The 229,034-nt window shown below is 64.8% G+C and carries 207 protein-coding genes, 1 tRNA gene and 9 pseudogenes (2 of these 217 cut by a window edge); 83 read left to right on the plus strand and 134 right to left on the minus strand.

The genetic code is table 11. From position 1 onward, the window contains the following. A protein-coding gene (locus ACPTTC_RS15865) for an MDR family MFS transporter (RefSeq protein ID WP_423393023.1) crosses the window boundary here: on the minus strand, positions 1-1,311 show its 5' portion. The gene continues 285 nt to the left of window position 1, outside the view; only the first 1,311 of its 1,596 coding nucleotides appear in the window; its start codon is at positions 1,309-1,311; its stop codon lies off the left edge, out of view. A gap of 107 nt (positions 1,312-1,418) precedes the next feature. Between ACPTTC_RS15865 and ACPTTC_RS15870 the strand changes: the two genes are divergently transcribed. Beyond that, positions 1,419-2,261, plus strand: a complete 843-nt coding sequence (locus ACPTTC_RS15870) for an EcsC family protein (RefSeq protein WP_043190554.1) — start codon at positions 1,419-1,421, stop codon at positions 2,259-2,261. Here ACPTTC_RS15870 and ACPTTC_RS15875 read toward each other — a convergent pair. Beyond that, positions 2,231-3,193, minus strand: coding sequence for an alpha/beta hydrolase (locus tag ACPTTC_RS15875; protein ID WP_423393024.1), 963 nt, complete (start codon positions 3,191-3,193; stop codon positions 2,231-2,233). The two genes, ACPTTC_RS15870 and ACPTTC_RS15875, sit on opposite strands and share 31 nt — an antisense overlap. Before the next feature lie 89 nt (positions 3,194-3,282). Continuing rightward, positions 3,283-3,717, minus strand: a complete 435-nt coding sequence (locus tag ACPTTC_RS15880) for a CHRD domain-containing protein (RefSeq protein WP_175956289.1) — start codon at positions 3,715-3,717, stop codon at positions 3,283-3,285. Between the two features lie 348 nt (positions 3,718-4,065). Between ACPTTC_RS15880 and ACPTTC_RS15885 the strand changes: the two are divergent. Continuing rightward, positions 4,066-4,516 (plus strand): annotated as a pseudogene (locus ACPTTC_RS15885) (hypothetical protein); the annotation flags it as partial. Positions 4,517-4,529: 13 nt separating this feature from the next. Here the strand turns inward: ACPTTC_RS15885 and ACPTTC_RS15890 are convergent. From ACPTTC_RS15890 to ACPTTC_RS15900, 3 genes are all read right to left on the minus strand, one after another. Then, complete coding sequence (locus ACPTTC_RS15890; protein WP_175221639.1) at positions 4,530-5,303, minus strand: class II aldolase/adducin family protein; 774 nt, start codon at positions 5,301-5,303, stop codon at positions 4,530-4,532. A gap of 149 nt (positions 5,304-5,452) precedes the next feature. Further along, on the minus strand, positions 5,453-7,078 hold the full coding sequence (locus ACPTTC_RS15895) for a phospholipase D family protein (protein ID WP_423393025.1): 1,626 nt from the start codon (positions 7,076-7,078) through the stop codon (positions 5,453-5,455). A gap of 227 nt (positions 7,079-7,305) precedes the next feature. After that, positions 7,306-8,022, minus strand: coding sequence for a FadR/GntR family transcriptional regulator (locus tag ACPTTC_RS15900; protein WP_423393026.1), 717 nt, complete (start codon positions 8,020-8,022; stop codon positions 7,306-7,308). A 133-nt stretch (positions 8,023-8,155) separates the two neighbouring features. On the opposite strand from ACPTTC_RS15900, the gene ACPTTC_RS15905 reads away from it, so the two are divergent. From ACPTTC_RS15905 to ACPTTC_RS15920, 4 genes are read left to right on the plus strand one after another with little or no spacing between them, the layout of a single operon-like run. Then, positions 8,156-8,953 (plus strand): (Fe-S)-binding protein, encoded by a 798-nt coding sequence (locus ACPTTC_RS15905; RefSeq protein ID WP_423393027.1) that lies wholly within the window; start codon positions 8,156-8,158, stop codon positions 8,951-8,953. Then, entirely contained in the window at positions 8,950-9,684 is a 735-nt protein-coding gene (locus ACPTTC_RS15910) for a LutC/YkgG family protein (RefSeq protein WP_423393028.1), read from the plus strand. The genes ACPTTC_RS15905 and ACPTTC_RS15910 overlap by 4 nt, the downstream gene beginning before the upstream one ends. Further along, positions 9,681-11,126 (plus strand): LutB/LldF family L-lactate oxidation iron-sulfur protein, encoded by a 1,446-nt coding sequence (locus ACPTTC_RS15915; RefSeq protein WP_423393029.1) that lies wholly within the window; start codon positions 9,681-9,683, stop codon positions 11,124-11,126. The genes ACPTTC_RS15910 and ACPTTC_RS15915 overlap by 4 nt, the downstream gene beginning before the upstream one ends. 49 nt (positions 11,127-11,175) lie before the next feature. Further along, positions 11,176-12,888: a lactate permease LctP family transporter gene (locus ACPTTC_RS15920; protein WP_423393030.1), complete on the plus strand. Its 1,713-nt coding sequence runs from the start codon at positions 11,176-11,178 to the stop codon at positions 12,886-12,888. A 107-nt stretch (positions 12,889-12,995) separates the two neighbouring features. On the opposite strand, the gene ACPTTC_RS15925 is transcribed toward ACPTTC_RS15920, so the two are convergent. Then, entirely contained in the window at positions 12,996-13,757 is a 762-nt protein-coding gene (locus tag ACPTTC_RS15925) for a M48 family metalloprotease (RefSeq protein ID WP_175970825.1), read from the minus strand. Between the two features lie 473 nt (positions 13,758-14,230). Between ACPTTC_RS15925 and ACPTTC_RS15930 the strand changes: the two are divergent. Beyond that, positions 14,231-14,530 (plus strand): annotated as a pseudogene (locus tag ACPTTC_RS15930) (beta-ketoacyl-[acyl-carrier-protein] synthase II); the annotation flags it as partial. 80 nt (positions 14,531-14,610) lie between these two features. Then, the gene (locus ACPTTC_RS15935; RefSeq protein ID WP_423393031.1) at positions 14,611-14,910 is read left to right on the plus strand and encodes a hypothetical protein; all 300 of its coding nucleotides are present in this window, start codon (positions 14,611-14,613) and stop codon (positions 14,908-14,910) included. A 90-nt stretch (positions 14,911-15,000) separates the two neighbouring features. Here the strand turns inward: ACPTTC_RS15935 and ACPTTC_RS15940 are convergent, their stop codons facing one another. The 20 genes and pseudogenes from ACPTTC_RS15940 to ACPTTC_RS16035 form a co-directional block, all read right to left on the minus strand. After that, a complete protein-coding gene (locus ACPTTC_RS15940) occupies positions 15,001-15,207 on the minus strand; it encodes a hypothetical protein (protein ID WP_423393032.1) in 207 nt (68 codons plus the stop codon). 109 nt (positions 15,208-15,316) lie between these two features. Next, positions 15,317-16,060 carry an acetoacetyl-CoA reductase gene (phbB, locus tag ACPTTC_RS15945; protein ID WP_423393033.1) on the minus strand — a complete coding sequence of 248 codons (744 nt, stop codon included), beginning with the start codon at positions 16,058-16,060 and terminating at the stop codon, positions 15,317-15,319. Between the two features lie 216 nt (positions 16,061-16,276). After that, the gene (locus ACPTTC_RS15950) at positions 16,277-17,458 is read right to left on the minus strand and encodes an acetyl-CoA C-acetyltransferase (protein ID WP_423393034.1); all 1,182 of its coding nucleotides are present in this window, start codon (positions 17,456-17,458) and stop codon (positions 16,277-16,279) included. 292 nt (positions 17,459-17,750) lie between these two features. After that, complete coding sequence (gene phaP, locus ACPTTC_RS15955; protein ID WP_226201466.1) at positions 17,751-18,335, minus strand: TIGR01841 family phasin; 585 nt, start codon at positions 18,333-18,335, stop codon at positions 17,751-17,753. A gap of 500 nt (positions 18,336-18,835) precedes the next feature. Then, positions 18,836-19,600, minus strand: a complete 765-nt coding sequence (locus ACPTTC_RS15960) for a ParA family protein (protein WP_039345972.1) — start codon at positions 19,598-19,600, stop codon at positions 18,836-18,838. A gap of 102 nt (positions 19,601-19,702) precedes the next feature. After that, entirely contained in the window at positions 19,703-20,326 is a 624-nt protein-coding gene (locus ACPTTC_RS15965) for a DNA-3-methyladenine glycosylase (RefSeq protein ID WP_423393035.1), read from the minus strand. Next, positions 20,313-20,861, minus strand: coding sequence for a G/U mismatch-specific DNA glycosylase (mug, locus tag ACPTTC_RS15970; RefSeq protein ID WP_423393370.1), 549 nt, complete (start codon positions 20,859-20,861; stop codon positions 20,313-20,315). Before mug ends, ACPTTC_RS15965 begins: the two co-directional genes overlap by 14 nt. Before the next feature lie 405 nt (positions 20,862-21,266). Next, on the minus strand, positions 21,267-21,407 hold the full coding sequence (locus tag ACPTTC_RS15975; protein ID WP_423393380.1) for a hypothetical protein: 141 nt from the start codon (positions 21,405-21,407) through the stop codon (positions 21,267-21,269). A 142-nt stretch (positions 21,408-21,549) separates the two neighbouring features. Next, the gene (tnpB, locus tag ACPTTC_RS15980) at positions 21,550-21,813 is read right to left on the minus strand and encodes an IS66 family insertion sequence element accessory protein TnpB (RefSeq protein ID WP_423393036.1); all 264 of its coding nucleotides are present in this window, start codon (positions 21,811-21,813) and stop codon (positions 21,550-21,552) included. Then, positions 21,801-22,184, minus strand: a complete 384-nt coding sequence (tnpA, locus tag ACPTTC_RS15985) for an IS66-like element accessory protein TnpA (protein ID WP_423393037.1) — start codon at positions 22,182-22,184, stop codon at positions 21,801-21,803. The genes tnpB and tnpA overlap by 13 nt, the downstream gene beginning before the upstream one ends. 79 nt (positions 22,185-22,263) lie before the next feature. Then, positions 22,264-22,407 (minus strand): annotated as a pseudogene (locus tag ACPTTC_RS15990) (arsenical resistance protein ArsH); the annotation flags it as partial. Positions 22,408-22,550: 143 nt separating this feature from the next. After that, a complete protein-coding gene (locus tag ACPTTC_RS15995; protein WP_423393038.1) occupies positions 22,551-23,288 on the minus strand; it encodes an SDR family NAD(P)-dependent oxidoreductase in 738 nt (245 codons plus the stop codon). A gap of 51 nt (positions 23,289-23,339) precedes the next feature. Continuing rightward, entirely contained in the window at positions 23,340-25,505 is a 2,166-nt protein-coding gene (gene scpA, locus ACPTTC_RS16000) for a methylmalonyl-CoA mutase (protein ID WP_423393039.1), read from the minus strand. A 60-nt stretch (positions 25,506-25,565) separates the two neighbouring features. After that, entirely contained in the window at positions 25,566-26,507 is a 942-nt protein-coding gene (locus tag ACPTTC_RS16005; RefSeq protein WP_423393040.1) for a 3-oxoacyl-ACP synthase III family protein, read from the minus strand. 93 nt (positions 26,508-26,600) lie between these two features. Beyond that, complete coding sequence (locus ACPTTC_RS16010) at positions 26,601-26,981, minus strand: thioesterase family protein (RefSeq protein ID WP_423393041.1); 381 nt, start codon at positions 26,979-26,981, stop codon at positions 26,601-26,603. Positions 26,982-26,985: 4 nt separating this feature from the next. Further along, on the minus strand, positions 26,986-28,137 hold the full coding sequence (locus ACPTTC_RS16015; RefSeq protein WP_423393042.1) for an acyl-CoA dehydrogenase family protein: 1,152 nt from the start codon (positions 28,135-28,137) through the stop codon (positions 26,986-26,988). Between the two features lie 48 nt (positions 28,138-28,185). Next, positions 28,186-29,394: an MFS transporter gene (locus ACPTTC_RS16020; RefSeq protein ID WP_423393043.1), complete on the minus strand. Its 1,209-nt coding sequence runs from the start codon at positions 29,392-29,394 to the stop codon at positions 28,186-28,188. After that, positions 29,391-30,743, minus strand: a complete 1,353-nt coding sequence (locus tag ACPTTC_RS16025; protein WP_423393044.1) for a peptide ligase PGM1-related protein — start codon at positions 30,741-30,743, stop codon at positions 29,391-29,393. Before ACPTTC_RS16025 ends, ACPTTC_RS16020 begins: the two co-directional genes overlap by 4 nt. 66 nt (positions 30,744-30,809) lie before the next feature. Next, positions 30,810-32,189 carry an aspartate aminotransferase family protein gene (locus ACPTTC_RS16030; RefSeq protein WP_423393045.1) on the minus strand — a complete coding sequence of 460 codons (1,380 nt, stop codon included), beginning with the start codon at positions 32,187-32,189 and terminating at the stop codon, positions 30,810-30,812. A 133-nt stretch (positions 32,190-32,322) separates the two neighbouring features. Continuing rightward, entirely contained in the window at positions 32,323-33,366 is a 1,044-nt protein-coding gene (locus tag ACPTTC_RS16035) for a hypothetical protein (protein ID WP_423393046.1), read from the minus strand. A gap of 583 nt (positions 33,367-33,949) precedes the next feature. Between ACPTTC_RS16035 and ACPTTC_RS16040 the strand changes: the two genes are divergently transcribed. Genes ACPTTC_RS16040 through ACPTTC_RS16050 form a run of 3 tightly spaced genes read left to right on the plus strand, consistent with a single transcriptional unit; the run spans position 33,950 to position 37,137 of the window. Then, positions 33,950-34,801 carry a helix-turn-helix domain-containing protein gene (locus tag ACPTTC_RS16040; RefSeq protein WP_423393047.1) on the plus strand — a complete coding sequence of 284 codons (852 nt, stop codon included), beginning with the start codon at positions 33,950-33,952 and terminating at the stop codon, positions 34,799-34,801. A gap of 9 nt (positions 34,802-34,810) precedes the next feature. Next, on the plus strand, positions 34,811-35,332 hold the full coding sequence (locus tag ACPTTC_RS16045; RefSeq protein WP_423393048.1) for a molybdopterin-dependent oxidoreductase: 522 nt from the start codon (positions 34,811-34,813) through the stop codon (positions 35,330-35,332). After that, complete coding sequence (locus ACPTTC_RS16050; protein WP_423393049.1) at positions 35,329-37,137, plus strand: hybrid sensor histidine kinase/response regulator; 1,809 nt, start codon at positions 35,329-35,331, stop codon at positions 37,135-37,137. The genes ACPTTC_RS16045 and ACPTTC_RS16050 overlap by 4 nt, the downstream gene beginning before the upstream one ends. Here ACPTTC_RS16050 and ACPTTC_RS16055 read toward each other — a convergent pair. Together ACPTTC_RS16055 and ACPTTC_RS16060 are read right to left on the minus strand one after the other, a co-directional pair. Then, the gene (locus tag ACPTTC_RS16055; RefSeq protein WP_423393050.1) at positions 37,120-37,935 is read right to left on the minus strand and encodes an FkbM family methyltransferase; all 816 of its coding nucleotides are present in this window, start codon (positions 37,933-37,935) and stop codon (positions 37,120-37,122) included. The genes ACPTTC_RS16050 and ACPTTC_RS16055 overlap by 18 nt on opposite strands. Before the next feature lie 114 nt (positions 37,936-38,049). Continuing rightward, a pseudogene (locus ACPTTC_RS16060) lies at positions 38,050-38,252 on the minus strand (IS5/IS1182 family transposase); the annotation flags it as partial. A 7-nt stretch (positions 38,253-38,259) separates the two neighbouring features. Here ACPTTC_RS16060 and ACPTTC_RS16065 point away from each other — a divergent pair. Next, a pseudogene (locus tag ACPTTC_RS16065) lies at positions 38,260-38,705 on the plus strand (transposase); the annotation flags it as partial. Between the two features lie 133 nt (positions 38,706-38,838). Here ACPTTC_RS16065 and ACPTTC_RS16070 read toward each other — a convergent pair. The 3 genes and pseudogenes from ACPTTC_RS16070 to ACPTTC_RS16080 form a co-directional block, all read right to left on the minus strand. Next, a pseudogene (locus ACPTTC_RS16070) lies at positions 38,839-40,054 on the minus strand (IS3 family transposase). Between the two features lie 208 nt (positions 40,055-40,262). Further along, a complete protein-coding gene (locus tag ACPTTC_RS16075) occupies positions 40,263-41,801 on the minus strand; it encodes an IS3 family transposase (protein ID WP_423391215.1) in 1,539 nt (512 codons plus the stop codon). Between the two features lie 46 nt (positions 41,802-41,847). Continuing rightward, a complete protein-coding gene (locus tag ACPTTC_RS16080; protein WP_423393051.1) occupies positions 41,848-42,432 on the minus strand; it encodes a hypothetical protein in 585 nt (194 codons plus the stop codon). A 93-nt stretch (positions 42,433-42,525) separates the two neighbouring features. Between ACPTTC_RS16080 and ACPTTC_RS16085 the strand changes: the two are divergent. After that, positions 42,526-42,770: pseudogene (locus tag ACPTTC_RS16085) on the plus strand (helix-turn-helix transcriptional regulator). Between the two features lie 30 nt (positions 42,771-42,800). Here ACPTTC_RS16085 and ACPTTC_RS16090 read toward each other — a convergent pair. From ACPTTC_RS16090 to ACPTTC_RS16115, 6 genes are all read right to left on the minus strand, one after another. Further along, the gene (locus tag ACPTTC_RS16090) at positions 42,801-43,250 is read right to left on the minus strand and encodes a hypothetical protein (RefSeq protein ID WP_423393052.1); all 450 of its coding nucleotides are present in this window, start codon (positions 43,248-43,250) and stop codon (positions 42,801-42,803) included. Positions 43,251-43,270: 20 nt separating this feature from the next. Beyond that, positions 43,271-44,452 carry a hypothetical protein gene (locus ACPTTC_RS16095; RefSeq protein WP_423393053.1) on the minus strand — a complete coding sequence of 394 codons (1,182 nt, stop codon included), beginning with the start codon at positions 44,450-44,452 and terminating at the stop codon, positions 43,271-43,273. Positions 44,453-45,296: 844 nt separating this feature from the next. Then, positions 45,297-46,883 (minus strand): tyrosine-type recombinase/integrase, encoded by a 1,587-nt coding sequence (locus tag ACPTTC_RS16100; RefSeq protein ID WP_423393054.1) that lies wholly within the window; start codon positions 46,881-46,883, stop codon positions 45,297-45,299. Beyond that, a complete protein-coding gene (locus tag ACPTTC_RS16105) occupies positions 46,876-48,075 on the minus strand; it encodes a tyrosine-type recombinase/integrase (protein ID WP_423393055.1) in 1,200 nt (399 codons plus the stop codon). The genes ACPTTC_RS16100 and ACPTTC_RS16105 overlap by 8 nt, the downstream gene beginning before the upstream one ends. A gap of 162 nt (positions 48,076-48,237) precedes the next feature. After that, a complete protein-coding gene (locus ACPTTC_RS16110; protein WP_423393056.1) occupies positions 48,238-48,792 on the minus strand; it encodes a single-stranded DNA-binding protein in 555 nt (184 codons plus the stop codon). Between the two features lie 101 nt (positions 48,793-48,893). Further along, positions 48,894-50,081, minus strand: a complete 1,188-nt coding sequence (locus tag ACPTTC_RS16115; protein ID WP_175958400.1) for an MFS transporter — start codon at positions 50,079-50,081, stop codon at positions 48,894-48,896. 264 nt (positions 50,082-50,345) lie between these two features. Here ACPTTC_RS16115 and uvrA point away from each other — a divergent pair, with 264 nt between their 5' ends. Beyond that, the gene (gene uvrA, locus ACPTTC_RS16120) at positions 50,346-53,231 is read left to right on the plus strand and encodes an excinuclease ABC subunit UvrA (RefSeq protein ID WP_423393057.1); all 2,886 of its coding nucleotides are present in this window, start codon (positions 50,346-50,348) and stop codon (positions 53,229-53,231) included. Between the two features lie 249 nt (positions 53,232-53,480). Beyond that, entirely contained in the window at positions 53,481-54,566 is a 1,086-nt protein-coding gene (locus ACPTTC_RS16125; RefSeq protein WP_226201060.1) for an AI-2E family transporter, read from the plus strand. A gap of 130 nt (positions 54,567-54,696) precedes the next feature. On the opposite strand, the gene purU is transcribed toward ACPTTC_RS16125, so the two are convergent. From purU to ACPTTC_RS16150, 5 genes are all read right to left on the minus strand, one after another. Continuing rightward, positions 54,697-55,581, minus strand: coding sequence for a formyltetrahydrofolate deformylase (gene purU, locus ACPTTC_RS16130; RefSeq protein WP_423393058.1), 885 nt, complete (start codon positions 55,579-55,581; stop codon positions 54,697-54,699). A 66-nt stretch (positions 55,582-55,647) separates the two neighbouring features. Continuing rightward, positions 55,648-56,514: a DUF4743 domain-containing protein gene (locus ACPTTC_RS16135; RefSeq protein ID WP_423393059.1), complete on the minus strand. Its 867-nt coding sequence runs from the start codon at positions 56,512-56,514 to the stop codon at positions 55,648-55,650. A gap of 5 nt (positions 56,515-56,519) precedes the next feature. Further along, entirely contained in the window at positions 56,520-57,134 is a 615-nt protein-coding gene (locus ACPTTC_RS16140; protein ID WP_423393060.1) for a LysE family translocator, read from the minus strand. 43 nt (positions 57,135-57,177) lie between these two features. After that, positions 57,178-57,744, minus strand: coding sequence for an adenine phosphoribosyltransferase (locus ACPTTC_RS16145; RefSeq protein ID WP_011353218.1), 567 nt, complete (start codon positions 57,742-57,744; stop codon positions 57,178-57,180). An 82-nt stretch (positions 57,745-57,826) separates the two neighbouring features. Further along, positions 57,827-59,833: a monovalent cation:proton antiporter family protein gene (locus ACPTTC_RS16150; RefSeq protein ID WP_175970667.1), complete on the minus strand. Its 2,007-nt coding sequence runs from the start codon at positions 59,831-59,833 to the stop codon at positions 57,827-57,829. Between the two features lie 126 nt (positions 59,834-59,959). On the opposite strand from ACPTTC_RS16150, the gene kdsD reads away from it, so the two are divergent. The 11 genes from kdsD to ACPTTC_RS16205 all read left to right on the plus strand — a co-directional run bounded on the left by kdsD (position 59,960) and on the right by ACPTTC_RS16205 (position 69,192). After that, positions 59,960-60,943 carry an arabinose 5-phosphate isomerase KdsD gene (gene kdsD / locus ACPTTC_RS16155; protein ID WP_175034935.1) on the plus strand — a complete coding sequence of 328 codons (984 nt, stop codon included), beginning with the start codon at positions 59,960-59,962 and terminating at the stop codon, positions 60,941-60,943. Then, the gene (locus ACPTTC_RS16160) at positions 60,943-61,479 is read left to right on the plus strand and encodes a KdsC family phosphatase (RefSeq protein WP_423393061.1); all 537 of its coding nucleotides are present in this window, start codon (positions 60,943-60,945) and stop codon (positions 61,477-61,479) included. Before kdsD ends, ACPTTC_RS16160 begins: the two co-directional genes overlap by 1 nt. Positions 61,480-61,482: 3 nt before the next feature. Then, positions 61,483-62,097 carry an LPS export ABC transporter periplasmic protein LptC gene (gene lptC, locus ACPTTC_RS16165; protein WP_175958408.1) on the plus strand — a complete coding sequence of 205 codons (615 nt, stop codon included), beginning with the start codon at positions 61,483-61,485 and terminating at the stop codon, positions 62,095-62,097. A 20-nt stretch (positions 62,098-62,117) separates the two neighbouring features. Next, complete coding sequence (gene lptA, locus ACPTTC_RS16170) at positions 62,118-62,783, plus strand: lipopolysaccharide transport periplasmic protein LptA (protein ID WP_012329239.1); 666 nt, start codon at positions 62,118-62,120, stop codon at positions 62,781-62,783. After that, complete coding sequence (lptB, locus tag ACPTTC_RS16175; RefSeq protein ID WP_175958410.1) at positions 62,780-63,556, plus strand: LPS export ABC transporter ATP-binding protein; 777 nt, start codon at positions 62,780-62,782, stop codon at positions 63,554-63,556. Before lptA ends, lptB begins: the two co-directional genes overlap by 4 nt. Positions 63,557-63,715: 159 nt before the next feature. Next, the gene (locus ACPTTC_RS16180; RefSeq protein WP_175958411.1) at positions 63,716-65,221 is read left to right on the plus strand and encodes an RNA polymerase factor sigma-54; all 1,506 of its coding nucleotides are present in this window, start codon (positions 63,716-63,718) and stop codon (positions 65,219-65,221) included. A gap of 157 nt (positions 65,222-65,378) precedes the next feature. Continuing rightward, positions 65,379-65,738, plus strand: coding sequence for a ribosome hibernation-promoting factor, HPF/YfiA family (gene hpf / locus ACPTTC_RS16185; RefSeq protein ID WP_006477786.1), 360 nt, complete (start codon positions 65,379-65,381; stop codon positions 65,736-65,738). 196 nt (positions 65,739-65,934) lie between these two features. After that, positions 65,935-66,447, plus strand: coding sequence for a PTS sugar transporter subunit IIA (locus ACPTTC_RS16190; RefSeq protein ID WP_175970811.1), 513 nt, complete (start codon positions 65,935-65,937; stop codon positions 66,445-66,447). 129 nt (positions 66,448-66,576) lie between these two features. Next, a complete protein-coding gene (gene hprK, locus ACPTTC_RS16195) occupies positions 66,577-67,545 on the plus strand; it encodes an HPr(Ser) kinase/phosphatase (protein ID WP_011353227.1) in 969 nt (322 codons plus the stop codon). Between the two features lie 75 nt (positions 67,546-67,620). Next, positions 67,621-68,529 carry an RNase adapter RapZ gene (gene rapZ / locus ACPTTC_RS16200; RefSeq protein WP_423393062.1) on the plus strand — a complete coding sequence of 303 codons (909 nt, stop codon included), beginning with the start codon at positions 67,621-67,623 and terminating at the stop codon, positions 68,527-68,529. 27 nt (positions 68,530-68,556) lie between these two features. Further along, the gene (locus tag ACPTTC_RS16205; protein ID WP_175970671.1) at positions 68,557-69,192 is read left to right on the plus strand and encodes an LON peptidase substrate-binding domain-containing protein; all 636 of its coding nucleotides are present in this window, start codon (positions 68,557-68,559) and stop codon (positions 69,190-69,192) included. A 196-nt stretch (positions 69,193-69,388) separates the two neighbouring features. Here the strand turns inward: ACPTTC_RS16205 and mutY are convergent, their stop codons facing one another. Together mutY and mutM are read right to left on the minus strand one after the other, a co-directional pair. After that, a complete protein-coding gene (mutY, locus tag ACPTTC_RS16210; RefSeq protein ID WP_423393063.1) occupies positions 69,389-70,495 on the minus strand; it encodes an A/G-specific adenine glycosylase in 1,107 nt (368 codons plus the stop codon). Positions 70,496-70,519: 24 nt separating this feature from the next. Then, a complete protein-coding gene (mutM, locus tag ACPTTC_RS16215) occupies positions 70,520-71,347 on the minus strand; it encodes a bifunctional DNA-formamidopyrimidine glycosylase/DNA-(apurinic or apyrimidinic site) lyase (protein WP_034189270.1) in 828 nt (275 codons plus the stop codon). Positions 71,348-71,714: 367 nt separating this feature from the next. Between mutM and ACPTTC_RS16220 the strand changes: the two genes are divergently transcribed. From ACPTTC_RS16220 to hisC, 8 genes are all read left to right on the plus strand, one after another. Then, positions 71,715-73,538 (plus strand): tetratricopeptide repeat protein, encoded by a 1,824-nt coding sequence (locus ACPTTC_RS16220; protein WP_423393064.1) that lies wholly within the window; start codon positions 71,715-71,717, stop codon positions 73,536-73,538. Beyond that, positions 73,538-74,158, plus strand: coding sequence for a lipoprotein insertase outer membrane protein LolB (gene lolB, locus ACPTTC_RS16225; RefSeq protein ID WP_423393065.1), 621 nt, complete (start codon positions 73,538-73,540; stop codon positions 74,156-74,158). Before ACPTTC_RS16220 ends, lolB begins: the two co-directional genes overlap by 1 nt. Positions 74,159-74,183: 25 nt before the next feature. Next, positions 74,184-75,065: a 4-(cytidine 5'-diphospho)-2-C-methyl-D-erythritol kinase gene (gene ispE / locus ACPTTC_RS16230; protein ID WP_175970675.1), complete on the plus strand. Its 882-nt coding sequence runs from the start codon at positions 74,184-74,186 to the stop codon at positions 75,063-75,065. Positions 75,066-75,120: 55 nt separating this feature from the next. Then, positions 75,121-75,197: transfer RNA gene (locus tag ACPTTC_RS16235), tRNA-Gln, on the plus strand. Positions 75,198-75,241: 44 nt separating this feature from the next. After that, positions 75,242-76,198: a ribose-phosphate pyrophosphokinase gene (locus ACPTTC_RS16240; RefSeq protein ID WP_069248896.1), complete on the plus strand. Its 957-nt coding sequence runs from the start codon at positions 75,242-75,244 to the stop codon at positions 76,196-76,198. Positions 76,199-76,359: 161 nt separating this feature from the next. Further along, the gene (locus ACPTTC_RS16245; RefSeq protein ID WP_085042200.1) at positions 76,360-76,965 is read left to right on the plus strand and encodes a 50S ribosomal protein L25/general stress protein Ctc; all 606 of its coding nucleotides are present in this window, start codon (positions 76,360-76,362) and stop codon (positions 76,963-76,965) included. A gap of 121 nt (positions 76,966-77,086) precedes the next feature. Continuing rightward, positions 77,087-77,686, plus strand: coding sequence for an aminoacyl-tRNA hydrolase (gene pth, locus ACPTTC_RS16250; protein WP_006477776.1), 600 nt, complete (start codon positions 77,087-77,089; stop codon positions 77,684-77,686). Between the two features lie 117 nt (positions 77,687-77,803). Further along, positions 77,804-78,871, plus strand: a complete 1,068-nt coding sequence (gene hisC, locus ACPTTC_RS16255; protein ID WP_423393066.1) for a histidinol-phosphate transaminase — start codon at positions 77,804-77,806, stop codon at positions 78,869-78,871. Between the two features lie 84 nt (positions 78,872-78,955). Here the strand turns inward: hisC and ACPTTC_RS16260 are convergent, their stop codons facing one another. The 3 genes from ACPTTC_RS16260 to rsmD all read right to left on the minus strand — a co-directional run bounded on the left by ACPTTC_RS16260 (position 78,956) and on the right by rsmD (position 80,505). After that, on the minus strand, positions 78,956-79,222 hold the full coding sequence (locus ACPTTC_RS16260) for a YfhL family 4Fe-4S dicluster ferredoxin (RefSeq protein ID WP_175970678.1): 267 nt from the start codon (positions 79,220-79,222) through the stop codon (positions 78,956-78,958). Between the two features lie 59 nt (positions 79,223-79,281). Next, positions 79,282-79,779: a pantetheine-phosphate adenylyltransferase gene (gene coaD / locus ACPTTC_RS16265; protein WP_039346084.1), complete on the minus strand. Its 498-nt coding sequence runs from the start codon at positions 79,777-79,779 to the stop codon at positions 79,282-79,284. Between the two features lie 111 nt (positions 79,780-79,890). Further along, positions 79,891-80,505: a 16S rRNA (guanine(966)-N(2))-methyltransferase RsmD gene (rsmD, locus tag ACPTTC_RS16270; protein ID WP_175951487.1), complete on the minus strand. Its 615-nt coding sequence runs from the start codon at positions 80,503-80,505 to the stop codon at positions 79,891-79,893. Positions 80,506-80,721: 216 nt separating this feature from the next. Here rsmD and ftsY point away from each other — a divergent pair, with 216 nt between their 5' ends. Next, on the plus strand, positions 80,722-81,876 hold the full coding sequence (gene ftsY, locus ACPTTC_RS16275) for a signal recognition particle-docking protein FtsY (RefSeq protein WP_423393067.1): 1,155 nt from the start codon (positions 80,722-80,724) through the stop codon (positions 81,874-81,876). Positions 81,877-81,961: 85 nt separating this feature from the next. Here the strand turns inward: ftsY and maiA are convergent, their stop codons facing one another. Beyond that, positions 81,962-82,606 (minus strand): maleylacetoacetate isomerase, encoded by a 645-nt coding sequence (gene maiA / locus ACPTTC_RS16280; protein WP_423393068.1) that lies wholly within the window; start codon positions 82,604-82,606, stop codon positions 81,962-81,964. Between the two features lie 193 nt (positions 82,607-82,799). Here maiA and ybiB point away from each other — a divergent pair, with 193 nt between their 5' ends. Together ybiB and leuA are read left to right on the plus strand one after the other, a co-directional pair. Beyond that, positions 82,800-83,774 (plus strand): DNA-binding protein YbiB, encoded by a 975-nt coding sequence (gene ybiB / locus ACPTTC_RS16285; RefSeq protein ID WP_423393069.1) that lies wholly within the window; start codon positions 82,800-82,802, stop codon positions 83,772-83,774. A gap of 380 nt (positions 83,775-84,154) precedes the next feature. Beyond that, the gene (leuA, locus tag ACPTTC_RS16290) at positions 84,155-85,801 is read left to right on the plus strand and encodes a 2-isopropylmalate synthase (protein ID WP_423393070.1); all 1,647 of its coding nucleotides are present in this window, start codon (positions 84,155-84,157) and stop codon (positions 85,799-85,801) included. A 143-nt stretch (positions 85,802-85,944) separates the two neighbouring features. Here leuA and ACPTTC_RS16295 read toward each other — a convergent pair whose 3' ends face one another. Next, positions 85,945-86,328, minus strand: a complete 384-nt coding sequence (locus tag ACPTTC_RS16295; RefSeq protein WP_011353245.1) for a nuclear transport factor 2 family protein — start codon at positions 86,326-86,328, stop codon at positions 85,945-85,947. Between the two features lie 45 nt (positions 86,329-86,373). Continuing rightward, positions 86,374-86,943 carry an acyloxyacyl hydrolase gene (locus ACPTTC_RS16300; protein WP_423393071.1) on the minus strand — a complete coding sequence of 190 codons (570 nt, stop codon included), beginning with the start codon at positions 86,941-86,943 and terminating at the stop codon, positions 86,374-86,376. A gap of 360 nt (positions 86,944-87,303) precedes the next feature. Between ACPTTC_RS16300 and rpoH the strand changes: the two genes are divergently transcribed. Then, entirely contained in the window at positions 87,304-88,239 is a 936-nt protein-coding gene (rpoH, locus tag ACPTTC_RS16305) for an RNA polymerase sigma factor RpoH (RefSeq protein ID WP_226201042.1), read from the plus strand. Positions 88,240-88,263: 24 nt separating this feature from the next. Here the strand turns inward: rpoH and ACPTTC_RS16310 are convergent, their stop codons facing one another. Continuing rightward, entirely contained in the window at positions 88,264-88,434 is a 171-nt protein-coding gene (locus ACPTTC_RS16310) for a hypothetical protein (RefSeq protein ID WP_423393072.1), read from the minus strand. Positions 88,435-88,606: 172 nt separating this feature from the next. Between ACPTTC_RS16310 and cydP the strand changes: the two genes are divergently transcribed. From cydP to ACPTTC_RS16335, 5 genes are all read left to right on the plus strand, one after another. Next, entirely contained in the window at positions 88,607-88,885 is a 279-nt protein-coding gene (gene cydP, locus ACPTTC_RS16315; RefSeq protein WP_264166144.1) for a cytochrome oxidase putative small subunit CydP, read from the plus strand. Beyond that, complete coding sequence (locus tag ACPTTC_RS16320; RefSeq protein WP_423393073.1) at positions 88,875-90,455, plus strand: cytochrome ubiquinol oxidase subunit I; 1,581 nt, start codon at positions 88,875-88,877, stop codon at positions 90,453-90,455. The genes cydP and ACPTTC_RS16320 overlap by 11 nt, the downstream gene beginning before the upstream one ends. A gap of 31 nt (positions 90,456-90,486) precedes the next feature. After that, complete coding sequence (gene cydB, locus ACPTTC_RS16325; RefSeq protein ID WP_226201039.1) at positions 90,487-91,623, plus strand: cytochrome d ubiquinol oxidase subunit II; 1,137 nt, start codon at positions 90,487-90,489, stop codon at positions 91,621-91,623. A gap of 62 nt (positions 91,624-91,685) precedes the next feature. Beyond that, on the plus strand, positions 91,686-91,802 hold the full coding sequence (gene cydX / locus ACPTTC_RS16330; protein ID WP_011353251.1) for a cytochrome bd-I oxidase subunit CydX: 117 nt from the start codon (positions 91,686-91,688) through the stop codon (positions 91,800-91,802). A 532-nt stretch (positions 91,803-92,334) separates the two neighbouring features. Further along, positions 92,335-94,818, plus strand: a complete 2,484-nt coding sequence (locus ACPTTC_RS16335) for a family 20 glycosylhydrolase (protein ID WP_423393074.1) — start codon at positions 92,335-92,337, stop codon at positions 94,816-94,818. 167 nt (positions 94,819-94,985) lie between these two features. On the opposite strand, the gene nagE is transcribed toward ACPTTC_RS16335, so the two are convergent. The 11 genes from nagE to ACPTTC_RS16390 form a co-directional block, all read right to left on the minus strand. Then, positions 94,986-96,773, minus strand: coding sequence for an N-acetylglucosamine-specific PTS transporter subunit IIBC (nagE, locus tag ACPTTC_RS16340; RefSeq protein ID WP_423393075.1), 1,788 nt, complete (start codon positions 96,771-96,773; stop codon positions 94,986-94,988). 87 nt (positions 96,774-96,860) lie between these two features. Further along, entirely contained in the window at positions 96,861-99,443 is a 2,583-nt protein-coding gene (gene ptsP / locus ACPTTC_RS16345; RefSeq protein ID WP_423393076.1) for a phosphoenolpyruvate--protein phosphotransferase, read from the minus strand. 15 nt (positions 99,444-99,458) lie between these two features. Beyond that, positions 99,459-100,475 (minus strand): SIS domain-containing protein, encoded by a 1,017-nt coding sequence (locus ACPTTC_RS16350; RefSeq protein ID WP_423393371.1) that lies wholly within the window; start codon positions 100,473-100,475, stop codon positions 99,459-99,461. Beyond that, positions 100,468-101,571 carry an N-acetylglucosamine-6-phosphate deacetylase gene (gene nagA / locus ACPTTC_RS16355; protein WP_041492962.1) on the minus strand — a complete coding sequence of 368 codons (1,104 nt, stop codon included), beginning with the start codon at positions 101,569-101,571 and terminating at the stop codon, positions 100,468-100,470. The genes ACPTTC_RS16350 and nagA overlap by 8 nt, the downstream gene beginning before the upstream one ends. Positions 101,572-101,669: 98 nt before the next feature. Beyond that, complete coding sequence (locus tag ACPTTC_RS16360; protein ID WP_175970689.1) at positions 101,670-102,404, minus strand: GntR family transcriptional regulator; 735 nt, start codon at positions 102,402-102,404, stop codon at positions 101,670-101,672. 318 nt (positions 102,405-102,722) lie between these two features. Continuing rightward, a complete protein-coding gene (locus ACPTTC_RS16365) occupies positions 102,723-105,926 on the minus strand; it encodes an error-prone DNA polymerase (protein WP_423393077.1) in 3,204 nt (1,067 codons plus the stop codon). Between the two features lie 6 nt (positions 105,927-105,932). Further along, positions 105,933-107,420: a Y-family DNA polymerase gene (locus tag ACPTTC_RS16370; RefSeq protein ID WP_423393078.1), complete on the minus strand. Its 1,488-nt coding sequence runs from the start codon at positions 107,418-107,420 to the stop codon at positions 105,933-105,935. After that, positions 107,353-108,060 (minus strand): translesion DNA synthesis-associated protein ImuA, encoded by a 708-nt coding sequence (imuA, locus tag ACPTTC_RS16375; RefSeq protein WP_423393079.1) that lies wholly within the window; start codon positions 108,058-108,060, stop codon positions 107,353-107,355. The genes ACPTTC_RS16370 and imuA overlap by 68 nt, the downstream gene beginning before the upstream one ends. Before the next feature lie 294 nt (positions 108,061-108,354). Then, complete coding sequence (locus ACPTTC_RS16380; protein WP_423393080.1) at positions 108,355-109,149, minus strand: ABC transporter ATP-binding protein; 795 nt, start codon at positions 109,147-109,149, stop codon at positions 108,355-108,357. A gap of 1 nt (position 109,150) precedes the next feature. Then, complete coding sequence (locus tag ACPTTC_RS16385; RefSeq protein ID WP_423393081.1) at positions 109,151-110,047, minus strand: ABC transporter permease; 897 nt, start codon at positions 110,045-110,047, stop codon at positions 109,151-109,153. 139 nt (positions 110,048-110,186) lie between these two features. Further along, the gene (locus ACPTTC_RS16390) at positions 110,187-111,152 is read right to left on the minus strand and encodes an ABC transporter substrate-binding protein (protein ID WP_423393082.1); all 966 of its coding nucleotides are present in this window, start codon (positions 111,150-111,152) and stop codon (positions 110,187-110,189) included. Between the two features lie 333 nt (positions 111,153-111,485). Here ACPTTC_RS16390 and ACPTTC_RS16395 point away from each other — a divergent pair, with 333 nt between their 5' ends. Then, positions 111,486-111,794 carry a VF_A0006 family four-cysteine protein gene (locus ACPTTC_RS16395; RefSeq protein WP_423393083.1) on the plus strand — a complete coding sequence of 103 codons (309 nt, stop codon included), beginning with the start codon at positions 111,486-111,488 and terminating at the stop codon, positions 111,792-111,794. Positions 111,795-111,908: 114 nt separating this feature from the next. Here the strand turns inward: ACPTTC_RS16395 and ACPTTC_RS16400 are convergent, their stop codons facing one another. Together ACPTTC_RS16400 and ACPTTC_RS16405 are read right to left on the minus strand one after the other, a co-directional pair. After that, positions 111,909-112,724 carry a MetQ/NlpA family ABC transporter substrate-binding protein gene (locus ACPTTC_RS16400; RefSeq protein ID WP_175970695.1) on the minus strand — a complete coding sequence of 272 codons (816 nt, stop codon included), beginning with the start codon at positions 112,722-112,724 and terminating at the stop codon, positions 111,909-111,911. A gap of 210 nt (positions 112,725-112,934) precedes the next feature. Next, on the minus strand, positions 112,935-114,539 hold the full coding sequence (locus ACPTTC_RS16405) for a methyl-accepting chemotaxis protein (protein ID WP_226201028.1): 1,605 nt from the start codon (positions 114,537-114,539) through the stop codon (positions 112,935-112,937). Positions 114,540-114,782: 243 nt separating this feature from the next. On the opposite strand from ACPTTC_RS16405, the gene ACPTTC_RS16410 reads away from it, so the two are divergent. Beyond that, entirely contained in the window at positions 114,783-115,073 is a 291-nt protein-coding gene (locus ACPTTC_RS16410; RefSeq protein ID WP_423393084.1) for a YciI family protein, read from the plus strand. A gap of 140 nt (positions 115,074-115,213) precedes the next feature. Here the strand turns inward: ACPTTC_RS16410 and ACPTTC_RS16415 are convergent, their stop codons facing one another. From ACPTTC_RS16415 to ACPTTC_RS16435, 5 genes are read right to left on the minus strand one after another with little or no spacing between them, the layout of a single operon-like run. Further along, the gene (locus ACPTTC_RS16415) at positions 115,214-115,831 is read right to left on the minus strand and encodes an SCO family protein (protein ID WP_423393085.1); all 618 of its coding nucleotides are present in this window, start codon (positions 115,829-115,831) and stop codon (positions 115,214-115,216) included. Positions 115,832-115,849: 18 nt separating this feature from the next. Beyond that, on the minus strand, positions 115,850-116,752 hold the full coding sequence (gene cyoE / locus ACPTTC_RS16420) for a heme o synthase (protein WP_423393086.1): 903 nt from the start codon (positions 116,750-116,752) through the stop codon (positions 115,850-115,852). Positions 116,753-116,760: 8 nt separating this feature from the next. Continuing rightward, complete coding sequence (locus ACPTTC_RS16425) at positions 116,761-117,873, minus strand: COX15/CtaA family protein (protein ID WP_423393087.1); 1,113 nt, start codon at positions 117,871-117,873, stop codon at positions 116,761-116,763. A 24-nt stretch (positions 117,874-117,897) separates the two neighbouring features. After that, positions 117,898-118,521 carry an SCO family protein gene (locus ACPTTC_RS16430; RefSeq protein WP_423393088.1) on the minus strand — a complete coding sequence of 208 codons (624 nt, stop codon included), beginning with the start codon at positions 118,519-118,521 and terminating at the stop codon, positions 117,898-117,900. A gap of 60 nt (positions 118,522-118,581) precedes the next feature. Beyond that, positions 118,582-119,292, minus strand: coding sequence for an SURF1 family protein (locus tag ACPTTC_RS16435; protein ID WP_226201080.1), 711 nt, complete (start codon positions 119,290-119,292; stop codon positions 118,582-118,584). Between the two features lie 84 nt (positions 119,293-119,376). On the opposite strand from ACPTTC_RS16435, the gene ACPTTC_RS16440 reads away from it, so the two are divergent. Continuing rightward, positions 119,377-119,586, plus strand: coding sequence for a twin transmembrane helix small protein (locus ACPTTC_RS16440; protein ID WP_011353273.1), 210 nt, complete (start codon positions 119,377-119,379; stop codon positions 119,584-119,586). 171 nt (positions 119,587-119,757) lie between these two features. Here the strand turns inward: ACPTTC_RS16440 and ACPTTC_RS16445 are convergent, their stop codons facing one another. The 8 genes from ACPTTC_RS16445 to ACPTTC_RS16480 all read right to left on the minus strand — a co-directional run bounded on the left by ACPTTC_RS16445 (position 119,758) and on the right by ACPTTC_RS16480 (position 126,832). Then, positions 119,758-120,615, minus strand: a complete 858-nt coding sequence (locus ACPTTC_RS16445) for a cytochrome c oxidase subunit 3 (protein ID WP_039346195.1) — start codon at positions 120,613-120,615, stop codon at positions 119,758-119,760. Between the two features lie 138 nt (positions 120,616-120,753). Continuing rightward, positions 120,754-120,954 carry a DUF2970 domain-containing protein gene (locus tag ACPTTC_RS16450; protein WP_175951461.1) on the minus strand — a complete coding sequence of 67 codons (201 nt, stop codon included), beginning with the start codon at positions 120,952-120,954 and terminating at the stop codon, positions 120,754-120,756. Positions 120,955-120,970: 16 nt separating this feature from the next. Then, positions 120,971-121,579 carry a cytochrome c oxidase assembly protein gene (locus ACPTTC_RS16455; protein ID WP_175951460.1) on the minus strand — a complete coding sequence of 203 codons (609 nt, stop codon included), beginning with the start codon at positions 121,577-121,579 and terminating at the stop codon, positions 120,971-120,973. A gap of 35 nt (positions 121,580-121,614) precedes the next feature. Further along, the gene (locus ACPTTC_RS16460; protein WP_174921494.1) at positions 121,615-121,755 is read right to left on the minus strand and encodes a cytochrome oxidase small assembly protein; all 141 of its coding nucleotides are present in this window, start codon (positions 121,753-121,755) and stop codon (positions 121,615-121,617) included. 89 nt (positions 121,756-121,844) lie between these two features. Beyond that, the gene (ctaD, locus tag ACPTTC_RS16465) at positions 121,845-123,452 is read right to left on the minus strand and encodes a cytochrome c oxidase subunit I (RefSeq protein ID WP_031401318.1); all 1,608 of its coding nucleotides are present in this window, start codon (positions 123,450-123,452) and stop codon (positions 121,845-121,847) included. Between the two features lie 43 nt (positions 123,453-123,495). Beyond that, a complete protein-coding gene (coxB, locus tag ACPTTC_RS16470; protein WP_423393089.1) occupies positions 123,496-125,091 on the minus strand; it encodes a cytochrome c oxidase subunit II in 1,596 nt (531 codons plus the stop codon). Positions 125,092-125,146: 55 nt separating this feature from the next. Then, on the minus strand, positions 125,147-125,671 hold the full coding sequence (locus ACPTTC_RS16475; protein ID WP_226201079.1) for a DUF2244 domain-containing protein: 525 nt from the start codon (positions 125,669-125,671) through the stop codon (positions 125,147-125,149). A gap of 195 nt (positions 125,672-125,866) precedes the next feature. After that, positions 125,867-126,832, minus strand: coding sequence for a methyltransferase domain-containing protein (locus ACPTTC_RS16480; protein WP_423393090.1), 966 nt, complete (start codon positions 126,830-126,832; stop codon positions 125,867-125,869). 81 nt (positions 126,833-126,913) lie between these two features. Between ACPTTC_RS16480 and ACPTTC_RS16485 the strand changes: the two genes are divergently transcribed. Then, the gene (locus tag ACPTTC_RS16485; protein WP_423393091.1) at positions 126,914-127,717 is read left to right on the plus strand and encodes a ComF family protein; all 804 of its coding nucleotides are present in this window, start codon (positions 126,914-126,916) and stop codon (positions 127,715-127,717) included. 105 nt (positions 127,718-127,822) lie between these two features. Next, the gene (trmL, locus tag ACPTTC_RS16490; RefSeq protein ID WP_011353282.1) at positions 127,823-128,293 is read left to right on the plus strand and encodes a tRNA (uridine(34)/cytosine(34)/5-carboxymethylaminomethyluridine(34)-2'-O)-methyltransferase TrmL; all 471 of its coding nucleotides are present in this window, start codon (positions 127,823-127,825) and stop codon (positions 128,291-128,293) included. Positions 128,294-128,327: 34 nt separating this feature from the next. Here the strand turns inward: trmL and ACPTTC_RS16495 are convergent, their stop codons facing one another. From ACPTTC_RS16495 to ACPTTC_RS16515, 5 genes are all read right to left on the minus strand, one after another. Next, a complete protein-coding gene (locus ACPTTC_RS16495; protein WP_412525256.1) occupies positions 128,328-128,852 on the minus strand; it encodes an O-acetyl-ADP-ribose deacetylase in 525 nt (174 codons plus the stop codon). Between the two features lie 98 nt (positions 128,853-128,950). Further along, positions 128,951-129,949: an NAD(P)H-dependent glycerol-3-phosphate dehydrogenase gene (locus tag ACPTTC_RS16500; protein ID WP_423393092.1), complete on the minus strand. Its 999-nt coding sequence runs from the start codon at positions 129,947-129,949 to the stop codon at positions 128,951-128,953. 28 nt (positions 129,950-129,977) lie between these two features. Beyond that, complete coding sequence (gene secB / locus ACPTTC_RS16505; protein WP_011353285.1) at positions 129,978-130,460, minus strand: protein-export chaperone SecB; 483 nt, start codon at positions 130,458-130,460, stop codon at positions 129,978-129,980. Between the two features lie 106 nt (positions 130,461-130,566). After that, a complete protein-coding gene (grxC, locus tag ACPTTC_RS16510) occupies positions 130,567-130,827 on the minus strand; it encodes a glutaredoxin 3 (RefSeq protein WP_039346228.1) in 261 nt (86 codons plus the stop codon). Continuing rightward, complete coding sequence (locus ACPTTC_RS16515; RefSeq protein WP_011353287.1) at positions 130,824-131,246, minus strand: rhodanese-like domain-containing protein; 423 nt, start codon at positions 131,244-131,246, stop codon at positions 130,824-130,826. The genes grxC and ACPTTC_RS16515 overlap by 4 nt, the downstream gene beginning before the upstream one ends. A 135-nt stretch (positions 131,247-131,381) precedes the next feature. Here ACPTTC_RS16515 and gpmA point away from each other — a divergent pair, with 135 nt between their 5' ends. From gpmA to ACPTTC_RS16530, 3 genes are all read left to right on the plus strand, one after another. Next, the gene (gene gpmA / locus ACPTTC_RS16520) at positions 131,382-132,128 is read left to right on the plus strand and encodes a 2,3-diphosphoglycerate-dependent phosphoglycerate mutase (RefSeq protein ID WP_021164239.1); all 747 of its coding nucleotides are present in this window, start codon (positions 131,382-131,384) and stop codon (positions 132,126-132,128) included. Positions 132,129-132,404: 276 nt separating this feature from the next. After that, on the plus strand, positions 132,405-133,955 hold the full coding sequence (locus ACPTTC_RS16525) for a S41 family peptidase (protein ID WP_423393093.1): 1,551 nt from the start codon (positions 132,405-132,407) through the stop codon (positions 133,953-133,955). Positions 133,956-134,060: 105 nt separating this feature from the next. Continuing rightward, positions 134,061-134,813 (plus strand): HesA/MoeB/ThiF family protein, encoded by a 753-nt coding sequence (locus ACPTTC_RS16530; protein WP_175951452.1) that lies wholly within the window; start codon positions 134,061-134,063, stop codon positions 134,811-134,813. Positions 134,814-134,884: 71 nt separating this feature from the next. Here ACPTTC_RS16530 and ptsP (ACPTTC_RS16535) read toward each other — a convergent pair whose 3' ends face one another. From ptsP (ACPTTC_RS16535) to ACPTTC_RS16565, 7 genes are all read right to left on the minus strand, one after another. After that, positions 134,885-136,657 (minus strand): phosphoenolpyruvate--protein phosphotransferase, encoded by a 1,773-nt coding sequence (gene ptsP / locus ACPTTC_RS16535; RefSeq protein ID WP_175951451.1) that lies wholly within the window; start codon positions 136,655-136,657, stop codon positions 134,885-134,887. Between the two features lie 201 nt (positions 136,658-136,858). Then, positions 136,859-137,128, minus strand: a complete 270-nt coding sequence (locus tag ACPTTC_RS16540) for an HPr family phosphocarrier protein (protein ID WP_006477716.1) — start codon at positions 137,126-137,128, stop codon at positions 136,859-136,861. Positions 137,129-137,201: 73 nt separating this feature from the next. Continuing rightward, positions 137,202-137,672 (minus strand): PTS sugar transporter subunit IIA, encoded by a 471-nt coding sequence (locus ACPTTC_RS16545; protein WP_011353293.1) that lies wholly within the window; start codon positions 137,670-137,672, stop codon positions 137,202-137,204. Between the two features lie 230 nt (positions 137,673-137,902). Then, complete coding sequence (gene gshB / locus ACPTTC_RS16550) at positions 137,903-138,859, minus strand: glutathione synthase (RefSeq protein ID WP_175951450.1); 957 nt, start codon at positions 138,857-138,859, stop codon at positions 137,903-137,905. A gap of 26 nt (positions 138,860-138,885) precedes the next feature. Continuing rightward, positions 138,886-140,175: a glutamate--cysteine ligase gene (gene gshA, locus ACPTTC_RS16555; protein ID WP_011353295.1), complete on the minus strand. Its 1,290-nt coding sequence runs from the start codon at positions 140,173-140,175 to the stop codon at positions 138,886-138,888. Between the two features lie 245 nt (positions 140,176-140,420). Continuing rightward, a complete protein-coding gene (locus ACPTTC_RS16560) occupies positions 140,421-141,950 on the minus strand; it encodes an ammonium transporter (protein ID WP_423393094.1) in 1,530 nt (509 codons plus the stop codon). 37 nt (positions 141,951-141,987) lie between these two features. Further along, positions 141,988-142,326, minus strand: coding sequence for a P-II family nitrogen regulator (locus ACPTTC_RS16565; RefSeq protein ID WP_027789049.1), 339 nt, complete (start codon positions 142,324-142,326; stop codon positions 141,988-141,990). 355 nt (positions 142,327-142,681) lie between these two features. Between ACPTTC_RS16565 and ACPTTC_RS16570 the strand changes: the two genes are divergently transcribed. From ACPTTC_RS16570 to ACPTTC_RS16580, 3 genes and pseudogenes are all read left to right on the plus strand, one after another. Further along, positions 142,682-142,933, plus strand: coding sequence for an accessory factor UbiK family protein (locus ACPTTC_RS16570; protein WP_006489451.1), 252 nt, complete (start codon positions 142,682-142,684; stop codon positions 142,931-142,933). 328 nt (positions 142,934-143,261) lie between these two features. Continuing rightward, a pseudogene (locus ACPTTC_RS16575) lies at positions 143,262-143,664 on the plus strand (magnesium chelatase domain-containing protein); the annotation flags it as partial. 92 nt (positions 143,665-143,756) lie between these two features. After that, positions 143,757-144,893, plus strand: a pseudogene (locus ACPTTC_RS16580) (YifB family Mg chelatase-like AAA ATPase); the annotation flags it as partial. A gap of 333 nt (positions 144,894-145,226) precedes the next feature. On the opposite strand, the gene ACPTTC_RS16585 reads toward ACPTTC_RS16580, so the two are convergent. Continuing rightward, positions 145,227-145,799 carry a hypothetical protein gene (locus ACPTTC_RS16585; RefSeq protein WP_423393095.1) on the minus strand — a complete coding sequence of 191 codons (573 nt, stop codon included), beginning with the start codon at positions 145,797-145,799 and terminating at the stop codon, positions 145,227-145,229. Between the two features lie 161 nt (positions 145,800-145,960). Between ACPTTC_RS16585 and ACPTTC_RS16590 the strand changes: the two genes are divergently transcribed. Then, on the plus strand, positions 145,961-146,497 hold the full coding sequence (locus ACPTTC_RS16590) for a TlpA disulfide reductase family protein (RefSeq protein WP_175951441.1): 537 nt from the start codon (positions 145,961-145,963) through the stop codon (positions 146,495-146,497). 97 nt (positions 146,498-146,594) lie between these two features. Here the strand turns inward: ACPTTC_RS16590 and ACPTTC_RS16595 are convergent, their stop codons facing one another. The 9 genes from ACPTTC_RS16595 to ACPTTC_RS16635 form a co-directional block, all read right to left on the minus strand. Continuing rightward, the gene (locus ACPTTC_RS16595; protein ID WP_069257662.1) at positions 146,595-147,950 is read right to left on the minus strand and encodes a sigma-54-dependent transcriptional regulator; all 1,356 of its coding nucleotides are present in this window, start codon (positions 147,948-147,950) and stop codon (positions 146,595-146,597) included. Positions 147,951-148,044: 94 nt separating this feature from the next. Further along, positions 148,045-150,054, minus strand: coding sequence for a sensor histidine kinase (locus tag ACPTTC_RS16600; protein ID WP_423393096.1), 2,010 nt, complete (start codon positions 150,052-150,054; stop codon positions 148,045-148,047). A gap of 4 nt (positions 150,055-150,058) precedes the next feature. Further along, a complete protein-coding gene (locus ACPTTC_RS16605; protein WP_175951439.1) occupies positions 150,059-151,348 on the minus strand; it encodes a dicarboxylate/amino acid:cation symporter in 1,290 nt (429 codons plus the stop codon). 397 nt (positions 151,349-151,745) lie between these two features. Further along, on the minus strand, positions 151,746-153,440 hold the full coding sequence (locus ACPTTC_RS16610) for a cation acetate symporter (protein ID WP_423393097.1): 1,695 nt from the start codon (positions 153,438-153,440) through the stop codon (positions 151,746-151,748). Positions 153,441-153,451: 11 nt separating this feature from the next. Next, positions 153,452-153,757, minus strand: a complete 306-nt coding sequence (locus ACPTTC_RS16615; protein ID WP_301756409.1) for a DUF485 domain-containing protein — start codon at positions 153,755-153,757, stop codon at positions 153,452-153,454. Between the two features lie 181 nt (positions 153,758-153,938). Continuing rightward, positions 153,939-155,144, minus strand: coding sequence for a CaiB/BaiF CoA transferase family protein (locus ACPTTC_RS16620; protein ID WP_423393098.1), 1,206 nt, complete (start codon positions 155,142-155,144; stop codon positions 153,939-153,941). Positions 155,145-155,174: 30 nt separating this feature from the next. Next, the gene (locus tag ACPTTC_RS16625; protein WP_423393099.1) at positions 155,175-156,311 is read right to left on the minus strand and encodes an acyl-CoA dehydrogenase family protein; all 1,137 of its coding nucleotides are present in this window, start codon (positions 156,309-156,311) and stop codon (positions 155,175-155,177) included. Positions 156,312-156,325: 14 nt separating this feature from the next. Continuing rightward, the gene (locus ACPTTC_RS16630) at positions 156,326-157,534 is read right to left on the minus strand and encodes an acyl-CoA dehydrogenase family protein (RefSeq protein ID WP_423393100.1); all 1,209 of its coding nucleotides are present in this window, start codon (positions 157,532-157,534) and stop codon (positions 156,326-156,328) included. A 29-nt stretch (positions 157,535-157,563) separates the two neighbouring features. Beyond that, a complete protein-coding gene (locus ACPTTC_RS16635) occupies positions 157,564-159,696 on the minus strand; it encodes a 3-hydroxyacyl-CoA dehydrogenase NAD-binding domain-containing protein (protein WP_423393101.1) in 2,133 nt (710 codons plus the stop codon). A 250-nt stretch (positions 159,697-159,946) separates the two neighbouring features. On the opposite strand from ACPTTC_RS16635, the gene ACPTTC_RS16640 reads away from it, so the two are divergent. The 3 genes from ACPTTC_RS16640 (at position 159,947) to ACPTTC_RS16650 (ending at position 164,971) form a co-directional block, all read left to right on the plus strand. Then, positions 159,947-160,909 (plus strand): LysR family transcriptional regulator, encoded by a 963-nt coding sequence (locus ACPTTC_RS16640; RefSeq protein WP_175951432.1) that lies wholly within the window; start codon positions 159,947-159,949, stop codon positions 160,907-160,909. 72 nt (positions 160,910-160,981) lie between these two features. Continuing rightward, entirely contained in the window at positions 160,982-162,859 is a 1,878-nt protein-coding gene (gene ggt / locus ACPTTC_RS16645) for a gamma-glutamyltransferase (RefSeq protein ID WP_423393102.1), read from the plus strand. A gap of 267 nt (positions 162,860-163,126) precedes the next feature. Further along, positions 163,127-164,971: a YadA family autotransporter adhesin gene (locus tag ACPTTC_RS16650; RefSeq protein ID WP_423393103.1), complete on the plus strand. Its 1,845-nt coding sequence runs from the start codon at positions 163,127-163,129 to the stop codon at positions 164,969-164,971. Positions 164,972-165,091: 120 nt separating this feature from the next. Here the strand turns inward: ACPTTC_RS16650 and ACPTTC_RS16655 are convergent, their stop codons facing one another. Genes ACPTTC_RS16655 through tauA form a run of 3 tightly spaced genes read right to left on the minus strand, consistent with a single transcriptional unit; the run spans position 165,092 to position 167,896 of the window. Then, positions 165,092-166,054 carry an ABC transporter permease subunit gene (locus ACPTTC_RS16655; protein WP_423393372.1) on the minus strand — a complete coding sequence of 321 codons (963 nt, stop codon included), beginning with the start codon at positions 166,052-166,054 and terminating at the stop codon, positions 165,092-165,094. Then, positions 166,054-166,851: a taurine ABC transporter ATP-binding protein gene (locus ACPTTC_RS16660; RefSeq protein ID WP_423393104.1), complete on the minus strand. Its 798-nt coding sequence runs from the start codon at positions 166,849-166,851 to the stop codon at positions 166,054-166,056. Before ACPTTC_RS16660 ends, ACPTTC_RS16655 begins: the two co-directional genes overlap by 1 nt. A gap of 28 nt (positions 166,852-166,879) precedes the next feature. Next, entirely contained in the window at positions 166,880-167,896 is a 1,017-nt protein-coding gene (gene tauA, locus ACPTTC_RS16665) for a taurine ABC transporter substrate-binding protein (protein ID WP_175951428.1), read from the minus strand. A 591-nt stretch (positions 167,897-168,487) separates the two neighbouring features. Here tauA and ACPTTC_RS16670 point away from each other — a divergent pair. Next, positions 168,488-168,901: a hypothetical protein gene (locus ACPTTC_RS16670; RefSeq protein WP_423393105.1), complete on the plus strand. Its 414-nt coding sequence runs from the start codon at positions 168,488-168,490 to the stop codon at positions 168,899-168,901. 296 nt (positions 168,902-169,197) lie between these two features. Here the strand turns inward: ACPTTC_RS16670 and lipA are convergent, their stop codons facing one another. From lipA to ACPTTC_RS16685, 3 genes are all read right to left on the minus strand, one after another. After that, entirely contained in the window at positions 169,198-170,190 is a 993-nt protein-coding gene (gene lipA / locus ACPTTC_RS16675; protein ID WP_175951427.1) for a lipoyl synthase, read from the minus strand. Then, complete coding sequence (lipB, locus tag ACPTTC_RS16680; protein ID WP_423393106.1) at positions 170,183-170,938, minus strand: lipoyl(octanoyl) transferase LipB; 756 nt, start codon at positions 170,936-170,938, stop codon at positions 170,183-170,185. Before lipB ends, lipA begins: the two co-directional genes overlap by 8 nt. Positions 170,939-171,022: 84 nt before the next feature. After that, positions 171,023-171,349 (minus strand): DUF2917 domain-containing protein, encoded by a 327-nt coding sequence (locus tag ACPTTC_RS16685; protein ID WP_174974766.1) that lies wholly within the window; start codon positions 171,347-171,349, stop codon positions 171,023-171,025. A gap of 102 nt (positions 171,350-171,451) precedes the next feature. On the opposite strand from ACPTTC_RS16685, the gene ACPTTC_RS16690 reads away from it, so the two are divergent. Next, positions 171,452-172,438 (plus strand): transcriptional regulator GcvA, encoded by a 987-nt coding sequence (locus ACPTTC_RS16690; RefSeq protein ID WP_226201000.1) that lies wholly within the window; start codon positions 171,452-171,454, stop codon positions 172,436-172,438. On the opposite strand, the gene ACPTTC_RS16695 is transcribed toward ACPTTC_RS16690, so the two are convergent. The 10 genes from ACPTTC_RS16695 to ACPTTC_RS16740 all read right to left on the minus strand — a co-directional run bounded on the left by ACPTTC_RS16695 (position 172,422) and on the right by ACPTTC_RS16740 (position 181,461). Beyond that, positions 172,422-172,730, minus strand: coding sequence for an HP0495 family protein (locus ACPTTC_RS16695; RefSeq protein WP_011353335.1), 309 nt, complete (start codon positions 172,728-172,730; stop codon positions 172,422-172,424). The two genes, ACPTTC_RS16690 and ACPTTC_RS16695, sit on opposite strands and share 17 nt — an antisense overlap. Beyond that, positions 172,730-173,656, minus strand: a complete 927-nt coding sequence (locus ACPTTC_RS16700) for a D-amino acid aminotransferase (protein ID WP_423393107.1) — start codon at positions 173,654-173,656, stop codon at positions 172,730-172,732. Before ACPTTC_RS16700 ends, ACPTTC_RS16695 begins: the two co-directional genes overlap by 1 nt. A 48-nt stretch (positions 173,657-173,704) precedes the next feature. Further along, complete coding sequence (locus ACPTTC_RS16705) at positions 173,705-175,018, minus strand: D-alanyl-D-alanine carboxypeptidase family protein (protein WP_423393108.1); 1,314 nt, start codon at positions 175,016-175,018, stop codon at positions 173,705-173,707. A gap of 497 nt (positions 175,019-175,515) precedes the next feature. Then, entirely contained in the window at positions 175,516-176,160 is a 645-nt protein-coding gene (locus tag ACPTTC_RS16710) for an alpha/beta hydrolase (RefSeq protein ID WP_021157030.1), read from the minus strand. A gap of 13 nt (positions 176,161-176,173) precedes the next feature. Continuing rightward, positions 176,174-176,491 carry a (2Fe-2S) ferredoxin domain-containing protein gene (locus tag ACPTTC_RS16715; protein WP_011694422.1) on the minus strand — a complete coding sequence of 106 codons (318 nt, stop codon included), beginning with the start codon at positions 176,489-176,491 and terminating at the stop codon, positions 176,174-176,176. Positions 176,492-176,644: 153 nt separating this feature from the next. After that, the gene (locus ACPTTC_RS16720; RefSeq protein ID WP_423393109.1) at positions 176,645-177,796 is read right to left on the minus strand and encodes a VanZ family protein; all 1,152 of its coding nucleotides are present in this window, start codon (positions 177,794-177,796) and stop codon (positions 176,645-176,647) included. A 19-nt stretch (positions 177,797-177,815) separates the two neighbouring features. Next, positions 177,816-178,439, minus strand: a complete 624-nt coding sequence (locus tag ACPTTC_RS16725) for an ABC-type transport auxiliary lipoprotein family protein (protein WP_423393110.1) — start codon at positions 178,437-178,439, stop codon at positions 177,816-177,818. Positions 178,440-178,477: 38 nt separating this feature from the next. Further along, the gene (locus ACPTTC_RS16730) at positions 178,478-179,407 is read right to left on the minus strand and encodes an MlaD family protein (protein ID WP_423393111.1); all 930 of its coding nucleotides are present in this window, start codon (positions 179,405-179,407) and stop codon (positions 178,478-178,480) included. Between the two features lie 18 nt (positions 179,408-179,425). Continuing rightward, positions 179,426-180,340 carry an ABC transporter ATP-binding protein gene (locus ACPTTC_RS16735; protein WP_423393112.1) on the minus strand — a complete coding sequence of 305 codons (915 nt, stop codon included), beginning with the start codon at positions 180,338-180,340 and terminating at the stop codon, positions 179,426-179,428. After that, complete coding sequence (locus ACPTTC_RS16740; RefSeq protein WP_423393113.1) at positions 180,337-181,461, minus strand: MlaE family ABC transporter permease; 1,125 nt, start codon at positions 181,459-181,461, stop codon at positions 180,337-180,339. Before ACPTTC_RS16740 ends, ACPTTC_RS16735 begins: the two co-directional genes overlap by 4 nt. 292 nt (positions 181,462-181,753) lie before the next feature. On the opposite strand from ACPTTC_RS16740, the gene ACPTTC_RS16745 reads away from it, so the two are divergent. Together ACPTTC_RS16745 and ACPTTC_RS16750 are read left to right on the plus strand one after the other, a co-directional pair. Continuing rightward, positions 181,754-183,823, plus strand: coding sequence for a bifunctional 2',3'-cyclic-nucleotide 2'-phosphodiesterase/3'-nucleotidase (locus tag ACPTTC_RS16745; protein ID WP_423393114.1), 2,070 nt, complete (start codon positions 181,754-181,756; stop codon positions 183,821-183,823). Between the two features lie 8 nt (positions 183,824-183,831). After that, positions 183,832-184,677 carry a tetratricopeptide repeat protein gene (locus ACPTTC_RS16750; protein WP_423393115.1) on the plus strand — a complete coding sequence of 282 codons (846 nt, stop codon included), beginning with the start codon at positions 183,832-183,834 and terminating at the stop codon, positions 184,675-184,677. Positions 184,678-185,221: 544 nt separating this feature from the next. Here the strand turns inward: ACPTTC_RS16750 and ACPTTC_RS16755 are convergent. Both ACPTTC_RS16755 and ACPTTC_RS16760 read right to left on the minus strand, forming a co-directional pair. Beyond that, the gene (locus ACPTTC_RS16755; protein WP_423393116.1) at positions 185,222-185,851 is read right to left on the minus strand and encodes a type VI secretion system amidase effector protein Tae4; all 630 of its coding nucleotides are present in this window, start codon (positions 185,849-185,851) and stop codon (positions 185,222-185,224) included. After that, entirely contained in the window at positions 185,833-186,438 is a 606-nt protein-coding gene (locus tag ACPTTC_RS16760) for a hypothetical protein (protein WP_423393117.1), read from the minus strand. The genes ACPTTC_RS16755 and ACPTTC_RS16760 overlap by 19 nt, the downstream gene beginning before the upstream one ends. A 471-nt stretch (positions 186,439-186,909) precedes the next feature. Here ACPTTC_RS16760 and ACPTTC_RS16765 point away from each other — a divergent pair, with 471 nt between their 5' ends. From ACPTTC_RS16765 to ACPTTC_RS16775, 3 genes are all read left to right on the plus strand, one after another. Next, positions 186,910-187,830, plus strand: coding sequence for a biotin--[acetyl-CoA-carboxylase] ligase (locus ACPTTC_RS16765; RefSeq protein WP_423393118.1), 921 nt, complete (start codon positions 186,910-186,912; stop codon positions 187,828-187,830). Beyond that, entirely contained in the window at positions 187,827-188,627 is an 801-nt protein-coding gene (locus tag ACPTTC_RS16770) for a type III pantothenate kinase (protein ID WP_423393119.1), read from the plus strand. Before ACPTTC_RS16765 ends, ACPTTC_RS16770 begins: the two co-directional genes overlap by 4 nt. Positions 188,628-188,823: 196 nt before the next feature. After that, complete coding sequence (locus ACPTTC_RS16775; RefSeq protein WP_226200987.1) at positions 188,824-189,066, plus strand: hypothetical protein; 243 nt, start codon at positions 188,824-188,826, stop codon at positions 189,064-189,066. 451 nt (positions 189,067-189,517) lie between these two features. Here the strand turns inward: ACPTTC_RS16775 and ACPTTC_RS16780 are convergent, their stop codons facing one another. Further along, positions 189,518-190,093 (minus strand): recombinase family protein, encoded by a 576-nt coding sequence (locus ACPTTC_RS16780; RefSeq protein WP_423393120.1) that lies wholly within the window; start codon positions 190,091-190,093, stop codon positions 189,518-189,520. Positions 190,094-190,645: 552 nt separating this feature from the next. Here ACPTTC_RS16780 and ACPTTC_RS16785 point away from each other — a divergent pair. Further along, the gene (locus ACPTTC_RS16785; RefSeq protein ID WP_423393121.1) at positions 190,646-190,930 is read left to right on the plus strand and encodes a hypothetical protein; all 285 of its coding nucleotides are present in this window, start codon (positions 190,646-190,648) and stop codon (positions 190,928-190,930) included. A gap of 92 nt (positions 190,931-191,022) precedes the next feature. Here ACPTTC_RS16785 and tssF read toward each other — a convergent pair whose 3' ends face one another. Genes tssF through ACPTTC_RS16820 form a run of 7 tightly spaced genes read right to left on the minus strand, consistent with a single transcriptional unit; the run spans position 191,023 to position 201,315 of the window. Beyond that, the gene (tssF, locus tag ACPTTC_RS16790; protein WP_423393122.1) at positions 191,023-192,900 is read right to left on the minus strand and encodes a type VI secretion system baseplate subunit TssF; all 1,878 of its coding nucleotides are present in this window, start codon (positions 192,898-192,900) and stop codon (positions 191,023-191,025) included. Between the two features lie 4 nt (positions 192,901-192,904). Then, on the minus strand, positions 192,905-194,044 hold the full coding sequence (locus tag ACPTTC_RS16795) for a hypothetical protein (RefSeq protein WP_423393123.1): 1,140 nt from the start codon (positions 194,042-194,044) through the stop codon (positions 192,905-192,907). Between the two features lie 11 nt (positions 194,045-194,055). After that, entirely contained in the window at positions 194,056-194,316 is a 261-nt protein-coding gene (locus ACPTTC_RS16800; RefSeq protein ID WP_423393124.1) for a PAAR domain-containing protein, read from the minus strand. Next, positions 194,313-195,389 carry a DUF6708 domain-containing protein gene (locus ACPTTC_RS16805; protein WP_423393125.1) on the minus strand — a complete coding sequence of 359 codons (1,077 nt, stop codon included), beginning with the start codon at positions 195,387-195,389 and terminating at the stop codon, positions 194,313-194,315. Before ACPTTC_RS16805 ends, ACPTTC_RS16800 begins: the two co-directional genes overlap by 4 nt. Positions 195,390-195,407: 18 nt before the next feature. Beyond that, the gene (locus tag ACPTTC_RS16810; protein WP_423393126.1) at positions 195,408-198,044 is read right to left on the minus strand and encodes a T6SS effector BTH_I2691 family protein; all 2,637 of its coding nucleotides are present in this window, start codon (positions 198,042-198,044) and stop codon (positions 195,408-195,410) included. A gap of 45 nt (positions 198,045-198,089) precedes the next feature. Further along, positions 198,090-198,818 carry a DUF4123 domain-containing protein gene (locus ACPTTC_RS16815; RefSeq protein WP_423393127.1) on the minus strand — a complete coding sequence of 243 codons (729 nt, stop codon included), beginning with the start codon at positions 198,816-198,818 and terminating at the stop codon, positions 198,090-198,092. Positions 198,819-198,843: 25 nt separating this feature from the next. Next, positions 198,844-201,315 carry a type VI secretion system Vgr family protein gene (locus tag ACPTTC_RS16820; RefSeq protein WP_423393128.1) on the minus strand — a complete coding sequence of 824 codons (2,472 nt, stop codon included), beginning with the start codon at positions 201,313-201,315 and terminating at the stop codon, positions 198,844-198,846. A gap of 924 nt (positions 201,316-202,239) precedes the next feature. Between ACPTTC_RS16820 and ACPTTC_RS16825 the strand changes: the two genes are divergently transcribed. The 7 genes from ACPTTC_RS16825 (at position 202,240) to ACPTTC_RS16855 (ending at position 207,317) form a co-directional block, all read left to right on the plus strand. Then, the gene (locus ACPTTC_RS16825; protein WP_423393129.1) at positions 202,240-202,431 is read left to right on the plus strand and encodes a helix-turn-helix transcriptional regulator; all 192 of its coding nucleotides are present in this window, start codon (positions 202,240-202,242) and stop codon (positions 202,429-202,431) included. Next, the gene (locus ACPTTC_RS16830; protein WP_423393130.1) at positions 202,428-202,952 is read left to right on the plus strand and encodes a hypothetical protein; all 525 of its coding nucleotides are present in this window, start codon (positions 202,428-202,430) and stop codon (positions 202,950-202,952) included. Before ACPTTC_RS16825 ends, ACPTTC_RS16830 begins: the two co-directional genes overlap by 4 nt. 329 nt (positions 202,953-203,281) lie before the next feature. Beyond that, complete coding sequence (locus ACPTTC_RS16835; protein ID WP_423393131.1) at positions 203,282-203,458, plus strand: hypothetical protein; 177 nt, start codon at positions 203,282-203,284, stop codon at positions 203,456-203,458. Then, positions 203,451-203,663 (plus strand): hypothetical protein, encoded by a 213-nt coding sequence (locus ACPTTC_RS16840; RefSeq protein ID WP_423393132.1) that lies wholly within the window; start codon positions 203,451-203,453, stop codon positions 203,661-203,663. The genes ACPTTC_RS16835 and ACPTTC_RS16840 overlap by 8 nt, the downstream gene beginning before the upstream one ends. After that, complete coding sequence (locus tag ACPTTC_RS16845; protein ID WP_423393133.1) at positions 203,656-204,003, plus strand: hypothetical protein; 348 nt, start codon at positions 203,656-203,658, stop codon at positions 204,001-204,003. Before ACPTTC_RS16840 ends, ACPTTC_RS16845 begins: the two co-directional genes overlap by 8 nt. A gap of 8 nt (positions 204,004-204,011) precedes the next feature. Further along, complete coding sequence (locus tag ACPTTC_RS16850) at positions 204,012-204,338, plus strand: hypothetical protein (protein ID WP_423393134.1); 327 nt, start codon at positions 204,012-204,014, stop codon at positions 204,336-204,338. Positions 204,339-204,464: 126 nt separating this feature from the next. Beyond that, on the plus strand, positions 204,465-207,317 hold the full coding sequence (locus ACPTTC_RS16855; protein WP_423393135.1) for a DUF927 domain-containing protein: 2,853 nt from the start codon (positions 204,465-204,467) through the stop codon (positions 207,315-207,317). Positions 207,318-208,046: 729 nt separating this feature from the next. Here ACPTTC_RS16855 and ACPTTC_RS16860 read toward each other — a convergent pair. The 7 genes from ACPTTC_RS16860 to ACPTTC_RS16890 form a co-directional block, all read right to left on the minus strand. After that, positions 208,047-209,273, minus strand: coding sequence for a tyrosine-type recombinase/integrase (locus tag ACPTTC_RS16860; RefSeq protein WP_423393136.1), 1,227 nt, complete (start codon positions 209,271-209,273; stop codon positions 208,047-208,049). 146 nt (positions 209,274-209,419) lie between these two features. Continuing rightward, entirely contained in the window at positions 209,420-209,896 is a 477-nt protein-coding gene (gene rfaE2 / locus ACPTTC_RS16865) for a D-glycero-beta-D-manno-heptose 1-phosphate adenylyltransferase (RefSeq protein ID WP_423393137.1), read from the minus strand. 150 nt (positions 209,897-210,046) lie between these two features. Continuing rightward, entirely contained in the window at positions 210,047-210,925 is an 879-nt protein-coding gene (locus tag ACPTTC_RS16870) for a diiron oxygenase (RefSeq protein WP_048023863.1), read from the minus strand. 465 nt (positions 210,926-211,390) lie between these two features. Then, positions 211,391-212,617 (minus strand): patatin-like phospholipase family protein, encoded by a 1,227-nt coding sequence (locus ACPTTC_RS16875; protein WP_175970738.1) that lies wholly within the window; start codon positions 212,615-212,617, stop codon positions 211,391-211,393. 28 nt (positions 212,618-212,645) lie between these two features. Then, positions 212,646-213,407: a PhaM family polyhydroxyalkanoate granule multifunctional regulatory protein gene (locus ACPTTC_RS16880; protein WP_175951408.1), complete on the minus strand. Its 762-nt coding sequence runs from the start codon at positions 213,405-213,407 to the stop codon at positions 212,646-212,648. 88 nt (positions 213,408-213,495) lie between these two features. Beyond that, complete coding sequence (locus ACPTTC_RS16885; RefSeq protein WP_423393138.1) at positions 213,496-214,323, minus strand: enoyl-CoA hydratase/isomerase family protein; 828 nt, start codon at positions 214,321-214,323, stop codon at positions 213,496-213,498. A gap of 133 nt (positions 214,324-214,456) precedes the next feature. Then, entirely contained in the window at positions 214,457-215,449 is a 993-nt protein-coding gene (locus ACPTTC_RS16890) for a fumarylacetoacetate hydrolase family protein (RefSeq protein ID WP_423393139.1), read from the minus strand. A gap of 156 nt (positions 215,450-215,605) precedes the next feature. Here ACPTTC_RS16890 and ACPTTC_RS16895 point away from each other — a divergent pair, with 156 nt between their 5' ends. The 5 genes from ACPTTC_RS16895 to metH all read left to right on the plus strand — a co-directional run bounded on the left by ACPTTC_RS16895 (position 215,606) and on the right by metH (position 222,414). Beyond that, a complete protein-coding gene (locus ACPTTC_RS16895) occupies positions 215,606-216,478 on the plus strand; it encodes an IclR family transcriptional regulator (RefSeq protein ID WP_423393140.1) in 873 nt (290 codons plus the stop codon). Positions 216,479-216,592: 114 nt separating this feature from the next. Continuing rightward, the gene (locus tag ACPTTC_RS16900; RefSeq protein ID WP_423393141.1) at positions 216,593-217,873 is read left to right on the plus strand and encodes a DUF3108 domain-containing protein; all 1,281 of its coding nucleotides are present in this window, start codon (positions 216,593-216,595) and stop codon (positions 217,871-217,873) included. 253 nt (positions 217,874-218,126) lie between these two features. Beyond that, entirely contained in the window at positions 218,127-218,384 is a 258-nt protein-coding gene (locus ACPTTC_RS16905; protein WP_006477667.1) for a BTH_I0359 family protein, read from the plus strand. A 202-nt stretch (positions 218,385-218,586) separates the two neighbouring features. Beyond that, positions 218,587-219,654: a homocysteine S-methyltransferase family protein gene (locus ACPTTC_RS16910; protein ID WP_423393142.1), complete on the plus strand. Its 1,068-nt coding sequence runs from the start codon at positions 218,587-218,589 to the stop codon at positions 219,652-219,654. 42 nt (positions 219,655-219,696) lie between these two features. After that, positions 219,697-222,414 carry a methionine synthase gene (metH, locus tag ACPTTC_RS16915; protein WP_423393143.1) on the plus strand — a complete coding sequence of 906 codons (2,718 nt, stop codon included), beginning with the start codon at positions 219,697-219,699 and terminating at the stop codon, positions 222,412-222,414. A 113-nt stretch (positions 222,415-222,527) separates the two neighbouring features. Here the strand turns inward: metH and ACPTTC_RS16920 are convergent, their stop codons facing one another. Continuing rightward, positions 222,528-222,851, minus strand: a complete 324-nt coding sequence (locus ACPTTC_RS16920) for a DUF1840 domain-containing protein (RefSeq protein ID WP_011353361.1) — start codon at positions 222,849-222,851, stop codon at positions 222,528-222,530. A 200-nt stretch (positions 222,852-223,051) separates the two neighbouring features. Between ACPTTC_RS16920 and argS the strand changes: the two genes are divergently transcribed. The 5 genes from argS to ACPTTC_RS16945 all read left to right on the plus strand — a co-directional run. Further along, positions 223,052-224,833: an arginine--tRNA ligase gene (gene argS / locus ACPTTC_RS16925; RefSeq protein ID WP_423393144.1), complete on the plus strand. Its 1,782-nt coding sequence runs from the start codon at positions 223,052-223,054 to the stop codon at positions 224,831-224,833. Positions 224,834-224,952: 119 nt separating this feature from the next. Next, complete coding sequence (locus tag ACPTTC_RS16930) at positions 224,953-225,858, plus strand: SPOR domain-containing protein (RefSeq protein WP_175970747.1); 906 nt, start codon at positions 224,953-224,955, stop codon at positions 225,856-225,858. Between the two features lie 69 nt (positions 225,859-225,927). Next, entirely contained in the window at positions 225,928-226,566 is a 639-nt protein-coding gene (locus ACPTTC_RS16935) for a thiol:disulfide interchange protein DsbA/DsbL (RefSeq protein WP_011353364.1), read from the plus strand. Between the two features lie 19 nt (positions 226,567-226,585). Next, positions 226,586-227,359, plus strand: coding sequence for an SDR family oxidoreductase (locus ACPTTC_RS16940; RefSeq protein ID WP_423393145.1), 774 nt, complete (start codon positions 226,586-226,588; stop codon positions 227,357-227,359). Between the two features lie 398 nt (positions 227,360-227,757). Further along, a protein-coding gene (locus tag ACPTTC_RS16945) for an ABC transporter substrate-binding protein (RefSeq protein ID WP_423393146.1) crosses the window boundary here: on the plus strand, positions 227,758-229,034 show its 5' portion. Its footprint extends 319 nt past the window's final position; 1,277 of the gene's 1,596 nt are visible here — the first part of the coding sequence; its start codon is at positions 227,758-227,760; its stop codon lies beyond the right edge, outside the window.

Genomic DNA, 229,034 nt, shown 5'->3' on the forward strand with positions numbered 1-229,034 from the left:
CACGCCGCTCGAGTACATCTGGTTGACCAGCGTGCCGGTCAGCGCGGTGCCGACCATTCCGCCGACCATCCGCAGCGACTGCAACAGCGCCGTCGCGATGCCGAGATGCTCGCGGCCGGCCGTCTGCTGCGCGAAGACGGTGAGGTTCGGCAGCACGAAGCCGAGCCCGATGCCGCCCGCGACCATCAGCGCCATCAGCACCCACTTCGGCGTCGTGTGGGTCGATACGACGATGCCCGCGCAGGTGATCGCGAACAGCACGAAGCCCACGTGCAGCATCGCGTTCGGATTGCGGATGCGCGTGACGACCCGGCCGTTCATGATGCTGCCGATCGTGATGAACACGACGAGCGGCGTGATCACGAGCCCCGCCTCCTTCGGCGACATCCCGAACCCGCCCTGGAACAGCAGCGGCGCATAGAACAGCAGCGAGAACATCGAGAAGCCGGCGAGGATCGCCAGCACGAAGAGTGCCGACAGCGCGCGGTTGCCGAACATGTCGAACGGCAAGATCGGCTGCGCGCAGCGCCGCTCCCAGTGCCACAGGCCGAAACCGGCCGCGACCGCGACGACGAGCAGCAGCGATGCCCAGCTCGCGACGCCGTACTTCGGCAGCCATTCGACGAACAACTGCAGCGCGCCGAGCGACAGCGCGATCAGCAGCGCGCCCGGCCAGTCGAGCCGCATCTTGCGATCGTGCTCGACGTGGCGCAGGTGCGGCAGGTAACGCCACACGAACAGCAGCGACAGCAGGCCGACCGGCAGGTTCACGTAGAACACCGAGCGCCAGCCGAACGACTGGGTCAGCACGCCGCCGAGCGACGGGCCGACCGCGTTCGCGATGCCGAACGCGGAGCTCATCAGCACCTGCCAGCGCAGGCGCACGACGGAATCGGGGAACAGGTCGGGAATGCACGCGAACGCGGTGCCGACCAGCATCCCGCCGCCGATCCCCTGCAGCCCGCGCGCGAGCACGAGCATCAGCATGTCGTTCGCCATCCCGCACAGCACGGACGCGCCGGTGAACACGACGATCGACGCGATGACGAACGGCTTGCGGCCGTAATAATCGCCGAGGCGGCCGAAGATCGGCACCGTGATCACGGAACTGAGCAGGTACGAGGTCGCGACCCACGCGTACAGGTCGAATCCGCGAAGCTCGGCGACGATGGTCGGCAGCGCCGTGCCGACGACGGTCTGGTCGAGCGCGACGAGCATGGTGACAAACGAGATCCCGATCATCGCCAGCAGCGATTCACGGAACGGCAGGACTTGCCCGCTCGAATGGTGGGCGGCAGTATGGACGGCCATTTTTTGTTGGCGCAACTTTTGACGAGTCAAACAATCTCAAAATTCTAGCATGCCGGAGTAATCTAGGCCGGCGACGGTCAAACTGGCTCAGCCCCCCAAGGAGAAAGATGGAACCGATTTCAATCACCCCCGCGACCACGCTGTCGCAGGAGGATCGGGACGCGCTGTGGCGCGCGAAGCAGGTGCTGGAAAGCCCGTCGCTGACGATGAAGCTGACGGGCATGCTGGGCGCGCCGGTCGAGAAAATGATCGCCCGGCTGCCGGATTTCGCGACAGGCAAGATCAACGACGCGACGCAGCTCGCGCTGCGCAAGTGCCTGAACATCGCGCTTCGCACGCTCGGCAAGCCGCCGGCGCCGGACGCCGAGCCCGACAAGCCGAGCAACCTGCTGCACAAGCTCGCAGTGGCGACCACCGGCGCGGCGGGCGGCGCGTTCGGCTTTCTCGCGCTGCCGGTCGAACTGCCGGTGACGACGACGCTGATCTTCCGCTCGGTGTGCGACATCGCGCGCAGCGAGGGCGAAGACCTGAGCTCGGTCGATACGCAGTTGCAATGCCTGGCCGTGCTCGGCATGGGCGGCAACCCGGACAAGCAGGAAGAGGACGCCGATCTCGGCTATTTCGTGCTGCGCGGCGCGCTCGCGCAGGCGATCTCGAAGGCATCGTCGGACATCACGACGAAGGGCATCGCCGCGCACAGCTCGGCGGCCGTGTTCAAGCTCGTGCAGACGGTGGCGTCGCGCTTCTCGGTGCAGGTGACCGAGCAGATGGCCGCGAAATCGATTCCGGCGATCGGAGCCGTGCTCGGCGCGACCGTCAATACGCTGTTCATCGACCACTTCCAGCAGATGGCGCACGGCCATTTCACCGTGCGCCGGCTCGAGCGCAAGTACGGCTCGGTGGCCGTCAAGGCGGCCTATCAGGCGATCGACGCCTCGCCGGCACGCTGAACCGCACGTTCGACCGCGACGCGGCGCAGGAACGCGGCCGCACGGTCGAGCGCGTCGCGCGCTTCCGGCACCATCGGCGCGTACAGCTGCCACACGTGCGGCATGTCCGGCCACACCTCGATCTCCACCGCCACGCCGGCCGCCTTCGCCTTCTCGGCGACGCGGCGCGAATCGTCGAGCAGCACCTCGGTGCTGCCGACCTGGATATACAACGGCGGCAGGCCCGCGAAATCCGCATAGAGCGGCGATGCGTACGGATTCGTGCCCGGCTCGTCACCCAGGTAAAGCTTCGCGGCCTTCGGCAGGGCCGCGCCCGCGAACATCGGATCGGCGCCGTCGTTCGTGCGCAGCGTCGCGCCGGTGGCGGCCAGATCAGTCCACGGCGAGAACAGGATCGCGCCGGCCGGCAGCGGCTCGCCACGGTCGCGCAGCGCAACGAGCGTCGCGAGCGCGAGGCCCCCGCCCGCCGAATCGCCGCCGAGCACGATCGACTCGGGCGGCGTGCCGAGCGCCAGCAGTTGCCGGTACGCCGCCAGCGCATCGTCGAGCGCGGCCGGGAAACGGTTTTCGGGCGCCAGCCGGTAGTCGAGCGAGAACGAGCGCACGCCCGCGCGCTTCGTCAGGCCGAACACGAGCGGCCGGTGGGTTTTCGTCGAACAGAAGTAATAGCCGCCGCCGTGGAAGTACAGCAGCGTGCGGCCGGGCCCGCGCCCCTCGCCCGCGTCAGTGCGTTCGAGCCATTCGCCGCGCAGCGGTGCGTCACCCGCGCCGTAGCACTGGCGCAGCCGGTAGCCCGACGGCGCGCGGCGCGGCACATACATTCGCAGGTCGGTAAAGCGCCGTGCGCGGGCAGGATCGAGCACCTCGCGCGTGGTCTCGGGACGGAACTGCCAGCGCAGCAGCCAGCACGCGAACTTGCTTTGCCAACTCATCGGACGCACTCCGTAATCACAGTGTGACGATGGTACGTGCGATCGCACCCGCACCGCTCGACAGGTGCCTCTATATCAAACGCCGGCACTCAGTTCGCCGGCATCACCTGGCCGCGGATCTCGCCGGACGGGTGCTCCTTCGTATGGACGTTGAAATACCACTTGCCGCCCATCAGGTCGGTGACCTGCGCGTCGGTGAGTTCCTTCGAACCCTTGATCGGGCTTGCCAGCTCGTCCTTTGGAATCGGCACCTGCACGCCGGCGTTCTGGCCAACCGGTGCCGGCCCATGGAAGTGCGCGGCGGTGGCCGGCCCCGTGAGGTGCTCGTAAGTGACCTTCCACTGCAGCATGTGGGTGGCCGTGTCGTAGGTGGCCTCGACGTCGCCCGAACCCTTGGTCGCCGTCGGCGGCACTTCACTCGACGGCTGGAGATTGGCGGTCAGGCGCACCGTTTCGGCAGCGGCGCTGCCGGCGGCGAGCACGCCCGCGAGTAACGCGACCTGGAGCAAACGCAGCTTGAGCATGGACTCTCCTTGTACGACGTTGTACGCCGCCCGAGCGGGGGCGCCAGACATGATGGTAGTCGATCGCCGCCGCTGCGGGAGTCCCCCGAACGGCCATCCAGCGAATCGCCGCACCACGCACGGCAGGCTATCTCGCACGGCGCGCGACGTGTCAGTCTGCGTCTACCTGGAACGGACCTTTGCAGCCCGATGACTCAATCCGCGCGCGGCCTTTCGCTACACTGCGTCTCACAGTTGCTTGTTTCCTTCGTCCGAAGGAGTCTGCGAGTATTCACGCGGCCGCCCGGCCGCGTTTTTTTTGCGCGCGCCGCTCGCTGGCCCGGCAGGTCCGGCCACGCGTACAGGCGTCGCGACACGCCGCTGACGCGCACCGCCAAGGTCACGAACAACGAGGTCACCGCGATGCTCGGCGAGACGATCCTGAACAGCCGCTCGTCGCCACCGACGCTCGGCGGCAGCCTCGAGTACCGGCGCGGCCTGATGCGCACCATCGACCGCACCGCGACCTGGATGTACGACGGCGCGAAACAATCGATCCCCCGCAACGGGATCGCGTCCGAGCCGTGGCTCACGCGCGCGTTCCTGAACGACAGGGTCACGCAGGCGCCTATTTCACGATCGACCAGCGCAACCGGCGCGACCCGCCGGGGCCAGGGGACGGCCGGTTCTCGGGCATCGTGTCGATCTCGGCCAGCTACCGCATATCCGATCGCTGGCTCACGCGCATCACGTGGAACCGTGCGGTCACGCGGTACAACGCGACACCGACGTGATCCAGACCGGCCTCGGCTACCGCTTCCGACCGCTGCGCGTCACGCGCGATAGCCAGGATCGATGCGATCGACGATACGCTGCAGCGCGTCGAACGCGTCCTGCCCCGCGCCATGCTTCGGATCGAAATTCAGCGAATCGCGCACGCACGCTTCGAGCACGGGCGGCGCGATCGACAGCGCGTCGCCGATCGCATGCGTGGCGACCTGCACCTCGCACGCGCGATTGAGCAGCCACATCAGCGAGAACGTCTGCGCGAGCGTCGCGCCGATCGTCACGGGCCCGTGGTTGCGCAACAGCAGCACCGGCCGGCCGCCGGCGCTCTCGACGATGCGCCGCCCTTCTTCGAGATGCACGGTGATGCCCTCGAAGTCGTGATACGCGATCTTCCCGTACAGCTGCGCCGAATAGAAATTCGAGAATGACAGCCCGTCGCGCGAACAGCACACGGCCATCGTCGGCGTCGTGTGCACGTGCATCACGCAGTGCGCATCGGGCAGCGCCGCATGGATCGCGCTATGGAACGTGAAGCCGGCAGGGTTGATCGGCCAGTCGGAATGACCGATCACGTTGCCGTCGATATCGATCTTCACCAGGTTCGACGCGCACACCTCGCGGTAATGGAGCCCGAACGGGTTGATCAGGAAATGCCCGTCCTCGCCCGGCACGCGCAGCGAGATATGGTTGTAGATCAGCTCGGTCCAGCCGAGATGATCGAAGATGCGGTACGCCGCCGCGAGCTGCACGCGTGCCTGCCATTCGGCTTCGGAGAAACGGGCGGGACGCGTGAACGGCTGGTTCGGGACACGTTGCATGGGGGAACTCCGGTTGCGGGCGTGCGCGGCACGCGGGGTGCGGGCTGCCTGACGGCGCCGTCTTGCACGTCACATTAGTTGCGCACACAACCATATCATCGTTCCGCGCGCACCGGAAACGCGGGTTTAGCCGGAGCGCTTCCGTCCCCTTAAAGCTGGTCGTCGACCGGCAGTAGCATGAACATGCCGGTCATCAGGTTGCGCAGCAGCCCCGCGTGCGGATCGACGTGATAGGTGGTCGGCCGGCCGTTGTCGGTGCCCGTCCATTCGAGTTCGGGCGTCCCGCCGCCCGCCGGCGTCACAAGGCTCACGCGGTAGCTGTCATCCGGCTGCGTCACGCGCGCGAAGATCGTCGCGACCTGCTGCGCGAGCGCCGGGCTGTGGATCACGAGCGCCAGTTCGGTATTCAGGTGCGCGGACCGCGGATCGAGGTTCATCGAGCCGATCACGAGGATCTTCCGGTCGATCACGTACGCCTTCGCATGCAAGCTCGCCCGCGAGCGCGACCCGAACAGGCGCGGGCGCTGCCGGCCCGGCTGCGCCTTGAACTCGTATAGCTCGACGCCGTGCTGCAGCAGCGGCACGCGGTATGGTCCGTAGCCGGCCTGCACGGCGACCGCGTCGGTCGCGGCGAGCGAATTGGTGAGGATCGCGACGCGCACGCCGCGCGCGGTCGTCTCGCCGAGAATCTTCACGCCCGCGTCGTGCGGCACGAAATACGGCGAGAACGCGAGGAATTCCTGCTGGGCGCCGCGCGTGAGCTCGACGAGGCGCTGCATCGGCGGGCTCACGTACGCGTCGGTCGGCTTGGCGACCTTGTCGGGTGCGTCGGCCTTGAACTCGGCCGGCGCCCACACGAGCGCGAGCTCGTCGCGCGCGATCTGCTGCGCGAGCGGCGTCGCGTTCAGCGGCTTCGCGTTGTACGGATCGGCGTTCTGGCGCCAATGGCTGCGCAGCTCGTCGCGCGTCGCGTCGAGGTCCTTCGGATCGAACGACTGGTGATTCAGCACACGCAGCGGATAGCTGCTCGCGCTCGACCAGTACGCGTCGAAACTCGCCGAAACGTCGTTCGTCACGGGGCCCGCGGCCAGCACGTCGAGGTCGCGGAACTGCAGCGTCGGGCTCGCATTGAAGTACTCGTCGCCGAGATTGCGGCCACCGACGATCGCAATCTGGTTGTCCGCGATCATCGCCTTGTTGTGCATCCGGCGCGTGAAGCTGTCGATGCGCGTGAAGAAGTTGGCCGTGCGTTCGACCATGCCGTACCGCGACGCGCCGAACGGGTTGAACACGCGGATCTCGATGTTCGGGTGCGTGTTCAGCGCGGCCATGATGCGGTCGATGTCGCGGAAGTTCAGGTCGTCGACCAGCATCCTCACCCGCACGCCGCGATCGGCCGCGTACAGCGCCGCGGCGAGCAGCAGCTTGCCCGTGGTGTCCTCGGTCGCGATGTAGTACTGCATGTCGAGCGTCTTCGTCGCGGCCCGTGCGAGCGCGATGCGCATCTGCAGCGCCTCGGCGCCTTCCGGCAGCAGCCGGAAGCCCGACTGGCCCGGATGCGCGGCCTCGGGCGCGGCCAGCGCCTCGCGCAGCGGCGTCGCGGTATCGGGCGGCAACGCATGGGAGACCGGGCGATCGAGCGTAGTGGCGGGCGGATGTGTCGCGCAGGCGGCGACGAGCGACAGCAGTACACCGGCGGCCAGCGTGCGGGCCAGGCGGCATGCGGCGCGCCACGACAGCGCGGCCGGTGCGCGCCGGATCAAAGACGTGAACACGGAAACTTCCTCGACTGGCGGAACAAACGGCCCGCATGCGCCGCAACGCGCGGCTGGCGCACGGTTCCGGCCGATTCTAGTGGGCGCCGGACGAACCGGTCAATCGCGCAAGCGCCACCGACCGGGGCTTCATGCCGCTGACTTGCCCCCGCCTGCCTGATTTCGATACCCCTGAGCGCCGGAAGCGCCCGTAGGGCCGGCCAGGCGCCGAAGCGGTCCAACCAATATCAGGCGCCATCGCCGCTGCGTTCGAAATGGCTGCGCACAAAGTCGATATGCGTCTGCATCGCGGTGCGCGCCTCCTCGGGCCGCTGCGCGCAGATCGCGTCGCACACGACGCGGTGCTGCAGCAACAGCAGCTCGGACGCCTGCTCGTCGTGCGTCGTCATGCCCGCCACGTTGATCGAGATGTGCTCGCGCAGCATCCCGATCACGCTCGTATGCAGGTGCAGGAACATCGTGTTGTGCGACGCGAGCGCGATCGCCTCGTGCAGCTTCGCGTCGGTCGCGGCTTCGACGGCCGCGGCGCCGTTCGCGTGCGCGGTTTCGAGCTCGCGCAGCAGCGTACGGATCCGGCGCCGGTCGTTCGCATCGGCACGCAGCGCGGCGAAATAGGCGGTCGCGCCTTCGAGCACGCGGCGGAACTCGAGGATGTCGTCGCGCAGCGCCGGATGATCGGCGACCAGCTGGCCCCACGGGGACGCGATCCCGGCACGCAACTGGTCGGTCACGTAGACGCCCGCGCCGCGCCGGCTCTGCAGCAGCCCGCGCGCGACGAGCCGCTGGGTCGCCTCGCGCACCGTATTGCGCGCGACGCCGTATTCCTGCGCGAGCACGCGCTCGGCCGGCAGGCGCGCGCCGGCCGGCCACGTGCCGTCGAGCAGCGCCGTCTCGATCTTGCGCATCACCACTTCGGTCCGGCCCCGTGCCGTCATCGCTGCCATCGTCGCGTCTCCTGCGGAATGCCTGCCGCGCCGATTGGCCCAACCAATTTGAGCTACGGCGCCGTCGCGGGAATTATGCAGCGAAATCGTCGTCCCGCATCCGCATGCCGGGCCGGCGCCTCTGGAGCGAGACATGAACGAAAGGCAGTACCCCGCCGCCGCCGCGCACGTCTACCTGTTCGCGACCTGCCTGGTCGACCTGTTCGTCCCCGAAGCCGGGCTCGACGCGGTCCGCCTGCTGGAACGCGAAGGCCTGACCGTCCACTATCCGCGCGGCCAGAGCTGCTGCGGGCAGCCGGCCTACAGCAGCGGCAATCCCGACGAAGCGCGCCGCGTCGCGGCCGCGCAGCTCGACCTGTTCGCCGAAGCGTGGCCCGTGATCGTGCCGTCCGGCTCGTGCGGCGGCATGATCCGGCACCATTGGCCGGCGCTGTTCGCCGACGATCCCGTCCACGGCCCCAAGGCCCGTGCGATCGCGGAACGTACCTACGAACTCACCGAATTCCTCGTGCACGTGCTCGACGTGCGGCTCGATGCGCTCGCCGCGCCGGCCGGCGCCGACGAGCGCGTGGTGCTGCACACGTCATGCGCGGCGCGTCGCGAGATGGGCACACGCGTGCACGGCGTCGCGCTCGTCGACGCGCTGCCTGGCGTGACGCGCATCGAACATGAACGGGAATCCGAATGCTGCGGCTTCGGCGGCACGTTCTCGCTGAAGCATCCCGACATCTCCGGCGCGATGGTGCGCGACAAGGTCGCGTCGGCCTGCGCGACGGGCTGCGACCGGCTCGTGTCCGCCGACTGCGGTTGCCTGCTGAACATCGGCCACGCGGCCGACAAGGCCGGCGCGCCGTTACCCGTCGAGCATCTCGCGAGCTTCCTGTGGCGCCGCACGGCGGGCGCTGCGTCGCTGCGCGGAGACAAGCCATGAGCGCGCGCGACACGATCCTTCAGCGGCTGCGCGCCGCCGCCCCGGGTGTCGCGGCCACGGCCGCCCCCGCGCTCGACGCCCGCATCGACACGCATTACGACACGCGCCGCGCGCAGACCGGAACCGCCAGTGATCCGCACGCGCTTGCCCACACGATGCAGGCCGCGCTTGCCGCGTCTCATGCGGACGTCTGGTGCGCGACCGGTGACGAATGGCCCGCGCAGCTCGCTGCACGACTCGCCGAGGCCGGGGTGCGCCGCCTGCTGCTCGACCCGGCCCGCGCCGAATCCGCGGCGCTCGCCCGCGCGCTGCCCGACACGGTCGCGCCCGTGCCGTTCGACCGGCCGATCGACACTTGGATGGCCGAACTGTTCGACACGATCGACGCGGGCTTCACCGTTGCGCGCTCGGGCATCGCGGCTACCGGCACCGTCGTGCTCGCACCCGATGCCGGCACGCCGCGCACGGTGTCGCTGGTGCCGCCGCTGCATGTCGCGCTCGTCCACGCGAGCACGCTGCATCCCGACCTGCATGCGGCCGTGCGCGCGGAGCGCTGGCACGCCGGCATGCCGACCAACCTCGTGCTGGTGTCGGGCCCGTCGAAGACCTCCGACATCCAGCAGACGCTCGCCTATGGCGCACACGGCCCGCGCCGTCTGTGGGTCGTGATCGTCACCGATACGGCAGCCGCTCGCCCGGCCGCCACCGCCAGCGAGGCTCTCCCGCAATGAGCGACCACACGCTGCAATTCGTCGCCCCCGGCGACTTCAAGACCCGTGCGCGCGCCGCGCTCGACGATCCCGCGCTGCGCAAGAGCTTTCGCGGCGCGATGGACTTCCTGCAGGGCAAGCGCTCGACGCAGTTCCCCGACGAGGCCGAGCTGCAGCAACTGCGCGACCTCGGCGAAGCGGTGCGGCAGCATGCGCTCGCGCAGTTGCCCGCGCTGCTCGAACGGCTGGAGACGAAGCTCACCGAAGCCGGCGTGCATGTGCACTGGGCCGTAACGGCGGCCGACGCGAACGCAATCGTGCTCGGCATCGCGCAGGCGAAGAAGGCGCGCCGCGTGATCAAGGGCAAGTCGATGGCGAGCGAGGAAATCGAGCTGAACCATTACCTCGCGGAGCACGGCGTCGACTGCATCGAATCCGACATGGGCGAATTCATCGTGCAGCTCGCGGGCGAGAAGCCGTCGCATATCGTGATGCCGGCGATCCACAAGACGCGCGCCGACATCGCCGAGCTGTTCGAGGAACACATCCCCGGCACGCACTACACGGAGGACGTCGACGAACTGATCCAGACCGGCCGGCGCGCGCTGCGCCGCGCGTTCGCCGATGCGGACATCGGCCTGTCGGGCGTGAACTTCGCGGCGGCCGACACCGGCACGCTGTGGCTCGTCGAGAACGAAGGCAACGGCCGCCTGTCGACGACGGTGCCCGACACGCACGTCGCGATCATGGGGATCGAGAAGGTGGTCGAGAAGCTCGAGCACATCGTGCCGCTGTCGAGCCTGCTCACGCGCTCGGCCACCGGCCAGGCGATCACGACCTACTTCAACCTGATCTCGGGCCCGCGCCGCGACGGCGAACGCGACGGCCCGCGCGAGCTGCATCTCGTGCTGCTCGACAACGGCCGCACGCAGGCCTACGCGGACGAGCAGCTGCGCGCGACGCTGCAGTGCATCCGCTGCGGCGCGTGCATGAATCACTGCCCCGTCTACACGCGCATCGGCGGCCACGCATACGGCACGACCTACCCGGGCCCGATCGGCAAGATCATCTCGCCGCACCTGCTCGGCCTCGACGCGACGGCCGACCTGCCGACCGCATCGACGCTGTGCGGCGCCTGCGGCGAGGTATGCCCGGTGCGGATCCCGATCCCGCAACTGCTCGTGCGGCTGCGCACTGAAGCAAACCGCAAGCCCGACGAACCCGTTGCGCATCCGCTGCGCGGCCAGGGCGCGAACTACAGCCGCGCGGAAGACCTCGTCTGGCGCTTCTGGTCGGGTGCCTTCGCGCATCCGCGCGCGTACCGCGCGTTCCGCTGGACCGCAACGCGGCTGCGTGCGCTGACGCCCGCGAAACAGATGGGCTGGACGCAGCACCGCACGCCGCTCGAACCGGCGCCGCGCAGCCTGTCCGACCTGTTGCGCGCACGCGGCCAGCCCGAGTAGCCGTTCCGTTTTTCAAGCCGTACCGACAAAACCTATGGAGGAGACATCCATGCAGGCCTGGCACCAGATCTACACCCCGCTTGGCAGCCTCGGGCTGTCGGCGTTCGTCGCCGCAATCCCGATCATCTTCTTTTTCGTCGCGCTGGCCGCGCTGCGGCTCAAGGGCCACGTCGCGGCGGCGATCACGCTGCTGCTCTCGCTCGGCGTCGCGATCCTCGCGTACGGGATGCCCGTGCCGCAGGCGCTCGCGGCAGCCGGCTTCGGCTTCGCGTACGGCCTGTGGCCGATCGCGTGGATCATCGTCGCGGCCGTGTTCCTGTACAAGATCGTCGTGAAGACCGGCCAGTTCGACATCATTCGCGCGTCCGTGCTGTCGATCACCGACGACCAGCGCCTGCAGATGCTGCTGATCGGCTTCTCGTTCGGCGCCTTCCTCGAAGGCGCGGCCGGCTTCGGCGCGCCCGTCGCGATCACTGCCGCGCTGCTCGTCGGGCTCGGCTTCAAGCCGCTGCACGCGGCGGGATTGTGTCTGATTGCAAACACCGCGCCGGTCGCGTTCGGCGCGATGGGCATCCCGATCATCGTCGCCGGGCAGGTGACGGGCATCGACCCGTTCCATATCGGCGCGATGGCCGGCCGCCAGCTGCCGCTGCTGTCGCTCGCGGTACCGTTCTGGCTCGTGTTCATGATGGACGGGCTGCGCGGCGTGCGGCAAACGTGGCCGGCCGCGCTCGTCGCGGGCGGCAGCTTCGCGGTGACGCAATACTTCACGTCGAACCACATCGGGCCCGAACTGCCGGACATCACGTCGTCGCTCGTCAGCCTCGTCGCGCTCGCCGCGTTCCTGAAGGTCTGGCAGCCGCGCACCGCGAAGCAGACGGCCGACGGCCTCGTCGCGTCGGGCGGCAGCGCCGCACTCGCGGGCTTCGGCGGCGCAGGCTCGCGCAACGGCTTCGGCGCCGGCACCAGCCGGCAGGCGTCACCGTACACGCTCGCGCAGACCGTTCGTGCATGGTCGCCGTTCCTGATCCTGACAGCCGTCGTCACCGTATGGAGCATCGCGCCGTTCAAGGCGCTGTTCGCCGCGCACGGCGCGCTCGCGTCGACCGTGCTGAAGTTCCATGTGGCGGGGCTCGACCAGCTCGTCGTGAAGACCGCGCCGATCGCCGCGACGCCGAAGGTGCTCGACGCCGTGCTGAAGATCGATCTCGTATCGGCGGTGGGCAGCGCGATCCTCGTGACCGCGCTGATTTCGATGGCGCTGCTGCGGATGAAGCCGCGCGACGCGCTCGTCACGTTCGGCGAGACGCTGAAGGAACTGACGCGCCCGATCCTGTCGATCGGCCTCGTGCTCGCGTTCGCGTTCGTCGCGAACTATTCGGGGATGTCGTCGACGCTCGCGCTGATGCTGGCCGCGACCGGCGCCGCGTTCCCGTTCTTCTCGCCGTTCCTCGGCTGGCTCGGCGTGTTCCTGACGGGCTCGGACACGTCGTCGAACGCGTTGTTCTGCTCGCTGCAGCAGGCCACGGCCCATCAGCTCGGCGTGCCCGAGACGCTCGCGGTGGCCGCGAACACGACGGGCGGCGTGACCGCGAAGATGATCTCGCCGCAGTCGATCGCGGTCGCCTGCGCGGCAACGGGCCTCGTCGGCAAGGAATCCGAGCTGTTCCGCTTCACGGTGCGACACAGCCTGCTGTTCGCGGTGATCGTCGGGTTGATCACGCTCGCGCAGGCCTATGTGCTGCCGGGGATGGTGCCGTAAGCGGCGCGCAGCCAGGCCCAACAAAACGAAACCCCACGCCCGGGCGGGCGTGGGGTTTTTCTTTTCGCATGCCGACCGCCGGTGCGGGCCGGCGGTCGAACGTACGATCAGCTGCCCTTCGCGATGCGATCCTCGATGTGCTGCGCACGGCTCGTCGACGACGGGTGCGAGCTCATCATCGAGCTTTGGCCGCCGTCGAGCTTCGCCAGCTTCTGGAACGCGGTGACGAGGCCCTTCTGGTTCATGCTCTTTTGCTTCATCAGGTCGAACGAGTAGTCGTCCGCCGCGCTTTCCTGCGTCTGCGAGAACTGCGCGTTGATGAACTTCTCGGTGATATCGCCGAGCTGCGAGCTCGTCAGCGCCGCCACGCCCGGCGATGCCGCGCCGGCCGCGGTGCGCGCCGCGCTGACCGCGTAGGCGGTCTGCATCGCCTTCTTCGAGTGACCGAGTGCGACGTGGCCCATTTCATGGCCGATCACGCCGCGCAGCTCGTCATCGTTCATCATGTCCATCAGGCCGCTGTACACGCGCACGCAGCCGTTGCCCATCGCCCACGCGTTGACGTCCTTGGTCATGTAGACCTTGTAGTTGATCTTCTGGCCGTTCAGCGTCATGTCGCCGAAGCCCTTCATCACCTTCGTCAGGCGCTTCGCGTATGCGCTGTTCGCCGGCGCGATCTTCGACTCGGCGTCGCTGGACTTGCACGATTCGTTCGACAGTGCGGCGATGTCGCTGTCCGACAGCGTCGCCGCCTTGTACAGGCTGGCCCCCGCCGACGTCAGGCTGTTCGCGTCAAGGCTCTGCACCCCGCCGCACGCGCTCAACAGAAACGCCACGCCACACGCTGCCACCGCTTTCTTGAGTTGCATCCCGGAATCCCTCGATAGTTGTATTTGGGAGCGGCGATTTTGCATAATCCGGCAGAAAATTACCAGATGTTTACATCCAATGACACGTTCATTACTTGTCGAATTGGAACGAATTGGCGCACCGGAGCGGGATTGACGACAGAAAAGGAGCAATCGCCGTGCGGATGCACGACGCCGTCGCGAACCAGCCTGTCGCGGTCAAGCCCGACCCGTTCGCGCCGTTCATCACCGACGTCGAGGTCGCGCGCCACGCACCGCTGCCGACACGTGCGGACTTGCGCGGCACGTCAATGGCGCTCGCAGCCAACACGCAGTTGCACTGGACCACGCTGCGCGCGGCGCTCGCGCCTGAGCTGCCCGGCGAGCCGGGCGTGCCGGCCGGTTCGGCACCCCCGTTTGATAAAATCCGACCTCGAACGGCGCGCCTGCCAGCCCTGCTGCGGCACCCGTTCCGGCCACCGGATGCGACCCTCGTGAAACCCCTCCTGCGCTTGCACTTCACCGCCACCAGCTGCATCTGCCGCAGCCTCGACGCGACCCTCGATGCGCTACGCCACGACGCGCGCGTCGGGCCGCGGCCCTGCGACTTCGAGCGTGCGGATCTCGACTCATGGATCGACGCGGTGGACGGCGCCGATGCGCAGCCCGTGCATGCCGACCTGGCCGACTTCGCGTGCCGCAACAACCGCGTCGCACAGCTTGGCCTCACGCGGGACGGCTTCGACGCCCGCGTCACGGCGGCCGTCGCACGCTACGGTGCAGCACGCGACGGCGCTCCGCGCGTTTCGCCCGGCGCCAGCCGGCGCTGCGAATCCTCGATGAAGCCGCTTGCTCAACGGCAGGAAACCCGGTCGTGAAAGTTCGTCAGTTCATTGGCACCGCGCTCGTTCTGGCGCTGATCAGCCCGATCGCGCATGCGGACATGTCGGCAGTGAAGCAGGACATCAAGCGCGATTCGAAGGCAGCCGCGCACAAGACCGGCGAGGCGGCCCGCAGCTTCGGCCACGCGACCGCGAGCGCCGCGAAGGCGGTCGGGCACGGGGTCGCACACGTGTCGCGTGAAGGCTGGGATGCCACCAAGCGCACGACGAAGCGGATCTTCCACAAGAAAGACGCGGGCGAGTCGGCCGGAAAGAGCGAAAAAAGCCATTGATCAAGCGCATCGCGCGCATCACCGACCGCATGCGCGCGATGCGTGACCGTTCGTCAATCGCGGCGTCGCGTTGGCACGACGTCGCCGGCGTCAACGCGCGCCGCGCATGCGGCGTGCCAGCCTCGCCGGCCGGCGGGCAAAGCACTTGCCGTACGCGGCGAACCAGCAGTCGCGATGATCGAGGTTCCGCAACAACCGCGCGCGACGCCGCTCCAGCCAGTGGAGCACGATCGCCATCGTCAACCCGACGGCCAGTGCCGTGCCGCCGATCACGAGTCCCATCCAGGTGTCACCCATGCCTTCTCCGGAATGCGAGGCCGAAGCGGCGTGCCTGCCGCCGCTGCGGCACTGGATATAGCGGAACGCGGCCCGAAACGCACGCGAATGCGGTCCGGGCCACCGTGCGTCAGTGCATGTGCTGGCCGCCGTTGATCGCGATGTTGGAGCCCGTCACGAAGCCGGCCTCCTCCGAGCACAGGTAAGCGACCAGCGCCGCGACCTCCTCGGGCTTGCCGAGCCGGCCCGCCGGAATCTGCGGGAGGATCTTCGTGTCGAGGATGTCCTGCGGAATCGCCGTGACCATCTTCGTCGCGAGGTAGCCCGGCGACACCGTATTCACCGTCACACCCTTGCGCGCGACTTCCAGCGCGAGCGATTTCGTGAAACCGTGCATGCCGGCCTTCGCGGCCGCATAGTTGGTCTGGCCGACCGAACCCTTCGAGCCGTTCACCGACGAGATGTTGATGATGCGACCCCAGCCGCGCTCGACCATGCCTTCGCAGACGGGTTTCGTCATGTTGAACACGGAATCGAGGTTCGTGCGGATCACGGCATCCCAGTTCACCTTGTCGAGCTTGCGCAGCGTCACGTCGCGCGTGATGCCCGCGTTGTTCACGAGAATGTCGACCGGGCCGACGTCCCGCACGATCTTCTCGATGCATTGCTGGCACGAATCGTGATCGGCCACGTCCACCGGATACGCGAGGAACTCGCGGCCGGCCGCGTGCATCTCGGTCAGCCAGCGGTCGGCGCCGGTGTTGTTCGGCGAATACGTGACGACTACCCGGTGGCCCGCGTCGTTCAACCTGATGCTGACCGCTTCGCCAAGACCGCCCATTCCACCTGTCACAACTGCAATTCGCTTAGTCATCCTATAAATTACCGACAAAAAAGTAATCGATGAAGGCGGGGCGACGGCATCGCATAGGCTGCCGCCCCACCGCTTCGATGCGCAGCCGCCCGCGTCGCGGGCGCGGCGCGCACCGGCACCTCGCGCTTGTTGTTGGCTGCTTGTCGTGCGCGAAAACCGCTCCACCCGCGTGCGGCGCCGGCCGGCGCCACATGCGGGACGTGTGTCAGGCCCCGCTCAAGTGCGCTCGACCGCGAGCGCGACGCCCATCCCGCCGCCGATGCACAGCGACGCCAGCCCGCGCTTCGCGTCACGCTTGGCCATCTCGTGCAGCAGCGTCACCAGGATCCGGCAGCCCGACGCGCCGATCGGGTGACCGATCGCGATCGCCCCGCCGTTCACGTTCACCTTCGACGTGTCCCAGCCCATCTGCTTGTGCACCGCCAGCGCCTGCGCCGCGAACGCCTCGTTGATCTCCATCAGGTCCAGGTCGCCCGGCGTCCAGCCCGCACGCTCCAGGCACCGGCGCGAGGCCGGCACCGGGCCCATCCCCATCACGCTCGGATCCACGCCCGCGTTCGCGTACGCCTTGATCCGCGCCAGCGGCGTCAGGCCGAGCGCCGCCGCCTTCTGCGCCGACATCACCAGCACCGCCGCCGCGCCGTCGTTCAGCCCCGACGCGTTCGCCGCCGTCACCGAGCCGTCCTTCGAGAACGCCGGCTTCAGCCCCGCCAGCGATTCCGCCGTCACGCCGTGACGCACGAATTCGTCCGTCGCGAACTGCAGCGGCTCGCCCTTGCGCTGCGGAATCGCCACCGGCACGATCTCGTCGTCGAAGCGCCCGGCCTTCTGCGCGGCTTCCGCCTTGTTCTGCGACAGCGCCGCGAACGCGTCCTGCTCCTCGCGCGTGATCCCGTATTCCTTCGCGACGTTCTCCGCCGTGATGCCCATGTGGTACTGGTTGTACACGTCCCACAGGCCGTCGACGATCATCGTGTCGACCAGCTTCGCGTCGCCCATCCGGAACCCGTCGCGCGAGCCCGGCAGCACGTGCGGCGACGCGCTCATGTTCTCCTGGCCGCCCGCGATCACGATCTCCGCGTCGCTCGCGACGATCGCGTTCGCCGCCAGCATCACGGCCTTCAGGCCCGAGCCGCACACCTTGTTGATCGTCATCCCCGGCACTGCATTCGGCAGCCCGGCCTTGATCAGCGACTGCCGCGCCGGGTTCTGCCCCGAGCCGGCCGTCAGCACCTGCCCCATGATCACTTCGCTGACCTGCTCGGGCTTCACGCCCGCACGCTCCAGCACCGCGCGGATCACCGTCGCGCCCAGCTCCGGCGCCGCAATCTTCGCAAGCGAACCGCCGAATTTGCCGACCGCGGTCCGCGCGGCCGATACGATCACTACGTCCGTCATGTCCAGTTCCTGCATTGAAATCAGTTCGTCGTTCTGACGCCGGCCCGAGCCGGCCTCGGCTGGCGATCACACCTCTCGAGCCGTTCGGCGCGATAGCGGTCGCACGCCGCCATGCGGCGCGCGGCACCCGTTCGAACGGGCGGCACACCGGTACGGCCCGCCGGTTCACCGGCGTCTTGCGGCAAACCGGACATTCGCCGGACGCCACGCGGCACACGCGGCGCCCGGCGCCATCCGGCGCCGATCGATCGTGCCGCGCCCGTGCGCGACACGTGCTTGCGTGGCTACGCGATTACGCAGCCGATTCGCGTGCAGTCGCTGCGTCCTTACGTGCGGCGGCAACCGTTTGCTTCGCGCCGCGCGTTGCCGTTTCGCTGACCGCATCGAACCCGCTCTGTGCGGCTTCGATCGCCTGACCCGTCGCTGCGCGCACCGAGTCGGCCGCGGCAGTCGCCGCCGACAGCGCCGAGTTCAGCGCGGCCACCACCGGCGCCGAGCCGGCCGGTGCATGCTTCGACAGCTCGCCGAGCACGTCCTTCAGGCGCTTGTCGTTCTGTTCGTATTGCGCTTGTGCGACCTTCGCCCATTCAGACTGCGTCGACACTGCGATGTCGAACAGATGGCGGCCGTACGACACGACCTTGCCGGCCGCTTCCTGCGGTGCGGCGACCTGCTGCGCGAAGCCCACGGCCGGGTTGCTGCTGTTGAACGCGTTCTTCAGCTTGTCCTCGTATTCCTCGAGCGCCGTCCGGGCCGCTTGCAGGTTGAGTTCGACGACAGCCTCGAAACCCTGGATCGCCGGACGCGCGATAGCAAACCACGCGGCGATACCGGATTGATAATCGGCGTTGATTTTTTCGGGGGCAAATACGGACATCGGGCACGCTCCTGTTAGCAATGCGAGAGACGACGTAAAGAAAATTGGAAGCCGATCGACGGCAGACTTCCTTATTGACAACCCGTCACTTGTTTGAGCACGGGAAGTTGAAGGAGCACATTCTAGATCGATTAATTGTCAATTAAATGGCATTAATACTAAGTGTAAACCCTTATTTGGATCCGGAGTGACCGCTGGAACCCATGATGCGCCGACATTGCAGATGAGACGGCGCATCGCTCTGTCCCGCAATGCACTTTTACCTTTTTACAGGATAGCGGATCATGACGTCGCGCAACATTTACCAATTCATTATTCCGTTTATTAGAAAACCGGCACTCATTGAAAATGGAGCGGTCACTTATGTAATCGTTTTTTTGGATTTATTATGAAATCGTTTTCGGGATTATTAATGACGAAATCAATGATCGGATGAATTGCGGATCGCAATAAAAAACGGCCGCACGATGCGGCCGCGGGTTCGCCAGACAGGCGCGAGATCAGCCGGCCAGTTCGCGATGCAGCGCGAGGAACTCCTGCGCGAGCTTGTGCCCGGGTTCCAGATGGATCACCGGCTTGGACTGCTGATGCGACTCGCGGATCTTCACCGACGCCGACAACCTCGACGCGAGCACCGGCAGCCCTTCTTCGACGAGTTCGTCGACCAGCCGCTGCGGCAGGCTCGCCCGCGGCTGGAACTGGTTGATCACGATCCCTTCCACTTCGAGCGCCGCGTTGTGGTCCTGCTGGATTTCCTTCACGTTCTCGAGCAGCGTGTACAACGCACGGCGCGAGAAATCGTCGCAGTCGAACGGGATCAGGCAGCGCTCGACCGCGATCAGCGCCGAGCGCGTATAGAAATTCAGCGCGGGTGGCGTATCGATGTAGACGGCGTCGTAGGTGTCGAGCTCGTTCAGCGCGTCGCGCAGCTTGTAGATCTTGTAGCGCGATTCGAGCTTGCCGTGCAGCGTGTCGAGCTCCGGATGCGCGGGCATCACATCGAGCCCTTCGAACGGGGTCGGATGAATGAATGAAGCGACGTCGACCGGGCGGAAGTTGAAGGTCAGCGCGGTTTCAAAGAAATCGGCGACGCCCGGCTGCGCGTCGGCTGCGGCGTCGCCGAGCAGGTAGCGCGTCGAGTTCGCCTGTGCATCGAGGTCGATGACGAGCGTGCGCAGCCCTTCGCTCGCGCTGATCGCCGCCAGGTTGCAGACGATCGTCGATTTGCCCACGCCGCCCTTCTGGTTGAATACGACCCGCCGCATTGTGTCTCCTCGATCGAGAACGTCGAAAAGACAAGCTTAGCCGGTCAATAATGGCGGTCGCGTGACGCAGGTCGAATTGTGCGCATCTTGGCACGGGGTGTATCAGCGGCGCGTCACCGATCCTGACACATATCGATTGGCGGGCACGCTCCACCGCCACGGCAGCTCCGTGCCGACGCGAATGCCGATGCGCGGCCCGCCCGCCAGATCGGCAGGCGGCGCGATACCGTCGTCGACGATCGCGAACCCTTCGCGCGCGCCGATCAGGTCGATACCATCCTGCGCGCCGCCGATCCCCATCGCCTGGGTCAGCCGCGCCGGCCCCCGGCACAGGTCGCGGTCGCGCGTCTGCGGCGGCCGTGCCGCACGCATTTGCTCGAGCCCTTGCAGCGGTTCGAGCGCACGAATCAGCACGCCCGTGCCCGTGCCATCCGGGCCGCACACGCAGTTGCAGCACCAGTACATGCCATAGGTGAAATAGACGTACAGGTGCCCCGGCGGCCCGAACATCGTCGCATTGCGCGGCGTCTTGCCGCGATAGGTATGCGCGGCCGGGTCGATCGCGCCGGCATAGGCTTCGACTTCGACGATCCGGCCGGCCCGGCCGTCCGCAGCCGCGAGAATCTTGTTCAGCAGTTGCGGCGCGACGTCGGTAGCGACGCGGTCGAAGAATGCGCGCGGCAGCACGGTGCCCGGCCACCGGGACGCGGAGTCACTGCGCCGCATCCTGCCCCTCCGGTTGAAAACCGGAAACGGCCGTCACCTGCAGACGAAGCTGACGGTATGCATCGACCAGAGCGTCGAGGCCAAACGCGAGATTTCTCCCGCTGGGATTGGGCAGCACCCAGACGTTCGCCCCCTGCATCCGGGCCGGCTGCAATCCCCATTCGATTTCTCGCTTTCCGGCAAGCGCCGCGTACGCCGCCTTGCCGAGAAAAGCGACGAAGCGCGGCCGGTAACGCGCCAGCTTCTGGTCGAACGCCGCGGCCGCAGCAATGAATTCCGTGCGCGAAAGCTGATCGGCACTCGCGGTCGGACGCTTCACCACCGCCGTCAGGCCGTAGCCATACCGGAGTATCAAGTGATCGTCCTGCGGCGAAATTTCCGCCGGTGTGAAGCCCGCGAGATGGATCACGCGCCAGAAGCGGTTGCTTCTCCCCGCGAAATGATGCCCGGTCGCGGCTGCGGCCAGGCCGGGGTTGATCCCGCAGAACAGCACGTCGAGATGCGCAGCGATGAGGTCCGGAAGTTCGTCAGCCACGTTTTGCCTGGCGCACAAGGAACATCGACGTAAACGAAAGAAGGCCCGAAGACCCGGGCCAAGCAGCTGGCTTGACTCGGACATTCGGGCCCATCGTGATGCGGGATGCCGACTTGGAAATCAGAACGGTTAGCGGAACATAGTACTGTAAAAAACTCCGCCAACTTGTTGAAAAGCCACAAATTCCAATGAATGCCGTTGGACACTTGTCACACCTTCCGGGCGAAGACCAAACAGGCCCTTTGTGACTTGGACGGTACCACCGCCATCATTTGCCCACTCAAGGGACGCCGCACTCGTCGCTGACGACGTCACTCAAGGTTCATATCCTATAGCCTGTGGTATACGATAACAAGGCATCACTTCTCGATGTAGCCTTTCCCTCCGAGGGCAGACTGTCGCGCATCAACACTTCATCCAGAGGCTCGCAAGCATCACCGCATCGCGGGCGATGCCCTCCTTCGCCTCGACTGCGGCTATCAGTTGCGCTGTCAGGGTGCGCAATTGTTCCGGGCTGAGTGCGTCGAGGTCGGCAGGCAAATTCATGCGGACCAGTCTGCCAGAACCCTGCAGACGGCGGAAGCGCAACTGTTTACGTCCCGCCGGACTCAGACGATACGGATCACGCCGTCCTCGCCGATGCGTTGCCACGGCAAGCCCAGCACCAGACCGGCCAGCTGTTCGTGCGTCAAGGCACCTTGGGTTCGCTGCCAAGGTGCGGCCAGGCGAATTGCCCCTGGTTCAGGCGTCGCGCGGCCAGCCAGATGCCGATCCCGTCGTGAATCAGGACCTTCATGCGGTTGGCGCGCCGATTGGCGAACAGATAGGCATGGTGTGGGTGAGCGGCGCCGAACACCTTGACCACACGTGCCAAGGCCGTATCGGAACCGGCGCGCATGTCCAGTGGATCGACTGCCAGCCAGATCTCGTCGACACGGATCACCGCAGCCACTCACGCAGCCAGGCGGCACACTGGGTTGCCTCGGACACCGGCCAACTCACCGTGATCGACTGATCTCCCCGGCGCACCTCGATGCGGATCTCTGGCGAATGCGGACTCGGCGTTCCCAATGCCAACGGCACAAAGGCTGGCAGTGACGGTGGCGTGGCCGGTGGACGGCCCAACGGTCTCTTGGGAAGTCGACCTTCCGCCTGATCGATCCAGCGCCGCAGCAGATTCGCGTTGAGCCGGTGTTCCAGCGCGACCGCCGCAACCGATACGCCGACTCCCTGGCAGGCAGCAACCACCTGCGCTTTGAACTCCTCGCTGTAGCGTTGCCGACGACGACGCTCCGGGAGTGATTCCGATTCGATAGTGTTCACGTGTCCGCTTATTCGTTAGGTGGACACGATACTCCCAAGCGTCTCGGTCAAACTCAAGATGGGTTCGCTAGCCGCTTACGAATGAACGCTCGCGCAACGAACCGTAGAGAAGCAAGAGCTGCGGCAGATGAGTCGACGGCAACGCAGGCCGCAACTGGCTGGCGCCCGGTACGCGGAACAGTTCGGCGTCGAGTTGCGGCAGGTTGTTCAATGGCTCAGACACGCTTGCGCATACCGTTATGCAACCCAAAGTCGACTTTAATCACCCCGTCGCCCAACCAACACCAATTCTGAATAAAAAATAAATCCACGGCACACGACCATTACCTTTTAACCAAAACTACAAACACAAAACCCACAACAACATCATGTCAAATTCATTCCACCATCAAGCAGCAACGTTTCACCGGTAACGTAATGACTTTCAACTAGCATCGCGACCCCTTGCGCGATATCATCTGGAGTCGCCGATCTTCCCATTGGGGATCGATCACGCCAGAGATCCCGCATATCTGTCCAGGTTGACGTCAAAGGTGAATCAACCAAACCGGGAGCGACCGCATTGACACGAATATGTGGTGCCAAAGTGACCGCCAACATCCTTGTTACATGATTAAGCGCAGCCTTAGACGCAGCGTAAGGAATCGAAGCGCCTTTAGGTCGCAACCCGGCATGCGAAGTGATGTTAACAATACAGCTTGGGCAGCCCGGCTTAGATGAATCTCGGAGAGCCGACTGCGCCTCAGATATGAGTCGAAATGGCGCGATGACATTTATCTCATTTAATTCTCGCCAATATGCAGGAGCCGCGGCAAGAAGATTACTATGCGATATCGTTCTACTTATTCCCGCGTTATTTATCAAAACGTTAAGCCGCCCCCAAGCCTCAATAGCTTGACGGATAAGTCTAACCCTGTCCTCATCATTACTTAAATCGGCCTGTACATAAATTGCGGAGCCGAGTTCGCTAGCCAGACTCATACCCGCATCCACCGACTCCTTGGAATGAAGAACCACCGAAAATCCCTCGCCCGCTAGACGTCTAGCTATAGCAGCCCCAATTCCCGAAGCAGACCCCGTAACTAATGCAACTCTCCCATCCATTTAACCCTCCACGACATCTTTGACACAGAAGAGATATAACATCAACAATTATCAGACAACGACAGTAAAGTTCGTCGGATTGTGTTTGAGAAGAAGCCTCGAAAAATGCCGAATCACGGCACGCACACTTTCGATTACTGGAGTACCTGGATCGAAAATCTCCGAAACACCTGACCTGAGCAATTGAGATTTATCTTCATCCGGAACAATCCCACCGACGAACACCAACTTGCCACTACCATCACTACGATTGAGCATCGCCAGTAATTCAGGAATATGAACTCGATGTCCTCCCGCCAGACTCGATATTCCGATTGCATGCACATTCAACTCAAAAGCCAAGTTCACAATTTCCTTTGGCGTCGCGAACAAAGGCCCAAGCTCAACCTCAAATCCAAAATCTGAAAATCCAGAAGCAATTAGCCGACTCCCTCTGTCGTGACCATCCTGCCCCAATTTTGCGATCAAAATTTTCGGTACTTCTCCTAGCTTTTCGGAAAACTCCTCAACCTCTTTCTTCAATAAATCGATTTCTGACTTGCCGGCATATCGATTAGAATAGACAGCCGTAGCTTCAGTAACTTTATTCTCAAATCGACCAAAAACCTCGCCTAGAGCATCGGAAACCTCACCGACCGTGGCTCGCACACTCATTGCATCTACAACAACCGCAAGCAAGTTCTTTCTCGTATCTTTTGCCGCATCGCGGACACGCGCCAACGCTTCCTGCACAGCTTGATCATTCCGATTGAGCCGCAAGATTCGGAGCTTTTCTTTCTGAGTACGCAATACATTATCATCATCAATATGGCGCGCTGCGGGCGGAATAGTATAGTCATCCCCTCGGTATCGGTTAACACCAACAACAACCTCATCGCCGCTGTCTTGAGCAGCTTGCCTTTCTGAAGCACACTCTTCTATTTTTCGTCGAATCGAGCCGTTCTCAATACCTGAAATAACACCACCCGACTCATCAATCTCCTTCATGATGCGCCGAGCTGCACTTACCATATTATGAGTCATTGCCTCCATCATGTATGACCCAGCCCAGGGGTCAATCACGTCTCCAATTTTCGTCTCATGTTGCAAGATGAGCTGGGTACTACGAGCAATTCGTGAGGCAGCATCTGACGGAATTCCGATAGCTTCGTCATATGAATTTGTATGTAACGATTGAGTGCCACCAAAAATTGCTGCCATAGCCTCAATTGTCGTCCGAGCGATATTGTTATATGGTTCTTGTACGGTAAGCGATACCCCAGATGTCTGACAATGCATTCGTAACGCCTTGGATCGATCAGATTTCGCACCCAGAGATGCCATAGCCTCGGACCACAGCACTCGTGCAGCACGCAACTTCGCAATTTCAGTATAAAAATCCATCCCAACGCAGAAAAAGAAAGACAGTCTCTCACCGAACTCATCAACACTCATTCCTCGTCTCGCCACTGCTTCGACGTACTCCACACCGTTTTTAATGGTCAACGCCAACTCCAACTCTGGCGAGGCCCCTGCCTCTTGAAAATGATACCCAGATATCGAAATTGGATTGAATTTCGGACAATATTTACCCATATAATCAACAATATCCGTCACTATTCTCATAGAATCCCTCGGCGGATAAATATATGTATTTCTCACCAAAAACTCTTTCAGAATATCATTCTGTATTGTTCCTGTTAGCCTCTGAATATCGGAGCCCATCTCGCGAGCAGCCACGACAAACGAAGCAAGCACCGGAAGTACTGCTCCATTCATAGTCATAGATACCGAAATCTCATTCAATGGGATACCATGAAACAAAGTCTTCATGTCTTCAACGGAATCGATTGCGACTCCGGTTTTTCCAACGTCTCCTGCCACTCTCACATTATCCGAATCGTACCCCCGATGGGTCGGAAGATCGAATGCCACCGACAATCCCTGCCCCCCGTGTGAAAGGATATTTTTAAAGAATATATTTGATTCCTCCGCACTTGAAAATCCCGCATATTGCCGAATAGTCCACGGCCTAGTGACATACATGGTGGAATGCACGCCACGCAAGAAAGGAACCTCACCAGGCAAGCTATCAAGCGACTCGACATCTGGCAAATCCTCTCGAAAATATATCGGCAATACCTGCCGCACCCCCTCACCTCGACAATTTCGCTTTGAAATCCCCTCCGCTCTACCTTCGCGAATAACGCCAAACTCCCATCTTGAACGCGCCAACATAGTAGGATTCCTTATTAATTAATTAAAACCATAGAAAATACAGTTCTTTAGAAGAAGTTATCACCAGCGCAAAACAGAGGCAGCTGCAGTCATTCCCGCTCCGGCAGCAGCAAACAAAACAGCGTCACCCCGCTTCAATCTTCCAGACACAACTGCCTCGTGAAGAGCAATTGGAATCGTACCCGCGGCTGTGTTCGCATAACGATCCATGTTAGTAACGAATTTACTGAAATCAATTCCAATATGCCGTGCAATTTCCTTCAAAAGAGTAATTGAAGGTTGATGGGGAATCACCAGATCAACGTCTGAAATCTCCATGTTAGCCCGAGCCAAAACACGCTCGATCGCTTGTGGAACCGATGACACGGCGGCCTGGAAAACACCACGGGGATTCATCTCGAATATTCTTGTTTCGGACGGGATAAAAAAATTCTCGATCCCCTCACCTAGAGAAACCAACTCCGCAGCATACATTGCATCAGAGTTCCACGATGCTTGCAAAACGACCGCACCGGCTCCATCACCAAAAAAAACACTATCTTTCCTGCTCGTGTCGACAACGCGGGAAAATGTATCCGCACCGATAACCAACGCGGAATCATACATACCCCCACTTATATATTGAGCGGCTGTAGTCAGACCGTAAAGAAATCCGCAACATACAGCCGATACATCAAAGGCAGCAGCCCCACGATTACAAATATTCCGCTGAACCATGCACGCGGTTGCCGGCGCTTGCATATCGGGAGTGGCAGTCGCCACAATCAATAGGTCAATATCTTTCGCTTCAAACTTCGCATCTTTCAATGCCTCGAATGCGGCGATCGTCGCTATATCTGATGTTCGCTCGCTAGAATCGACATATCTGCGCTCTCTGATTCCGAGACGCTCCACGACCCAATCGGAATCCCCGCCCGAAAGGCCGAGAAGCTCATCGTTACTCACAATTCGGTCCGGAACGCGAATACCCGTACCAGTAATTCTGATTCCCCTACGCTCCATTTGACACCTCTCAGGATATACCTCCCCCCGAATTATTAAAAAATATCAGGGATTAACCTCCAAGGACGAGACAAACAATACGCATCATATACATCATTCAACTCTCGAAATGCCGTCGATAAACTTCTTTCTCTCAACGATCCCCCGGGTGTGATAGCCGCATGCAACAACCGTGCTTCCATCGTGTGCCTGCACGGAAAATTTCAGTGCGCGCCCATTAATCTCGGCGAGAACAACAGAGATATTTATAAGTGCCCCTTCTCGAGTCGGAGCAAGATGTCGCATATCGTGCGCAATTCCAACGGTCATAGTCCCCTTTTCAAGTTGGGCTGCGACTGCATCCATGCACACCAATTCACACCACCATAGAATAATCGGAGTAGCCAGCACTCTAACGTCATTACCCCAACTTGTTGCCAACGATGCATCCGTAACAGTGAACTCTTTACTCTTCGCAATTCCCTTAACTATCATTCGATCACCCTTCGCGAACGCACTTCTTTAGTTGATTGAAAATATTTACCTTCTGAATATCGCTAGTCCCACCCGCTATACGTGTACCGGCGACGTCGCAATGTATCCGACTAATTTTTCCAAGCATGTATCCGGAGTGGCCGTTAAGTTGCATAAGATTCTGAGCCGACTCCCAAAGGCCCTCGGTACCTACCAATTTCGCGATTGAGCACATCAAGATGGCGTCTGGCGATTCATCAATCAATTTTTGCATGGCCGCATACGAAATATATCTACTCACCTCCATATTTATTTTCATTGATACAAGCTTATCTTGAACATACTGAAAATTATCAATCGACTTCCCAAATGCCTCTCGACGGGAAGTAAAATCCAATGCACCCCTGAGCATGCCATCAGAAAATGCCGCCGAAATTAACCCATACAAGAGCCTGTCAAATGAAATCATGTTATACAGGATACTCAACCCGTCCCCACTCTTACCAAAAACCGCAATAGCATCAATCTCAACATTGTTGAATTCGATATCTCCAGTCGGACTGGTGGAGTTTCCGAGCATCATTTCCGGGTCTGCGACCTCAACGGACGGATTGTGCGCATCGATCAAAAAGAGCGTGATGTTTCTCTTCTCTGGAAGTGCCAAATCTCGGCCCACTGCAACGATTAGATCTGCGACAGGAGCGTTCGTGATGTGACTTTTCTTGCCCCGAAGAACGGATCTACCAGGTTCATGGAACATAGATAATTCAACTCTCGCGACATCCGAGCCTCCGCGCTCCTCCGTAATTGCTGTCGATGCAACACCTCCAGCAAGAAGAACCGGCATCCATCTATCAATTTGACGACTCGAGCCCTGAATACTAATTATTCGAAGCGCTCCAGCGTGTGCGACTATCGATAGAAGAAATCCCAAATCACCCACTGAGCCAGCAAGTCCTTCCATCGCCGCTACGAAATCCCACCACCCCATGCCACTTCCGCCCTGTGAAATCGGAATAGGTATCTTCCAAAAACCAGAATCCGCCAGAATCCTCCATCCGTCACGATCGAAACCAGCGGCCACATTATTGCGGTCACGATTCAACGCTATCTCACGCCCCACGTCACTGTATTGAGTATATAGTTGCCTTTGATCTACACTCCAGTCGATATTCATTAGTATTCCTATATACAATTAATCAATTGAACATCAATATAAAATTCACTACGACACTATTCCTTCACTTTCTTCTGAAGTTTTTTCAAAATATGCATACACGAGAGACGCAGCTACTCCTACGCACGCTACAACGGAAAGCACTACCCAAGCATCCGAACCACCACTCGTCAAACTCAATCTACTTCCGACCATATTTCCAATCGCGCCCCCCATCCCGAAGACCGCGTTGAATGTTCCGAAGAATGCCCCACCTAGATCGGATGGAGATACTCGACTCACGACTATTTCGGCGGCCGGTAAAATTAGGACTTCTGCCACGCTAAATATCGCCACCCCGATCAGAAATAAAGGAATTTGACTGGCAGTGGTCGCTAAATAAAACGCACCCACTGCCATTAAATAGCAGAAACTTACGAGAAACACACTATTCCGCCCCTTTACAACCCCGCCAAACAACGGCAAGAATACTATTCCCACAACCCCGTTAACCACAAATACCGAATGAGACCATTGCATTGAATTACCGATCTCTGACGCACGTATTGGAAGATAAATAAACAACTGAGAAAACAGGAAAAACCACGGAAGCATTACCAGCAACAATCCTATGAATCGACATGACGTCAATGGAATCAAGAACGCTCGCCAGACGCCAATATCTCGACGTACAACCGTTTCACATTCGAAACTGCTATACGGCACCATCATAGAAAGAACGAACATAGAGAAAAATATTATCGCAGATAATACAAATACGATTTCCGTTGACAGGAAAGATAAAATTGCTCCCAGTAGAGGGCCGGCGATAACCCCAACATTCAGGGAAAAATTAATACTCACGATTGTTTTTTCGCGAGACTCTTTGCTCAAACCTTGAACCAGACTATAAACCCCCGTTTCGAATGCCGCCCCTCCCAAGCCAATCGCTATCGCGCCAATATATGTAACAACCGGATGGAGATGCAACCCCAATAGGCCGAAACCAACGGCACGAACCAGCAAACCAAAGTTGATAAATCGAGAACGCCCAACTCTATCTGTTAGCGCTCCGAAAATTAGCGGCGTTATTCTGGCCGAGCAAAAATATACCGAGAGAAGACACCCTACATTATCTGCCGAAAAATTCAAAGTCCCGGAAAGATAAACCGCCATTATTGGCATAACCATGAACGTTGCCAAATTCGACAAAAAGAAAGCTGTTACAGCAGCAGCTTCAATTCGCCCTAAAATCTTCCCTCGACCAAGAATACTCATACACATCCTACCATCGTGGATTTAAGAACACTCAAACACTCTTTCTCCAATTCATCCGCTCGGGAAGCTGATGCAGTAGCAATTAGAAATTCGATAGTCCCAGTCCGATCGGCATCATCGGTCATCACAAAGAGCCCCTCCTTTTTATTCTGTGAATAAAGAAGATTACTCTGTCGAAGCACATTCAATACAACCTCAAATGGCCCGCACTTCACCTTATTACGAGTGATCAAATGGAATTTATCCATATAATCCTGCCCAAGAACCTTAGTGGCCAGTTCGTCGATATGAGTTGTTCCCCCACATCTTCCATTAAATTCTAGAAATGTAGGTCGCCCACTTTCCAAGAACACCGCGTCGTAATTGATTGCCCCTAAATATCCCAATCCCTTCACCGCCTGCGTGAGAATTCCGGAGTCACTCATTAGATGAGACGCGCGACCGGCTGGGATCGGACCTGGAATCCGAAAACCCACCCATAGAGGTTCCATACGCATTTCTCCATGAACCAAATATCGTGGAGCGCTTCGAGTGTTCTCAATATAATAGTCTGAGAAATAGATATGTGTCGATTTATGGAAAGTTTCCGCGATTAAGTTGATGTTCCGACCCCTAGCTTGGCGATTCCATATATCACTAACCACCTCCCGAACTGCTTTCACAGTTTCAACATGAAAAATATGACCGGCTCCGGCTGCAAATTTAAGATCGCCGCGATTCGTCAAGACGGTATTCCCGTCGCCGCCGGAGTTGAAGTCCTGCTTCAGCATGACAATCCCAGTGTCGTCCAGCAGATCCCAGACGACAGATGACATATGTTCGACACTCGAACACGCCTGGCCATTTGGGATCGAAATACCTAAACCCGCGGCCATTCGTCGAAACTCCGCTTTGCTATTTAATATTTCCGCACCACCTTGCTTCATAAACCGCGTATACGCTTCGTCGTCAGAAATTGGGAGATGATCAATCAACCATGAAATAGTCCGATCAAAGAAATACGGACGAATTCTCCATTCAAGCGTAGGATCCATGGCTTTCCGAACGCGTTCGATAAGGATGGGATCTGAAAGTGTTTGGAAAGTAAGCAGCTTCGGATCTTTCGAATCATCTGATGCGGCAATTACCGTGATGGATTTCGGATCTACGTCTTTTATTTCACAGATGTAGTTAAGAAACTCTGTCGAACATGCAGCTGGTAGCAACAACACATCCCCAGCGTCGACGAGCCAAGCCATTCGATTGGCAACAATTGAACTCATCTGTCGAAATTTCGGAGAACCGGATACCCACGACCAATCTCCAAGCATGTGCTCGTTGTCAACATTCCCTACGATAAGTTTCGGCATATATATCCTCACGTTTTATTTGGGACCGGTTACTGCATCACGATCCTTGAACCAACTGTGGAACATCTAACACCACACTATAGTTTCCCTAAATGCCTCGTCGACCGCCTCTCCGAACCGGTAAACCATATTCCTTATTTCTTCAGGACTACTTATAAATGGCGGGCAAAAAACAATTGTGTTACCGACTGCTCGCAGAATCACTCCGTACTTAAGAGCGATCCGAACTACTGTAGCCGCGAATTTCATGTCCCGCTCCTCATCGTGCCCGAGGCCCTGCGTCACGATATCGACCGCTGCAAGAAGGCCGATCCGTCGGAGGTTTGTTACATTGTTTCGGGAATGTGCCGACAATGCATCCTCGAGAACTGTGCCAAGAGCTCGGACATTGCCGAGGAACTGAGGGGAGCCGTATCGGGATAAGCATTCCAATGCCACCGCTGATGAAACAGGGTGCCCTGAGTAAGTCATACCGGTCGCAAATGTTCCGATTCTTTCACTCTCTTTCTCGATAACTTCGTATATCTCATCACTTAACATTACGGCGCCCATCGGCAAATAGCCCGAGGTCAAATTTTTTGCCATCGTCGTGATATCTGGACTGATTTCGAATGCGTCAGCGCCGAATAGCTCTCCAGTACGGCCAAATCCCGTAATCACTTCGTCTAGCACAAGCAAAATGTCATTTTTGCGCAAATACTCTTGTAATTTCGCGTAAAATTTCTGTGGCGGAATGATTACCCCACCAGCCCCAAGTACTGGCTCCGCAAAAAAAGCGCCAACTCGATCCGGTCCGTACTGCTCGATTTCAGCGATCACCGGCGCAGTCAGCGCTTCAACAATTTCATCGGAATTCATATTCCGACCGTTCTCGATTTTTCGAATATCCGGACTCGGAACTCTGATCACTGGAAATATAGGTAGATCAAATGAGGCATGCATATGCGGCAGCGCTGTCAGGCTAGCGGCCGCAATCGTAGATCCGTGATATGCACGATCGAATGTTACAATCGCCTTCTTGCCCTGCAGTCCCCTTGCGTTATTAAAATACCAAACCATTTTTAACGCAGTATCATTAGCCTCCGAACCCGAGTTCACAAACATAACTTTTCTCAAGCCATCTTTTCGAAGGTTTGCAATCTTTTCGCACAGTAGAACTGCGACATCACTAGTTTTATCGTTAAACACGGGACAGTACGAGAATGACGCGAGCTGCGATTGCGCAATATCTGCCAACACAGTGTCTCCGTACCCCAATCCTACGCACCACATTCCTGATATGGCATCAAGGTATTCGTTTCCAATAGAATCCCACACCTTCACGCCTTTTCCCTTACAAAAAATATGTGCCCCTTTCTTTTTTAAAGTCGAAAGATCTGCAAACGCATGAATGTGATGCTCCGAGTCCGCACGCGCCAGGGCACTAGTCGAGCCAGTCATCTCCATTTGACATTTCCTTTCTAAAAATCGACCACAACACTTGTGACCGCTGAACTTATCGCCACCCGCCACGGCACATCATCTTTACGACTCGATTTGTTGGCTTTCGCAAACGGGAATCGAGAGAGATTGATCGAAGTTACCCATTAACGACACCGTAGCTAGCAGTTTCAAAAAATTTTTCGAATTTTGAGATATCTTCTACATTATGCGTTTTCATAATCCATCTATTTTGAAGTTCCAGCGGATCACTAACTGAATCCACCTCTTTTCCGTGTAAACAATAGTGATTTCGAAGAAGCACAAAATCACCAGGCCGAGGAATATTTCTCACCTTAGTATGATGCATGAGAGTGATCAGTTGATCGACTGCGCTCGACGCCTTCTCGTCTAGGCCGACCGTGCGCCCCTCAAAAAACCGGAATCTAAAATTCTCTTCGACTATCGAATGATTCTTCGCCTTTCCTGAAAGTGCCGTCGATTCCTTCGTCGATATGTCATCGTATGGTGTATAGAATTTTTCCCTCCTCAATTCATCAATCAAATCCGAATCTAGTCTTTTAATCATTTCTTTATTCGACACGTATGTCGAATACACTTCATTAATCGGATTATTCCTCAATACCACCTGCAAGACAAAATCGGGCTGAGCGAAATGATTGGTGAAGTCTTTATGGAATTTCAAAGTTCCCAACGTTTTCTGAGACTGACTTTCGGTCATTGATTTTTTCGGGGCGATATCATGAAAAAAATCACCATTGTTAACTGAGCGATGCGCAATAGCTGGCTTCACCAATAGGATAGACATCGCAGCGAGAAAGCCCTCGGATATATAGGTTGTCTTGTTTAGCTTCTTATCCTCGACAGGATTTTCCCAATCGAGGATTGGCAAATTTTTGTCAATTGGGCAGTTTCTACCGAATACAAACGGTGAGTCTTCCGGACGACACTCCGAAATTTGACTAGCAATCTTACGTAGTACGTCAAAACTTCGGGAAGATGCCACCAATTCACGAATGGCGGTGACAAATTCATGATAATTCTCGTATGGATTCCCTGACACACTTGCCAAATCGGAATAAAGGGAATCTCGCTCACGGTCTGACAACGTAAACAAGTATTCTCGATTATCGCCCCCTTTATGAAACTCGCCACTCTCAGTCACATTGGCTTTACTTTCCATTACTGTCTCCAATAAGAGAATTAACTGGCACAATACAATTTATCAAACCACCTTGACTGTCGACTCAAATTAAGCTTTCCTAACGACACATTTTACAATCACCCTCATCAGATGAAATTCTGCCGAATCTCTCCGCAACTTCATTATTTCTATATTTTCTAAATGGCTCTTCCGCGGAACACTTGAACCTATCCAGCCTTGTACGACATCACCCCACAGTCCTGCTTCTTCGTCGCGCCTCAATCTCAAGTGGAAATGTTCCTACATCGCCGATACCTTACTTACTTTCCTTGTTTTTATTACAAAATGTCGCGAACCGCCTAGCGTCCGCTCCTAGAGACAATATCCGCGAAATGGTGAAATACGGCATAAAGCATCTACAGCCTGCTTTGCTTAGCGTCTTGCTCGGCCTGGCACTCACGGATACCATTTCATACACTGCTTCGTCGAAATCAATCCCAAAAAGCAATGGTTTGAATCTAGGTCCGCGAATTCATTGTGTCAAGAGATTTTCATTAGATGAAAAACGGCGTCATTCATTGTATATTTTGCAACTTTTCTACTTCAATCCCGTCCCTAAGATATGGAAATCGCCCATTCGAGCCTGGATTCGTTCACAATCGCTCAGAAAATTCATGACCTCTTGGAGTCGAATGGCATCCCTCGCCACCGACATGTCGCCACAATTGGACGGATATTGAATCTGAGCGCGTCACATGCGCATCGCAAGATGAAGGGCGCGAGCCCATGGACGTTGGCTCAAATAAAAGATGTCGCGTCATCGTTCGGAGTCGACGCGCCTTCCCTTCTACACGGAGTGAGCACTCCCGAGGGGAATCGAACACGCGGAAGAGAAGCGATCCTAGCCATTGGGAACGAAGAAATCCCTTGTCGCGCCCACATCGACGAAGAATTGCCTCACAGCGTGACGCAGCCGCTTTTTGTCGCCTTACGATTTGCCGATAGCTGGCGCATCTATCGCGCTGAAGGCGCACCAAGTGGGAGAAAATTTGGGGTCACAGCGATCGAGATCAATTGTGCTCCGCAGCAAATGCAGAAACCTTCTGTTGCTATTCTTGACGACAATGTCGGCGTTGTAGACGAGCTTGCTAGATATCTGAGCTCACACGGATTTTCGGTAAGTAAATTTCACACTGCTTCCTCACTCAAGAGCATGATGAGAACCGTGAAATTTGATGCGTTTGTCGTTGACTGGATTATCGACACCGAAACAGCCGGTGAGTGCATCAGAGATATTTTCAATACGCATGATTGTGACACGGCTGTTTTAATATTGACTGGCTTCATGGACGATTCCGTCCACACACAAGCGATCGCTGAGATCATGCGATCTTTCAATATAATTGGACCATTTGAGAAGCCTGTCCGCGCACCGGTAATCGCAGCAGCGCTAGACCGGCACTTTAAGAGGTAGATAGTCAGCATGCGAAAACATCCTTTAAATTATCAGTCTCTATTAAAGTTTACGATTTTTGCTATCTCTACGATTACGGTTATTCTATGCCACGCCAAATCACTTCCGCTCATGCTAGACGTAACGGGAGAGATCGGAAAATTTACACAAAAATATCCGAAGAATTTTCACTTTTCAGAGGATGATCTTCTGAAACTTCGGATTTATCAAATAACAACCTCTACCCCTTGGTCTCAGCAAGCAATTTTCAAAGGTGTTCGCTTATACGATATTCTTAAAATCGTCGACGCCAGAGGGTCTTACGTAGATATTAAAGCATATGATGACTATACCGTGAGCGACATCCCGATCTCCGAGATTTCAAAATACCAACCGATTCTAGCATTTGAAAGGAACGGGGAGCGACTGAGACTGAGTGATTACGGACCATTGTTTCTGGTTTATCCACGAGATCAATTTCCGCTTGAACTAAAGAAGTCACAGTACAGCACGCGAGAAATTCGACAAATCAAAGAGATTTCAGTCAAATGAGAAAATTAGCGTCGCGCATCGCAAGATCCCCAGCATTCATTTTATTTTTATCTTTGGCCCTATCAATTTGGCTCATCGTCCTTACACAAACAACTCACGACGAGTCACTTATTGAGCTAGCCGGTCCGACTGAAAATTATTACTGGGGAGTCGCACAATTTAGAATTTTTACTGACGACCTGGAATCAGCCACTCTAAAGTACGCCTATACCAACAAGGAAAGCTTTGATGACGTAGAGATGAAGTACGAACTACTTCAATCGAAAATCCTGTTGATTTCTACCGTATCAGACACAACAAAATCAGCATTTTCAGAAAAATTATATCAAATTACCATACCGAAAATCAATGAGCGCCTGAAATTACTGGGCCAAAACATTCAAAATCTTCCAATCACCAAAAATGATCCAGGAAAAGTTTTGGAAGATTTATATTTTTTAAAATCATGCTACTTAGATCTTTTGCACGCAATTGGCCCTGCAGAAATGAAGCGGCGCGATGCCCTATTGCGGGACTTGAGAGCCAAACGGCAATTCCTCTTTGCCTGCAGCATTATCGTCGCCCTCCTGCTTGGCCTGACCATCTTGAGTCTATTGCTCACACTACGGAGATCCCAGTCCTTAATAAGCATTGAAAAGAATGCTAGAGCCGCAGAAGCAGCGGCCACCGATGCCGTTAAAAAAACCGCACATACCAAACAAATATTCTTAGGCGCAATCAGTCACGAGCTAAGAAATCCACTACAAACACTTGTCTCTTCACTTGATAATTTATCTCATCGCCCTCTCGACAGCGAATCGATGGAAATATTACTGAGCATGGAAGGCGCCATTTCCCATCTCGAAATGCACATGCACGACTTGAACGATTACATTCGGCTAGACACTGGAAAACTCAATCTAACTTTTGACGAAATAGAAGTTTTACCGATGCTAAATGACATTAGAAAGCGCTACTCTAATGCACTAACATCAAAGCAACTGACGTTACAGGTCATGGCACACCCCCGAGATCTCAAAATCCAATCGGATCGCAAGCGATTACAACAAATAATTAACAATTTAACGGAAAATTCCATTAAATTTTCGGAAAACGGAACAATCGTCATCGAAATAAAAAATGAGTTGCGCGAGGGAATCGAGTTCACGATTATTCGAGTATCCGATCAGGGGCGCGGGATTCCATCGGATAAACTTGATCAATTATTTGATCCCTTTTTCCAAATTTCCCAATACCAAAAAATACCCTCCTCCGGATATGGGATGGGCTTAGCAATTGTGAAAGGTATCGTCGAACTGCTTGGTGGCAATATCTCCGTCGAGAGCCAAGTTGGAATTAAAACGATATTCACCATTGCGCTCCCTTCTCAAGCCATACGGAATCCATCTGACGGACAATGTGACACAAATAACAACGAGTCCATTGCAGCGGCAAGAATTCTCCTGATCGATGATCAAAAAGACGTCCTAGACTCTCTGAGCAAAAGCCTTAGCGCGCTGGGTGTCGATGTCGATACTTGCGACGGAGCTGAACAAGGATACGTTTTAGTAAACTCAAATAACTATGACATTATTTTCGTCGATGTGCATATGCCAAACGTAAATGGCATTGATTTTTCCAAAGCGATTCGAAAGAAATTCACTCCAAAAAATCCACCTCCGCTCATTATCGCCATTAGCGCATACGACCCAGACTATTTACATGAAGATGATGCAACTGTATTCGATGCATTTTTAACCAAGCCAATTGGGCCCAAGATTATCAGGCGACTTGTTTACGATTTTTTACTAAACCGAAACAATTGACCAATCGTCAACCACCTGAATTTCACATGCAACCTCATCGAATTCGTGTACCGCCAAAATATTAGGGCCAGCAGGGAATGTTTTATACCCGGCCTCTTTCAGAAAATCAGATATTGGCGTCATGTTGGATTTGATTGCCTCAATTAACATTATCGGCCGGAAGTTTGCGATGGTTTTTTGAGCACCGAGAAGCGCCTCCAATTCCATTCCCTCAATATCCAGTTTTATAAAATCCAACCTCGGCAACATCAAATCGTCAATCGAAACCATATTTATATAATTCCCCCTTCCGTAACCTGGCTGTTGTCCAATATGCTCATTATCACTCGACCGACGTAACTCAAGACTTCCGTAGCTAGCCGGCGTCGTGTAGTCAATCAGCGGAACATCGATCATGCCGGACTCGGAGCCGAGCGCTGCATTTCGCACCGCTATGTTAAAGCAATTATTGATTGCCGCATTTCCACACAGAGCGTAGAATATTTTTTCTTGCGGCTCAAATGAAATTACCTCCCCCCAGCCACTCATATGACGAGCCCATTCAATCGAATGAACTCCGATATTGGCCCCTCCATCGATTGCGAGCAACCCCGGGCCTCGATGTTGCGATCGCCGATCCAACAAATTCAATACCAACCTAACCTCGACCTCATCGAAAGAGGATTTCGTAAGTATTTGGTATCCAACGCCATAATCTCCGTATTTTTCATTTTTATGATAATCGTGCCTATTCACTATAAGCGTCCCGTGATTCGAAGAAACAATAACGTAAGAAATCGATCGGTTCCGTGTATTCATGTGTCTCACCCACAGCTTAGGTTGAAATTGACCTACCAAACATCACTATCGGAATATATCAAATACCATTCACTTGCGCTAATGCAGCTGTTTTCGATGACCGCCACAAATTTACCTATCACGTAGACGGCGGAAATTGTGGGGCCTGGAGTGCGTGCGTTCGGCCCCACCCAACGACACTTGCCGAGTCCGCTGCCCTGTTCGGTCCCGCGTTTTGCGATCACCGACTGGATACCGCGATTGCGCAAGGCTTGCCGATATTGCTCGTAGTCGTACCCGCGTTCGGCATAGACTACGCGAGGCCGTTGAATCGGGTGATCTATGCCGCTGCCGTTGGATGAACGACTGGGTGTCGAGCAACGAATGCGCGAACTGGACCGCCTCGGCGAGGATATGCGTGTGGTGGAGCGAGCACTCGCGCAAGCGACCATCGACGACGCGCGATTGCGCGTGTTGCTGACGATCACGGGTGTCAACACCACGGTGGCGATCGGGCTGCTGTCGGCCATCGGCGACATCGAGCGGTTTCCTAGTCCGGAGAAGCTGGCGAGCTACTTCGGGCTTAATCCGTCGGCCTATCAATCCGATCCAACACCGGCCAGGCACGGCCACATCACCAAGCCCAGGCGCCTTTACGCAAGGTCGAGGCTGCCTGAAGCGCAACGCAAGCGCCTGGACCGCTGAGCGCGTTCTTCCTGCACGTGCGCGATCTCCGCAGCCAACAATTTGCCGTTGTCGCGACCGCTCGCAAACTCGTGGTGATCGTATGGTAAGTCCTGCGGATTCAACCCGTCGATGCAACACACTTGAGGCTGCATAGCAGCGAGGAGTGTTGCAATGAAACAGAGGCGGCGGATCTACTATACTGGAGTTGACCCTGTAACTCCGGACACCCGGGCACCGTTAAGTTTGTGATGCCGCAGCGCGCCGGAACTCCCTTGGGGAGCGGTATTTCAATGCTTTGTGCGGGTGACACTCGTTGTAATGATCGAACGCAGCAGCCAGATGCGCGAGTGCCGTCGGCACATCAGGTTATCCATGAAGGCAACGTAATCATGCTTGATCGTCTTCACGAACGACTCGGCCATACCGTTGCTCTGCGGTGAGCGCACCGGTGTCGTCAACGGTTCCAGCCCGAGCTCACGCGCGAAGCGACGCGTGCGCCTGTCGGTATAGGCCGAGCCGTTGTCGCTCAGCCATTCGATCGGCGCGACCGTGCGCGTGGCTCCAAAGCGCTGTTCAACCGCAGCCAGCATGACGTCGCGCACGACGTCGCCGCTATGACCGCCGGTTGTCGCGGCCCAACTGATCGCCTCGCGATCGCAACAGTCCAGCGCGAACGTAACGCGGATTGGCTCCCCATTGTCACACCGGAACTCGAAGCCGTCCGAGCACCAGCGCATGTTGCTCGCATCGACCGCGATCCGGCCATCGTGCCGCCGACTGTCGCGCTGGCCGCCGTGGCGCTTGAGCAGCAACTGGTTCTCGCGCATCACCCGGTAGATTCGCTTGGCATTCACGCGATCCGTTCCGCTCTGCTCGCGATGCCGACGTACGATACCCCAGACGCGCCGATATCCATAGTTCGGCAGTCCGGCCACCACGTCCCGAATCTCGGCGACCAGCCCCGTGTCATCGTGACGGTGGGCACGGCGGCCGTCTTGCCAATCCGGCGACCGACTACGCCTCACTGCCAACGACGAGCGCGCTACACCGAGGACATCGCAGACCGTCTTCACCGATCGTCCTCCGGCAGCAAGGGCGAGCGCGCAATCAGGTTTTTTGCTCGTCCCCATTCGACCGCCTCACGCAGAATCTCGTTCTCGACGGTCTTCTTGCCCAGCAAGCGCTGCAGCGTGCGGATCTCTTTGAGTGCCGCTGCCAACTCCGAGGCCGGCACAACCGATTCCCCGGCCTTCACCGCGGTCAGGCTGCCGTCCTGGTACTGCTTGCGCCAGGCGAACACCTGGTTTGGGTTGAGGCCATGGCGACGTGCGACGGCCGACACTGACGCGCCCGGCTCGAAGGTTTCCTGCACGATCGCCACCTTCTCCTGCGGGGCGCGGCGCCGGCGGCGCTCCGGCTCCATCAAAATCTCCACACCTTCTACTTTGTGCATAGGCTTAAAGCTAGTCACTGGACTACCTCGTATTTTAAGAGGTGCCACGTGTCCGGAGATTCAGGGGGCCGCTCCATATACAGACAGTCAGAAGGCGTTAATGTGGGAGCGCTGGCGCAAGGGCGAATCGCTGCAGCAGATCGCCCATTTGTGTTGATTTCCACCGAGTCTTAACCCACCGGGGATGCGGCTATTTTCTTGGACTGATTTACGTCGTTAGCCCCAGGCTTTCACGGTACTCGATGGGGCTGAGATAGCCAAGCGAGCCCTTGATCCGTTTCTCGTTGTACCAGCGAATGTAGGCGCTCAGTACCTCAATGAACTCCGCGATGGTCGTCGAACGCCAGTCTCCTGGATAGAACATCTCGGTCTTCAGCCTGCCGAAGAATCCCTCACAGGCTGCGTTGTCCGGGGAACAGGCTTTACGCGACATGGATCGAATCAGATTAGCCTTTGCAACCCGCGATAGCCAGCCAGGCCAACGGTAGTGGCCACCGCGATCGGAATGCACGATCGGCGTTTTATCTGCTTCAGTCACGGTCTCGATAGCCGCGTCTAACATGGTATTCACGAGTTCTGCGTCAGGGCTTGTGCCGATCGACCAGCTGACTACCATGCCATCAAAGCAGTCGATCATGGGCGACAGATATACCTTACCCGCAGGAATCTGGAACTCGGAGATATCGGTCACCCACTTTTCGTTGGGGGCGTCAGCACGGAAATCGCGATTGATGATGTTATCTGGGGCAGGGCTGATTTCCCCGATATAAGAACGGTATCGGCGCCGCCTGGGCCTGGCTGCGTGGAGGCCGCCTTGTTTCATGAGCCGACGCACGACCTTCTCCGATAGAAACACACGTTGTCGGCCGAGCGCTGCCTGCACCCGACGATAGCCGTAGGATCGGTGATTGTCCTCGAAGATCTCTGCAACGGTACGACGGACTTCTGCATATTTGTCGGCAACCCGTATGGGCGACCGATGGTAGAAATAGGAGCTGCGCGCTAGGTCCAACCGCGCAAGCAGCTCAGCCAAGCCGTATTCTTCTCTCAGGGCGTCAACCAGCGTTGTCTTCTCCCGGTTGCTCAGGAGTGGCAGGTCGACGCCCAGGTCTTTTTTTAGGAGTTCATTCGCCTTCTTCAACAGGTCGTGTTCAAGCTGCAAATTGCGAATGTCGCGTCGGAGCCCTTCGACCTGCCGCTCCAGTTCGTCCCGATCCGTCTCCGCAGGTGATCGCTTGTCGCGTTTCATGGATGCAGGGGCCTCTCGGCCGAGTAACTGGTTCTTCCAGTTGTACAACGTCACCCTGTCAACGTCCAGCTTTCGCGCCAACGCCTGCGCACTTCCTTCGCGTGTACATAGTTCGTACACCGCGGCCTGCCTGGACGCCAGTGACGCGACCGGTCGACCTGCCTTGCCAACCACGCATCTCCTGGTTTCCGGATAGCGCTCGCGAACCCACGCCGTCAGTATCTGGCGACATGGATAGCCTAATTCCCTGAGGGTGAAGGCGAAGCAGCGCCCGTGGTTGACGTAGTGCTCAAGTGCTACGTTCTTCTGTTCTTCTGAATACTTCTGCTTTCCGCGAACATACTCCTTCTGCAAATCGCCGCTGTTCTCGAATTCCTCGCACCATGCCTTGAGAGAATTCTTCGTCGGGTAACCCAACTGGCGGATTGTCGCCTTGATGCGCTTGCCAAGCTTCAGGTACAGCTCGACCGCCCGAACGCGGTCTTCGTATGAATACATGGACTACCTCCAGGTAGTCCAAGATTTGGTCCGCATCCCCAGTGGGTCAGTTCTGTGCGGACATCAACACCTTCTTCGCTCCGAGTCGTTGTCGGGTACAGCCAGGTGTGTTGTGTACGCGCTGAAGGATCCCCAGATGCTCATCGCCAATAGCTTCCTCTGTCTGCCACGCAAACATCCGATGGTGGTGGCAATACCAAATTCCCGAGGTTGCTTTGGATTCCGCAGCTTGCATCTCGCGCGGATCGTAGAAGGTCAACGTGCGTGTCTGCCGACAGTTGCGATGATTGCATGGTAGCGATAGTACGCCGACACCACCATCGAACTCCTGGTCAACCCATCGTCGAAATGTTGCTTCGTTGATCCGGTAATGCTCGGCCGCGATAGCTGTTGGGTCTCTAAACCATTCAGGAAGCCGATGAAACGGGACCGCGATGTATTCGCCGTGGTACCAAACGTCGACCGAACCCCTCAACATGAGGGTACTAATGAGATCGAGGTAACCGGGTGAAACCGGCCCCTCCCCGGACTCGAACGAATCGAGCATTTGCTCGAAGCGGACTAACTCGATTCGCACATCCGCTACAGCGGACCGTACTCTCGAAAATGCATCACCTGCTGCCTTTTCCATCAAATACCTAACTCCCTACCCGGCTCGCCAGTTACGTCGATTTGGGTCGTAAATGCCGTGGCCGATCTGGCATGATACCTCGACCATACCTTCATGGAAAGGGTATCTGGTCGAACCGACACGGAGGCACACCTCGGAGCAGTGGGAGGTCTATCCGCGCTCGTCGACTCGAACTCGACATCTCGCAGGAAGCGCTCGCGAACATCGCCGACATCGATCGAAGCCACATGGGGAAGATTGAACGTGGCGAGCGAAACGTTACGCTTCTGAACTTGGTGAAAATCGCGCGCGCTCTCTCGTGCCGCCCATCGGATTTGCTAGTTGCGGCCGGGCTGTGAGTGCTGCCGGAGACAAGCCAGCCCTCTCACTCACGGAACGATCTTCAGCTTCCGTCGTCTCGCGTGCGGTTCGAGAATCGGGCGCAACGGTTCGTTCAACTGGGCCTCACTGACGCCGAGCGCAAGCGCATTAGCGACATACCGGATCAATCGACGATCGTATTCATTGAGACGTTCGCGTAACCGCGCGTTCTCATCCTTGAGGTTAGCAATCCGACGCTCCACTTCCGTCGCCCTGTGACGCTTCGACGCAGCGCCACTCTGTCGGCTGACTCCCTTCCGCTCAGAAGTCAGACGTAGATACGCAAGCTTTATGCACTCGCGTTTTTCGAGAGTCTGACGTGTCCAACGGACACCGAGACGCGCCGAAGCAACTTTGACGATCTCGTTCCACGTGAACGACCTGTCTTTAGGCCATTCGTCGATCAACAGCGCCACCAGCCTCGCTTGCTCGTCAGTGAGCCGGCGGTACTTCCGCATGTCGTTCAGGCCTCTATTTCTCATTTCGATTGAGCGCTCGCGCCGGGAAGTTGTATCAACGTCCCGTCAGGAATTCCATCGTCGCTATGCAAATTCAGAACCGTGGCAGCGCGGCGGACAACCAGTTTGTGGTATTCAACCCAGTTGCTCGCACCATAGCTTTCATCTGCACACTCATCCTCAGCGAGCGCCAGAATCTGTTGCGATTCATTCAGCATTGACTCAGCCCGCTTCCGCTGCACCGAGTTTCCCTTCTCAATGAGATGGTCTGTACAAGTCATGCATGATCGATGGTGATCGCACGGAAGCGCTGACAAATCGCGGATACACATCCCGACGTCGGTTACATGAGCAGAAGCGATCATCGATCGAACGAATTCCTCGCGCCTCACGGGTTCGCGTATGCGACGGGCCGTCGTTCCAATAGGCCCCTGCACCTCCCCGCTACTCAAGCGACCGCGGATGCGATCCGCCAACTCAAATCCCGTTTGATGATCGTATACCGCGTTCTCCGCAACGCGGCGGCGCCCCATCCATCGACTTATCTCGATTTGTGACAGACCGCCTTCATGAGCCAACGTGTTCAACCAATGGCGAAATTGATGAGTCGTCACGCGCAGCGCGCCACCCGCTTGATCTCTGTAACCGAGCCGAGTGAAGATGGACCAATCTCCGCCGCGATCACGAAGATAATAGGCTAGTTGTCCTTGCGTCAGGAGCCTAACCGTTCCATTCAGTAAGGAGCGTTGCGATCCGATGAAGTTGACGCCGATCAGAAAAAGTCGATCGTGTAGATTGCACGTTCGTCCGTTGCCATACGAGATAGTCGGCGGAAGCGAACGTCTTCTCAGTTGCGCCTCCACGTCTCGCTTACGAACTCTGAGAACCTGCTGCTTCAGATGTTCGACTGTAACGGTAGGAATACGTGCAAGCCTGACAAATTGAAGCCCAGACGATCCGTCCGCTCCAGATAGACCGACAAGATCGGAAACGTCACTCATACTCAGCAGCGAGTCACCGTCCAATTCGCGCCATGCATCTTGCAACAGGGTTCCCTCTGGATTCTGAGTCAGATAAACGGCGACTAATGCAAACGGAGCAGTAATTCTCAGAATATCGTCGACCGCGCGACGAGCGACGTCGACGAGCGCTGACGGCAACCACTTCACTTGCACTACTGTATGCCCGCCCTTTTCTGGCATATACCGCAAGCCGCACCTCACAATAGGCACTCCGTGAGTGTTCGTTAGCGGTGATCCCGATGGATCTACTGCCGGCTCCTCAACCCAAACGTCGCGCGGCAACGTGAGCAGTTCGTTGCAACGAAACCCACCACATATAAGGAGTTCTACGGCTCGCTGTCGTAAGAGATCTTGAGGACGAAGGTCCACGCGATTTGATATCTCCGCCAACGCGTCCAACACCGCCTCGCTCGGCAACTTACTTGCACGTCGGTCAAAGAAATCACTACTAATGCGACTGGTCTTGCTCCCCCCAGATAGCGCGTCCCGCGGAATGGGGTTCACCCAGTTCAAGCGCGTAGACGCGAGATATTCTCGATCCATGATGCGTGCGATCTCTTGGAGCCGGCAACCCACCCGATACGACGAACTTGCCGCTTCGCGACGGCAAGTCTCCGCCGCCGCGTCGAAGTCCAGACGCTTCAAATCTACGGGATGCTCCGTCCGACCTTCAGCCACGTTGTACAGGTATCGAAACGCACGAACGGTGACCATGTGATCAGCGACGGCACGCGGGTGCTTCCGCCCAAATTCTCGAATGCAGGCGATCGCGCGCAGTAGATCCCCGTACGCCTTTCGAAACGGCCTCGCATTGGCTTGCGTCGACCTCACTACGAAGTCACGCGTAAACCAAATCTGCTCTTCTTTACCTGCCGACGAACGCAGGCTCGCCCCCGACCGCCAACAGATGTCGTCCCAGTTGCAAATACGGAACGGATTCAACTGCATCATCCTCGTGACGAAGGCGTCAAAGTTCTCTAGCGCCGATCGCTCTGCAGCATGCGCGATTCTCTCGTTTTTCTGCTTAGCCACCACGCTTCATCTCCTCGCATCGCGTGATCACGTCTGCGATGGCTGTTATCGTCAAATCTCGAGCCTGCGTCATCTTCGGATCTGCACCTTGCTGTAGATGCGCATCACGGTCGGCCAGTAACGCCTCCAGTACAAGCTCGTGCGGCCCATCGAGCCACGGTTGAAATTTCGCGCAGGTATAGCAGGCGATGGGCGCCGCAAGCCCACAAAACCCAAAGCTTCCACATGTCCCAACACCAGCGAGACGGCCCGTTCTTAAATCGAAATGCCGGATTCGGCTCGCCGGATCGTGTCCGCGAATCGCACGTGATTCAGCTTTTACAAGGGTTCCCATAAAAGCTTGAGCCCACGGTGCAAGTTTGATCGCCATTGCACGATCCAATTTGACGACGATGTCAGCACGTGCGTTGTAATAAACCATCACATGCTGGAGATCGGTGTGATCGAGCGCATCTGCGAGAAGTACCTGCGACGCACCGTCCTGAACCAACCGCGTCGCGAACGTGTAACGAAGCCTACGCGGCGTCAGATACAAACGAGAGCCGTCACGGGCATAGAGATCCAAACGGTTCGCGACTCTGCGGAGCGCCTCACCAAACGCCGCCGTGCTCCATCTAATAGAATCAGCAGCGAAATCTGGAACATCCGCTGCCGCTCGTCGCGGCTCATCTAAGCGGAACATCGCAGGCACAAACTGAGTGTCGCCCAACATGTCGATGGACTTGGCCCCAGCATTTGCTTTGACGACGCGCTCGAGTAGCTCACCGAGTTCGGTTCTAAGAGGACGAGTTTTGAATTGCCCCCGCTTTGCGACACCCTGCTTCTTGATTCGAGGAATTCTCAACTCGTGCCGCACTGTGCCGTCAGACATCACCGTCCGTAGCAAATCCTCGTCGTTTAGAAGCTGCAGGTTCTTGGGGTTGCATCCGAACGACAGAAATAACCACGCTACAGCCAAATCCACGTCAGGCAGCAATCGATTGACCGTCGCGTTTCGGAGAGAAAGAAAAAGACGATCGAATTCAGTGGCGTGCAGTGGCCCAAGCTTCGGGTCATGAGACAGCACCGCATCCCCCTTTCGATTACCACCCACAACTATTGCATCAAGTGCATCCGCAATCCGTGCATCGAATCCCTCAAGTCCCGCATCTGAGCACCATTGATACCATTTTCGATATGCATGAAGAGCCCAACTGACACTAGCCTCGCCGACGTGATCATTGATATAACCACGCATTTTCCCGACAAGAGCAATATCGAATCCGGTTATATCCGACACGTCAGCACCCAGAGACATTGCCGCTTTCAGACAGTTTTGCATACCTCGGAAGTAACCCGTCACCGTATCCGGCGCGAGAGTTTTTATGAGTTGGATGATAAACATCCGTAGCGATACGCTTACGCTCGGCCCAACATCGGGGTACAAGCTCCAGTTCAGAGCATGATCCGGGCTCAGTCGCCAAATGCTTCCACTGACATCGACTCGAACGTTCCCGTATGCAACGATCACTGTAGCAGCGGTCTCTTGCATAGACTCGCGTCCATTGCTTCCTTCGGAAATCACAGCTCGCTTATTCATCGCTGCCTCCGACTCTACGCTGAAGATCCAGTATCCGTTTGTTTGCGGCAGAAGCAATCGCCTGGCGTCCATATCTCTGCGGCATATTCGACTGATGCGACCATCCCATCGCATATTTTTGCTCGTGTTGAGCTTTCTCGAAGTCGACTTCGTCTTGCTCCATCATTGCTACCCAACGGTCGTTCCAGTCGTGCCTTAGGACGTGATGGCAGAGGACCGCTAATTCGGGGTACTGATCTCTCAATGTTTCAACAATTTTTCGATAGCCGCGCCCTTCTATTGCATCGCCATATCGGTTTACGAAGACGTAGGGATTACGATGGGCTCGCGGCCAGCGGACTCTATTGCTCCTGTCGCCCAACCAGCGCTCTAACGCAATTGCAAGCTCCTCGTCTATATATAGCAACCGTCCCAATGTCTTGGCTGCAGCCGGATCTTTCCTTTTATCGTCAGCATCGTGGTAACGCGGCATGACCATTAACTCGGCGGGCACACTATCGAGATTGAGATCTGTCTTTTTTAAGCCACGTACCTCCCCTGAACGAGTACCTAGCTTGAACGCGAGTAACAGCAGAGCGTGATTTCTCGCTCTAGCCTTCGCACTGAACGGATTTCCAGGGTCGTCTGGATGAATAACTTTGAGGAATAACTTTCGCTGGTCTTCTTGAAGACCATGGCGCTCTCCGTCAATTGGAGAACGGCTACCGTGCGCACGCGGAGCGACTGAACGAGAACGAGTCAGAAATCTCCGCAGTGCAACGCTCGCTGCATGCCGTGCGGTTGCCTCAGAGATACGAGCGATGACTGGCTCAAAAACCCAGAGCATATAGTCGATCGCAGTGGCATACCGTACGGCGGCGTACTCGGGTCCAACCACCAATTTGGCTTCTCGTGCCCCCTTGCGCGTTCGACACCAGTCCGCCAACGCAACTAACTCGTTTAGAGACAAAAAAATCTGGCCGTTCGCCCTCGATATGAGATCGATGCTGCGATCACCGAGAAACTGCAGCGTTAGCCCGAGCGCTTCGGCTCGATGGCGAATGCTCCTTCGTCGAAGCCCACGCGCACGTAGCTTCGCGATGGAATATTCCACGATCTCTGGAACTGGCAAACCCAGTGGGTCGTCATGCACCAAGAGAGGTAAGCGTTCGCCGTTCTCAAGACGAACTTCACGAATTGCGTATCGGGTCACGCTAGGCTCCATTCGACGAATGGAGCCCATTTTTTACCGATTAGGCACGTTCCGCCTAGATCGAAAAATGTGTAAACGAAAAAAGACCCGAAGATCCAAGCTAAATCATTGATTTAGCTCGAAAATTCGGGTCCATCCTTACACTAGGAACTAACGTTCCTCCTAGAACGGAATATCGTCGTCCATCTCGTCGAAGCCGCCGCCTGCCGGTGCGCTCGGACGGCTCTGCGCGCCGCCGCCTGCACCGCCACGCGCTGCGCCGGCGGCACGACCGCCGCCGCCACCGCCACGCTCCATCTGCTCGCCGCGGCCGCCACCACCACCACCGTAGCCGCCGCCGTAACCGCCTTCATCGCCGCCGCCACCGCCGCCGCCCGCACCACCGCGGCCGCCGAGCATCTGCATCTGGTCGGCGACGATTTCGGTCGAGTAACGATCCTGCCCGTCCTGGCCCTGCCACTTGCGCGTGCGGATGCGGCCTTCGATATAGACCGACGAACCCTTCTTCAGGTATTCGCTGACGATTTCCGCCAGGCGACCGAAGAACGCGACGCGATGCCACTCGGTCATTTCCTTGAAATCGCCGCTTGCCTTGTCCTTGTAGCGGTCGGTCGTCGCGAGACGGATGTTCGCAACCGCGTCGCCGCTCGGCAGGTAACGGACTTCAGGATCGGCGCCGAGATTGCCGACGAGGATGACCTTGTTGACGGATGCCATGTGTTTCTCCAGTAAATTCGATGCCGGGCCGCCCGCTCATAGTGTCGGTACGGCCCGCCGGGCAAGCCGGCGAACGCCGTCGGTGCCTGCCCGAAGTAAGTTCAGGCCTTGCGCGGTGGCGCTTTCATGCTGGCCGCGATTATAAGCCAGGCGGCAACGAGCCCCGAGCACGTGTAGAACACCGTATTGGCGCCTCCGTGCTTCAGCAGCCAGCCACCCGCGATGCCGCCGAGCGCGAGCCCGATCGACTGCGTGGTGTTGTAGACGCCCGTGGCCGCGCCCTTGCGCGAGCCGGGCGCGAGCTTCGATACGAGCGACGGCTGCGACGCTTCCAGGATGTTGAAACCCAGGAAGTAGACGAAAAGAATCGCCGCCACAATCAGGATGGTATGCGGCGCGCTGCCCAGCAGCAATTGGCCGATCAGGATAGCCAGGATGCCGCCGAGCAGCACCGGCTTCATCTTGCCCCGTTTTTCCGCAACGATGATCGCCGGAACCATCATCACGAACGCGAGCCCCATCACCGGCAGGTAGACCTTCCAGTGCGCGGCGACCGGCAGGCCGCCGTCGACGAGCAGGCGCGGCACGACGAGGAACAGCGCCGTCTGCGTCGCGTGCAGCACCAGCACGCCGAAGTTCAGGCGCAGCAGCTCGACGTTGTGCAGCACCTCGGCGAACGGCGCGGGCACGTGCACCGGCTTCGCCGCATCGGGCACGATCCACAGCACGACGCCGATCGCGAGGATCGACAGCACGCCGACGATCGCGAACAGCCCGCTCATCCCGACCCAGTGGAACACGATCGGCGCACCGACGATCGCGACCGCGAACGACACGCCGATCGAGCCGCCGACCATCGCCATCGCCTTCGTGCGGTTCTGCTCGGAGGTCAGGTCGGCGATGAATGCGAGCACCGCGGACGACACCGCGCCCATCCCCTGGATCACGCGGCCGACGATGATCCACGTGATGTCATGCGCGGACGCGGCGACGAAACTGCCGATCGCGAAGATCACGAGGCCCGTGGCGATCACCGGCTTGCGGCCGAACTTGTCGGACGCCCAGCCGTAGAAGATGTAGAACAGCGACTGCGTGACGCCGTAGGCCCCGAGCGCGATGCCGACGAGCAGCACGTTGTCGCCGCCCGGGATGGTTTTCGCGTAGACCGAGAACACCGGCATGATCATGAACAGGCCGAGCATGCGCAGCGCGAAGATCGCCGCGAGCGACGCGGTCGCGCGCAATTCGGGCGCAGTCATGCGAGAAGACGTGGCGGACGGATTGGACATCGGGAATGAATTTCGAATGATCGGAATGTCCGCCCGACACCGGGCGGCGGAAGATCAGGACCAGCGGCCCGGGAGGCTTGGCCGGCAGCACGTCGGGGCAGGATTCAGGCAGCCCGCAGGCCGCCCGGAACCGCGCGGCGCAGCCGCTTTCCCGGCGCAGGCGCCATCTTGCTGCCACCTGCTGCTAAGGCTGGGGGCCCCAAACGACGGCCTCGAAAAGCCGTTATAGTAGCAGGTTTGGTTCCCTCCATTTTCGCCAGGTTCATGGAACAGATCCGCATCCGTGGGGCTCGTACCCACAACCTGAAAAACGTCAATCTCGACCTGCCGCGCCACAAGCTGGTCGTGATTACCGGGTTGTCCGGGTCGGGCAAGTCGTCGCTCGCGTTCGATACCCTTTATGCCGAGGGCCAGCGCCGCTACGTCGAAAGCCTGTCCGCGTATGCCCGCCAGTTCCTGCAGCTGATGGAGAAACCCGACGTCGACCTGATCGAAGGCCTGTCGCCGGCGATCTCGATCGAGCAGAAGGCGACGTCCCACAACCCGCGTTCGACCGTCGGCACGGTCACGGAAATCCACGACTACCTGCGACTTTTGTTCGCACGTGTCGGCACGCCGTACTGCCCCGACCACGACATCCCGCTGGAAGCGCAAAGCGTGTCGCAGATGGTCGACGCGGCGCTCGCGCTGCCCGAGGAAACCAAGCTGATGATCCTCGCGCCCGTCGTCGCGAACCGCAAGGGCGAGCACGCGGAGCTGTTCGAGGAGATGCAGGCGCAGGGTTTCGTGCGCTTTCGCGTGCGCTCGGGCGGCGGCGCCGCGAACGAAGGCGTCGCGAAGATCTACGAAGTCGAGTCGCTGCCGAAGCTGAAGAAGAACGACAAGCACACGATCGACGTCGTCGTCGATCGCCTGAAGGTGCGCCCGGACATGAAGCAGCGCCTCGCCGAGTCGTTCGAGACGGCGCTGCGCCTCGCCGACGGCCGCGCGATCGCGCTCGAGATGGATACCGACCACGAGCACCTGTTCAGCTCGAAATTCGCGTGCCCGATCTGCTCGTACTCGCTGCAGGAGCTCGAACCGCGCCTGTTCTCGTTCAACAACCCGATGGGCGCGTGCCCGGAATGCGACGGCCTCGGCCAGATCACGTTCTTCGACCCGAAGCGGGTCGTCGCGCACCCGTCCCTGTCGCTCGCCGCCGGCGCCGTGAAGGGCTGGGACCGCCGCAACCAGTTCTACTTCCAGATGCTGCAGAGTCTCGCGGCGTTCTACGAATTCGACATCGACGCCGCGTTCGAGGATCTCCCGGAAAAGATCCGGAAGGTGCTGCTGTTCGGCTCGGGCAAGCAGACGATCCCGTTCTCGTACATCAACGAGCGCGGTCGCACGACGATTCGCGAGCATGTGTTCGAAGGGATCATCCCGAACCTCGAGCGCCGCTACCGCGAGACCGATTCGGTCGCGGTGCGCGAAGAGCTGTCGAAGTACCAGAACAACCAGCCCTGCCCGTCGTGCGACGGCACGCGCCTGCGCCGCGAGGCGCGCCACGTGCGGATCGGCACGGGCGACTACGCGCGCGGCATCTTTGAAATCAGCGGCTGGCCGCTGCGCGACGCGCTCGGCTATTTCGACAGCCTGTCGCTCGACGGCGCGAAGCGCGAAATCGCCGACAAGGTGATCAAGGAAATCGTCGCGCGCCTCACCTTCCTGAACAACGTCGGCCTCGACTACCTGTCGCTCGAACGCAGCGCGGAAACCCTGTCGGGCGGCGAGGCCCAGCGCATCCGGCTCGCGTCGCAGATCGGCTCGGGCCTCACGGGCGTGATGTACGTGCTCGACGAGCCGTCGATCGGCCTGCACCAGCGCGACAACGACCGCCTGATCGCGACCCTCAAGCACCTGCGCGACCTCGGCAACTCGGTGATCGTCGTCGAGCACGACGAGGACATGATTCGCACGGCCGACTACGTCGTCGACATGGGCCCGGGCGCCGGCGAGCACGGCGGCGTGATCGTGGCGGAAGGCACGCCGAAGCAGGTGCAGTCGAACCCGCAGTCGCTCACCGGCCAGTACCTGGTCGGCAAGCGCACGATCGAATACCCCGACGAGCGGCTTGCCCCCGATCCCGAGCGGATGCTGCGCATCGTCGACGCGCACGGCAACAACCTGAAGCACGTCGATCTGGAGCTGCCGGTCGGCCTGCTGACCTGCATCACCGGCGTGTCGGGTTCCGGCAAGTCGACGCTGATCAACGACACGCTGTATCACGCGGTCGCGCGCCACCTGTACGGCTCGTCGGCCGAACCGGCGCCGCACGAGGCGATCGAGGGCCTCGAGCACTTCGACAAGGTGATCAACGTCGACCAGTCGCCGATCGGCCGTACGCCGCGCTCGAACCCGGCCACCTACACGGGCCTGTTCACGCCGATCCGCGAGCTGTTCTCGGGCGTGCCGACCTCGAAGGAGCGCGGCTACGATCCGGGCCGCTTCTCGTTCAACGTGAAAGGCGGCCGCTGCGAATCGTGCCAGGGCGACGGCGTGCTGAAGGTGGAAATGCACTTCCTGCCGGACGTCTACGTGCCGTGCGACGTGTGCCACGGCAAGCGCTACAACCGCGAAACGCTCGAAGTGCAGTACAAGGGCAAGAACATCAGCGAAGTGCTCGACATGACGGTCGAGCACGCGTACGCGTTCTTCAGCGCGGTGCCGGTCATCGCGCGCAAGCTGAAGACGCTGCTCGACGTCGGCCTCGGCTACATCCGCCTCGGCCAGTCGGCCACGACGCTGTCGGGCGGCGAGGCGCAGCGCGTGAAGCTGTCGCTGGAACTCTCCAAGCGCGACACCGGCCGCACGCTGTACATCCTCGACGAGCCGACCACCGGCCTGCACTTCCACGACATCGCGCTGCTGCTGGAAGTGATCCACCGGCTGCGCGACCAGGGCAACACGGTCGTGATCATCGAGCACAACCTCGACGTGATCAAGACGGCCGACTGGGTCATCGACCTCGGCCCCGAAGGCGGTGCCGGCGGCGGCCAGATCATCGCGCAGGGCACGCCCGAACAGGTCGCGAAGACGAAGGCGAGCTTTACCGGCAAGTATCTGGCGCCGCTGCTCAAGCGCCCGGCCCGCAAGGTCGCGGCGGGCTGACGCGTCCCGCCCGCTCCTGCCGCGCGCGGCCGTCCGGCCGCGCGCGCCCCTGCGCACCGCGCAACGAGCCCCCTCTCGTTTTCCCTTCTGCGTTTACACCATGCGCCAAACGGCTCCGTTGCGGACCATAATGGCGGCTATACTTTACGGTCGTAAGGTTCGCCATACGCACCAATCCGGTGCAACACCGGGCGAACACGGCTCTGCCGCGCATTCCGCGGCATGACACACGAACGACAGGAATCCACGATGGAGAAGCAACCAGACTCGTCTCGCGATGTGCAGAATCGCGAACCGCACCTGCGCAGCGTGCGGCTGACGAGCGACTTCAGCCTGCCGAAGCTGTCGGCACTCGAGATCGGCAGCTACGTGTTCGCGATCCTCGCCATGTGGCTCGTGATCGAGCTCAAGCTGCTCGGCGGGCTGCTGGCCGGCCTGCTCGTCTACCAGCTGATCCACACGATCGCCCCCGTGATCGAACGCCACACCACGAGCATGCGCGCACGCTGGGTCGCCGTCGTGCTGCTGTCGATCGCGATCGTCGGCGCGCTGACGGGCCTGACGATCGGCATCATCGAACACTTCGAGCGCACGGTGCCGAACCTGCAAAGCCTGCTCGACCAGCTGATGCAGATCGTCGAGCAGACCCGCGCACGCACGCCGGCCTGGATCGCGAACCTGCTGCCCGTCGATGTCGAGCAGATGAAGACGAAGGCCGCCGTGCTGATGCACTCGCACATGGACCAGCTCCAGCAAAGCGGCAAGAGCGTCGCGCGCGGCTTCGGCCACGTGCTGTTCGGGATGATCATCGGCGCGATGATCGCGATCGGCGTCGAGCACGGCAAGGTGCGCCGGCCGCTGTCCACGGCGCTCGTCACGCGCGTGTCGCGCTTCGCCGACGCATTCCGCCGGATCGTGTTCGCGCAGATCAAGATCTCGGCGATCAACGCGGTGTTCACGGGCATCTACCTGCTCGTCGCCCTGCCGATCTTTCACCAGCGGCTGCCGCTGTCGAAAACGCTCGTGCTCGTCACGTTCATCGTCGGCCTGCTGCCCGTGATCGGCAACCTGATCTCGAACACGCTGATCGTCGCCGTGTCGCTGTCGGTCAGCATGGGCACCGCGATCGCGTCGCTGGCGTTCCTCGTGGTCATCCACAAGCTCGAATACTTCCTGAACGCGAAGATCATCGGCGGCCAGATCGAGTCGCGCGCATGGGAGCTGCTGCTCGCGATGCTGATCATGGAAGCCGCGTTCGGGCTGCCGGGTGTGATCGCCGCGCCGATCTTCTATGCGTACCTGAAGCGCGAGCTGTACCTGCTGCGGCTGATCTGACGCAGCCCGTGCATCAACGGCAATAAAAAACGCCGCGCCCCGTGAAGGGCGCGGCGTTTTTGTTTGTAGGGGTCCGGCCATCCGGGGGCCGGCCATCCGACAGCCGATCGACCGTCCGGCGCCCGACGAATCAGCGGAACACGACCGTCTTCGTCCCGTTCAGCACGATCCGATGCTCGACGTGCCACTTCACCGCGCGCGCGAGCGTCACGCATTCGACGTCGCGGCCGATCGCGGTCAGCTGATCGGGCGTCATGCTGTGGTCGACGCGCTCGACTTCCTGCTCGATGATCGGGCCTTCGTCGAGATCGGTCGTCACGTAGTGCGCGGTCGCGCCGATCAGCTTCACGCCACGGTCGAACGCCTGGTAGTAAGGCTTCGCCCCCTTGAAGCTCGGCAGGAACGAATGGTGGATGTTGATCGCGCGACCGGCAAGCTGCTCGCACATGTTCGGCGACAGGATCTGCATGTAGCGCGCGAGCACGACGAGATCGGCCTCGTGCTCGTCGATCACTTCCAGCACGCGTGCTTCCTGCGCGGCCTTCGCGGCATCGGACGAACCGCCGATCAGCGGGAAGTGATGGAACGGGATGTTGTAGCTCGCGGCGAGCTGGTAGAACTCCTTGTGGTTCGACACGATCGCCGGGATCTCGATCGGCAGCTGGCCGGTGCGATAGCGGAACAGCAGGTCGTTCAGGCAGTGGCCGATCTTCGACACCATGATCACGACGCGCGGCTTCACGGCCGCGTCATGCAGTTCCCAGCGCATCGAAAACTGTTCCGCGAGCGGCGCGAATTCCTTGCGAAGCGTGTCGAGCGCCGACGCGGCATCCGCGCCGCCGCCGTCCTGCTCGAAGTGCACCCGCATGAAGAATTCGCTGGTGCGGCTGTCGCCGAACTGCGCCGAATCGAGGATGTTGTTGCTGCGCTCGAACAGGAAGCCCGAGACCGCGTGGACGATGCCGTGCCGGTCGGGGCACGACAGTTTCAAGATAAAGCTGTGATCGGTCGGCATGACCGCTACTCCCTTCGTTTCCGGATTCGTCAAATTGCCCGTTCGCGCCGCCACGCCGCGTGCGCGTCACGCGGCCGGTGCGAACAGTGCGTCGATGCCCGCCGCGTCGGCCACCGGGATCCAGCGGTGGCGCAGCAGCGTGTCGAGCGTCGCGAGGCTTGCATCCATCGTCGCGCGGCCGGCGCGCAGCCAGCCGATCACCTCGGGCACGCCGGCCAGCAGGTGTTCGGCCACTTCGCCGTCCTGGTTGCGCGGCGCGAAGTCGCGCGGCAGCGGCAGGTCGTACACGAAGATCAGTTCGGACTGCGTGCCTTCCGGCAGCGAGCACAGCACCTGCACCGCGCGGCCCGCGATCGCGCCCGCGGCCAGTTCGGCCGGAATGCCGGCTTCTTCCCAGCATTCCTTCGCGAGCGTCTCGTGAACGCCCAGGCCCCAGCCGATCCCGCCCGCGACGACGTTGTCGAGCATGCCGGGGTCGGTTGCCTTGGTCTCGCTGCGGCGGCCGAGCCACATCTGCGGGACGGCCGCGGAGGACGGCTCGCCCGGCGCAACCGCATATTCTACGATGCCGTTCAGATGCACCGCGTAAGTCTGCGTACCGAAGAAGCGCGACGCGGCGCGCTCGATGTACGCCAGCGGCGGATCGTCGAAGCGGTTGCGGATCGCGTAGATCTCGTCGCGCCAGCCGGGAATCGCGCCTTCGGCCGCGAGCGCGCCGATCGCGCTCGCCAGCGCCATGCTGCGTGCGTCGACCGAGTCGTAGCGCGCCGACAGCACGACGCGCTCGCCGGTCAGCTCGAACACGTCGGGCCAGCGGGCGAGCATCGCGACGTCCTGCCGGCGCACCCAGCCGACCGCCTGGCCGGCAATCTCGAAACGCAGGTGCGCGGCCGGATCGAAGCGGCGCGCGGCCGCAATGCATGGAAACGTCATCGAGATCAGTCCTTCAGCGCGACGCGGATGCCGATCGCGATGAACGTCGCGCCGGCGATCCGGTCGAGCCACACGCCGGCCTTCGGGCGGCGCTTCAGCCACGCGCCGATCATGCCCGCGCCGACGCCGAACAGCGAAAAGATCGCGGCCGTCTGCAGCATGAACAGCGCGCCGAGCTCGAGCATCTGCAGCGTCACGCTCTGCCCGCCGTGCGGATCGACGAATTGCGGCAGGAACACGACGAAGAACAGCGTGACCTTCGGGTTCATCAGGTTGCCGATCACGCTCTGCCGGAAGATCGTGCCAAGCGGCTGCGGCGGACGCTCATGCGCATTCGCGAGGCCCTGGCTGCGCAGCGCCTTGATGCCGATCCACACGAGGTACGCAGCGCCCGCGAGCTTCAGGATCTCGAACGCGACCGGAGACGAACGCAGCACGGCCGCGACGCCGAGCGCCGCGAGCGTCGTGTGGAACAGGATCCCGGCCGTGAAGCCGAGCGCGGCGACGAAGCCGGCCGCGCGGCCCTGCGAGATGCCGCGTGCGAGCACCTGCAGGTTGTCGGGCCCCGGCGCGAACGTGATCGCGATCGACGTGGCGAGAAACAGCATGAAGTTGGGCATCGTGACCTCGCTGCGTAACGTGGAAGTTCAGACGGGCCGGCGTTCAGTGGCCGGCGAATTCGGTGACGGTATAAACCGGCAGTCCGGCGTTGCGCAGCAGCGCCGAGCCGCCGAGATCGGGCAGGTCGATGATGGCCGCGCCTTCGACGACCTCCGCGCCGAGCCGCTGCAGCAGGTTGCGCCCCGCCATCATCGTCCCGCCGGTCGCGATCAGGTCGTCCATGATGATCACGCGGTCGCCGGGGCGGCACGCATCTTCATGGATCTCGACCGTCGCGCTGCCGTATTCGAGGTCGTACGATTCCGAGCGCGTCTTGTACGGCAGCTTGCCGACCTTGCGGATCGGCACGAAGCCGACGCTCAGTTCGTACGCGACGATCGGCGCGATGATGAAGCCGCGTGCATCGAGGCCCGCGACGTAGTCGAGCTTTGCGTCGACATAGCGCTCGACGAACAGGTCGACGAGGATGCGCAGCGCCTTCGGGCTCTGCAGCAGCGTCGTGATGTCGCGGAACATCACGCCCGGCTGCGGCCAGTCAGGCACCGTGCGGATCTGGCTGTGGATGAAGGCGACCGGATCGAGCGGTGCGCCCGACGACGAATGCGGCATGAAACTCTCCGAAAAAAACGGTGCGCGAAGATCGGGCACCGTTTCGAATCAATACGGGTCAGATTGTGACACCAAGCGCGGCTCAGGCGGCCGCAGCCGGCGGATCGCGCCGATGCCGCGACAGCCGCTCCTCCGCGAGCGCGAGCGCCTCGGGCAGCCCGCGCAGCACGACGATGTCGCTCGCGCGCAGCTTGGTCTGCGGATCGGGTTCGACGCCGCGGATACCGTGCCGGCGGATCGCCGTGACTTCGAGCCCGAACGCATACAGCCCCAGTTCTTCCAGCGAACGCCCGACCGCGTCCGCGCGCGCATCGACCGGCACCGATTGTAGCCGCACCAGCTCGCGGTCGTCGTCGTCCGCGTCGTCCGCGCCGCGGAAATAGCCGCGCAGCAGGCTGTAGCGTTCGTCGCGCATTTCCTCGACGCGCCGCACGACCTTGCGCATCGGCACGCCGACCAGCACCAGCGTATGCGACGCGAGCATCAGGCTGCCTTCGACGATTTCCGGAATCACCTCGGTCGCGCCGGCCGCGAGCAGCTTCTCGAGATCGGCATCGTCGACGGTGCGCACGATCGCGGGCAGCGTCGGCTCGAGTTCGTGCACGTGATGCAGTACGCGCAGCGCGGACGGCGTGTTCGCGTAGGTGATCGCCACCGCCGCCGCGCGATGAATACCGGCCGCGAGCAGCGACTCGCGGCGCGCCGCGTCGCCGAACACGACCGATTCGCCGGCCGCCGCGGCCGCGCTCACGCGATCGGGGTCGAGGTCGAGCGCGACGTACGGAATGCCCTCCTGCTCGAGCATCCGCGCCAGGTTCTGGCCCGCGCGGCCGTAGCCGCAGATGATCACGTGGCCGCGCTGCTTGAGGCTTTGCGTCGCGATCCGCGTCATCTGCAGCGACTGCTGCATCCATTCCGTCGACGACAGCCGCATCACGATCCGGTCGGCGTTCTGGATCAGGAATGGCGCGGCGAGCATCGACAGCAGCATCGACGCGAGGATCGCCTGCAGCAGCGTCGAATCGACGAGATGCCGGTCGAGAATCAGGTTCAGCAGCACGAAGCCGAATTCGCCGGCCTGCGCGAGGCCGATACCCGTGCGCATCGCGACGCCCGGCGTCGCGCCAAACAGCCGCGCGAGCCCGGCAATCATCGTCGCCTTGAACAGGATCTGCCCGACGAAGAAACCGAACACGAGGAACGGGTGCTCCCAGATCACGCGCGGATCGAGCAGCATCCCCGTCGTCACGAAGAACAGGCCGAGCAGCACGTCGCGGAACGGCTTGATGTCCTCCTCCACCTGATGGCGGAACGGCGTCTCGGAGATCAGCATCCCCGCGATGAATGCGCCGAGCGCGAGCGACAGGCCGAAGCGGTCGGTGATGAACGCGGCGCCGAGCGTGACGAGCAGCAGGTTCAGCACGAAGAGTTCCTGTGAGCGGCGCCGTGCGACGACGTTGAGCCAGCGCGTCATGAAGCGCTGCCCGATGACCAGCAGCAGCGTGAGCGCGATCACGATCTTGACGGCCGCGAAGCCGAGCGTGATCGCAAGGTCCTTCGACGATTCGGCGCCGAACGCGGCGATCACGATCAGCAGCGGCACCACCGCGAGATCCTGGAACAGCAGCACGCCGAAGATGTTGCGGCCGTGCTCGGTCTCGATCTCGAGCCGCTCGGCGAGCATCTTCGATACGATCGCCGTCGACGACATCGCGAGCGCCCCGCCCAGTGCGATGCTGCCCTGCCACGTGATGTGCTCCCAGCGCTGGAACAGCGCGCCGAGCACGAGTGCGAGCGCCAGGGTCGCGACCACCTGCATCAGGCCCAGCCCGAACACGAGCCGCTGCATCGACCTCAGCTTCGCGAGCGAGAATTCGAGGCCGATCGAGAACATCAGGAACACCACGCCGAATTCCGCGAGATGCTCGGCCCGTTCGAGATCCGCCGTAATGCCGAGCGCGTGCGGGCCGACCAGGATGCCGACGGTCAGGTAGCCGAGCATCGGCGGCAGGTTCAGCGAGCGGAATACGACGACACCCACTACTGAGGCCAGCAGCAGCAGCAGGGTCATTTCGAGCGGGGAAATCACGGGCAAAGCGTCCTCGTTCGTCGGGGCCACCGCGAAGCAGAAACGGTGGCGTAGCGTGGGATAGGCGGCATCGGACGAGTCCGATGGCCCGGCGCGGCGAACAAACGCCTTTGCTATACTCCGCGCATGATAGCGAAAATCAATGATGATCGGGCGCTCGCGCTCGCCCGCGACGTGCTCGACATCGAGGCGGACGCCGTGCGCGCGCTGCGCGACCAGCTCGACGGCGGCTTCGTCCAGGCCGTCGCGCTGCTGCTCGGCTGCCGCGGCCGCGTGGTGGTGTCCGGTATCGGCAAATCGGGGCATATCGCCCGCAAGATCGCGGCCACGCTGGCCAGTACCGGCACGCCGGCCTTCTTCGTCCACCCTGCCGAGGCCAGCCATGGCGACCTCGGGATGGTCACCTCCGACGACGTCTTCATCGGCATCTCCTACTCCGGCGAATCCGAAGAGCTCGTGGCGATCCTGCCGCTCGTGAAGCGGATCGGCGCGAAGCTGATCGCGATCACGGGCCGAGCGGAGTCGAGCCTCGGCACGCTCGCCGACGTGAACCTGAACGCTGCGGTCTCGAAAGAGGCCTGCCCGATGAACCTCGCGCCCACGGCGAGCACGACCGCCGCGCTCGCGCTCGGCGACGCGCTCGCCGTGGCGGTGCTCGACGCGCGCGGCTTCGGCTCGGAAGATTTCGCACGCTCGCACCCGGGCGGCGCACTCGGCCGGCGCCTGCTCACCTACGTGCGCGACGTGATGCGCTCGGGCGACGACGTCCCGTCCGTCGGGCTCGACGCGACGCTGTCGGACGCGCTGTTCCAGATCACCGCGAAGCGCCTCGGCATGACGGCCGTGGTCGACGCCGACGGCAAGGTCGCGGGCATCTTCACGGACGGCGACCTGCGCCGCGTGCTCGCGCGCGACGGCGACTTCCGCACGCTGCCGATCACCGACGTGATGACGCGCGACCCGCGCACGGTTGCGCCGGATCACCTCGCGGTCGAGGCCGTGGAACTGATGGAGCGCCACCGGATCAACCAGATGCTGGTGGTCGATGCCGACGGCGTGCTGATCGGCGCGCTGAACATGCACGACCTGTTTTCGAAGAAGGTGATCTGATGAGCGCAGCGCTGACTGCGGCCGAACGCGCGAGCCGTGTGAAGCTGATGATTTTCGACGTCGACGGCGTGCTGACCGACGGCGGCCTGCTGTTTTCCGCGACCGGCGACACGATGAAGTCGTTCAATTCGCTCGACGGCCACGGCGTGAAGCTGCTCGGCGAAGCCGGCATCGCGACCGCGATCATCACGGGCCGCCGCTCGGAGATCGTCGCGGCGCGCGCGAAGGAAATGAAGATCGCGCACCTGTTCCAGGGCGTCGAGAACAAGCTGACCGTGTTCACCGACCTGATCGCCTCGCTCGGCCTCACCGCCGACCAGTGCGGCTACATGGGCGACGACTGGCCCGACCTGCCCGTGATGCTGCGCTGCGGCTTCGCGACCGCTCCGGCAAATGCGCACCCTGAGGTGATCGCCCGCGCGCACTGGGTGGCCGAGGCCCGCGGCGGCCACGGCGCCGTGCGCGAAGTCTGCGACGCGATCCTGCGCGCGCAGCGCCGCTACGACGCGCTGCTCGCGACCGCCTGTGGAGCCTGACGGATGAACAAGCATTTCCGCTGGACCCAGTTGCTGCCGCTCGCCGCGGTCGCCGCGCTCGCGGGCATCACGTGGTGGCTGCTGCAGGCGACGCTGCCGCCGCCGGGCGAAGGCGTCGCGCAGCCGAAGCGCCATACGCCCGACTATTTCGCGGACAACTTCTCGGTCACCGAGCTCGACCAGTCCGGCACGACCCAGTACCGGCTGACGGCCGCGAAGCTGATCCATTACGAAGACACCGAAAACAGCGACCTGGCCGATCCGGCCATGCGCGCATTCCAGCCCGGCAAGCCGGTCGTGACGACCACCGCGAAGCGCGGCACCGTCAACGGCGACGTATCGATCGTCGACTTGTACGACGACGCGCGCATCCTGCGCGCGGCCGGCGGCGGCGATCCGCAGATGCAGGCCGATTCCCAGCATTTCCGGATCTTCGTCAATGACGATGTGATCCAGACCGAAAAGCCGGTTAAACTTCAGCGCGGCCTGTCGCTCGTCAACGCGACCGACGGCATGAAGTACAACAACGTCACCCGGGTCATCGAGCTTTACGGCAACGTGCGCGGCACGATCGCCGCGGCGGACACGTCCGGCGGCTCGAAAGGTCAACCCAAGTGACGACTCCCTCACGTGACTGCATGAACGAACCGTTCCCTCGACAGATTTCCGGCGGCGCTGCGCGCGCCGTCCGCGCCGCGCTTGCCGCGACGCTCGTGGCGCTCCCGCTGGTCGGGCTGGCGCCGCTCGCCCATGCCGAGAAGGCCGACCAGAACAAGCCGATCAACGTCGAGGCCGACAACCTGACCTATGACGACCTGAAGCAGGTCACGGTCGCGACCGGCAACGTCGTGATCACGAAGGGCACGATCATCATCAAGGGCGATCGCGTCGAAGTGCGCCAGGATCCGGAAGGCTATCAGTACGCAACGTCGTTCGGCAGCGGCAAGAAGCACGCGACGTTCCGCCAGAAGCGCGAAGGCCTCGACGAGTACATCGACGGCGACGCCGAGCGCATCGACTACGACGGCAAGCAGGACCTGACCACGCTGACCACCGCCGCGACCGTGCGCCGCCTGCAGGGTACGTCGACGATCGCCGATACCGTGCACGGCAGCGTGATCACGTACGACGGCCAGCGCGACTTCTACACCGCGAAGGGCGGCAAGGACGTCGCCGCGCCGGGCAACCCGAACGGCCGCGTGCGCGCGATGCTGTCGCCGAAGAACGGCGGCCCCGCGCCACTGAACGGCGCACCTGCCAAGCTGTCGCCGTCGACCACGATCCAGGGGGCGCCGGGCCAATGAATGCGCTACCGAACCGCCAGCCGGCCGGCACCACGAGCTCGCTCGTCGTCCGTAACCTGAAGAAGCGCTACGGCTCGCGCACGGTCGTCAAGGACGTGTCGCTCGACGTGAAGAGCGGCGAGGTCGTCGGCCTGCTCGGCCCGAACGGCGCCGGCAAGACCACGTCGTTCTACATGATCGTCGGCCTCGTGCCGCTCGACGCGGGCGAGATCTCGCTGAACGGCAGCTCGATCAGCCTGCTGCCGATCCACAAGCGCGCGTCGCTCGGCCTGTCGTACCTGCCGCAGGAAGCGTCCGTGTTCCGCAAGCTGACCGTCGAGGAGAACATCCGCGCGGTGCTCGAGCTGCAGCACGACGAAAACGGCAAGCGGCTGTCGAAGGACGCGATCTCGTCGCGCGCCGAAGCGCTGCTCGACGAACTGCAGATCGGCCACTTGCGCGAAAACCCCGCGCTGTCGCTGTCGGGCGGTGAGCGGCGCCGGGTCGAAATCGCGCGCGCGCTGGCAACCAACCCGAACTTCATCCTGCTCGACGAACCGTTCGCCGGCGTCGACCCGATCGCGGTGCTCGAGATCCAGAAGATCGTCAAGTTCCTGAAGCAGCGCAACATCGGCGTGCTGATTACCGATCACAACGTCCGCGAAACGCTCGGCATCTGCGACCACGCCTACATCATCAGCGACGGCTCGGTGCTCGCCGCCGGTGCACCAAGCGACATCATCGAAAACGAAAGCGTGCGCCGCGTATACCTCGGCGAACACTTCCGGATGTAACTCCTCCTCGTGGCTGGCTGCACCCCGCCCGGCGCTGCCGCGCGGGGCCGCGCCCCGCTTCGCGGCCATGCCCGCGGCCGGGCGGCGCGCCGCGCGTAATCGCGGATGGCTCAACGCGCCTGGGTCGTGGCAAACTGCCGGTATGACTCCCTCCTCGCCATGAAAGCCAGCCTTCAACTCCGCCTGTCGCAACATCTGGCGCTGACGCCCCAGCTACAGCAGTCGATCCGGCTCCTGCAGTTGTCGACGCTCGAACTGCAGCAGGAAGTCGCGATGGCCGTCGCGCAGAACCCGCTGCTCGAGAACGACGATGAATGGATCGCGAGCCCGCTGCGTGTCGCAGCGGACGGATCGCTGATCGCGCAGACGCCTCCCGCACAGAACACCGAGCCCGCTGCGACGAACAGCAGCAGTTCGTCGAGCGAGCGCGCCGAGCGCGACGAGCCGGCCGGCGCGGACGAATACGACGGTTACGCGTCCGGCGACGGCAACGACGGCCCGCAGTGGAACCTCGACGAATTCGGCCGCTCGAGCGGCGCGTCCGACGACGACGACCTCCCGCCGCTGCAGGTGCAGGAAGCGGCGACGTCGCTGCGCGACCACCTGTCGGCGCAGTTGCGCGTCACGCAGGCCAGCCCGCGCGATCGCGCGCTCGTGATGTTCCTGATCGAGTCGCTCGACGACGACGGCTACCTGACCGCCACGCTCGACGAAGTGCTCGCCGACCTGCCGCCCGAGCTGGAGATCGACTGCGACGAACTGAACGCGGCGCTCGCGCTGCTGCACAGCTTCGATCCGGCCGGGGTCGGTGCCCGCTCGGCATCCGAGTGCCTGAAGCTGCAGTTGCTGCGCCTCGATCCGTCCCCGACACGTACGCTCGCGCTCGAGATCGTGTCGCAGCATCTCGAACTGCTCGCCGCCCGCGACTTCACGCGGCTGCGCAAGCACCTGAAGGCGAGCGACGACGCGCTGCGCGACGCACACACGCTGATCCGCTCGCTGGAGCCGTTCCCCGGCGCCGCGTACGGCAAGGCCGAAGCCGACTACGTCGTGCCCGACATCATCGTGAAGAAGGCCGGCCAGGGGTGGCTCGCGGAGCTCAATCCGGAAGTCGTGCCGCGCCTGCGGATCAACAACCTCTACGCGAACATCCTGCGCAACAGCCGCGGCGATCCGTCGGCCGGTTCGCTCAAGCAGCAGCTCCAGGAAGCACGCTGGCTGATCAAAAACATCCAGCAGCGTTTCGACACGATCCTGCGTGTCGCGCAGGCGATTGTCGAGCGTCAAAAGAACTTCTTTGCGCACGGTGAAATTGCCATGCGCCCCTTGGTTTTGCGGGAAATAGCTGATACGCTGGGCCTACACGAGTCGACTGTCAGCCGTGTGACAACCGGGAAGTACATGCTGACCCCGTTCGGGACGCTTGAATTTAAGTACTTCTTCGGATCTCACGTTTCGACCGACACCGGTGGCGCCGCTTCGTCGACTGCCATCCGAGCCCTCATCAAGCAACTGATAGGAGCTGAAGACCCTAAATCGCCACTTTCGGACAGCCGCATTGCCGAGCTGCTGGCAGAACAAGGATTCGTGGTCGCGCGCCGCACGGTTGCGAAGTATCGCGAAGCCCTCAAGATCCCGGCAGTGAATCTGCGCAAGTCTCTTTAGCCTGCTGCCTGCCCGGCGGCAGGCGTGTTCCGGCCACCGCGCACACGGGGAACAGGCCGGGCGACCTGTCCACGATACGCCGCCTCGTGCGGCACGGGCAAGTCGACCGGAGCGCCGCCTCGATGCGGCCGGGTGGTCACTCGCTTGGAGAAGCACTATGAACCTGAAGATCAGTGGACATCATCTCGAAGTCACGCCTGCAATTCGCGAATACGTGATCACCAAGCTGGACAGGGTGCTACGGCATAGCGATCAGGTGATCGATGGCACTGTGATCCTCTCGGTCGACAACCACAAGGAAAAGGACAAGCAGCAGCGCGCGGAAATCAACCTGCACCTGAAGGGCAAGGACATCTTCGTCGAAAGCGCGAACGGTAATCTGTATGCCGCGATCGACCTGCTGATCGACAAGCTGGACCGCCAGGTCGTCAAGCACATGGAGCGCCTGCAAACGCACGCGCACGACCCGATCAAGCTTCAACCGTCGATCGACCAGATCGAACTGCCGCCGCAGTAACCTGCACCGCAACACACACGTCGCCCGGTTCGCCGGGCGTTTTTTTTGCGACTCCGCGCCCGTGGTGCAACCGGTCCGCCCGCGCTGCGCCACGCACGCGGCTGTGCTCTATAATGTTCCGGTTATCGCCGGGGGGCGCTGGATGCGGTAGCTGCGTTGCACGTTGCCGATGCCGAACGCCTTGATATCGCCGAACATGGATAATCAGTCTGCCGCCGCAAGGGGACCCCAGGCCGCCCAATCGCCTGCCAACATGAATCGCCTAGCCAAAATCCTGCCCATAGAGAACGTCGTCATCGACCTCTCAGTCACCAGCAAGAAACGCGTGTTCGAACAAGCCGGGCTGATGTTCGAGAATCAGAACGGCATCGCCCGCAGCACTGTCACGGACAATCTGTTCGCGCGCGAGCGCCTCGGCTCGACCGGGCTCGGCGAAGGCGTCGCGATTCCGCACGGGCGCATCAAAGGTCTCAAGCACCCGCTCGCCGCGTTCGTCCGGCTCGCCGATGCGATTCCGTTCGAAGCCCCCGACGGCCAGCCGGTCGGCCTCCTGATTTTCCTGCTCGTGCCCGAGCAAGCCACCCAGCAGCACCTCGAGATCCTGTCGGAAATCGCGCAACTGCTGTCCGATCGCGACGCGCGCGAGCGTCTGCACAACGAAACGGATATCGCCGAGTTGCATCGCCTGCTCACTCAGTGGCAACCTTGAGTTGATCCGGGTGGAATATTTTCCCGTACGCGGCGGCACACGCCGCCGTTCAGGACCGCCCGGCGCCGGCCCGGCATGGCGACGTCCGTCGCCACGCGCACGCACCGGCCCATTGGAGTGACGAGAGTCATGGATACGTCCAGCATCAACGCCCAGAGCATCTTCGACGACAACGCGGCCACGCTGAAACTGAGCTGGCTGACGGGGCATGAAGGCTGGGAGCGCGGCTTTTCAGCCGACACCGTCGGCAATGCAACCTCGAGCGCCGACCTCGTCGGCCACCTGAACCTGATCCACCCGAACCGGATCCAGGTGCTCGGCGAAGCCGAAATCGACTACTACCAGCGGCAGACCGACGAAGACCGCTCGCGCCACATGGCCGAGCTGATCGCGCTCGAACCGCCGTTCCTCGTTGTCGCCGGCGGCGCCGCGGCGCCCCCCGAACTCGTGCTGCGCTGCACGCGCTCGTCGACCCCGCTGTTCACGACACCGATGTCGGCCGCCGCGGTGATCGACAGCCTGCGGCTCTACATGTCGCGCATCCTCGCGCCGCGCGCGACGCTACACGGCGTGTTCATCGACATCCTCGGAATGGGCGTGCTGCTGACCGGCGATTCGGGCCTCGGCAAGAGCGAGCTCGGCCTCGAGCTGATCAGCCGCGGCCACGGCCTCGTCGCCGACGACGCGGTCGATTTCGTCCGACTTGGCCCCGATTTCGTCGAAGGGCGCTGCCCACCGCTGCTGCAGAACCTGCTCGAAGTGCGCGGCCTCGGCCTGCTCGACATCAAGACGATCTTCGGCGAAACCGCCGTGCGGCGGAAAATGAAGCTGAAGCTGATCGTCCAGCTCGTGCGGCGCCCCGACGGCGAATTCCAGCGCCTGCCGCTCGAAAGCCAGACCGTCGACGTGCTCGGCTTGCCGATCAGCAAGGTCACGATCCAGGTCGCGGCCGGCCGCAACCTCGCGGTACTCGTCGAGGCGGCCGTCCGGAACACGATCCTGCAGTTGCGCGGAATCGACACATTGCGCGATTTCATGGATCGGCAACGACTCGCGATGCAAGATCCCGACAGTCAGTTCCCCGGCAAACTGGTGTAACCCTCACGCGCCGGCCACGCAACGCCGACGCGTCGAGCCGGTGCTATGATGAAACGTCAGGATTCTCTGCCTCCCATGCGCATCGTCCTCATCACCGGCATCTCCGGCTCAGGCAAGTCCGTCGCGCTGAACGCGCTCGAAGACGCAGGCTATTACTGCGTCGACAACCTGCCGCCGCACGTGCTCCCCGAACTCGCCCGCTACCTCGCCGAGCATGGGCAGCACCGGCTCGCGGTCGCGATCGACGCACGCTCGAGCGCGTCGCTCGACGAAATGCCCGGCCTGATCCGCGATCTGTCGCGCGAGCACGACGTGCGCGTGCTGTTCCTCAACGCGAGCACCCAGGCGCTGATCCAGCGCTTCTCCGAGACGCGCCGCCGCCACCCGCTGTCCGGCTCGCTGTCGCACGATGCGGACGTCGGCCTGCTGTCGTCGCTCGAGGAAGCGATCGAGCGCGAGCGCCACCTCGTCGCGCCGCTCGCCGAATTCGGCCACCAGATCGACACGAGCACGCTGCGCGCGAATGCGCTGCGTACGTGGGTCAAGCGCTTCATCGAGCAGAAGAGCAACGACCTGATGGTGATGTTCGAATCGTTCGGCTTCAAGCGCGGCGTGCCGCTCGACGCCGATTTGATGTTCGACGTGCGCGCGCTGCCGAATCCGTACTACGACCACGAGTTGCGCCCGCTCACCGGGCTCGACCAACCGGTCATCGCCTTTCTCGACGCACAGCCGATCGTCCACCAGATGATCGACGACATCCATGCGTTCCTGATGAAATGGCTGCCGCACTTCCGCGATGACAACCGCAGCTACCTGACCGTCGCCATCGGCTGCACGGGCGGGCAGCATCGGTCGGTGTTCATCGCGGAAACGCTCGCCGCGCGCCTTGCGCACGAGGCGAACGTGATCGTGCGGCATCGTGATGCGCCAGTGGATGTCGACGCGTCGTCGCGGCTCGTCTCCGAGGTCGACCGACCCTAGCGACGCCCGTCCCTTCACCCGCGCGCCATGTCCTCCCTATCGACCACCCTGATCGACCTGCCGCTGTTTCCGCTGCACACAGTGCTGTTTCCGGGGGGCCTGCTCCCGCTCAAGGTGTTCGAGGCACGCTATCTCGACATGTCGCGCGCGTGCCTGCGCGACAACGCACCGTTCGGCGTGTGCCTGCTGAAGAGCGGGCCGGAAGTCGCGCAGGACGGCGCGGTGTCGGTGCCCGAGACCATCGGCTGCATGGCGCGCATCACCGAGTGCGATACCGGTGAATTCGGCATGCTGTACCTGCAGGCGGTCGGCACGCAGCGTTTCGAGCTGCTGTCGTATCGCGTCGAAAGCAACGGGCTGCTGGTCGGCATTGCGGAGCCGCTACCCGACGACATCCCGCTCGAAGGCGAGCAGGCGCTCGCGCAGTTCGGCTCGTGCGCCGAGGTGCTCGAGCGCATCATCAACGCACTGAAAAAGTCCGATCCGGAGAAAATGCCGTTCGGTGAACCGTTCCGCCTCGACGATCCGACCTGGGTATCGAACCGTCTCGCGGAACTGCTGCCGCTCGACCTGCGCGCGCGGCAGAAGCTGATGGAGTTTCCGGACGTCGGCGCGCGCATCGACGCCGTGCACCACGTGCTCGACCGGCACGGCTGGCTGTAAGCGCCTCCGGACCGGTCGCTTCGCGCCACGCGTCCCGAGAGACGCGGCCCGGCGCTCACTCGAGCGCCCCCCGAACCTGCCGCTTCGTGCGAGCCCCTGCGCCGACGGAATCATTCCCCGTGGGAACGCCCTTCGCAGCGGAAATCCGGGGCGGCCCGGCACTTTCGTGATAGCGCGAACCGCCGCTCTCGTCTCGTTAAAGCAGCGGCCCGCTCAGTGCATCGAGCAGCTTACGCACCGGCGCCGGCACCCCGTACGCATCGAGCCGGCTGAGCGGCACCCACGCGGTTTCCGCATCCCGCGCTTGCGACGGCAGGCCGCCACCGTCGGCCATGTCGCTCAACCGCGGCTCGATCTCGAGCCGGAAATGCGTGAACGTATGCGTCAGCGGCGCGAGCGGTACCGTGCCGCCGCCGCCGAAGCCGCGTGCGAGTGCCGCGAGCGCAACGTCGCCGTCCGCTTGCGGCAGGCTCCACAGCCCGCCCCAGATGCCGGTCGGCGGCCGCCGCTCGAGCAGCACGGCGTCGCCGTCGCGCAGCACGAGCATCCAGGTCTTGCGCGTCGGCACGGCCTTCTTCGGCCGCGCGGCCGGCAGTTCGCGCTGGCGGCCTGTCGATTGCGCGACGCAGTCGCCCGCGAACGGGCAGCGCGCGCAATCGGGCTTGCCACGCATGCACAGCGTCGCGCCGAGATCCATCAGCCCCTGCGTATACGCGCTCACGTCGGCCGCGTTCGCGGCGTCCGGCAACAGCGATTCGGCGAGCGCCCACATGTCGTTCTCGACGCGCTTCTCGCCCGGGAAGCCCTCGACGCCGAATACCCGCGCAAGCACGCGCTTCACGTTGCCGTCGAGAATCGTTGCGCGCGCGCCGTACGCAAACGACGCGATCGCCGCGGCCGTCGAACGGCCGATACCCGGCAGTTCGGCCAGCGCGTCGGGTGTCGCCGGAAACGCACCGCCGTGCTCGGCGACGACGACCTGCGCGCAGCGGTGCAGGTTGCGCGCGCGCGAGTAGTAGCCGAGCCCCGCCCAGAGCGCCATCACGTCGTCGGTCGGCGCGGCCGCGAGCGCGGCGACGTCGGGGTAACGTTCGAGAAAGCGCGTGTAATACGGGATGACGGTCGATACCTGCGTCTGCTGCAGCATGATTTCCGACAGCCAGATCCGGTACGGATCGCGGGTGTTCTGCCACGGCAGGTCGTGGCGGCCATGCTCGCGCTGCCACGCGACCAGGCGCGAGGCGAACGTGCGATGCAGCGGCGTGACGGGGAACGGAGCGGGGGTGATGCGGGGCGGCTTCAAGTTATCTGATCGTGGAAAAAGGTTTCAACGCTGGCAGGTCGGGCAGAAATAGGTCGACCGCTGACCTTGCACGATCTGGCGGATCGGCGTGCCGCATACGCGGCATGGCTGGCCCGCACGGTCGTAGACGAAGCAGTCGAGTTGGAAATAGCCGCTTTCGCCGTTGCTGCCGACAAAATCGCGCAATGTGCTGCCGCCGCGCTCGATCGCGTCGGCAAGCGTTGCGCGCACTGCGTCGGCCAGCCGCTCGTAGCGCGGCAGCGACACCTTGCCGGCGGCCGTCGTCGGCCGGATGCCGGCGCGAAACAGGCTCTCCGACGCATAGATGTTGCCGACGCCGACGACCATGTCGCCCGCGAGCAGCGCCTGCTTGACCGACACGGTACGGCCGCGCGTGCGCGCGTGCAGGAGCGCCCCGGTAAACGCCGGCGAGAACGGCTCGACGCCCAGGCTCGCGAGGAGCGGATGAGCATGGACGTCACCTGCTTCGCGCGGGTGCCACAGCACCGCACCGAAGCGGCGCGGATCACGGAACCGCAGCACGAATTCGTCGAAGATCCAGTCGATGTGGTCATGCTTCGCGGCGACCGGCACGCCCGCCGCGGGCAGCACGCGCAGCGTGCCCGTCATGCCGAGATGGACGATGAACCAGCCCGCGTCGACCTCGAACAGCAGGTACTTGCCGCGACGCTCGACGGCAAGCACCTCACGTGCGCGCAACTGCTCGGCGAGCCCGGCCGGCACGGGCCAGCGCAGCATCTCGGTACGGACGTCGACACGCTCGACGCGGCGGCCCGCGACAAAGGGCTCGATGCCCCGGCGCGTGACTTCGACTTCTGGCAACTCTGGCATGTTTTGCGGGTCTGAGACTAGGGTCTGTTTACATATGGAACGCTCATGCGTTGCCACGAGAACGGCCGCTCGCGAGGCGCGCGACGCCGCGAATACTCACGTATTCGCAAGAAGCGCAACGCGGCGAGCGGCCGTTCTCGTGGCAACCCCAAATTAAAAAATTCCTGTCACGGGAATGCCCGAAATTGCCCGCATGGCGGCGTCGCTCGTCGCTTGTTTGGCTCGCCAAACGGCACTCCTCGCTTCTTGCCATGCGGGCAATTTCGGGCATTCGCATGTGCGTTCCATATGTAAACAGACCCTATCACGATCGTGCGTGTATTGTAGCGAGCGCGTTACAATCGGTTGAAACATCGAACGGATTTCCATGACCCTGCCCTCGAAGCTGCTTCTGAAGCGCCCCGCCGCCGTGCGCGGCGCGCGCGCCTTCCCGGTCCGCCGTGCACTCGGCGCCGCGCTGTTTGCCGCCTGGACCCTCACCGCCTTCCCGGCTCACGCACAGGATCCGGCATCGGACGACGCGGAGTCGCAGGGTGCGTTCGAGCATGTGATGCCGGACGAGCAGAAGAATCTCCCCGGCGTCCCGCTGACGAGCCAGATCGTCTACCAGGTGCTCGCCGCCGAGGTCGCGCTGCAGCGTAACCAGCCCGCGCCGGCCTACCAGACCTACCTCGCGCTCGCCCGCGACACGCGCGATCCGCGCATGGCGCAGCGCGCGACCGAAATTGCGCTGGGCGCGCAGAGCCCGGCCGATGCGCTGTCCGCCGCGAACCTGTGGCGCCAGTACGCACCGGATTCGAATCGCGCATCGCAGGTCGACGCCGCGCTGCTGGTGCTCGCCGGCAAGCCGGCCGACGCGCAGCCGATGCTCGCGCGCGAGCTGGCCCGGGCGACCGGCGAGACGCGCGGCCCGGCGATCCTCGCGCTGCAGGCGTTGCTGGTGCGCGGCCCCGACCGCGTCGGCGGCCTCGCGGTGCTGAAGGACATGCTGAAGAACGACCTGAACCGGCCCGAAGCGCAGCTCGCGATCGCGCGCCAGCAGCTCGCGGTCGACGACAAGGACGGCGCCGCGCAGTCGCTGAAGCAGGCGCTGCAGATCCGCCCCGACTACCTGCCGGCAGCCCTGATGCTGTCGCAGATGGGGCCCGCGGAACGCGCGGCGGGCATCGTGTCGTTCGAGAAGTATGTTCAGCAGAATCCGAAGTCGCGCGATGCGCGGCTCGCGCTGTCACAGCTCTATCTCGCCGACGATCGCCTCGACGACGCGCAGAAGCAGTTCGAGACGATGCGCAAGCTCGACTCGAAGGATCCGACGCCGCTGATGGCGCTCGCGCTGATCAAGATCCAGCAGAAGAAGCTCGACGACGCGACCGTCTACCTGAAGCAGTACGTACAGCTCGGCGACAAGCAGCCGAACCTCGACGTCGGCCAGGGCTACATCTACCTCGCGCAGATCGCGATCGACCAGAACAACGATGCGCAGGCGTCGCAATGGCTCGACAAGGTCGACCAGACGAGCCAGCACTACCTCCCCGCGCAGATCACGCGCGCGCAACTGCTGCAGAAACAGGGCAAGACCGACGAGGCGCGCAAGGTGCTCGACGACCTGCCGATCACGGATCCGCGCGATGCGGCCGTGGTCGCACGCACCGACGCATCGATCCTGTTCACCGCGAAGCGCTATCCGGAAGCCGAGGCACGGCTCGGGCAGGCGGTCCAGGACTTCCCGGACGATCCCGACCTGCGCTACGACTACGCGATGGCGGCCGAAAAGACCGGCCACTACACGACGATGGAAAAGCAGCTGCGCGAGCTGATCCGCACGCAGCCCGAAAATCCGCAGGCGTACAACGCGCTCGGCTATTCGCTCGCCGACCGCAACCAGCGGCTGCCCGAAGCCAGCAAGCTGATCGACAAGGCGATGGCGCTCGCGCCGAACGACGCCTACATCATGGACAGCCTCGGTTGGGTGAAGTACCGGATGGGCGATACGGCCGGCGCGGCGAAGGTGCTGCGGCGTGCGTACGAACTGCAGCCGAACGCCGAGATCGGCGCGCATCTCGGCGAAGTGCTGTGGAAGAGCGGCGCGCAGGACGACGCACGTTCCGCGTGGCGTGACGCACAGAAGCTCGAGCCGGACAACGACACGCTCGTGCAAACGCTGAAACGCTTCCAGATCAACGGTCTCTGATGCAGATGTTCCCGACGTTTTTCCGGTCCTTCCACGCGCAGCGCACGCTGGCCGCAGTCGGCGCGGCGCTCGCGCTCGCCGGCTGCGCGAGCACGCCGCCGTCGGCCGGCACGCCGGCCGGCGCAGCGCTGCAGACCGCCGCAACACACGCTTACCATGGCCGTTTCGCGGTGCAGTACGACGACCGCCTCGGCAAGCAGCAGAACGTGTACGGCAACTTCGACTGGCAGGAGCACGGCGACGACGTGTCGCTCGAACTTCGCAGCCCGCTCGGCCAGACGCTCGCCGTCGTGAAGTCGACGCCGCAGGCGGCATCGCTCGAATTGCCGAACCGTCCGACGCAATATGCGCCGGACGTCGGCGACCTGATGCAGAAAACACTCGGCTTCGAACTGCCGCTCGCGGGCCTGCGCTACTGGCTGCTGCCGACAGCCGCGCCCGCAACGCCCGCGGAGACGGTGCGCGATCCGGCTGACGGCACGCGCGTCAAGCAGATCCGCCAGGACGGCTGGACGATCGACTACCTTGCCTACGCGGATGCCCCGGCCACGGGCGTCAAACGCGTCAACCTCGTGCGCGCGACACCGCCGCTCGACATCAAGCTCGTGCTCGATCAGTGAGCACCCGCCTAGCCTAGACATACGCATGACCGATTCGACCCGCTCGCTGCGCAACTGCCTTGCGCCCGCGAAACTCAACCTGTTCCTGCACATCACCGGCCGCCGTGAGAACGGCTATCACGATCTGCAGAGCGTGTTCCAGTTGCTGAACTGGGGCGACACGCTGCACTTCACGCTACGCGACGACGGTCGCGTCGCACGTGTCACCGACGTGCCCGGCGTGCCCGAGGAAAGCGACCTCGTCGTGCGCGCGGCCAACCTGCTGAAAGCGCACACGGGCACCGCGCACGGTGTCGACATCGAGATCGACAAGTGCCTGCCGATGGGGGCCGGCCTCGGCGGCGGCAGCTCCGACGCGGCGACGACGCTGCTCGCGCTTAACCGCCTGTGGCAACTCGACCTGCCGCGCGCGGAGCTTCAGTCGCTCGCGGTAAAACTCGGCGCAGACGTTCCGTTTTTTATCTTTGGAAAAAATGCATTCGCAGAGGGTATCGGAGAGGAATTAGCTGAGGTACAATTGCCGACTCGCTGGTTCTTGGTTGTAACGCCTCGCGTTCACGTCCCAACCGCTGAAATATTTTCAGATAAGTTGTTGACAAGAGATTCGAAGCGCGTCACAATTACGGACTTTCTTGCACAGCAAAGCAGCGACGCGGGATGGCCAGATAGTTTCGGCCGGAACGATATGCAGCAAGTTGTGACAAGTAAGTACGCGGAAGTTGCGCAGGTGGTCAAATGGTTGTATGATGTGACCCCCGCGAGGATGACCGGCTCCGGAGCAAGCGTGTTTGCAGCGTTTCGCAGCAAGCATGAGGCAGAAGCGGCGCAAGCCAAGCTGCCCACCGGTTGGAACGGTGCAGTTGCCGAGAGCCTGAACGAGCATCCGCTCTTCGCTTTCGCGTCATGAAGTTTTACTTTGCCGGATGGCCTACACAAGTCCGGTGAAGTTATCAGTTGAGTGTAGGGGAGTCGCCAAGTTGGTCAAGGCACCGGATTTTGATTCCGGCATGCGAGGGTTCGAGTCCTTCCTCCCCTGCCAAAAATTTTCCCGCATTTCCCGCCTAAGCCCGAAGCAGGTGCACGATGAGCAGCCATGACGGCCTGATGGTTTTTACTGGCAACGCGAATCCCGCGCTCGCCCAGGAAGTCGTCAATATCCTTGGAATTCCCCTCGGCAAAGCAATGGTCAGCCGTTTCTCCGACGGCGAGATCCAGGTCGAGATCCAGGAAAACGTGCGTGGCAAGGACGTCTTCGTCCTGCAATCCACGTGCGCACCGGCGAACGACAACCTGATGGAACTGATGATCATGGTCGATGCGCTCAAGCGCGCGTCTGCCGGCCGGATCACTGCAGCCATCCCCTACTTCGGTTACGCCCGTCAGGATCGCCGCCCGCGTTCGGCGCGCGTCGCGATCTCGGCGAAGGTCGTCGCGAACATGCTGGAAATCGCAGGCGTCGAGCGGATCATCACGATGGATCTGCACGCCGACCAGATTCAAGGCTTCTTCGACATCCCGGTCGACAACATCTACGCAACGCCGATCCTGCTGGGTGACCTGCGCAAGCAGAACTACCCGGATCTGCTCGTCGTGTCGCCGGACGTCGGCGGCGTGGTGCGTGCCCGGGCACTCGCGAAGCAGCTCAACTGCGATCTCGCGATCATCGACAAGCGTCGCCCGAAGGCGAACGTCTCCGAAGTGATGAACATCATCGGTGAAGTCGAAGGCCGCACCTGCGTGATCATGGACGACATGGTCGATACGGCAGGCACGCTCTGCAAGGCCGCACAAGTGCTGAAAGAGCGCGGCGCAAAGCAGGTATTCGCGTATGCGACGCACCCGGTGCTGTCGGGTGGCGCAGCTGATCGTATCGCCGCATCGGCGCTCGACGAGCTGGTTGTCACCGACACGATCCCGCTGTCCGCCGAATCGCTCGGCTGCTCGAAGATCCGTTCGCTGACGAGCGCGAGCCTGCTGGCCGAAACGTTCTCGCGGATCCGCCGCGGCGACTCGGTGATGTCGCTGTTCGCGGAATCCTGATCGCGAATCGACTGAACAAAGCATGCGCAGAAAGCGAAGCGGCAACGCTTCGCTTTTTGCACAATCGGACGGGATAGACGAAACCCCGTCCGTTTCATCGGGGGCCGCAGTTTGACGGCCCCGTTTTACTGCCTGGTCGCGGGCAGCTATTGGAGAATCACATGAAAGTCGTCGCTTTCGAGCGCCAAGAGCAAGGTACGGGTGCGAGCCGCCGCCTGCGCAACGCTGGTAAGACCACGGGTATCGTTTACGGTGGCGAAGCAGCCCCGCAAAAGATCGAACTCGATCACAACGCCCTGTGGCACGCCCTGAAGAAGGAAGCTTTCCACTCGTCGATCCTCGACCTCGAAGTGGCTGGCCAGTCGCAACAGGTTCTGCTGCGCGACGTGCAATACCACCCGTTCAAGCAACTGGTGCTGCACGTGGACTTCCAACGCGTTGACGCGAAGAAGAAGCTGCACACGAAGGCACCGCTGCACTTCCTGAACGCTGAAATCAGCCCGGCCGTGAAGCTGTCGAGCGCGATCGTTTCGCACGTCGCGACGGAAATCGAAATCGAGTGCCTGCCGGCTGACCTGCCGGAGTTCCTCGAAGTCGACCTGTCGAAGATCGAAGCCGGTCAATCGCTGCACGCGAAGGACATCACGCTGCCGAAGGGCGTCGCGCTGGTCGCGCACATCGACGCGGAAAACCCGGTTGTCGCATCGGCGACGGTCCCGGCTGGTGCCGTGTCGGACGCAGCAGAAGGCGAAACGCCGGCTGCCTAAGCGGGCTGCCCACGCGCCCCATCGATCCGTTTCACGAAACGGTCGACGCAACCCGCCGCGGCTTGCCCGGCGGGTTTTTCTTTTTTTGCGCCCAGGCGGCAGTTGCCGCCTTCGAAACGTCATGATCAAACTGATCGTCGGCCTCGGCAATCCCGGGGCGGAATACACCGCGACGCGCCACAACGCCGGCTTCTGGCTGATCGACCAGCTCGCCCGCGAAGCAGGCACGACGCTGCGCGACGAACGCCGCTTCCACGGCTTCTACGCGAAAGCGCGCCTGCACGGCGAGGAAGTCCACCTGCTCGAGCCGCAAACCTATATGAACCGCTCCGGTCAGTCGGTGGTCGCGCTCGCGCAGTTCTTCAAAATCCTGCCCGACCAGATCCTCGTCGCGCACGACGAGCTCGACCTGCCGCCCGGCACCGTGAAGCTGAAGCTCGGCGGCGGCAGCGGCGGCCACAACGGCCTGAAGGACATCACCGCGCACCTGTCGTCGCAGCAGTACTGGCGGCTGCGGATCGGCATCGGCCATCCGCGCGACCTGATTCCGGAAAGCGCGCGCGCGGGCGCGAAGCCCGACGTCGCGAACTTCGTGCTGAAGCCGCCGCGCCGCGAGGAACAGGACGTGATCGACGCGTCGATCGAACGCGCGCTCGCCGTGATGCCGATGGTCGTCAAGGGCGAACTCGACCGCGCGACCATGCAGCTGCATCGCAACTGACCGCATCGCACCGCTGCGGTGCATCGAGCCGTCCGGCTTGCCGCCGGACGGCCTTACCCGCCCCACCCTGCGCGCACATGCGGTAATCTGGTCGCTTTGCCCGACAGGAGCCAAGCGGTGAGCCGTTACTGGAGCGACGTCGTTCAGCAACTCGTGCCTTACGTGCCGGGCGAACAGCCCGCACTCGCACACCCCGTCAAGCTGAACACCAACGAGAATCCCTATCCGCCGTCGCCGCGCGTCGTCGCGGCGATCGCGCGTGAACTCGGCGAGACCGGCGACACGCTGCGCCGCTATCCCGACCCGGTTGCGCGCGCGCTGCGCGAGACGGTCGCAGCCCATCACCGCATCAAGCCCGAGCAGGTGTTCGTCGGCAACGGCTCCGACGAGGTGCTCGCTCACACGTTCCACGCGCTGCTCAAGCACGACCGGCCGCTGCGCTTCCCCGACATCACGTACAGCTTCTATCCGACCTATGCGCGCCTGTACGGCGTCCAGACGTCGATCGTGCCGCTCGCGGACGACTTCTCGATGCGCGTCGAAGACTATCTCGACGACGCCGGCGGCGTACTGTTTCCGAATCCGAACGCGCCGACCGGGCGCGCACTGCCGCTCGCCGACGTCGAGCGGATCGCGGCCGCGAATCCGTCGTCGGTCGTCGTGGTCGACGAAGCCTATGTCGATTTTGGCGCGCAGTCCGCGATTACGCTGATCGACCGCTACCCGAACCTGCTCGTCGTACACACGACGTCAAAGGCGCGCTCGCTCGCGGGCATGCGCGTCGGCTTCGCGTTCGGCGATGCGGCGCTGATCGACGCGCTGAACCGCGTGAAGGACAGCTTCAACTCGTACCCGCTCGACCGGCTCGCGCAGGTCGCCGCGCAGGCCGCGTACGAAGACACCGATTATTTCAGCGCAACCTGCCGGCGCGTGATCGACAGCCGGACGCGTCTCACGCATGCGCTCGACGCGCTCGGCTTCGACATCGTGCCGTCGGCCGCGAATTTCCTGTTCGCGCGCCATCCCGCGCACGACGGGGGTGCGATTGCGGCAAAGCTGAAGGAACGGGAAATTTTCGTGCGGCACTTCGGGCTGCCGCGGATCGACCAGCACCTGCGCATCACCGTCGGCACGGACGCCGAATGCGATGCGCTCGTCGCGGCGTTGCGCGAGTTGCTGGCCTGAAACGAAAGAACCGGCGCCAGGCGGCGCCGATCCGGACGCGCAACGTGCGCACCGAAGCACTCGAGCGCGCGCGTCACCGCTGGGTCACGACGCGTCGTCGCGCTTCCCGGCGGTCAATGCGTGATACTTCTCCATCAATTGCGCGTGCGATTCGTCATGCTGCGGATCGCGCGGAATGCATTCGACCGGACACACCTGCTGGCACTGCGGTTCGTCGAAATGGCCGACGCACTCGGTGCACTTGCTCGGGTCGATCACGTAGATGTCCGGGCCCATCGAAATCGCGCCGTTCGGGCACTCGGGCTCGCACACGTCGCAGTTGATGCACTCGTCGGTAATCATCAAAGCCATACTGATCTCACTTCTTCAGGCCGGCGGCCGGCTTCTCGACGAAACCGGCCGGCGCCGCGTCACGCGGCAGGGCCTCCGATCGCGGCGACTTTCTCGGTCAGCCACTTCTCGACGGACGGGAACACGAACTTGCTGACATCGCCGCCCAGCTGCGCGATTTCGCGCACGATCGTCCCCGAGATGAACTGGTACTGGTCGGACGGCGTCATGAACATCGTCTCGACGTCGGGCAGCAGGTAGCGGTTCATCCCCGCCATCTGGAACTCATATTCGAAATCGGACACGGCGCGCAGGCCGCGCACGATCACGCGCGCGTTGTTGGTGCGGACGAAATCCTTCAGGAGGCCGGTGAAACTCATCACCTTCACATTCGGATAATGGCCGAGCACCTCGTTCGCAATCGTCAGACGTTCTTCCAGCGAGAAGAACGGCTTTTTCGCGCGGCTGTCGGCAACACCGACCACCAGCGTATCAAAAATGCTCGACGCACGCCGCACGAGGTCTTCGTGCCCGCGCGTCAGCGGATCGAACGTACCGGGATACACGGCGACTACCATGTCGCTCCTCCTGTCATCACGCAAACGGGATGGCAGCCGTGCGATGCGCACGCCGCCGCCGAGATGGGCATGCGTCGCCTTTGCGGCGCGCCGCCTCGTATGGAACGCGCATTATTCATCATTTTCGCGCCGCAGCAAATGATAGTGAACCGCACCTGCCTTGCCGTGCTTCACGACCTCCCAGCCTGCGAGCGCGTCGTGCGCGGCCGGATCGAGCTCCGCCCCCGTTTCGACGTACAGCGCGCCGCCTGCCGCGACGAGCGGCGCCGACAGCGTGATCGCGCGCTCGAGCGCAGCGGAATCGCCGAACGGCGGATCGAGAAACACGACGTCGAACGCGCCCGGCGTGAGCCCGGCCGCGAGCCGCAGCGCATCGGCTTCGGCGACTTCGACCGCACGTGCGCCGAGCTTGTCCTTGATCGCACGCAATTGCTGCGCGGCGCGCGGATGGCGTTCGACCATCACGACGCTCGCCGCGCCGCGCGACGCGGCCTCGAAGCCGAGCGCGCCGGTGCCCGCAAACAGGTCGAGGCAGCGCCGGCCCTCGAGATCCTGGCCAAGCCAGTTGAACAGCGTCTCGCGCACGCGATCGGGCGTCGGCCGCAGGCCGTCGAGATCGAGCACCGCGAGCGGCGTGCGTTTCCAGTCACCGCCGATGATGCGGATCGTGTGCGGCTTGCCGCGGCCAGAAGGGGCCGCCGGGCGGCCGGGAGAGGAACGGGACATACGGAATATCGACGACGGAGGGACCGGGCGCGCGCGAGGGCGCACCGCTAAACAGGCGCACGTTACCACAGCGGCGGCGCACACTGACGCGAGCGCCACGCCGCACTGATAAAATGCACGGTTTCGGCCGCCGTGCGCCGCGCCCGCGCGAACGCAGGACGGCCCGTCCGGTGCCCCGCCGCTGGCGGCGGCCCGCCCTCTTCCCGACGTCAGACCATGTTCAGCTTCTTCAAACGATTCAAGAAAACGCAGGAGCCCGATCCGGCGGATTCGCAATCGGCCGACGCGCAGCAAACGGACGAGCCGTCCGATGCGCCCGCGGTCGAGGCCCCGCCTGCGGCCGACCTGCCGCAAGCGCCCGCGCAACCGGCCGCGCCGGCCGTCGTGATGACGGTCACGCCGACCAACGACGGACGCGACGAAGTCGTCGAGACGGTCGAAATCGTCCCGCCGCCGCTGCAGGACGCCACCGCGAAGAAATCGTGGCTCGCGCGCCTGAAAACGGGGCTCGCCAAGACGGGTTCGAGCATCACCGGCGTGTTCGTCAACACGAAGATCGACGAGGATCTGTACGAGGAGCTCGAAACCGCGCTGCTGATGTCCGACGCGGGCGTCGACGCGACCGAGTACCTGCTCGGCGCGCTGCGCGAAAAGGTACGCACGGGCCGCCTGACCGACCCGCAGCAGGTGAAATCCGCACTGCACGACCTGCTCGTCGAGCTGCTGACGCCGCTCGAGAAATCGCTGATGCTCGGCCGCGCACAGCCGCTCGTGATGATGATCACCGGCGTGAACGGTGCGGGCAAGACGACCAGCATCGGCAAGCTCGCGAAGCACCTGCAGAGCTTCGACCAGTCGGTGCTGCTGGCCGCGGGCGACACGTTCCGCGCGGCCGCGCGCGAACAGTTGGCGGTCTGGGGCGAGCGCAACAACGTGACGGTCGTGCAGCAGGAAAGCGGCGATCCGGCCGCGGTGATCTTCGACGCGGTCAGCGCCGCGCGCGCGCGCAGGATCGACGTGATGATGGCCGACACGGCCGGCCGCCTGCCGACGCAGCTCCACCTGATGGAAGAGCTGAAGAAGGTGAAGCGCGTGATCTCGAAGGCGCATGACGGCGCGCCGCACGAAGTGCTGCTGGTGATCGATGCGAACACCGGCCAGAACGCGCTCACCCAGGTCAAGGCATTCGACGACGCGCTCGGCCTTACCGGCCTCATCGTCACGAAGCTCGACGGCACCGCGAAGGGCGGGATTCTCGCCGCGATCGCGCGGCAGCGCCCGGTGCCGGTCTACTTCATCGGCGTCGGCGAGAAGGTCGAGGATCTGCAGCCGTTCAGCGCGGTCGAATTCGCGGACGCGCTGCTCGGCTGAACTCCGCCGGCACGCATCGCACAGGGCGCCTTCGGGCGCCCTTTTTCATGCGCGCCCGGTCATGCATGGCCCGGGCGCGCCGCGCTCATTCGGCGTCGGGCTGCGCGCCAGGCTCGGCGGCCTTGAACGCATCGAGCGTCGACGCATGGTCGACGATCCGCTGGATCGTCGGATAGCGCGTCGTGTCGATCGAGAAGCGGTTCGCGTTGAACACCTGCGGCACGAGGCACACGTCGGCAAGCGTCGGCGTGTCGCCGAAGCACAGCTTGCCGGTGCGTGGATCGCTCGCGAGACGCGTCTCGAGCGTTTCGAAGCCCGCCTCGATCCAGTGCCGGTACCACGCGTTCTTCGCCTCCTCGGGCACCTTCAGCGTGTGCTTCAGGTACTTCAGCACGCGCAGGTTATTGAGCGGATGGATTTCGCACGCGATCTGCAGCGCGACCGCACGCACATACGCGCGATCGACCGGCTGCTTCGGCAGCAGCGCCGGTTCCGGATGGGTTTCCTCGAGATATTCGATGATCGCGAGCGACTGCTGCAGCGTCGCGTCGCCGTCGATCAGCGTCGGCACGACCGCATCCGGATTCAGCGCGCGGTACGCGTCCTTCAGTTGCTCGCCGCCGTCGCGCAGCATGTGCACGGGGACATAGTCGAACGGCAGCTGCTTCAGGTTCAGGGCGATTCGCACGCGGTACGACGCGGAACTGCGGAAATAGCTGTAAAGCTTCATGGGATGTCTCTCGTAGTCGTATTCGGCCGGCGACGGCACGGGCGCGGCGCAGCCGGCGCGCACCGCCGGGAACCAGAGTGTAGCGCGCCGCGCCGTGCGGCCTCGCTTGCGACGGCCGCACCCGTGCGATACTCGGGGCATTCCTCACCGCTCACAGCGCGGCCCGATGCCGGCCCGCCCGCCCCACGCCCCGATGACCGCTTCCCACGATCCCGCCGCCGTTCCATTCCCTTGCGCCCGCTTCATCAAGGAAATCGGCCGCGGCCCGAACGGCGCGCGCGCACTGTCCGCCGAGGACACGTTCGAGCTCTATCGTGCGATGCTCGACGCGCGTGTGTCGGACGTCGAACTCGGCGCGATCCTGATCGCCTATCGGCTGAAGGGCGAAGCCGCCGACGAACTGGCCGCGATGCTCGCTGCCGCGCAGGCGTCGTTCGAGCCGGTGCACGTGCAGGACGCCGCGTTCCGCCCCGTGTCGATCCCGAGCTACAACGGCGCGCGCAAGCAGCCGAACCTCGTGCCGCTGCTCGCGCTGCTGCTGGCGCGCGAAGGCGTGCCGGTGCTCGTGCATGGCGTCGAGCAGGACCCGGGCCGCGTGACGAGCGCCGAGATCTTCTCGGCGCTGTCACTCGCGCCGTCGACGTCGCACGATGCGATCGAGGACACGCTTGCCGAGCGCCGCGTCGCGTTCGCGTCGATCGAGGTGCTGGCGCCGCGCATTGCACGCCTGCTGTCGATGCGCAGCGTGCTCGGCGTGCGCAACTCGACGCACACGCTCGTGAAGATCCTGCAGCCGTTCGCGCCGGCCGGCCTGCGGCTCGTCAACTACACGCACCCGCCGTACCGCGACAGCCTGGCTCAATTGTTCCGCGACCATCCGGACGCCGCGCTCGGCGGCGCGCTGCTGGCACGCGGCACCGAGGGCGAAGCCGTTGCCGACACACGGCGCCAGGTGCAGGTCGACTGGCTGCACGACGGCGTTTGCGACACGCTGATCGAGGCCGAGCGCTCGTCGACCGATGCGCCCCCCGTCGCCCTGCCCGAATCGCGCGATGCGGCCACGACGGCCGCGTGGACGGACGCCGTATTGCGCGGCGAAGTCCCGGCGCCCGACACGGTCACCCGGCAGGTCGCGACGATCGTGCAGATCGCCCGCATCGCGCGCTGACGGCACGCTCGCGAACCGGCTCCGCTTGCAGGGCATTTGACACGGGAGCGCATACTGGCATAGAGTTGCCGTCATGCGTTCCTATCCGAACCCCCTCCGAATTACCTCCGGCCGCCTAGCGCGGCTGCTATCGCTACGACTAGCCTAAGGCTTTCGTAGCGCCGTGTGCTGTCCGCACGGTCCCTCCCAGCAGTTCCTCGCAGTACCCCTCTCGTAGTTTTTACAACCCGAAGTCGTCAGCATTCGTCCGTCTATCCGTCGGCCGACTCGCGAAGATCATCCGCATCCGCAGCGCGTTCACGTGCCGCGGAGCGAGGCAGCGCCAACCGTCGCCCATGCCGCCCGTCTTCGCTCGCGACTTGAGACCCGAGGTCCAGAAGATGCAGCGCAATCCGCAAGACAAGTACCGTCCGTTCGAGCCCGTCCGCCTCAATGGCCGCAAATGGCCGTCGCGCACCATCGAGCGCGCGCCCGTCTGGATGAGCACCGACCTGCGCGACGGCAACCAGTCGCTGATCGAGCCGATGAGCATCGAGCAGAAGCTCGAGTTCTTCGAGATGCTGGTTGCGATCGGGTTCAAGCAGATCGAAGTCGGTTTTCCGTCGGCGTCGCAGACCGACTTCGATTTCGTCCGCAAGCTGATCGACGACAAGCGGATTCCCGACGACGTGACGATCGAAGTGCTCGTGCAGGCGCGCGAAGACCTGATCGCCCGCACGTTCGACGCGCTCGAAGGCGTGCCGCGCGCGATCGTGCACCTGTACAACGCGGTCTGCCCGTCGTTCCGCCGCATCGTGTTCGGGATGTCGAAAGCCGACGTGAAGGCGCTCGCGATCGACGGCACGCGCATCATCAAGGAACACGCCGCCGCGCGCCCCGACACGCAGTGGACCTTCCAGTACTCGCCGGAAACCTTCAGCATGACCGAGCTGACGTTCGCGCGCGAGATCTGCGACGCGGTCGCGCAGACCTGGCGGCCGACCCGCGATCACAAGATGATCGTCAACCTGCCGGCCACCGTCGAAGCCGCGAGCCCGAACGTGTTCGCCGACCAGATCGAGTGGATGGACCGCAACCTCGCGTATCGCGACAGCATCGTGCTGTCCGTTCATCCGCACAACGATCGCGGCACCGCGGTCGCAGCGGCCGAACTTGCACTGCTCGCGGGCGCCGACCGCATCGAGGGCTGCCTGTTCGGCAATGGCGAACGCACCGGCAACGTCGATCTCGTCACGCTCGCGCTGAATCTCTACACGCAGGGCATCGATCCGGGCCTCGATTTCTCCGACATCGACGCGGTGCGCCGGGTCGTCGAACGCTGCAACCAGATTCCCGTGCATCCGCGCCATCCGTACGCGGGCGACCTCGTGTTCACCGCGTTCTCGGGCTCGCACCAGGACGCGATCCGCAAGGGCTTCGCGCAGCAGCGCCCCGACGCGGCCTGGGAAGTGCCGTACCTGCCGATCGACCCGGCCGACCTCGGCCGCAGCTATGACGCGGTGATCCGCGTGAACAGCCAGTCCGGCAAAGGCGGCGCGACGTTCCTGCTCGAACGCGGGATGGGCTTCACGCCGACGCGCCGCGTGCAGATCGAATTCAGCCACGCGGTGCAGACGCTCGCCGATACGTCCGGCGAGGAAGTGACGGGCGACGCGATCTGCGCGCTGTTCGCGCGCGAATTCTTCGACACCGACGGGCCGGCCGCGCACCACGGCAACGGCGCGCGCTGGCAGAACCGCGAGATCGCGACGGCGCCCGCGGCGGATACACCGCCCGACGATGCCGCGCGACGTTTGGCCGCGGCATTCGCGGCGGCCGCCGGCGCGGCGATCGACATCGCGTCGTGCGAACACGCGCGCACGACGGATGGGCGGATCGCGGTATCGGTCGGCTGCCGGGTCGGCAATGCGCCGCTGCGGCACGGCGTCGGCCTGCACGCGGATGCGGCGAGCGCCGCGCTCGATGCGGTCGTCAGCGCGATCAACCGCTCGGCCTGGCACTGCGCGGATCACCGCGCGGCGGCCTGAGCGCCGGGTTCCGTTTCAGGGTTCAACCGTCAGCGAGCGGGGCGTGACCGCCCGTGCGCCGCGCGATCCGCGCCGCACGAGGCAGCAAAAAGCGGCCCAGAAGGCCGCTTCGGTCGGGACATGGAAAGGAGCGCCACGCGCGCTCATGTCTCGGTCGCGCACCGCGTCGCCTGCCACGCGAACAGGCTCCAGCGGCCCTGTTCGTGGGTGTGGACGGAGGTATAGGCAATCGGGAAGACCAGGCCGCCGTTGTTCGTTTCCATCTCGATCAACGCGCGGCCGGTGACGATGCAGGTTTCATCGCCGACGGGCAGCACGTCCTGCGACTGGATTTCGATCTGGCGATAGCGGCGGCGGCCGGCGACGATGGCGTCGATGAACTGCTGCTTGGTTTCGCGTTTGCCGTTGGTGTGCACGAAGAACACCTTGTCCGACAAAAGCGCGTCGAGCGCCTCGCCGTCCCCGTCCACCATCGCCCGGAACCGATCGCGCTCGAGCGCGCGGATCGCATCGACCACCTTCGCCATCGCCTGACTCCTCGGCAACGCGCACGCCGTGCGCGGGCATGCGGATCAGAAGTTGTACTGCAAGTAGAACTGGTGGAAATTTATACCAGGATTCGGCTCTTTGATACCCGCGTTAGACACATGTTCAAAACGGTAGCCGACCTGATACTGTTGCCGTTGGCCGAACTGCACGCCCACCCCCGCCGTCGGCGCGAACTGGAACGCGGTCCCCATCGAGAAATGATCCGAGATCGTCGGGTGCGTCAGCAGCCTGACACCGCCGCCGGCCTCGATGAACGGGCGAATCTCCCCGGCGCTCTTGATGAAGCGGAACATCGGCGTCACGCCGAATTCGCCAATGCTGCCGTGGACGTTGCCGCCCGTGTGCCAGTAGCCGGCGTGTCCTTCCACGACGAAAGCGAAGTGCCAGCCGCCGATTTCCCACCAGTTCCAGCCCGGATCCCACACCACGCCGAGATCGGCCTTGTCGACACCGTGGCGATCCGAAAAACCGCCGCCCGCCTGAATCCCCCATCGATCCGCGCATGCCGCGCCTGATCCGCCCAGAAGAGACGCCGCCAGCATCGCGTGCAGCGCAAGCCGGCTGCGGGGCCAGCGATTCTTGTTATTGTTCATCTGACACTCCAACTTTGTGGGTTGAATGGAGCCTGCCGCTTTGGCCGGCTCAAGCGAACTGAATGGTATGGTAAAGGACTTTTCGGATCGGCATCACAAAGCGAAATGGCTTCCTTCCAAAACGACAAAAATTGAAATCGTCTACTGATAACCATCAGAAACAACGGCTTACGGAACTTCGCTTCGCCGTCTCGGTCGCAGAATAGACTATCGACTCGACTTTCTTGATAGAAAAAACGGGAACTCCGATGCCCACGCTTGCTCTAAGGAATTAGCACTCATCTTGCGGGAGTGCTAAGATGGCCCACGGAATCTCATTCGAGACCGGGGGTTTGTCCCTGATTCCAAAGGAGTTTTTTAGTGAGCAACGCCCTGACCCTCCCGAACACCCTGAGCCCCACGCCGGCCAAGGCCGAATCGGCAGGCTCGCTGGCGCTCGCAGCCCAATCGATGTTGCCCGGCCAGCTTGGCAACATCGACGCGTATATCCAGGCCGTCAATCGCATTCCGCTGCTGACGGCCGAAGAGGAACGCCAGTACGCAACCGAATTCCGTGAAGGCAACAATCTCGACTCGGCACGCCGCCTCGTGCTGTCGCACCTGCGGCTCGTCGTGTCGATCGCGCGCAACTACCTCGGCTACGGCCTGCCGCACGGCGACCTGATCCAGGAAGGCAACATCGGCCTGATGAAGGCTGTGAAGCGCTTCGATCCGGCTCAGAACGTGCGTCTCGTGTCGTACGCGATCCACTGGATCAAGGCCGAGATCCACGAGTACATCCTGCGTAACTGGCGCATGGTGAAGGTCGCGACGACGAAGGCGCAGCGCAAGCTGTTCTTCAACCTGCGCAGCCACAAGAAGAGCATGCAGGCGATGACGCCCGAGGAAATCGACGGCCTCGCGCAAGAGCTCAACGTCAAGCGCGAAGACGTGACCGAAATGGAAACGCGCCTGTCGGGCGGCGACATCGCGCTCGAAGGGCAGGTCGAAGACGGTGAGGAATCGTACGCGCCGATCGCCTACCTGGCCGACTCGCACAACGAACCGACCGCCGTGCTCGCCGCACGTCAGCGCGACACGCTGCAGACGGACGGCATCGCGCAGGCACTCGACGCACTCGACGCGCGCAGCCGCCGCATCATCGAGGCGCGCTGGCTGCACGTCGACGACGACGGCTCGGGCGGCTCGACGCTGCACGATCTCGCCGCCGAGTTCGGTGTGTCGGCGGAACGCATCCGCCAGATCGAAGCGAGCGCCATGAAAAAGATGCGCACCGCCCTCGCCGAATACGCGTAAATCGCTGCGATTTAGAGCGCTTCATCAAAAACCGCTGCCCGACCGGCAGCGGTTTTTTTTCGCCTGTCTTTTCTCCTGCTTTTCATTCGCTTCTCCGCCCGCTTCATCACTCGTTTCCGCGCCGATTAATTGACCTGATTCGTCAGGCAATAGGCCGTTTGCAGGCCCCTTCCGCATAACCTTGATCTGCCTCAAGTTTCGGCCCGTGTTTCGCGACGGTCTGCCGCAGCGCAGCACTCGGAATCGGAAAGCCGTCCTTTTAAAATTGGCATGTCAGGCGCAAAAGGATTAAAACAGCTTCACGGCCGTCATAAATCCGACGTAAAGTCGCCCCAAATTCGACGTAAATCGATTCAGGATAATCGCCTTGATCTCGATCAATAAAGAGCCCGCGCCGCCTCCCCCGCGACCGGCCGGCACGATCGGCTGGCGCGCGCGCATCGCCGCGTGGGCTCGCGGCCCCACCCTCGCCCGCGACATCACCCTGGTGCTGATCGTCAAGCTGATCCTCCTGATGTCGCTCAAATACGCATTCTTCAATCATCCGCAGGCCGAGCACATGGCGCTTGCGCCTGCCGTCGTCGCCGAGAAACTGCTCTCGGTACCGGCGCCAGCACCCACCGAGGGAGACCACCATGATAAGTAGTGAAGTCGTCGATCTGTCGCGTCTGCAGTTCGGCATCACGGCGCTCTACCACTTCCTGTTCGTGCCGCTGACGCTCGGCCTGTCCTGGCTGCTCGTCATCATGGAAGCTGTTTACGTGATGACCGGCAAACAGGTCTACAAGGACATGACCCAGTTCTGGGGCAAGCTGTTCGGCATCAACTTCGCGATGGGCGTGACCACCGGCATCACGCTCGAATTCCAGTTCGGCACGAACTGGTCGTACTACTCGCACTATGTCGGCGACATCTTCGGCGTGCCGCTCGCGGTCGAAGGCCTGATGGCGTTCTTCCTCGAATCGACGTTCGTCGGCCTGTTCTTCTTCGGCTGGAACCGCCTGTCGAAGGTCAAGCACCTGATGGTCACGTTCCTGGTCGCGCTCGGCTCGAACCTGTCCGCGCTGTGGATCCTCGTCGCGAACGGCTGGATGAACAACCCGGTCGGCGCCGAGTTCAACTATCAGACGATGCGCATGGAGTTGACGAACCTGTTCGACGTGCTGTTCAACCCGGTCGCGCAGGTGAAATTCGTGCACACGGTGTCGGCCGGCTACGTGACGGCCGCGATGTTCGTGCTTGGCATCTCGTCGTGGTACCTGCTGAAAAAGCGCGACACCGATTTCGCGCTGCGCTCGTTCGCGGTCGCGGCCGGCTTCGGCCTCGCGTCGACGCTTTGCGTGATCGTGCTCGGCGACGAGTCGGGCTACACGACCGGCGAAGTGCAGAAGATGAAGCTCGCCGCGATCGAGTCCGAATGGGAAACGCAGCCGGCGCCCGCCTCGTTCACGCTGATCGGCCTTCCGAACCAGGAAGCGCAGCGTACCGACTACGCGATCAGGATTCCGTACGCGCTCGGCCTGATCGCGACGCGCTCGGTCGACGAGCCCGTGGTCGGCCTGCGCGAACTCGCGAAGCACAGCGAGGAGCACATCCAGAGCGGGATGATCGCGTACGGCGCGCTGCAGAAGATGAAGGAAGGCGACGCGAGCGCGGCCACGCGCGAACTGTTCGACCAGCACAAGCAGTATCTCGGCTACGGGCTGATGCTCAAGCAGTTCACGCCGAACGTGGTCGATGCGACGCCCGAGCAGATCAAGGCCGCCGCCATGAAGACGATCCCGCCGGTCGCGCCCGTGTTCTTCTCGTTCCGGATCATGGTGTTCCTCGGTTTCCTGTTCCTCGCGACCTTCGTCGCCGCGTTCTGGTTCTGCGCGCGCCGCCAGCTGCTGCAGGGCAACCGCCGCTGGTTCCTGCGCTATGCGGTGTGGGCGATTCCGCTGCCGTGGCTCGCCGCGGAATTCGGCTGGGTCGTCGCCGAGCTCGGCCGCCAGCCCTGGACGATCGCGGGCATCCTGCCGACGCATCTGTCCGCGTCGAGCCTGACGCCCACGGACCTGTACCTGAGCCTCGCCGGTTTCATCGCGTTCTACACGGTGCTGTTCGTCATCGAGATCAAACTGATGTTCAAGTACGCGCGCCTCGGCCCGTCGTCGCTGCATACCGGCCGTTATCACCACGAAATCGCGGCCGCCAGCGAGCGCGCCCCGGCGTGAGCACGCACCTGAAACGGAACAAGGAATCGCTATGGACTATGCAACTCTCAAGCTGATCTGGTGGCTGCTCGTCGGCGTGCTGCTGATCGGCTTCGCCGTCACCGACGGCTTCGACATGGGTGCGACCGCGCTGCTGCCGTTCCTCGGCAAGACCGACGAGGAACGCCGCATCATCGTCAACACCGTCGGCGCGACGTGGGAAGGCAACCAGGTATGGCTGATCACGGCCGGCGGCGCGATGTTCGCGGCCTGGCCGCTCGTCTACGCGGCGTCGTTCTCCGGCTTCTACTTCGCGATGCTGCTCGTGCTGTTCGCGTTGTTCTTCCGGCCGGTGGGCTTCGACTACCGCAGCAAGCGGCCGGACCCGCGCTGGCGCGCGGGCTGGGACTGGGGCCTGTTCGTCGGCGGCTTCGTGCCGGCGCTCGTGTTCGGCGTCGCGTTCGGCAACCTGCTGCAAGGCGTGCCGTTCAAGTTCGACAGCGACCTGCGCGTGACCTACTACGGCGGCTTCTGGGCGCTGCTGAACCCGTTCGCGCTGCTGTGCGGGCTCGTCAGCCTCACGATGCTCGTCGCGCACGGCGCGGCCTTCATCAAGATGAAGACGGAAGGCGTGATCGCACGTCGCGCATCGGTCGCATTGCGGGCGGCGTCGTTCCTCGCGGTCGTGCTGTTCGTACTGGCCGGCGTGCTGGTCGCGTCGACTATCGGCGGCTTCCACATCACGCACGCCGCGCCGACCGATACGGTCGCGAACCCGCTGCTCAAGGACGTCGCTGCCGGCTCGGGCCTGTGGCTCGCGAACTACGGCGAGTATCCGTGGATGATCGCGGCGCCCGTCGTCGGGATCGCGGGCGGCCTGTTCGCGCTGCTGCTCGCCGGCTCGAAGCAGGAAAAGACGGCGTTCTTCTGCACGGGCCTGATGATCGTCGGCGTGATCCTGACCGCCGGCTTCTCGATGTTCCCGTTCATCATGCCGTCGTCGCTCGACCCGCGCAGCAGCCTGACCGTGTGGGATTCGACGTCGAGCCACATGACGCTGCAGGTGATGCTGTTCGCGGTGATCGTGTTCCTGCCGCTCATCCTGCTCTATACGAGCTGGGTGTATCGCGTGATGCGCGGCAAGGTCACGCGTGAAGTGCTCGAAGAGAACAAGCATTCGATGTATTGATGCATTGAACCGGGCCGGGGCGCTTACGCGCCCTCGCCCACCGTTTCGCAAGGAGTCGGATCATGTGGTATTTCAGCTGGATTCTCGGTATCGGCGTCGCGCTGTCGTTCGGCATCGTCAATGCGATGTGGCTCGAGGCGCGGCAGAAGACGCAGGAAGCACGCGTTCGCCACGACTGACGCGTGTGCGGCCGATCGCGCCGCCGCCGTCCCGAAGGAACCTCGCCTCGCGCGAGGTTTTTTTTCGTCCCGGCCGCACAGGCCCGGCGTGCCGATGCCAATTTAGCGCCAGATTGATACCACTTGAATACCAATAAAAGGTTTCATAAGATCTTTGGACACGGCCGCAGACAGGCCGAATCCATCTGGTGGGGGAGACATGCGAAACCCGTATGTGGCGCGCGCGTGCGCGCTGTCTCGTCGTCGATTCGTCCGCGTGGATCGCGTGCGTGCCTTTGCCATCGGGCGCGCCGCCGCGGCAGCACCCGCCGCTGCCGTGCGCCGCCGATGAAGACGCGTACCCACCCGCGCCGATCCGACCGGCACGCCTGCCCGCCACCCGTTCCGTAACGCACGCGCCCGCGTGCCGACTGCGCGCGGAGCAGCCGCATCGCCCGCGCACCCTGTTGTCCCCGCAGCTCCGTTGAAAGACCCGCTTGCAGCGACGTCATCCCGTGACGCCGCCACGCCCCCTTTTTTCTCAGGAGTCCGCATGAACCGAACCTTGTCCACCCTGTTTGCCGGCCTGCTGGTCGCGGCACTGTCGCCGGTCGCGCTCGGCGCGCTGCCCGCGTCGAGCGCCGTGGTCGCGGCGACCGGCGCCGTACGGCCCCCCGTGCCGCCGGCCGATCTCGCGGCGCGGCTGTCGAACGGCCTCGCATTGCGCGTCGCCGTCGACAACAACCACGCGGCCGCGGCCGGCGTGCCGTGCGCCGATCTCGGCGCCGACGGCGCGGCCTGCGCGACGGGCCGCCTGATCCTGCAGAACCGCGGCCACCAGGCGATCGCCGACGGCGGCTGGAAGCTCTACCTGCACAGCATCCGCCGCCTGCTGCGGATCGACCGCCCCGGCTTCGCGCTGCGGCGGCTCACCGGTGACCTGTACGAGCTGACGCCGCAGCCGGGCTCGGTGCGGCTTGCACCGGGCGAGCGCATCGAGCTGCCGTTCGTCGCCGAATACTGGCTGCTGCGCTACAGCGACGTGATCCCGCGCCCGTACGTGGTCGTCGATGGCGCGCCGCCCGCCGTGCTCCGCTACGACGACACCGACGACGAACTGCGCTACGTCGAATCGCTGCCGGCCGACGCACAGAACAACTCGACCGGCAATGCGCCGCCCGTGGCCGCGCGGCCCGATGCGAGCCGCGCGCTGCCGAGCGTGAAGCGCGAGCAGCCGCTGCCCGGTACGCTCGACCTGCGCGGCGTCGAGCTCGCGCTACCCGATCTACCGGACGCACAGGTCGCGGCGCTGCGCGAACGCGCGACGACACTCGGGCTCGACGGCGCGCGCGTGCCGGTGCGTGGCGCCGTCGCGCCGCGCCGGCTGCCGGCCGACATCGCGATGCCGGGCGGCTATCGGCTCGCAATCGGGCCGCGCGGCGTGCTGATCGAAGGCTACGATCGCGCCGGCCTCTACTACGGCGTGCAGACGCTCTACTCGCTCGCACCCGCCGGCGGCGGCCCGATCCCGGCGATGCTGGTCGAGGATGCGCCGCGCTTCACGCATCGCGGGATGCACGTCGATCTCGCGCGCAACTTCAAGCACCCGGCCACGCTGCGCCGCCTGATCGACCAGATGAGCGCGTACAAGCTCAATCGCCTGCACCTGCATCTGTCCGACGACGAGGGCTGGCGCATCGAGATTCCCGGCCTGCCCGAACTGACCGAGATCGGGGGACGCCGCTGCCACGACCCGAGCGAGACGCGCTGCCTGCTGCCGCAGCTCGGCTCCGGCCCGGACAACCGCTCGGGCGGCGGCTACCTGACGCGTGACGACTACGTGTCGCTGGTGCGCTACGCGGCCGCGCATTTCGTCGAGATCATCCCCGAGATCGACATGCCCGCGCATGCGCGCGCGGCCGTCGTGACGATGGAGGCACGTTACAAGCGGCTGCATGCAGCCGGCCGCGAGCAGGAAGCGAACGCATACCGGTTGCTCGATCCGCAGGACGCGTCGAACCTGACGACGGTGCAGTTCTACGACCGGCGCAGCGACCTGAACCCCTGCGTGCCGGGCGCGCTCAATTTCGCATCGAAGGTGATCCGCGAGATCGCCGCGATGCATGCCGACGCGCAGGCGCCGCTGCACATCTGGCACTACGGCGGCGACGAGGCGAAGAACATCTTCCTCGGCGCGGGTTTCCAGCCGCTGAACGGCACGGATCCGAACAAGGGGCGCATCGATCTCGCCGCGCAGGACAAGCCGTGGGCGCGTTCGCCGGCGTGCACGGCGCTGCTCCAGCGCGGCGAGATCAAGTCGATCGACGAGTTGCCGACGCGATTCGCGCAACAGGTGAGCGCGGCGGTCAACGCGAACGGGATCGACACGATGGCCGCGTGGCAGGACGGCATCAAGCATGCAAACGGGCCGCAGGACTTCGGCACGCGCCACGTGATGGTGTCGCTGTGGGACACGATCTTCTGGGGCGCATCGGATAGCGCACGCGACCTGAGCGGCAAGGGCTACCTGACGGTGCTGGCGCTGCCCGACTACCTGTACTTCGACTTCCCGTACACGCTCAACCCGCGCGAGCGCGGCTACTACTGGGGCTCGCATGCGACGGACGAGTACAAGGTGTTCTCGCTCGCGCCCGAGAACCTGCCGCAGAACGCCGAAGTGATGGGCGACCGTGACGGCAACGCGTTCGAGGTAACGGGCACGGGCCCCGCGCCACGCATCGAAGGCATGCAGGGGCAGGCATGGGGCGAGGTGATGCGCAACGACACCTTCCTCGAGTACATGGCCTATCCGAGGCTGCTCGCGCTGGCCGAGCGCGCATGGCACCGGGCCGACTGGGAGCTGCCTTATGCGGCCGGCGTGCGCTTCAAGCGCGGCGACACGCATCACGTCGACATCGCCGCGCTGCAGCGCGACTGGGCCGGCTTCGCGACGTTGCTCGCGCAACGCGAATTGCCGAAGCTCGACCGGGCCGGCGTCGGCTACCGGAAGCCGACCTTCACGCTGACGACCCCGTGAACGGCTGGGCGGCCGAACGATCGGGCAGTTGAGCAATGCGCGATGCGGACGAATGCATCGCGCGATCGCCCGCACCAAAGAAAAACGGCTTGCGACGCATCGCAAGCCGTTTTCGTTTCTGCCGACCGGCGCGAACCCGCAGCGCGGATCCTGCCGGCCTTATTGCGTCATGCCGGCTGTGCAGCCGCCCCGCCGCCTGCCGGCGGCAGGCGCGCGCCGAGCTGCTCGGCATAGCGTGCCGCCGCGTTGCCGCAGACGATGTGAAACGTGTCGAGCGACACCCACGCGACGTCGAGCGCGCCGAGACGATCGCGATCGACAGCCGACGGATCGCGCACGACGACGCGCAGGCGCGTGGTCGCGACCGCGTCGAGCGACGCGACGTTGGTCGCGCCGCCGAACACCGCGAGCCAGCGCGTCGGCTCCGGATCGAGCGGGCCGGCGGCCGCGCCGGTGACGGGCTGCGCCGCGGCAGCCGTCGCCGTCGCCGTCGCCGTCGCCGTCGATGCCGCGCCCGCCGCGCCGCTGCCGATGGCGGCACGCATCTCGTCGGCAATGATGTCGGCCTCGGGCCCGATGATCACCTGCACGCTGTTGCCGCCGCGCTTGAGCACGCCGCGCGCGCCGATCGACTTCAGTTCCGGCTCCGAGACCTTCTCCGGATCGACGACGGTCAGGCGCAGGCGCGTCGTGCAGGCGTCGACGACCGACAGGTTGCCTGCCCCGCCGAGCGCGGCGATGTAGCGCTGCGCGCGCGGCGCGGCGGCACCCGCCGCGGCGCCGGCGGCCGGTGCGACGAAGCCGCCCGATGCGTACGATTCGACTGCCGAATCGGCCGATGCCGGCTCACGGCCCGGCGTGGCCATGTTGAACTTGCGGATGAAGAAGCGGAACAGCCCGTAGTACGCAGCGCCGTACGCGATGCCGAGCGGGATCGCGATCCAGCCCTTCGTCGACAGCCCGTAGTTCAGCACATAGTCGATTGCGCCGGCCGAGAACGTGAAGCCGAGCTTTACGCCGAGGATCTGGCAGATCGCGAGCGACAGCCCCGTCAGCACCGCGTGGATCACGTACAGCACCGGTGCGAGGAACATGAAGCTGAATTCGATCGGCTCGGTCACGCCGGTCAGGAACGACGTGAGCGCCATCGAGAACAGCAGGCCGCCGACCATCGCGCGGCGCTCCTTCGGCGCTTCGTGCAGCATGGCCAGACACGCAGCCGGCAGGCCGAACATCATGATCGGGAAGAAGCCGGCCATGAAGGTGCCCGCGGTCGGGTCGCCCGCGAAGAAGCGGTGCAGGTCGCCGTGCACGATCTCGCCGCCGGCGGGCGGCGTGAAGTTGCCGAACACGAACCATGCGAGCGAGTTGATGATGTGGTGCAGGCCCGTGACGAGCAGCAGGCGGTTCAGGAAGCCGAACACGAACGCACCGATCGCGCCCGCCGTCGTCAGCCACTGGCCGGCCGCGTCGATCGCATGCTGGACCGGCTGCCATACATACCCGAACACGATGCCGAGCACGACGCAGGCCAGCCCCGTGATGATCGGCACGAACCGTTTCCCGCCGAAGAACGCGAGGTAGTCCGGCAGCTTGATGTCTTTGTAGCGGTTGTACAGCAGGCCCGCAACGACACCCGCGATGATCCCGGACAGCACGCCCATGTTCAGCTTGGGATCGATGTCCTTCATGATCGCGGTTTCGATCAGGTAGCCGATCGCGCCCGCGAGCGCCGCCACGCCGTTGTTGTCTTTCGCGAAACCGACCGCCACGCCGATCGCGAACAGCAGCGGCAGGTTGTCGAAGATCGCGCCGCCGGCGTCGGCGATCATCTTGATGTTGAACACGTCAGGCTGACCGAGTCGCAGCAGGATGCCGGCAACCGGCAATACCGCGATCGGCAGCATCAGCGCCCGGCCCAGGCCCTGTATTTTCAGAAACGGATTCCCGTTCATTCAGTCCTCCAATCCTTGTCTCGTCGTTAAGCGTCGTTGACCTAATTGCTTTCGTAGTAAAACGGGTCGCGAGCCTGCCCTCGACGTTCAGTCGAGCGGCCAGACCTCGCGGCTTGCTGCCCTTACCGCCTGCGCCGAATCGAGTGCGAGCAGATCCTGCGCGCGCTGACGGCACAACTGGTAATCGAGACGGCGCACCCGCGCCTTGATGCCCGGCACCGACACCGGGTCGACCGACAGTTCGGTCACGCCGAGGCCGACCAGGATCGGCACCGCGAGCGGATCGCCGCCGAGCGCGCCGCACACGCCAACCCACTTGCCGTGCTTCGCGGCGCCGCGCACCGCGATGTCGATCAGGCGCAGCACGGCCGGATGCAGGCCGTCGGATTGCGCGGCCAGGTCGGCCTGGCAGCGGTCCATCGCGAGCGTGTACTGCGTCAGGTCGTTGGTGCCGATCGACAGGAAATCCGCGTGCTGCGCGAGCTGGTCGGCCAGCAGCGCGGCCGACGGCACCTCGATCATCACGCCGACCTCGATCGGCTCGGTGCGGCCCTGTGCGCGCGCGAACTCGTCGATACGCTTTCTCAGCCGCACGATCTCGCCCGCGTCGGTGACCATCGGCAGCAGGATGCGCACCGCGCCGAACGGCTTCACCGCGAGCAGGCCCTGCAACTGATCGTCGAGCAGATCGGGGCGCACCTGCGCGAGGCGGATGCCGCGCAGGCCAAGCGCCGGGTTCGGTTCGGGCGGCAGCGTCAGGTAGTCGACCTCCTTGTCGGCGCCGACGTCGAGCGTGCGGATGATCGCCGTGCGGCCCTGCAATGCGTCGACGATCGACTGGTAGCTCTGCTGGTGTTCGACGACCGTCGGTGCGGCCTGGCGATGGATGAACATCAGTTCGGTACGCAGCAGGCCGACCGCGTCGGCACCGTTGTCGACCGCGGTGTTCGCGTCGTCGAGCGTCGCGATGTTCGCGGCAACCTCGATCGCACGGCCATCGACGGTCGAGGCGGCAACGCCCGCCAGTTGCCGGTTCGCCTCGCGCACACCGTCCAGGCGCTGGCGCTCGTGCCGCGCGCGCTCGACGTCGAGTGCGGTCGGCGCGTGCTCGAGCCGGCCCGCGCTTGCATCGACGACGACCTGCGTGCCGTCCGGAATCGCGTACAGTGCATCACCGACCGCGACCAGCGCCGGAATGCCGAGCTGCCGCGCGATGATCGCCGCATGCGACGTCGCGCCGCCGCGCGCCATCACGAGCGCGGTCACGCGCTGGCGATCGAGCGACGACAGGTCGGACGGCGTGAATTCCTCGGCCGCGAGCACGGCCTCGTCCGGCAGCGCACGCGCGGCGCCGTTCGTATGACCGAGCGCGCGCAGCACGCGCTTCTCGATGTCGCGCAGGTCGGCCGCGCGTTCGGCGAGCAGCGCATCGTCGAGCTTCGACAGCGTGTCGATCTGCGTGCGGATCGTCGCGCGCCATGCGAAGCCCGCGCTTTTGCCGAGGCTGATCAGGTCGCGCGCCGCGTCGATCAGCGTCGGATCCTCGAGCAGCACGCGGTGCACCGCGAAGATGCCCGCTTCGCCGACCGCGCCGCGCGCCGATGCGTTGCGCACTGTTTCGTCGAGTTCCGCATCGACTGACTTCAGCGCCTGGTCGAGCTGACGGCTTTCCGTGGCCGGCGTGCCGGCAGCCTGCTCGGGCGGCACGATTTCCGCGTCATCGAGACGCACCAGCGTGCCGACCGCGATACCGGGCGCCGCGCACACACCCGCGAGCGTGTTCGGGTCAATCGGCGCGCCGACGTTGCGCGCGACCGTCTGCGGCGCGGGCGACCTCAGCCGCGCCGGTTTTTCCTCGACTTCGCCGTGCGCTTCGCGCAACAGCTCGTGCTCGACCGCATCGACAGCCTGCTGCGCGTGCGCGCCGCGGCCGACCAGTTCGACCGTCGCGCCTTCCCCGGCGCCGAGGCCGAGCAGGCCGACGACGCTCGCGATCGATGCCTTGCGGCCGTCGAACAGCACGTCGACGGTCGCGTCGAACCCGCGCACGGCTTCACGTGCACGTGCGGCCGGCCGCGCATGCAGCCCGCCCGGCTGCGCCAGCACGATTTCGCGGCGCACTTCGTTCCCCGCCGCGGTGCTGGTTTGCGCTGCCTGCGCGGCCGCTTCGCCCTTGCCGCGCAACGCCAGCAACGGCGTCTCGCCGGCCGTCGCGAAACCGCTGGCGCGCTCGACGACCTCGAACGCATCCGAGTTCGCGATCGCGATCACCGACACGAGCGAATGCGCGCTGCGCGCCACCGCGTCCTGGTCGAACTCGATCAGCAGCGTGCCCGCCTCGACACGCGCGCCGGCCTCGACGTGCGCGACGAAGCCCTGCCCGTTCAGTTCAACGGTATCGATGCCGATGTGCAGCAGCACTTCCGCGCCTTGCGGCGTCGTGATCGTCACGGCATGGCCCGTGCGCGCGAGATGCGACACGACGCCCGCGCACGGCGCGACGAGCTGGCCCGCGAGCGGGTCGATGCCGATGCCGTCGCCGAACATCCCGCCGGAGAACACCGGATCGGGCACGTCGGCCAGCGCGACGATCGGCCCCGTCAACGGGGCAAGCAGGACGATCTGATCGGGGGTGGGGCTCTTCAACTGGGACTCCTCGGCGCGTCTCATCGGCTGTCTCGGCTATCAGTGCGTTTCGGTGACTTTGTTCAGGTGGCGCGGCGTGTCGGGATTGCGGCCGCGCGCGACGGCGAGATCCGCCGCCATCACGTAGAACGAAAGAATGGCGGCGATCGGGTCGAGCGCCGGATGGGCGGACTGCGCGAGCGGCAGCACCGTGCCCGATGTGCCGGGCGTGCCGGCGGGCGCCGCGAGCAGCACGGCGGCGCCGCGGGCGCGCATGTCTTGCGCGAGCTGCAGCAGGCCGGCCTGCTCGGGCCCCGGCGGCGCGAATACGAGCAGCGGATAGTCGCGGTCGATCAGCTCCATCGGGCCGTGACGGACTTCGGCGCTCGAGAACGCCTCGGCCTGGATGCCGGACGTTTCCTTCAGCTTCAGCGCGGCTTCCTGCGCGATCGCGAGGCCCAGGCCGCGGCCGATCACGATCATCCGTTCGACGCCCGCCAGCGCGGCAACGGCCCGCGACCAGTCGAGCTGGCCGGCCTGCGCGAGCACGTCGGGCAGACCGCGCAGCGCGGTCATCAGTGCGGCGTCGCGCTGCCAGTAGGCCACGATCTGCGCGGACAGCGACAGCATCGCGATATAGCTCTTGGTCGCGGCCACCGACAGTTCGGGGCCGGCGAGCAGCGGCAACTGGTGCTCGCATGCATCGGCAAGCGGCGACGGCAGCACGTTCACGGCGGCGACGGTGCGCGCGCCGGCTTCACGCAGCGCGGCCATCGTGTTGACGAGATCGGGGCTCTTGCCCGACTGGGAGAACGCGATCGCGAGCTGGTCCTGCACCTTCAACGGCGCCTGCTGCAGCGTCGCGACCGACATCGGCAGCGACGCGACCGGCACGCCGAGGCGGCTCATCGTCAGGCTCGCGAAATAGCTCGCGGCGTGATCCGAGCTGCCGCGCGCGACCGTCAGTGCGACGGCCGGCGGGTGATCGAGCAATTGGCCGGCGAGCGCTTCGACGCGCGTGGTGTCGGCGATCTGCGCGGCGACGACCTGGGCGGACTCGCGCGCTTCCTTAAGCATATTCGACAATCGATTCTCCTTCGACGTAAGTCGCGGTGAGGTTCAGGTCGCGATCGAACACCGCGAGGTCGGCCCATGCGCCGCGCTCGAGGCGGCCGCGATCGGTGACGCCGAGGTAGTCGGCCGCATAGCGCGACATCCGGTTCGACACGTCGGCGATCGGCAGGCCGAGCGACACGAGGTTGCGCAGCGCCTGGTCCATCGTCAGCGTGCTGCCGGCGAGCGTGCCGTCGGCCAGCCGCACGCCGCCGAGGCACTTCGTCACGTGCTGGCTGCCGAGCCGGTACTCGCCGTCGGGCATGCCCGTTGCGGACGTGCTGTCGGTCACGACGTACAGGCGCGGGATCGCGCGCAGCGCAGCACGAATCGCGCCCGGGTGGACGTGCAGCAGGTCAGGGATGATTTCCGCGTATTCGGCATGCGCAAGCGCCGCGCCCACCAGGCCCGGGTTGCGGTGATGCAGCGGCGACATCGCGTTGAACAGGTGCGTGAAGCCGCACGCACCGTGCTTGAGCGCGGCCACCGCGTCGTCGTAGGTCGCGAGCGAATGACCGAGCTGCACGCGCACGCCGCGCGCGGCCATCTCGCCGATGATCTCGATGTGGCCGGCGATTTCCGGTGCGAGCGTGACGACGCGAATCGGCGCGATCGACAGGTACTTCAGCACTTCGTCGAGCACGGCCGACACGGCCGCGTCAGGCTGCGCGCCGAGCTTGCCGGGGTTGATGTACGGCCCTTCGAGGTGCACGCCGAGCACGCGCGCGCCGCCCGGCGTGCGGGTGCGTGCAACGCTGCCGAGGTTGCCGACGACTTTCATCAGTTCGTCGCGCGGCGCGGTCATCGTCGTCGCGAGCAGGCTCGTCGTGCCGAATTGCGCGTGCGTGCGGGCGATCGTCTCGATCGCGTCGCCGCCTTCCATCACGTCGGCGCCGCCGCCGCCGTGCACGTGCAGGTCGATGAAGCCGGGCAGGATGTAAGGCGCGTCGTTCTTCGCGGGATCGACGGGCTTGCCGTCGAGGGTCGTGATGCGACCGTTCTCGCTATCGAGCGAACCGTGAATCCAGCCGTCGGGGGTAAGGATGTTTCCAGTCAGCATGACGTTCTCTTGATGATCTGGTGACGCGGGCATCCGCGTCGTGATTTGCAAATCCGTGTCGTTGCTTCACGCGGGTCGCGCGCGGGCAGTCTCGCGCGTCAGCGTTTCAGTTCGGCGACGAAGTCGTAGTAGTCGTCGCGGCAATACGTTTCACTCACTTCGATCGCGCGCTGGTCGGCGCCGTAGCCGACCCGCGTGATCACCAGCAGCGCCGAACCCGGCTTCACCGCCATCCATTTCGCGATCGCGTGGGTCGCGTTCGCCGCGCGAAAGTGCTGCAGCGCGCGCACGACGGTCATCCCGCGCGCTTCGAGGTATTCGTACAGCGACGCGCCGAGCACCTGCGGATCGGGCACCACCGCGGCCGGCAGCGTCGAGTGCTCGACGGCCATCACGATGCCGTCCGCGCGGCGCAGCCGTTCGAGCCGCGCCACCGTCGCGCCGGGCGCGAGGCCGAGACGCGTGATCTCGTCGCGGTTTGCGGCGCGCAGCGTGCGCGACAGCCACACCGAATCGGGCACGAAGCCGCGCTGCCGCATCTTCGCGGTGAAGCCGACGAGACGCGACAGCGGATCGGCAACGCGCGGCGTGATGAAGCTGCCCGCTCCGCGCGCCCGCTTGATCAGCCCCTGCTCGACCAGCAGCGCGAGTGCGCGACGGGCCGTGATCCGCGACACACCGACCGACACTGACAGCAGCCGCTCCGACGGCAGCGCCTCACCGGCCCGCCACGCGCCGGCGTGGATCGCACTCGCCAGATTGCGGGCGAGCTGCAGATAAAGCGGCGTGTCGCTGAGGGGATCGGGCGCCAGTTCGGACCAGCCGGTTTCCATGTGCCTCCAGGTGTCGGACGACGACCTCGGGCCGTCGAAAGTGAGGGCATTATATAACCACCATAATACCAGTCAACGAACTGGTATTAGCGGTGCGGAAATCGCCAAAAGCCTTGCCAGGCAAGCGGTTTAGTTCCAACAAACCCTTTGTTTACAACAAAGTACCGGGTAGGGATTTACCCGGATTGGTATGCAAGGGGACAGTTCCAGTACGCGTCTCGGCCAGGTTTTGGGCGCGAATATGAGACCTGAATAGAACCAGTTGAGCCGACTGGTATGCAAGGGTGGCGGCAGGCGCGCCGCGACCGCCACCGTGCGTCAGTGGAATTCGCGGCTCGCTGTGCGCAGGCCGCCGAGCAGCGGCGTCAGATCCTCGAAGTGTTGCGCGACGAGGTGCCTCACGTCGCTCACGACCTGCCACACGCCGGACGCCGCGAGCAGCCGCGAATCGAGGGTTTCGCGGCGCTGCCGCGCGAGCAGTTCGGGCCGGACGATCAGGTTCACGCAGCCGGTTTCGTCCTCGAGCGTCATGAACATCACGCCTTTCGCGGTGCCCGGCATCTGCCGCGCGGTCACGAGCCCGCACGCGCGCGCGAGCCGGCCGTCGGGGCGGTCATGCAATTCGGCCGCGGACGACAGCCGCCGCGCGCGCAGCTCGGGCCGCAGCAGCGCGACGGGATGGCGGTTCAGCGTGAGGCCGGTGGTGTGATAGTCGGCGAGGATATCGTCGGCTTCCGACGGCGCGCCGAGTGCGGGCTTCTCGGGTTCGTCGATCGGCGCGGCGGCGAGCAGGTCGCGCTCGGGGGCTGCTGCAACCGCTTGCCACAGCGCATCTCGGCGATGGCCGGCGAGCGTCGCAAGCGCGTTCGCGGCGGCGAGCGCTTCGAGGTCGCGGCGTTCGAGCTGCGCGCGGCGTGCGAGGGCGTCGACACTGTCGAACGGGCCGGCTGCGCGTGCCGCTTCGATGCGGCGCGCGGCGGCTTCGCCGAGACCGCGCACGAGCGACAGGCCGAGCCGCACGGCGGGTTGGCCGCGCGGAGGCGGCTGGTCGGGCAGCGCTTCCAGCGATGTTTCCCAGTTGCTTTGCGTCACGTCGATCGGCAGCACCTGCACGCCGTGCCGCTTCGCGTCCTGCACGAGTTGCGACGGCGGGTAGAAACCCATCGGCTGGCTGTTCAGCAATGCGGCGAGGAAGATCGCCGGTTCGTGGCATTTGAGCCAGCTGCTGGCGTACGCGAGTTTCGCGAAGCTTGCCGCGTGGCTTTCGGGGAATCCGTAATCGCCGAAGCCCTTGATCTGTTCGAAGATCTGTTCGGCGAAGTCGGGCGGATAGTCGCGCTCGCGCATCCCGTCGACGATCTTGCGGTGATATTTCTCGAGATTGCCCTTGCGCTTCCACGCGGCCATCGCGCGGCGCAGCTCGTCGGCCTCGCCGGGCGTGAAGCCTGCCGCGATCATCGCGATCTGCATCACCTGCTCCTGGAAGATCGGCACGCCGTACGTACGTTCGAGCGCGGGCTTCAATTCCTCTTTCGGATAACTGACCTTTTCGATTCCCTGGCGCCGTTTCAGATAGGGGTGTACTGCCCCGCCCTGGATCGGCCCCGGCCGCACGATCGCCACCTCGATCACCAGATCGTAGTAAGTCTTCGGGCGCAGGCGCGGCAGCATCGACATCTGCGCGCGCGATTCGATCTGGAACACGCCGACTGTGTCGGCACGACAGATCATGTCGTAGGTCGCCTTGTCATCCTGTGGAATGTGCTTCAGCGTGAACGGCTCGCCGCCCGGTTTCGGCGGCCCGCGCCATGCGGTGCGCATGTCGAACGCGCGATGCAGCGCCGACAGCATGCCGAGCGCGAGCACGTCGACTTTCATCAGCTTGAGCGATTCGAGGTCGTCTTTATCCCACTGGATCACGCGCCGCCCGTCCATTGCGGCGTTCTCGACGGGCACGAGCCGCGTGAGCTTGCCGCGGCTGATCACGAAACCGCCCGAGTGCTGCGACAAGTGGCGCGGAAAGTTGAGCAATCGCCCCGACAATTCGGCCCATGCGCGAATCATCGGCGTCGCCGGGTCGAGCCCGGTCGTCGCGAATTGCTGCAGCAGGTCACGGCTACCGTCGAACCAGCGATGCCCCTTCGCGACGCGGTCGATCAGCATCGGATCGACACCGAGCGCCTTGCCGGTTTCGCGCAGCACGCCGCGCGGACGATAGGTCGAAACGGCCGCCGCGAGTGCCGCGCGATCCTTGCCGTATTTCTTGTAGATATGCTGAATCACTTCCTCCCGGCGCTGATGCTCGAAGTCGACGTCGATGTCGGGCGGCTCGCCACGCTCCTCGCTGATGAAACGCTCGAACAGCATCGTGCTCTGATCAGGGTCGACCTCGGTGATACCGAGGCAATAGCAGACAACCGAGTTTGCCGCCGAGCCCCGGCCCTGACACAGGATGTTCTGGCTGCGCGCGTATTTGACGATGTCGTAGACGGTCAGGAAGAACGGTTCGTAGCTCAGCTTCGCGATCAGGTCGAGTTCATACCGGATCTGCTTCGCCACTTTCTCCGGAATGCCGTTCGGATAACGCTCGGCCGCGCCTGCCCGGGTTTCCTGTTCCAGATAGCTCGTCGGCGTGAGCCCCTTCGGCACGATCTCGTCGGGATACTCGTAGCGCAGCGAATCGAGTTCGAAATGACAAGCATCGAGAATCGCGCACGTCTGCGCGATCTCCTCCGGCGAGTACAGTTGCCCGATTCGCTGTCGCGAGCGCAGATGCTGTTCCGCATTCGGCGCAAGCGCATACCCGCACTCGGAAACCGGCATGCCGACGCGGATTGCCGTCATCACGTCCTGCAGTTCCTTGCACGAGCGCCGGTGCATCGTCACGTCACCCAGCGCGACGATGCGCACGCCACGTCGTTCGCCGGCCGCACGAATCTCCTCGCGCTGCGCACCGTCCAGCGCGCGCTGCAACTGTACGAGCCCGAGCCGCGCACGTTCGCCGAACGTCGCGCGAAACCACGCGACCTGCGCATCGAGTACATCGGCACGCACCGGATACGTGGGCACGAGAATCGCGAAGCAGTCGGGCACGCCGCGCAAGTGCGCAAACTCGGCAGGCGGTGCCGACAGCATCCGCGACGTCAGCGTGTAAGTGCCCTTCGGCGACGCCATTCGCCGCCACGAAATCAGCTCGGACAGGTTGCCGTAGCCCTCGCGGTTCTGCGCCAGCAACACGAGCCCGAACGCGCCGGGGCCCGGATCGTGGCCGGGCGCGACTTCATCCGGCGTGACTTCGAAATACGAACCGATGACGAGCGGCAGCCCTTTCGCCTTCGCGGCGACATGCATGCGCGGCGCGCCCGCGAGCGAGCATTCGTCGGTGATCGCGATCCCGCGATAGCCGAGTTCGGACGCACGCTCGACCAGTTCCTCCGCATGCGACGCGCCATGCAGGAACGAAAAGTTCGAACGGCAAAACAACTCCGCGTAATCGGGCAGCCAACTGAATTCCGCAACCATCGCCGCTCACCCGAACAGGCCGTGCAGGAACCAGCGCGGCTCGGACTCGCTCCTCGCCCGTTCCTTGAATACCCAGTAGCACGCACCGGCCTCGTCCTGCGCGACGCAGTAATCGCGTGCAGCGAGCTGACCATCGAACCACCCTGCCTCGATCCGCTCCACCGACGACATCATCCTGAGCGGCGTATGAAATACCGGCCGCTCCCCGCGCATCAGCAACGGCAGCGGCTCGGCCAGCAGCCACGCGGGACGCGGCGGCACGGCCGGCGGGCCAGCGGCCGGCTTGCCGGCCTGCGCATCCAGCGGCAGCCAGCGGTTCGCGGCCTCGGGCCGGTAATCGGCAACCGGCGCCGCGCGCAGCACGTTCTCCGCGCCGAGCCGCGCGACCAGCAGCTCGAACAGCCGCGCGCGCGTCTCGCGCGTGCCGCCCGGCTCGGGAAAGAGATCCTCGGCCGGCGGCGCGACCGATTCGACGCGCGTGGCCTTCAGGCGCACCGCGATCACCGCGGCCGGCAACTCGACGCGCGCGAGCCGCTCGCCGAGCAGCCGCATGAAGTGCGCCTCGTCGCGCACGGGTGCGGCGAACGCAAGTTCGAGCGGCGTCGGCGGCACGGCCTGGCGGCCGCGCTCGTGCTCGAGATCGAACGTCATCGCGGCCAGCGACAGTTGCCGCGCGGCCAGCCAGCCGCAGAGCTGCACGACGAGCCGCCGCGCGGCGAACAGCACGGCTTCCGCGTATTCGACGCGCTCCGGCAATTCGAGCCGCACGTCGAACACGGGCGGCACCGCCATCCACGCAAGCGGCTCGACCGCATCGCCGTACGCGCGATCGAGCGCGGCCAGCAGCGCGGGACCGCAGCGGCGCTGCAGCCCCGCGCGCGGCAGTCGGCGCAGATCGGCGAGCGTGCGGCAGCCGAGACCGTCGAACCAGCCCGCATACGGACGCGCATCGGGCAACAGCACGCACGGCAGCCCATCGAGCGCGCGAACCAGCGACGCAGGGGCGGCCACCCGGCGCCGGATCCGCGCGCGGGCCGAGACACGCGCGAGCAGCCACGCACCGCGCCCGGTCGGCGCGGCGGACAGGCGCGCCGCATAACCGAGCGCCGCGAGCGTCTCACGCACCTGGCGACACAGCGACGGCAAGCCGCCGAACAGGCGCAGGCTCGGGCCGACGTCGACGATCAGCGTGGCTTCGTCGTCGAGCGCGACGCACGGCGAGAAGCGCAGCAACGCGAGCGCGACCGCGCGCAGCGCATCGGCCTCGCGCGCGGGATCGCGTTCGACGAGTTGCGTCTCGGGCGCGAGCGTCAGCACGCCGCCGCGCTTCATGCCCGCGCGCACGCCTTGCCGGCGCGCGGCTGCATCGGCGATCAGCACGACGCCTTGCTCGAGCACCGCGCAGCCGGCGCCGCCGGCCGCTGCGTCAGACGGCGGCGGGGCGCACACGTCGAGCGGCAGGCGCGGCAGATGGATGCCGAGCAAGACGCGCATAGCGGCTCTCCACGATGGGCGACGGCAGGTCGAGCACGAGCGGCTCGCCGCGCGCCGGCCCGCGACGCTTGACGATATCGAGCGACACGCCGCCCGGCACGGGATACAGCGCGACGCGCAGCACGGCCGGCGACGGCTGCCGCGCGGCCGACAACGGGCGCAGCATCACGAACAGCGTGTCGCCCGTACGCGCGGCCGCGAGATGCAGGCGCCGCAGCGCATCGGGCCGCGCGTCCTGCCAGAGCAGCAGCGCGCCGCAACAACCGGTCTTGAGCGCCTGCTCGGCGGCCCACAACGCATCCGTGCGGCTGCCGGCGCGCAGCCACAGCAACGCGTCGGCCGGCACGCCGAGACTGGCGAGCGCGGTCGCATGCGGCGATTGTGGCGGCGCGACGAGCGCGAGCGGACGCCGGGCGCTGACGGTGCGTGCGAGCGCGGGCGCGAGCAGCCGCATCTCGCCGCAACCCGGCTGCGCGGCCAGCAGTTCGACGAGCCCGCCGACCGGCCAGCCGCCGCCCGGCAGCTCGGCGGACAGCGGCGCAAAGCCCGTGTCGATCGTGCGCGGACCGCCGCGCGCGAGCTGCGAGCCACGCCAGAGCGATGGATGAAGGGATTCGGGAGAAATGGAGGATGCGAGCATGACGCCACCCACAACTGTATGGATATACAGTATATGGCAATGCGCTCGCATCGCACAGCGCCGGTGCGAAACCGGTTTTTGTCAGAGGAAAAACGGGGAGAAAGCCGGCGCGCCCGTCATGTTACGGTGCGCCGGATCGGGCGTGGCCGGATCGTGCCGCCCGAACGCCCGCCACAACCATCCGGCCCGATGCGACGCACGCGCGCCGAATCGCCCGACCGGATCGGCATGCCACGCCTCACGCAGACCGGCACGGTGCGGCATCCCGCACCGCGCCGGCCCGCCTGCCGCCCGTCAGCCGAGCAGCAACGCGTCGTCGTCGAGCTGCTCGTGACGCACCTTCTCGAACATCTGCAGCAGGTCCGGCACGTCGAGCCCCTTGCGCGCGTCGCCCGACACGTCGAGCACGACCTGCCCCTGGTGCAGCATCACCGTGCGGTCGCCGTAGTCGAGCGCCTGCCGCATGCTGTGCGTGACCATCATCGTCGTCAGCTTGCTCTCGGCGACGATGCGCGCGGTCAGTTCCAGCACGAATGCGGCCGTCTTCGGATCGAGCGCGGCGGTGTGCTCGTCGAGCAGCAGGATCCGCGACGGCCGCAGCGATGCCATCAGCAGGCTCACCGCCTGCCGCTGGCCGCCCGACAGCAGCCCGATCCGGTCGGTCAGCCGGTTCTCGAGGCCGAGGTTCAGGAGCCGCAGCTTGTCGCGGAACAGCTCGCGCGACGGCCGGTCGAGCGCGGCCCGGAAGCCGCGCCGCGCACCACGCGCCATCGCGAGCGCCATGTTCTCCTCGATCGTCAGCGCCTCGCAGGTGCCGGCCATCGGATCCTGGAACACGCGCGCGACGAGGTGCGCGCGATCCCACGCAGCCTTGCGCGTGACGTCCGTGCCGTCGATCGAGATGCGCCCCGCATCGACGGCCTGGTCGCCGCTGACCGCATTGAGGAAAGTCGACTTGCCGGCGCCGTTCGAGCCGATCACCGCGACGAACTGGCCGTCGGGAATCTCGAGCGACAGCCCGCGCAGCGCACGCGTCTCGATCGGCGTGCCGGGATTGAACGTGAGTGTCAGGTCTCGTGCGGACAGCATGTCAGGCCCCTCCGTTCTTGCGCGCGAACAGCTTCTTGCGCGTCGCCGGCAGCACCAGCGCGATCGTGACGAGCGCGGCCGTCACGAGGTTCAGATCCTGCGCCTTCAACCCGATGAATTCGCTGTTGAGCGCAAGCGCGATGAAGAAGCGGTAGACGATCGCGCCGAGCACGACGGCAAGCGTCGTCAGCACGAGCCGGCGCGCCGGCAGCAGCGTTTCGCCGATGATCACCGCGGCCAGCCCGATCACGATCGTGCCGATCCCCATCGAGATATCCGCGCCGCCCTGCGTCTGCGCGAACAACGCGCCTGCGAGCGCGACGAGCGCGTTCGACAGCGCCATCCCGGCGAGCGTCGCGCGGCCGGTCGCGATCCCTTGCGCACGCGCCATCCGCGCGTTCGCGCCGGTCGCGCGCATCGCGAGGCCGAGCTGCGACGAGAAGAACCAGTCGAGGCCGAGCTTCGCGACCACGACGACGATCGCGAGCAGCGCCGGGCGCAGCACGTAGTCGGGCATCCAGTCGGGCTGCAGCACGGTGAAGAGGGTCGGCTCGGTGATGAGCGGCACGTTCGGCCGACCCATGATCCGCAGGTTCACCGAATACAGCGCAATCATCATCAGGATACTGGCGAGCAGGTCCATGATCTTCAGGCGCACGTTGAGCCACCCGGTGACGAAGCCGGCCGCCGCGCCCGCGACGATTGCGATGCAGGTCGAGCTGAACGGGTCGTAGCCGGCCGAGATCAGCGTCGCGGCGACGGCGCCGCCGAGTGGAAAGCTGCCGTCGACGGTGAGATCGGGGAAGTTGAGGATGCGAAACGAGATCAGCACCCCGAGGGCGACGAGACTGAAGATCAGGCCGATCTCCAGCGCGCCCAGAAACGAGAACAGAGACATGATGGGGAAATCCTGTTGCTTCCCGGCCGGACGTGTACGGCCGGGCGAAGCGAACGAGCGGCCCCGGGTGGGAGCCGCCCGTCCGGCGGTGTCGTTCAGGCCCGGATCGGGCCCGCAAGCGCGGCGCTCGGGCCGCGGCTTACTTGATGACCGTCTTCGCGTCCTTGAGCAGATCCGGCGACAGCGTCACGCCCTGCTTCGCGGCCGCGCCCGTGTTCGCGAACAGCTCGAGGTTGCTGCTCGTTTCCGACGCGATCGCGCCCGGCTTCTCGCCCTTCAGGATGCGCGCGACGACCTTGCCCGTCTGGCGGCCGAGGTCGCCGTAGTTGATGCCGAGCGCCGCGATGCCGCCGCGCTTCACGCTGTCGGTGTCGCCGGCGACGAGCGGGATCTTCGCTTCGTTCGCGACCTTCACGAGCGCTTCGTACGCGGACACGACGTTGTTGTCGGTGTTCGTATAGATCACGTCGACCTTGCCGATCAGGCTCTTCGCGGCCGGGCCGATGTCGACGGTACGCGGTGCGGCCGCTTCCTTGAGCGTCATCCCCTGCTTCGCGAGGATCTCCTTGAGCGCCTTCACGACGACGACCGAGTTTGCCTCGCCCGGGTTGTAGACCATGCCGACCGTCTTCGCATTCGGCACGACGCGCTTGATCAGCGCGACCTGGCGATCGAGCGGCAGCTTGTCGGACACGCCCGTCACGTTGGTACCCGACGGGCCCCAGCCCTTCACGAGCTGCGCGGCGACCGGATCGGTCACGCCCGAATAGACGACCGGCACGCTCTTCGTCGATGCAACCACCGCCTGCGCGGCCGGCGTCGCGATCGCGACGATCACGTCGGGCTGGTCACCGACGAACTTGCGCGCGATCTGCGCGGCCGTGCCCGTGTTGCCCTGCGCGCTCTGGTATTCCCACTTGAGCTTGTCGTCGCCGTACCCTTGCGCCTTCAGTTCGGCGCGCACGCCGTCGCGGATCGCGTCGAGCGCCGGGTGATCGACGATCGACAGCACCTTGACGGTCTGTGCGTGCGCGGCGCCTGCCAGCGCGAGTGCGGCCACGCCGGCCGTGATCGAACGGATCGCGAAAGTCTTGAAACGCTTCATGGATGTGTCTCCCCCGTATTGTGTCGGTTCTGGATGATGGATTCCCGCCGCCGTCAGGCGGGCGCCGCCATGCGTGCGACGCGTCGGCGAGCGGCCCGCGCACGCTCCGGGAAAGCGTGCAGCGGCGAACGCACGAGGATACCATTTCCGCAGACCACCGCCTGACTCCGCGCTTTCGCATCACGCCCCGAATCGCAGCGCCCACCGACGTCCGCGAACGCGCGCGAAGCCCAGCCGGCGGCGGTTCCCGCCGGCCCCGACGCAACGCGTCAGCCGCGCTTGCGGCTTTACGTTATGCTGTCGGCCGACCCAATCCACGCCTTCGGAGGGCACATGAAACGGGGGATCCGAGCCATCGCATTCGCGGCGCTCGCGCTGGCGCTGCCGAGCGCGGCGTTCGCGCTTACCGACGGCTATGCGCAATACGACGACTGCATGCTTGGCGCGCTGCGCGACAGCCGCAACGGCGCGGCGGCGCAACTGATCCAGCGCTCGTGCGACGCGCTGTATCGCAACAACGCGATGCTGCTGCCGCGTGAACGGCGCTTTCATGAATGTGTCGTGCAGTCGCTGCCGGGCGTGCGCGACAATTACGCGATCCAGCAGATCATGGCGATCTGCTCGCGGCGCGGCGAGATGTGAGCCGGCCGCGGAACGCGACACCCCCTGCGGCCGCCGATCGGCCGCGCCAATGAAAAAAGGGCCTGCACGCGATGCAGGCCCTTTTCATTCAGCGATTCGACCGGTATGCGGCGTTCAGAACGACGCGACCATCGAGCCCTTGAACTGCTTCTTGATGAATTCCCGCACTTCCGGCGACTGGTATGCCTTGACCAGCTTCTTCACCCACGGCTGATCCTTGTCCTTCGCGCGCACGGCGATCAGGTTCGCGTACGGGCTCGTCAGCGCTTCGAGCGCGATCGCGTCCTTGGTCGGCTGCAGGTTCGCGGCGAGCGCGTAGTTGGTGTTGATCACGGCCGCGTCGACGTCCGACAGCACGCGCGGCAGTTGCGCGGCGTCGAGTTCGGAGATCTTCAGTTTCTTCGGGTTGTCGGCGATGTCGAGCACCGTTGCGTTGTTGCCGCCCGTGCCGGCGCCCGCCTTCAGCTTGATCAGGCCTTGCGTCTGCAGCAGCAGCAGCGCGCGGTTCTCGTTCGACGGATCGTTCGGCACCGCGACCTTCGCGCCCTGCGGCAGGTCCTTCAGCGCCTTGAACTTCTTCGAGTACACGCCGATCGGCGAGATGTAGGTCAGGCCCGCGCTGACGATCTTGTAGCCACGCTGCTTCACCTGGCTGTCGAGGTAGGGCTGGTGCTGGAAGCTGTTCGCGTCGAGGTCGCCCGAGTCGAGCGCCGCGTTCGGCTGCACGTAGTCGTTGAACTCGATGACCTTCACGTTCAGGCCTTCCTTCTCCTTCGCGACCTTCTGCACGAGCTGCCACACTTCCGAATCCGGGCCGGCGACCGTGCCGACCTTGATCACCTTGTCTTCGGCGTGCGCGCCTGCCGACAGCGTCAGTGCTGCACCGGTGGCCAGCGCGGAAAATACCTTCAGGAGACTGCGACGCTTCATCTGTTTCTCGCTTTCTTGCTTACTGGATTACTCGAAATAGGGCGCGATACGGGTATGCCCCGACTCGCAGGAAGGGGCAAATGGTGTCACAGGATCGGCGGGAAGTGAAATACATCCCGCTCATATGGGTATGCTCCGCAGCGTTGCCGGCAGCGCCTGTGCGACTCGGCCGTTAGTTGCGTTCATGCGGATCGCGCATCGGCCAGTGCGTTACGCCACCGCCGCCTGATCCGCCTTCGTGGCGCCGAGTGCAGGCCCACCCACCTGCCCGCCGACCCGGAACGCGCCGACCGTGTCGCGCAGCCGTGCGGCCTGTTCCTGCAGCGACGCGGCGGCCGCGGCGGCCTCCTCGACGAGCGCCGCGTTCTGCTGCGTCACCTGATCCATCTGCGTGACCGCGCGCCCGACCTGCGTGATGCCGCTCGCCTGCTCCTCGGACGCCGCCGCGATCTCGCCCATGATGTCGGTCACGCGTGCGACGGCCTGCAGGATCTCGCCCATCGTCGTGCCGGCCTGGCCGACCAGCGCCGACCCGTTGCGCACGCGCTCGACCGAGTCGACGATTAGCTCGCGGATCTCCTTCGACGCCGTCGCGCTGCGCTGCGCGAGCGAACGCACTTCGCCCGCGACCACCGCGAAGCCGCGCCCCTGCTCGCCGGCGCGCGCGGCTTCGACCGCCGCGTTCAGCGCGAGGATGTTGGTCTGGAATGCGATGCCCTCGATCACGCCGATGATGTCGGCGATCTTGCGCGAGCTGTCGTCGATCTCGCCCATCGTGCCGATCACGCGGTTCACGACGTCGCTCCCGGTACGCGCGATCTCCGATGCGTTGTTCGCCAGCCCGCTCGCCTGCCGCGCGTTGTCGGCGTTCTGCTTCACCGTCGCGGTCAGCTGCTCCATGCTCGCGGCGGTTTCTTCCAGCGACGCAGCCTGCTCCTCGGTGCGCTGCGACAGGTCGTCGTTGCCGGCCGAGATCTGGCGGCTCGCCGACGCGATCGCTCCGGCCGACTGGCGAATCCCGCCGATCGTCGCCTGCAGCCGTGCCTGCATGTCGTGCATCGCGGCCATCATGCTCGTGCGGTCGCCCGCCCGCACGGGCACCGGCTGCGTCAGGTCGCCCTGCGCGATGCGCGCCGCGAGCGCGGCCGCTTCGTCGGGCTCGCCGCCGAGGCTGCCGCGCACGTTGCGGATGATCACCAGCATCGCCGCGCTGATCACGAAGCCGATCACGAACACGACCGCGAGGTGGCCGAGCAATGTCCGGTAGTAAATGGTGTCGATGTCCTTCAGGAAGACGCCGCTCGAGATGTTCCAGTCCCACGGCGTGAAGCGCGTGACGTAGCTGATCTTCGGCACGGCGGTCTCGCTGTGCGGCAGGCGCCCGCGATACTCGGCGAAGCCGCTGCCGGTTTCCTTCGCGGCGTTCAGGATCGTGACGAACAGCGGCTTGCCGTCCGGGTCGAGATAGTCGCCGACCTGCGTGCCGACCAGCTTCGGCAGCGTCGGATGCATCAGCACGACCGGCTTCGAGTCCATCACGAACACGTAGCCCGAATCGCCGTAGCGCATCGCGGCCAGGCTCGCGAGCGCGTCGCGCTTCGCGTCGGCCTCGGGCAGCGTGCCGCTTTGTGCGAGTGCGTGATACGCCTTCACGATGCCGGCCGCCGAATCGACGAGATTCGCGATGCCGGCCTTGCGTTCGGCGAGCATCGTCGCGCGCGTCTCGTACGCGCTCCATGCGCCAACGCCCAGGAGACCGATCCATACCAGCGCAAGCGCGAGCCACAGCTTGCGGTTCAAACTCATTCTGCTCATCTGCGTGCCTTTGTCGATGTCGATGCGCACGCTGCGCGCGAACGGCCTGCCGCGCGCAAACGCTTGCCCATTCATTTACGGCACCGAGGCTTACAACTTGAATACGAACGGGCGCCACGCACCGGCGATCGACACGCCGCCCGCACCCCGCACCGCGACCACCGGCGCGACAGCCCGCATCCGCTGTGCTAAAAAGACCGGCCAGCCGGCACGCGAAGAGCCGGCACCATTCCGGGGCCATCCATGTACGTCATCGACATTCACTACACCGCATCGCTCGAGCGCATCGACGACGCGCTCGAACGCCATCGCGCATTTCTGCAGCCGCAGTTCGACAAGGGCATCTTCATCGCGGCCGGGCCGAAGGTGCCGCGCGAAGGCGGCGTGATCCTCGCGGCCCGCATCGATCACGACGAACTGGACGCGATCCTGAAGACCGATCCGTTCGTCACCGAAGGGCTCGCCACGTATCGCGTGACGGAATTCCGGATCACGCGTGCCGCATCCGGCTTCAACGTACCGGCGCTGCCGTAACGCGGCGCCTGCGCGATGCGCGCGCAGGCCGGCACGCCGCCCGACGCGCGGCGCATGCAATCAACGAGGGAAGCGGGAAAGCGTGACGGCGCGTGGCGGCCGTCACGTGATCGCCGGGCCGGGCGCCCGGCGGCGGCCGGTCAGTCGACCAGCAGCTTCAGGTCGTGGACCCACGGGCCGGGGCCCTGGCCGTCGCGCACGAACAGGCGCAGCTTGCCGTCGCGGTCGAACACGTAGCTCGCGGCGGTGTGATCCATCGTGTAGCTGCCGGGCGTCTTGCCGGGCACCTTCGCGTAGTACACGCGGAAATCCTTCGTGACCTTCTTCAGTGCCGCTTCGTCGGCCGGCCGCAGGCCGATGAACGACGGGTCGAACGCGGGCACGTACTGGCCGAGCAGCGCCGGCGTGTCACGCTCCGGGTCGACGGTCACGAACAGCACCTGCACGCGCTTCGCGGCATCGGGCCCGAGCTGCTTCAACGCTTCGGACAGCTCGGCCATGGTCGTCGGGCACACATCCGGGCAGTGCGTATAGCCGAAGAACATCACGACCGCCCGGCCCTTGAAGTCGGCGAGCGTGCGCACCTTGCCGGTCGTATCGGGCAGCGAAAAGTCGCTGCCGAATTGCGTGTTGCCGGTGATGTCGAGATTCTGGAATTTCGGCGCGTTGTCGCATCCGGCGAGCAGCAGCGCTGCCGTGAATGCGCATGCGAGCATCCAGCCTTGGCGCGCGCGGCGCCCGAACCGTGATTGGAGCATTGCGTTCAAACCGTGCGGTTACACGCCGAGCAGCGGGCGTGCATAGTGATCGACGAGCAGCGCGGCAAACAGCAGCGACAGGTAGACGATCGAGTAGCGGAAGGCCTTGCGGGCGAGTGCGTCCGAATAGTCGCGATGGATCTTCCACGCATACGCGAGGAACACCGCGCCGAGCAGCACCGCGCTCGCCAGGTAGACGGCTCCGCTCATCCCGGAGATGAACGGCATCAGCGTGACCGCGAACAGGATCACCGTGTACAGCAGGATGTGCAGCCGCGTGAACTTCTCGCCGTGCGTGACGGGCAGCATCGGCAGCCCCGCGTTCTCGTAATCCTTGCGGCGATAGAGCGCGAGCACCCAGAAATGCGGCGGCGTCCACACGAAGATGATCAGCACGAGGATCCACGCGTCGCCCGGCACCGCGCCGGTGACCGCGGCCCAGCCGAGCGCCGGCGGCATCGCCCCCGATGCGCCGCCGATCACGATGTTCTGCGGCGTCATCGGCTTGAGCAGCAGCGTGTAGATCACCGCGTAGCCGACGAAGGTGGCGATCGTCAGCCACATCGTCAGCGGGTTCGTGAACGTATAGAGCGTCCATGCGCCGACGCTGCCGAGCACGGCCGAGAACAGCAGGATCTGTGGGGTCGTGATCTCGCCGCGCGCGGACGGGCGCCACGCGGTGCGGCGCATCATCGCGTCGATCTTCTGTTCGACGAGGCAGTTGATCGCGAACGCGGCGCCGGCCAACAGCCAGATGCCGACCGTACCGCCGATCAGCACGTGCCACGGCACCATGCCCGGCGTCGCGAGGAACATGCCGATCACCGCGCAGAACACCGCGAGCTGCGTGACACGCGGCTTCGTCAGCGCCATGTATTGCGAAAACCGGCTACCGGGCGATTGGGAGAGGGTGCTTTGCATGGGGGCGGTCACGCCGGGGCGGCGTCGCGCGCAGGCTGCGCGACACGGCCGGGGCGGCTTGAAAGGATGCGAAAGTTTAACATGACGACGAGCAGCAGCAGGATCGCGGCCCCGCCGTTGTGCGCGACGGCGACCGGCAGCGGCCACTGCAGCACGATGTTGGTCAGGCCCGTCACGAACTGCAGCAGGACGACCAGCAGCACGCCGTTCGCGGGCCGCCGCAGCGATTCGAAGCGGCGCATCTTCAGCGCGAACGCGACCAGGTACGCGACCACGACGAACGCGAACGTGCGGTGCGTCCAGTGGATCGCGACCAGCGCGTCCTGCGTGATCGCCTCGCCGTCCTTCGTCATCCCGAGCGCGCGCCACAGGTGGAAGCCGTGCTCGAAGTCCATCGGCGGGATCCACTGGCCGTTGCAGGTCGGGAAGTCGGTGCACGCGAGCACCGCGTAGTTGGTGCTCACCCAGCCGCCGAGCGCGATCTGCACGACCAGCAGCACGAGCGCCGCGAGCGCGGCCGCGCGATAGCGGCCGGCTTCGGGGTCGTGCGACGGCAGCGGCGTCTGCCGCGCCGCGAGCCAGCCGAGCGTGCCGAGCAGCGTGAGGCCGAGCAGCAGGTGGATCGTGACGATCACCGGCTGCAGCTTCATCGTGACCGTCCACGCGCCGAACGCGCCCTGCACGAGGATCAGCAGCAGCAGGCTCGTCGGCCACCACGGCGACACGTGCAGCGGGCGGCGGCGCAGCCGCGCGGCCCACGCGATCACGACCTGCGCGATGATCAGCACGCCGATCGCCATCGCGAAATAGCGGTGGATCATCTCGATCCACGCCTTCGACATGCTGACCGGGCCGGTCGGCATCGCCTGGTGCGCGGCCGTGATCGCGGCGTGCGCAATGAACGGCGACGACGTGCCGTAGCAGCCGGGCCAGTCAGGGCAGCCGAGCCCCGAATCGGTCAGCCGCGTGAAGCCGCCGAACATCACGAGGTCGAGCGTCAGGAAGGTGGTGATCCACACCAGCTTGCGAAACTTGTTGTCGTCGGCCTTCACCCACACGTACGACAGCGGCAGCAGCGCGATGCAGAAGCCGATCAGGCCGAGTTGCAGTAGATACGCCATCGGTTTATTGCCTCTCGTATTGCCTTAGCCGATGCTCGACCACTTCAGCAGCTTCGTCACGTCCGACTTGATCTTGCTGGGGTTCGGATCCTTCGGGAAGCGCATCATCAGGTTGCCGTTCGGATCGACCAGGTAGATGTGGTCGCTGTCCTTCGTGCCCGCGTCGGCCGGCAGCCACGCGGCCACCGCGGCCGGGTCGGCGACGAGACGGCGCGTATCCGGGTACGCGTCCAGCACCTTCTGCGGCGTCGCGCCCGCATCGCTGCGCAGCCACACCATCGTGAGCCGGTGCCGCTCGCCCGCCTGCGTGACGCGGATCTGGCGCATGAAATAGAGCTTCTTCGCGCAGGCCTCGTCGCACGCGCTGCTGTCGGTCATCACGAACAGCCACACGCCGCGCAGCGACGACAGCGGCACGGTCCTGCCGGTTTCGTCGGTCACCTGCAGATCCGCGGGGATCGGGCGCTGCGGCTCGATCAGCGTGCCGTAGTTGGTCGAGCCGCCCTTCGGCTTGATCACGTAATAGGTGAAGTACGACGCGATCATCGGTGCGGCGCACACGAGACCCAGCAGCACGAGCATCCAGCGGCCGCGCTTGCGGGCCGCAGGCGACGGCGCAGCGGCCGGACCCTGACGGGAAGATTGCATGGACAAATCAGACCTCTCGAAACGAACCCGCGGCGCCGGCGCCGCGTCCTGGCATGGCGCTCACGCGCCGGCCGACTTCTTCGCCGCACGCCGCGCGGCGTACAGCCCGAAGCCGAGCGCGGCCGCCGCCATCGCCCACCACTGAAACATGTAACCGTAATTGCGCTCGACGCCGGTCGTCGCCGCCGGCCAGTCACGCACGAGCTTGTCGCCGTCATCGCTCGTCTGCTGGATCACGAACGGCTGCAGCGGCAGCCCCGTTTCCTTCGCATACGCGGCGACGTCCAGGTTCTGCCGGATCTTCTGGTGCGCCGCCGATCCGCCTTCGCCGAGCTCGAACGCCCGCGATGCATCGGCGCGCGCAATGCCCACGATCTCGACGTCGCCCGCGGGCGTCGCGAACGGCTCGATCGCCGTGCGATCGGAGATATTGCGCGGCAGCCAGCCGCGGTTCACGAGCACGACGCCGCCGCCCGTGAGTTTAAACGGCATCACGACGTAAAAACCCGGCTGGTCGTTATACGGCCGATTGTCGAGGAACACGGCTTGCTCGGGCAGAAAACGGCCCGTCGCACGCACGCGATGGAACTCGATCGACGCGAGCGGCATCGGCTGCGCGCCGATGTCGACGGGCGCCGCCTGCTCGTAGCGCTCGATGCTCGCCTGCAGCGCTTCCTTCTGGTGCGCGCGGTCGCGCTGCCAGAAACCGAGACGGATCGTGACCGCGACGACGACGAGGATCAGCAGCGCGGGCAGCCAGCGAATCTTCATCATGCGGCCCGCCCGGCACCTGCCCGAAAGCGAAGTGCGATAATTATCCTCTTCCTTTCGAATTGCCGTCGTCCGGTTCGTGTCATGCACATACTCGTTCCCATCGCCTTCGTCCTCATCATTGCCAGCATGGGCTCGGCGCTCTACTTCATGATGCACGACCGCGGCCACACGAAACGCATGGTCTGGTCGCTCGCCACCCGCGTCGGGCTGTCGGTGTCGCTGTTCCTGCTCATCCTGATCGCGAACTGGATGGGCTGGATCCATTCGACCGGCCTGCCGATCGGGCGTTGATCCGTTTGCCGCCGCGGCCGCTGTGACATTTCGCCGCACGGCCGTGGCACCAAGCAAAAGCGCCGCCTGACTGAGTCGCGGCGGCGCCCGGGTGGTGAAGGCCGGCAGTCACGCTGCCCGGCCGACCCAATGAAAACGGCCCGCGCATTGCTGCGCGGGCCGTGGTTCCATTTACAGCCAGTAGACGACGACGTACAGGCCGAGCCAGACGACGTCGACGAAGTGCCAGTACCACGCGGCGCCTTCGAAGGCGAAGTGGTGATCGGGCTTGAAGTGGCCGCGGATCATCCGCACCAGCACCACCGCGAGCATCGTGCCGCCGAGGAACACGTGGAAGCCGTGGAAGCCCGTCAGCAGGAAGAACGTCGAACCGTACACGCCCGAGTTCAGCGTCAGGTTCAGTTCGTTGTACGCGTGGTAATACTCGAAGCCCTGCAGGAACAGGAAGCAGATACCGAACACGAGCGTCGCGGCCAGCCAGGCGATCGCCTTCTTGCGATGATCGTCACGCAGCGCGTGGTGCGAGATCGTCAGCGTCACGCCCGACGACAGCAGGAATGCGGTGTTCAGCGTCGGGATCGGCCACGGGCCCATCGTCTTGAAGTGACCGGCGAGCGCGGCGGGGCCTTCGTTCGGCCACACGGCGGAGAAATCCGGCCAGATCAGCTTGTAGTCGAGGCTGCCGAGCTGGTGCAGCGCGATTTCACGCGCATAGAACAGCGCGCCGAAGAATGCGCCGAAGAACATGACTTCCGAGAAGATGAACCAGCTCATGCTCCAGCGGTACGACTTGTCGACGTTCTTGCCGTAGTGACCGCCTTCCGATTCGGCGATCGCGTCGCCGAACCAGTGATACAGCGTAAAGAGCAACCAAAGCAGGCCGAGCAGCGCCGTAAACGGCGCCCAGTCGTGACCGTTGATCCACAGCGCTGTCGATCCGAGCATGACCAGCAGGCCGATGGCCGCGCTGATCGGATGCTGCGACGGATGCGGCACGAAATAGTACGGGGTCTGGTTTTGACCGCTCATGCTTGATTCTCCACTTCAGTCCAATTTGTGTACCGGAAACCGCTCCGGCTTTATTTCTTGCGCGGCGTGACCACCACCGCTCCTTCCTGCACGCGCCACCGTGGCGCCGCGCGCTGCATTCTTTCGTGCCCGCGGGCTTCAGCCCACGACGGCACGCACGATCAGGATCAGCACGCCGATGAACACACCGGCCGCCAGCAACGCGACGATCAGCACGTGCAGCGGATTCAACTGCGTCGCATCGGCCTCCAGGTCGCGCCGCTTGCGCACCCCGAAGAACGACCACAGCACGGCCTTCAGCGCCTGGCCGAACGACCCGCCCCGCTTCTCCCCCGTCATCGCCCCGCCTCCGTCGTCATGCGTCCGGCTTCGCCGCGCCCTGCGCCGCGGTCTTGCCCGGCGCCGGCGCCGGCGTGGCCGGCGTATTCAGCTCGAAGAACGTGTACGACAGCGTGATCGTCTTCACGTCCTTCGGCAGTTTCGGATCGATCACGAACACCACCGGCATCTTGCGCGATTCGTTCGCGGCCAGCGTCTGCTGCGTAAAGCAAAAGCACTCGATCTTCTTGAAGAACTCCGTCGCCTGCTTCGGCGCGTAGCTCGGAATCGCCTGTGCAACGACCGGCCTGCCCTGCCCGTTCGTCACGTCGTACACGATCGTCGTCAGCTCGCCCGGATGCACGTCGAGACTGTTGTGCTCCGGCTTGAAACCGAGCGGGCCGCGCGCGTTCGCATCGAACTCGACCGACACCGTGCGGCTGGTGTCGACCTGCGAGTTCTTCGCCTCGCGCTCGCTGACATCGCGCTGCACCAGGTTGTTGATGCCGGTGATCTGGCAGATCGCCCGATACATCGGGATCAGCGCGAAGCCGAAACCGAACATCAGCCCGGCCACGACGAAGAGCTTCACCAGCATCGAACGATTGAACGCGCGATCGACGGCGCCCTCTTCCGGCTTCGACATACGACAACTTCCTCGCTACTGCGTCTGTTGCTGCATCAGTGAGTGGACAGCCACCACTGCTTGATCACGACACCCACAAAAAAAACGGCGGCGATGACGAGCAGGATGAGGCCGAGCCGCTTGTTGCCCGCGCGAATCTGCTCGGGCGTTCGTCTTTGTTGTGGATTCCGGGTCATCTGAAACTTCGCTGAAACCTCGATTCGGCGCCCGCCGCTGCCAGCCTGCCTGCGCGGCAGGCTGGCAGCGGCCAGGCGCACTGTGAAACTTACTCGACGTGCGGCGGTTGCTCGAACGTGTGGAAGGGAGCCGGGCTCGGCACCGTCCACTCGAGGCCCGTCGCGCCATCCCACGGCTTGTCCGACGCCTTTTCCAGCTCGCCGCCGCCACGGTAGGCCGGCAGCGCGACTGCGAACAGGAAGTACACCTGCGCGAGGCCGAAGCCGAATGCGCCGATCGTCGCAACCTGGTTGAAGTCCGTGAACTGCGCCGGGTAGTCCGCATAGCGACGCGGCATGCCTGCGAGACCGACGAAGTGCATCGGGAAGAACGTCAGGTTGAAGAAGATCATCGACGCCCAGAAGTGGATCTTGCCGCGCGTCTCGTTGTACATCCAGCCCGTCCACTTCGGTGCCCAGTAGTACCAGCCCGAGAACAGCGCGAACAATGAGCCCGCCACCAGCACGTAGTGGAAGTGCGCCACCACGAAGTAGGTGCCGTGATACTGGATGTCGAGCGGCGCCATCGCGAGCATCAGGCCCGTCAGGCCGCCGAACGTGAACACGAACAGGAAGCCGATCGCGAACAGCATCGGGGTTTCGAACGTCATCGAGCCGCGCCACATCGTCGCGAGCCAGTTGAACACCTTCACGCCCGTCGGCACCGCGATCAGCATCGTCGCGTACATGAAGAACAGCTGGCCGGTCACCGGCATGCCCGTGGCGAACATGTGGTGCGCCCAGACCATGAACGACAGGATCGCGATCGAAGCCGTCGCGTACACCATCGAGCTATAGCCGAACAGCGTCTTGCGTGCGAACGCCGGGATCACCTGCGACACGATCCCGAACGCCGGCAGAATCATGATGTACACCTCGGGGTGGCCGAAGAACCAGAAGATGTGCTGGTACATCACCGGATCGCCGCCGCCTGCCGCGTTGAAGAACGACGTGCCGAAGTGGCGGTCGAACAGCACCATCGTGATCGCGCCTGCCAGAACCGGCATCACCGCGATCAGCAGGTACGCCGTGATCAGCCACGTCCACGCGAACATCGGCATCTTCATCAGCGTCATGCCCGGTGCGCGCATGTTCAGGATCGTCACGACGATGTTGATCCCGCCCATGATCGACGATGCGCCCATGATGTGGACCGCGAAGATCGCGAAGTCCATGCCCGGGCCCATCTGCGTCGACAGCGGCGCGTAGAGCGTCCAGCCGGCAGCCGTCGCGCCACCCGGCGCGAAGAACGAACCGACCAGCAGCACGGCCGCAACCGGCAGCAGCCAGAAGCTGAAGTTGTTCATCCGCGCGAACGCCATGTCGGACGCGCCGATCTGCAGCGGAATCATCCAGTTCGCGAAGCCGACGAACGCCGGCATGATCGCGCCGAACACCATGATCAGGCCGTGCATCGTCGTGAGTTCGTTGAAGAACTCCGGACGCATGATCTGCAGGCCCGGCTCGAACAGCTCGGCCCGGATGGCGAGCGCCATCACGCCGCCCGACAGGAACATGATGAACGAGAACAACAGGTACAGCGTACCGATGTCCTTGTGGTTGGTGGCAAACAGCCAACGCCGCCAGCCGTGCGGCATTTCGTGCGCGTGGTCGTCGTGCGCGTGGTCCGCGGCTACGTCGTGCCCGATGCTAGACATGAGAATCTCCTAATGCGAATACGTCGACTAACTCAGCGACACGTCAAGCCGCCGGACCGATCTCGACACGCCGGGCTTCCTTCGCGTCCGCCCCGCCCGAGATCGTTTCCGGCTTTTTGAGAATAATGTGGTCTTCCGCCACGCCTGCTGCCTTCAGCGCGTCGCGCACGGCTTGTGCGCGATGCTTCGCCAGTTCGGCGTTCGCGTCGGCCGAGCCCGTCTTGTCGGTAAAGCCCGACAACGCGAGCTTCGCGTCCGGATGTGCCTTCGCATAGTCGGCCGCGGCGGCGATCGCCGCCTTCGCGTCGGCCGGCAGCACGCTCTTGCCCGTCTCGAAGTAGATCGTCGACAGTGCGGCCGATGCCGCTGCCGCCGGCTGCTCTGCGCCCGACGCAGCCTGCGCCGGCGCCGAAGCGGCTTCCGCCGGTGCGGCTGCCGCTGCGCCCGCCGCGTCTTCCGGCATCTTGCCGTTACGCGCGTCGGCCACTTGCTTCGGCTGCAGCAGGTCGTTCTTGTGGTTGCCCCACGAATTGCGTTCGTACGTGATGACCGAGGCGATGTCGAGATCCGACAGCGACGCCCACGACGGCATCGCGCCCTTGCCGTGCAGCACGCGCTCGACGTGGCCGGCGATCGGGCCGTTCACGATCGGGCTGCCGTCCATGGCCGGGAACGCGCCGAGGCCCTTGCCGCTCACCTGGTGGCAGGCCGCGCAGTTCGCCTTGTAGACTTCCTCGCCGTGCGCGACGAGTTCAGCCATCGTGTAGACCTTGTTCGGATCGACCGCGGCGCTGGCCAGCTTGGCCTTCTGCGCGGTGACCCACTTTGCGTAGTCGTCGTCCGACAGGACTTCGACGACGACCGGCATGTACGCGTGTTCCTTGCCGCACAGCTCGGTACAGAAACCGCGGAACGTACCGACCTTGTCGGCCTTGAACCACGTGTCGCGCACGAAGCCGGGGATCGCATCCTGCTTCACGCCGAACGCGGGCACGTACCACGAGTGGACGACGTCGTTCGCGGTCGTGATGATGCGGATCTTCTTGTTGACCGGCACGACGAGCGGGTTGTCGACTTCCTGCAGATAGGTGTCGGTGATCGGCTTCTTGCCCATCACTTCGTCACGCGGGGTGCTGAGCGTCGACAGGAAGCCGATGCCCTCGCCCGGGCCCTTCACGTAGTCGTAGCCCCACTTCCACTGGTAGCCGGTGACCTTGATCGTGAGATCGGCGTTCGTCGTGTCCTTCATCGCGACGACGGCCTTCGTCGCCGGCAGCGCCATCAGCACGACGATGACGAACGGCACGATCGTCCAGATGATCTCGACGGTCGTGCTTTCATGGAAATTGGCGGCCTTGTGGCCCTTGGATTTGCGGTGCGCGAAGATCGAATAGAACATCACGCCGAACACGCCGACGAAGATCACCGTACACAGGATGAGCATCATCGTGTGGAGATCGTAGAGCTCCTCGGCGATTTTCGTGACCGGCGGCTGAAAGTTGATCTCGTTGACGCGGGGGCCGCCCGGGCTATCACCGACCGCCAGGGCGGCACCGGCAAAGAGCAATCCGCTGCATGCCAGCACGCCCGTGAGGGCTCGCTTGATTGTTTTCATAGCATCCTTACCCAAAATTTCCATTCAAACCCTCCCCCGTCGCAAGCCGCCGGCCCAATCCGCCGGTGCCCGCGCCTCGTCAGCCGCAGCGCCTGAGCGACACGCGCAGTTCGTCGGCGAACTGCGCACGCTTGTACTGCGCGAGATGCTGCCCGATTACGACGGTCTGCCCGCGCGATACCAGCCGAATCGGGTCGCGTGGCGTCGCACCCGGCTCGACCCGCACCCAGCGCGGGTTGAATTCGATCTGCGTGAGCCGCTCCGCATCCATCCGCTCGATCACGAGCCGGTGCGGATACAGCCTGATGCGTTCGTAATCGACCGCATGGCGAGCATAGATCGCAAATGCGACACCCACAGCCAGCAACTCGATTCCGGTAAAGGGCATGACGAGCCAAGCTCCCCGCCACATCAGCAATGTCGCGATCAGCAGCGAGAAGCCCGCGAGCGACACGTAAAACAGCACGAACTGACGCGGCGACGCCGAACAGTTGCGTTTCATGAGCCAGTCTTCGAGGACCGGCTCGCCGTTCGTCGTCTCCGCCAAAACCCTCGCTGCTTCCATCGCCGCCTCACGCGAATGGCATGCGATGCATGCCTGCATCGGACTCGTCGTTCCGTATTGCGGGGACCCCGGGACGACAAGCTGACGCATTATAGGCGGGTTCAATGGCATCCACAAGCAAGCGACTATCGGCCCGCGAGCCAAGCGCGACAAGCTTTCCGGCCATTTCAGGCGCCAATTCGACCCCGCTTTGCGCCGCTAATTTCAGACATAACAAAACCCCTCTTTACCGCTTTACCGATTCTTCGGACGCCCCTTTCCGATGTCCTCGATGCGCACGATCCCGTGCCCTTCGGCGGTCGTGCGCGGTACGGCCTTCCATGCGTGGCCGTAGATCACTTCGAACGTGAGCGGAATCGTGCCGTCCGCGCGCCGGCGGGCCTCCAGCGCGTCGTCGAGCGCCGCGCGAAAGCGCCGCGTCGCGCGTTGCGGCGCCTCGCGCTCGAACGGATAGGCGCCCCAGCGGCGCACGTCGGCCAGCAGGGAGTCGGGGGATTTGTAGGTGACGGTCAGCACCTCCTGATCCATCACGGGAATCTCGAAGCCGCTCTCGACGAGCATGTCGCCGAGGTCGTGCATGTCGACGAAATCGATCACGCGCGCGGCGGGCGGCGCGATGCCGAGCGCCGCTTCGGCGTCCGCGCAGGCCGCGCGCAGTTCGCGCAGGGTATCGGGGCCGAGCGTGCTGAACATCAGCAGCCCGTTCACGCGCAGCACGCGCTGCCATTCGGGCAGCACCGCGTCCGGGCGCGAATGCCAGTGGAGGGCGAGATTCGACCAGATCAGGTCGAACGCGCCGCCGGGGAACGGCAGCGCGGCGAAGTCGGCCTGCGCGACGCGCGGGCCGCGCTGGCCCAGTGCGCGGCCGAGCGAGGCCGGCAGCCAGCGGCGCCAGCTCGTCTGCTCGACCTCGCGCTGACCGGCTCGCGCGAGCATCGCACCGGACAGGTCGACGCCGAATACGGGCGCCTCGGGAAAGCGTGCGCGCAGCGCCGGCAGATCGTCGCCCGGGCCACAGCCCGCGTCCAGCACGGCTGCGGGGCTCACCTTGATGTATTCGAGGCGCTCGTTCATGCGCTGCGCGATCTCGCGCGGCAGGAACGCGACCGCATCGAACGTGGCGGCACGGCGGTCGAAGATCCGCCGAAGGCGCCTTGCGTCATTGGCCGGACGGCCGGTTGAAATCGAAGCTGGGGACATGTCGGGCACACTGGCGAAGAGCCCGAAGTATACTCGCTCGCCCCGCGGGCTTCATTGAGGCGGGGTGTCAGGAGTGTTGCGATGATCCGCCGTTCCGTCCGACGCACGATGCGCGTCGCTTTGTCGCAGGTCCGCGCGCTGGGCGCGCGCGTCGCCGCGGTCGCGCTGCCGAATCGCTGCGCACTGTGCGGCAATTTGTCACACACCGTGATGTGCGGCGCGTGCGACGCCGCGTACTGGAACGAAGCGCGGCTGCGCTGCGACGTCTGTGCGCTGCCGCTGGGCATCGGGCCACCGCGTTCGGCCCCGCCCCGCGGCGCTCGCGCCGGTGCCGGCCGCGCGGCCGCATACCGGTGCGACGCGTGCCGTGCGGCGCCGCCGCCGTTCGATGCAACGCTCGCGCTGGCGGATTACCGTGCGCCGCTCGACGGACTCGCGCGCGGCCTGAAGTTTCACCGGCAACTCGCGCTCGGCGCCGAATTCGCGGCACGCCTCGCCCGGTTGATCGACGATACGCCCGGCGCCGGCGGCTTCGACCTGGTGGCGCCCGTGCCGCTGTCGCACCGGCGGCTCGTCGTGCGTGGCTACAACCAGGCCTGGGTCATCGCGCGCCCGCTCGCGCGGCGGCTCGGCGTGCGCGCGGATGCGGCGCTGCTCGCGCGGGTCGCCGACACCGCGCCGCAGTCGCGGCTCGACCGGCACGCACGGCGCGACAACGTGATGGCCGCATTCGCGGTGGCGGGCGGCGTCGCCGGGCGCCACGTCGCGCTCGTCGACGACGTGATGACGTCCGGCGCGACGCTCGCGGCCGCCGCGCACGCGCTGAAAGTGGCGGGCGCCGCGCGCGTGACGAATCTGGTTGCGCTGCGCACCGCCAGGGATTAATTAGATAGAGAGGCCAGCCGCCCGAACACGGCGGCGGCCGCCACGAACCGGCCGGTCGGGAACGCGCACATTGCGCCGCCCCGGCCGGCCCAGCCAGACCGAAACATGTTCAACGTCGTCCTCGTCGCCCCCGAAATTCCGCCGAACACCGGCAACGTGATCCGCCTGTGCGCCAACACGGGGGCGCGCCTGCACCTGATCGAGCCGCTCGGCTTCCCGCTCGACGACGCGCGGATGCGCCGCGCGGGCCTCGACTATCACGAGTATGCGCAGATGCGCGTGCACCGCGACTGGGATGCGTTCGTCGCGGCGGAAACGCCCGACCCCGCGCGGATGTTCGCGTTCACGACCCGCGGCTCGGGCCGCTTCCACGATCATGCGTTCCTGCCCGGCGACTGGTTCGTGTTCGGCTCGGAAACGCGCGGCCTGCCCGCCGAGCTGCTCGAGCGCTTCCCGAACGAACAGCGCGTGCGCCTGCCGATGCGGCCGGACAACCGCAGCCTGAACCTGTCGAACACGGTCGCGGTGGTCGTGTTCGAGGCGTGGCGCCAGGCCGGCTTCGAAGGCGGCGCATGACGCTTGCGCGGCGCATCCCGCTCCGCGGGACGCGTCACGTCCGTGCGAGTCGCGCGCGATACAGGTCGTAGATGTCGGGAGAAAAGCACGCGAACACCACGCGTGCGAGGTTCGGCGCCTGCGGCAGCATTTCGGCGACGGTGCCGACCGCAATCTCGACGGCTTCTTCAGCCGGATAGCGATAGATGCCGCAACTTATCGCCGGGAACGCGATCGACGTCGCCGCGACCTCCTCGGCCAGCTCGATCGCGCGCCGGTAGCACGACGCGAGCAGGTCGGCCTCGCCGCTCCCGCCGCCGTGCCACACCGGCCCGACCGCATGGATCACGTAGCGCGCCGGCAACCCGTGGCCGCGCGTGAGCTTGGCGTCGCCCGTCTCGCAGCCGCCGAGCGTGCGGCATTCGGCAAGCAGGCCGGGGCCGGCCGCGCGGTGGATCGCGCCATCGACGCCACCGCCGCCGAGCAGCGAACCGTTCGCGGCGTTGACGATCGCGTCGACATCGAGCGTCGTGATGTCGACGACCTGCGCATCGAGCGTGGTGGAATGGATCCGCAGCATGACAACCTCCCGGAGCGCCGGCGACTGTTCAAGCGTAGCGCGCTTTGACGCCGCGCGCCCGAAGCGAACACGGCGCCGCCAGGCAGCGCCGGGGCGCCCTACTCGGCGCGCGCGTCGCGCCGCAGCAGGCCGCTGACGGCGTCGCGCGGCGCGATGCCGTCGAACAGCACGCCGCACACGGCTTCGGTGATCGGCATTTCGATCGACTGCGCGCGCGCGATCGCCAGCACGGCCTGCGCGCAGCGCACGCCTTCGGCCACGTGGCCAAGCGCGCCGAGGATGTCGTTCAGCGTGCGGCCGGCCGCCAGCTGCAGGCCGACCGTGCGGTTGCGCGACAGGTCGCCCGTTGCGGTGAGGATCAGGTCGCCGAGGCCCGTGAGGCCCGTGAAGGTTTCCGCCCGGCCGCCGAGCGCGACACCGAGGCGCGACATTTCGGCGAGGCCGCGCGTAATCAGCGCGGCGCGCGCGTTCAGCCCGAGACCGAGGCCGTCGGCGATGCCGGTCGCGATCGCGAGCACGTTCTTCACCGCGCCGCCGACCTCGACGCCGACCACGTCGTCGCCCGTATAGATCCGCATCGCGCCGTGATGGAACGCGGCGAGCGTGCGCTCGCGGCATTCGGCGGACGTGCTCGCCACCGTCAGCGCGACAGGCAGCGACTGCCCGACTTCCCGGGCGAAGCTCGGCCCCGACAGCACGCCGTTGCTGTGCTGTTCGGGCAGCTCGGCCGCGATCACCTGATGCGGCAGCAGATGCGTGCCGGCCTCGAAGCCCTTGCAGACCCAGACGATGTGCGCGGGCACGCAGCCTGCATCGCGCATCGCGTGACACAGCGTGCGCAGCCCGGCCACGGGTGCGGCGATCACGCACAGTGCGTCGTCCGCGGCGCCATGCGCGAGCGCGGCGCCGAGATCGGCGCCGTAGCGCAATGCGTCAGGCAGCGCGATGCCGTCCAGATAGCGGGAATTTTCGTGCCGGGCCTGCAGCCCGGCGATGAGCGCGGCGTCGCGCGCCCACAGAAGCGTGTCGTGCCGCGCGGCCAGATGGCCCGCGAGCGCGGTGCCCCACGCACCGGCGCCGAGAACGGCTACTTTCATACCCAGCACCGGTCCTCCGAGTGAAACGTCAGTTCAGCGTCGTGCCGTTCGGCGCGCCTGCTGCGGCGCCGGCCTGCTGCTGAAGCTGCGCGAGGCGCTGTTCGTACAGCGCCTGGAAGTTGATTTCCGCCAGGTGGATCGGCGGGAAGCCCGCGCGCGTGATCGCGTCGGCGATGTTCGAACGCAGGTACGGGAACAGGATCGTCGGGCATGCGATGCCGACGAGCGGGTCGAGCTGTTCGTCCGGAATGTTGCGGATGTCGAAAATGCCGGCCTGCTTCGCTTCGATCAGGAACGCGACCTTGTCCTTCACCTTCGCGGTGACGGTGCCCGACACCACGACTTCGAACACGCTTTCCGCGAGGCGGTCGGCCTTGACGTCGACTTCGACTTCAACCGACGGCATGTCCTGCTCGAGGAAGATCGCCGGCGAATTCGGCTGCTCGAGCGACATATCCTTCAGGTAGACGCGCTGGATGTTGAAGAACGGTTGGTTTTCGACGTCGGACATGGTGTTTCCCTAAAAGTGGTGACGGGGCGGCCCGGCTTCTCGCCGGCCGCCACGGATGAATCCTGCGCGCCAAGCCGCGGCGCGGCCGGCGGCCATTCTGCCCTAATCAGGCCGCTTGCAGAAGCGGGACGAGCCCGCCTTCGCGGTCAAGCTTCGACAGATCGTCGTAACCGCCGACGTGCGTGTCGCCGATATAGATCTGCGGCACCGTGCGGCGCCCCGTGCGCGTCATCATTTCGTCGCGGCGTGCAGGATCGCGGTCGATCAGCACCTTCTCGATCTGCTCGACACCGCGCAGCTTCAGCAGGCGCTCGGCCTGGATGCAATACGGACACACCTGCGTGCTGTACATCAAAACCTTGTTCACTTCGCCACTCCTTGTTTGACGACCGGCATCCCGGCCTGCTGCCAGGCGGCCACGCCGCCCTCGAGCACGTGCACCTCGGCGTAGCCCGCCGCCTCGACCTCGCGCGCCGCCTTCTGCGACTGCTGGCCGTTCTGGCAGACGAGCAACACCGGCGTGCTCTTGTTCTTCGCGACCTGCGCGATCTTCGTGCCGATCTCGCCCGCCGCGACCTGACGTGCCGACGGCAGGTGGCCGGCAGCGAAATCGGACGCGGCGCGCACGTCGATCACGACCGCGTTGCGGCGATTGATGAGTTGCGTCGCCTCTGCGGCCGACAGGCCGCCGCGGCCGCGGCGCAGCGCGGGCCAGGCCAGCAGGCCGCCGGATACCACCAGGATCGCGATAAGGGCCAGGTTGGTGTAATCGGTAAAGAACGTCACGGAATTCCGCCGGAAAAAGAGAAATCGGATGAGGACAATCCCGCCATTATAAAATAACCGTCTTGCGCGATGGCGGGCCCGGGTCGGGTCCTGCGCGACGCGCCACCGCTTCCTTCACTACCGACCGCAAGATCCATGTACAAACTCGTTCTCATCCGCCACGGCGAATCGACGTGGAACAAGGAAAACCGCTTCACCGGCTGGGTCGACGTCGACCTGACCGAGCAGGGTCGCAACGAGGCCTACCAGGCCGGCGAATTGCTCAAGGAGGCCGGCTACACGTTCGACATCGCGTACACGTCGGTGCTCAAGCGCGCGATCCGCACGCTGTGGCACGTGCAGGACCGGATGGACCTCATGTACCTGCCGGTCGTCCACTCGTGGCGCCTGAACGAGCGCCACTACGGCGCGCTGTCGGGCCTGAACAAGGCCGAAACGGCCGCGAAGTTCGGCGACGACCAGGTCCTCGTGTGGCGCCGCAGCTACGACACGCCGCCGCCCGCGCTCGAGCCGACCGACGAACGCGCGCCGTTCAACGACCCGCGCTACGCGAAGGTGCCGCGCGAGCAGTTGCCGCTCACCGAGTGCCTGAAGGACACGGTCGCGCGCGTGCTGCCGCTGTGGAACGAGTCGATCGCCCCGGCGGTACGCGCCGGCAAGCAGGTGCTGATCGCCGCACACGGCAACTCGCTGCGCGCGCTCATCAAGTACCTCGACGGCATCTCGGACAGCGACATCGTCGGCCTGAACATCCCGAACGGCGTGCCGCTCGTGTATGAACTCGACGAAAACCTGAAGCCGATCAAGCACTATTACCTCGGCGACCAGGACGCGATCGCGCAGGCGCAAGCCGCCGTCGCGAAGCAGGGCAAGGCGGGCTGACGCCCGTCGGCCGGGTGAGCCGGGCGGACTGCGTCCGGTGCGGTTCGCCCGGCCCGAGCGCCGCCCCTTGTCCGGCACACCGCGCGAACCTTCGCGGCGCCGGCGCTGTCGAATCCGCTTTCGAACCCGCAGCGCGCCCGGCAGTGCCCCGCCGGGCCGGCTCCGGGCCCTTTTCGACGCTTTTCGCGCCGTTCCACTGAGTCATCGGACGAACAGTTATACTTGTCCGCTACATCCCCGCTACCGCCACGCGCTTCCCGACCGCACCAGATCTCTATGCGAATGAAATTGAAGAACATCGGCCTGATTGCCGCGGGCCTCGCCACGGGCGTGTTCGCCACGCTGCAGGTTTCCGCATCGGCCGAGCAGACCGCCACGGCGCCGCTTCCCCTCGACCAGCTCCGCCTGTTCGCGGAAGTCTTCGGACAGATCAAGCGCGAGTACGTCGAACCGGTCGACGACAAGAAGCTGCTGACGGCCGCGATCAAGGGCATGGTGTCGAGCCTCGACCCGCACTCGTCGTTCCTCGACAAGACCGACTATGACGAGTTGCAGGAACAGACGAAGGGCCGCTTCGCGGGTCTCGGCATCGAGATCTCGCAGGAAGACGGCCTCGTCAAGGTGATCTCGCCGATCGAAGATACGCCCGCGTTCCGCGCCGGCATCCGTCCGGGCGACCTGATCACCCGCATCAACGACAAGCCGGTGCGCGGCATGACGCTCGACAAGGCCGTGAAGCAGATGCGCGGCGAGCCGGGCACCAAGGTCACGCTGACGATCTTCCGCAAGAGCGACGACCGCACGTTCCCGGTCACGGTCACGCGCGCGATCATCAAGGTCCAGAGCGTGAAGATGAAGATCCTCGATCCGGGCTATGCGTATGTCCGCATCACGAGCTTCCAGGAGCGCACGACGCCCGATCTCGCCGCGAAGCTGCAGGACATCGCACGCCAGCAGCCGAACCTGAAGGGCCTCGTCCTCGACCTGCGCAACAACGGCGGCGGCCTGCTGCAGAGCGCGGTCGGCGTGGCCGGCGCGTTCCTGCCGCCCGACTCCGTCGTCGTGTCGACCAACGGCCAGATCGCCGATTCGAAGCAGGTCTACCGCGATACGTACGACAACTATCGCCTGCCGTCCTTCGACGGCGATCCGCTGAAGAACCTGCCGCCGGTCTTCAAGACCGTGCCGATGATCGTGCTGACGAACGCCTATTCCGCGTCCGCGTCGGAAATCGTCGCCGGCGCGCTGCAGGATTCGAAGCGCGCGCAGATCATGGGCAAGACGACGTTCGGCAAGGGTTCGGTGCAGACGGTTCGCCCGATGACGGCCGACACCGCGCTGCGCCTGACCACCGCTTACTACTACACGCCGAGCGGCCGTTCGATCCAGAACAAGGGCATCACGCCGGACGTGCCGGTCGATCAGTACGCGGACGGCGATCCGGACGACGTGCTCGTGACGCGCGAGGTCGACTACTCGAACCACCTTGCGAACACGCAGGATCCGAACGAGAAGAAGGAACAGGAAGACCGCGAGCAGCGCCGGATGGATCAGCTGCGCATTCTCGAGGAGCAGAACGACAAGAAGACGCCGGAGCAGCGCCAGAAGGATCGCGATCGCAAGCCGATCGAGTTCGGCAGCGCCGACGACTTCATGATGCAGCAGGCGCTCAACAAGCTCGAAGGCAAGCCGGTCCAGGAATCGAAGTCGCTGCTCGCCGAGAGCACGACGAAGAGCCCGGCCGGCAAGGCTGCGACGGCCTCGAAGGCATCGGGCGCAGGCGCGAAGCCGGCAGCCGCACCGAAGCCCGCGTCGGCACCGCAGTAAGCGCCGGCCGGCATCCGACGGGCCATCGCGGGAAGACCGCGATGGCCCGTTTTTCATGCGCGCCTAAAATAACGACACGAACGCCCGCCTCGCCCACGACTTCCCATGAATGACGATCAACTCCTTCGCTACTCCCGTCACATCCTCGTCGACGAAATCGGCATCGAGGCGCAGCAGCGCTTTCTCGATGCGCATGCGATCGTCATCGGCGCGGGTGGCCTCGGCTCACCCGCCGCGATGTACCTCGCCGCATCGGGCGTCGGCACGATCACGCTCGTCGACGCCGATACGGTCGACCTCACGAACCTGCAGCGGCAGATCCTGCACGTGACGGCATCGGTCGGCCGCCACAAGGTCGAATCGGGGCGCGACGCGCTCGCGCGGTTGAACCCCGAGGTGAAGGTGCACGCGGTCGCGGAGCGTGTCGACGACGCGTGGCTCGACGCGCACGTGCCGCGCGCGACCGTCGTGCTCGACTGCACCGACAACTTCGCGACGCGGCACGCGATCAACCGCGCGTGCGTCGCGCACGGCGTGCCGCTCGTATCCGGCGCCGCGCTGCGCTTCGACGGCCAGATCAGCACGTTCGATTTCCGCGACCCGGCCGCGCCCTGCTATGCGTGCGTGTTCCCGGAAGACCAGCCGTTCGAGGAAGTCGCGTGCGCGACGATGGGCGTGTTCGCGCCGACGGTCGGGATCATCGGCGCGATGCAGGCCGCCGAGGCGCTGCGCGTGATCGGCGAAATCGGCAAGACGCTCAGCGGGCGGCTGATGATGCTCGATTCGCTGCGGATGGAATGGACGACGATGAAAATCGCGCGCCAGGCCGACTGCCCCGTGTGCGGGGGCCGGCACTGACGCGCGACGGGCATGCGCCTTTCGGCGCATGGGTGACACTTCGCCAAGGTTTGAGCGGCGACGCCCGTGCGTCAAGCAGCCGCGTCCGCACGCGGCTCCGCGACCGACAGGCGCTGCAACGCGGCCTGCACTTCCTCAGGCTCGAACGCGGCGAGCACGTCGGCCGTCGGCTTTTCGAGCGCCTTCAGGTGCGCGCGCAGGATCTCCTGCTTCACGACGAGCAGCTGGCTCGGGTGCATCGAGAACTCGGTGAGCCCCATCCCGAGCAACAGGCGCGTGAGCGCCGGATCGCCCGCCATCTCCCCGCATACCGACACCGACACGCCCGCGCGCTTCGCTTCGCGCAGCGTATAGGAGATCAGGTGCAGCACGGCCGGATGCAGCGGGTCGTACAGGTGCGCGACCGCGTTGTCCGCGCGGTCGATCGCAAGCGTGTACTGGATCAGGTCGTTCGTGCCGATCGACAGGAAATCGAACCGCTTCAGGAACAGCGGCAGCGCGATCGCCGCGGCCGGAATCTCGATCATCGCGCCGATCCGCACGTTCGGATCGTACGCAAGCCCCGCGTCGTCGAGCTGGCGCTTCGCCTCGCGGATCAGGTCGAGCGTCTGGTCGATCTCCTGCGCGTGCGCGAGCATCGGGATCAGGATCTTCACCTGGCCGAACGCGGACGCGCGCAGGATCGCGCGCAACTGCGTGAGGAACATCTGCGGCTCTGACAGGCTCCAGCGGATCGCACGCAGGCCGAGCGCAGGGTTCGGCGCCGTCTCGTAGCCTTCGTCGAGCGCCTCGAGCGGCTTGTCCGCGCCGACGTCGATCGTGCGGATCGTCACCGGCATGCCCTTCATCCACTCGACGGCCCGCTTGTACGCGGCGAACTGCTCCTCCTCTTCCGGCATCTCCTTCTGATGCATGAACAGGAACTCGGAACGGAACAGCCCGACGCCGACCGCACCGGCCTCGACGGCCGCCTTCGCGTCGTCGGGCAGCTCGATGTTCGCGTACAGATCGATCTTGGTGCCGCACAGCGTTTGCGTCGGCGAGAACTTCAGACGCTGCAGCTTGCGTTGCTCCAGCAGCTTCTCGGACTGCCGGTACGAATATTCCTCGAGGACGATCGGTGCCGGATCGACGATCACGATGCCCTGGTCGCCGTCGACGATGATCAGGTCGTCCTGGCGGATCAATGCGCTCGCGTGCTGCACGCCGACCGCCGCCGGTATGCCGAGGCTGCGCGCGACGATCGCCGTGTGCGACGTGCGCCCGCCGAGGTCGGTGACGAACGCCTGGAACGACTGCGACTTGAACTGCATCATGTCGGCCGGCGCGATGTCGTGCGCGACGACGATCATCTCGTTCGTGCCGTTCTTGGCCGCCCGGTCCAGTGCCTGCGACGCGGACGGTGCACCGGCGAGCGCCTTCAGCACGCGCTCGACCACCTGCTCGATGTCGGCCTTGCGCTCGCGCAGGTATTCGTCCTCGATGTCGTCGAAGTGGCGCGTGAGCAGCTCGAGCTGCTCGGTCAGCGCCCACTCGACGTTATAGCGACGCGTGCGGATCAGGTCGATGGTTTCCTGCACGAGCATCTCGTCGCTCAGGATCATCGTGTGCACGTCGATGAATGCGCCGACTTCGCTCGGGGTGTCGTCGGTCAGGTCGGCGCGCAGCGCTTCGAGTTCGTGATGCACGACATCGAGCGCCGTGCGGAAGCGCTCGACCTCCGCATCGATCTGGTTTGCCTCGATCAGGTAATGGGCGACGTCGAGCGCCGCCGGCGCGATCAGGTACGCTCGCCCGATCGCGATACCACGTGAGACGGGAATGCCATGCAGCGTGAAGGACACGCGCACCTCCTCTGTACAAGTAAAGCCGCGGCACACTGCTGCGATGCGCTTATGACCCCGGTTAGCGATTATAAATTCCGCGACTCCCCGCTGACTGCATGCACCGCAGCATTGCGCATTCCGCATCAATGCTTCCGACGAAAAAAATGCCGCGGAATCCGCGGCATTCTGACTGGAAACGGCAACGATCCCGCGCGGCGATCACTGGCCTTCGCCGAACTTGTCGGCGATCAGCTTCAGCAGCGCGTCCATCGCTTCCCGCTCGTCCGGCCCTTCGGTCTCGATCGTCACGGTGCTGCCGATGCCCGCCGCCAGCATCATCACGCCCATGATGCTCTTCGCATTGATCTTGCGCCCGTTGCGTGTCATCCAGACTTCCGACTGGAAGTTGCCGGCCAGTTGCGTAAGCTTGGCCGATGCACGCGCATGGAGCCCCAATTTGTTGACGATGGTGGTTTCTTGTTGAAGCATGATTCTCGGTCGGATCGGTCGGGGCCGCCGGCGGGGCGCGTCGGCGGGGCTGTCTAAAACGGAAAACGGGAAATCAGTGCGATTCGGTGCGCGGCTGCGGTTCGGGCGGAATCGGCGCGCACTGGCCGCAGCCGGTTTCGGTCGGCGGCGGCGGCGTACCGGCCGACACCTCGTGGACGCCCTTCGCGCCGCCGGACAGCGCCTTGTCGACCAGCTTGTCGAGCGGCACGGTGCGGTAGCAGACGGCCCGCACGAGCATCGGCAGGTTCACGCCCGCGAGCACACGCACGTTGTCGATCTTGGCGAGCTGGCCCGCGATGTTCGCAGGCGTCGCGCCGTACATGTCGGTCAGCACGACCACGCCGTTCTCTTCCTTGAGCCGTGCGAGTTCCGCGTGCGCGAACGCCATCACCTGGGTCGGATCGCTGTCCGCCGTCACGTCGATACAGCCGATGCGGGCGGGCACGCCGCCATAGATGTGCGCGATACAGTCCCGCAGCGCGGTGGCGAGCGGGGCGTGCGCGATGATCAGGATCCCGGCCATGTCAGATCGCTCCCGGCCGCCCCTGGCGGGCCGACACCCCGCGGCGGGGCAATGAGCGTAGCGAGTGTGGGAAACGTTCCATGTTCAGCCTTGCAACAGTTTCGGCCCGACCGCCGGGCCTTTGGTGCGCGATCGCGGCACCGGGCAAGCGGGCATTGTAGCAGGCCGGTCGAACCGCTCCGGCGACGGGGGACCTGCGCGGCCGCCGCCGGGGTTGCGCGGGAGACGGCCTACGCGGCCGCACGCTCCAGCGCGTCGATGAACATCGCGGCGACGTCGAAGCCCGTCTGCTCCATGATCTCGCGGAAGCACGTCGGACTCGTGACGTTCACCTCGGTCAGCCAGTCGCCGATCGCATCGAGGCCGACCAGCAGCAGCCCGCGTGCCGCGAGCACGGGCCCGAGCGTTTCGGCGATCTCGCGATCGCGCGCGGTCAGCGGCTGCGCGACACCGAGCCCGCCCGCCGCGAGATTGCCACGCACCTCGCTGCCCTGCGGAATCCGGGCGAGCGAATACGGCACCGGCTCGCCCGCGATCAGCAGGATGCGCTTGTCGCCCGCCTTGATCTCCGGAATGAACTTCTGGATCATCAGCGAGCGCGTGCCGTCGTGGCCGAGCATCTCGATGATCGCGCCGAGATTCATCCCGTCGGCCTTCACGCGGAACACGCCCATCCCGCCCATCCCGTCGAGCGGCTTGACGATCACGTCGCCATGCTCGGCGTGGAAGGCACGCAGGCGCGCCGCATCACGCGTGACGAGCGTCGGCGCGACGAATTGCGGAAACTCGCCGATCGCGAGCTTTTCCGAGTGATCGCGGATCGACTGCGGCTTGTTGAACACGTGCGCGCCCGCACGCTCGGCGAGCTCGAGCATCCACGTGGCCGTCACGTATTCCATGTCGAACGGCGGATCCTTGCGCATCAGCACCGCACCGAACGACGTCAGCGCACGGGATTCGTGAGCGGCCGCCTCGTACCACGGATGGCGGTGCAGGTCGGCCGTGTCGCCGACGATCGTCACGCGCTGCACGTCCGCCTCGACGCCCGAACCCGTCCATGCGAGCTGATGCGGCTGACACGCATAGACTGCATGCCCGCGCCGCGCCGCCTCGGCCATCATCGCGTAGGTCGAATCCTTGTAGATCTTGAAGCGCTCGAGCGGGTCGGCGATAAAGAGAATGTCCATGAGGTCCTGTACTTGGCGAAGGTCCGTTACACCTGGATGGCTTCGGGGTCGGTCTTTTCCAGTTCGATCGACGACGCGATCAGCGACAGCCGCGCGACGACACCGTACATGTAGAAACGGTTCGGCGGCGCAGCACCCGGCTTCGCACCCGCATCCGGCAGCGCCGTGTGCTCGAAGCCGAGCGGCACGTAGTGCATGCCGGGCGCGTTCAGGTTCTGGTCGCGTTCGCGGCCGGCGTGCGTGCGGTAGAAGCCGCCGACCACGTAGCGGTCGATCATGTACACGACGGGCTCCGCGACTTCGTCGCCGACGCGCTCGAACGTATACACGCCTTCCTGCACGATCACGTCGCGCACCGCGAGGCCGGCCTTCGACTCGGCCATCTGCGCGCGCTCGGCCTTCGACATGCGGCCGATCTCGGCCGCGTCGTGCACGGTCATCACGCCGCGCCCCGCCGTGCCCGCATCGGCCTTCACGACCACGTACGGCTTCTCGCTGATCCCGTATTCACGGTACTTGCGCGCGATCTTCTTCAGCACGCCGTCGATCGCGTCGGCGAGCGCCTGCTCGCCTTCATGCGCCTGCCAGTCGACGCCTTCCACGTGCGCGAAATACGGATTCACCATCCACGGATCGACGCCGACCATCTTCGCGAACTTCTTCGCGACGTCGTCGTAGCACGAGAAGTGCGTCGACTTGCGGCGCACGGCCCAGCCCGCGTGCAGCGGCGGCAGCAGGTATTGCTCGTGCAGGTTTTCCAGCACGGCCGGGATGCCAGCCGACAAGTCGTTGTTCAGCAGGATCGAGCACGGGTCGAAATTCTTCAGGCCGAGGCGGCGCTGCGAACGCTCGAGCGGTTCGAGCACGATCTTCTGGCCGTCGGCCAGCGTGATCGGCGTCATGTCGGTGATGCTCGGGTCGAGCGAGCCGAAGCGCACGTTCAGGCCGGCCTGGCGCATGATCGTGGCAAGACGTGCGACGTTTTCGAGGTAGAACGCGTTGCGGGTCGGCAGCTCGGGAATCACGAGCAGGTTCTTCGCGTCCGGGCAGATCTTCTCGATTGCGGCCATCGCGGCCTGCACGGCGAGCGGCAGCACTTCGGACGGCAGATTGTTGAACGCGCCGGGAAACAGGTTCGCGTCGACGGGCGCCAGCTTGAAGCCGGCATTGCGCAGGTCCACCGAACAATAGAACGGCGGGGTATGTTCCTGCCATTCGAGCCTGAACCAGCGTTCGATCGCAGGCGTCGCGTCGAGGATCTTCTGCTCGAGTTCGAGCAGCGGACCGTTCAACGCGGTAACGAGGTGGGGAACCATGAATCACTCGCGAGCGGGAGAATGAAGATTGTAGAGCAATTGCCCTGCCCATTTGGGGATTGTTCCCGGCTTCGCAAGGGTTTGAAGGAAGTTTTCGGCTATTGACCCGATAGTGCGAAGGGTCATGCGCGACGGCAGTGGATGACAGGAGAAAAAAGAGCCCGCCGGGTGGGGCGGGCCGAAGTCGCTGCGCTCATTCATGGCAGGCGCCGTCGTCGCGGCGGCCCGCCGGTCATCCTTGTGACTTATTCGACGTGCTCGCCGTGCAGGATCACGTCGAGGCCTTCGCGCTCCTCTTCTTCCGACACGCGCAGGCCCATCGTCAGGTCGATCAGCTTCAGCAGCACGAAGCTCAGCACGCCGCTGTAGACCAGCGTGATCAGCACGCCCTTGGCCTGCAGCAGCAGGCTGCCGTCGGCGCCGCCGATGTCCTTGACCGCGAACACGCCGGTCAGCAGTGCGCCGAGAATCCCGCCCACGCCGTGCACGCCGAACGCGTCCAGCGAATCGTCATAGCCGAGCTTCGACTTGAGCCACGTCGCCGACCAGAAGCACACGACGCCGGCGGCGATGCCGATCACGAGTGCGCCCGCCACACCGACGAAGCCGGCCGCCGGCGTGATCGCGACGAGACCCGCGACCGCACCCGACACGATGCCGAGCACCGACGGCTTGCCCTTCGCGATCCATTCGGCAAACATCCAGCCGAGCGCCGCGCAGGCCGTCGCGACTTGCGTCGTCAGCATCGCGAAGCCGGCACGGCCGTCAGCCGCGACCGCCGAACCCGCGTTGAAACCGAACCAGCCGACCCACAGCATCGAGCCGCCGATCATCGTCAGCACGAGGTTGTGCGGCGCCATCGATTCGCGGCCGTAGCCGACCCGCTTGCCGAGCACCAGGCACGACATCAGGCCCGCGATACCGGCGTTGATGTGCACCACGGTGCCGCCCGCGAAGTCGAGCACGCCGTCGGCCGACAGCCAGCCGGTCGGCTCCCACACCATGTGCGCGATCGGCACATAGACGATCAGCGACCAGAGCGTCATGAACACGAGCATCGCCGAGAACTTCATGCGGTCGGCGAACGCGCCGCAGATCAGCGCCGGCGTGATGATCGCGAACGTCATCTGGTAGACGAAGTACACCGATTCCGGAATCGTCGGCGCGAGGTGGCTGACGGTCAGCGTCGTCGCCTTGTCGCCGTGGATGTAGTTCATCCCGTGCAGGAACGCGCGCGACAGGCCGCCGATGAAGCCGTTGCCCGGCGTGAACGCGAGGCTGTAGCCGACCACCGTCCACAGCACCGTGATCAGCGCGGTGATCGCGAAGCTCTGCATCACGGTCGCGAGCACGTTCTTCTTGCGGACCATGCCCGCGTAGAACAGCGCGAGGCCGGGGATCGTCATGAACAGCACGAGCGCGGTGGAGGTCAGCATCCACGCGGTGTCGCCCGAGTTGATCTTCGACGAATCGACGGAGAACGGCGCGGTCGGCGCGGCGGGGGCGGCCGGTGCCGAAGCGGCGGCGGCAGCCGACGCGTCGGTGGCGCCCGAGGCCGGTGCGGCGGCAGCGGCCGTGGCGGACGCGTCGGTGGCAGCCGGCGTCGAAGCGGCCGGCGTCGAAGCGGCCGGCGCGGCGGCGGCCGAGGCGTCGGAAGCCATTGCGGCGGGTGCGGACGCAGCCGCGGCGGACGCCGCGTCGTCGGCAAGCGCGGAGCCGACGCCGGCCGCGATCAGCGAGCCGGCCATCAGCAGGGACATCAGAAGTTTGCGCATCTTGGGTTTCCTCTTGTCGCTTGTCTTGTCTGTTCTGTTACAGCGCGTCTGCGCCCGTCTCCCCGGTGCGAATCCGGATTACCTGTTCGATCGCCGTGACGAAGATCTTGCCGTCGCCGATCTTGCCGGTGCGCGCAGCCCGCTCGATCGCCTCGACCGCCTGGTCGACGAGATCGTCGGACACGGCCGCCTCGATCTTCATCTTCGGCAGGAAATCGACCACGTATTCGGCGCCGCGGTACAACTCGGTGTGCCCCTTCTGGCGTCCGAACCCTTTCACCTCCGTCACCGTGATGCCCGAGACGCCAAGCGCCGACAGCGCTTCGCGCGTCTCATCGAGCTTGAACGGCTTGATGATTGCGGTAATGAGTTTCATGAAGTCCTCTCGCTGGGTTGTCCCGTCGAATTGGTTGGAATGTTGTAGCGGACTCTTCTCAGCAACTCGCATGCCATGTCGGGTCGAGCACCGTCTCAAAAGGCTTCATCAAGGGGGCGCATCACGTGATGTAAGGTGCGGAAGCCCGGCCGAATGGCCAACGTGGCCCGGTTTGCTGGCGCGGCGAAAGGATCGTTGCTAGAGTGCACGCACGTCCCGGATCACCGGGCCATTCACCCATGCGGGCGCCATGCCCGGAATTCGCGCTCAGTGCGCACCATTTCCGGTCATGCGTGCATCATGGGCACGTACGCAACTGAAGATGCACATTTTTTGTGCAAGGAAGGGGAATCACATGAAGCAACCCAGCGACGTTTTCAACGATCTGCAGTCGCGCGTCAGCGACCTGCTGAAAAACTCGCCGGCCAAGGACGTCGAGCGCAACGTGAAGGCCATGCTGTCGCAAGGCTTCTCGAAACTCGATCTCGTCACGCGCGAGGAATTCGACACGCAGGCGCAAGTGCTCGCCCGCACCCGCGTGCGCCTCGAGGAACTCGAGAAACGCGTCGCGGAACTCGAGCAGAAGCTCGCCGCGCCGCAAGCCTGACGCCCGACCCGGCCGCAAGGTCCGGGCGCGAGCCGCCGCGTGCGGTTCGCGCCCGCCGCCCGCCGCCCGCCGCCCGCCGCCCGAAGCACTGAAGCACTGAAGCACTGAAGCACTGAAGCACTGAAGTCACCGTACCGCTCTTCGTCGTCCGTCGTTCTCCGCAGCACCCCCGCTCTTCGCTGTTCATCGCTCTTCGCAGTCCGTCGTTCCGCAGTGCCTCGTTCTTTCCCCGCGCCACGCCGGCAAGCGCGCACCGATTCCTCCGATTCCCGCGGCATGCGGCCTCGAACGGCCGTCGTCCGTCCGCCTTGTTTACAGGAGCCTCGCCATGTCGCTCGCCGTGGTGCGCAGTCGCGCGCCCGCTTCCGGCCGTGCGCCGGACGTCACCGTCGAAGTCCATCTCGCCAACGGGTTGCCGTCGTTCTCGATCGTCGGCCTGCCCGATCTCGAAGTCCGCGAAAGCCGCGAGCGCGTCCGTGCCGCGCTACAGAACTGCGGCTTCGACTTCCCCGTGCGCCGCATCACCGTCAACCTCGCGCCTGCCGACCTGCCGAAGGAGTCGGGGCGGTTCGACCTGCCGATCGCGCTCGGCATCCTCGCCGCGAACGGCCAGATCCCGGCCGACGCGCTGGCCGGCCGCGAATTCGCGGGTGAACTGTCGCTGACGGGCGCGCTGCGGCCGATGCGCGGCGCGTTCGCGATGGCGTGCGGCGTGGCGCGGGATTGGCAGTCCGCGGAAAGTGGCGCGGCCTCCGGTCTGGGTTCCGGCTCGCTTTCCGGTTCAGGCAACGATGGCCGGGGGGCCGGCCCGGAGTCGGGCTGCGCCGCCGCGTCGAACGCACCCGAGCTATACCTGCCGCTCGCCAGCGCCGCCGAGGCCGCGCTCGTGCCGGGCGTCACCGTGTTCGGTGCGCCGGACCTGCCCTCGCTGTGCGCGCACCTCACCGGCGCGCCCGACGGGCGGCTCGCCCCGGTCGCGGCACCGTGCCTCGACGGCCTGCCGATGCCGGCCGCCCCCGACCTCGCCGACGTGATCGGCCAGCGCGGTGCGCGCCGCGCGCTGGAAGTCGCGGCGGCGGGCGGCCATCACATGCTGATGGTCGGGCCGCCGGGGGCGGGCAAGTCGATGCTGGCCGCCCGGCTGCCGGGACTCCTGCCGCCCCTGACCGATGACGAGGCGCTGACGTCGGCGGCGCTCCTCTCCGCGAGCCGCCTCGGCTTTTCGCCCGCGCAGTGGCGCCGGCGGCCGTTCCGCGCACCGCATCACTCGTCGAGCGCCGCCGCGCTGGTCGGCGGCCGCAACCCGCCGCAACCGGGCGAGATCACGCTCGCGCACCTCGGTGTGTTGTTCCTCGACGAACTCCCGGAATTCGACCGGCACGTGCTCGAGATGCTGCGCGAGCCGCTGGAGGCCGGCCGCATCACGATTTCACGCGCGGCCCAGCAAGCCGACTTTCCCGCTGCGTGCCAGTTGATCGCCGCGATGAATCCGTGCCCATGCGGCTGGCACGGCGATCCATCCGGACGCTGCCGCTGCTCGCCGGACGTCGCCGCGCGCTACCTGCGCAAGCTGTCGGGGCCGCTCGTCGACCGCATCGACATCCAGATCGACCTGCCCGCGCTGTCGCCGGCCGAGCTGGCGACGCGCGCGTCGGCGCCCGGCGAGCCGAGTGCGGCGGTGGCCGCGCGGGTCGCGCGGGCGCGTGCGCTGCAACTCGACCGGCAGGGCAAGACGAATCACATGCTGAGCGGCCGCGAGACGGACGACCTGTGCCGGCCAACCGACGAAGGCGAACGCCTGCTGCGCGAGGCTGGCGAGCGCTTCGGCTGGTCGGCGCGCGCGTATTACCGCGTGCTGAAGGTCGCGCGGACGATCGCCGACCTGGCCGGCGACCCGCTGCCGACGGCCGCGCAGATCGCCGAAGCCATCCGCTACCGGCGCGCGCTGACGGCACTCTGAACGCCCTCGGAGGACAAAATCCGGCTGTCAAGACTTGACTTATACACAATTCCACGCATCCGGCCCCGGATCAGGGTCCGGCGAAGCCTTTGCAGCACGGAATCCGCATCTCGTTGTTTTGATTGATCTTTCTCAAATCGCGAGCGAGCGACCAAACGGGCCGGAAGGCCGTCCCGCGCGGCTTGGCGGGAAATCCGGGCAACTTTTCAACAAAGTTATCCACATGCGCTGTGGATAGCCGGAAAAAACCCGCAAAATCCGGCGACTAGCGTCGAAAGCTGCGAATGAACTTTCAGTTGTCACAGAGTGTCCCGGCGCCCTTTCCGGCCACCGTCAATCGAGTTTGAACGACCCGAAAAACTGGTCGAGCTGCTCCTGCGCAAGCGGCCCGTCGGCAATCACGACGGCCTGGTACGCGTGCCGGCCGCGCGCGGCGAGCCGCGCGACGATCGTCTTGTGCGTGCGATCGCCGCCGGCGGCCGCGCCCGCGATGCGCAGCTCGAGCCCATTTACCGCGCCGCCGGCCGCGAGCGGCACGGGCACCGAAGCCGTCCGCGGCGCGCCTTCGAGGTTGCGGGACAGCCCGGCGCGCAGGAAGTCGAGCGCCGCGCGGCGCGTGTCGTCTCGGTCGTCCGGCAACGTCAGCGTGCCGACCGCGAACACCGCGCCGTCAACGTGCGCAGCCTGCATCCGCATCGGCATCGACGCGCCGTCGATCGCCACCGGCTGTTCCTCGACGGTCGGCTTCGCCGGCAGGTCGATCGTGTAGCCGGCGTCGTTGTGCAGCGTGCGCCAGTCGTACGACGGCGAGCACGCGGCCAGCGCGACGCTCACGCACGCGAGCGCGGCGAAGTGTCGCAGCGGACGAAAAAGGGGGCGCAACGAAACGGTGACTTCCTTCGGCATGGCGTCGATCGGGCAGGAAAAAACGGGCATTATCCGCCGAACCTGAAATCCGGGATGCGTGGCCGCCGCCGGTGCGCAAGCCGCATTCGCGCTAAAATGAGCGCCGAATTTCGATGTCCTTTGCATCGATCCGCGTCATCGACCGACTCCGAGAGCACCAGATGAACACCACGCCTCCCGTCCGGCGCAGCGCCGGCCCCGTCCGCTACCTCGTCGCCGCCGTCGTCGTCGCGGCGATCGCCGTCGCCGGCTTCTTCGCGTTCAACGGCAAGTCCACCGTGCCGGATGCCACGTTCACGCTGCTGTCGGGCCAGAAGGTTTCGACTGCAGGCGACCTGAAAGGCAAGGTGTATCTCGTGAACTTCTGGGCGACGAGCTGCGCAACCTGCATGCAGGAAATGCCGCAGATGGTCGACACCTACAACCGCTTCAAGGGTCAGGGGCTGGAATTCGTCGCGGTCGCGATGAACTACGATCCGCCGATGTACGTCGCGAACTACGCACAGACGCGCCAGCTGCCGTTCAAGGTCGCGCTCGACGACGGCAGCGTCGCGAAACAGTTCGGCAACGTGCAGCTCACGCCGACCACCTTCGTCGTCGACAAGGACGGCAAGATCCTGAAGCGCTACGTCGGCGCACCGCAGTTCGCGGAACTCGACGCGCTGCTCAAGAAAGCACTCGACAGCAACGCGGCCTGAGCGCCGCCCGATCCGGATCGAAGGGCCGCGCACCGCGCCCTTCCCCGCACGACGGACCGCACGACCGGGCAACCCGGTTCCGCGGTCCGTTGGCTTTTCAGCGCTCGGTTTCGCCTTTCGCCGACAGGCCGTAGCGCTTCATCTTCTCGTACAGCGTCGCCTTGCCGACATGCAGCCGGTCGGCCGTCGCGGCGACCGCGCCGCCCGTCTGGTTCAACGCCTCGGCGATCACCGCGCGCTCGAACTGCTCGATGCGCTCCTTCAGCGTCTGCTCGTTGTCGGCCGCGTCGCCGCTTGCGCCCGTCTCCTGCGGCATGTCGGCCACGCCGAGCACGAAGCGGTCGGCCGCGTTGCGCAGCTCGCGCACGTTGCCGGGCCAGTCGCGCTGCATCAGGCTCGCGCGCTGCCGGTCGGTCAGCACCGGCGCGGGCCGCGCGTAACGCACGGCCGCATCGAGCATGAAGTGCTCGAACAGCGGCACGATGTCCTCGCGGCGCTCGGCGAGCGGCGGCAGCGCGATCGTCACGACGTTGAGCCGGTACAGCAGGTCGCGCCGGAACGTGCCGGCGGCGACGAGCTCGCTCATGTCGCCCTTCGCGGCCGCGACCACGCGACAGTTCACGCGGATCGGCTGGTTCGAGCCGAGCCGCTCCAGCACGCCGTCCTGCAGCACGCGCAGCAGCTTCACCTGCAACGCAAGCGGCATACTTTCGATCTCGTCGAGAAACAGCGTGCCGCCGGACGCGTATTCGAGCTTGCCGACGCGGCGCTTCGCGGCGCCGGTGAATGCGCCTGGCTCGTAGCCGAACATCTCGGATTCGAACATCGGCTCGGGCAGCGCGCCGCAATTCACCGCGATGAACGGCTTGTCGCGGCGCGGCGACAGCTCGTGCAGGCTGCGCGCGATCAGTTCCTTGCCGGCGCCGGTGTCGCCGTTGATCAGCACCGACGCGTCGGTCGGCGCGACGTTCGCGATCAGCTTGCGCACCTGCTCGATCGCCGGGCTGCGGCCGATGATGCGCGGCGCGACGACGTTCTGCCCGGCCAGCTCGCGCCGCAGCGCGTGATTCTCGAGCACGAGCTCGCGGCGCTCGAGCGCGCGGCGCACCGTCTCGATCAGGCGCTCGGCCGCGAACGGTTTTTCGATGAAGTCGTACGCGCCGTCGCGCATCGCCTGCACGGCCATCGAGATGTCGCCGTGCCCGGTGACGAGGATCACCGGGACGTCGGGCACACGCTCGCGGCATTGCGCGAGCACGTCGAGCCCGCTCGCGCCGGGCAGCCGGATGTCGCTGACGATCACGCCGGCGGTATCGGCGACGATCGCCTTCTCGGCCGCTTCGGCCGACTCGAAGCCGGCGACGTCGAAGCCCGCCAGCTGAAGGCTCTGCACGCTCGCCCGGCGAACGAGCGCGTCGTCTTCGATATAGATCACTTGCAGCCGGTTGGCCATCGTACTCACTTGCTCCTGACGGGCCGCGCGGCGGCAGCGCGCGCGGCGTCGTTGATACCGATCGTGGGCCGATCGGGCGGGCGGCGTGGCGCGCCTAGCGCGAGCCCGCCGGCTCGGACACGGAGTCCGGATGATGCGTGCGGGCGCGGCGCAGCGTCAAGACGAACAGCGCGCCGCCCGACGGCGCGTTGCGCGCGGTCAGTGCGCCGCCCGCGTCGCTCGCGATCGACGACGAGATCGCGAGGCCGAGCCCGAGCCCGCGCCCCATTTCCTTGGTCGTGAAGAACGGCTCGAACAGGCGCGGCAGCAGGTCGGGCGCGATGCCGCAGCCGTTGTCGCGCACCTCGACCGCGAGCGTCGCGGCCGACACCGCGATCGTCACCTCGATCGCGGGCGCCGCCACGCCGGCGACCGCGTCGAGCGCGTTGCCGAGCAGGTTGATCAGCACCTGTTCGAGGCGCAGATCCTCGCAGCGCGCGACGAGTTCCGGATAGTCGCGCGCCAGGTCGAGCGGCGCGTCGTGCGCGGGCGACACGGTCGCATCCTGCAGCGTCAGCGTGAGCGCGACGCCGCGCAGCCGCTCGGCGAGCAGCGACAGCACGCTGCGCAGCGCGCGCACGACGAGCGCCTGCTCGTTGCGCGGCTTCGCGCGGCCGACGAACAGCTTCAACTGGTTCGTGATCTTGCCCATCCGCTCGGTGAGCGCGGCGATCGCCTCGAGGTTCTCGCGCGCGGCCGCCTGCTCGCCGCGGTCGAGCAGCACGCGCGTGTTGTCCGAGAAGCTGCGCAGCGCCGCGAGCGGCTGGTTCAGTTCGTGCGTGATGCCGGCCGCCATCTGGCCGAGCGCGGCAAGCTTGCTCGCCTGGATCAGCTCGTCGTGCGCGGCGCGCAACTCCTGCTCCGCGTGAATCCGGTCGCCGACTTCCTTCTGCAATTGCTCGTTCGCCTCCGACAGGTCGGCCGTGCGCTCCTCGACGCGCCGGTTCAGCTCCGCGTACGCCTGCTGCAGCAATGCGCGGCCGCGGATCATTTCGCGCACGCGCGCGCGGCGCATCCGCCAGTAGAACGCGAGCAGCGCGACCGACACGAAGCCAAAGCCCGTGACGATCGTCGCGTTGCGCGCATCGGCGTCGACCGGCGCGATCGGCGCGAGCGTGACGAGCAGCCAGTCGGGCTCGCCGATCCTGCGCTTGCTCGCGAGGAAGCGCGGCGCGCGCAGGCCGGGGCCGAGTCGCACGATCTCCGCGTCGGGGCCGAGCACCTGCTCGATGCGCAACGGCAGCGGCGTGACGGGTTGCTGCGCGTACTGGCGCGTCTCGTAGATCGACGCGGCGACGGGGCCCGTGAGCGGCCGCAGCGTGTGGTACTTCCAGGCGGGCACCGACGACAGGAACACGACGCCATGGTCGTCCGCGACGACGAGCGGCTCGGACGCATCGGCGCCCTGGAACCATTCGAGGTTGAGCTTCACGACGACGACGCCCGCGATCTTGCCGTCGCGCCACACGGGCTGCGAGATGTAGTAGCCGGGATCGCGCGAGATCGTGCCGATCCCGAAGAAGCGGCCGACCTGGCCTTTCATCGCATCGAGGAAATACGGGCGGAAACGGTATTCGATCCCGACGAAGCTGTCGGGCGCGCGCCAGTTGCTGGCGGCGACACACAGGCCGTCCGCACCGATCACGTAGGTGACGGTCGCATGCGCGTGTTCGTTGAGGTCTTCGAGATAGCGATTGACGCGCGCGGTGTAGTCGGCGCGCTTTGGCTCGGTGAGCAGGTCCTGCACGTACGGATGGCTGCCGAGCAGATAGGGCAGCGATTCGTAGCGGTCGAGCGTGCTCTTGAGCGCGTTGGTGGTGCGGTCGACGCGCACCGCGGCGTTGCGCTGCAGCTCGGCAACGCCGCGCCGCCAGGTCATCGTCCACGTCAGCGTGCACGCCGCGGCGAGCGCGGCGGCAAGCACGACGAGAATGAGCAGGCGGCGCGTCACGGTCGAAGCTTCCTGACGATGCGGATCGCCTATTGTGTCATAGGCCTCCGCCTCTCTGCCCTGGCTGCGGCGGGCCGCGCCGCCGGCGAGCGGCGCCGCCGCCTGCTCGTTCATGGCGTCAGACGCCGGCCGTCTCGGTCGCCGCGACCTCACCGCCGCCCTTCAGCGCCTGGCGCAGCTTGTTGCGGTCGAGCTCCTTCTCCCAGGCAGACACGACGACCGTCGCCACGCCGTTGCCGACGATGTTGGTCAGCGCGCGGCATTCGCTCATGAAGCGGTCGATGCCGAGGATCAGCACCATGCCCGACAGCGGGATCGTCGGCACGACGGCCAGCGTCGCGGCGAGCGTGATGAAGCCCGCGCCCGTGACGCCGCTCGCGCCCTTCGACGTCAGCATCGCGACGGCCAGCAGCGTGAGCTGCTGCATCCACGTCAGTTCGATGTTGGTCGCCTGCGCGATGAACAGCACGGCCATCGTCATGTAGATGTTGGTGCCGTCGAGGTTGAACGAATAGCCGGTCGGCACGACGAGGCCGACGACCGAGCGCGAGCAGCCGGCCTTCTCGAGCTTTTCCATCAGTTGCGGCAGCGCGGCTTCCGACGAGCTCGTGCCGAGCACGATCAGCAGCTCTTCCTTGATGTAGGACACGAAGCGGATGATCGAGAAGCCCGTGACGCGCGCGATCGTGCCGAGCACGACGAGCACGAACACGACCGACGTCAGGTAGAACGTGCCGATCAGCTTGAGCAGCGGCACCAGCGAGCCGACGCCGTACTTGCCGATCGTGAACGCCATCGCGCCGAACGCGCCGATCGGCGCCAGCTTCGTGACGATGTGCACGATGCCGAACAGCACGCGCGTGAGCCCGTCGATGAAGTCGGTCACGACGCGGCCGCGCTCGCCGAGGTGCGCGAGTACGCTGCCGAACAGCAGTGCGATCAGCAGGATCTGCAGGATCTCGCCCTGTGCGAACGCATCGACCATCGTGTTCGGGATGATGTGCATCAGGAAGTCGACCGTCGACTGCCCGTGCGCCTTCGCCGCGTACGACGCAACGGCCTTGCCGTCGAGCGTCGCCGGATCGATGTTGAAGCCGACGCCCGGACGCAGGATGTGCGTGGCCGCGAGGCCGAGCACCAGCGCGAAGGTCGACACGACCTCGAAGTACAGCAGCGCCTTGCCGCCGACGCGACCTACCTTCTTCATGTCCTCCATGCCGGCGATGCCGGTCACGACCGTACAGAAGATGATCGGGCCGATCACCATCTTGATCAGCTTGATGAAGCCGTCGCCGAGCGGCTTCATGTCGGTGGCGAGCGCCGGGTAGTAGTGACCGAGGATCACGCCGACGATGATGGCGAAGATCACCTGCACATAGAGCACTTTGTAGAAGGGTTTCTTCTTCACGATGGTTCCTGCAGAAGTAGATGAGCCGATGGAAACGGCGTCACGCGCGCAGGCGAATGCCAGGGGAGTCATTCGCCCGCGCGGCTGCCGTGCCGCAACAAGCGATGCCTCAAGACATCCGGAGGGGGAGGAAGGCAGTGGTCATCGATTGTCTCCTGTGGACCCAGGCCGGCGCTTCGGCGCTTACCGGGTCTCATGCAACGCTTGGTTTAATAGTCCGGCCGGGGGATGGCCGTGCGATTTATAACGCAAGGTCGATGCCAGGTTTCCGTAACCCGTCAAGCCATTGTTTTCATTGTATTTCTCATAATGCGGCAGGCAAGGAAATCCGGTATTCCGGATTTCCGGAAAATATCCGTCCGGCGATCCGGACGGATATGCTCATCCGTCGGATCAATCAGTGCTGCACGGCGCGGCCGGCCAGCACGCCCGTCTGCGCGTAGAACTCCTGCTGCGCGAAGGCCTCGCGCTCGCGCCGGGCGCGCTCGCCGCGATCCGCGAGCGAGCCGGCGACGATCCCGACGAACGCGAGCGGCACCGACACGAGCGCCGGGTTGTCGAGGAACACCGGCGCGTGTGCGTGATGCAGCACGTCGACCCACACCGACTTCGACAGCACCGTGAGCGTGACCGCCGACCCGAGGCCGAGGCCACCGCCGAGCACCGCGCCGCGCGTGGTCATCCCGCGCCAGAAGATCGACATCGCGAGCACCGGGAAATTCGCGCTCGCGGCCACCGCCGCGACGAGGCCGACCATGAACGCGACGTTCACATGCTCGAACAGGATCGACAGCCCGATCGCGACCGCCGACAGCGCGATCGTCGCCGCGCGCGAGATGCGCATCTCGACGCGTTCGTCGGGCTTGCCGCGCGCCCACATCTGCGCATAGAGGTCGTGCGAGATCGTCGTCGCGCCGGCGAGCGTCAGGCCCGCGACCACCGCGAGGATCGTCGCGAACGTGACGGCCGCGATGAAGCCGTAGAACCAGTTCCCGCCGACCGCCTGCGCAAGCTTCACCGCGACCATGTTCGAGCCGCCGAGCAGGTCGTGCGTGAGGTTGAACGTGCCGTTCGCGCCGAGCTTGAAGAACTCCGGATGCTGCGCGAGCAGCACGATCGCCGAGAAGCCGATCACGAAGGTCAGCAGGTAGAAGTAGCCGATGAAGCCGGTTGCGTACAGCACCGACTTGCGGGCTTCCTTCGCGTTCGGCACGGTGAAGAAGCGCATCAGGATGTGCGGAAAGCCGGCCGTGCCGAACATCAGCGCGATGCCGAGCGACAGCGCGTTGGCCGGATCGCGAATCAGCTTGCCGGGGCCCATGATCGACAACGCGCCCGGATGCACGGCCACCGCGCGGCGGAACATCTCGTCGATGCTGAAGCCGAATTCGCCGAGCGCGAGCACGACGAGCAGCGTCGCGCCGCACAGCAGCAGCACGGCCTTGATCACCTGCACCCAGGTGGTCGCGGTCATCCCGCCGAAGAACACGTACACGACCATCAGCACGCCGACGATCAGCTCGGCCGTGCCGTACGACAGCCCGAACAGCAGCTGGATCAGCTTGCCCGCGCCGACCATCTGCACGACGAGGTACAGCACGACGATCGTGAGCGAATTCGCGGACGTCAGCAGCCGGATCGGCCGCTGCGCGAAGCGGTACGCGACGACGTCGACGAACGTGAACTTGCCGAGGTTGCGCAGCGGCTCGGCGATCAGGAACATCACGAACGGCCAGCCGACCAGAAAGCCGATCGAGTAGATGAGCCCGTCGAAGCCGAACATGAACACCATCCCCGACAGCCCGAGGAACGACGCGGCCGACATGTAGTCGCCCGCGATCGCGAGCCCGTTCTGCAGCCCGGTGATGCCGCCGCCGGCCGTGTAGAAGTCGCGCGTCGAGCGCGTGCGGCGCGCGGCCCAGCGCGTGAGCGCGAGCGTCGCGAACACGAACGCGAAGAACATCCCGATCGCGACCGGGTTCAGCTCGACCTTGTCGGGCATCGGGCCCGCGACCGATACGGCACGCGCGGCGCAAGAAACGAGCGCCAAGGGAACAGCAAGCGCGCCGGGCGCGATCGAAGTATGTCGCATGTCGGCCTCCGTCAAGGGCGCTGCAGGATCGCGTCGACGCGACGGTCGAACGCACGGTTCGCGCGCAGCACGTAGCACGCGGTCAGGCTGATCGCGACCAGGATGATCGCGACGCCCGTGGCGATCCCGACCGTCGTCGTCGCGCCGCGGTACAGCGGCGCGGCGAGCACGTGCGGCGCGAGCGCGACGAGCAGGATGAAGCCGTAGTAGGTCGCGATCATCAGCGCCGTCAGCGTGAAGCTGAAGCGGCGCCGCGCACGCACGAGCTGCTGGTAGTCGCGGCGCGCCGTGACCGATTCGATGACGGAAAGCTCCATGGTGTCTGTCTCCTGTCCCATGCTTGGCGGTCGCCCGGCGCCGGCCCTTCAGCGCCCGCGCCGGTCCCGCCGAATGCCCTCGTCGTGTCGCGAGGGAGGTGTTGTGGATGGCCGGCGCGTCAACCGATCCGCCCGCGCCGCGGCGGAGAAAGGCAATCCGGTGAAAGGAACGATGCGCGCGTCAGACCACGCGCTCGGCACGCAGCCGCGCAACCTCGTCGACCGACATGCCGAGCCAGCCGCCGAGCACCGCCTCCGTATCGGCACCGAGCACCGGCGGCGCACCGCGCACCGGCAATCGCGCGCCGTCGAACCGATACGGCGGCGCAAGCACGTCGACGCCGCCCGCGACCGGGTGCGGCTGCCGCGTGACGAGCCCCGCGCTCGTCGCGCGCTCCGACTTCAGCGCTTCGTGCAGCCCGAGCACTTCGCCGCACGGAATGCCCGCATCGGCGAGCGCCGCGAGCAACGTCGCGCGCGACCGGCGCGCGAGTTCGCCGCGAATCTCGGGCAGCAGGTCCGCACGGTTTTCCGAGCGGCCGAGATTGGTCTTGTATCTCGCGTCGGCCGCGAGGTCGGGCCGTTCGATCGCATCGCAGAAGCGCGCGAACTGCGTGTTGTTGCCGACCGTGATCACGAGCGGGCCGTCGGCCGCGTCGAACACGCCGTACGGCACGATCGACGGATGCGCGTTGCCGTAGCGCGGCGGATCCTCGCCCATCAGCAGCGCGTCGAGCCCGTAGTACGCGGTGATCATCAGCCCGCAGTCGAACAGCGCCATCTCGATGCGCCGCCCGCGCCCCGTCGCATGACGCTCGTACAGCGCGGCGAGGATCGCCTGCGCCGAATACATGCCGGTGAACAGGTCGACCGCCGCGACGCCGAACTTCAGCGGCGGCTGGCCGGCCTCGCCGTTCAGCGCCATCAGCCCGGCCTCGCCCTGCACGACGAGGTCGTAGCCGGGCCGCGCGGCCTCGGCGCCCGAGCGGTCGTAGCCGGAGATCGCGCAGTGCACCAGGCGCGGATTCAGCTTGGCCAGCGCGTCGTAGCCGAGCCCGAGCTTTTCCGCGCCGCCGAACTTGAAGTTGTGAAGCACCACGTCGGCCTGCGCGGCCAGCTCGCGCGCGAGCCGCCGCCCTTCGCCGGTCTGCAGGTCGAGACAGATCGAGCGCTTGCTGCGGTTCACGCTGTTGAAGTAGGTCGTCTCGGTGTCGCCGATCCTCAGGCCCCAGTCGCGCGTGTCGTCGCCGCGCGCCGGATGCTCGACCTTGATTACTTCCGCGCCGAAATCGGCGAGCACCATCGCACACCACGGGCCCGCCAGCACGCGCGAGAAATCGAGCACCTTCACGCCGGCCAGCGGCAATGCGCGCGATTCGTTCGTCATCCTTGTCTCCTCCATTCGCGTCGTTCGCTTTTACTGTTTCGACAGCGCGATGTAGCGCGCGAGATGGTGATCCTCGTCGCCGAGCTGGTGATCGATCATCACGAGGCGCTTCGCGTAGTGCGACAGCGGCAGCTCCCACGTCATCCCGATCCCGCCGTGCAGCTGGATGCTCTCTTCCGCGACGAGCGTGCCGATCCGGCCGATGCTGGTTTTCGCCGCCGCGAGCGCACGTTCACGCACCACGCGCGGCGCATCGAGCTGCGCGGCCGCGTTGATCACGGCCGAACGCGCCTGCTCGACTTCGAGCAGCAGGTCGGCCATCCGGTGCTGCAGCGCCTGGAAGCTGCCGATCGGCATGCCGAACTGCTTGCGGGTGCGCAGGTAGTCGAGCGTGAACGCCTTCGCGACGTCCATCGCGCCGAGCGCTTCCGCCGACAGCGCCAGCAACCCGTAGCCGAGCACGCGTTCGAGCAGCTCGGCGCCGGCTTCACCGTCGTGCGCGCCGAGCGCGGCATCGGCCGGCAGCGCGACGCGTTCGAAGCGCACTTCGGCCGCGCGGCCGCCGTCGATCTTCCGGTAGTCGCGCAGCGATACGCCCGGCGCATCGGCCGGCACGACGAACAGGCCGATGCCGGCCGCATCGTCGTCGCGACCTGACACGCGCGCGCTGACGACGAAGAACGCCGCCTGCGCGGCCTGGTCGACGACGCCCTTCGCGCCCGTCAGCACCCAGCCGTCGCCCGAGCGTTCGGCGCGCGTGCGCACGGTCGTCAGTTCGTAGTGCGAGCCCGGCTCGTCGTGCGCGAACGCGGCGCTCGCGCTGCCGTCGATCAGCGCGGCGAGCCGGTCGCGATGCGCGGCGCCGCCGGCGAGCGACAGCGCGCGGCCCGCGAGCAGCGCGCCGAGGAACGGCTCGACGACGAGCCCGCGCCCGAGGCATTCGAACACCACGGCAATGTCGAAGCCCGCGCCGCCGAACCCGCCGTCGGCTTCGGAAAACAGCGCGCCGACGGTGCCGAGTTCGGCAAAGCGCCGCCACATCGCGCGATCGAAGCCTTCGGCCGACTGCGCGATGCGATCGCGCACCGGAAACGCGTACTGTTCGGCGATGAAGCGGTTCAACGTATCCGCCAGCATCCGGCGGTCTTCTGTGTGCTGGAAATCCATCGTCGCGTCCCTCGTTACAGCCCGAGCATCATCTTCGCGATGATGTTCTTCTGGATCTCGTTCGAGCCGCCGAAGATCGACAGCTTCCGGTTGTTGAAATACTGCTGCGCGGCGCTCGCGGCTTCGTCCGGGCCGACCGGCTCGCCGTCGTAATCGGCATCCAGTGCTTCCTCGACGAACGGCTGCGCATACGGCCCCATCGCGCGCCGCATCAGCGCGGTGATCTCCTGGCGGATCTGCGTGCCGCGGATCTTCAGCATCGAGCTTTCCGCGCCCGGCGCGCCGCCGCCCGCGACCGCGGCCAGCACGCGCAGGTTGGTCGTGCGCATGTTCTCGAGCTCGATCTCGACACGGGCGACGCGCGCCGCGAAGAACGGATCGTCCGCGAGCGGCCGGCCGTTCTTCGTGACCTTCGCGGCGACCGCGCGCAACCGGTCGAGCGCGGCCGTCGAGAAGCCGATGCCGGCGATGTTGGTGCGCTCGTACGTGAGCAGGTATTTCGCGTAGGTCCAGCCGCGGTTCTCTTCACCGACGAGGTTGGCCGCCGGCACGCGCACGTCGGTGAAGAACACCTCGTTCACCTCGTGCTCGCCGTCGAGCGTGACGATCGGGCGAACCTCGACGCCCGGCGTGTTCATGTCGATCAGCAGGAAGCTGATGCCTTCCTGCTTGCGCACGTCGGTCGCGGTGCGCACGAGGCAGAAGATCATGTTCGCGTAGTGGCCGAGCGTGGTCCACGTCTTCTGGCCGTTCACGACGTAGTGCTCGCCCTGCGCGTCGACGCCGCGCACCGCGCTCGTCTTCACCGCCGCGAGATCGGACCCGGCGCCCGGCTCCGAGTAGCCCTGGCACCACCAGTCGGTGCCGTCGAGGATGCGCGGCAGCCAGTGGCGCTTCTGCGCTTCGTTGCCGTACTTGATCAGCACGGGGCCGAGCATGTTCACGCCGAACGGCACGATGCGCGGCGCACCCGCGAGCGCGCATTCGTTGTCGAACAGGAACTTCTGCGCGACGCTCCAGCCGGGGCCGCCGTATTCACGCGGCCAGTGGCTCGCGAGCCAGCCACGCGCGTTGAGGATGGCATGCCATTCGCGCATGTCGTCGCGCGTGAGATGCAGGCCGCCCTTCACCTTGCGCGCGATGCGCGCGGGCAGTTCGGCTTGCAGGAAGCGCTGCACTTGCGTGCGGAAGGCTTCCTCTTCGGGAGTGAAATTGAGGTCCATCTTCGGTCCGTGGCGAATGCGGTGGGCGTTCAGTCGATGCGGTTCAGGCTCGCGAAATCCGCGCCGCGCGCGACGAGATCGACGAGCAGCGGCGACGGCTTCCAGAACAGCGGATCCTCCTTCGCGAACGCGCGGATATCGGCGAGCACGTTCGCGAGGCCGATCGTGTCCGCGTAATGCATCGGGCCGCCGCGATGGCGCGGGAAGCCGTAGCCGTACAGGAACACCGCATCGACATCGAGCGGGCGCAGCGCGATCTTCTCGTGCACGACGTTCGCGCCTTCGTTGATCATCGCGGCGAGGTAGCGGCGCAGGATCTCGTCGTCGGTGAACCGGCGCGGCGTGACGCCCTTCTTCGCGCGCTCTTGCGCGACGATCGTCTCGACTTCCGGGTCCGGCGTGCCGACGCGCGCACCGTCCGGATACAGGTAGTAGCCGCGCGCCGTCTTCTGGCCGAACCAGCCGCGCTCGCACAGCCGGTCGGAAATCTCCACGTAGCGCGCCCGCGGGTCGCGCGTCGCCGCGCGGCGCTTGCGGGTCGCCCAGCCGATGTCGCCGCCCGCGAGATCGACGACCTGGAACGGCCCCATCGGGAAGCCGAATTCGCGCACCGCGCGATCGATCTGGTACGGCGACGCGCCGTCTTCCATCAGGTAGTCGGCCGCCGTGCGATAGACGGCGAGGATCCGGTTGCCGATGAAGCCGTCGCACACGCCGGCGCGCACCGGCGTCTTCTTCAACTGCTTCGCGAGCGCGAAAGCGGTCGCGACGACGTCCGCGCTCACGCGCGCCGGCACGACGATCTCGAGCAGCTTCATCACGTTGGCCGGCGAGAAGAAATGCAGGCCGATCACGTCGGCCGGCCGGTCGATGCTCGCAGCCAGCGCGTCGATGTCGAGATACGACGTGTTGGTGGCGAGCACCGCGCCCGGCTTGCACACCCGCGCGAGTTCGGCGAACACGGCCTGCTTCACGGCCATGTCCTCGAACACGGCCTCGATCACGACGTCGGCCTGCGCGAGCGCATCGTACGACGTGCTGCCCTTGAAGCGCGCGAGCCGCGCGGCGTGCGCGGCCGGCGTCATCCGGCCTTTCGCGACGAGGCCGTCGTACACCTTCTCGACGTGCGCGCGGCCACGTGCGAGCGATGCTTCGTCGCGTTCGATCATCGTCACCGGCAGCCCGGCATCGAGCGCCGCGACCGCGATGCCCGCGCCCATCGTGCCGCCGCCGACCACGCCGATGCGCTCGACCGGCCGCGCGCTCGCGCGCCGCGCTTCGGGCGCCTTCGCCGCTTCACGCTCCGCGAAGAACGCATGCACGAGGCCCGCGCGCTGCGGGCTGTCGATGCACTGCAGGAACAGGGTGCGCTCGAGCTTCATCCCCGCGTCGAACGACTGCGTGAGCGCTGCCTCGACCGCGTCGACGATCTTCGCGGGCGAGAACAGGCCGCGCGATTTCTTCGGCAGCTCCGCGCGCGCCGCATCGATCGCGGCCTGCGCGGATGCGCGGTCGGCGAGCCCCTGCGCATCGCGCGTGCGGCGCACCGGCGCGCCGAGCGACACGAGTTCCTGCGCGTAGGCGAGGCCTTCGGCGAGCGTGTCGTCGCTGTGCGCGAGACGGTCGACCAGGCCCAGCGCGAGCGCTTCTTCGGCGCTTGCATGACGGCCCGTCAGCATCAGGTCGAGCGCGGCCTTCGCGCCGATCAGGCGCGGCGCGCGCTGCGTGCCGCCCGCGCCGGGCAGCAGGCCGAGCGTGACTTCGGGCAGCCCGAGCTTCGCGCCGGGCACCGCGAGCCGGTAATGCGCGGCGAGCGCGACCTCGAGGCCGCCGCCGAGCGTCGCGCCGTGCAGCGCGACCACGACCGGCTTCGCGCTGGACTCGATCCGCTCGCAGACATCGGGCAGCGACGGCGGCACCGGCGGCTTGCCGAACTCGCGGATGTCGGCGCCCGCGATGAAGTTGCGGCCGGCGCCGACGATCAGCACCGCGCGGATCGCGTCGTCGGCCTGCGCGGCGTCGAGCGCGTCGGCGAGGCCGCGCCGCACGTCGGCCGACAACGCGTTGACGGGCGGGTGGTCGATCGTGACGACGAGCACCTTGTCGCGCCGCTCGCGCGTGACGATGCCGGCAGGGCTGGTGGGGGAAGCGGGTGAGTTCATCGTGTCTCCTTGACGCGGCGGCCGGTGCGTCGACGCCGGTTCGTGGCTCGCGGCCACGCGAGCGGCGCCGGGGCACCAGCCCCGGTCCCGCACGAAGCGGGACAAGATCCGGCCTGACGCCGGGCATGACCCGATTCTCGATTGATCTAGATTCATTGACAATTCCCGCACGCCTTTACAAGCTGTCAAGTCTGACTTGACATTGAATGCTTTCCGACCGTTAAACGGGACGGATCAGGAGACGCGACGCATGGACCTGAACGCGCTGACGCTGCTCGTCGAGATCCTCGACGCCGGCAATCTCAGCAAGGCCGCGCAGCGGCTCAAGATGAGCCGCGCGAATGTCAGCTACCGGCTGAACCAGCTCGAGCGCTCGATCGGCCAGCAGCTCGTGCGGCGCACGACGCGGCGCATCGAGCCGACCGAAATCGGGCTGAAGCTGTACGAGCACGGCCGGCGCATCCGCAACGAACTGCTCGCCGCGCAGGAATCGGTGACGACGCTCGGCCAGGACCTGCAGGGCCGCGTGCGGCTGTCGGTGCCGAGCGGCTACGGGCAGATGGTGATGTCCGACTGGCTGCTCGCGTTCAAGCGGCTGCATCCCGGGATCGTGCTCGACGTCGTGTTCGAGAACCGCGTGGAAGACCTGATGCGCGACGAAATCGACATCGCGGTGCGCGTGATGCCGGAGCCGCCGCAGAACCTCGTGGCGCGCGACATGGGCGCGGTACGCTACGTCGCGTGCGCGTCGGCCGCATTCGCGGCCGAGCACGGCATGCCGTCAAGCCTCGGCGCGTTGTCGGCCGCTCCCGTCGTCACCGCGACGGTGATGGGCCGGCAGCTCAGGATCGCCGCGTATCTCGGCGACGAGCGCCATGAGGTGCTGCTCGAGCCCACGCTGATTTCGGAGAACTTCCTGTTCCTGCGGCAGGCGATCCTCGGCGGGATCGGCGTCGGCATCGTGCCCGACTACGTGGTGCAGGACGACATCCGGCGCGGCACGGTCGTCACGTCGCTCGACGCGTACCGGCTCAGCATCTTCGGCACGCATATGTACATGCTCTACATGCCGAACCGGCACCACACGCGTGCGACGTCGACGTTCATAGAGTTCATCCTCGAACAGGCCGGAAAGACCGGCCGGGGCGGGCCCGGCGCGATGCGTCAGGGTTTCCTGTCGGGTGACAAGCCGCCGGCCGCGCGGCGACAATAGCGCGCCCGGGGCGGGCAGCCGCGTTGTGCCCGCCCCGTCGCCTCCTTCGAATTCACTGCTGCCGAGGGTTCAATGTTCGACCGGATTCGTCCGCATTCGCGCTCCTGGACGCTGCTCGCCGCCGTCGCGCTCGTCGCGTTCAACACCGGCTGCACGTCCCCGTCCACGCCGTCGTCGGGCGCGGTGGTGCCCGTCGCCGCCGCATCGGGCGCCGCCGTGCCGCTGCCCGGTTTTCATGCGCCCGAGCTGTCGTCCGGCTGGACCGACAAGCCGGGCTGGACCTCGCAGCACTTCATGATCGCGGCCGCGAACCCGCTCGCGACGCAGGCCGGCTACGACATGCTGAAGGCAGGCGGCACCGCGATCGACGCGGCGATCGCGACGCAGATGGTGCTCGCGCTCGTCGAGCCGCAATCGTCGGGGATCGGCGGTGGCGCGTTCCTGCTGTACTTCGACGGCAAGGCGACGCAGGCCTACGACGGCCGCGAAACCGCGCCGGCCGCCGCGACCGATCGCCTGTTCTACGGGCCGACCGGCCAGCCGATGAGCTTCTACGAAGGTGTCGTCGGCGGGCGCTCGGTCGGCACGCCGGGCGTGCTGCGCATGCTCGACGCCGCGCACCGCGCGCACGGCAAGCTGCCGTGGCGACGGCTGTTCCAGCCGGCGATCCGGCTCGCCGAGCACGGCTTCACGATCAGCCCGCGGCTGGCGACGCTGATCGCCAACGACAAGTACCTGAAGAACGACCCGGCCGCGCGCGCGTACTTCTACAACCCGGACGGCACGCCGAAGACGGCCGGCACGGTGCTGAAGAACCCCGCGCTCGCAACCGTGCTGCGCCAGGTCGCCGAGCGCGGCGCGAACGCGTTCTACAGCGGCGCGATCGCGCGCGACATCGTCACGAAGGTGCGCAGGCATCCGACCAACCCGGGCCTGCTGTCGCTGCAGGATCTCGCGCGCTACAAGGCGAAGGTGCGCGCGCCGCTGTGCGCCGACTACCGGCGCTCGGTCGTGTGCGGGATGCCGCCGCCGTCGTCGGGCGGCCTCGCGATCGCGCAGATGCTCGGCATCCTCGAGGCGATGCCCGACTGGCAGCAGATCGGCGCGCAGAAGCCGGTGCGCAACGATGTCGGCTACGAGCCGACGCCGTTCGCCGCGCACCTGTTCAGCGAAGCCGGGCGCCTCGCGTATGCGGACCGCGCGCGCTACGTCGCCGATCCCGATTTCGTGCCGCTGCCGGGCGGAAGCTGGGCGAGCCTCACCGACAAGACCTATCTCGCGCAGCGCGCGCACCTGATCGGCGACAGCAGCATGGGCGTCGCGCAGGCCGGCACGCCGCAGGGCGCGACGCTCGCGATGGCCGACGACCGCAGCCCCGAGTTGCCGTCCACATCCGACATCGCGATCGTCGACCGCTATGGCCAGGCGCTGTCGATGACGACCAGCATCGAGGACGCGTTCGGTTCGCGGCTGATGGTGCGCGGCTTCATGCTGAACAACCAGCTCACCGATTTCTCGTTCGTGTCGAACGACAACGGCCGGCCGGTCGCGAACCGCGTGCAGCCCGGCAAGCGGCCGCGCTCGGCGATGTCGCCGGAGCTCGTGTTCGACAAGAAGACGAAGCAGGTGACGATGGTCGTCGGCTCGGCCGGTGGCCCCGCGATCATCAATCACGTCGCGAAAACGCTGGTCGGCGTGCTCGACTGGGGGATGACGATGCAGCAGGCGATCGCGCTGCCGAACTTCGGGTCGATGAACGGGCCGACGCAGCTCGAACGCGGCCGCGTGTCAGACGCGCTCGCCGACGGGCTGAAGGGTCGCGGGCACGACGTGCAGATCGTCGAGATGAACTCGGGGCTGCAGGGGATCCAGCGGCTGAACGTGCAGGGGCAGACGGTGTGGTTCGGCGGTGCCGATCCGCGGCGGGAAGGGGTGGCGATGGGGGATTGAGCGGTTCCTTGCATGGCGGTGCGACGCGCCGCCGCGATACCGTCCCCCGCCCCGCCGCGACGAAATTCCGACTCGTCCGACAGACGTTGGCCGCCTCCTGTTCGCCCGTCTTGTCCAACTGCGACATCCCGATCGATACGCGATGTCCTGTCCCGTACCGCTAACTTCAATTTCGTAATTGTCTGATCGACGGCGCATCTGCCGCTTCGTATAGTCCCTGACTCGCGTCTCGACCATTCGATCCCGGCGTGCCGTTCGCGGACAACGTTGCAATGTCACGTTGCCCATAGAAGCAAATCGGCATTGACCGTCCGAATGCACGCAATCCATCATTCAGGACTACGATTCATGATACGCCTACTTGCCATCTCCTTCGGCAACGCACGCCCGCACGGTTCGACAAAGCGGCACCCCCGGGCTGCCATCCGCATGTCGGCGCTGGCGCTCTCGATAAGCGCGTTGGTGCCCGGCTACAGCCATGCCGGCGACGATCTCGTGCTCGACAAGCTGATAATCAAAGACAGTACCGGCGGGCAGACGGTCGCGTCGGGTGCCGGCTCGATCGCCATCGGTCCCGGCGCAACGGCAAACGGGGAGACCGGCGGCGACTACTCGGCGATCGCGATCGGCGTGAATTCCGTCGCCGACGGGCGGTCCACCGTTGCCATCGGCGAACAGGCGAACGTTCACGGCGATCGCTCGAGCGCGTTCGGCGTCTCGTCGAACGTCAACGCGAACCGCGCCCTCGCGCTCGGAGCGGACGCGACGGTCACCGCACACGACGCGGTCGCGCTGGGACAGGGCAGCACCGCCGATCGGGCGAACACCGTGTCGATCGGAAAAACAGGCAACGAGCGCCAGCTCGTCAATCTCCGCGCCGGCACGCGCGACACCGATGCGACCAACCTGTCGCAACTCAAGCCCGTCGTCGAAGCGCTCGGCGGCGACGCCACGATCAACGCGGACGGGTCCGTGCGCGGCCCGAACTACAAGATCGACGGCCAGACCTTCACCAATGTCGGCGGTGCTCTGACGAACCTCGACGGGCGCGTCTCGACGACCGAAGCCGACGTCAAGTCGATCCGCTACGACGTCAGCGATCTCGGCAATCGACTCGACAACGGCACAACCGGCCTCGTGCGGCAGGATCCGGCCAGTCTCGCCATCTCGATCGGCGCAGACAAGGGCGGCGCATCGGTCAGTGTCGCCGGCACGAACGGCACGCGCACGCTGACCGGCCTGTCGAACGGCACTGGCGACACCGACGCCGTGACGGTCGCGCAGCTCAAGGCGACCGGCCTGATCGACCCGAACGGCAAGCCGCTCGGCGCGATCGTGTACGACGATCTGACGCTCGGTAGCGCGACGCTCGGCGGTGTTGGCGGCACCTTGCTCAACAACGTCAAGGGAGGCGCAATCGCGGCCGGCAGCATGCAGGCCGTCAACGGTGGGCAACTCTTTGCGATGGAGCAGAAATTCCAGAACAGCGTCGATTCACTGAATTCTCGTCTGACGAAGGTCGAGCAGAACGGCACCGGCGTCAAACCGCCGACGGGCGAGCATGGCAATCAGTTGGCACAGCTCGGCGACGGTTCCGGAGCGACCGGATCGGGTTCGATGGCGCTCGGCCAGAACTCGACCGCCTCAGGCAATGGCAGTGTCGCGATGGGGAACAATGCGAAGGCATCGGGCAATAATTCGGTCGCGCTCGGCGCGAATTCCGTCGCCGATCGCGACGACACGGTATCCGTCGGCGCGCCTGGGCAGGAACGACAGATCACCAACGTCAAGGCCGGCACCGCGCCGACCGATGCCGTGAACGTGCAGCAGTTGAACGACAAGATCGGCAGCGTTCGATCCGACATCGATCACTACCGGCGCGACGCGAGCGGTGGCATCGCGTCCGCCGTCGCGATCGCGAACCTGCCGCAGGCGTCGCTGGCGGGCGAAAGCATGGTATCGGTTGCCGGCGGCACGTACAGCGGTCAGTCGGCCGTCGCATTCGGTCTGTCGACTGCTACCCGCAACGGTCGCTGGGTGGTCAAGGCGTCCGGGTCGACCAATACACGAGGCACCGTGGCAGTCGGCGCAGGCGCAGGCTATCGCTGGTAAGCCGTCGCGGCATGGCTGCGCGCGTCACGCAACAGGAGCCGGGTTCCGATCGATACGGAACCCGGCTCCTTCGGGTTCATTGCGCGGCCGCCGCCGCCACGCGCTGCGCGTGGCACGCGACTAGCCCCGCCCCTTCCACGGCACCACCCGCCGCTCGACCCACCGCATCGCGAGATCGAACAGCCACGCGATCGCGCCGATGATCAGGATGCCCATCACGACGATATCCGTGCGCAGGAAGCTCGATGCGTTGAGCACCATCTGCCCGAGCCCGGCCGTCGCGGCGACCATCTCGGCCGCCACCAGCGTCGTCCAGCCGAAGCCGATCGCGATCCGCAGCCCGGTGAGGATCTCCGGCAGCGAGGCCGGCAGCACCACGTGCCGCACGATCTGCGCGAAGCTGCCGCCAAGCGAATACGCGGCGTTGATCTGCTCGACCGTCGCCGCACGCACGCCGGCACGTGCGGCCATCGCGATCGGCGCGAAGCACGCGAGGAAGATCACGACGAGCTTCGCCGTTTCGTCGATGCCGAACCAGATCACGACGAGCGGCAGGTATGCGAGCGGCGGCAACGGCCGGTAGAACTCCAGCAGCGGATCGAGCACGCCGCGCGCAACGCGGCTCACGCCCATCAGGATGCCGGCCGGCACGCCGATCGCGGTCGCGAGCCCGAACGCGCCGAACACGCGCGCCGCACTCCACAGCAGGTGCTCGGACAACGGCAACCCGCCCTGGATGCGGCCATGCCATGCATCGACGAATGCCGTCCACACGGCTTCCGGTGCGGGCAGGAACAGCGGCGGCAACCACTGGCGATGCGTGGCGACCCACCACAGCACGGCCAGCGCCGCGACCGTCGCCGCGCTCAACCCGGCCGTCTTCCCTTCCCCCGGCAACCGGTAGCGCCGCGACAACGGCGCACGACGTTCCGCCACCCGAGTCCGCGTGGGATCGCCCTGCTCGACACCTGCGGCCGTCGCGTCGGCCGTCCACGAATCCTGCGTGCTCATGCTGTCCTGCCTGTGCAAAGTGCTGATCCGACCGCGTCCGACCGACGCGCCCTGTCGCGCGAGTTCATGCATCACGCGGCCACCTCGGCCGCTTCGTCGCGATGCAGGTACGCGATCAGCCGCTCGCGCCACGCGATGAAATCCGGTGAAGACTTCACCGCCCGCGCATCGCGCGATTCGACGTAGCGGCGCGCGAACGGCAACTCAAACGTTTCCGCGATCCGGCCGGGGCCGGGCGTCATCACGACGAGACGCGTCGCGAGGAATAGCGCCTCCTCGACATCGTGCGTGATGAAGAACACCGTCTTGCCGGTGCGCGCCCACACGTCGAGCACGAGCGCCTGCATCGTGCCGCGCGTCAGCGCGTCGAGCGCGCCCATCGGCTCGTCCATCAGCAGCACGCGCGGGTCGCTCGCGAGCGCGCGCGCGATGCCGACCCGCTGCTGCATCCCGCCCGACAGCTCGTACACCCGCGCATGCGCATGCCCGTCGAGCCCGACGAGCGCGAGCATTTCCCGCGCCCGCGCTTCGCGTTCGGCCTTCGACACGCGCGCGAAGCGCAGCCCGAGCGCGACGTTGTCGAGCACGTTAAGCCACGGCAGCAGCGCGTACTTCTGGAACACGACGCCGCGATCGGCGCCGGGGCCCGTGACCGGCACGCCGTCGACGCGCACCTCACCGGTGGTCGGCGCGACGAAGCCGGCCATGCAGTTCAGCAGCGTCGTCTTCCCGCACCCGGACGCGCCGAGCGCGACGACGAATTCGCCGGCCTCGATGCGCAGGTCGACGCGTGCGAGCGCCTGCGTCGTCGGCCTGCCGCGCTCGCCCGGATAGGCCACCGAAACCTGACGGACTTCCAGCGTACTCATGCTCGGGACTCCGCGATGTTCGCCGCGCTCAGCGCGCGGCCTTCTGCACGAACTGCGGATCGACGCCGGCCGAGTAGTCGGCGAGCACCGTCTGGATCGTGCCTTGCGATTTGAGGAACGTGGCGGTGGCCGCGAGCGACTTCGCGGCGCCCGATTGCGCACCGCCGCCAAGCCACGTCGGCGACGCCTGCTCGGCCGCCGTCGGGAATGCATAGAGCGCGAGGCTGGCCGGCACGTCCTGCGCGTTCGCGCCCGATACCTTCGCGACCGCCGCGACCTGCGGCGAGCCGACCTTCCACGCCGCCGCATGCGCGCGATAGTCGGCATCGGCGGCGGCGAGCACCTTCACGAAACGCGTGACGAACTCGGGGTTCTCGCGCGCGAACTTGCGACTCACGACGAAGCCGTCGAAGGTCGCCTTGCCGCTTTCTTTCGCCACTTGCCCCGACGTGGTCAGCACGGTGCCCGACTGCTTGACCTTCGCGAGCACCGGATCCCAGATGTAGGTCGCGTCGATGTCGCCGCGCGCCCACGCCGCCGCGACTTCGGGCGGGCGCAAGTTGACGATCTTCACGTCGTTCGGATTGACGCCCGCGGCCTGCAGCGCGACGAGCGTGTGGAAATGCGACGTCGACACGAACGGCACGCCGATCTTCCTGCCCTTCAGCGCCGCGATACTCGTGACGCCGGAACCGTTGCGCGCGACGAGCGCCTCGGCGTCGTTGATGTTGTCGAGCACCCAGAACAGCGAGATGTCGAGCCCCTGCGACAGGCCGGCCGCGATCGGGCTCGAGCCGGCTTCGCCGAGCTGCACGGAGCCCGACGCGAGCGCGCGGATCACGTCGGCGCCGCTGTCGAGCTTGCGGAACCTGACCTTGTAGCCGGTTGCCTTTTCGACTTCACCGCTCGCCTGCGCGTAGCGCCACGGCACGACCATGTCCTGGTACGCGATCACGACTTCGCGCGATTCGGCGTGCGCCGCGCCGAGCGCGGCAAAGGCGGTCAGTGCGACGACGGCGCGGCGGATGAAGCTGAAACGGGACATGCGGCTCTCCTTCGGAATGCGGGCATTGCTGCGGGAGAGCCGACTATAGGAGCTTTGCGCGCGGCGGGAGCGAACTTATCGTGCGAAGCTATCGATGCCGTTTCAGCTTTGCTTTCCATGCTGGATTACGTCAGACCGATCATTAAGCGGCGATCGATATGCGCAAGCGCGACCGGGAGCCTCGATGGAACAATTGCCGGTATTGCGACATTGTTACCGAATTCCAGGATGACTTCGGATACATCCTATCCACCCTATATCACAGGCCAATCGCACGCCCCCTTTTTCAAGACAGCGAAGCGCAACACGTATCAGATAAAGACGCAAATTCATTCGTTATATTCGGACTGGCGCACCATCGAATCACACTTCTTTCCAAGCCCCGGAAAATTTCATACAAGTCTTGTATCAATTCAATGCATTGAATGATATTTTACGCCGAGGCATTATATTTTAAAAAACCATTGGACCATATCCACTGCACGAGCATTCCACCAATAGACTTGAAACACACATAAAGCACTCGATTGAGCTTTACCGGAAGCAACACTCAATACCCAACTTTCCGGATCATAAAATCAGCGGAGAACCATGAAAACAAAGTATGATCTGATACAGATGAGAGATGTGTGGATCGACGCCTACACTAACGGCGATATAGATCAACTGAGTTTTGTGGAGAGCCCGCACTTCTTCGTAAAGCGAGGAGACATAATAATCACCAGACACCAACAAATATCTCATATTAAACAACATCTATCCGAGAATACCTGGCGCCGTTTCGATCTAGGCTTCCGGGACGAGACCATAAGAATCACGGAAAGCAAACAATGGGCATCGATTTCGGGTACAAGCTCGATACGACGCGACGGAATGGCACTTATCTGGTTCAACTTTCTGGAACCATGGCTTGCCTGTGATGACCGGTGGCAAATAGCAGCGCTTTGCTATGACGAGAAGAACAGCGAAGACGATACGGCAGAAGATCGATCTAAACCCGAATAAAAGCACTCCGACGCTTTCCGCGATCGGCTTATCGTCGACTGGATAGATGTGAACGCGTCTTCAGATCTCGGGCCATCGGCCCACCATTCACCGATGGCGGCGCTGCGCCGATGTCATTGAGGCACTCGCGAAAATATTCCGGGAAGTTTGCTTTCGCAACGTCCGTGCCGCCGTTATCTCGATCCACCGTCAAAGAAAAGGTAACAACCTTACCCAGGAATCGAGCATTGGGCAAAAACCAACAGAAAAGCCCGCATCGCTGCGGGCTTTTTCGGGTTCGACGAAAGCAACGGCGCTCAGACCACCCCGGCCCCGTGCGCCTGCAGATCCGCATGATAGCTCGACCGCACCATCGCGCCGACCGCCGCGTGCGTGAAGCCCATCTTGTACGCCTCTTCCTCGTACATCTTGAACGTATCCGGATGCACGTACGCACGCACCGGCAGGTGGTGCTCGGACGGCTGCAGGTACTGGCCGATCGTCAGCATGTCGACGTCGTGCGCGCGCAGGTCGCGCATCACCTGCAGGATTTCCTCTTCGGTTTCGCCGAGGCCGACCATCAGGCCCGACTTCGTCGCGACGTCCGGATGCAGCGCCTTGAAATCCTTCAGGAGCTTCAGCGAGTGCGCGTAGTCCGAACCCGGGCGCGCTTCCTTGTACAGGCGCGGCACCGTTTCGAGGTTGTGGTTCATCACGTCCGGCGGCGCGGCGTTCAGGATCGAGATCGCGCGGTCGAGACGGCCGCGGAAGTCCGGCGTCAGGATCTCGATGCGCGTTTCCGGCGACTGCTCGCGCACTTCGCGAATGCACTCGACGAAGTGGCCGGCGCCACCGTCGCGCAGGTCGTCACGGTCGACGCTCGTGATCACCACGTACTTGAGCTTCAGCGCGCCGATCGTGCGCGCGAGGTTCTTCGGCTCGTCCGGATCCAGCGGATCGGGGCGGCCATGGCCGACGTCGCAGAACGGGCAGCGGCGCGTGCACTTGTCGCCCATGATCATGAACGTCGCGGTGCCCTTGCCGAAGCATTCGCCGATGTTCGGGCAGCTCGCTTCCTCGCACACCGTATGCAGGTTGTGCTCGCGCAGGATCGTCTTGATCTCGTTGAAGCGCGAGCTGCCGGTGGCCGCCTTCACGCGGATCCACTCGGGCTTCTTCAGCTTCTCGATCGGAATGACCTTGATCGGGATGCGCGCCGTCTTCGCCTGCGCCTTCTGCTTGGCGGTCGGATCGTAGGCAGCGGTCGCGGCCGAATCGGCCGGTGCGGGAGAAGCGGTAACGTCAGTCATTCGATTGTTCCAGTGCCTGCGGCTTGTCGGCGGCCGCGGATGCGCCGTCGAGGTTGGCGATCAGACGGCGCACCAGCGTATGGGCGACGTCGTTCCAGTCGGCGGCAACCTCGAGGCTCGCCATGTCGACGGTTTCCAGTCCGGCATAGCCGCACGGGTTGATCGCAAGAAACGGGCGCAGATCCATCTTCACGTTCAGGCTCAGCCCGTGATAGCTGCAGCCGTTACGGATCTTCAGGCCGAGGGCCGCGATTTTCGCGCCCTCGTGCACGCCGGATGCCACGTAGATCCCGGGCGCGCCCGCCTTGCGGATCGAAGCGAGATTATACGCCGCGAGGGTTTCGATCACGGCCTCCTCGATCTTCGTCACCAGCGTGCGCACCATCAGCTTGCGCCGGCGCAGGTCCAGCAACAGGTAGGCGACGATCTGGCCGGGGCCGTGGTAAGTGATTTGCCCGCCGCGGTCGACCTTCACGAGCGGCACGCCGCTGTCGGCCACCAGCAGGTGGGCCGGGTCGCCGGCCTGGCCGAGCGTGTAGACGGGCGGGTGCTCGACCAGCCAGATCTCGTCGCCGGTGTCGGCCGTGCGCGTGTCGGTGAACGCGCGCATTGCGTCGAAACTCGCCTCGTAGGTCTCGACGCCCCGCCAGCGCACGGTGACCGGCTGGGCCGGCTGATCCGGTGACCCGGCGGGCGATGCGGAAACGGCTACAGGCGTGGACACGATGGAAACCGGCGAAACGGACATGGGCGGTAGTTTACCGAAAACCCGTAGGTCTCGCCGGCCTGGGAGAGGGGACGGATCGCCGCTATCCGTCGGAGGAAATGATGGTCAGACGGTGCGCCATCCGTCATGGAGCAGCGCGGTCACGCGTTCGCGCAGCCGTGCCAGCCCGCCGAGCGCGACTTCCCGCGGCGGCCGCGACACCGAGAATGCCACGCACGTGCCCTCCCGGCCTTCCGCGCTGAGCCACAGCCGCTCGCCGCGGCGCAGCTTCAGCGTTTCACCGTCGACCAGGAAGTAGTCGTTGACGTCGTTGCTGCGCGTCGCCCACACCGGCCCGCGCTGCACCACCAGCCGCGTGCTGCGTTGCACCTTCATCGGCACGGTTTCGCCCGCGGGGATTTCGAACGTGATGCTTGAAGAAATTTCTTGCATGATCGACTCCGCCAATAAATGCTTCGATGGCTACAATCGTAGTCACTTCAAGGCGTCCGACAAAACGACCAATTTTCACGTCGATGTGAGGAAAATTAGCAAATGGACCTCCGCCAGCTGCCTGCACTGAACGCGATTCGCGCGTTCGAAGCCGCCGCCCGTCACGAGAATTTCTCGCGCGCCGCCGACGAGCTGTTCGTCACGCACGGCGCGGTCAGCCACCAGGTGCGCGCGCTCGAGGAGGAGCTCGGCGTGCAGCTGTTCACGCGCAACGGCAAGCGGCTGTGCCTGACCGACGCGGGCATGCGCTATGCACAACAGATCCGTACCGCGCTGATGGTGATCGCCGATGCGACCCGCGACGTGCGCGCGAGCGACCGCGACCGGCGGCTCGTGGTGTCGATGCTGTCGTCGTTCGCCGCGCGCTTCATCACGCCGCGCATCGGCACGTTCATCGAGCGGCATCCGGAAATCGACGTCGAGCTGCAGTCGACCAACTCGCTCACCGATTTCGCGCGCGACGACGTCGATCTCGCGATCCGCTTCGGCCAAGGCAACTATCCGGGGCTGCATGTCGAGCCGCTGTTCGACGAGGTGTTCTTTCCGGCGTGTGCGCCGACGCTGAACGGCGGCAAGCTGCCGCAAACGCCCGCCGATCTCGTGCACTACACCCTGCTGCGCTCGGACGACGAGCTGTGGCGCCCGTGGTTCGACGCGGCCGGGCTCAAGACGCTGACCGAGCCGAAGCGGGGGATTCTGTACCAGGATTCGTCGAACCTGCTGCTGGCCGCGATCGACGGCCAGGGCATCGCGCTGGTGCGCCGCTCGCTCGCGGTGCACGACCTGCTCGACGGACGCATCGTGCGCCTGTTCGACATCGACGGGCCGAGCCCGTGGCACTATTTCTTCGTGTGTCCGCCGCCGCTGCTGAATGCACCGCGCGTGCAGGCGTTCCGGAACTGGCTGTTCGAGGAAGTCGCCGAATACAAGCGGCTGTGCGACGAGCTGGACGCGCGGCGCGCGGCGGGGAAGCGTCCCGCCGAGTGCGCGCAGGAAGGAGGATGGAGGGCGCTTAGAGCACAACCTTGACCATCGGATGGCCGGTCAGTGCGCGGTAGATGTTGTCGAGCTGTTCTTGGCTCGTCGCCCGCACGGTGATCGTGAGGCCCGTGTAATTACCGCCGCTCGACGCACGCTCCTCGATCTTCTCGACATCGATCTCGTTGTCGTGAACGGCCACGACCTTGAAGATCGTGTCCTTGAACTCGGGGTGCGCCTTGCCCATGATCTTGATCGGGAAATCGCACGGGAACTCCAGCAGCGACTCCTTCCGGGTATCGATCGCGCCGGTCACCTCGATGGTTTTGGTCGGTTCGCTCATCATTTTCTCCGGGTTAGGTCAAACTGTTCAAACTCGCGCGCCTTCGCGCGCTGGTACGCGTCATACAACGCCGCGAACACGGGGCCAGGCTTGCCGCCCTGCACGGGCAGATCGTCGAGCGACGTGACGGGCAGCACTTCCTTCGTGGCCGACGTGATCATGATTTCGTCGGCCGCGCGCAACTCCACTTCGCTGATCTCGCGTGCAACGAACGGGATCTTGCATTCATCCGCCAGTTCCTCGATCAGCGCGTAGCGGATCCCCTCGAGGATCTTGTTGCTGCGCGGCGGTGCGAGCAGTTCGCCGTTCTTCACGATCCACACGTTCGACGACGAGCCTTCCGTCAGGTTGCCGTCGCGCAGCTGCAGCGTCTCGAACGCATCGCGTTCGGCCGCATGCTGCGCCATCAACACGTTGCCGAGCAGCGAGATCGACTTGATGTCGCAGTGCAGCCAGCGGCGATCCTCGGCCGTCACGCAGCGCACGCCCTGCGCTCGCTCTTCGGCGGACGGCAGGCGCAGCGGGCTCGTCATCATGAACACCGTCGGCACCGCGTTCGCAGGGAACGCGTGGCCGCGCTTCGCGACGCCGCGCGTCACCTGCAGGTAGACGAGCGCGTTGCCGTCGCCGAGGCCTTCGGCGTTCGCCGCGACCACCCGCTCGATCAGCGCGCGCCAGCCCGCCGCATCGTGCGGGCTCACGATGCCGATCTTCTTCAGGCTGCGCTCGAGCCGCGCCAGATGCTGCTCGATCCGGAACGGCACGTGCGCGCCGTCGTGCGCATAGACGGGAACGACTTCATACACGCCGTCGCCGAAGATGAACCCGCGGTCGAGCACCGGTACGCGGGCTTCCGACAGCGGCACCATTTCCTCCTGCGACGACACGCTGAGGTAGACGATCGGTTCGAATTCGGCTTGGCTCATAACGATGACAGATGGGGATGAAGTCGTGGAAACAAAGGCCCGTCGTGCTTACTTCTTCTTGCTGAACATCAGCAGGATCGAGTCCCAGATACGCCCGAAGATACCCGCTTCCGGCACCGCCTGCAGCGCGACGACCGGGAATTCCGACAGCGTCTTGCCGTCGGCGACGATCTTCACGGTGCCGACCTGCTGGCCTTGCGCGAGCGGCGCGATCAGCGGCGCGTTGACGTCGACTTCCGTCTTGACCTTGTCGCCGAGGCCGCGCGGCACGGTCGCCCACTGGTCGCCCTGCACGCCGACCTGCACGGTGTTGTCCTTGCCCTTGTAGATGCGCGGCGTCGAGATCGCCTGGCCGCCCTTGAACAGGCGCACCGAATCGAACGCGCTGTAGCCGTAGTTCAGCATCTTCATGCTGTCCTGCGTGCGCTCGCCTTCCTTCTGCTCGCCCATCATCACCGACACCAGGCGACGCTGGCCATCCACACCCGGAATCGCGCGCTTCGCCGACGCGATCAGGCAGTAGCCGGCCGCTTGCGTATGGCCCGTCTTCAGGCCGTCGACCGTCGGGTCGAGCCACAGCAGCCGGTTGCGGTTGCCCTGGCGGATGTTGTTGTACTTGAATTCCTTCTCCGAGAAGATGCTGTAGTACTGCGGAAAATCGCGGATCAGGTGGGCGGACAGCTTCGCGAGATCGCCGGCCGTCGTGTAGTGGTTCGGGTCGGGCATGCCGTTTACGTCGGCGAAGTGCGTGCCCTTCATGCCGAGGCGCTGCGCCTCGTCGTTCATCAGCGTGACGAACTGCCCTTCGCTGCCGCCGACGAGTTCGGCCAGCGCGATCGCGGCGTCGTTGCCCGACTGGATGATCATCCCGTACACGAGATCGTGCACGGACACCGGCTTGTTCGCCTCGATGAACATGCGCGACTCGTCGCGGCCGACGCGGCGCACGGCTTCGCTCGGCGTGACGATCTGCTCCATCGAGATCTTCTTCTTGTCGAGCGCCTCGAACACGAGGTACGCCGTCATCAGCTTCGTCAGCGATGCGGGCTCGACGCGTTCATCGGCATTGCCCGACGCGAGCACCGTGTTGCTGGTCGCATCGACGAGCACCCACGAGCGCGCATTCACGCCCGGCGGCGGCACCGCGCCCGGCATGTAGGTCGCGGGCGCGCCGGTGAACTGCTCGGTGGCGGCCGGCGCTGCATGCGCGGCCTTGGCCTTGGCGGCCGGCTTCGCCTCGGCGACGACGATCGTCGACGCGAGCGCGACGGGCAGCATCACGCCGAGCGCGACGTTGCGCGCGGCGGTGCCGAAGGCGATGGAGGAAGCGAGGGACTTGAGGCCTTGGGGAGACAGACGCATGATCGATTCAGGCTGATGGCAGAAAGTGCGGTGCGAAACGCGCAGGGTTGAACGGCAAGGCGGCGGGCGTTTCGGGCACTCGCCCGATATCGTCGGGCGACGCGAAACGCGCCGGTTGGACTCGTGCGGACGCGTTCGGTTCGCGGCCGTCGCGAGCGGGCGGACAGGCGGCGAAACGAGCGCCGCATGGGCCCAGCCGGGCCGCGGGCGAAGCGGAATGCGGCCATTATACGTGGCCGCGCTGGGCGTTTTCGCGAACCTGGCGCCCAACGGCCGCACATCGGCCGCACATCGGCATCGGGCGCAGGGTGACGGCAAGCCGCACGTCATCGCACACGAAGCTGTGCGAAAGGCGTGCGCAGGCGAGGTGGAAGTCGGGTTGCGCCGCACGCTGCGGCGCGATGTCGCGCGGCGGGAACGCGCGTCCGGCGCGTGCCGGAGATCCCGTGCGAGATGCGACGCGGGCTACCGCTGTTACGCCGGCACCCGCGCACCGACTAGCGCCATGCGTCGACGATGATGCGCTTCAGCACATGCAGCTTGCGATGCAGGAAATGCTCGGCGCCGGGGATCACGACGACCGGCAGTTCCTGCGGCCGCGCCCAGTCGTACACGGAGGCGATCGGCACCGTGTCGTCGGTTTCGCCGTGGATCACGAGCGTGTTCTCCGGCACGTCGGCCACCTGCCAGCGGCTCGCGGCCGTGCCGACGAACACCATCCGCTCGATCGTCTCGCCCGCGTCGCGCAGCCGCTTCGCGACGTGCGACAGCACGAACGTGCCGAACGAGAAGCCCGCGAGCACGAGCGGCAGGTCGGCATACGCAGGCTGCGCGCGCATGTGCGCGAGCACCGCGAGCAGGTCGTCGGCCTCGCCGGTGCCGTTGTCGTGCACGCCTTCGGTCGCGCCGACGCCGCGGAAGTTCGACCGGAACACGACGTAGTTCAGCTGCACGAGCGTGCGCGCGAGCGTCTGCGCGACCTTGTTGTCCATCGTGCCGCCGAACAGCGGATGCGGATGCGCGACCAGCGCGATGCCGCGCGGCGCGGCGCCGCCTTCGCGCACCGCGTCGGGGAGGTCGACCGCGATTTCGATCTGCCCGACCGGCCCTGCGATCAGCGACTTCTGCGTATGAACGTTCATTCGGCCGGCCCGCTCAGATCTTCAGGCGGTCGACGACCTTGCCGTCGCGCAGGTGCGATTCGACGATCTCGTCGATGTCGGCCTGGTCGACGTAGGTGTACCACGTGCCTTCCGGATACACGACCATCACGGGCCCTTCCTCGCAGCGGTCGAGGCAGCCGGCCTTGTTGATGCGAACCTTGCCGGGCCCCGCGAGGCCGAGCTCCTTCACGCGCTTTTTCGCGTATTCCTGCATGGTCTGCGCGTCGCATTGCGCGCAGCTCGGGCGTTCGGCGCCCGGTTCGCGCTGGTTCAGGCAGAAGAAGACGTGGTGCTGGTAGTAGGAATCCATGATGGTGACGAGCGGCCCGGCGCGAGGCCGTGCGGAAAGAGGAGCGGTTGCCGCTGCGCGGGGCAACGGAGGATGCGGACGATTATAGCGAGCGGCGCACGGCGCTGCCCGCGATACCGCTGCGGCCGCGTTACCGCAGCCGCCGCAGCCGCGTCAGCGCCGCGATGCGGCCGGCAGCCACGCATGCTCGACGCGCTGGCCGAGCCAGATCAGCGCCGCGTAGGGCCAGATCCACGCGAGCCAGCGCGCGAGGCTGTTGAAGTGCAGGTAGCGCCCCTGCCGCCAGCCCGACAGCGTGAAGTCGAAGAACGGGTTGACCGGCAGCAGGTTCACGAGCGCCACGCCGGCCAGCAGCGCGAGCGCCGCGAGCATCGCGCGCCAGGTCGCCGGCACGCGCAGCGCGACGAGCGCGGCCGCGAAACCGAGCTCGATCCCGAGCCGCGCGCCGGGCGTCGCCCACACGACGACGAGGCCGGTGGCCGACTGCATGAACGTCGCGGCCGCCTTCAGCACGAGCGTCGCGGCGACGAGCGCGATCAGGAGCCGGATGCGCGGCGCTGACGATCGCATCGCGAGCGACGCGATCGTCAGCGCCGCGAACAGCATCAACCCGCCGAGCGCGGCCTCCCACCCGGAGTCGGACAGCCAGCCGTCGACGCGCTCCGGCCATTCGCCCACGCGCCACGCGGCCGGCAACCACGCAAGCAGCGCGTCCTGCATCGACGCGTCGGCCCGCTCCCACAGCGCGGCCGGCCAGTCGCCGATGCCGAACAGGAACGGCGACGGAAACAGGATCGCGAACGGCCACAGCCCGGCGAGCAGCAGCGGTGTCGCGCCGTCGTCCTCGAACCACGCGAAGCGCAACCGGCGCAACGCGCCGCGATCGAGCAGCGCACCGGTGGCCGGCGCGACGAGCGCCGCGCCCAGCAGCGCGCCGAGCGCGTTGGCCGCGAGATCGAGATTCGACGCGACGCGCGTCGGCAGGTAGGTTTGCAGCGCTTCCATCGAGCCGGACAACAGCACGCCGAGCCCGGCCGCGATCAGCGTCGCGGCCACGCCGCGCCGGCGCGGGTGCAGCGCGAGCACGGCGAGCGCGCCGAACGGCATGTAGCCGAGCACGTTCGTGACCACGTCGAATGCGGTCACGTAGCGCTGCATCGGCGCGAACAGGTAGTCGAACGGCCCGATGCCGAGCGACACCCAGCCTTCGAACGGATACAGCGACGCGTAGACGATGAGTGCCGTGTAAGCGGCAAAGGCCTGGCGCGCGAACGGCGATGCGCGAGGCGTACCGGTCGCGCTCATCGCGGCTGCGCGGCACGCGTCACGGCGTGCCCGCGTACGCCTGCATGCCGACCCACGCGGCGATCTGCGACACGAGCTGGTCGCTCGCGGTCGCGAGCGCGCGGGCACCGCCCGCCGCGTCCGGCGTGCTCGACGGCGCGCGTGCAACGAACGTGCGCTGGCCGAGCACCTTGCCGTCCAGCATCAGCGTCGCGCGCGCGGTAACGGCGCCGTGGCTCTGCGACTGGCCGTCGAACACCTGTTCGAATTCGTCCAGGTCGACCTTCAGTGTCGGCGCGCGCACGCCGTCGGATCCTTCGAGCACCGTGCCACGCGACGACAGCGCGCCGCGCAGCCGCTGCGTGAGCAGTTGCGCGGGCGGTGCGGTCCAGCGGCTGTCGCGATAGACGGCCACGTGCTGCGCGTCCACGTACGCGAGGCGGTACGCGAATTTGTCCGAGTCGAGCGCGTCGGGCGCGGCAACGTCGAGCACCTTCAGCGCGGGGCCCGGGCCTGCGGTCACGACCGACGTGGCCGGCCCGAGGTCGTAGCGGACATTCGACAGCACCGCGCTGTTGCCGGCGCAGCCGGCCGCGAGCGAGAGCGTCAGCACGGCAAGCGCGGCCGCGGCGGGACGCAGCGCGCGCTCAAGGATTCGTGGCATGGCGTGTTCCTGCATGATGTTTCCGGTTTCGATGGGTATCACTGCCCGGCCGTCGCACCCGGCCAGACGAAGCCCGGCTCGCCGGGCCCCGGCGCCGCGCCGGGCGAACCGAACAACAGACTGCGCGGATTGCGGCCAAGTTCACCGGCCACGTCCTTCAATTGCCGCGATGCGTCGCCGACACTGCCGGCCAGCGCATTGAAACGCGGCAGCGTGTCGTACTGCACGCGCGCGTTGAGACCGTTCAGCGCGACGCCGATCTGCTCCGCGGCCGTGCCGGCCTTGTTCAGGTTCGACACGAGCGGCCCGTTCGGCTGCAGCAGCGTGTTCGCCGACGCCATCGCGCGGTTCACCTCGTGCATCGTTTCCGGCAGCACGGTCACCGCCGGGCCGAGCTGCTTCGTCAGCGTGGTGGCGCCGTCGGCCGCGTGCTGCAGGCTTTCAGCGGTCGCGCGCAACTGCTCGCGCATCTCGGGCGACATCAGCGCGTTCGCGCTCTTCGCGGCCAGTTCGAGCTGCCGCAGCAGCACATCGCCGCGCTCCTGGATCTGGTCGAACAGGCTCGGGCGCATCGGGATCTGCGCGATCGCCTTCGTCGACGACGGCAGCGGCGCCAGATCGCGGCCCGTGTCCTCGAGCTGCACGAACGCGATGCCCGTCACGCCCTGGAAGCCGAGGCTGCCGTAGGTCGACTGCGTGATCGGCGCGTCGTGGTCGACGAGGATGCGGATCCGGATCTGGCCCGGGTGCGCGCGATCGAAACCGATCGACTGCACCTTGCCGACGTCGAGGCCGCGAAAGCGCACGGCCGCGTCCGGAAACAGCCCCGTCACGTTGGTGCGCGCGAGCAGGTCGTACGGCACGCGCACGGTGCGGTCGACGTTGAACCAGAACACGGTGCCCGCGATCGCGAGCGTCAGCGCGATCGTGAACAGGCCGGCCCAGAACGCATGTGATTTGTTTTCCATTCGCGGATTCCTTCGTGCCTACAGCTCGACGCTCGACAGCGCCGGTTCGAGGGCCGCCTTCGGCAGCTTCGCGCGCCGCTCGGGCGGCAGCGCCTGCAATGCGCGGCGCCCGCGCAGCCCCAGGAAATATTCGTGGATGAACGGATGGTCGACGTTCGCGACCTCTTCGACCGGCGCGGCGACGAGCACCTTGCGATCGGCCAGCACCGCGACGCGCGTCGACAGCGCGACCATCGTGTCGAGATCGTGCGTCACCATCACGACGGTCAGGCCGAGCGTGCGGTGCAGCGTCGCGATCAGCTCGACGAATTCGTCCGACGCCTGCGGATCGAGGCCGGCCGTCGGCTCGTCGAGGAACAGCAATTCGGGCTCGAGCGCGATCGCGCGCGCGATGCCGACCCGCTTGACCATCCCGCCCGACAGCGCGGCCGGCATCTTCGACGCGTGCTTGCACGGCAGCCCGACCATCTCGAGCTTCAGCATCACGATGTCGTGCAGCAGATCCGGCGGCACGCGGCCGAGCTCGCGCAGCGGCTGCGCGACGTTGTCGAACACCGTCATCGACGAGAACAGCGCGCCCTGCTGGAACAGCATCCCGGAGCGCGTGCGCATCATCCGCGCGCTCGCGTCGTCGATCGTCGCCGTATCCTCGCCGAACACCTTGATCGTGCCCGAGGTCGGCCGCTCGAGGCCGAGGATCTGCCGCACCAGCGTCGTCTTGCCGGAGCCCGAGCCGCCGACGATCGACACGATCTCGCCGCGCCGCACGTCGAAGTCGAGCTTCTGGTGGATGATGTTGCGCCCGTAGCGCTTGGTCAGGTTGCGCACCTCGATCACGAGGTCGGCGGTATCCGCCGCCGCGGCCGGCGGCGCGCCGATCGACCCGGCACCGATGGCCGCGACGTGGGCGTCCGTTTCGTTCGACACGTTCATCCGAGCCCCACGTTCTGGAACAGGATCGCGAACACCGCATCGGCGAGGATCACGACCGTGATCGACGACACGACCGACGTGGTCGTGCCTTCGCCGAGGCTCTGCGAGTTCGCCTTGATCCGGAAGCCGAAATGGCAGGCGACCAGCGCGATCAGCATGCCGAACACGACGCCCTTGCCGACCCCGATGTACAGGTTCGCGATCGGCACGACGCCCGGCAGCGAGCGCACGAAATAGTTGACGTCGATGCCGAGCACGAGCTTCGCGGCGAGCGCGCCGCCCGTCAGCGCGATGATGTTGGTCCACATCACGAGCAGCGGCATCGCGACGCCGAGCGCGAGCACGCGCGGCAGGACCAGCCGCAGCCCGTGCGGGATGCCCATCACGCGCATCGCGTCGAGCTCCTCGGTCACGCGCATCACGCCGATCTGCGCGGTGATCGCCGAGCCCGAGCGGCCCGCGACGAGGATCGCCGACAGCACGGGGCCGAGCTCGCGGATCACCGACAGCCCGAGAATGTTCACGATGTAGCGGTTCGCGCCGAACATCTGCAACTGCTGCGCGGACAGGTAGCTGAGCACGATGCCGATCAGGAACGCGACGAGCGCCGTGATCGGCAGCGCCTGCGTGCCCGCGCTGTAGATGTTCGCCGACGTTTCCTTCCACGGCATCGTCCGCGGGCGGCGCAGCACCGACAGCGCGTCGAGGATCACGAGGCCGAACATCGCGATGCCGCCCTGCAGGTGTTCGCCGAACGTGAAGATTGCCTGGCCGAGCCGCGTGACGGGATCGACGCGCACGACGCGCTCGGGCGCCTCGCGCTGGCTGTCGAGCCGCTCGATGCGCTCGAAGATCGTGCGCTGGTTGTCGCTCAGCGCGACGCCGGCCGGCAGCTTGCGCCCCCACACGCGCCACAGCGCCTGGCCGCCGACGTGGTCGAGCCGCTCGATGCCGGACAGATCCCATTCGCTCACGCGCCCGGACGCGATGCTCGCGACGCGGCGCGCGACCGCGCCGCGATTGCGTGCAAGCGCGAGCGCGGTCCACTGGCCGGTCAGGCGCACCGTCTGGCCCTGGCCGCCGGCGTCGACCGACAGGCCGGGAGGAGTCTCGAAGTCCAAGGGCAGGTTGTTTGCAAAATGGTGACAGCGGCCATTGTAGCGAACCGCCCGGCGACGCGACGTGAGGATTTCCGTGGGAACGCCTGGCCGGGGCGTCTGGCCCGGGACGCCGGCCCCGGGTGCGTATGGAAGCCGCCGCCCCCTGCCCGCTGCCGGCTTCATCACCTTTCATTCTTCCGTCACGTTTCCTTTCGATACTCTCACGCGCCGCACATCAGGCCGTCGGCGCCCCGCGCCGCCATTCGTTGCGTACCTCGCACTCCATAAAACAGAACACCGAACAGGACAACCGATGCGTCTCCCCCCGCTTTCCCGCCGTCGCATGCCGGCCATCGCCGTGCTCGCCAGCCTCGCCTTCATCCTCGCCGCGTGCGGCGGCGACGACGTCACCTCGCCGCCGGTGACGCCGCCGGCGGCCCAGGCGCCCGTCGGCACGACGGCCACGCTCGCCCTGCTGGAGACGACCGACCTGCACACCAACGTGCTGTCGTACGACTATTTCAAGCTCGCCGCTGACAACTCGCTCGGCTTCGAGCGCGTGTCGACGCTGATCGCGCAAGCGCGCGCGCAGTATCCGAACACGCTGCTGCTCGACAACGGCGACACGATCCAGGGCACCGCGCTGTCGGACTACCAGGCGCTCGTGAAGCCGATCGGCTGCGACCAGACGCTCGCGATCTACAAGGTGATGAACGCCGCGAAATTCGACGGCGGCGGGATCGGCAACCACGAATTCAACTACGGGCTGCCGTACCTGTCGCAGGTCACCGGCAACACGTTCGAGGTCGACGGCCTGCCGGCGCCGGCCCAGCAGAAGAAGTGCGCGGGCCCGAACTTCCCGCAGGTACTCGCGAACGTGATCAGCGCGAAGACCAACGCGCCGCTGTTCACGCCGTACACGATCCTGACCCGCACCGTGACCGCGACGACGCCGGACGGCAAGACGGTCAGCGCGCCCGTGAAGATCGGCATCATCGGCTTCACGCCGCCCGCGATCATGAACTGGGACAAGCGCTGGCTCGACGGCAAGGTCTACACGACCGGCCTGAAGGAAGCCGCCGAAAAATACATTCCGGAGATGCGCGCGAAGGGCGCCGATCTCGTCGTCGCGATCTCGCACGGCGGCCTCGACAATTCCACGTATTCGCCGACGATGGAGAACGGCAGCTGGTGGCTGTCGAAGGTGACCGGCATCGACGCGATGCTGATCGGCCACTCGCACCAGGTGTTCCCGGACGCGAACAGCACCGTGTCGCAGTTCAACCTGCCAGGCGTCGACAAGGTCAAGGGCACCGTCAACGGCGTGCCGACCGTGATGGCCAACTACTGGGGCAAGCACCTCGGCGTGATCAAGCTCGGCCTGAAGTTCGACGGCAAGACGTGGAGCGTCGACAAGTCGCAGACGACCGTCGAGGCGCGACCGATCCAGAACGCCGACAAGAGCTACGTCGCGGCCGATCCGTCCGTGTCCGCCGCGATTGCCGCCGAGCACCAGGCGACGATCGACTACGTGAAGACGCCGATCGGCTCGACCGACTACCGGATGAACTCGTACTTCGCCGATGTAGGCGACCCGGGTGCGATCCAGATCGTCAACGAGGCGCAAGCCGACTACGTGAAGACCTACGTGCAGGCGAACCTGCCGCAATACGCGTCGCTGCCGGTGCTGTCGGTCAGCGCGCCGTTCAAGAGCGGCTTCGGCGGCGGCACCGACTACACCGACGTCGCGCCGGGCGCGCTCGCGATCAACAACGCGGCCGACCTGTACCTGTACCCGAACACCGTGTACGCGGTGAAGGTAAGCGGCGCCGACGTGAAGAACTGGCTCGAAACGGCCGCGAAGCGCTTCAACCGGATCGATCCGACCAAGGCGACCGTGCAGCCGCTCGTCAGCACGTTCCCCGGCTACAACTTCGACATGTTCACGTCGGCCGATCTCGCGTATGAGATCGACGTCACGCAGCCGGTCGGCAGCCGGATCAGGAACCTGACGTACAAGGGCGCGCCGATCGACCCGAACGCGCAGTTCATCGTCGCGACCAACAACTATCGCGCGAGCGGCGGCGGCAACTTCCCGGGCCTCGACGGCAGCAAGACGATCTTCGCGTCGCCCGATGCGAACCGCGACGTGCTGATCGCATTCATCAAGAAGCGCGGCGCGATCACGCGCGCGGCCGACGGCGCGCAGCGCAGCTGGCGCTTCACGAAGCTCGCGAGCTCGGTCGCGCACGTGCAGTTCGCGTCCGCGCCGAACCGCCTCGGCGACGCGGCGGCGGCCGGCCTGACCGGCATCACGCAGGTCGCGGCCGACGACGGCTCGGGCAAGAACCTCGCCACCTACGAAATCGACCTCACGCAATGAGACACGCGATGCAACCGATCCGGACGATGCGGCCGGCCGAAACCGGCTTCGCCGCCGCCGCGCGGCGCCTGCTGCGCGCGAAACTCCCGCCGGCCGCGCTGCTCGCGGCGGCGGCCATGACCGTCGCGGCCGTCGTCGCGACCACTGGCCTGCGTGGCGCCGGCCCCGCGCCGAGCGCCGCGCAGCTCGACGAGTGGCAGGCGATGGTCACGCAGGCCACCGAGCCGCATGCGCTCGCGCAATTGCGCACGCTCGCGCGCCGCGGCTCGGGCGCCGCACAGGCGGCGCTCGGCATCGCGCTCGTCGATGCCCGCGAACCGGGGCTGCGCGACGAGGGGCGCGGCTGGCTGGAAACGGCCGCGACGGCGGACAGCCAGGCCGACGCGCCGGCCGCCCGGCGTGCGCAGCTCGCGCTCGGCAAGGCGTTGCTGCTCGGCAGCAGCGACATGCCGAAGGACTATGCACGCGCCCGTGCGCTGCTCGGCGAAGCGGCCGCGCAGGGCGACCCGGCCGCCGCGTATTACCTCGGGCTGATCTATCGCAGCGGCTACGGCATCGCCGCCGATCCGGTGCAGGCCGCGCACTGGTTCGAGATCGCGTCGCGCGCGGACATTCCGGCCGCGGACTTCATGCTCGCGAACGCGTACCGCGAAGGCAGCGGCGTGCCGCGCGACGAGGCGCGCGCGCTGGCGCTGTATCGCCGCGCCGCCGAGCACGAGCTGCCGGAAGCCGTACAGACGCTCGCGATGGCCTATCGCAACGGCGAACTCGGGCTCAAGCCCGACGCGGACGAATTCCACGCGCAGTGGATCGAGACCGCGCACGCGCTGAAACATCCGGTTGTCGCGCCGTGATGTGATGGTTCCTCGGCTCGCGCGCGTGCTGGCGCGAGCCATCGGGACAGGGGCGGCGCTGATTCTCGGGTCGGCCCGCCAGGCCCGGCGTTGAAGGGCAGGACGCTGCCTGCCTGCGAAATGACGTCCGAGGAAGACATCAAGGCGCTGGAGCGGATGGAACAGCATTGAGTCGTTTGGCGGGGCACCGGCAAACGATCGCTCCGTCATTGCGAGCAGCGCTAAAGCAAACGGGACACGTAAGGTTCAAGATAAAGCAGCCCCGCGAGCATGGCCCCGATTCCGAGCGCTGCACTCCATCTTTTGCATGACCAACGCCGATACGCTATTGCGTTGACGACACCGAAGAACACCGCTGGCGCAAACAAGTACGTAAAAAAAAGCAGCCCTTGCCACCACGACATCGGGCATTTGTCGATCTCGTAGCATCCCCGCGCCGGCGGACCTGAAGTTTCCGGCCATCTTATAAGGCTGTATGCATCAAGGTAGAGCCAGGTCAATAGCAAGCCCCCAAAGGTTCCAGAAAGCGTAATCGCGAATCGCTTCACTCGATCTCCCAAAACCAAATTGAATTCGATCTCCCGAAATCGGAGTAGCTGAGGCTTGGCAGGACAGTTGCACCTTGCCGAAATGATGCTATCCCGATATATCGCCCTATCGTGGTGGTCGCCCCCCAGAAACCATTCATTGTCATTCGAGAGCCGTTCCAGAGATCAATGTGCCCTCCGCTAGCATTCGATTCCGACTCGCCGGCGCGCGTCCAGTAACCGTCAAACATGACAATGCCTGTACGTCCCTTTATTTTTGCCTCCCAGTTCGCGCCGGTAATTGCCTCCGCCTTTCCGAGACCTGCAAATGGTTGCAACCTGAGCCACGCTCCAAGTTCATTGGCACGTGTCGCCGTCGCCTTCCCGTCTATCAGAATTCTCCCAATACTCGGTTGATCCCCTAGCGGCTTGACCAGCTTCGACGAAAACGACTTCATGTCGACCCCGACGCGATGCAGGGCAACACTCACGCGAATTGCACATTGGTTTGTATAAGCAGGGTTGTCATATGGGTTACCCGACGGGTAAGCATCCCACAGCTCGCTGAACGTCACTGCCCGAAGCTGCACTTCCTTGATTGAGAGCGGGGTCGTATTTCCCCTCACTATTATCGATCTGTTGGGCATGACGGCCAGTCCTTGTGGGCAAGCGCATCCTCACCCCAATATATTTGGTAACTCCCGGAAATCTCGGTATGGATTCGCGGCAATCGACCATTGGTATCGACGCGCCCGGCGATCGTGCGCCCATCGGCCATTTCGATCAAATACGGATAGCTCTGCGGCAGCCTGGTGCCAATGCAGGCGCGCACCTGTTCGTCATAGGTAGGAGTAACGTCAGATCGCGTCGCGACGGTATGCTCTTTTTCATTGACCTCTGCAATTCGCTGGTTTTTCTCAGCGGCTGTTGCAGCTTGTGACGTCAGAATCATCTTCATGCCACGCTCGGCATAAAAAACGGGCGGCGGACTACATCCGCATGCATTGATATCTCCGCTCAATGCCCACTGCTGCCCATTGGGCCCCGTACCAGGCAAACGCGGCCCTTCCGGCGCGATGAACCCTTCCCGTTTGCAAGCCATGCAGTAGGTTTTCATGTAGAGCGTGGCGATCTGTACGCGCGGGGGTGGATTGGAACACGTGACGAACTCCAGCCCTTCCGTGATCACGGCGTTACCGCCCCGGTCGCCTTTGGCGAGGAAATAACGAATCATGCCGACTCGCCTCGAAACGTCGCGCCCGAACGCTTCGTATCCGCATAAAGACGAACCGTTCCCGATTCGATGACTGTCTTATCGCCAGCCCGGATACGCCGGCCGCTTTCCGCAGCAAACCGACAGATAACCGTAAAAGAAGATGCTGGCGACTCTTGCCCGTTGCTCATCTGGATTCCCCGTCGTCAATGGTTGGCATCCAAAATGCCCAATCAGCACAAGGGAATCAATCAGACGAATTCGAAATCCTAATCAATTTATATGAGTCGACCATGCTTTTCCCATCACCCGACAAGAACCGGGCCGGACTTCATTTGGCTTGACGATGCACTTCCGCTTGAACACGCGACATCTTCTCTTCGCGGCAACGAAATTCGGGCCAATGCGCCGCGACGATCCAGGCAAGCGCCCCGACAAACGCTTCGCCGGCTTCCCGACGCACCCCCGCCCCCTGTCGCTACAATACGCGACATGAACGCCCCCACCTCCTCCGACACGCCCGATTCCGGCGACGCGCACATCGCGCGCAACCGGCTCGAGGCGCACCTGGACGCCGCGCCGCGTGCGTGGCCGCTCGACATCGTCGCCGCCACCGGCTCGACCAACGCCGACGTCGCGACGCGGCTCAAGGCGCTGCCGCGCAGCGCGAGCGCGTTGCCCGCGCCGCTCGTTCGTGTCGCGTTCGAGCAGACGGCCGGCCGCGGCCGGCAGGGCCGCCCGTGGTTCGCGCAGCCCGGCAATGCGCTGCTCTGCTCGGTCGGCTGCATCGTGCCGCGCCCTGTCGACGCGCTCGGCGGCCTCAGTATCGCGATCGGCGTCGCGCTCGCCGAAGGGCTGGCCGCGCTGCCGCTCGATACCCGCTCGCACGTCGCGCTCAAATGGCCGAACGACCTGCTGCTGACGACCACCGACGACGGCGCGCCGCGCATCGTCGGCAAGCTCGCCGGGATCCTGATCGAAACCGTCTGGACCACCGCCGACGCGACCGCCGTCGTGATCGGCTTCGGCATCAACGTGCGCGGCGCGGAAGCCGTCGCCGCGCAGGTCGACGCGCTGCGCGCGCGCGAAGCGACCCTCGCGATCGGGCTGCCGCCGGCCGCGCTGTCGGTCGCGTGCGCATCGGCCAACCTCACCGATACGCTCGCCGCGTCGCTGAACGCGCTCACGCCCGCGCTCGCGCAGTTCGGCACCGACGGGCTCGCGCCGTTCCTGCCGCGCTGGCACGCATTGCACGCGTACGCCGGCCGCGAAGTCGTCCTGCTCGAACAGGGCGTCGAACGCGCGCGCGGCATCGCAACGGGTATCGATGCGACCGGCCAGTTGCTGCTCGACACGCCGAACGGCGTGCAGGCGATCGCGGCCGGCGACGTGTCGCTGCGCGAAGCGCAATGAGCGAGCCGCACCTGCTGATCGACGCCGGCAACAGCCGGATCAAGTGGGCGCTCGCCGATGCGCAGCGCACGCTTGTCCAGACCGGCGCGTTCGGCCATGCACGCGACGGCGGCGCCGATCCCGACTGGTCGAGCCTGCTGCGTCCGCGCGGTGCATGGATCTCGAACGTCGCGGGCGCCGACGTCGCCGCCCGGATCGACGCGCTGCTCGACGCCCGCTGGGCGGGCCTGCCGCGCACGACGATACGCTCGCGCCCCGCGCAATGCGGCGTGACGAACGGCTATACGACGCCCGACCAGCTCGGCAGCGACCGCTGGGCCGGCCTGATCGGCGCGCACGCGGCCTTTCCGGGCGAGCATCTGCTGATCGCGACGTTCGGCACCGCGACGACGCTCGAGGCACTGCGCGCGGACGGCCGCTTCACGGGCGGTCTGATCGCGCCGGGGTGGGCACTGATGATGCGCTCGCTCGGCACGCACACCGCGCAGTTGCCGACGCTGACCACCGATATCGCAAGCGGCCTGCTTGCAGGTGCGCAAGCAGACCCGTTCCAGGTCGATACGCCGCGCTCGCTGTCGGCCGGCTGCCTGTACGCGCAGGCCGGGCTGATCGAACGCGCGTGGCGCGATCTCGCGGATGCCTGGCAGGCGCCCGTGCGGCTCGTGCTGGCAGGCGGCGCGGCGGACGACGTCGCGCGTGCGCTGACGGTCCCGCATACCCGGCACGATGCACTGATCCTGTCCGGGCTCGCGCTGATCGCCGCGGAAGCGGCGGCCGCACCGGCGGCGCAGGCGTGACGGAAAGGCGCCGGCATCGCGCCGGCGCACGGCGACGCGAGCCCATGCGGGCCTGCGTCAAGATGACGGTGAAGAACGGGCGGCGCCACGACGGCAGCCCGCACGCACGGTCACCGGAAGGCGTGAAATAGCCGGCGATGCGGCCGGCCCGATTGAATGACGTGAACCACGTCAATGACGACGAGGAGTGTCGACGATGCTGCGCTGGCTGATCGCTGTTCTCTTTCTCGCCAACATGCTTGCGTTCGTGGCGGCACGCGGCGTGTTCGGGCCGCTGCCGGCGGCCGGCCCGCGCGAACCGGGCGTGCTGGCGCGGCAGGTGCGGCCCGATGCGCTGCGCGTGACGCCGCTCGCGCAGGCAACCGACCAGCCCGTCGTCGGCGGCCCGATCACGCCGCCTGCCGTCACGGCCGAGCCGCTCGCGGCGTCCGCGCCCTGACGGCGCCGGACAGCGCTCAGGACTGTTGCGCGCGCACCTTCTTCAGGAGGATTGAACCCTTTCAGATAAAGGGCTTCAAGGAAACAGCCCTCAAAAGTACCCGGACAGATACCCGGCCTTTGCCGCCATTGCCGAGCCCCCTTTCCTGCGTATTTTTTCGCTTTTTCTGCCTGAAAAATCGCGAAATACTTGGAGGTTTGGAGGGAAGTTGTTTATGCGTTTGTTTTAATTGATATTTTTTACCTCCAAGTTCCCTCCAAACTCCCTATTTTTCTGGAGGGAAAGTTGGAGGGAAACCGTCAGCACATCGAGCGACGGCGACCGTCTCGGGCATTGCCTCACAATCTGGAACGCTGCGCGCAAAGAATCTCCCGTGCCGCCGTCCCCTCCGCGCGCAGAAACAGAAACGGGCCTTGCGGCCCGTGAAAAGTGACTTTGGAAGGGTGGGGCGTTACGCCGCGTCGCGGACCCGCATGATCGTCTGGCGGCTCGTGCAGAATCGCCGGGCAAGCCCGGCCACGCTCGTCCCAGCGTCCAGCTCGCGCAGCACGTCCGCCCGCTGTTCGTCGGACAGGGCGGACGGACGGCCCATCGTTTTCCCTTCCGCCTTCGCGCGAGCAATGCCGGCATGTGTTCGCTCGATCAGCAGATCGCGTTCGAACTCGGCTACCGCGCTCAACACCTGCATCGTCATCCGGCCCGCCGCGCTCGTCAGGTCGACACCGCCCAGGGCGAGACAATGAACCCGGACACCGCGCTCGGCCAAACCCTCGACCGTGGCTCGCACGTCCATTGCGTTGCGGCCGAGCCGATCGAGCTTCGTCACGATCAGCACATCGCCTTCTTCCATCCGGTCAAGTAACTTTGCGAAGCCCGGCCGCTGATCGGCGCTCACGCTCCCCGAGATGCTCTCCGACACGACGCGGCGCATGTCGACCGAGAAGCCGGCCGCCTCGATCTCACGCAACTGGTTCGCGGTGGTCTGGTCGGACGTGCTGACGCGGGCATAAGCGAAGGTTCGGGACATATCGGGCACTCAATCTGTACGAAATAGATGTCCGAATATATAACCCTGTCCAAAATACTTCAACCGTTACTTTCGGACAGGGTGAAACGGCACTGTCCGTAAGGGTTCGGTTTCGGACACGCAAATCCCAATGAGCCTACGATCGATAAAACGGATGGGGTCGTAACTGCGAGCGCGCCCCGCATTGATTTGCTTCAACCGCGCCCCTTGTTTAATCAGACGAATCGGCCTGTACGTCGACTGGAGGTCATGCTAGAGTCAAAGCGCTACCAATACAGCGGTAGTGTGGGCTTGGTCGCCCGCTAAACCTGTAACCCGCACACCTGCTCCGGCAGGTCGTGCGTCTGCTTGTGCACGCCTGTTTACGGGCGGGCCGTGGCGGGGAGGCCTTCGGGCCTGCCGGTTGGTGGTTACAGGGCCGGTCGACCAACCTCGTTATCGTGCCCGCCCACCTCATTGCTTCATCGCGGTAGGCGCGGACCCCAAGTAGAGGGCAGGCCAAACGTGACACCCGATGACAAATTCCCTACCGCGCCCCACGCGCGCGACCCCATGCTTCCCCGCGACATCGCTGTACTTGAAAGCGCGGTGCAGTCCGCGTTGGAGTCGTTCCAGCACGTCGCGACACACTACTCCCGATTGACCGCCATCGCTCGATTCGCGCTACACGTCGAAATGCGCGACGAAGATCGACGCTACGTGTTGCAAGCGATACGCGAACTCACTGAGCTGGGAGAAGAAGACTTGCAGCGGCGACACGACACGCTGCGCCTGACAGCTTCGCGATACTGGCTGGCCCGGTATGGCGGCGAGGCAAACCGTTCGGCGCGGCACTGAATGTGAAGCATCAACGCAAGGTGGGGGCGATCGCGATTTGATGCCGTCTCCACCTCACACCTTTATCCGATTGTGATGAGACCGGCTCGCGATCAGATCAGCGGCTGCGTGCCGGGCGTGGCTGCGCCTCGCGTCAGTTCCTGGCCGGTCTGCACCGAACGGACCACCAGTTGAACATAGCTGTTCGTCGGCCCGTATGGCGCGAAGAACCGTTCGAGCAGTTTCGTGAACACAACCAGACTGACCTCACGTAGCGCGGTCTCGTCAAGCGACAGCAGGATCTCGATGCCGCGAACGAATGACGGGAACTGGTTATCCAGCGACATCCATTTGATCGCCGGCTTGTAGTCCAAGTCAGTGATCGCATCGATGCAACGCTGCGCGAGCGGCGTCGTGCGCACCGCGTGCAGCCGAAGAAATGCTTTTAAGCCCGACAGCCCGTCACGCGTCAGGTCGAGCGGATGCGGTGATAAGGTCGACAGCACACGCCACAACGCGCCGTTGCCGCGCGGCAGCTCGGCCGTCAATGTCGGCCGCGTGATCAACTGAATCGGGCAATCGAGCGCCTTGCTTTCAAGCAGCAGATCGCCCACCGCATTGCCGATCGGCAAGCGTGCCGGCAGGTCGCGATTGGTCACCGTCGTTATTACGTCAATTTGCGGCAGCTTCGGCTGGGTCGATTGTCCATCCAGTCCGACCAGCGACAACATCATGGTTTGGCGGCCGGACGATCGGTCATCGCGATCGCGGAACGCGACCCAGTAGACCGCCGACGAATCGCGGCGCGGATCGTGACTGAGGGCCTGATACGGCCGCACCGGGATTCGGGGTCGATCAGTTTCGAGTGGCATGTCCTCGTCTTTGTCATTTTTCTTGGACAACTCGCCCAGATATACCGCGTCGACCGAATACACGCCCAGCGGCGAATGCTTCGCCAGTCGCATAGGCTGGACCGGATAGGCATCCTGCCCTTTGAGCACAATAGGCTGGGCCGGCTGCGAGAACAGATTCACGACAGGCGTGCAGAACAGCTTGAACGCCGTTTCGTCGAGCGACGCGAGCGTCTGCGCGGCGAACGACTCGGCCGGCGTGCCGCGCAATACGACATGCAAGGTCAGTTCCCGAGCGTCAGGGGCGCTCGCTGCGCGCAGCACGCGTCCCATGTCGAGGTCGACGAAATCGAACAGCTCCGGAAACGCGAAATATTCCAGAAGGTAACGATATGTGGTCGCGGTCCGGCTGGTGGTTCGGCTGTCCGGAAGCAAGCGTTCGTAGTCGGAGAAACCGACCGCTTCGAACGGTACTTTCGACAACGCTCGCCAGCGCCCGCATCGATCGACCTCGACGTACGCGGCGGCCGCGCGCAACAGCAAGGCGTCCAGCAGCGACGAAGCAAACGGCCGCTCGCCGGCAAGGTAGATGCGTATGGGATCGTCTGGAATGGCCGCCGTGAACGGACCAGCGGCCGACGTGAAGCTGATCGACAGCACGCCGGTTGCGTCGGCCGGCACTCTTACGGCCGATGGCGCGAGCGTCGTCGGCGCATACCGTGCGGACCGGACTTGCAGCGGCGAGATGGTCACGTCGTAGGCCGACCGGAATCGTACCGGGGCCGTGCGTGCATTTAGCGCCACGCCGCGCGGCACGACGACCGGTTCTGTCAGTTGACCGACGATCGCCCGTGGCTCGAATCGGGCAATCGCGCAGGATGGCACGGTGCGCAGATAGTGCGGGTGGACAATCTCAAGCAGCGCCTCGGTGAATTCGGGATAGTCGTCGGCCAGCTTCGAATCGAGGTGCGCGGCAAGAAACGAAAAGGTTTGAATCAGACGCGTCGCATGCAGATCATCGGTCCGGCCGCTCTGGATGCCGAGCCGGGCGGCGATCTTCGGATAGCGGATGGCGAAATCGCCCAAGGCCCGCGCGAACAACCCGAGTTCGTATTCGTAATGCGACAGCAGGTGATCCATTCAGCTACAGCCCCAGTCGGTCGGGGCGCACGAGCGTCGGGCCGACGAAGATAAGTTTGCGTAATGCCGCCTGTGGGCCGTACGGCTGCATCCGGAAGTGCGGCCGCCGCCAGTGACCACTCACTTCGCGCTGTAAGCCGTCCGATGGGACTGATCCGGCCGCCTCGGCGTCGAGAATCGCGGGGCCGACGACGTGTCGGTCGTAGAGTTGTTCGATTTCCGCGAGGCGTTCCGTGCGCTTGCGCTTGCCGAGTCCCGGAAAATGTCGTGACGCATTCGAATAAGCGCGATCGTGCACGACCTGTGGGTCGCGCGCGTTGAGGTACAACAGCATCTTGATCGCATAATCCAAGGCGTTGCGCCAAAACTGCTGAGAATCGGGCAGGTCGGGCAATCCGTCAGCCGGGGGCCGCTGGAACAACTCATCGACTAGTTCACGGATCGTCTTGTCGGGGTCCTCAAGCGGCAGCGTAATCGAATCCATTGCCGCGCCGTCGCTGGGGCCGCCGGGCATTAACCAAGTCGCAAATCCGATCGACCGTTCGTTCTTGAAGATCGCGATCGCCTCGATGTCGCCGGCTTGTTTCCAGCGGGTGGGTTCGGGAATGATGCATAACGTATCGGTCGGCATCTTGAGCATGCCGATCGGCACGTCCTCCGCGATATAGGCAGCGTCGAGCAGGCGATGCAACGGCGGGGTCGGCTCGTAGAAAGCCCCTCGTCGAACCTCGAACGCCAGCCACACGGCGCTGTACTGAGCCACCCCGGCGAGCGCGTCAGCCGAGCGGCCGACAGCACCGTGCGGCAGGAGGTCCCGCGTGAAGCGATCGAAATAGCGCGTCAGTCGCAAGATGCCGTCTGACCGCAACATCTCGGTCAGAGTCGGCGACGCTACGCGATCTGTTGCGGCTCGCAGCGCGTCCCACGCGGCGAGCGCGCCCGTAACCCGGTAGCGAACTGGCCCAGGCAAGCGAGCGAGCTTCGGATCAGTGACGGCGTCGCCCGAGCGCATCAACGCGGTAACGAGCCGCTGACGAATGTCGGCACGCAGCGCTTCACGTTGAGCATCGGATATCAAGACGGTGTTGCGAGGCGACGCACCCGTCAAAGTTACTTTTTCCATCCGACCTACCGAACCGCTCATGCGCGATACCTCTATTCAAGCGACGAAATCAGTCGCGCCCCACACTCCGTCAGGTCGTCATGAAAGGCGACCGGCGTACCGTGGTGATTGCGCGTACTGTTTTGCGGAATGATCCTGAACTGGCCGCCGCACTTCGGACACCATGTCAGGTGATCCTTCAGGGCAACCGGAACGCCCAGCGCCGTCAGATCGTCGCTCGCGGTGATGACTTCGCCACCATGGGTCGTCTTGTCTTGCAGGCGAATCACGCCGCGTCCGTTTTCGTCTTTCATGTTTCGTCTCGCGGCCCAGTAGCAGCCGTGGTGGGGTCCTTGAGCCAGGCGGCCGCGTATTTGAGACCATCCGGCTCCCGCGCCCAGTTTGGGACTCGCGAATGATCGTCGTCCGGATAGTCTCCACGTTGCTGGGCCAGCACTGTCGCAGCCCAACCGACTGGAGTACTTGCGCGCGGTTCGGCATAGAGATCGTCAGGAGCAATCGTAGAGATACGCGCGATCGCATCCGGCCAAATCGGCGCGCGACAGGTCGCATTCGCGATCATCCGCATGGCGGTGAACAACAGAACTATCGGCAACGTCAGTAGACGCATGAACAACGCCACGTTCATACCGAAGTTGTACAACGCAAACAAGAATGATTCGCGCGGCGTTTCATGCTGAGTATGAAACAGCATCGGCTTGGGGAGACCGTGCGGACCATTGTTCATGTACATGCACCAGTAGTTCCACTGCGCCAGCGCCAGCCGGGTTTGTGAACTGGTCCACTCACGACCGATCGAGAATACCTGTGTCACGTTGCCCTGATCGTCAACTGTGTAGTGCCGGATATGAAACACCGTACCGTAAGGTGACACTTCACGATGTAAGCAGAAGATCGCGTCGTCCGACCAAGGCGCTTCCCACACGACATCGCCTTCGCCGCGCTTCGCGAAGAACCGCCGATCGCGAATCGAGTAAAGCAAGCGCGAGGCACGGTGGAAGCGGATCGGCCGGTACAGTAGACCAAAGAACAGACCGCGACCAAGTCGCCAGGCGATCGAGCCGAAAACAAATGAAACAAAGATCGAAAAAATATTTCCGATGACACCACCGGCATCGGGATAACGAATGTTAGTCAACCAATAAACATACGGTCCGATACCCATTGCCATAAAAGCAACCAAAACTGCCAGGATGACCCATTGCTTGTCTAGGAACGCGGGGTCGATCACATCCATGAAGGTTGAGTTAACGCTAAAAATTGTCCCCAGATCCTTGACTTCAGGGCCAACTGGTTGTGTGGTTGACAGACGGTGCGCCCAGTCCCATTCGGGAATCGGCGCACCGATACACTTCTTCATATTCATCAAGCGCTCGTCCATGGCTCACCCCGCCATCGCCGAGTTAAAAGCCTTCAGTTCTTCGTTCATCGACTGATAGCCCGGTGTCTTGCTGAACTTGCATCGTGATACCCAATCGTTAATGGCTGCAGATTTGAAGTACACGATCACAAAGCCAATCGCGATCGCGACCACCAGAACCGGCCAGAGAGGCGGCATCCAAGCGGCGATGAAGGGAACCATCGAGAGCAATGGTGAAATTGCGATATACGCACCAAGAGACCCACTTAATACATATAGCCAGCCCAAGTTTTTTTCATGATTTTGAAAGGCCTCTGGGGCATTCTTAAACAGGTCATAACCTGAGAGAATGACGCCGGCAGCAGCTCCGATCACGCGACCGGCCAGAACACCCGCTTCGGCCGTGTCTCGATTGAACCAAGACCAATGTTTCATGAGGAATGCGGAGAGCGGGTGCTCGGGAGCCTTGGCGACGGTATCGGAGACCGTCTCAACGACGTTACCGATGATCGAAGCGATTGATCCCCAGAGCTTGAGCAAGGTTTCGTTATGGTTGAAGCGATCGCTACCGTCGAAATCCTTGTAAGCGAATCTCAGCGTCGCGAGCTGGAAGATTGCGGTGGCGATGCCTTGATTGAATTCGACAGGAGACGACGACCCAAGCCATTTGCGGGTCATCTCCACGCCCGGAAGCTTGATCGCTTTAACCTCACTGGCGTCCATCTTGCCTGACTTCACCCAAGCATCGGTGTCGATCGCATAGGCAAAAACTGCCTCGTCAGAGGGCGGCGCAGCCTTGAAGACCTCGCGACGGATATTGGCGGCAGCAGCCTGCCGTTCGAGCCGATCGCCATCCATGTTCAAACCCAGTGCGTCGCCCTGCTTGAGCACCCAGTTACGCATCTCGGCTGGCGTTATATGGGCGGCCTTGATCGACACGCCTGCATGCAGCGACAACCGGATCGTCGCGAAGCCAATGGCTGCGCCTTTCCCGCCCTTCACCAGCACATTGACGATCGTGTTTGCCGTGGCCACAACAAGTCGATCGCGTAGATTCGCGGCATTACCCAATTTCTCGATCTGCTTGAAGGCTTCCTTGTAGAGGTTCAGGATGTTCTCGTACTGAATGTCCGAGCCGTGCACCTGCGCATCGGCGGCCTTCATCAAGGTTTCCTGGTTGAACATCAGCGCACGTACGTACAAATTGCGGGCGTCGGAGGCTTGGCCGTTCAACCAGTCATTGAGCACTTTCTGGCACGCTTCCGTACCGGCCGCTGCGCCGATGGACTGCGCGCATGATTCGCTGTACGCGTACCCGCTGCGCAGGTCCTTCGTGTCGTGATTGCCGGCCATCCAGTCGGCAAGCAACTGTGATTTGAGCCAGTCGGCATGCGCCTGCACAAGCGGCGCCCATTTCGGCTTGAACGCGTCGAGCGCATGCGGGTACTCGTTATCGCGGAAGCGTTGCAGCGCTTGGGTATCGATCACGGTCACGGGTTTGCCGTCCGGGCCGATCTGCGGCTTGCCGTCCGGCCCCTTCTTGTAATACGCGTCGTCCCATGCCTCGTTGGCGGATTCGTTCGCCGCCTCCGGCACGTTATGCGCACGCCTGTCGTCTTCGTCTGTTGCCTTCTGCAAGCTCCCGGTCTTGAACCATCCCTTCACAACCCGATACATAAGGGCGGCGTCGACCGATTCGCCAGACATTGGAGTCGGAGGCATCTTGGAGTCATTCGCCATGTTCGCCGCTTCTGACGCAGCGTAACTAACTTTGGTCGCCATTTTTGCATTTGCCCGAATGCCCGCCTCGGCCCGCTCAAGGAGTTGCGCCGAAACGTACTTCCAGTAAAGCCCCGCGTCAAATCCGTTGTTCAGGTTCGGAACCGTGAGTTCGGACAGATCGTTGGTGATCCCGACCGGATCGTTGACGGCGACGACAAAGCCTTTCTTGAGAGGCGATTCAGCCATCACCGCGCCGATGCGCTCGTCGGCATGACGCTGATGCAGCTTGATTTCGTCCTTGGGCGAGCGATTGCTGAAGCCGAACGCCTCTTTCATCGCACGATCGTCCATCGTGAAGTGGGCGATCTTGCTGCGCGTCGCCTGAAACTCGCCTGTGTCGGCCGCGCTGCCGGCAACCATCGCCGGAACGTTGATGCACTGCATATGTTGCTTGCGCCACGCGGCGTCGCCGACCTTGTTGAAGACCACGTCCCGAGTCCAACGCACGTTGGACCAACCGATCCAGAGGTTCGTGGCTTCGTCACTGCCGGGGGTATGTTGGACACCCACGCAGCGACCATAGGACTCGGGGGCCATGTCGCTGGACGGACAAATATTCTGGGTCAGGTTGTCCTCGGCCGCATTACCGGGCGGCGGCACGATGCTGGGTGCGAATTGCCACAGCACGCCGTCATCCAGCACCATGAACGCACGCAGTTTCTTGCGTTTCTCGTCATAGGTGTACAGATAGCCTTGCCGCAGCGACCGCAAGGTGTACTTGGCCGTCGCGACGGCCTGAGGGGCGCGCGCGTCGATCCGGAAATTACCAGACAGCGCAGGCGCTTTGGCCGCACCGCGTGGACACGCAATTGCGTAGCGGACGGGGTAGATCAACAGTGAGTCGCGATCGCAGATCGGACAGCCTGGGATGGTCGCCATAGTGTGATCCTTGAGCCTCGGAATATTCGTATTGGGATGCCGGTGTTATTCGGCTAACAAATCTTGCTGTACGTGCTGTACCGTGTGCTCCACCAGCGCATCGGTGCTTGGGACATCTTGATCGGCAAAAGCATGCAACGCCTGATCGATCGCGGCCGGCAGCCGTGCGGCCTGATCAAGCGTTAGCGCGGGCAGTCGCTGACGCACCTGCTCGGCAACTTCGCTGCGATCGAGGCGCGGCCATTGGTCCGGGCGAGGCCAGCCGGTCGGTTGGCCCTCCGGTTCGGCCTTCGCCCCTGGCGCGTCGACCGACCAACGATGGCCCGCCCATGCAAACTGCCAAGCGTCGATCGGCCCGAGCAAGGCGCGTCGCTGGTCCGGTTCGAGAACCGCGAGCGTCAGACTGAGAACGCGCGGATCGTAATACCGCCAGAACACGGATTGGCCGTGCGCACCGGGGCCGACCAAATAACGGGCGATATGTTCGACCAGCGTGTCGGCGCTGGACTGGGTATCGAGCCACGCGCACACAACAGGCGGCCGCTCGGTCTCGACCTCTTCCCGCCAACGCTCTAGGGCGATATGCCGATCCTGCGGATCGAGCGCCCCGAGATCGATCAGGCGAGGCATCAACTCTTCGCGATGCGCCAGCACGCGCGGCGTACAAGGGCGCATATCGATCGCCGCGAGGTCCGGTGTGTGGACGAGCATCGTAGGTTCAACCAGCAGAAAACCCCGCGTGAGCGGCGTTGCTGATTCGTCGACGGACAGCATGGGAGTGGTAGCGGCGTTCATCGGGTTAGGAAAGAGCAACCGACGCCTGACCGCTTTGCGCGGCGTCCTGCGCAACCGGTGCGCAGAGATCGGAGCCGGGGAACTTGGCCGGCACGCTCTGTGGGCCAACTGTATCGTGACTACCGGCGTGAATCTTGTTTTCGCCGGGTGTGTAGCCGATGATGCCGGCCTGGCTGACTTCGAGCTTGCTATTGCCTGCGGTCAGGCGAATGCCCTGCTTGGCGGTGATGTTGATCCAGTCCGTCGTGCTGATGATCGACAGGACCTTCTTCGCCAGTAGCTCCAGCTCGTCGTTTTCCGCGTGCACCTGCACCTTGCCGCTCGCGGCGATCAGCTTCATCCCCATCTTGTGCACGAACAGCGAGAACCTGTCGGAGACGCTGGCAAATAACGACTTGCCCGTCGCAATCGACACGCTTTCGCCAGCCGTGACGGCCACGTGCTGCCCGCCAGTCACATGCGCCGTCGCGGGCGTCGTAACGGCGATACCGGCCGCGCCGGCCAGCAGCAGGTGCGCTTCGTTGAGCTCCGGGAAATCGCCCTTGTCGCTACCGCCCGTCGCCCCCGCGCCCTGAATACCATCCACCTGTGACTTCAGCGCGTCGGCGATCGGCGTCTGGCCCGCGCCGCTGTCCTGCGCCTGATAGTGCTGCGCGAGCTTGGCCGACTGCGCATGTAACGTTTGCGCTTTGGTCAGCCGCGATGCCGGTTCGCTTACGTCGGAGAGATGCCCCTTGGCCGCCGGACGCACCTCAGTACTGATCACCATACCCTTGCCGGTGCGGATCGCGCCAATCTCATCGGTACGCAGCTCGAAGCCCTCGCCACGGGCGTCCTTGCGCCCCTGCCAGTCCTCGATGCGGGTAATCTTGCCGAGCGACAGTTGGCTGGCCGCATGGTCGGACCGGAGTTGCGTCTGAATAGCGTTCGCCGTGTCGTCGAAAATAAGCTGATTGCTGCGGCCGGCCGACGCGTTGCCGTCCGCGCCGGTCAGTTCCCGGCTGCGAATCCCCATCAGCGGATTCTCGTCCGGCAACTTCCACGACGGCACGTTGCGCGCGTTCATCACGCGGCCCGTGATGATCGGATGGTCCGGATTACCGTCGAGCCATTGGACGATGACTTCGGAACCGATGCGGGGCAGCGCCGCCATCCCCTGGCCGCCTCCTGCCCAGCCACTCGCGACCCGGACCCACGTCGAGTACTTGCCGTCGCGATCCCAGTGGAATTGAACCAGGACGCGACCGTGCTCGTCGGTGTGAATGCTCGTGCCGGATTGACCGACGACGGTCGCTGTCTGCGGTGCGAGAATCTTCGTGTCGACGCTGTTGAAGCCGCGCCCTGGCCGCCACGGCGTTGCCCTGGGAACGCACGTGAACTCGTTGCGGTATTCCGCCACCACACCCGTGTCCTGAAGATAGTTGTTGGTCGCTACGTGCCGGACTGCGATGATCAGGTACTCGTCGTCGCTCGGATCGCGACTCAGTGCCGAGCCATAACGATCCGTCAATTGGAACCAGCGGCCCGGCTGCACGAAACGATTGTTGCCCTTCGCATCGAAGCGCTTGATCGTCGCTTCGATTTCCTCCATGCGGCGATTGACGATCTGATACCCGTGCTCCATGTTCCGATAACCGTACGCGCCGGCGTACTCGTTCCATTCGAGTTGCGGCAGCGTGGCTTCGGGGCTCGACAGGCTCGTTTGAACGTGGGTCGGCGTCGGGGTCTTGAAGTCGAAACGGGACAGTTCCGCGTGCGTCGACGTGGTCTGCTGGAACGGGGACCAGCTCAGAATGCTGTCCGATTCCTCCGCCCCCATGCCATTGTGAAAACGGATTTCGTGAGCCTTGCCGTCGATCGCGGGCGCAGGACGCGTCGGATCGGAGACGGTCAACTTGTGCGACGTGGCCGTGTGTTCGTACCAGTACAGATAGCCCGCGTGCTCCCAGCGCCGATGCACGTAATTGTGGTCGTCTTCATCGAACTGACAGGCCATCGTCATGCGGGGATCGTCCTCGCCGACCTGCCACGCCCAGTCGGACAACACGCCGTAATCCTGGAAGACCGTCGCGGTCTGATCGTGCAGGTTTTGATCGAGGAACAGGCGATTGTGCTGGCTGTACTTCAGGTAGCGTAACCACGGGCCGACGTGCGCCTCATAGAACACCCAGCCGCCGTCTGTGCGAACGTGCCGGAACGCGAAGATATAGCCGTTGAAATATCGGCTGCTCCCGTCGCCGCGCGTCAAGCTGATCGTGACGCGCTTGCCGATGAAATCCTTCGGTGCGAGATGATCGTTGTCCGACAAGATTTCGATCTTGTACGCGAAATCCTTCGATACCGCCTCAACTGCCTCGAATGCATTCGGTAGCAGGATTTTGTAAGGTGCGTTATCGTCCGGAAAGCTGATTTGCACTTGCCGGTTGTGCTGCGGCCCCAGCGCAAGGTCTCTCAGGGCTTGTGCCGTGTTCTGCATTGTTCTTATCCCTTGATCCGGGCGCACGATGCCGCTGGGCCGCCCGTGCGCCCTAGAATCTGTCGCAGAAACGTGGGGCTGATTAGCGCTCGGGCCTACCCCAATGTACCGCGATAAGCTCTGACGTATACCACAAAGCCCTCGGAAGGCCCACGGGCAGAATTGTCAGGGATGGTGAGAACGACACCCAGCCGCGTGGAGTGAGAACGGTCCTAATATCAAGCCGAGACGAATGCTGCATTGCATGTCGAAACTGACAGGCGACCACCCAGCATTGTTGCCAAAAGTGAAATTAGAAATGTTTCGCCATGAAAGGCATCCAAACAGGTGCTTTCCCCTGATTCGGGCGATCAATTGGAAAATACTTCTCGTAAATTCGCATTCCGACCGGCATCAATCGATTGCGTGCGCCTCTGCGGCGAACGCTGCGCGGAACGTCACGGCACCAAACGGCACGACGAGGGCTACAAAGCGGCGTCATGGCGACGTCATCCGCACCGAAACAGTGCTTTTAGGGGCGCACCCCTTTCGATATAATTACGCCCTTGTCGGCACTCGGACGAACGCCTGCGGCCCTTATGGGCTATACGTTTGGAAGGGGAAAGCGCGGGAAAGCTTGGTTCAAGCAGACTGCGCCAAGCCGACAGAAGAGGTGCCGGGAGCGTGCTACCAACACAACCCCCGGCGATTTTTTTGGCTTGGGAGCCTGTTCCGTGGAGGGAACACCACAGCTATCACATCTTTGTGGAAGATAGTGAAGCACTGTAGTCGATGCGAACAATAAGGGGGGTGGCGCGCCGCGTCAAGCCCCTCCACACGCCCTGTGTGGAATTTTCATCGCCTGCGTTTTTTCGATAGTGCTGTGATTTTATACAGCCCTATCACCGCTCCCTCCCTCGGAACAGGCCGTTTTCTAGGTAGAAAATGGCTTTAAAACTGCTTCGTCTTATTGGCGTGCTCGATCACGTCGGCGTCAAGAAAACCACACTGTATCGCTGGATTCGCGAGGGCAAATTTCCAGCGCCGGTCCAGTTGGGGACAAGGAGCGTCGGCTGGCGCGCGAACGACATCCAGCAATGGATTGAATCCCGTCAGTCGACGCGGGGGCAGGTATGAGCGCGCACGCCCCGCTGATCAGTCGCGGCGGCCCGTATGGTCGCGCGATGGGCGCAGCCGTCACGGCCCGCGACGCCGCATTCGTGCGTTGCCGCGACGCCCGACTCCGCAAGCTCGCCGGAATCCTCGATGACATCGAGGGATGCTTCTGGAATCGTGGCGACGATGCCGGCAAGCTCGTGGCGATCGCCGTCACGCTCGCCTCGACGCTGGCGCTTGAAGCCCCGCGCCTGACGACAAAGCAACTTGGCTACGCCTGCGAGAAATTCGTCCAGGCGATCGGCGCTGCCGAACAGGATGCCGCCGGCTACCGTCGCCGGCAATATCGACACCTGCTGAAAGCCTATCGCGCGCTTTACCACGACATCGATGCGCAATGCACTGACGTGACGCGGCGCTTGGAAGTCAGCGCCCTGCTGCGAGGCGTCGCGCTCGGCCAATCACTGACGCAGCACAGCGAGCAACTAGATATCGAACGGCTCAAGCTGGCGACCGCCGTACTCAAGGGGGAGGCCGCCTGATGCTCACCCAAAGTCACTTTGCGCTTGGCAATGCGCGGCGAGGGGCATTGCGATTTGCGTCGTCTGGCACCGCGCGGTATCCTGTGGGTGTCGCTGAAACAGCAGCGTCCGGGCGTGGAACCCCGATCAATCGAAGCGCACAGCCGCGCACAGCGGCTTTTTTGTGCGTACCGCCTTTGCGCGCCTTTTTCTATGGGCGGGCCTTGGTAGGGACGGCTTCGGCCGTGCCGGTTCCTTCGGTTGCCGGTGTTCCAACCCTGCCAATGTGCCCGCCCACCCCCGTTTGGAACCGGGATGCGGGCCTCAACGTCAACCGAAGAGGTCGCACCATGCGCCAGTCTGCGCACGCCCATACCGGGCTTCAACCCCAAGTCATCCAGTCGATTATCCGTCGCGCCTTGCGTGACGCGGCAACCGCCGACACGTATCAGTCCGCACTCGATGCGACCGGCGCAGCGCTGGCCGCCATCGCGGCGCTCGTCCGTGCGGAGGTGCGGCATGGCTAATCAAGGTCTGCTGCAAGAAGCGTCCATGATCGCCCTGTGTGCGGCCGATCAATTCGCCAATCTCGAAGCCTTGTTTGACGCCGTTCGTCAGCATCTTGACGAGTTCACCTACGAGCGTTCGCTAGTCGAGATGGGCCGTGACGTGGCGAGCCAGTACTCGGCCAGCATGCGCCGCCTGTCGAAGCCGGAGGTGAGCCATGTCTGAGCAACGCATCCGTACCGCCGTTGTCGACGGATTCGACAACGCCCCGCCGCTCGATACGGGCGCGCCGATCGAGCTGCAATTCGCCGTCGACCTGGGTGCGATCTGCGCCGACGCATGGCTCGACCTGAAGGGTAACGTGCGCCTGCACGACTATGCCGCGCATCAGGCCGCCGCGTTCACGCGCGGGCTGGAAACGGCCATGCAGGAAGCCGGCGAGGTCGACACGCACCGCGTCGCGGTCAGCCGGCAAGCATTCGCGGCCGGCCTGATGGGCCGCGTGCAGCAGCACCTGTTCGCGGCGCTCGGCCTGGTCACGCGCGAACCGCGCACGACGCACTGAGGGGAATCATGGCAAAGACGAACACGAAAACCATGCAACCGCTCGCGTCGCACTTCGTGGCCGAGGTGAACCGGCCGGACGGCAACCGCATCGGCACGCGCATCAGCGATGCAATGGAGCTGCTGGACAGCCTGCAATGGGCGGCGCACAAGGCCATGTCCGATGACGACTACTGGCTGGTGCTGAGCCTGTTCCGCGCGTCCCTGCCGTCGATCGGCGCGGCGCTGGAGGCGGCGAACGACGCACTCGGCGAGTCGCGGCTCGGCCGCTACGTCTACAGCAATGACGTCACGGCCGGCGGGGCCGTTCTGTCGGTGCCGCGCGCGGCCGGCTGACGCTCGCCGCTAGGCACCCTCGCATCATTCAATTCTTCGCGCGTCGGGTAACTGCTTGTCCGATATGGACTACTAATCGGAAGCCGACCGACGCGCGTCTAGTGGGAACCTATGAGTAACGCACCCATGTCCGAATTCGAGCGGGCGAGAGTCGCGCTCGGCTATGTCCCGCCCGACGACCGCGACACGTGGAGTCAGGTGGGGATGGCGCTTAAGGCCGAGTTTGGCGAGGAGGGCTTCGCCCTCTGGAACGAATGGAGCCAAGGCGCGCAAAATTACAACGGCAAGGACGCGCGCGATGTGTGGAAGTCGTTCAAGGGCGGCAAGATCACCATCAACACGCTGTTCCACCTTGCCAAACACGGCGGCTTCGATCCGCGTGCGCATCGAGCGAAGCCGGTCGATCCAGCGGAGCGCGAGCGGCAGAAAGCCGAGCGCGCGGCCCGCGAAGCGGCCGAGCTGGCGGAGCTGACCGAGAAACAGCAAGCCGCGTCGACGCTCGCCGAATCGATCTGGTCGGCGGCCGAGCCTGCGCCGGCCGATCATCCCTACCTTGCACGCAAGCGCATCCCGGTCGACGCGCTACGCGTCTATCGCGGCGGCTTGTGCATCGGCACGGCCGCATGCGACGGCGCACTCGTCATCCCTGCCCGTGACGCGGACGGCAAGCTGTGGACGCTGGAGTTCGTCCTGACAGACGGCCAGAAACGCTATCTGCCGAACGGCCGCAAGGCGGGCTGCTTCTCGTTGATCGGCGAGCCGGTATCGTCCACGCTGCTGATTGGCGAGGGTTACGCCACATGCGCGACGCTCGCGGCCGCGACCGGCTATCCAGCCGCCGTCGCGTTCGACGCCGGCAACCTGCACGCGGTGGCGACGGCACTGCGCGGCCAGTATCCGGACGCCCGCATCGTCGTATGTGCGGATGACGACCACACGACGAAGGGCAATCCGGGCGTGACGAAGGCGCGCGCAGCGGCCGAGGCCGTCGCCGGCATCGTGGCCGTGCCCGACTTCGGCCCAGATCGCCCGGCGGCCGGGACCGACTTCAACGATCTGGCGGCGCACGTTGGCCCCGATGCGGTGGCCGCCGCCGTGCGCGCTGCGCTCGCACCGGCCGGCTCGGCAGATGCCGGCAAGGGCAAGGCTGCGCCGCCCGCCGCGAAGCCCGCCAAGCGCCCGAAAACGGCCCGCGCGCAGGACGGCAAGTCGCGGTTCGTCGTCGACGACAAGGGTGTGTGGTTTCACGGCTTCAACAATCAGGGCGACCCACTGCCGCCGCATTGGGTCAGCACGCGTATCGACGTGATCGCGGAGACGCGAAACGAGATGAACAGCGAGTGGGGCTACCTGCTCGAATTCACCGATCGCGACGGCATCCTGAAACGGTGGGCGGTGCCGGCGGGCCTCTTTGCCGGCGACGGTACGGAGCTGCGCCGCATGCTGCTCGATATGGGCGTGAAGCTCGGCGTGACGCAGATCGCCCGTACGCAGATCGCGAACTATGTGCAGATGGCGCAGCCGGACGAGCGCGTGCGCTGCGTGCCGCGCGTCGGCTGGCATCACGGCGCGTTCGTGCTGCCCGATCGCGTGATCGGGACGGGCAAGGAGGCGCTGATCTATCAGGCAGACACGCCGATCCAAAGCCAATTCAAGGAGCGCGGCACGCTGGACGACTGGCAGCGCGAGGTCGCAGCCTACTGCGTCGGCAATAGCCGGCTGCTATTCTGCGTCGCTACCGCCTTCGCTGGTCCGCTGCTGCACTTCTCCGGGCTCCAGTCGGGCGGCTTTCACCTGCTCGGCACGACGTCCAAGGGTAAGTCGACGGGCGGCGTCATCGCCGCATCCGTGTTCGGCTCGCCGGACTACGTGCGGAGCTGGAAGGCGACCGACAACGCGCTCGAAGCCGTGGCCACGCAGCATAGCGACGCGCTGCTGATCCTCGATGAAATCGGGCAGGTCGAGCCGCGCTTGGTCGGCGATGTGATCTACATGCTTGCGAACGAGTCGGGCAAGGCCCGTGCGTCGCGTAGCGGCTCGGCCAAGCCCGTGCTCACGTGGCGGCTGCTGTTCCTGTCGAACGGCGAAAAGAGCGTGTCCGCGCTGATGGCCGAAGGCAACAAGCCGATGAAAGGCGGTATCGAGGTGCGCTTGCCGGCGATCCCGGCCGAGGTCGGCGAAATGGGCGTCGTGGAGAAGCTGCACGGCTTCCCGACGCCGGCCGCGCTGATCGAGCATCTAGAGCGGCACGCCGGCATGCACTACGGCACGGCCGGCCCCGCGTTCATCGAGTGGGCGTCGTCGCAGGCCGGCGAGCTGGCCGAGCATCTGCGTGTGCGCGTCGACGAGCTGGTCGGGCAATGGGTGCCGGACGGCTCGCATTCGCAGGTCGCACGCGTCGCCAAGCGGTTCTGCCTCGTTGCGGTAGCCGGCGAGCTGGCGACGGCGCACGGGCTGACGGGCTGGCCACCGGGCGAATCGGTCGCAGCCGCAAAAAGCTGTTTCGATGGCTGGCTCGACCTACGCGGCGGAACCGGCAATTCGGACGAGGCGGAAGCCGTGCGGCAGGTGCGGTATTTCCTGGCCGCGCACGGCGACAACCGTTTCGTGTGGATGCACCGGTCGAAGGATGACCACCGGCCGAACGTGCCGCATCGAGCGGGCTGGAAGCGGCTCCTGAAGCGCAGCCAGCGCGACGCGGCCATCGCATCGGATCAGGATTACTACACGGAGTTCGGCGACAAGATGAGCGCCGACGACGCGGAGAACGTCGAGACCGAATATCTGATCGAGTCGAGCGTGTTCCGCGAGGAAGTGTGTGCCGGGTTCGATTACAAGATGGTGGCCGAAGCGTTGAAGAAGCGGGGCGTGCTCAGGCCCCGCACGGACGGCTATCCGTATCGCAAGGAGGATATCCCCGGACACGGCCCGGCGATGGTCTATCGCGTGTTGCCGTCGATCTTCGCGCTCGATTTGTAAGATGCGCCGCCGCCGTGGAGGGGCGGTGGCGGGCATTCCTTTGCGCGGCAATTCCCGTCCGGTGCCAAAGTGACTTTGGGTGAGATACGTTCCAGATGGAACTGGGCGGGCGGCTTCCGCGATTCTTTCCGCATTTGCAACAATAGACGAAAATTTCCCTCCAAAACCTCCAGCACCCTCCAACGCGTTTGGAGGAACGCAAAGCCTTAGCCCACAAGGCTTTGGGGTCGACTCAGACCATTTCCTCCAAACCTCCAACTCGTTTTGCACTGAGCGGATTCGTGCAGCGCGTTCGAGTCGAACCAGAATCCATACAGGACAAGGATTTCAGGGGACTTCACGCCCCAGAACGCGTGATTTCTAGGGCGGTGTACGTGAAACGCACCCGATCGACATTGTTACGCCCACCGAAAGAGTCGATAGTCGACCGGACAAGCAAGGGACCCTGTACATAAGCCAACATGCGGGGGCTCACACCCGCGTTTTCTCTCTAGCCGCGACACCCCAAGGGGGGTCATATTCATACCGAAATGCAGGTTGTCGACAGTGTTGCGCCAATTCTGAAAATTCGGTGGGAGGTGTGCAGCAAGGGGGTCATATTTACGGCTCGGCGGCGGCCCATAGGCAAGGCGGGTCCTCCCTGGCGCGTTGCCCGTGCGGGTGATTCGAGCCGCGTCGCACGCGCGGCTCGTTGCGTTTTGCAGGGTGGTCAGTGCGGTGGTCGGGTGGTCAGGCAGCGGCCTTGGTCATCGCGGCCTTTACTTCCTGCTCGATGTAGTCGGCCCACGCCTGCATCAGCGCACGGCGCTTCTCGAACAGATCGCCACGTCGGTAGGCCGCTTCCGTCTTGTCGCGGATCGCGTGAGCGAGCGCCATCTCGACCACCTCGTTCGGAAACGGCGAACACTCGGCCGCCCAGTCGCGAAAGGTCGAGCGGAAGCCGTGGACCGTCAGGTCAGCACGCCCCATTGCCTCCAACAGCACGCGCATCGCACTGTGCGCGAGCGGACGCCCCGCCTTCGTGCCCTCGAATACAGGTCCCCCCCCTGTTTGCGGCAGACTGTTCAGCAAGGCGAGAGCGGACGACGACAACGGCACGCGGTGGGAACGCTTGGCCTTCATTCGCGCCGGTGGAATTTCCCAGGCCGTCCCTTGCAGATCCACCTCGCTCGAAGCCGCCCCCATGGATTCGTTTGAACGCACCGCCGTCAGAATCGTATATTCAAGCAGCCGGGCGGCCGTGCCCGACACTGCGCGCAGTTCGACCATAAACGCGCCGATGTCGGCGTACGGCAATGCCGCATAGTGCTGCACCTGCTTGACCTTGCGCGGGGACGCAAGAAGCTGTTCAAGGTGCCCCGTCCATCGCGCCGGATTCTCGCCACTGCGCAACCCGCGAACCTTCGCCCAGTCCAGAATGGTCTCGATACGCGCGCGCAAACGAGACGCCGTCTCGTTCTTGGTCAACCAGAGTGGCTCTAGCACCCGCATCACCAAGTCCGTCGTGACGTCAGCGGGGCGCAACGCACCGATAACCGGATAGGCATAGGCGGCCAGCGAGCGAACCCAAAGCTGCCGATACTTCTCGCTACTCCATTCGGCACTGCGCGCCTCAACGTAGGCCAGCGCGCATTGCTTGAACGTTAGTGCTGAAACAACCTTGGCCTTCCGCTCGGCCTTCTCCTGCTTACGCAAGATCGCCGGATCGTCGCCTCGCCACACAACCTCGCGGTGCGTATTGCGAGCGGACCGCGCTGCCTCAAGCGTCACGCGGGGATACGGGCCGATCTGGATCAAGCCCTCTCGGCCGTCAGGTTTCGAGTAACGGTACTGCCAATACTTATGGCCGGTCGGCCGGACGAGAAGCGCGAGGCCGCCGCCGTCGCTGAGTCGATAGACGCGCTCGCGCGGCTTGGCCGTGCGGCACTGAACATCACGAAGAAGGCATTCCGCCATGTCTAAACAGCCCCAAAATCTACCCGAAAAAGTACCCGGAAAAATTGCGGATTGTACGACACTTCACGGAACTATACGGCACCACCAATCGCCAGAAACCGCTTTAAATAAGGGCCGAGCGGGACGCCTTCGAATCTTGCAGCATCTTAACCGCGCACCTTCTTCAGCAACGCGGTGGTCGAGCGATCGTGCTCGAACGGAATCGCCAGCGCGCGGCCGCCCCAGCCGCGCACCAGCGCCGATTCCGGCAACGCATCCATGTCGTAGTCGCCCCCCTTCACGAGAATGTCCGGCCGGACGGCCTCGATCAGCGACACCGGCGTCTTTTCCTCGAACGTCACGACCCAGTCGACGCTTTCCAGCGCCGCGAGCAGCGCCGCGCGGTCTTCCTCGCGATTGATCGGCCGGTCGTCGCCCTTGCCGAGCATGCGTACCGACGCGTCGCTGTTCACACCGACGATCAGGCATGCGCCGAGCGCTTTGGCGTCGGCAAGATACGTGACGTGGCCGCGATGCAGGATGTCGAATACGCCGTTGGTGAACACGACGGGTGACGGCAGTGACGCACGCAGGGCGACGAGGGCATCACGGGTGATCAGCTTGCGTTCGAAGGTGGCGGACATGATGGAGGCTGGACGGAATGAACAACGGCGCGCGCGGCGGCGCCAGATAAAAAGCCCGCCGGATTGACCGGGCGGGCTTCATGCAACGGATACGACATCGCGCAGCACGGCCGGCGCGATTCACGCCGGCTGCCGCGGCGCCAACCGGCCTCAGGCCGGCTGCGCGGCCGACGACGGGCCGCTTTCGGCCTGCAGGCGGCTGGTCACTTCCTTGCGATAGCGGTTCAGTTCCTGCGCGGTCGCGAACGTGCGCTCGAACAGGATCGACAGGTTGTGCAGGATCCGCTCGACGACCTTCTTTTCCCACTCGCCGTCGAACCGGATCTGCTCGTCGAGCCAGCGCTCGAGCCATTCCGGATCGGGCAGGCGCGACTGCACGGTGTCGCGCGGAAACAGCGCCTGGTTCACGTGCAGGTTGGTCGGGTGCAGCGGCTTCTCGGTGCGGCGCGCCGACGCCATCAGCACGCCGATCTTCGCGAACGCGGCACGCGCAACGTCGCCGCAGTTGTTCAGCGCCTTCTTCATGTAGCGCAGGTACGCGCCGCCATGGCGCGCTTCATCGCGCGAGATCGTTTCGTAGATCTGCTTGATGACCGGCTCGGTATGCCAGTCGGCCGCGCAGCGGTACCAGTGGTTCAGACGGATCTCGCCGCAGAAGTGCAGCATCAGCGTCTCGAGCGGCGGCGCCGGATCGAATTCGAAGCGCACCGCGTGCAGTTCCTCTTCGGTCGGCACCATCTCCGGCCGGAAGCGGCGCAGGTATTCCATCAGCACGAGCGAATGCTTCTGCTCCTCGAAGAACCACACGCTCATGAACGCGGAAAAGTCGCTGTCGTGCTGGTTGTCGCGCAGGAACATTTCCGTCGCGGGCAGCGCCGACCATTCGGTGATCGCGTTCATCTTGATCGTCTTCGCCTGCTCGTCGGTGAGCAGCGAAGCGTCGAACTTGTCCCACGGAATGTCCTTCTCCATGTCCCAGCGGACAGCTTCGAGCGATCGGTAAAGTTCCGGATAAAGCATGGTGTTCATGATGGTCCCACCCCTGTTCTGCGCAATGCGACTTCTCTAAACGTGACTGTTGCCGCAGCGGCGCGCCGAGCGCGCTTTTTGCGGCCAAGACTGTAATTTTACGCGTGAAACCGACCGGCCGGACGCCGATTGCTCGTCCGGCAGCCGGGCGGCCGCGCCGCCGTTGCGGCATGCCGCAGCCACGCTCCGCGCGAACGGAACCGGCTGCGCACTTGCCTGAGTGGGGGCCGGCGCTGGCCGGCTCGTGACGCGCCCGTCCCCTGCCCCAGGCGGGTGCCCCGAAGGGTTCCCCGTGCGGATGCCGGATCGGCGGGCTGTTCGATATGGTGTATACGGCGGCGGCCATGATAGCACGCGTCCATGACGGTTCCGAGACGCCTGGCCGGTCGCGCTCCGCCACTCGCGGTGCGGCGATCGGTCGCGGCTGGCCGTCGCGAAAACGCAACCACGCACCATTTCGGCGCATCAGACCCGTATTTCGCCGGTCGCGAGGCCGTCTTCCGGCGGTATGCCGGCGGCCGGCACGCTGCCGCCGTCCGCCCGCGCGATCCAGCCGGCCAACGTGTCGCGCTGCGCGCGCCCGTCACGGTAGCCGAGCTCGATCAGTTCGCGCGTGAACGCCTCCTCGAACAGCAGGTAGCTCGCGAACGACGCGCCGGCCGGCTGGCTGCCGCCGATTGCGCCCAGCAGCCCGCGCATCGTCGCCGGCATCTGCTTCAGGTGCTTCGCGGCGATCAGCTCGATGCGCTCGGACGGCGCGATCGCGAGCACATCGACGTGCCGCCAGCCGCTGCCCACCTCGACCTGGTGCGGCAGGTGCTCGATCATCCGGTTGATGTGCTCGATGCGCTCGATGTCCGAGCCGATCGAGTCGAGGAACACGCTCGCGAGCACCTGCTGGCCGATCTGCGCGAGCGTCGGGTAACCGCGTACCAGCCCGGCGCCGTTCGCGGCCGGAATCTCGGGCCGCGGGTCGGCCGCACCGACCACGACGATCCGGTCCGCGCCGAAATGGATCGCCGGCGACAGCGGCGCGATCTGCCGGATCGACCCGTCGCCGAAGTATTCGATCTGCCCGTCGAGCACGAGCGGCACGGCCGGGAACACGAATGGAATCGCCGACGACGCGAGCAGGTGCGACGCCGACAGGTCGACGAGCCGTGCGGTGCGTTGCGCGCGGCGCCACGCCTGGATCGGCTCGGCCGCCTGGTAGAACGTGAGGTGGCGCCCGCTCGAATAGCTGAGCGCCGTCACCGCGAGCGCGTGCAGCAGGCGCGCTTCGAGCATCTGCTCGATTCGGTGGAAACTCAGCTCGCGCTGCAGCAGGTGCGCGAGCGGCGCGTTGTCGAGCAACCCGCGCGGCGAACGGCGGGCCGCCCAGCCGAAGGTCATCGTCGCGAGCCAGCGCGCGCCGGCGGCCGCGATGCCGAGCCAGTCGGTGCGATACACGTAGTCGGCGCGCAACGGCTCCCAGAATTCGAGCAGGCGCCGCACGCCGTGGGAAAAGTCGTCTGCGTGGCTCGCGATCGACGTCGCGTTGATCGCGCCGGCCGACGAGCCGCACACGACCGCGAACGGCAGCGTCTGCCGCTGCGGATCGGCTTCGCGCGCGATCTCGGCCAGCGCCTTCAGCACGCCGACCTGATAGGCGGCACGTGCGCCGCCTCCCATCAGAACGAGCGCGAGCCGCATGGTCGACCTGCCTGCTACCTGCGCCGCGTCACGTCGAGCGCTTCGGCGGACGGGTTTCGGGCGACGAAGCGGCCGCCGCGCGCGCCGCGGCCGAACCGGCCGCACCGCTCGCACCGGTCGACTTCGCGCGCTTCGCCGCAGGCTTGCGCGGCGCGGCGGCGGCCGGAGCCGGCTTCGCGGCCGGCTCCGGCGGCGCAGCCGCGTCTGCCGGCGCCTCGCCCGGCGCGGCGGGCTGCATGCCCGGCTGCGCCATCGCGAGGCTCGCGAGCTGGTTGAACTGCGACTGCAGCAGGTTCCACCAGCCCGATGGGTCGAAGGCCTGCTGCGCGGCGTCACCCGCCGCCGCATCCGACGCGTCGGCATCCGGGGCCGGCGGTGCGTCGCCCGATGCCTGTTTCGCCGCATGCGCGGCCGCCACGGCCGCTTCCTCGGCCGCTGACATCGAGCTCTGCGCAAACGCGCCGAACGCACGCAGCGTCGCGAGCGTCGCGCGCTGCACCTCGAGCGCCTGGATCGCGGACTGCAGCATCCCGAGATTGAGCTTCAGCCACTGCTCGACCGCGCGCAGATCGGTGATCCGCTTGTCGAGCTCCTCGACGCTCGTGAGCGGCGCCATCATGTCGGACATGCTCGACAGCGACGGCGGCAGCCCGTGCGTGGCGCCCGGAAACGACGTCATCCCGCCGAACGGCGACATCCGCATCATGTCCCACATGCGGTCCATCATGTCGGCGGGCTTGAAGCCGGCAAAGCCGGCGAAAGGGTTGGAGCCGGGGGCATCGGTCGTCATACAGGCATCCTGGTTGACTGGGTGAGAGCAAGGCGGCCGCCATGCATCGCGCGAGCCGCGCCTGGGTCGATCATAGCGCCGGCGCGCGTCAGAACGGCGCGTCGCCGGGGAACTCGGGTGGGCGCCGCTCGCGCAGCGAGCGGATGCCTTCCTGCACGTCGGGCCCCGAGAAGCCCATGAATTCGAGCGCAAGCGACGTATCGAAGGTCGGCCCGGCCGTGCGCAGCCAGTTGTTCAACGCGTACTTGGTCCAGCGGATCGCCGACTGCGAACCGTGCGCGAGCCGCTCGGCCACTTCGTACGCCTTCGGCAGCAGGTCGGCCGGCTCGACCGCGAGCGAGACCAGCCCGATCCGCTCGGCCTCCTCGCCGCTCACGGGCTCGCACAGCATCAGGTAGTACTTCGCCTTCGCCATTCCGCACAGCAGCGGCCACACGATCGCCGCGTGGTCGCCCGCCGCGACGCCGAGCCGCGTGTGGCCGTCGATGATGCGCGCATCCTTCGCGGCAATCGAGATGTCCGCGAGCAGCCCCGCGACGAGCCCGGCGCCGACGGCCGGGCCATGCATCGCCGACACGATCGGCTTGCTGCAGTTGATCACGTTGTAGACGAGGTCGCGCGCCTCGCGCCACACGCGGGCGCGCACGTCGAAGTCGTTCGCCATGTCCTCGACGAGCGCGAGATCGCCGCCTGCCGAGAAGCCCTTGCCTTCGCCGCGGATCACCGCGACGCGCGTGTCGGGATCACGGTCGACGTCGCGCCAGATGTCGGCGAGCTCGCGATGCATGCGTGCGTTCGCGGTCGCGAGGCCGCTGCGGTTCGCGCCCTCGCCGCTCATCACGATGTCGAGCACGCCATGGTCGCGGCGCGTCACCTTCAGTGCTTCGTAACCGCTGTAAGCGGCGAGATTGGCCATGCCAGCTCCTTGCTCGAGGCTCTCGAGCCCCTGAATCGAGTGTAGCCAAGCCCGCGCGGGCAAACATCAGGCGAAACCCGGCGCGCGGGCGGGCCCGGGTTTCGCGACGGCGGAGCTGCGTGCCCCGCGTGACTTACGCCGCGCCGTCGGGCGGGGCGACCGACTGCTCGATCGCGCCGAAGATCGACTTGCCGGCCGTGTCGAACATCTCGATGCGCACGGTATCGCCGTAGCGCATGAACTCGGTCTGCGGCGCGCCGTGCTCGATCGTCTCGAGGCAGCGTTTCTCGGCGATGCAGCAGTAGCCGCGCTTCGCGTCCTTGTTCGACACCGTGCCCGAGCCGACGATCGAACCGGCGCGCAGGTTGCGCGTCTTCGCCGCGTGCGCGATCAGCTGGCCGAAGTGGAACACCATGTCGGTGCCCGCATCGGGCTGGCCGACCTTCTTGCCGTTCCAGTGGACGATCATCGGCCGGTGCACGCGGCCTTCGCGCCATTCGTCGCCGAGCTCGTCGGGCGTCACGGCGACCGGTGCAAATGCGGTGGCCGGCTTGCTCTGGAAGAAGCCGAAGCCCTTCGCGAGCTCGGCCGGAATCAGGTTGCGCAGCGACACGTCGTTCACGAGCGTGACGAGCCGCACGGCCTTCAGCGCTTCGTCGGGCGTCGCGCTCATCCGCACGTCGCCGGTGATCACCGCGACTTCCGCCTCGAAATCGATACCCCATTCCTCGGACGGGCACACGACGTCGTCGCGCGGCCCCAGAAAATCGTCGCTGCCGCCCTGGTACATCAGCGGGTCGGTCCAGAATTCGGGCGGCATCTCCGCGCCGCGCGCGCGGCGCACGAGCTCGACATGGTTCACATAGGCGGAGCCGTCGGCCCACTGGAACGCGCGCGGCAGCGGCGCCATGCAGTTGGCCGGATCGAACGCGAACGCATTGCGCGCGCGGCCGTGGTTCAGCGCGTCGTACAGGTCGCGCAGCTGCGGCGCGTAGAACGCCCAGTCGTCGAGAACGCGCTGCAGTGTCGGCGCGATCGCATCGGCGATCGCCGCGGTATGCAGGTCGCGCGACACGACGATCAGCTGGCCGTCGCGCGTGCCGTCCTTCAGCGAAGCAAGTTTCATAAGGGGGACTCAGCCGTTGTAGTGACGATGGAGGGAATCTATTTTACGATGGTGAATCCCTGCGGCGCGCCGCGATTGCGCGCGCCGTTTTCGCCCCGATTTTTCGGCCCGGTTTTCCAGCCCGACTTCTGCCGCATTTTCGCGCACCTGCCGCCCATGCCTGCCAGCCCGCTTCCCGACGACGATCTCGCCGACTCCGACTCCGACACCGACGACGCCGCTTCCGGCGAGCACGGCGAGAAGGTCCGTTCCGGCATCCAGTCGATCGAAGTCGGCTTCCGCCTGCTCGATGTGCTGACGAGCGAGCCGCGCGCGATGATGCTGCGCGACCTCGCTCAACGCGCGGGCATGAGTCCTGCAAAGGCACACCGCTACCTGGTCAGCTTCGCGCGGCTCGGCGTGGTGTCGCAGGATCCCGTCTCGGGCCGCTACGAGCTCGGCGGCTTCGCGCTGCAGATGGGGCTCGCGCGGCTCGCGCGCGTCGACGGCGTGAAGCTCGCGCGGATCGCGCTGACCGAATTCCGCGACCGGCTCGACCAGACGGTCGGCATCGCCGTATGGGGCAACCAGGGGCCGACGATCGTCCACTGGATGGAATCGAGCCACCCGGCGAAGGCGTCGCTGAAGCTCGGCGACGTGATGCCGCTGCTCGGCTCCGCGACGGGGCTGCTGTTCGCCGCGTACCTGCCGCGCAGCAAGACCGCCGCGATGCTCGAGCGCGAACTCGCCGATACCCGCCGCTCGCCGCACCACGGCGGCCCGCGCACGCTCGACGAGGTCGACGCGGTGCTCGCCGACGTGCGCAAGCACCAGGCCGCGCGCGTCGAGGGGATGCTGCTGCCGACGATCCACGCGTTCTGCATGCCCGTGTTCGATGCGGTCGGCGAACTCGCGCTCGCGATCGTCGCGCTCGGCCAGGAAGGCTCGTTCGACATTGCATGGGGCGGCGAGATCGACACCGCGCTGCGCGCCTGCGCGCGGAAACTGTCTTACGAACTCGGCTATAGTCCCGACGCACGCGACGCCTGACGCATCCTGCACCCGCCCCGTCACGCAGCGCGAACGCGCGGCGCATTCGACAGTCCGATTCCTGTGGCGCGCGCGGCGCGCCCGACGCCATGCGAACGCTCCGATCCTGTTCCGATGCCCATGCAGCCTGCCGACACCCGCCCGAGTCACGCTTTGCCCCGCCACTGGCTGCGCGTGGGCATTGCGCTCGTCGTCGTGCTGGTGCTGCACGCGCTCGCCGCGTTCTGGCTGATGCGCAACCGCGACGCATTCACGCCGCCCGCGCCCGCCGAAGTCCCCGTGCAGATCGAGCTGCTGAAACCGCAACCGATCGAGCGCCAGCCCGCGCCGCCTGCGCCGCAGCCGGTCGAGCATCCGGCCGCGCCCGCACCGGCTGCCCCGAAGGCCGCCGCACCGAAACCCGCGCCTGAGCCGGTCCTCACGTCGACGCAAACGGCCGAGCACGGCGAGCCGCCGGCCGCCGCGTCCGCGGCGAGTGGCGTGCCGGGCGCATCGGGCCCCGATGCCGCGTCGGCTGCCGGCGCCGCCAGCGCCGCGACGCCGGGCCCCGCGACGAACGGCGTGAAGTTCGCCGCGCCGCCGTCCGGCGACCTGCAGTACGACACGTTCTACAACGGCATGCAGAACATGATCGGCACGATCCACTGGCGCACCGACGGGCACACCTACGACCTGTCGGTATCGATGCCCGTGCCGTTCGTCGGCCCGTTCACCTACCGCAGCGAAGGCCGCATCGACGCGTTCGGCGTCGCGCCCGACCGCTACGTCGAGAAGCGCGGCAAGCGGCCGGAAGACATCGCGATCTTCAACCGCGAGATCCGGCAGGTCGTGTTCACGCGCACGCCGAACAACGCGCCGCTGCCCGACGGCGTGCAGGACCGCTTCAGCATGCTGATGCAGTTGTCGGGGCTCGTGCGCGGCAATCCGTCTGCCTACAAGCCAGGCGTCACGCAGCAGTTCTTCGTGATCGACAACAACAGCGGCGAGACGTGGCCGATCACCGTGATCGGCGACGAGCAGGTGCAGACGCAAACCGGTATCATCGGCGCGCGGCACTTCATGCGCCTGCCGCGGCGCGACGGCGACACGCGCCGCATCGACATGTGGCTCGCGCCGTCGCTCGGCTGGCTGCCCGCGCGGCTCGTGCAGACCGAACCGAACGGCGCGCAGATCGAGCTGTTGTGGCATGGCCGGCTCGCGGCGCCGGGCGCGCCGTCCGACGAAGAACCCGCAGACGGCGCAATGCATGCGCCCGCCGGTGCACCGACGCCCGACGCATCGGCTGCTCCCGCCGCGGAACCGGCACAACCCGCGCCGCCGGCCGCCGTGCAACCGCCGGCACAACCGGCTGCGCCGCCCGCGCCCTCGCCTGTCACATCGCCTGTCACACAGTGAACTCGCGCGTGGACGCGCGCGATTCGGCAATTTCGACCGATTACAGATTTCCGCGAAATGGCCGATGACACTCTTTAACAACTATTTCAGTCCACCGGTCGACAATGGGAAACGTTTCATAGACATCGGCTTCTAACCGATACACCCTACACAACGGGAACAGGGTGTGCAGCGCAAGCCCCTTGAATCCGGCAAGGCTCGCCCCACCTAGGGGACAACAAGGCCAGATGCCACTGCGAAGAGGAGTGCCGCCATGCAAATGATCTACAACAGCCCCAACTACTGCGTCGTCGAATTCGCGCCGCAGGCCGGCCACCACCTGATGAACGCCGGCGGATATGAAATCGTCGACAAGAACGCGCAGCGCGAAATCTTCATCGACGGCGAACTTGCCGAACGATTCCGCGCCCACGTGAAGCAGTTGATCGAGGATGAACCGTCGCTCGACGAAGTTGACGAATTCCTCGGACAATTCGACAGCCTGATGATGATGCCCGTCGTGCTGCACTGACGACCCGCGGCCCGGCGCCTCGCGCGGCCGGGCCATTCGCCGCGCACCGACGCGGCACCCGCGAGCACTCCGATCATGCCCCCGTCCGGTTCGCCGGCGGGGGTTTTCATTTGGCGGCCCGGCCGGCGCGGCGCGGGGCCGGGCGGCGCCCATGCGCACCGGCTACAATGACGGTTTTCCCGTCTTCGCCGGTCTTTCGCCCATGTCTGCGACTCCTCTCGCCGCTTCCGTCCCGCTCGCCGCGCCCTACACGCGCGGCGCCGCACTGCCTGCGCTGCTCAAATCGCGCATCCTGATCCTCGACGGCGCGATGGGCACGATGATCCAGCGCTACAAGCTCGACGAAGCCGCGTATCGCGGCGAGCGCTTCAAGGATTTCCCGCGCGACATCAAGGGCAACAACGAGTTGCTGTCGATCACGCAGCCGCAGATCATCCGCGAGATCCACGACCAGTACTTCGCGGCCGGCGCCGACATCGTCGAGACCAACACGTTCGGCGCGACGACGGTCGCGCAATCCGACTACGGGATGGAGGATCTCGTCGTCGAGATGAACATCGAATCGGCGAAGCTCGCACGCGAAGCGGCCGAAAAATACGCGACGCCGGACAAGCCGCGCTTCGTCGCCGGCGCGATCGGACCGACGCCGAAGACGGCCAGCATCTCGCCGGACGTCAACGACCCGGGCGCACGCAACGTCACGTTCGACGAGCTGCGCGCGTCGTACTACCAGCAGGCGAAGGCGCTGCTCGACGGCGGCGTCGACCTGTTCCTCGTCGAGACGATCTTCGACACGCTGAACGCAAAGGCCGCGCTGTTCGCGCTCGACGAGCTGTTCGAGGACACCGGCGAGCGCCTGCCGATCATGATCTCGGGCACCGTCACCGATGCGTCGGGCCGGATCCTGTCGGGCCAGACGGTCGAGGCGTTCTGGAATTCGCTGCGCCATGCGAAGCCGCTCACGTTCGGCCTGAACTGCGCGCTCGGCGCGGCGCTGATGCGCCCGTACATCGCCGAGCTCGCGAAGCTGTGCGACACGTACGTGTCGTGCTACCCGAACGCGGGCCTGCCGAACCCGATGGCCGAGACGGGCTTCGACGAGACGCCGGACGTCACGTCGGGGCTCCTGAAGGAATTCGCGCAAGCCGGGCTCGTGAACCTCGCCGGCGGCTGCTGCGGCACGACGCCCGAACACATCGCCGAGATCGCGAAGGCGCTCGCCGACGTGAAGCCGCGCCGCTGGCCGAACCAGTACAGCGACAACGCCTGACCCGACCGCCCTACGTCCTTCATCACCAGAATTCGCACCGCCATGACCGATCACATGATGCGCCTCGCCGGCCTCGAGCCGTTCAACGTCACGTCCGGAACGCTCTTCATCAACGTCGGTGAGCGCACCAACGTCACCGGCTCGAAGGCGTTCGCACGGATGATCCTCAACGGCCAGTTCGACGAGGCGCTCGCGGTCGCACGCCAGCAGGTCGAGAACGGCGCGCAGGTGATCGACATCAACATGGACGAGGCGATGCTCGATTCGAAGGCGGCGATGGTGCGCTTCCTGAATCTCATCGCATCGGAGCCGGACATCGCGCGCGTGCCGATCATGATCGACTCGTCGAAGTGGGAGGTGATCGAGGCGGGCCTGAAGTGCGTGCAGGGCAAGGCGATCGTGAACTCGATCTCGCTGAAGGAAGGCGAGGACGCGTTCCGCCACCACGCGCACCTGATCCGCCGCTACGGCGCGGCGGCCGTCGTGATGGCGTTCGACGAAACCGGCCAGGCCGACACCTACGCGCGCAAGATCGAGATCTGCACACGCTCGTACAACTTCCTCGTGAACGAAGTCGGCTTCCCGCCGGAAGACATCATCTTCGACCCGAACATCTTCGCCGTCGCGACCGGTATCGAGGAGCACAACAACTACGCGGTCGACTTCATCGAAGCGACCCGCTGGATCAAGCAGAACCTGCCGTACGCGAAGGTGAGCGGCGGCGTGTCGAACGTGTCGTTCTCGTTCCGCGGCAACGACCCGGTGCGCGAGGCGATCCACACCGTGTTCCTGTACCACGCGATCCAGGCGGGGATGGACATGGGCATCGTCAACGCGGGCCAGCTCGGCGTGTACGCCGACCTCGACCCGGAGCTGCGCGAGCGCGTCGAGGACGTGATCCTGAACCGCCGTGACGATTCGACCGACCGCCTGCTCGAGATCGCCGACAAGTTCAAGACCGGCGCCGCGAAGAAGGAAGAGAACCTCGAGTGGCGCAACCAGCCGGTCGAGAAGCGGCTCGCGCACGCGCTCGTGCACGGCATCACGAACTTCATCGTCGAAGATACCGAAGAAGCGCGCGCGAAGATCGCCGCGGCCGGCGGCCGGCCGATCAACGTGATCGAAGGGCCGCTGATGGACGGGATGAACGTCGTCGGCGACCTGTTCGGCCAGGGCAAGATGTTCCTGCCTCAGGTCGTGAAATCGGCGCGCGTGATGAAGCAGGCCGTCGCGCACCTGATCCCGTTCATCGAGGAAGAAAAGCGCCTGCTCGCGGAAGCGGGCGGCGACGTGCGCGCGAAGGGCAAGATCGTCATCGCGACCGTGAAGGGCGACGTGCACGACATCGGCAAGAACATCGTGTCGGTGGTGCTCCAGTGCAACAACTTCGAAGTCGTCAACATGGGCGTGATGGTCCCGTGCAACGAGATCCTCGCGAAGGCGAAGGTCGAGGGCGCGGACATCATCGGGCTGTCGGGCCTCATCACGCCGAGCCTCGAGGAAATGGCGTACGTCGCGTCCGAAATGCAGCGCGACGACTACTTCCGCGTGAAGAAGATCCCGCTGCTGATCGGCGGCGCGACGACCTCGCGCGTGCACACGGCCGTGAAGATCGCGCCGCACTACGAAGGCCCGGTGGTCTACGTGCCGGACGCGTCTCGCTCGGTGTCGGTCGCCTCGAGCCTGCTGTCCGACGAAGGCGCGGCGAAATACCTCGACGAGCTGAAGTCCGACTACGAACGCATCCGCGACCAGCACGCGAACCGCAAGGCGCAGCCGATGGTCACGCTCGCCGAAGCGCGCGCGAACAAGACCAGGATCGACTGGGCGGGCTACCAGCCGGTCAAGCCGAAGTTCATCGGCCGCCGCGTGTTCAAGAACTACGATCTGAACGAGCTCGCGCAGTACATCGACTGGGGCCCGTTCTTCCAGACCTGGGATCTCGCGGGCCCGTACCCGGCGATCCTGAACGACGAGATCGTCGGCGAATCGGCGCGACGCGTGTTCTCCGACGCGAAATCGATGCTCGCGCGCCTGATCCAGGGCCGCTGGCTGACCGCGAGCGGCGTGATCTCGCTGCTGCCGGCGAATACCGTCAACGACGACGACATCGAGATCTACAGCGACGAGTCGCGCTCGGAAGTGCTGCTCACGTGGCGCAACCTGCGCCAGCAGAGCGTGCGCCCGGTGGTCGACGGCGTGATGCGGCCGAACCGCTCGCTCGCCGACTTCATCGCGCCGAAGGAATCGGGCGTCGCCGACTACATCGGGATGTTCGCGGTGACGGCCGGCCTCGGCGTCGACGCGAAGGAAAAGCAGTTCGAAGCCGACCACGACGACTACAGCGCGATCATGCTGAAGGCGCTCGCCGATCGCTTCGCGGAGGCGTTCGCGGAAGCGATGCACGCACGCGTGCGGCGCGAGCTGTGGGGCTACGCGAGCGGCGAAACGCTCGACAACGAGGCGCTGATCGCGGAAAAGTACGCGGGCATCCGCCCGGCGCCCGGCTACCCGGCTTGCCCGGATCACCTCGTGAAGCGCGACATGTTCGACGTGCTGCGCGCGGACGAGATCGGCATGAGCGTGACCGACTCGCTGGCGATGCTGCCGGCCGCGAGCGTATCGGGCTTCTATCTCGCGCATCCGGACAGCCGCTATTTCTCGGTCGGCAAAATCGGGCAGGATCAGCTCGAGGATTACGCGCGGTGCATGGCGCTGTCGCTCGACGACGCGCGCCGCGCGCTCGCGCCGCAGCTCTGATCGAAGCGAACGGGCGGCCGACCGCCCGTTTGGTCAGACAAAACGAAAAAGCCCGCTCGGAAGCGGGCTTTTTCTTGTCTTACTTGACCTTTCTTACTGCCGGGCAAGGGAGCTCAGAAGCCCCAGTGCACGTCGGCTTCGCCGGCTTTCGCCTCGCGCAGCATCGTGAGGAACGGCGCGACGCGCTGGGCCAGGCTCGGCGGCACTTCGTGGTGCGCGTGGTCGGCTTCGTCCTCGTGGAAATGGCCGGCGTGCTCGGCGCGCTCCTGCTTCGCCTGCGCGACTGCGCCTTCCAGCTTCGCGATCGCGTGGTCCAGTTCGTCGTGCGTAATCACACCGCGCTCGCCCAGCTGCTTGCCGACGAGGCCCAGCACATACACGGCGAAATCCTTCAGCACGTCGAGATCCTGTGCCGCCTTGCTCTTGAACGTAATCATGACAATTCCCTTTTCATCTTGTTGTGCCTGCGCGGCGAGGTTGGGGAACGCCGGCAGACCGGCGTCCGGCCTCGCGGACGCGGGCCGCCTGAGCGGCATATTAGCACCTGTTAAAATTCTGCGATCCCTGAAACGCGCGCTTAAAAAGCGCGCCGGCGGGCCGGCGTTTCCGGCCGCCACCAACGAAGCCTTCTACCAGCATGCTGCCAGCACACAAACAGACCCTCGAAGCCCTGCTCGCGGATAGCGTCAAGCAGGTCGCACACGCGCTGAAAGGCGCCGACGCAGCGTTCGTCGCCCCGACCATCACGCTGGAGCGCCCGAAAGTCGCCGCGCACGGCGACGTCGCGTGCAACGTCGCGATGCAGCTCGCGAAGCCGCTCGGCACGAACCCGCGCCAGCTCGCCGAGCAGATCGTCGCCGCCCTCACCGCCCAGCCGGGCGCGCAAGGCCTCGTCGAAGCCGCCGAGATCGCCGGCCCCGGCTTCATCAACCTGCGCCTGTCGGCCGCCGCGAAGCAGGCGGTGATCGCCGCCGTGTTCGACCAGGGCCGCGCGTTCGGCACGTCGGATCGCGAGAAAGGCAAGCAGGTGCTGCTCGAATTCGTGTCGGCGAACCCGACCGGCCCGCTGCACGTCGGCCACGGCCGCCAGGCCGCGCTCGGCGACGTGCTCGCGAACGTGATCGCGAGCCAGGGCTATGCGGTGCATCGCGAGTTCTACTACAACGACGCGGGCGTGCAGATCGGCAACCTCGCGATCTCGACGCAGGCGCGCGCGCGCGGCCTGAAGCCGGGCGACGCGGGCTGGCCGGAAGCCGCGTACAACGGCGAATACATCGCCGACATCGCACGCGACTACCTGAACGGCGAAACGGTCGCCGCGTCGGACGGCGAGCCGGTCAAGGGCACGGGCGACATCGAGGATCTCGACGCGATCCGCAAGTTCGCGGTCACGTACCTGCGTCGCGAGCAGGACATGGACCTGCAGGCGTTCGGCGTGAAGTTCGACCAGTACTACCTCGAGTCGTCGCTGTACAGCGAAGGCCGTGTCGAGAAGACGGTCGACGCGCTGGTCAAGGCCGGCATGACCTACGAGCAGGACGGCGCGCTGTGGCTGCGCACGACCGACGAAGGCGACGACAAGGATCGCGTGATGCGCAAGTCGGACGGCACGTACACGTACTTCGTGCCGGACGTCGCGTACCACGTGACGAAGTGGGAGCGCGGCTTCACGAAGGTGATCAACATCCAGGGCTCGGACCACCATGGCACGATCGCGCGCGTGCGCGCCGGCCTGCAGGGCCTGCACATCGGGATTCCGAAGGGCTACCCCGACTACGTGCTGCACAAGATGGTCACCGTGATGCGCGACGGCCAGGAAGTGAAGATCTCGAAGCGCGCGGGCAGCTACGTGACGGTGCGCGACCTGATCGAATGGTCGGGTGGCGCGGCGGCGGGCCAGGAAGCGGCGCCCGACCTGATCGACGAGGCGACCATCACGCGCGGCCGCGACGCGGTGCGGTTCTTCCTGATCTCGCGCAAGGCCGATACCGAGTTCGTGTTCGACATCGACCTCGCGCTGAAACAGAACGACGAAAACCCGGTCTATTACGTCCAGTACGCGCATGCGCGGATCTGCTCGGTGCTCAACGAGCTGAAATCGCGCTACAACGTCGACGTTGCGCAGCTGCCGGGCGCCGACCTGTCACAGCTGACGAGCGCGCAAGCGGCGTCGCTGATGCAGAAGCTGGCCGAATACCCGGACATGCTCACGCACGCGGCGAACGAGCTGGCACCGCACGCGGTCGCGTTCTACCTGCGCGACCTCGCTGGCGAATTCCACTCGTTCTACAATGCGGAGCGCGTGCTGGTCGACGACGAAGCGCCGCGCAATGCGCGCGCCGCGCTCCTCGCCGCGACCCGGCAGGTGCTCGAGAACGGTCTGGCGGTGCTCGGCGTGTCCGCGCCCGCCAAGATGTAAGGACGCAAGCGGCCCGAACCGGGCAGCGAATGGCCGCGGCAGCGCCCGCCGTCGGATTACCCGCCGTCGGATAGCCCGCCGCGGCCTTTTCACGATTCTTTTTGCAGGTGACTCAAGCAATGGCACAACCACGCCGCACTTCGAAACAATCGAAACAAGCCGGAGGAACATTTCTTGGAATCGTGCTGGGCCTGATCGTCGGCCTCGCGATCGCGGTGGTGGTGGCGCTCTACATCACGCGTTCGCCGTCGCCGTTCGTGTCGAAGGTCGCGCCGCCGCCGGCCGACAACGGCGCGAGCCAGCCGCAGCAGTTCGATCCGAACCGCGCGCTGCAGGGCAAGACGCCGGGCCAGCCGGTGCCGCAGGCCGCGCAGTCCGCGCCGCCGAACACCGCGCCTGGCCAGGCCGCGAACCAGACCCAGGGCGGCCTGCTGCCCGAACCGCAGATCGTCGAAGTGCCGCCGCAGGCCAACGGGTCGAGCGGCTCGAACAGCACCGGCAGCGCGAACAACACGACCGCGTCGAACACTACGTCGTCGAGCAATGGCGTCGCCGTCGCGCCGAAGCCGGCCGACACCACGCCGCCGCCGAAAAAGACGCAGCAAGCGCAGCAGCAACAGCAGCAAGGCGGCGAGGACGACCTCGCACGCTTCGCCGCGCAGAAGCAGGCGCAGCAAGCCGCCGCGCAAAAGCAGCAACAACAGCAACTGGCCGCGAACACGCCGAAGCCGACCTCGTCGGCCACGGCCGCCGCGGCAGCGAAGCCGCCGACCGCGAACGACGCGAATACCGGCTACTTCCTGCAGGTTGGCGCGTACAAGACGGAAGGCGACGCCGAGCAGCAGCGCGCGCGCCTCGGCTTCCAGGGCTTCGAGTCGAAGGTGTCGAAGCGCGATGTCAGCGGCGTGACGTATTTCCGCGTGCGGGTCGGCCCGTTCTCGAAGTTCGAGGATATGAACTCGGCCCGCCAGCGCCTGTCCGATGCAGGTGTCGACACGGCGGTGATCCGTTTCACGAAGCAGTAAGCAACCGGCCGAGCCCACTCAGAACCCGTTACGTCCCGTAACCCGAGCAACTGATTCGACGTTCACAACATGAAAAAACTGCTTAGCACGCTCCTTCTGTCCCTGGGCCTGGCCGCCGGCCTCGCACAGGCTTCGCCCGCCGCGCCGGTCGCCGGCAAGGACTTCGAGGTGATGAAGTCGCCGCAGCCGGTGTCCGCGCCGGCCGGCAAGGTCGAGGTGATCGAGTTCTTCTGGTACGGCTGCCCGCACTGCTACGAATTCGAGCCGACGATCGAGGCCTGGGTGAAGAAGCAAGGCAACAACATCGACTTCAAGCGCGTCCCGGTCGCATTCCGTGACGATTTCGTCCCGCACTCGAAGCTGTTCTACGCGGTGTCCGCGCTCGGCATCTCCGAGAAGGTCACGCCGGCGATCTTCAACGCGATCCACAAGCAGAAGAACTACCTGCTGACGCCGCAGGCGCAGGCCGATTTCCTGGCCACGCAAGGCGTCGACAAGAAGCAGTTCATGGACGCATACAACTCGTTCAGCGTGCAGGGCGAAGTGAACCAGTCGGCCAAGCTGCTGAAGGACTACGCGATCGACGGCGTGCCGACGGTCGTCGTCCAGGGCAAGTACAAGACGGGCCCCGCTTACGCGAACAGCATCCCGGGCACGGCCCAGGTGCTCGACTTCCTCGTGAAGCAGGTTCAGGACAAGAAGCTCTGATCCCCGCCCGCGCGCCGGCATGACTACTCCGCTGAAGGTCTTCATCACCGGCGCATCGAGCGGCCTCGGCCTCGCGATGGCCGAGGAATACGCCCGCCAGGGCGCCACGCTCGCACTCGTCGCGCGACGCACCGATGCCCTCGATGCGTTCGCGCGGCGCTTCCCGAAGCTGTCCATCTCCGTCTATTCCGCCGACGTGCGCGACGCCGACGCGCTCGCGACGGCCGCCGCGTCGTTCATCGCAACGCACGGCTGCCCCGACGTCGTGATCGCGAACGCGGGCATCAGCCAGGGCGCCGTCACGGGCCAGGGCGATCTCGCGACGTTCCGCGACGTGATGGATATCAACTACTACGGGATGGTCGCGACGTTCGAGCCGTTCGTCGGCCCGATGACGGCCACGCGCCACGGCACGCTGGTCGGGGTCGCAAGCGTCGCCGGCGTGCGCGGCCTGCCCGGTTCCGGCGCGTACAGCGCGTCGAAATCGGCCGCGATCAAGTACCTCGAAGCGCTGCGCGTCGAGCTGCGGCCGGCCGGCGTCGGCGTCGTGACGATCGCGCCCGGCTACATCCGCACGCCGATGACCGCGCACAACCCGTACCGGATGCCGTTCCTGATGGACGCCGACCGCTTCGCCGCACGTGCGGCCCAGGCGATCGCGCGACAGCACGCGTTCCGCGTGATTCCGTGGCAGATGGGCGTCGTCGCGAAGGTGCTGCACGTGCTGCCGCGCTGGCTGTACGACCGCCTGTTCGAGAAGGCGCCGCGCAAGCCGAAGGCCGGGACGCACTGACACTCCGGCGAGCGCCGGCCCGCGCGAAGCATCGCGGGCCGTCTCTCCGTCTCTCCGTCTCCCTGCCTCTCCGCCTCTCCGCCTCTCCGCCTCTCCGCCTTCCGCCTTCCGCACCGACGTCGACACCTGGCCGCTTCGACGCTTCGATTGGCAGACCGCTCTCCCGCCGCACCGCTGTCCAGCGCCCCCAGCGCCAGCTCTCCCCTTCCCGCCGCCCGAACACCCGTTCCGTCGCGAACGCAGCCGTTTTTCGGTCAATTCGCCGCGTTCAGGCGCTTTTTTCACGCGCCGCGCGCTTTGACGGTATGCTATTCGCCAGCCGCGCCGGCCCTGCCCGCTTCCGGGCCGCGCCCGCATCCCGTCACCCAGCAAAAAACACAAGCCACGTGGGAGATCCTATGCAGGTCAAGCTGTTCGCCGCGGCCACGCTCGCCGCCGCCCTCGCCGCCCCCGGCCTCGCCGCCGCCAAGCCGCTCACCGTGTGCACGGAATCGAGCCCGGACGGCTTCGACGTCGTGCAGTACAACTCGCTCGTCACGACCAACGCGTCGGCCGACGTGATCTTCAACACGCTCGTGTCGTACGACGAAGCCGCGAAGAAGGTCGTACCCGCGCTCGCCGACAAATGGGAGGCGAGCGCCGACGGCCTCACGTACACGTTCCACCTGCGCCCGAACGTCGCGTTCCAGACCACCGACTACTTCAAGCCGAGCCGCACGCTCGACGCGGACGACGTCGTGTTCACGTTCTCGCGGATGCTCGACGACTCGAACCCGTGGCACAAGGTGGCGGGTGCGAGCGGCTTCCCGCACGCGCAGTCGATGGGCCTCGTGAAGCTCGTGAAATCGGTCACGAAGGTCGACGACAGCACCGTGAAGTTCGTGCTGAACGAACCGAACGCGACGTTCGTGCCGATCCTGACGATGGGCTTCGCGTCGATCTACTCGGCCGAATACGCGGACCAGTTGCTGAAGGCCGGCAAGCAGGCCGACCTGAACGCGAAACCGGTCGGCACCGGGCCGTTCGTGCTGAAGAGCTACACGAAGGACGCGCTGATCCGCTACGACGTGAATCCGACCTACTGGGGCACGAAGCCGAAGGTCGACCGGCTGATCTATGCGATCACGCCCGACCCATCGGTGCGCCTGCAGAAGGTGAAGGCCGGCGAATGCCAGATCGCGCTGTCGCCGAAGCCGCAGGACGTGCTCGCCGCGAAGGGCGAAAGCGCGCTGAAGGTCGTGCAGACGCCCGCGTTCATGACCGCGTTCGTCGCGCTGAACACGCAGAAGAAGCCACTCGACAACGACAAGGTGCGCGAGGCGCTGAACCTCGCGTTCGACCGCGCGACCTACCTGAAGGTCGTGTTCGACAACACCGCGACGGCCGCGAACAACCCGTATCCGCCGAACACGTGGAGCTATGCGAAGGACGTCGCACCGTATCCGTACGATCCGGCGAAGGCGAAGCAGCTGCTCGCGCAGGCCGGCTTCCCGAACGGCTTCTCGACGACGATCTGGACGCGCCCGACCGGCAGCGTGCTGAACCCGAACCCGAAGGTCGGTGCGGAGCTGCTGCAGGCCGACCTCGCGAAGATCGGCGTGAAGGCCGAGGTCAAGGTGATCGAATGGGGCGAGCTGATCAAGCAGGCGAAGCTCGGCCAGCATGACATGCTGTT

Origin of the sequence: Burkholderia mycopellens (genome assembly GCF_964265025.1) — a bacterium.
Lineage (GTDB): Bacteria > Pseudomonadota > Gammaproteobacteria > Burkholderiales > Burkholderiaceae > Burkholderia.

Coding starts and splice junctions, on each gene's coding strand:
- ACPTTC_RS15870 (WP_043190554.1), top strand. CDS start 1,419: ATGGAACCGATTTCAATCACCCCCGCGACCACGCTGTCGCAGGAGGAT.
- ACPTTC_RS15875 (WP_423393024.1), bottom strand. CDS start 3,193: ATGAGTTGGCAAAGCAAGTTCGCGTGCTGGCTGCTGCGCTGGCAGTTC.
- ACPTTC_RS15880 (WP_175956289.1), bottom strand. CDS start 3,717: ATGCTCAAGCTGCGTTTGCTCCAGGTCGCGTTACTCGCGGGCGTGCTC.
- ACPTTC_RS15890 (WP_175221639.1), bottom strand. CDS start 5,303: ATGCAACGTGTCCCGAACCAGCCGTTCACGCGTCCCGCCCGTTTCTCC.
- ACPTTC_RS15900 (WP_423393026.1), bottom strand. CDS start 8,022: ATGGCAGCGATGACGGCACGGGGCCGGACCGAAGTGGTGATGCGCAAG.
- ACPTTC_RS15905 (WP_423393027.1), top strand. CDS start 8,156: ATGAACGAAAGGCAGTACCCCGCCGCCGCCGCGCACGTCTACCTGTTC.
- ACPTTC_RS15910 (WP_423393028.1), top strand. CDS start 8,950: ATGAGCGCGCGCGACACGATCCTTCAGCGGCTGCGCGCCGCCGCCCCG.
- ACPTTC_RS15915 (WP_423393029.1), top strand. CDS start 9,681: ATGAGCGACCACACGCTGCAATTCGTCGCCCCCGGCGACTTCAAGACC.
- ACPTTC_RS15920 (WP_423393030.1), top strand. CDS start 11,176: ATGCAGGCCTGGCACCAGATCTACACCCCGCTTGGCAGCCTCGGGCTG.
- ACPTTC_RS15925 (WP_175970825.1), bottom strand. CDS start 13,757: ATGCAACTCAAGAAAGCGGTGGCAGCGTGTGGCGTGGCGTTTCTGTTG.
- ACPTTC_RS15940 (WP_423393032.1), bottom strand. CDS start 15,207: ATGGGTGACACCTGGATGGGACTCGTGATCGGCGGCACGGCACTGGCC.
- phbB (WP_423393033.1), bottom strand. CDS start 16,060: ATGACTAAGCGAATTGCAGTTGTGACAGGTGGAATGGGCGGTCTTGGC.
- ACPTTC_RS15950 (WP_423393034.1), bottom strand. CDS start 17,458: ATGACGGACGTAGTGATCGTATCGGCCGCGCGGACCGCGGTCGGCAAA.
- phaP (WP_226201466.1), bottom strand. CDS start 18,335: ATGTCCGTATTTGCCCCCGAAAAAATCAACGCCGATTATCAATCCGGT.
- ACPTTC_RS15960 (WP_039345972.1), bottom strand. CDS start 19,600: ATGCGGCGGGTCGTATTCAACCAGAAGGGCGGCGTGGGCAAATCGACG.
- ACPTTC_RS15965 (WP_423393035.1), bottom strand. CDS start 20,326: ATGCGGCGCAGTGACTCCGCGTCCCGGTGGCCGGGCACCGTGCTGCCG.
- ACPTTC_RS15975 (WP_423393380.1), bottom strand. CDS start 21,407: ATGAATTTGCCTGCCGACCTCGACGCACTCAGCCCGGAACAATTGCGC.
- ACPTTC_RS15995 (WP_423393038.1), bottom strand. CDS start 23,288: ATGGATGGGAGAGTTGCATTAGTTACGGGGTCTGCTTCGGGAATTGGG.
- scpA (WP_423393039.1), bottom strand. CDS start 25,505: ATGTTGGCGCGTTCAAGATGGGAGTTTGGCGTTATTCGCGAAGGTAGA.
- ACPTTC_RS16005 (WP_423393040.1), bottom strand. CDS start 26,507: ATGGAGCGTAGGGGAATCAGAATTACTGGTACGGGTATTCGCGTTCCG.
- ACPTTC_RS16010 (WP_423393041.1), bottom strand. CDS start 26,981: ATGATAGTTAAGGGAATTGCGAAGAGTAAAGAGTTCACTGTTACGGAT.
- ACPTTC_RS16015 (WP_423393042.1), bottom strand. CDS start 28,137: ATGAATATCGACTGGAGTGTAGATCAAAGGCAACTATATACTCAATAC.
- ACPTTC_RS16020 (WP_423393043.1), bottom strand. CDS start 29,394: ATGAGTATTCTTGGTCGAGGGAAGATTTTAGGGCGAATTGAAGCTGCT.
- ACPTTC_RS16025 (WP_423393044.1), bottom strand. CDS start 30,743: ATGCCGAAACTTATCGTAGGGAATGTTGACAACGAGCACATGCTTGGA.
- ACPTTC_RS16030 (WP_423393045.1), bottom strand. CDS start 32,189: ATGGAGATGACTGGCTCGACTAGTGCCCTGGCGCGTGCGGACTCGGAG.
- ACPTTC_RS16035 (WP_423393046.1), bottom strand. CDS start 33,366: ATGGAAAGTAAAGCCAATGTGACTGAGAGTGGCGAGTTTCATAAAGGG.
- ACPTTC_RS16040 (WP_423393047.1), top strand. CDS start 33,950: ATGGAAATCGCCCATTCGAGCCTGGATTCGTTCACAATCGCTCAGAAA.
- ACPTTC_RS16045 (WP_423393048.1), top strand. CDS start 34,811: ATGCGAAAACATCCTTTAAATTATCAGTCTCTATTAAAGTTTACGATT.
- ACPTTC_RS16050 (WP_423393049.1), top strand. CDS start 35,329: ATGAGAAAATTAGCGTCGCGCATCGCAAGATCCCCAGCATTCATTTTA.
- ACPTTC_RS16055 (WP_423393050.1), bottom strand. CDS start 37,935: ATGAATACACGGAACCGATCGATTTCTTACGTTATTGTTTCTTCGAAT.
- ACPTTC_RS16075 (WP_423391215.1), bottom strand. CDS start 41,801: ATGTATTCATACGAAGACCGCGTTCGGGCGGTCGAGCTGTACCTGAAG.
- ACPTTC_RS16080 (WP_423393051.1), bottom strand. CDS start 42,432: ATGGAAAAGGCAGCAGGTGATGCATTTTCGAGAGTACGGTCCGCTGTA.
- ACPTTC_RS16090 (WP_423393052.1), bottom strand. CDS start 43,250: ATGCGGAAGTACCGCCGGCTCACTGACGAGCAAGCGAGGCTGGTGGCG.
- ACPTTC_RS16095 (WP_423393053.1), bottom strand. CDS start 44,452: ATGCCAGAAAAGGGCGGGCATACAGTAGTGCAAGTGAAGTGGTTGCCG.
- ACPTTC_RS16100 (WP_423393054.1), bottom strand. CDS start 46,883: ATGAATAAGCGAGCTGTGATTTCCGAAGGAAGCAATGGACGCGAGTCT.
- ACPTTC_RS16110 (WP_423393056.1), bottom strand. CDS start 48,792: ATGGCATCCGTCAACAAGGTCATCCTCGTCGGCAATCTCGGCGCCGAT.
- ACPTTC_RS16115 (WP_175958400.1), bottom strand. CDS start 50,081: ATGTCCAATCCGTCCGCCACGTCTTCTCGCATGACTGCGCCCGAATTG.
- uvrA (WP_423393057.1), top strand. CDS start 50,346: ATGGAACAGATCCGCATCCGTGGGGCTCGTACCCACAACCTGAAAAAC.
- ACPTTC_RS16125 (WP_226201060.1), top strand. CDS start 53,481: ATGGAGAAGCAACCAGACTCGTCTCGCGATGTGCAGAATCGCGAACCG.
- purU (WP_423393058.1), bottom strand. CDS start 55,581: ATGCCGACCGATCACAGCTTTATCTTGAAACTGTCGTGCCCCGACCGG.
- ACPTTC_RS16135 (WP_423393059.1), bottom strand. CDS start 56,514: ATGACGTTTCCATGCATTGCGGCCGCGCGCCGCTTCGATCCGGCCGCG.
- ACPTTC_RS16140 (WP_423393060.1), bottom strand. CDS start 57,134: ATGCCCAACTTCATGCTGTTTCTCGCCACGTCGATCGCGATCACGTTC.
- ACPTTC_RS16145 (WP_011353218.1), bottom strand. CDS start 57,744: ATGCCGCATTCGTCGTCGGGCGCACCGCTCGATCCGGTCGCCTTCATC.
- kdsD (WP_175034935.1), top strand. CDS start 59,960: ATGATAGCGAAAATCAATGATGATCGGGCGCTCGCGCTCGCCCGCGAC.
- ACPTTC_RS16160 (WP_423393061.1), top strand. CDS start 60,943: ATGAGCGCAGCGCTGACTGCGGCCGAACGCGCGAGCCGTGTGAAGCTG.
- lptC (WP_175958408.1), top strand. CDS start 61,483: ATGAACAAGCATTTCCGCTGGACCCAGTTGCTGCCGCTCGCCGCGGTC.
- lptA (WP_012329239.1), top strand. CDS start 62,118: ATGAACGAACCGTTCCCTCGACAGATTTCCGGCGGCGCTGCGCGCGCC.
- lptB (WP_175958410.1), top strand. CDS start 62,780: ATGAATGCGCTACCGAACCGCCAGCCGGCCGGCACCACGAGCTCGCTC.
- ACPTTC_RS16180 (WP_175958411.1), top strand. CDS start 63,716: ATGAAAGCCAGCCTTCAACTCCGCCTGTCGCAACATCTGGCGCTGACG.
- hpf (WP_006477786.1), top strand. CDS start 65,379: ATGAACCTGAAGATCAGTGGACATCATCTCGAAGTCACGCCTGCAATT.
- ACPTTC_RS16190 (WP_175970811.1), top strand. CDS start 65,935: ATGGATAATCAGTCTGCCGCCGCAAGGGGACCCCAGGCCGCCCAATCG.
- hprK (WP_011353227.1), top strand. CDS start 66,577: ATGGATACGTCCAGCATCAACGCCCAGAGCATCTTCGACGACAACGCG.
- rapZ (WP_423393062.1), top strand. CDS start 67,621: ATGCGCATCGTCCTCATCACCGGCATCTCCGGCTCAGGCAAGTCCGTC.
- ACPTTC_RS16205 (WP_175970671.1), top strand. CDS start 68,557: ATGTCCTCCCTATCGACCACCCTGATCGACCTGCCGCTGTTTCCGCTG.
- mutM (WP_034189270.1), bottom strand. CDS start 71,347: ATGCCAGAGTTGCCAGAAGTCGAAGTCACGCGCCGGGGCATCGAGCCC.
- ACPTTC_RS16220 (WP_423393064.1), top strand. CDS start 71,715: ATGACCCTGCCCTCGAAGCTGCTTCTGAAGCGCCCCGCCGCCGTGCGC.
- lolB (WP_423393065.1), top strand. CDS start 73,538: ATGCAGATGTTCCCGACGTTTTTCCGGTCCTTCCACGCGCAGCGCACG.
- ispE (WP_175970675.1), top strand. CDS start 74,184: ATGACCGATTCGACCCGCTCGCTGCGCAACTGCCTTGCGCCCGCGAAA.
- ACPTTC_RS16240 (WP_069248896.1), top strand. CDS start 75,242: ATGAGCAGCCATGACGGCCTGATGGTTTTTACTGGCAACGCGAATCCC.
- ACPTTC_RS16245 (WP_085042200.1), top strand. CDS start 76,360: ATGAAAGTCGTCGCTTTCGAGCGCCAAGAGCAAGGTACGGGTGCGAGC.
- pth (WP_006477776.1), top strand. CDS start 77,087: ATGATCAAACTGATCGTCGGCCTCGGCAATCCCGGGGCGGAATACACC.
- ACPTTC_RS16260 (WP_175970678.1), bottom strand. CDS start 79,222: ATGGCTTTGATGATTACCGACGAGTGCATCAACTGCGACGTGTGCGAG.
- coaD (WP_039346084.1), bottom strand. CDS start 79,779: ATGGTAGTCGCCGTGTATCCCGGTACGTTCGATCCGCTGACGCGCGGG.
- rsmD (WP_175951487.1), bottom strand. CDS start 80,505: ATGTCCCGTTCCTCTCCCGGCCGCCCGGCGGCCCCTTCTGGCCGCGGC.
- ftsY (WP_423393067.1), top strand. CDS start 80,722: ATGTTCAGCTTCTTCAAACGATTCAAGAAAACGCAGGAGCCCGATCCG.
- maiA (WP_423393068.1), bottom strand. CDS start 82,606: ATGAAGCTTTACAGCTATTTCCGCAGTTCCGCGTCGTACCGCGTGCGA.
- ybiB (WP_423393069.1), top strand. CDS start 82,800: ATGACCGCTTCCCACGATCCCGCCGCCGTTCCATTCCCTTGCGCCCGC.
- leuA (WP_423393070.1), top strand. CDS start 84,155: ATGCAGCGCAATCCGCAAGACAAGTACCGTCCGTTCGAGCCCGTCCGC.
- ACPTTC_RS16295 (WP_011353245.1), bottom strand. CDS start 86,328: ATGGCGAAGGTGGTCGATGCGATCCGCGCGCTCGAGCGCGATCGGTTC.
- ACPTTC_RS16300 (WP_423393071.1), bottom strand. CDS start 86,943: ATGAACAATAACAAGAATCGCTGGCCCCGCAGCCGGCTTGCGCTGCAC.
- ACPTTC_RS16320 (WP_423393073.1), top strand. CDS start 88,875: ATGATAAGTAGTGAAGTCGTCGATCTGTCGCGTCTGCAGTTCGGCATC.
- cydB (WP_226201039.1), top strand. CDS start 90,487: ATGGACTATGCAACTCTCAAGCTGATCTGGTGGCTGCTCGTCGGCGTG.
- cydX (WP_011353251.1), top strand. CDS start 91,686: ATGTGGTATTTCAGCTGGATTCTCGGTATCGGCGTCGCGCTGTCGTTC.
- ACPTTC_RS16335 (WP_423393074.1), top strand. CDS start 92,335: ATGAACCGAACCTTGTCCACCCTGTTTGCCGGCCTGCTGGTCGCGGCA.
- nagE (WP_423393075.1), bottom strand. CDS start 96,773: ATGAACGGGAATCCGTTTCTGAAAATACAGGGCCTGGGCCGGGCGCTG.
- ptsP (WP_423393076.1), bottom strand. CDS start 99,443: ATGAGACGCGCCGAGGAGTCCCAGTTGAAGAGCCCCACCCCCGATCAG.
- ACPTTC_RS16350 (WP_423393371.1), bottom strand. CDS start 100,475: ATGCTTAAGGAAGCGCGCGAGTCCGCCCAGGTCGTCGCCGCGCAGATC.
- nagA (WP_041492962.1), bottom strand. CDS start 101,571: ATGCTGACTGGAAACATCCTTACCCCCGACGGCTGGATTCACGGTTCG.
- ACPTTC_RS16360 (WP_175970689.1), bottom strand. CDS start 102,404: ATGGAAACCGGCTGGTCCGAACTGGCGCCCGATCCCCTCAGCGACACG.
- ACPTTC_RS16365 (WP_423393077.1), bottom strand. CDS start 105,926: ATGGTTGCGGAATTCAGTTGGCTGCCCGATTACGCGGAGTTGTTTTGC.
- ACPTTC_RS16370 (WP_423393078.1), bottom strand. CDS start 107,420: ATGCGCGTCTTGCTCGGCATCCATCTGCCGCGCCTGCCGCTCGACGTG.
- imuA (WP_423393079.1), bottom strand. CDS start 108,060: ATGCTCGCATCCTCCATTTCTCCCGAATCCCTTCATCCATCGCTCTGG.
- ACPTTC_RS16380 (WP_423393080.1), bottom strand. CDS start 109,149: ATGCTGTCCGCACGAGACCTGACACTCACGTTCAATCCCGGCACGCCG.
- ACPTTC_RS16385 (WP_423393081.1), bottom strand. CDS start 110,047: ATGTCTCTGTTCTCGTTTCTGGGCGCGCTGGAGATCGGCCTGATCTTC.
- ACPTTC_RS16390 (WP_423393082.1), bottom strand. CDS start 111,152: ATGAAGCGTTTCAAGACTTTCGCGATCCGTTCGATCACGGCCGGCGTG.
- ACPTTC_RS16395 (WP_423393083.1), top strand. CDS start 111,486: ATGAAACGGGGGATCCGAGCCATCGCATTCGCGGCGCTCGCGCTGGCG.
- ACPTTC_RS16400 (WP_175970695.1), bottom strand. CDS start 112,724: ATGAAGCGTCGCAGTCTCCTGAAGGTATTTTCCGCGCTGGCCACCGGT.
- ACPTTC_RS16405 (WP_226201028.1), bottom strand. CDS start 114,539: ATGAGCAGAATGAGTTTGAACCGCAAGCTGTGGCTCGCGCTTGCGCTG.
- ACPTTC_RS16410 (WP_423393084.1), top strand. CDS start 114,783: ATGTACGTCATCGACATTCACTACACCGCATCGCTCGAGCGCATCGAC.
- ACPTTC_RS16415 (WP_423393085.1), bottom strand. CDS start 115,831: ATGCTCCAATCACGGTTCGGGCGCCGCGCGCGCCAAGGCTGGATGCTC.
- cyoE (WP_423393086.1), bottom strand. CDS start 116,752: ATGCAAAGCACCCTCTCCCAATCGCCCGGTAGCCGGTTTTCGCAATAC.
- ACPTTC_RS16425 (WP_423393087.1), bottom strand. CDS start 117,873: ATGGCGTATCTACTGCAACTCGGCCTGATCGGCTTCTGCATCGCGCTG.
- ACPTTC_RS16430 (WP_423393088.1), bottom strand. CDS start 118,521: ATGCAATCTTCCCGTCAGGGTCCGGCCGCTGCGCCGTCGCCTGCGGCC.
- ACPTTC_RS16435 (WP_226201080.1), bottom strand. CDS start 119,292: ATGAAGATTCGCTGGCTGCCCGCGCTGCTGATCCTCGTCGTCGTCGCG.
- ACPTTC_RS16440 (WP_011353273.1), top strand. CDS start 119,377: ATGCACATACTCGTTCCCATCGCCTTCGTCCTCATCATTGCCAGCATG.
- ACPTTC_RS16445 (WP_039346195.1), bottom strand. CDS start 120,615: ATGAGCGGTCAAAACCAGACCCCGTACTATTTCGTGCCGCATCCGTCG.
- ACPTTC_RS16450 (WP_175951461.1), bottom strand. CDS start 120,954: ATGACGGGGGAGAAGCGGGGCGGGTCGTTCGGCCAGGCGCTGAAGGCC.
- ACPTTC_RS16455 (WP_175951460.1), bottom strand. CDS start 121,579: ATGTCGAAGCCGGAAGAGGGCGCCGTCGATCGCGCGTTCAATCGTTCG.
- ACPTTC_RS16460 (WP_174921494.1), bottom strand. CDS start 121,755: ATGACCCGGAATCCACAACAAAGACGAACGCCCGAGCAGATTCGCGCG.
- ctaD (WP_031401318.1), bottom strand. CDS start 123,452: ATGTCTAGCATCGGGCACGACGTAGCCGCGGACCACGCGCACGACGAC.
- coxB (WP_423393089.1), bottom strand. CDS start 125,091: ATGGAAATTTTGGGTAAGGATGCTATGAAAACAATCAAGCGAGCCCTC.
- ACPTTC_RS16475 (WP_226201079.1), bottom strand. CDS start 125,671: ATGCAGGCATGCATCGCATGCCATTCGCGTGAGGCGGCGATGGAAGCA.
- ACPTTC_RS16480 (WP_423393090.1), bottom strand. CDS start 126,832: ATGTCCCCAGCTTCGATTTCAACCGGCCGTCCGGCCAATGACGCAAGG.
- ACPTTC_RS16485 (WP_423393091.1), top strand. CDS start 126,914: ATGATCCGCCGTTCCGTCCGACGCACGATGCGCGTCGCTTTGTCGCAG.
- trmL (WP_011353282.1), top strand. CDS start 127,823: ATGTTCAACGTCGTCCTCGTCGCCCCCGAAATTCCGCCGAACACCGGC.
- ACPTTC_RS16495 (WP_412525256.1), bottom strand. CDS start 128,852: ATGCTGCGGATCCATTCCACCACGCTCGATGCGCAGGTCGTCGACATC.
- ACPTTC_RS16500 (WP_423393092.1), bottom strand. CDS start 129,949: ATGAAAGTAGCCGTTCTCGGCGCCGGTGCGTGGGGCACCGCGCTCGCG.
- secB (WP_011353285.1), bottom strand. CDS start 130,460: ATGTCCGACGTCGAAAACCAACCGTTCTTCAACATCCAGCGCGTCTAC.
- gpmA (WP_021164239.1), top strand. CDS start 131,382: ATGTACAAACTCGTTCTCATCCGCCACGGCGAATCGACGTGGAACAAG.
- ACPTTC_RS16525 (WP_423393093.1), top strand. CDS start 132,405: ATGCGAATGAAATTGAAGAACATCGGCCTGATTGCCGCGGGCCTCGCC.
- ACPTTC_RS16530 (WP_175951452.1), top strand. CDS start 134,061: ATGAATGACGATCAACTCCTTCGCTACTCCCGTCACATCCTCGTCGAC.
- ACPTTC_RS16540 (WP_006477716.1), bottom strand. CDS start 137,128: ATGCTTCAACAAGAAACCACCATCGTCAACAAATTGGGGCTCCATGCG.
- ACPTTC_RS16545 (WP_011353293.1), bottom strand. CDS start 137,672: ATGGCCGGGATCCTGATCATCGCGCACGCCCCGCTCGCCACCGCGCTG.
- gshB (WP_175951450.1), bottom strand. CDS start 138,859: ATGGACATTCTCTTTATCGCCGACCCGCTCGAGCGCTTCAAGATCTAC.
- gshA (WP_011353295.1), bottom strand. CDS start 140,175: ATGGTTCCCCACCTCGTTACCGCGTTGAACGGTCCGCTGCTCGAACTC.
- ACPTTC_RS16560 (WP_423393094.1), bottom strand. CDS start 141,950: ATGCGCAAACTTCTGATGTCCCTGCTGATGGCCGGCTCGCTGATCGCG.
- ACPTTC_RS16565 (WP_027789049.1), bottom strand. CDS start 142,326: ATGAAACTCATTACCGCAATCATCAAGCCGTTCAAGCTCGATGAGACG.
- ACPTTC_RS16570 (WP_006489451.1), top strand. CDS start 142,682: ATGAAGCAACCCAGCGACGTTTTCAACGATCTGCAGTCGCGCGTCAGC.
- ACPTTC_RS16585 (WP_423393095.1), bottom strand. CDS start 145,799: ATGCCGAAGGAAGTCACCGTTTCGTTGCGCCCCCTTTTTCGTCCGCTG.
- ACPTTC_RS16590 (WP_175951441.1), top strand. CDS start 145,961: ATGAACACCACGCCTCCCGTCCGGCGCAGCGCCGGCCCCGTCCGCTAC.
- ACPTTC_RS16595 (WP_069257662.1), bottom strand. CDS start 147,950: ATGGCCAACCGGCTGCAAGTGATCTATATCGAAGACGACGCGCTCGTT.
- ACPTTC_RS16600 (WP_423393096.1), bottom strand. CDS start 150,054: ATGAACGAGCAGGCGGCGGCGCCGCTCGCCGGCGGCGCGGCCCGCCGC.
- ACPTTC_RS16610 (WP_423393097.1), bottom strand. CDS start 153,440: ATGCGACATACTTCGATCGCGCCCGGCGCGCTTGCTGTTCCCTTGGCG.
- ACPTTC_RS16615 (WP_301756409.1), bottom strand. CDS start 153,757: ATGGAGCTTTCCGTCATCGAATCGGTCACGGCGCGCCGCGACTACCAG.
- ACPTTC_RS16620 (WP_423393098.1), bottom strand. CDS start 155,144: ATGACGAACGAATCGCGCGCATTGCCGCTGGCCGGCGTGAAGGTGCTC.
- ACPTTC_RS16625 (WP_423393099.1), bottom strand. CDS start 156,311: ATGGATTTCCAGCACACAGAAGACCGCCGGATGCTGGCGGATACGTTG.
- ACPTTC_RS16630 (WP_423393100.1), bottom strand. CDS start 157,534: ATGGACCTCAATTTCACTCCCGAAGAGGAAGCCTTCCGCACGCAAGTG.
- ACPTTC_RS16635 (WP_423393101.1), bottom strand. CDS start 159,696: ATGAACTCACCCGCTTCCCCCACCAGCCCTGCCGGCATCGTCACGCGC.
- ACPTTC_RS16640 (WP_175951432.1), top strand. CDS start 159,947: ATGGACCTGAACGCGCTGACGCTGCTCGTCGAGATCCTCGACGCCGGC.
- ggt (WP_423393102.1), top strand. CDS start 160,982: ATGTTCGACCGGATTCGTCCGCATTCGCGCTCCTGGACGCTGCTCGCC.
- ACPTTC_RS16655 (WP_423393372.1), bottom strand. CDS start 166,054: ATGCATGAACTCGCGCGACAGGGCGCGTCGGTCGGACGCGGTCGGATC.
- ACPTTC_RS16660 (WP_423393104.1), bottom strand. CDS start 166,851: ATGAGTACGCTGGAAGTCCGTCAGGTTTCGGTGGCCTATCCGGGCGAG.
- tauA (WP_175951428.1), bottom strand. CDS start 167,896: ATGTCCCGTTTCAGCTTCATCCGCCGCGCCGTCGTCGCACTGACCGCC.
- ACPTTC_RS16670 (WP_423393105.1), top strand. CDS start 168,488: ATGAAAACAAAGTATGATCTGATACAGATGAGAGATGTGTGGATCGAC.
- lipA (WP_175951427.1), bottom strand. CDS start 170,190: ATGACTGACGTTACCGCTTCTCCCGCACCGGCCGATTCGGCCGCGACC.
- lipB (WP_423393106.1), bottom strand. CDS start 170,938: ATGTCCGTTTCGCCGGTTTCCATCGTGTCCACGCCTGTAGCCGTTTCC.
- ACPTTC_RS16685 (WP_174974766.1), bottom strand. CDS start 171,349: ATGCAAGAAATTTCTTCAAGCATCACGTTCGAAATCCCCGCGGGCGAA.
- ACPTTC_RS16690 (WP_226201000.1), top strand. CDS start 171,452: ATGGACCTCCGCCAGCTGCCTGCACTGAACGCGATTCGCGCGTTCGAA.
- ACPTTC_RS16695 (WP_011353335.1), bottom strand. CDS start 172,730: ATGAGCGAACCGACCAAAACCATCGAGGTGACCGGCGCGATCGATACC.
- ACPTTC_RS16700 (WP_423393107.1), bottom strand. CDS start 173,656: ATGAGCCAAGCCGAATTCGAACCGATCGTCTACCTCAGCGTGTCGTCG.
- ACPTTC_RS16705 (WP_423393108.1), bottom strand. CDS start 175,018: ATGCGTCTGTCTCCCCAAGGCCTCAAGTCCCTCGCTTCCTCCATCGCC.
- ACPTTC_RS16710 (WP_021157030.1), bottom strand. CDS start 176,160: ATGAACGTTCATACGCAGAAGTCGCTGATCGCAGGGCCGGTCGGGCAG.
- ACPTTC_RS16715 (WP_011694422.1), bottom strand. CDS start 176,491: ATGGATTCCTACTACCAGCACCACGTCTTCTTCTGCCTGAACCAGCGC.
- ACPTTC_RS16720 (WP_423393109.1), bottom strand. CDS start 177,796: ATGAGCGCGACCGGTACGCCTCGCGCATCGCCGTTCGCGCGCCAGGCC.
- ACPTTC_RS16725 (WP_423393110.1), bottom strand. CDS start 178,439: ATGCCACGAATCCTTGAGCGCGCGCTGCGTCCCGCCGCGGCCGCGCTT.
- ACPTTC_RS16730 (WP_423393111.1), bottom strand. CDS start 179,407: ATGGAAAACAAATCACATGCGTTCTGGGCCGGCCTGTTCACGATCGCG.
- ACPTTC_RS16735 (WP_423393112.1), bottom strand. CDS start 180,340: ATGAACGTGTCGAACGAAACGGACGCCCACGTCGCGGCCATCGGTGCC.
- ACPTTC_RS16745 (WP_423393114.1), top strand. CDS start 181,754: ATGCGTCTCCCCCCGCTTTCCCGCCGTCGCATGCCGGCCATCGCCGTG.
- ACPTTC_RS16750 (WP_423393115.1), top strand. CDS start 183,832: ATGCAACCGATCCGGACGATGCGGCCGGCCGAAACCGGCTTCGCCGCC.
- ACPTTC_RS16755 (WP_423393116.1), bottom strand. CDS start 185,851: ATGCCCAACAGATCGATAATAGTGAGGGGAAATACGACCCCGCTCTCA.
- ACPTTC_RS16760 (WP_423393117.1), bottom strand. CDS start 186,438: ATGATTCGTTATTTCCTCGCCAAAGGCGACCGGGGCGGTAACGCCGTG.
- ACPTTC_RS16765 (WP_423393118.1), top strand. CDS start 186,910: ATGAACGCCCCCACCTCCTCCGACACGCCCGATTCCGGCGACGCGCAC.
- ACPTTC_RS16770 (WP_423393119.1), top strand. CDS start 187,827: ATGAGCGAGCCGCACCTGCTGATCGACGCCGGCAACAGCCGGATCAAG.
- ACPTTC_RS16775 (WP_226200987.1), top strand. CDS start 188,824: ATGCTGCGCTGGCTGATCGCTGTTCTCTTTCTCGCCAACATGCTTGCG.
- ACPTTC_RS16780 (WP_423393120.1), bottom strand. CDS start 190,093: ATGTCCCGAACCTTCGCTTATGCCCGCGTCAGCACGTCCGACCAGACC.
- ACPTTC_RS16785 (WP_423393121.1), top strand. CDS start 190,646: ATGCTTCCCCGCGACATCGCTGTACTTGAAAGCGCGGTGCAGTCCGCG.
- tssF (WP_423393122.1), bottom strand. CDS start 192,900: ATGGATCACCTGCTGTCGCATTACGAATACGAACTCGGGTTGTTCGCG.
- ACPTTC_RS16795 (WP_423393123.1), bottom strand. CDS start 194,044: ATGAGCGGTTCGGTAGGTCGGATGGAAAAAGTAACTTTGACGGGTGCG.
- ACPTTC_RS16800 (WP_423393124.1), bottom strand. CDS start 194,316: ATGAAAGACGAAAACGGACGCGGCGTGATTCGCCTGCAAGACAAGACG.
- ACPTTC_RS16805 (WP_423393125.1), bottom strand. CDS start 195,389: ATGAATATGAAGAAGTGTATCGGTGCGCCGATTCCCGAATGGGACTGG.
- ACPTTC_RS16810 (WP_423393126.1), bottom strand. CDS start 198,044: ATGGCGACCATCCCAGGCTGTCCGATCTGCGATCGCGACTCACTGTTG.
- ACPTTC_RS16815 (WP_423393127.1), bottom strand. CDS start 198,818: ATGCTGTCCGTCGACGAATCAGCAACGCCGCTCACGCGGGGTTTTCTG.
- ACPTTC_RS16820 (WP_423393128.1), bottom strand. CDS start 201,315: ATGCAGAACACGGCACAAGCCCTGAGAGACCTTGCGCTGGGGCCGCAG.
- ACPTTC_RS16825 (WP_423393129.1), top strand. CDS start 202,240: ATGGCTTTAAAACTGCTTCGTCTTATTGGCGTGCTCGATCACGTCGGC.
- ACPTTC_RS16830 (WP_423393130.1), top strand. CDS start 202,428: ATGAGCGCGCACGCCCCGCTGATCAGTCGCGGCGGCCCGTATGGTCGC.
- ACPTTC_RS16835 (WP_423393131.1), top strand. CDS start 203,282: ATGCGCCAGTCTGCGCACGCCCATACCGGGCTTCAACCCCAAGTCATC.
- ACPTTC_RS16840 (WP_423393132.1), top strand. CDS start 203,451: ATGGCTAATCAAGGTCTGCTGCAAGAAGCGTCCATGATCGCCCTGTGT.
- ACPTTC_RS16845 (WP_423393133.1), top strand. CDS start 203,656: ATGTCTGAGCAACGCATCCGTACCGCCGTTGTCGACGGATTCGACAAC.
- ACPTTC_RS16850 (WP_423393134.1), top strand. CDS start 204,012: ATGGCAAAGACGAACACGAAAACCATGCAACCGCTCGCGTCGCACTTC.
- ACPTTC_RS16855 (WP_423393135.1), top strand. CDS start 204,465: ATGTCCGAATTCGAGCGGGCGAGAGTCGCGCTCGGCTATGTCCCGCCC.
- ACPTTC_RS16860 (WP_423393136.1), bottom strand. CDS start 209,273: ATGGCGGAATGCCTTCTTCGTGATGTTCAGTGCCGCACGGCCAAGCCG.
- rfaE2 (WP_423393137.1), bottom strand. CDS start 209,896: ATGTCCGCCACCTTCGAACGCAAGCTGATCACCCGTGATGCCCTCGTC.
- ACPTTC_RS16870 (WP_048023863.1), bottom strand. CDS start 210,925: ATGAACACCATGCTTTATCCGGAACTTTACCGATCGCTCGAAGCTGTC.
- ACPTTC_RS16875 (WP_175970738.1), bottom strand. CDS start 212,617: ATGCGGCTCGCGCTCGTTCTGATGGGAGGCGGCGCACGTGCCGCCTAT.
- ACPTTC_RS16880 (WP_175951408.1), bottom strand. CDS start 213,407: ATGACGACCGATGCCCCCGGCTCCAACCCTTTCGCCGGCTTTGCCGGC.
- ACPTTC_RS16885 (WP_423393138.1), bottom strand. CDS start 214,323: ATGGCCAATCTCGCCGCTTACAGCGGTTACGAAGCACTGAAGGTGACG.
- ACPTTC_RS16890 (WP_423393139.1), bottom strand. CDS start 215,449: ATGAAACTTGCTTCGCTGAAGGACGGCACGCGCGACGGCCAGCTGATC.
- ACPTTC_RS16895 (WP_423393140.1), top strand. CDS start 215,606: ATGCCTGCCAGCCCGCTTCCCGACGACGATCTCGCCGACTCCGACTCC.
- ACPTTC_RS16900 (WP_423393141.1), top strand. CDS start 216,593: ATGCCCATGCAGCCTGCCGACACCCGCCCGAGTCACGCTTTGCCCCGC.
- ACPTTC_RS16905 (WP_006477667.1), top strand. CDS start 218,127: ATGCAAATGATCTACAACAGCCCCAACTACTGCGTCGTCGAATTCGCG.
- ACPTTC_RS16910 (WP_423393142.1), top strand. CDS start 218,587: ATGTCTGCGACTCCTCTCGCCGCTTCCGTCCCGCTCGCCGCGCCCTAC.
- metH (WP_423393143.1), top strand. CDS start 219,697: ATGACCGATCACATGATGCGCCTCGCCGGCCTCGAGCCGTTCAACGTC.
- ACPTTC_RS16920 (WP_011353361.1), bottom strand. CDS start 222,851: ATGATTACGTTCAAGAGCAAGGCGGCACAGGATCTCGACGTGCTGAAG.
- argS (WP_423393144.1), top strand. CDS start 223,052: ATGCTGCCAGCACACAAACAGACCCTCGAAGCCCTGCTCGCGGATAGC.
- ACPTTC_RS16930 (WP_175970747.1), top strand. CDS start 224,953: ATGGCACAACCACGCCGCACTTCGAAACAATCGAAACAAGCCGGAGGA.
- ACPTTC_RS16935 (WP_011353364.1), top strand. CDS start 225,928: ATGAAAAAACTGCTTAGCACGCTCCTTCTGTCCCTGGGCCTGGCCGCC.
- ACPTTC_RS16940 (WP_423393145.1), top strand. CDS start 226,586: ATGACTACTCCGCTGAAGGTCTTCATCACCGGCGCATCGAGCGGCCTC.